The 230,686-nt window shown below is 31.3% G+C and carries 223 protein-coding genes, 2 tRNA genes and 2 riboswitches (2 of these 227 cut by a window edge); of the genes, 120 read left to right on the forward strand and 105 right to left on the reverse strand.

The features are described from left to right. Both EV195_RS02655 and tamL read right to left on the reverse strand, forming a co-directional pair. Nucleotides 1–900: the 5' end (the start) of a hypothetical protein gene (locus EV195_RS02655; RefSeq protein ID WP_132792512.1), read on the reverse strand. It extends 1,053 nt beyond the left edge of the window; the window shows 900 of its 1,953 coding nt (coding positions 1–900); its start codon is at nucleotides 898–900; its stop codon lies off the left edge, out of view. An 84-nt stretch (nucleotides 901–984) separates the two neighbouring features. Further along, nucleotides 985–3,471: a translocation and assembly module lipoprotein TamL gene (gene tamL / locus EV195_RS02660; RefSeq protein WP_132792515.1), complete on the reverse strand. Its 2,487-nt coding sequence runs from the start codon at nucleotides 3,469–3,471 to the stop codon at nucleotides 985–987. 170 nt (nucleotides 3,472–3,641) lie between these two features. On the opposite strand from tamL, the gene EV195_RS02665 reads away from it, so the two are divergent. After that, nucleotides 3,642–4,376, forward strand: coding sequence for a TrmH family RNA methyltransferase (locus EV195_RS02665; protein WP_132792518.1), 735 nt, complete (start codon nucleotides 3,642–3,644; stop codon nucleotides 4,374–4,376). Here EV195_RS02665 and EV195_RS02670 read toward each other — a convergent pair. The 5 genes from EV195_RS02670 to EV195_RS02690 form a co-directional block, all read right to left on the reverse strand. After that, nucleotides 4,373–5,608, reverse strand: a complete 1,236-nt coding sequence (locus EV195_RS02670) for a radical SAM protein (protein ID WP_132792521.1) — start codon at nucleotides 5,606–5,608, stop codon at nucleotides 4,373–4,375. The two genes, EV195_RS02665 and EV195_RS02670, sit on opposite strands and share 4 nt — an antisense overlap. Before the next feature lie 78 nt (nucleotides 5,609–5,686). Further along, a complete protein-coding gene (locus tag EV195_RS02675) occupies nucleotides 5,687–5,911 on the reverse strand; it encodes a hypothetical protein (RefSeq protein ID WP_132792524.1) in 225 nt (74 codons plus the stop codon). Between the two features lie 511 nt (nucleotides 5,912–6,422). Then, on the reverse strand, nucleotides 6,423–7,037 hold the full coding sequence (locus EV195_RS02680; RefSeq protein ID WP_132792527.1) for a deoxynucleoside kinase: 615 nt from the start codon (nucleotides 7,035–7,037) through the stop codon (nucleotides 6,423–6,425). Between the two features lie 55 nt (nucleotides 7,038–7,092). Then, the gene (locus tag EV195_RS02685) at nucleotides 7,093–7,773 is read right to left on the reverse strand and encodes a response regulator transcription factor (protein WP_132792530.1); all 681 of its coding nucleotides are present in this window, start codon (nucleotides 7,771–7,773) and stop codon (nucleotides 7,093–7,095) included. Continuing rightward, nucleotides 7,766–9,382 (reverse strand): sensor histidine kinase, encoded by a 1,617-nt coding sequence (locus tag EV195_RS02690; protein ID WP_132792533.1) that lies wholly within the window; start codon nucleotides 9,380–9,382, stop codon nucleotides 7,766–7,768. The genes EV195_RS02685 and EV195_RS02690 overlap by 8 nt, the downstream gene beginning before the upstream one ends. A 124-nt stretch (nucleotides 9,383–9,506) precedes the next feature. Between EV195_RS02690 and EV195_RS02695 the strand changes: the two genes are divergently transcribed. The 4 genes from EV195_RS02695 (at nucleotide 9,507) to EV195_RS02710 (ending at nucleotide 14,628) form a co-directional block, all read left to right on the forward strand. Continuing rightward, the gene (locus EV195_RS02695; protein WP_132792536.1) at nucleotides 9,507–10,082 is read left to right on the forward strand and encodes a hypothetical protein; all 576 of its coding nucleotides are present in this window, start codon (nucleotides 9,507–9,509) and stop codon (nucleotides 10,080–10,082) included. Between the two features lie 29 nt (nucleotides 10,083–10,111). Further along, nucleotides 10,112–10,948: a GLPGLI family protein gene (locus EV195_RS02700; protein WP_132792539.1), complete on the forward strand. Its 837-nt coding sequence runs from the start codon at nucleotides 10,112–10,114 to the stop codon at nucleotides 10,946–10,948. 80 nt (nucleotides 10,949–11,028) lie between these two features. Beyond that, on the forward strand, nucleotides 11,029–11,883 hold the full coding sequence (locus tag EV195_RS02705) for a GLPGLI family protein (RefSeq protein WP_132792542.1): 855 nt from the start codon (nucleotides 11,029–11,031) through the stop codon (nucleotides 11,881–11,883). Nucleotides 11,884–11,901: 18 nt separating this feature from the next. Further along, nucleotides 11,902–14,628: a TonB-dependent receptor gene (locus EV195_RS02710; protein WP_132792545.1), complete on the forward strand. Its 2,727-nt coding sequence runs from the start codon at nucleotides 11,902–11,904 to the stop codon at nucleotides 14,626–14,628. A gap of 81 nt (nucleotides 14,629–14,709) precedes the next feature. Here the strand turns inward: EV195_RS02710 and EV195_RS02715 are convergent, their stop codons facing one another. Next, nucleotides 14,710–16,929 carry a zinc-dependent metalloprotease gene (locus tag EV195_RS02715; RefSeq protein ID WP_132792548.1) on the reverse strand — a complete coding sequence of 740 codons (2,220 nt, stop codon included), beginning with the start codon at nucleotides 16,927–16,929 and terminating at the stop codon, nucleotides 14,710–14,712. Nucleotides 16,930–17,254: 325 nt separating this feature from the next. On the opposite strand from EV195_RS02715, the gene lipB reads away from it, so the two are divergent. Then, on the forward strand, nucleotides 17,255–17,968 hold the full coding sequence (gene lipB, locus EV195_RS02720) for a lipoyl(octanoyl) transferase LipB (RefSeq protein ID WP_132792551.1): 714 nt from the start codon (nucleotides 17,255–17,257) through the stop codon (nucleotides 17,966–17,968). Nucleotides 17,969–17,999: 31 nt separating this feature from the next. Here the strand turns inward: lipB and EV195_RS02725 are convergent, their stop codons facing one another. The 10 genes from EV195_RS02725 to EV195_RS02770 form a co-directional block, all read right to left on the reverse strand. Next, the gene (locus EV195_RS02725; protein WP_132792555.1) at nucleotides 18,000–18,644 is read right to left on the reverse strand and encodes a YceI family protein; all 645 of its coding nucleotides are present in this window, start codon (nucleotides 18,642–18,644) and stop codon (nucleotides 18,000–18,002) included. A gap of 68 nt (nucleotides 18,645–18,712) precedes the next feature. Then, entirely contained in the window at nucleotides 18,713–19,165 is a 453-nt protein-coding gene (gene dtd / locus EV195_RS02730) for a D-aminoacyl-tRNA deacylase (RefSeq protein WP_132792558.1), read from the reverse strand. A 6-nt stretch (nucleotides 19,166–19,171) separates the two neighbouring features. Next, nucleotides 19,172–20,122 carry a ribosome small subunit-dependent GTPase A gene (rsgA, locus tag EV195_RS02735; protein WP_132792561.1) on the reverse strand — a complete coding sequence of 317 codons (951 nt, stop codon included), beginning with the start codon at nucleotides 20,120–20,122 and terminating at the stop codon, nucleotides 19,172–19,174. Nucleotides 20,123–20,163: 41 nt separating this feature from the next. Then, nucleotides 20,164–20,916, reverse strand: coding sequence for a DUF5995 family protein (locus EV195_RS02740; protein WP_132792564.1), 753 nt, complete (start codon nucleotides 20,914–20,916; stop codon nucleotides 20,164–20,166). A 66-nt stretch (nucleotides 20,917–20,982) separates the two neighbouring features. After that, nucleotides 20,983–22,065: a bifunctional 3-deoxy-7-phosphoheptulonate synthase/chorismate mutase type II gene (locus EV195_RS02745; protein ID WP_132792567.1), complete on the reverse strand. Its 1,083-nt coding sequence runs from the start codon at nucleotides 22,063–22,065 to the stop codon at nucleotides 20,983–20,985. A gap of 11 nt (nucleotides 22,066–22,076) precedes the next feature. Continuing rightward, on the reverse strand, nucleotides 22,077–22,940 hold the full coding sequence (locus EV195_RS02750) for a prephenate dehydrogenase (RefSeq protein ID WP_132792570.1): 864 nt from the start codon (nucleotides 22,938–22,940) through the stop codon (nucleotides 22,077–22,079). A gap of 1 nt (nucleotide 22,941) precedes the next feature. After that, nucleotides 22,942–24,096 carry a pyridoxal phosphate-dependent aminotransferase gene (locus tag EV195_RS02755; RefSeq protein ID WP_132792573.1) on the reverse strand — a complete coding sequence of 385 codons (1,155 nt, stop codon included), beginning with the start codon at nucleotides 24,094–24,096 and terminating at the stop codon, nucleotides 22,942–22,944. After that, on the reverse strand, nucleotides 24,093–24,917 hold the full coding sequence (locus EV195_RS02760) for a prephenate dehydratase (protein ID WP_132792576.1): 825 nt from the start codon (nucleotides 24,915–24,917) through the stop codon (nucleotides 24,093–24,095). The genes EV195_RS02755 and EV195_RS02760 overlap by 4 nt, the downstream gene beginning before the upstream one ends. A gap of 361 nt (nucleotides 24,918–25,278) precedes the next feature. Further along, nucleotides 25,279–25,743, reverse strand: coding sequence for a ferritin-like domain-containing protein (locus EV195_RS02765; RefSeq protein ID WP_132792579.1), 465 nt, complete (start codon nucleotides 25,741–25,743; stop codon nucleotides 25,279–25,281). 65 nt (nucleotides 25,744–25,808) lie between these two features. Continuing rightward, nucleotides 25,809–26,282 (reverse strand): hypothetical protein, encoded by a 474-nt coding sequence (locus tag EV195_RS02770; protein WP_132792582.1) that lies wholly within the window; start codon nucleotides 26,280–26,282, stop codon nucleotides 25,809–25,811. Nucleotides 26,283–26,491: 209 nt separating this feature from the next. On the opposite strand from EV195_RS02770, the gene EV195_RS02775 reads away from it, so the two are divergent. After that, nucleotides 26,492–27,289: a patatin-like phospholipase family protein gene (locus EV195_RS02775; RefSeq protein WP_132792585.1), complete on the forward strand. Its 798-nt coding sequence runs from the start codon at nucleotides 26,492–26,494 to the stop codon at nucleotides 27,287–27,289. Here EV195_RS02775 and cls read toward each other — a convergent pair. From cls to EV195_RS16630, 3 genes are read right to left on the reverse strand one after another with little or no spacing between them, the layout of a single operon-like run. Continuing rightward, a complete protein-coding gene (cls, locus tag EV195_RS02780; RefSeq protein ID WP_132792588.1) occupies nucleotides 27,281–28,699 on the reverse strand; it encodes a cardiolipin synthase in 1,419 nt (472 codons plus the stop codon). The two genes, EV195_RS02775 and cls, sit on opposite strands and share 9 nt — an antisense overlap. Further along, nucleotides 28,699–29,331 carry an SOS response-associated peptidase family protein gene (locus EV195_RS02785; protein ID WP_132792591.1) on the reverse strand — a complete coding sequence of 211 codons (633 nt, stop codon included), beginning with the start codon at nucleotides 29,329–29,331 and terminating at the stop codon, nucleotides 28,699–28,701. The genes cls and EV195_RS02785 overlap by 1 nt, the downstream gene beginning before the upstream one ends. 4 nt (nucleotides 29,332–29,335) lie before the next feature. Beyond that, nucleotides 29,336–29,500, reverse strand: a complete 165-nt coding sequence (locus tag EV195_RS16630; RefSeq protein WP_165915673.1) for a hypothetical protein — start codon at nucleotides 29,498–29,500, stop codon at nucleotides 29,336–29,338. Nucleotides 29,501–29,844: 344 nt separating this feature from the next. Here EV195_RS16630 and rpsU (EV195_RS02790) point away from each other — a divergent pair, with 344 nt between their 5' ends. From rpsU (EV195_RS02790) to EV195_RS02800, 3 genes are all read left to right on the forward strand, one after another. Beyond that, nucleotides 29,845–30,042, forward strand: coding sequence for a 30S ribosomal protein S21 (gene rpsU, locus EV195_RS02790; RefSeq protein WP_132792594.1), 198 nt, complete (start codon nucleotides 29,845–29,847; stop codon nucleotides 30,040–30,042). 72 nt (nucleotides 30,043–30,114) lie between these two features. After that, on the forward strand, nucleotides 30,115–30,666 hold the full coding sequence (locus EV195_RS02795) for a hypothetical protein (RefSeq protein WP_132792597.1): 552 nt from the start codon (nucleotides 30,115–30,117) through the stop codon (nucleotides 30,664–30,666). 96 nt (nucleotides 30,667–30,762) lie between these two features. After that, nucleotides 30,763–31,659 (forward strand): mechanosensitive ion channel family protein, encoded by an 897-nt coding sequence (locus EV195_RS02800; RefSeq protein ID WP_132792600.1) that lies wholly within the window; start codon nucleotides 30,763–30,765, stop codon nucleotides 31,657–31,659. Between the two features lie 74 nt (nucleotides 31,660–31,733). Here the strand turns inward: EV195_RS02800 and EV195_RS02805 are convergent. From EV195_RS02805 to trxA, 4 genes are all read right to left on the reverse strand, one after another. Continuing rightward, nucleotides 31,734–32,959, reverse strand: a protein-coding gene (locus EV195_RS02805) for an IS3 family transposase (RefSeq protein WP_132792603.1) whose coding sequence is annotated in 2 segments (ribosomal slippage) — nucleotides 31,734–32,602 and nucleotides 32,602–32,959 — 1,227 coding nt in all. Because the reading frame shifts where the segments join, the coding sequence is not laid out codon by codon here. A gap of 83 nt (nucleotides 32,960–33,042) precedes the next feature. Next, nucleotides 33,043–33,116: transfer RNA gene (locus EV195_RS02810), tRNA-Asp, on the reverse strand. A gap of 66 nt (nucleotides 33,117–33,182) precedes the next feature. Further along, nucleotides 33,183–34,109 carry a DUF58 domain-containing protein gene (locus tag EV195_RS02815; RefSeq protein WP_394851306.1) on the reverse strand — a complete coding sequence of 309 codons (927 nt, stop codon included), beginning with the start codon at nucleotides 34,107–34,109 and terminating at the stop codon, nucleotides 33,183–33,185. 63 nt (nucleotides 34,110–34,172) lie between these two features. Beyond that, complete coding sequence (gene trxA / locus EV195_RS02820) at nucleotides 34,173–34,490, reverse strand: thioredoxin (protein WP_132792606.1); 318 nt, start codon at nucleotides 34,488–34,490, stop codon at nucleotides 34,173–34,175. Between the two features lie 271 nt (nucleotides 34,491–34,761). Here trxA and metK point away from each other — a divergent pair, with 271 nt between their 5' ends. Beyond that, on the forward strand, nucleotides 34,762–36,015 hold the full coding sequence (gene metK, locus EV195_RS02825) for a methionine adenosyltransferase (protein ID WP_132792609.1): 1,254 nt from the start codon (nucleotides 34,762–34,764) through the stop codon (nucleotides 36,013–36,015). Nucleotides 36,016–36,168: 153 nt separating this feature from the next. Here metK and sppA read toward each other — a convergent pair whose 3' ends face one another. The 3 genes from sppA to EV195_RS02840 form a co-directional block, all read right to left on the reverse strand. After that, complete coding sequence (gene sppA, locus EV195_RS02830; protein ID WP_132792612.1) at nucleotides 36,169–37,914, reverse strand: signal peptide peptidase SppA; 1,746 nt, start codon at nucleotides 37,912–37,914, stop codon at nucleotides 36,169–36,171. Between the two features lie 47 nt (nucleotides 37,915–37,961). Beyond that, nucleotides 37,962–38,327 (reverse strand): DUF6146 family protein, encoded by a 366-nt coding sequence (locus EV195_RS02835; RefSeq protein ID WP_243693049.1) that lies wholly within the window; start codon nucleotides 38,325–38,327, stop codon nucleotides 37,962–37,964. 126 nt (nucleotides 38,328–38,453) lie between these two features. After that, nucleotides 38,454–40,514 (reverse strand): protein-disulfide reductase DsbD family protein, encoded by a 2,061-nt coding sequence (locus tag EV195_RS02840; RefSeq protein ID WP_132792618.1) that lies wholly within the window; start codon nucleotides 40,512–40,514, stop codon nucleotides 38,454–38,456. 97 nt (nucleotides 40,515–40,611) lie between these two features. Between EV195_RS02840 and EV195_RS02845 the strand changes: the two genes are divergently transcribed. Together EV195_RS02845 and EV195_RS02850 are read left to right on the forward strand one after the other, a co-directional pair. Beyond that, the gene (locus EV195_RS02845) at nucleotides 40,612–41,172 is read left to right on the forward strand and encodes a DNA-3-methyladenine glycosylase I (RefSeq protein ID WP_132792621.1); all 561 of its coding nucleotides are present in this window, start codon (nucleotides 40,612–40,614) and stop codon (nucleotides 41,170–41,172) included. Nucleotides 41,173–41,234: 62 nt separating this feature from the next. Further along, complete coding sequence (locus EV195_RS02850) at nucleotides 41,235–41,450, forward strand: hypothetical protein (protein ID WP_132792624.1); 216 nt, start codon at nucleotides 41,235–41,237, stop codon at nucleotides 41,448–41,450. 323 nt (nucleotides 41,451–41,773) lie between these two features. Here the strand turns inward: EV195_RS02850 and EV195_RS16885 are convergent, their stop codons facing one another. Beyond that, entirely contained in the window at nucleotides 41,774–41,902 is a 129-nt protein-coding gene (locus EV195_RS16885; protein ID WP_262708519.1) for a hypothetical protein, read from the reverse strand. A gap of 373 nt (nucleotides 41,903–42,275) precedes the next feature. Between EV195_RS16885 and EV195_RS02855 the strand changes: the two genes are divergently transcribed. Then, a complete protein-coding gene (locus EV195_RS02855) occupies nucleotides 42,276–43,196 on the forward strand; it encodes an ion channel (protein ID WP_132792627.1) in 921 nt (306 codons plus the stop codon). Here EV195_RS02855 and EV195_RS02860 read toward each other — a convergent pair whose 3' ends face one another. Continuing rightward, nucleotides 43,197–43,409 carry a hypothetical protein gene (locus EV195_RS02860; RefSeq protein WP_243693050.1) on the reverse strand — a complete coding sequence of 71 codons (213 nt, stop codon included), beginning with the start codon at nucleotides 43,407–43,409 and terminating at the stop codon, nucleotides 43,197–43,199. It abuts the gene before it with no gap. Nucleotides 43,410–43,476: 67 nt separating this feature from the next. On the opposite strand from EV195_RS02860, the gene EV195_RS02865 reads away from it, so the two are divergent. Beyond that, complete coding sequence (locus EV195_RS02865; RefSeq protein ID WP_132792630.1) at nucleotides 43,477–44,193, forward strand: SDR family NAD(P)-dependent oxidoreductase; 717 nt, start codon at nucleotides 43,477–43,479, stop codon at nucleotides 44,191–44,193. A 44-nt stretch (nucleotides 44,194–44,237) separates the two neighbouring features. Beyond that, the gene (locus EV195_RS02870) at nucleotides 44,238–44,627 is read left to right on the forward strand and encodes a pyrophosphohydrolase domain-containing protein (RefSeq protein WP_132792633.1); all 390 of its coding nucleotides are present in this window, start codon (nucleotides 44,238–44,240) and stop codon (nucleotides 44,625–44,627) included. Here EV195_RS02870 and EV195_RS02875 read toward each other — a convergent pair whose 3' ends face one another. Together EV195_RS02875 and EV195_RS02880 are read right to left on the reverse strand one after the other, a co-directional pair. Continuing rightward, the gene (locus EV195_RS02875; protein WP_132792636.1) at nucleotides 44,628–45,590 is read right to left on the reverse strand and encodes a TlpA family protein disulfide reductase; all 963 of its coding nucleotides are present in this window, start codon (nucleotides 45,588–45,590) and stop codon (nucleotides 44,628–44,630) included. It lies immediately after the preceding gene. Nucleotides 45,591–45,672: 82 nt separating this feature from the next. Further along, nucleotides 45,673–46,731 carry a branched-chain amino acid aminotransferase gene (locus tag EV195_RS02880; protein WP_132792639.1) on the reverse strand — a complete coding sequence of 353 codons (1,059 nt, stop codon included), beginning with the start codon at nucleotides 46,729–46,731 and terminating at the stop codon, nucleotides 45,673–45,675. A 123-nt stretch (nucleotides 46,732–46,854) separates the two neighbouring features. On the opposite strand from EV195_RS02880, the gene EV195_RS02885 reads away from it, so the two are divergent. The 3 genes from EV195_RS02885 (at nucleotide 46,855) to EV195_RS02895 (ending at nucleotide 48,873) form a co-directional block, all read left to right on the forward strand. Further along, nucleotides 46,855–47,355, forward strand: a complete 501-nt coding sequence (locus EV195_RS02885) for a DUF4920 domain-containing protein (RefSeq protein WP_132792642.1) — start codon at nucleotides 46,855–46,857, stop codon at nucleotides 47,353–47,355. 1 nt (nucleotide 47,356) lies between these two features. Further along, nucleotides 47,357–48,010 (forward strand): tRNA (5-methylaminomethyl-2-thiouridine)(34)-methyltransferase MnmD, encoded by a 654-nt coding sequence (gene mnmD / locus EV195_RS02890; protein WP_132792645.1) that lies wholly within the window; start codon nucleotides 47,357–47,359, stop codon nucleotides 48,008–48,010. A 143-nt stretch (nucleotides 48,011–48,153) separates the two neighbouring features. Then, a complete protein-coding gene (locus EV195_RS02895) occupies nucleotides 48,154–48,873 on the forward strand; it encodes a tRNA1(Val) (adenine(37)-N6)-methyltransferase (RefSeq protein WP_132792648.1) in 720 nt (239 codons plus the stop codon). A 3-nt stretch (nucleotides 48,874–48,876) separates the two neighbouring features. On the opposite strand, the gene EV195_RS02900 is transcribed toward EV195_RS02895, so the two are convergent. Continuing rightward, nucleotides 48,877–49,551: an NAD(P)H-dependent oxidoreductase gene (locus tag EV195_RS02900; RefSeq protein WP_132792651.1), complete on the reverse strand. Its 675-nt coding sequence runs from the start codon at nucleotides 49,549–49,551 to the stop codon at nucleotides 48,877–48,879. 96 nt (nucleotides 49,552–49,647) lie between these two features. Between EV195_RS02900 and EV195_RS02905 the strand changes: the two genes are divergently transcribed. Next, nucleotides 49,648–49,986, forward strand: a complete 339-nt coding sequence (locus EV195_RS02905; RefSeq protein ID WP_132792654.1) for a winged helix-turn-helix transcriptional regulator — start codon at nucleotides 49,648–49,650, stop codon at nucleotides 49,984–49,986. A gap of 6 nt (nucleotides 49,987–49,992) precedes the next feature. On the opposite strand, the gene EV195_RS02910 is transcribed toward EV195_RS02905, so the two are convergent. From EV195_RS02910 to EV195_RS02920, 3 genes are all read right to left on the reverse strand, one after another. Then, nucleotides 49,993–50,610, reverse strand: a complete 618-nt coding sequence (locus EV195_RS02910; protein ID WP_132792657.1) for an SGNH/GDSL hydrolase family protein — start codon at nucleotides 50,608–50,610, stop codon at nucleotides 49,993–49,995. Nucleotides 50,611–50,626: 16 nt separating this feature from the next. After that, entirely contained in the window at nucleotides 50,627–51,040 is a 414-nt protein-coding gene (locus EV195_RS02915) for a hypothetical protein (RefSeq protein WP_132792660.1), read from the reverse strand. Between the two features lie 338 nt (nucleotides 51,041–51,378). Then, nucleotides 51,379–52,749 (reverse strand): saccharopine dehydrogenase family protein, encoded by a 1,371-nt coding sequence (locus EV195_RS02920; protein WP_132792663.1) that lies wholly within the window; start codon nucleotides 52,747–52,749, stop codon nucleotides 51,379–51,381. Between the two features lie 81 nt (nucleotides 52,750–52,830). Here EV195_RS02920 and EV195_RS02925 point away from each other — a divergent pair, with 81 nt between their 5' ends. The 3 genes from EV195_RS02925 to ade all read left to right on the forward strand — a co-directional run bounded on the left by EV195_RS02925 (nucleotide 52,831) and on the right by ade (nucleotide 56,598). Further along, nucleotides 52,831–53,211, forward strand: a complete 381-nt coding sequence (locus tag EV195_RS02925) for a DUF423 domain-containing protein (RefSeq protein ID WP_132792666.1) — start codon at nucleotides 52,831–52,833, stop codon at nucleotides 53,209–53,211. A 77-nt stretch (nucleotides 53,212–53,288) separates the two neighbouring features. Continuing rightward, nucleotides 53,289–54,899, forward strand: coding sequence for a phosphoenolpyruvate carboxykinase (ATP) (gene pckA, locus EV195_RS02930; RefSeq protein WP_132792669.1), 1,611 nt, complete (start codon nucleotides 53,289–53,291; stop codon nucleotides 54,897–54,899). 76 nt (nucleotides 54,900–54,975) lie between these two features. Beyond that, complete coding sequence (gene ade / locus EV195_RS02935) at nucleotides 54,976–56,598, forward strand: adenine deaminase (RefSeq protein ID WP_132792672.1); 1,623 nt, start codon at nucleotides 54,976–54,978, stop codon at nucleotides 56,596–56,598. A 69-nt stretch (nucleotides 56,599–56,667) separates the two neighbouring features. On the opposite strand, the gene EV195_RS02940 is transcribed toward ade, so the two are convergent. The 6 genes from EV195_RS02940 to EV195_RS02965 form a co-directional block, all read right to left on the reverse strand. Then, the gene (locus EV195_RS02940) at nucleotides 56,668–56,976 is read right to left on the reverse strand and encodes a hypothetical protein (RefSeq protein WP_132792675.1); all 309 of its coding nucleotides are present in this window, start codon (nucleotides 56,974–56,976) and stop codon (nucleotides 56,668–56,670) included. Between the two features lie 41 nt (nucleotides 56,977–57,017). After that, nucleotides 57,018–57,428, reverse strand: coding sequence for a DUF1842 domain-containing protein (locus EV195_RS02945; RefSeq protein ID WP_132792678.1), 411 nt, complete (start codon nucleotides 57,426–57,428; stop codon nucleotides 57,018–57,020). Nucleotides 57,429–57,446: 18 nt separating this feature from the next. Continuing rightward, nucleotides 57,447–57,773, reverse strand: coding sequence for a hypothetical protein (locus EV195_RS02950; RefSeq protein WP_132792681.1), 327 nt, complete (start codon nucleotides 57,771–57,773; stop codon nucleotides 57,447–57,449). A gap of 582 nt (nucleotides 57,774–58,355) precedes the next feature. Further along, nucleotides 58,356–59,102 (reverse strand): LytR/AlgR family response regulator transcription factor, encoded by a 747-nt coding sequence (locus tag EV195_RS02955; RefSeq protein WP_132792684.1) that lies wholly within the window; start codon nucleotides 59,100–59,102, stop codon nucleotides 58,356–58,358. Beyond that, nucleotides 59,095–60,423, reverse strand: coding sequence for a tetratricopeptide repeat-containing sensor histidine kinase (locus tag EV195_RS02960; RefSeq protein ID WP_243693051.1), 1,329 nt, complete (start codon nucleotides 60,421–60,423; stop codon nucleotides 59,095–59,097). Before EV195_RS02960 ends, EV195_RS02955 begins: the two co-directional genes overlap by 8 nt. Before the next feature lie 532 nt (nucleotides 60,424–60,955). Further along, nucleotides 60,956–61,405 carry a hypothetical protein gene (locus EV195_RS02965; RefSeq protein ID WP_132792690.1) on the reverse strand — a complete coding sequence of 150 codons (450 nt, stop codon included), beginning with the start codon at nucleotides 61,403–61,405 and terminating at the stop codon, nucleotides 60,956–60,958. Nucleotides 61,406–61,611: 206 nt separating this feature from the next. Here EV195_RS02965 and ruvC point away from each other — a divergent pair, with 206 nt between their 5' ends. From ruvC to EV195_RS02980, 3 genes are all read left to right on the forward strand, one after another. After that, nucleotides 61,612–62,163, forward strand: coding sequence for a crossover junction endodeoxyribonuclease RuvC (ruvC, locus tag EV195_RS02970; RefSeq protein WP_132792693.1), 552 nt, complete (start codon nucleotides 61,612–61,614; stop codon nucleotides 62,161–62,163). A 110-nt stretch (nucleotides 62,164–62,273) separates the two neighbouring features. After that, nucleotides 62,274–63,431, forward strand: coding sequence for a radical SAM family heme chaperone HemW (hemW, locus tag EV195_RS02975; protein WP_132792696.1), 1,158 nt, complete (start codon nucleotides 62,274–62,276; stop codon nucleotides 63,429–63,431). Further along, nucleotides 63,428–64,174, forward strand: a complete 747-nt coding sequence (locus EV195_RS02980; protein ID WP_132792699.1) for a cyclase family protein — start codon at nucleotides 63,428–63,430, stop codon at nucleotides 64,172–64,174. Before hemW ends, EV195_RS02980 begins: the two co-directional genes overlap by 4 nt. A gap of 4 nt (nucleotides 64,175–64,178) precedes the next feature. Here EV195_RS02980 and EV195_RS02985 read toward each other — a convergent pair whose 3' ends face one another. Continuing rightward, a complete protein-coding gene (locus tag EV195_RS02985; protein ID WP_132792702.1) occupies nucleotides 64,179–65,318 on the reverse strand; it encodes a serine hydrolase domain-containing protein in 1,140 nt (379 codons plus the stop codon). A 156-nt stretch (nucleotides 65,319–65,474) separates the two neighbouring features. Between EV195_RS02985 and EV195_RS02990 the strand changes: the two genes are divergently transcribed. Further along, nucleotides 65,475–66,086, forward strand: coding sequence for a DUF4230 domain-containing protein (locus EV195_RS02990; protein ID WP_132792705.1), 612 nt, complete (start codon nucleotides 65,475–65,477; stop codon nucleotides 66,084–66,086). Then, the gene (locus EV195_RS02995) at nucleotides 66,087–66,452 is read left to right on the forward strand and encodes an MmcQ/YjbR family DNA-binding protein (protein WP_132792708.1); all 366 of its coding nucleotides are present in this window, start codon (nucleotides 66,087–66,089) and stop codon (nucleotides 66,450–66,452) included. On the opposite strand, the gene EV195_RS03000 is transcribed toward EV195_RS02995, so the two are convergent. After that, nucleotides 66,438–67,292 carry an AraC family transcriptional regulator gene (locus tag EV195_RS03000; RefSeq protein ID WP_132792711.1) on the reverse strand — a complete coding sequence of 285 codons (855 nt, stop codon included), beginning with the start codon at nucleotides 67,290–67,292 and terminating at the stop codon, nucleotides 66,438–66,440. The two genes, EV195_RS02995 and EV195_RS03000, sit on opposite strands and share 15 nt — an antisense overlap. A 156-nt stretch (nucleotides 67,293–67,448) precedes the next feature. Here EV195_RS03000 and EV195_RS03005 point away from each other — a divergent pair, with 156 nt between their 5' ends. From EV195_RS03005 to EV195_RS03020, 4 genes are read left to right on the forward strand one after another with little or no spacing between them, the layout of a single operon-like run. Further along, nucleotides 67,449–68,363, forward strand: a complete 915-nt coding sequence (locus EV195_RS03005) for a dihydrodipicolinate synthase family protein (RefSeq protein WP_132792714.1) — start codon at nucleotides 67,449–67,451, stop codon at nucleotides 68,361–68,363. Between the two features lie 3 nt (nucleotides 68,364–68,366). Then, on the forward strand, nucleotides 68,367–69,941 hold the full coding sequence (locus tag EV195_RS03010) for an aldehyde dehydrogenase (NADP(+)) (RefSeq protein WP_132792717.1): 1,575 nt from the start codon (nucleotides 68,367–68,369) through the stop codon (nucleotides 69,939–69,941). A gap of 7 nt (nucleotides 69,942–69,948) precedes the next feature. Then, nucleotides 69,949–70,956 carry a 4-hydroxyproline epimerase gene (locus tag EV195_RS03015; RefSeq protein ID WP_132792720.1) on the forward strand — a complete coding sequence of 336 codons (1,008 nt, stop codon included), beginning with the start codon at nucleotides 69,949–69,951 and terminating at the stop codon, nucleotides 70,954–70,956. 1 nt (nucleotide 70,957) lies between these two features. Continuing rightward, complete coding sequence (locus tag EV195_RS03020) at nucleotides 70,958–72,205, forward strand: NAD(P)/FAD-dependent oxidoreductase (RefSeq protein ID WP_132792723.1); 1,248 nt, start codon at nucleotides 70,958–70,960, stop codon at nucleotides 72,203–72,205. Between the two features lie 84 nt (nucleotides 72,206–72,289). On the opposite strand, the gene rpsU (EV195_RS03025) is transcribed toward EV195_RS03020, so the two are convergent. Genes rpsU (EV195_RS03025) through EV195_RS03035 form a run of 3 tightly spaced genes read right to left on the reverse strand, consistent with a single transcriptional unit; the run spans nucleotide 72,290 to nucleotide 73,811 of the window. Further along, on the reverse strand, nucleotides 72,290–72,478 hold the full coding sequence (rpsU, locus tag EV195_RS03025) for a 30S ribosomal protein S21 (protein ID WP_132792726.1): 189 nt from the start codon (nucleotides 72,476–72,478) through the stop codon (nucleotides 72,290–72,292). A 27-nt stretch (nucleotides 72,479–72,505) separates the two neighbouring features. Continuing rightward, nucleotides 72,506–73,369, reverse strand: coding sequence for a sigma-70 family RNA polymerase sigma factor (locus EV195_RS03030; protein ID WP_132792729.1), 864 nt, complete (start codon nucleotides 73,367–73,369; stop codon nucleotides 72,506–72,508). Then, nucleotides 73,356–73,811 (reverse strand): GNAT family N-acetyltransferase, encoded by a 456-nt coding sequence (locus tag EV195_RS03035; protein ID WP_132792732.1) that lies wholly within the window; start codon nucleotides 73,809–73,811, stop codon nucleotides 73,356–73,358. The genes EV195_RS03030 and EV195_RS03035 overlap by 14 nt, the downstream gene beginning before the upstream one ends. A gap of 458 nt (nucleotides 73,812–74,269) precedes the next feature. On the opposite strand from EV195_RS03035, the gene EV195_RS03040 reads away from it, so the two are divergent. Continuing rightward, nucleotides 74,270–74,815: a 5-formyltetrahydrofolate cyclo-ligase gene (locus tag EV195_RS03040; RefSeq protein ID WP_132793296.1), complete on the forward strand. Its 546-nt coding sequence runs from the start codon at nucleotides 74,270–74,272 to the stop codon at nucleotides 74,813–74,815. A gap of 61 nt (nucleotides 74,816–74,876) precedes the next feature. On the opposite strand, the gene EV195_RS03045 is transcribed toward EV195_RS03040, so the two are convergent. Together EV195_RS03045 and rho are read right to left on the reverse strand one after the other, a co-directional pair. Then, a complete protein-coding gene (locus EV195_RS03045; RefSeq protein ID WP_132792735.1) occupies nucleotides 74,877–75,341 on the reverse strand; it encodes a hypothetical protein in 465 nt (154 codons plus the stop codon). A 171-nt stretch (nucleotides 75,342–75,512) separates the two neighbouring features. After that, entirely contained in the window at nucleotides 75,513–77,213 is a 1,701-nt protein-coding gene (rho, locus tag EV195_RS03050; protein WP_132792738.1) for a transcription termination factor Rho, read from the reverse strand. Nucleotides 77,214–77,416: 203 nt separating this feature from the next. On the opposite strand from rho, the gene EV195_RS03055 reads away from it, so the two are divergent. From EV195_RS03055 to EV195_RS03070, 4 genes are all read left to right on the forward strand, one after another. After that, nucleotides 77,417–77,848, forward strand: a complete 432-nt coding sequence (locus tag EV195_RS03055) for a DUF4293 domain-containing protein (protein WP_132792741.1) — start codon at nucleotides 77,417–77,419, stop codon at nucleotides 77,846–77,848. Between the two features lie 229 nt (nucleotides 77,849–78,077). After that, nucleotides 78,078–78,737, forward strand: a complete 660-nt coding sequence (locus tag EV195_RS03060; RefSeq protein WP_132792744.1) for a response regulator — start codon at nucleotides 78,078–78,080, stop codon at nucleotides 78,735–78,737. A gap of 211 nt (nucleotides 78,738–78,948) precedes the next feature. Then, nucleotides 78,949–79,635 (forward strand): hypothetical protein, encoded by a 687-nt coding sequence (locus EV195_RS03065; RefSeq protein WP_132792747.1) that lies wholly within the window; start codon nucleotides 78,949–78,951, stop codon nucleotides 79,633–79,635. 12 nt (nucleotides 79,636–79,647) lie between these two features. After that, complete coding sequence (locus EV195_RS03070; RefSeq protein ID WP_132792750.1) at nucleotides 79,648–81,465, forward strand: ATP-binding protein; 1,818 nt, start codon at nucleotides 79,648–79,650, stop codon at nucleotides 81,463–81,465. Here EV195_RS03070 and EV195_RS03075 read toward each other — a convergent pair. After that, the gene (locus tag EV195_RS03075) at nucleotides 81,446–81,949 is read right to left on the reverse strand and encodes a metallophosphoesterase family protein (RefSeq protein WP_132792753.1); all 504 of its coding nucleotides are present in this window, start codon (nucleotides 81,947–81,949) and stop codon (nucleotides 81,446–81,448) included. The two genes, EV195_RS03070 and EV195_RS03075, sit on opposite strands and share 20 nt — an antisense overlap. A 167-nt stretch (nucleotides 81,950–82,116) precedes the next feature. Between EV195_RS03075 and truA the strand changes: the two genes are divergently transcribed. From truA to EV195_RS03090, 3 genes are all read left to right on the forward strand, one after another. Beyond that, nucleotides 82,117–82,851 carry a tRNA pseudouridine(38-40) synthase TruA gene (gene truA / locus EV195_RS03080; protein ID WP_132792756.1) on the forward strand — a complete coding sequence of 245 codons (735 nt, stop codon included), beginning with the start codon at nucleotides 82,117–82,119 and terminating at the stop codon, nucleotides 82,849–82,851. A gap of 36 nt (nucleotides 82,852–82,887) precedes the next feature. After that, the gene (locus EV195_RS03085) at nucleotides 82,888–84,618 is read left to right on the forward strand and encodes an ABC transporter ATP-binding protein (RefSeq protein WP_394851307.1); all 1,731 of its coding nucleotides are present in this window, start codon (nucleotides 82,888–82,890) and stop codon (nucleotides 84,616–84,618) included. Nucleotides 84,619–84,697: 79 nt separating this feature from the next. Next, the gene (locus tag EV195_RS03090; RefSeq protein ID WP_132792759.1) at nucleotides 84,698–85,162 is read left to right on the forward strand and encodes a hypothetical protein; all 465 of its coding nucleotides are present in this window, start codon (nucleotides 84,698–84,700) and stop codon (nucleotides 85,160–85,162) included. A 422-nt stretch (nucleotides 85,163–85,584) separates the two neighbouring features. On the opposite strand, the gene cdaA is transcribed toward EV195_RS03090, so the two are convergent. The 3 genes from cdaA to folP form a co-directional block, all read right to left on the reverse strand. Then, nucleotides 85,585–86,364, reverse strand: coding sequence for a diadenylate cyclase CdaA (gene cdaA, locus EV195_RS03095; protein ID WP_132792762.1), 780 nt, complete (start codon nucleotides 86,362–86,364; stop codon nucleotides 85,585–85,587). Nucleotides 86,365–86,399: 35 nt separating this feature from the next. Then, a complete protein-coding gene (locus tag EV195_RS03100) occupies nucleotides 86,400–87,008 on the reverse strand; it encodes an ExbD/TolR family protein (protein ID WP_132792765.1) in 609 nt (202 codons plus the stop codon). 127 nt (nucleotides 87,009–87,135) lie between these two features. Next, entirely contained in the window at nucleotides 87,136–87,960 is an 825-nt protein-coding gene (gene folP, locus EV195_RS03105) for a dihydropteroate synthase (RefSeq protein ID WP_132792768.1), read from the reverse strand. Between the two features lie 100 nt (nucleotides 87,961–88,060). Here folP and EV195_RS03110 point away from each other — a divergent pair, with 100 nt between their 5' ends. From EV195_RS03110 to EV195_RS03130, 5 genes are all read left to right on the forward strand, one after another. Continuing rightward, complete coding sequence (locus EV195_RS03110) at nucleotides 88,061–88,600, forward strand: DUF1599 domain-containing protein (RefSeq protein WP_132792771.1); 540 nt, start codon at nucleotides 88,061–88,063, stop codon at nucleotides 88,598–88,600. Nucleotides 88,601–88,626: 26 nt separating this feature from the next. Then, on the forward strand, nucleotides 88,627–89,613 hold the full coding sequence (locus tag EV195_RS03115) for a DoxX family protein (RefSeq protein WP_243693053.1): 987 nt from the start codon (nucleotides 88,627–88,629) through the stop codon (nucleotides 89,611–89,613). 152 nt (nucleotides 89,614–89,765) lie between these two features. Continuing rightward, nucleotides 89,766–90,782: a GyrI-like domain-containing protein gene (locus tag EV195_RS03120; RefSeq protein WP_132792776.1), complete on the forward strand. Its 1,017-nt coding sequence runs from the start codon at nucleotides 89,766–89,768 to the stop codon at nucleotides 90,780–90,782. A gap of 63 nt (nucleotides 90,783–90,845) precedes the next feature. Beyond that, entirely contained in the window at nucleotides 90,846–91,211 is a 366-nt protein-coding gene (gene crcB / locus EV195_RS03125; RefSeq protein WP_132792779.1) for a fluoride efflux transporter CrcB, read from the forward strand. Between the two features lie 7 nt (nucleotides 91,212–91,218). Beyond that, a complete protein-coding gene (locus EV195_RS03130) occupies nucleotides 91,219–91,920 on the forward strand; it encodes a crotonase/enoyl-CoA hydratase family protein (protein ID WP_132792782.1) in 702 nt (233 codons plus the stop codon). 30 nt (nucleotides 91,921–91,950) lie between these two features. Here EV195_RS03130 and EV195_RS03135 read toward each other — a convergent pair whose 3' ends face one another. Beyond that, on the reverse strand, nucleotides 91,951–92,559 hold the full coding sequence (locus EV195_RS03135; RefSeq protein WP_132792785.1) for a DUF1684 domain-containing protein: 609 nt from the start codon (nucleotides 92,557–92,559) through the stop codon (nucleotides 91,951–91,953). 328 nt (nucleotides 92,560–92,887) lie between these two features. On the opposite strand from EV195_RS03135, the gene EV195_RS03140 reads away from it, so the two are divergent. Beyond that, a complete protein-coding gene (locus EV195_RS03140; RefSeq protein WP_132792788.1) occupies nucleotides 92,888–94,117 on the forward strand; it encodes an MDR family MFS transporter in 1,230 nt (409 codons plus the stop codon). An 81-nt stretch (nucleotides 94,118–94,198) separates the two neighbouring features. After that, a complete protein-coding gene (locus EV195_RS03145; RefSeq protein ID WP_132792791.1) occupies nucleotides 94,199–95,584 on the forward strand; it encodes a glycosyl hydrolase family 8 in 1,386 nt (461 codons plus the stop codon). 64 nt (nucleotides 95,585–95,648) lie between these two features. Here EV195_RS03145 and EV195_RS03150 read toward each other — a convergent pair whose 3' ends face one another. After that, nucleotides 95,649–95,873, reverse strand: a complete 225-nt coding sequence (locus EV195_RS03150; protein ID WP_132792794.1) for a hypothetical protein — start codon at nucleotides 95,871–95,873, stop codon at nucleotides 95,649–95,651. Between the two features lie 185 nt (nucleotides 95,874–96,058). Here EV195_RS03150 and EV195_RS03155 point away from each other — a divergent pair, with 185 nt between their 5' ends. Both EV195_RS03155 and EV195_RS03160 read left to right on the forward strand, forming a co-directional pair. Then, nucleotides 96,059–96,385, forward strand: a complete 327-nt coding sequence (locus EV195_RS03155; protein ID WP_132792797.1) for a nucleotide pyrophosphohydrolase — start codon at nucleotides 96,059–96,061, stop codon at nucleotides 96,383–96,385. Continuing rightward, nucleotides 96,385–96,633, forward strand: a complete 249-nt coding sequence (locus EV195_RS03160; protein ID WP_132792800.1) for a hypothetical protein — start codon at nucleotides 96,385–96,387, stop codon at nucleotides 96,631–96,633. The genes EV195_RS03155 and EV195_RS03160 overlap by 1 nt, the downstream gene beginning before the upstream one ends. Nucleotides 96,634–96,713: 80 nt before the next feature. Here the strand turns inward: EV195_RS03160 and EV195_RS03165 are convergent, their stop codons facing one another. Next, nucleotides 96,714–99,821 carry a VPS10 domain-containing protein gene (locus tag EV195_RS03165; protein ID WP_132792803.1) on the reverse strand — a complete coding sequence of 1,036 codons (3,108 nt, stop codon included), beginning with the start codon at nucleotides 99,819–99,821 and terminating at the stop codon, nucleotides 96,714–96,716. Nucleotides 99,822–99,862: 41 nt separating this feature from the next. On the opposite strand from EV195_RS03165, the gene EV195_RS03170 reads away from it, so the two are divergent. From EV195_RS03170 to EV195_RS03190, 5 genes are all read left to right on the forward strand, one after another. Further along, the gene (locus EV195_RS03170) at nucleotides 99,863–101,095 is read left to right on the forward strand and encodes a 3-phosphoshikimate 1-carboxyvinyltransferase (protein WP_132792805.1); all 1,233 of its coding nucleotides are present in this window, start codon (nucleotides 99,863–99,865) and stop codon (nucleotides 101,093–101,095) included. Nucleotides 101,096–101,162: 67 nt separating this feature from the next. Next, nucleotides 101,163–102,212, forward strand: a complete 1,050-nt coding sequence (queA, locus tag EV195_RS03175) for a tRNA preQ1(34) S-adenosylmethionine ribosyltransferase-isomerase QueA (protein ID WP_132792808.1) — start codon at nucleotides 101,163–101,165, stop codon at nucleotides 102,210–102,212. 70 nt (nucleotides 102,213–102,282) lie between these two features. Beyond that, the gene (gene rlmN, locus EV195_RS03180; RefSeq protein WP_132792810.1) at nucleotides 102,283–103,323 is read left to right on the forward strand and encodes a 23S rRNA (adenine(2503)-C(2))-methyltransferase RlmN; all 1,041 of its coding nucleotides are present in this window, start codon (nucleotides 102,283–102,285) and stop codon (nucleotides 103,321–103,323) included. Beyond that, complete coding sequence (locus tag EV195_RS03185; RefSeq protein WP_132792812.1) at nucleotides 103,324–104,070, forward strand: hypothetical protein; 747 nt, start codon at nucleotides 103,324–103,326, stop codon at nucleotides 104,068–104,070. Between the two features lie 9 nt (nucleotides 104,071–104,079). Further along, on the forward strand, nucleotides 104,080–105,294 hold the full coding sequence (locus EV195_RS03190) for an NAD(P)/FAD-dependent oxidoreductase (protein ID WP_165915674.1): 1,215 nt from the start codon (nucleotides 104,080–104,082) through the stop codon (nucleotides 105,292–105,294). Here EV195_RS03190 and EV195_RS03195 read toward each other — a convergent pair. Next, nucleotides 105,291–105,812: a hypothetical protein gene (locus EV195_RS03195; protein WP_132792818.1), complete on the reverse strand. Its 522-nt coding sequence runs from the start codon at nucleotides 105,810–105,812 to the stop codon at nucleotides 105,291–105,293. The genes EV195_RS03190 and EV195_RS03195 overlap by 4 nt on opposite strands. 81 nt (nucleotides 105,813–105,893) lie before the next feature. Here EV195_RS03195 and EV195_RS03200 point away from each other — a divergent pair, with 81 nt between their 5' ends. The 4 genes from EV195_RS03200 to EV195_RS03215 all read left to right on the forward strand — a co-directional run bounded on the left by EV195_RS03200 (nucleotide 105,894) and on the right by EV195_RS03215 (nucleotide 110,080). Next, nucleotides 105,894–106,871 carry a polyprenyl synthetase family protein gene (locus EV195_RS03200; RefSeq protein WP_132793300.1) on the forward strand — a complete coding sequence of 326 codons (978 nt, stop codon included), beginning with the start codon at nucleotides 105,894–105,896 and terminating at the stop codon, nucleotides 106,869–106,871. 111 nt (nucleotides 106,872–106,982) lie between these two features. Beyond that, on the forward strand, nucleotides 106,983–107,399 hold the full coding sequence (locus EV195_RS03205; protein WP_132792820.1) for an HYC_CC_PP family protein: 417 nt from the start codon (nucleotides 106,983–106,985) through the stop codon (nucleotides 107,397–107,399). A gap of 62 nt (nucleotides 107,400–107,461) precedes the next feature. After that, complete coding sequence (locus EV195_RS03210; protein ID WP_243693054.1) at nucleotides 107,462–109,705, forward strand: TonB-dependent receptor; 2,244 nt, start codon at nucleotides 107,462–107,464, stop codon at nucleotides 109,703–109,705. A gap of 12 nt (nucleotides 109,706–109,717) precedes the next feature. Then, the gene (locus EV195_RS03215) at nucleotides 109,718–110,080 is read left to right on the forward strand and encodes a heavy-metal-associated domain-containing protein (protein ID WP_132792823.1); all 363 of its coding nucleotides are present in this window, start codon (nucleotides 109,718–109,720) and stop codon (nucleotides 110,078–110,080) included. A 36-nt stretch (nucleotides 110,081–110,116) separates the two neighbouring features. Here EV195_RS03215 and EV195_RS03220 read toward each other — a convergent pair whose 3' ends face one another. From EV195_RS03220 to miaB, 11 genes are all read right to left on the reverse strand, one after another. After that, nucleotides 110,117–112,453: a hypothetical protein gene (locus EV195_RS03220; protein WP_132792825.1), complete on the reverse strand. Its 2,337-nt coding sequence runs from the start codon at nucleotides 112,451–112,453 to the stop codon at nucleotides 110,117–110,119. A gap of 62 nt (nucleotides 112,454–112,515) precedes the next feature. Further along, nucleotides 112,516–114,888, reverse strand: coding sequence for a hypothetical protein (locus EV195_RS03225; RefSeq protein ID WP_132792828.1), 2,373 nt, complete (start codon nucleotides 114,886–114,888; stop codon nucleotides 112,516–112,518). 23 nt (nucleotides 114,889–114,911) lie between these two features. Then, entirely contained in the window at nucleotides 114,912–117,308 is a 2,397-nt protein-coding gene (locus EV195_RS03230; protein ID WP_132792830.1) for a hypothetical protein, read from the reverse strand. Nucleotides 117,309–117,458: 150 nt separating this feature from the next. After that, nucleotides 117,459–117,914 carry a hypothetical protein gene (locus tag EV195_RS03235; RefSeq protein WP_132792833.1) on the reverse strand — a complete coding sequence of 152 codons (456 nt, stop codon included), beginning with the start codon at nucleotides 117,912–117,914 and terminating at the stop codon, nucleotides 117,459–117,461. Nucleotides 117,915–118,034: 120 nt separating this feature from the next. Continuing rightward, nucleotides 118,035–119,666 carry a chaperonin GroEL gene (gene groL / locus EV195_RS03240; RefSeq protein WP_132792835.1) on the reverse strand — a complete coding sequence of 544 codons (1,632 nt, stop codon included), beginning with the start codon at nucleotides 119,664–119,666 and terminating at the stop codon, nucleotides 118,035–118,037. A 97-nt stretch (nucleotides 119,667–119,763) separates the two neighbouring features. Next, nucleotides 119,764–120,039: a co-chaperone GroES gene (locus EV195_RS03245; RefSeq protein WP_132792838.1), complete on the reverse strand. Its 276-nt coding sequence runs from the start codon at nucleotides 120,037–120,039 to the stop codon at nucleotides 119,764–119,766. A 178-nt stretch (nucleotides 120,040–120,217) separates the two neighbouring features. Then, nucleotides 120,218–120,550, reverse strand: a complete 333-nt coding sequence (gene secG, locus EV195_RS03250) for a preprotein translocase subunit SecG (RefSeq protein WP_132793304.1) — start codon at nucleotides 120,548–120,550, stop codon at nucleotides 120,218–120,220. 7 nt (nucleotides 120,551–120,557) lie between these two features. Beyond that, nucleotides 120,558–121,253, reverse strand: coding sequence for a tetratricopeptide repeat protein (locus EV195_RS03255; protein WP_132792840.1), 696 nt, complete (start codon nucleotides 121,251–121,253; stop codon nucleotides 120,558–120,560). Then, on the reverse strand, nucleotides 121,247–121,753 hold the full coding sequence (locus EV195_RS03260; protein WP_132792843.1) for an LptE family protein: 507 nt from the start codon (nucleotides 121,751–121,753) through the stop codon (nucleotides 121,247–121,249). The genes EV195_RS03255 and EV195_RS03260 overlap by 7 nt, the downstream gene beginning before the upstream one ends. A 34-nt stretch (nucleotides 121,754–121,787) precedes the next feature. Then, nucleotides 121,788–123,011, reverse strand: coding sequence for a sigma-54 interaction domain-containing protein (locus EV195_RS03265; protein WP_132792846.1), 1,224 nt, complete (start codon nucleotides 123,009–123,011; stop codon nucleotides 121,788–121,790). Between the two features lie 81 nt (nucleotides 123,012–123,092). Continuing rightward, nucleotides 123,093–124,547 carry a tRNA (N6-isopentenyl adenosine(37)-C2)-methylthiotransferase MiaB gene (gene miaB, locus EV195_RS03270; RefSeq protein ID WP_132792849.1) on the reverse strand — a complete coding sequence of 485 codons (1,455 nt, stop codon included), beginning with the start codon at nucleotides 124,545–124,547 and terminating at the stop codon, nucleotides 123,093–123,095. Nucleotides 124,548–124,743: 196 nt separating this feature from the next. Here miaB and topA point away from each other — a divergent pair, with 196 nt between their 5' ends. The 7 genes from topA (at nucleotide 124,744) to EV195_RS03305 (ending at nucleotide 134,162) form a co-directional block, all read left to right on the forward strand. Further along, a complete protein-coding gene (topA, locus tag EV195_RS03275) occupies nucleotides 124,744–127,227 on the forward strand; it encodes a type I DNA topoisomerase (RefSeq protein ID WP_132792852.1) in 2,484 nt (827 codons plus the stop codon). Between the two features lie 38 nt (nucleotides 127,228–127,265). Further along, the gene (locus tag EV195_RS03280) at nucleotides 127,266–128,426 is read left to right on the forward strand and encodes a formimidoylglutamase (protein WP_132792855.1); all 1,161 of its coding nucleotides are present in this window, start codon (nucleotides 127,266–127,268) and stop codon (nucleotides 128,424–128,426) included. A 92-nt stretch (nucleotides 128,427–128,518) separates the two neighbouring features. Next, nucleotides 128,519–129,883 carry a T9SS ring complex lipoprotein PorK/GldK gene (porK, locus tag EV195_RS03285; protein ID WP_132792858.1) on the forward strand — a complete coding sequence of 455 codons (1,365 nt, stop codon included), beginning with the start codon at nucleotides 128,519–128,521 and terminating at the stop codon, nucleotides 129,881–129,883. A gap of 54 nt (nucleotides 129,884–129,937) precedes the next feature. Further along, nucleotides 129,938–130,579, forward strand: a complete 642-nt coding sequence (gene porL, locus EV195_RS03290) for a type IX secretion system motor protein PorL/GldL (RefSeq protein ID WP_132792860.1) — start codon at nucleotides 129,938–129,940, stop codon at nucleotides 130,577–130,579. A 33-nt stretch (nucleotides 130,580–130,612) separates the two neighbouring features. Next, nucleotides 130,613–132,145 carry a type IX secretion system motor protein PorM/GldM gene (gene porM, locus EV195_RS03295; protein WP_132792863.1) on the forward strand — a complete coding sequence of 511 codons (1,533 nt, stop codon included), beginning with the start codon at nucleotides 130,613–130,615 and terminating at the stop codon, nucleotides 132,143–132,145. Between the two features lie 26 nt (nucleotides 132,146–132,171). Next, nucleotides 132,172–133,047: a type IX secretion system ring subunit PorN/GldN gene (gene porN, locus EV195_RS03300; RefSeq protein ID WP_132792866.1), complete on the forward strand. Its 876-nt coding sequence runs from the start codon at nucleotides 132,172–132,174 to the stop codon at nucleotides 133,045–133,047. A 74-nt stretch (nucleotides 133,048–133,121) separates the two neighbouring features. After that, a complete protein-coding gene (locus tag EV195_RS03305; RefSeq protein WP_132792868.1) occupies nucleotides 133,122–134,162 on the forward strand; it encodes an NAD(P)/FAD-dependent oxidoreductase in 1,041 nt (346 codons plus the stop codon). A gap of 236 nt (nucleotides 134,163–134,398) precedes the next feature. Here EV195_RS03305 and EV195_RS03310 read toward each other — a convergent pair whose 3' ends face one another. Next, nucleotides 134,399–134,791: a DUF983 domain-containing protein gene (locus EV195_RS03310; protein WP_132792871.1), complete on the reverse strand. Its 393-nt coding sequence runs from the start codon at nucleotides 134,789–134,791 to the stop codon at nucleotides 134,399–134,401. 130 nt (nucleotides 134,792–134,921) lie between these two features. Between EV195_RS03310 and EV195_RS03315 the strand changes: the two genes are divergently transcribed. Then, the gene (locus tag EV195_RS03315; protein WP_132792874.1) at nucleotides 134,922–136,838 is read left to right on the forward strand and encodes an ABC-F family ATP-binding cassette domain-containing protein; all 1,917 of its coding nucleotides are present in this window, start codon (nucleotides 134,922–134,924) and stop codon (nucleotides 136,836–136,838) included. 46 nt (nucleotides 136,839–136,884) lie between these two features. Here the strand turns inward: EV195_RS03315 and EV195_RS03320 are convergent, their stop codons facing one another. Continuing rightward, entirely contained in the window at nucleotides 136,885–137,433 is a 549-nt protein-coding gene (locus EV195_RS03320; protein WP_132792876.1) for a hypothetical protein, read from the reverse strand. Between the two features lie 141 nt (nucleotides 137,434–137,574). Here EV195_RS03320 and EV195_RS03325 point away from each other — a divergent pair, with 141 nt between their 5' ends. The 6 genes from EV195_RS03325 (at nucleotide 137,575) to EV195_RS03350 (ending at nucleotide 143,999) form a co-directional block, all read left to right on the forward strand. Continuing rightward, a complete protein-coding gene (locus EV195_RS03325; protein WP_132792878.1) occupies nucleotides 137,575–138,414 on the forward strand; it encodes a winged helix-turn-helix domain-containing protein in 840 nt (279 codons plus the stop codon). A 7-nt stretch (nucleotides 138,415–138,421) separates the two neighbouring features. Further along, the gene (locus EV195_RS03330; protein WP_132792881.1) at nucleotides 138,422–139,372 is read left to right on the forward strand and encodes a 1-aminocyclopropane-1-carboxylate deaminase/D-cysteine desulfhydrase; all 951 of its coding nucleotides are present in this window, start codon (nucleotides 138,422–138,424) and stop codon (nucleotides 139,370–139,372) included. Then, nucleotides 139,373–140,191 carry a glucosaminidase domain-containing protein gene (locus EV195_RS03335; RefSeq protein ID WP_132792884.1) on the forward strand — a complete coding sequence of 273 codons (819 nt, stop codon included), beginning with the start codon at nucleotides 139,373–139,375 and terminating at the stop codon, nucleotides 140,189–140,191. It begins immediately after the preceding gene. A 325-nt stretch (nucleotides 140,192–140,516) separates the two neighbouring features. Beyond that, nucleotides 140,517–142,745 carry a histidine kinase gene (locus EV195_RS03340; protein ID WP_132792887.1) on the forward strand — a complete coding sequence of 743 codons (2,229 nt, stop codon included), beginning with the start codon at nucleotides 140,517–140,519 and terminating at the stop codon, nucleotides 142,743–142,745. Nucleotides 142,746–142,748: 3 nt separating this feature from the next. Then, complete coding sequence (locus EV195_RS03345; protein ID WP_132792890.1) at nucleotides 142,749–143,480, forward strand: LytR/AlgR family response regulator transcription factor; 732 nt, start codon at nucleotides 142,749–142,751, stop codon at nucleotides 143,478–143,480. A 6-nt stretch (nucleotides 143,481–143,486) separates the two neighbouring features. Beyond that, nucleotides 143,487–143,999 (forward strand): gamma carbonic anhydrase family protein, encoded by a 513-nt coding sequence (locus EV195_RS03350; RefSeq protein ID WP_132792893.1) that lies wholly within the window; start codon nucleotides 143,487–143,489, stop codon nucleotides 143,997–143,999. 52 nt (nucleotides 144,000–144,051) lie between these two features. On the opposite strand, the gene EV195_RS03355 is transcribed toward EV195_RS03350, so the two are convergent. Together EV195_RS03355 and EV195_RS03360 are read right to left on the reverse strand one after the other, a co-directional pair. Beyond that, nucleotides 144,052–145,173, reverse strand: coding sequence for a hypothetical protein (locus EV195_RS03355; RefSeq protein WP_132792895.1), 1,122 nt, complete (start codon nucleotides 145,171–145,173; stop codon nucleotides 144,052–144,054). A 165-nt stretch (nucleotides 145,174–145,338) separates the two neighbouring features. Further along, on the reverse strand, nucleotides 145,339–145,800 hold the full coding sequence (locus EV195_RS03360; protein ID WP_132792898.1) for a hypothetical protein: 462 nt from the start codon (nucleotides 145,798–145,800) through the stop codon (nucleotides 145,339–145,341). 122 nt (nucleotides 145,801–145,922) lie between these two features. Between EV195_RS03360 and EV195_RS03365 the strand changes: the two genes are divergently transcribed. The 23 genes from EV195_RS03365 (at nucleotide 145,923) to EV195_RS03475 (ending at nucleotide 171,920) form a co-directional block, all read left to right on the forward strand. After that, nucleotides 145,923–146,903 (forward strand): endonuclease/exonuclease/phosphatase family protein, encoded by a 981-nt coding sequence (locus tag EV195_RS03365; RefSeq protein ID WP_132792901.1) that lies wholly within the window; start codon nucleotides 145,923–145,925, stop codon nucleotides 146,901–146,903. Nucleotides 146,904–146,994: 91 nt separating this feature from the next. Further along, nucleotides 146,995–147,123, forward strand: a riboswitch (SAM riboswitch). A gap of 133 nt (nucleotides 147,124–147,256) precedes the next feature. Continuing rightward, nucleotides 147,257–148,549, forward strand: a complete 1,293-nt coding sequence (locus EV195_RS03370; RefSeq protein WP_132792903.1) for an O-acetylhomoserine aminocarboxypropyltransferase/cysteine synthase family protein — start codon at nucleotides 147,257–147,259, stop codon at nucleotides 148,547–148,549. A 4-nt stretch (nucleotides 148,550–148,553) separates the two neighbouring features. Then, nucleotides 148,554–151,943 carry a bifunctional aspartate kinase/homoserine dehydrogenase I gene (thrA, locus tag EV195_RS03375; RefSeq protein ID WP_132792906.1) on the forward strand — a complete coding sequence of 1,130 codons (3,390 nt, stop codon included), beginning with the start codon at nucleotides 148,554–148,556 and terminating at the stop codon, nucleotides 151,941–151,943. 3 nt (nucleotides 151,944–151,946) lie between these two features. Then, on the forward strand, nucleotides 151,947–152,369 hold the full coding sequence (locus EV195_RS03380; RefSeq protein ID WP_132792908.1) for an OsmC family protein: 423 nt from the start codon (nucleotides 151,947–151,949) through the stop codon (nucleotides 152,367–152,369). Continuing rightward, nucleotides 152,366–153,535: a trans-sulfuration enzyme family protein gene (locus EV195_RS03385; protein ID WP_132792911.1), complete on the forward strand. Its 1,170-nt coding sequence runs from the start codon at nucleotides 152,366–152,368 to the stop codon at nucleotides 153,533–153,535. Before EV195_RS03380 ends, EV195_RS03385 begins: the two co-directional genes overlap by 4 nt. A gap of 123 nt (nucleotides 153,536–153,658) precedes the next feature. After that, the gene (locus EV195_RS03390; protein WP_132792914.1) at nucleotides 153,659–154,066 is read left to right on the forward strand and encodes an RrF2 family transcriptional regulator; all 408 of its coding nucleotides are present in this window, start codon (nucleotides 153,659–153,661) and stop codon (nucleotides 154,064–154,066) included. A 121-nt stretch (nucleotides 154,067–154,187) separates the two neighbouring features. Continuing rightward, nucleotides 154,188–154,442: a DUF2061 domain-containing protein gene (locus EV195_RS03395; RefSeq protein WP_132793305.1), complete on the forward strand. Its 255-nt coding sequence runs from the start codon at nucleotides 154,188–154,190 to the stop codon at nucleotides 154,440–154,442. Continuing rightward, nucleotides 154,439–155,062: a phosphoadenosine phosphosulfate reductase domain-containing protein gene (locus EV195_RS03400; RefSeq protein WP_207899763.1), complete on the forward strand. Its 624-nt coding sequence runs from the start codon at nucleotides 154,439–154,441 to the stop codon at nucleotides 155,060–155,062. Before EV195_RS03395 ends, EV195_RS03400 begins: the two co-directional genes overlap by 4 nt. An 11-nt stretch (nucleotides 155,063–155,073) precedes the next feature. Further along, nucleotides 155,074–155,979, forward strand: a complete 906-nt coding sequence (gene cysD / locus EV195_RS03405) for a sulfate adenylyltransferase subunit CysD (RefSeq protein WP_243693055.1) — start codon at nucleotides 155,074–155,076, stop codon at nucleotides 155,977–155,979. Nucleotides 155,980–156,080: 101 nt separating this feature from the next. Continuing rightward, nucleotides 156,081–157,328, forward strand: coding sequence for a sulfate adenylyltransferase subunit 1 (locus tag EV195_RS03410; RefSeq protein ID WP_132792920.1), 1,248 nt, complete (start codon nucleotides 156,081–156,083; stop codon nucleotides 157,326–157,328). A gap of 6 nt (nucleotides 157,329–157,334) precedes the next feature. Further along, nucleotides 157,335–157,682: a 4Fe-4S dicluster domain-containing protein gene (locus EV195_RS03415; RefSeq protein ID WP_132792923.1), complete on the forward strand. Its 348-nt coding sequence runs from the start codon at nucleotides 157,335–157,337 to the stop codon at nucleotides 157,680–157,682. Nucleotides 157,683–157,693: 11 nt separating this feature from the next. Then, a complete protein-coding gene (locus EV195_RS03420) occupies nucleotides 157,694–159,796 on the forward strand; it encodes a HEPN domain-containing protein (RefSeq protein ID WP_132792926.1) in 2,103 nt (700 codons plus the stop codon). Between the two features lie 11 nt (nucleotides 159,797–159,807). Beyond that, complete coding sequence (gene cobA / locus EV195_RS03425; RefSeq protein ID WP_132792929.1) at nucleotides 159,808–160,575, forward strand: uroporphyrinogen-III C-methyltransferase; 768 nt, start codon at nucleotides 159,808–159,810, stop codon at nucleotides 160,573–160,575. After that, nucleotides 160,575–161,156 carry a precorrin-2 dehydrogenase/sirohydrochlorin ferrochelatase family protein gene (locus EV195_RS03430; protein WP_132792932.1) on the forward strand — a complete coding sequence of 194 codons (582 nt, stop codon included), beginning with the start codon at nucleotides 160,575–160,577 and terminating at the stop codon, nucleotides 161,154–161,156. The genes cobA and EV195_RS03430 overlap by 1 nt, the downstream gene beginning before the upstream one ends. A gap of 5 nt (nucleotides 161,157–161,161) precedes the next feature. Next, nucleotides 161,162–162,217, forward strand: coding sequence for an NAD(P)/FAD-dependent oxidoreductase (locus tag EV195_RS03435; RefSeq protein WP_132792935.1), 1,056 nt, complete (start codon nucleotides 161,162–161,164; stop codon nucleotides 162,215–162,217). After that, nucleotides 162,217–162,549, forward strand: a complete 333-nt coding sequence (locus tag EV195_RS03440) for a 2Fe-2S iron-sulfur cluster-binding family protein (protein ID WP_132792938.1) — start codon at nucleotides 162,217–162,219, stop codon at nucleotides 162,547–162,549. Before EV195_RS03435 ends, EV195_RS03440 begins: the two co-directional genes overlap by 1 nt. Nucleotides 162,550–162,608: 59 nt before the next feature. Then, nucleotides 162,609–163,331 carry a serine O-acetyltransferase EpsC gene (epsC, locus tag EV195_RS03445; protein WP_132792941.1) on the forward strand — a complete coding sequence of 241 codons (723 nt, stop codon included), beginning with the start codon at nucleotides 162,609–162,611 and terminating at the stop codon, nucleotides 163,329–163,331. Nucleotides 163,332–163,341: 10 nt separating this feature from the next. Then, on the forward strand, nucleotides 163,342–164,229 hold the full coding sequence (gene cysM / locus EV195_RS03450; RefSeq protein ID WP_132792944.1) for a cysteine synthase CysM: 888 nt from the start codon (nucleotides 163,342–163,344) through the stop codon (nucleotides 164,227–164,229). Between the two features lie 144 nt (nucleotides 164,230–164,373). Beyond that, nucleotides 164,374–164,509, forward strand: a riboswitch (SAM riboswitch). An 89-nt stretch (nucleotides 164,510–164,598) separates the two neighbouring features. After that, entirely contained in the window at nucleotides 164,599–165,609 is a 1,011-nt protein-coding gene (locus EV195_RS03455) for a homocysteine S-methyltransferase family protein (protein WP_132792947.1), read from the forward strand. Continuing rightward, a complete protein-coding gene (gene metH / locus EV195_RS03460; protein WP_132792950.1) occupies nucleotides 165,599–168,319 on the forward strand; it encodes a methionine synthase in 2,721 nt (906 codons plus the stop codon). The genes EV195_RS03455 and metH overlap by 11 nt, the downstream gene beginning before the upstream one ends. A 6-nt stretch (nucleotides 168,320–168,325) precedes the next feature. Beyond that, the gene (locus tag EV195_RS03465; protein ID WP_132792953.1) at nucleotides 168,326–168,568 is read left to right on the forward strand and encodes a hypothetical protein; all 243 of its coding nucleotides are present in this window, start codon (nucleotides 168,326–168,328) and stop codon (nucleotides 168,566–168,568) included. A gap of 12 nt (nucleotides 168,569–168,580) precedes the next feature. Continuing rightward, nucleotides 168,581–169,537: a methylenetetrahydrofolate reductase [NAD(P)H] gene (gene metF / locus EV195_RS03470; RefSeq protein ID WP_132792956.1), complete on the forward strand. Its 957-nt coding sequence runs from the start codon at nucleotides 168,581–168,583 to the stop codon at nucleotides 169,535–169,537. 82 nt (nucleotides 169,538–169,619) lie between these two features. Further along, on the forward strand, nucleotides 169,620–171,920 hold the full coding sequence (locus tag EV195_RS03475) for a S9 family peptidase (RefSeq protein ID WP_207899764.1): 2,301 nt from the start codon (nucleotides 169,620–169,622) through the stop codon (nucleotides 171,918–171,920). A 180-nt stretch (nucleotides 171,921–172,100) separates the two neighbouring features. On the opposite strand, the gene EV195_RS03480 is transcribed toward EV195_RS03475, so the two are convergent. Beyond that, entirely contained in the window at nucleotides 172,101–172,379 is a 279-nt protein-coding gene (locus EV195_RS03480; RefSeq protein ID WP_132792959.1) for a GIY-YIG nuclease family protein, read from the reverse strand. 45 nt (nucleotides 172,380–172,424) lie between these two features. Continuing rightward, a tRNA-Phe gene (locus EV195_RS03485) sits at nucleotides 172,425–172,497 on the reverse strand. A gap of 100 nt (nucleotides 172,498–172,597) precedes the next feature. On the opposite strand from EV195_RS03485, the gene EV195_RS03490 reads away from it, so the two are divergent. The 7 genes from EV195_RS03490 (at nucleotide 172,598) to EV195_RS03520 (ending at nucleotide 180,255) form a co-directional block, all read left to right on the forward strand. Then, a complete protein-coding gene (locus tag EV195_RS03490; protein WP_132792962.1) occupies nucleotides 172,598–173,326 on the forward strand; it encodes a type III pantothenate kinase in 729 nt (242 codons plus the stop codon). Further along, nucleotides 173,319–174,611, forward strand: coding sequence for a mitochondrial porin family protein (locus EV195_RS03495; RefSeq protein WP_132792965.1), 1,293 nt, complete (start codon nucleotides 173,319–173,321; stop codon nucleotides 174,609–174,611). The genes EV195_RS03490 and EV195_RS03495 overlap by 8 nt, the downstream gene beginning before the upstream one ends. Nucleotides 174,612–174,625: 14 nt before the next feature. Beyond that, complete coding sequence (locus EV195_RS03500) at nucleotides 174,626–175,945, forward strand: hypothetical protein (protein ID WP_132792968.1); 1,320 nt, start codon at nucleotides 174,626–174,628, stop codon at nucleotides 175,943–175,945. Next, the gene (gene lptC, locus EV195_RS03505; RefSeq protein ID WP_132792971.1) at nucleotides 175,945–176,517 is read left to right on the forward strand and encodes an LPS export ABC transporter periplasmic protein LptC; all 573 of its coding nucleotides are present in this window, start codon (nucleotides 175,945–175,947) and stop codon (nucleotides 176,515–176,517) included. The genes EV195_RS03500 and lptC overlap by 1 nt, the downstream gene beginning before the upstream one ends. Further along, the gene (locus EV195_RS03510) at nucleotides 176,517–176,711 is read left to right on the forward strand and encodes a hypothetical protein (protein ID WP_132792974.1); all 195 of its coding nucleotides are present in this window, start codon (nucleotides 176,517–176,519) and stop codon (nucleotides 176,709–176,711) included. Before lptC ends, EV195_RS03510 begins: the two co-directional genes overlap by 1 nt. Next, the gene (locus tag EV195_RS03515; protein ID WP_132792977.1) at nucleotides 176,711–178,003 is read left to right on the forward strand and encodes a hemolysin family protein; all 1,293 of its coding nucleotides are present in this window, start codon (nucleotides 176,711–176,713) and stop codon (nucleotides 178,001–178,003) included. Before EV195_RS03510 ends, EV195_RS03515 begins: the two co-directional genes overlap by 1 nt. A 113-nt stretch (nucleotides 178,004–178,116) precedes the next feature. Beyond that, entirely contained in the window at nucleotides 178,117–180,255 is a 2,139-nt protein-coding gene (locus EV195_RS03520) for a peptidylprolyl isomerase (protein WP_132792980.1), read from the forward strand. A gap of 136 nt (nucleotides 180,256–180,391) precedes the next feature. On the opposite strand, the gene lpdA is transcribed toward EV195_RS03520, so the two are convergent. Beyond that, nucleotides 180,392–181,792 carry a dihydrolipoyl dehydrogenase gene (gene lpdA, locus EV195_RS03525; RefSeq protein ID WP_132792983.1) on the reverse strand — a complete coding sequence of 467 codons (1,401 nt, stop codon included), beginning with the start codon at nucleotides 181,790–181,792 and terminating at the stop codon, nucleotides 180,392–180,394. Nucleotides 181,793–181,889: 97 nt separating this feature from the next. On the opposite strand from lpdA, the gene EV195_RS03530 reads away from it, so the two are divergent. Both EV195_RS03530 and EV195_RS03535 read left to right on the forward strand, forming a co-directional pair. Continuing rightward, nucleotides 181,890–182,360 carry a heme-binding domain-containing protein gene (locus tag EV195_RS03530; protein ID WP_132792986.1) on the forward strand — a complete coding sequence of 157 codons (471 nt, stop codon included), beginning with the start codon at nucleotides 181,890–181,892 and terminating at the stop codon, nucleotides 182,358–182,360. Next, nucleotides 182,361–183,605 carry a glycosyltransferase gene (locus tag EV195_RS03535; RefSeq protein WP_243693056.1) on the forward strand — a complete coding sequence of 415 codons (1,245 nt, stop codon included), beginning with the start codon at nucleotides 182,361–182,363 and terminating at the stop codon, nucleotides 183,603–183,605. Here the strand turns inward: EV195_RS03535 and EV195_RS03540 are convergent. The 9 genes from EV195_RS03540 to EV195_RS03580 form a co-directional block, all read right to left on the reverse strand. Next, nucleotides 183,602–184,363 (reverse strand): cyclase family protein, encoded by a 762-nt coding sequence (locus tag EV195_RS03540; RefSeq protein WP_132792989.1) that lies wholly within the window; start codon nucleotides 184,361–184,363, stop codon nucleotides 183,602–183,604. The two genes, EV195_RS03535 and EV195_RS03540, sit on opposite strands and share 4 nt — an antisense overlap. Before the next feature lie 39 nt (nucleotides 184,364–184,402). Then, nucleotides 184,403–185,470 carry a carboxypeptidase-like regulatory domain-containing protein gene (locus EV195_RS03545; protein WP_132792992.1) on the reverse strand — a complete coding sequence of 356 codons (1,068 nt, stop codon included), beginning with the start codon at nucleotides 185,468–185,470 and terminating at the stop codon, nucleotides 184,403–184,405. Nucleotides 185,471–185,528: 58 nt separating this feature from the next. Continuing rightward, the gene (locus tag EV195_RS03550) at nucleotides 185,529–186,749 is read right to left on the reverse strand and encodes a carboxypeptidase-like regulatory domain-containing protein (protein WP_132792995.1); all 1,221 of its coding nucleotides are present in this window, start codon (nucleotides 186,747–186,749) and stop codon (nucleotides 185,529–185,531) included. Nucleotides 186,750–186,796: 47 nt separating this feature from the next. Next, nucleotides 186,797–187,561 (reverse strand): MBL fold metallo-hydrolase, encoded by a 765-nt coding sequence (locus EV195_RS03555; protein ID WP_132792998.1) that lies wholly within the window; start codon nucleotides 187,559–187,561, stop codon nucleotides 186,797–186,799. Nucleotides 187,562–187,616: 55 nt separating this feature from the next. Then, nucleotides 187,617–188,186: a Crp/Fnr family transcriptional regulator gene (locus EV195_RS03560; RefSeq protein ID WP_132793001.1), complete on the reverse strand. Its 570-nt coding sequence runs from the start codon at nucleotides 188,184–188,186 to the stop codon at nucleotides 187,617–187,619. A gap of 59 nt (nucleotides 188,187–188,245) precedes the next feature. Then, nucleotides 188,246–190,270 carry a M3 family metallopeptidase gene (locus tag EV195_RS03565; protein WP_132793004.1) on the reverse strand — a complete coding sequence of 675 codons (2,025 nt, stop codon included), beginning with the start codon at nucleotides 190,268–190,270 and terminating at the stop codon, nucleotides 188,246–188,248. An 88-nt stretch (nucleotides 190,271–190,358) separates the two neighbouring features. Continuing rightward, a complete protein-coding gene (gene purE / locus EV195_RS03570) occupies nucleotides 190,359–190,838 on the reverse strand; it encodes a 5-(carboxyamino)imidazole ribonucleotide mutase (RefSeq protein ID WP_132793007.1) in 480 nt (159 codons plus the stop codon). 6 nt (nucleotides 190,839–190,844) lie between these two features. Beyond that, nucleotides 190,845–192,002 carry a 5-(carboxyamino)imidazole ribonucleotide synthase gene (locus EV195_RS03575; protein WP_132793010.1) on the reverse strand — a complete coding sequence of 386 codons (1,158 nt, stop codon included), beginning with the start codon at nucleotides 192,000–192,002 and terminating at the stop codon, nucleotides 190,845–190,847. Between the two features lie 64 nt (nucleotides 192,003–192,066). Further along, on the reverse strand, nucleotides 192,067–192,474 hold the full coding sequence (locus EV195_RS03580; protein ID WP_132793013.1) for a Rieske (2Fe-2S) protein: 408 nt from the start codon (nucleotides 192,472–192,474) through the stop codon (nucleotides 192,067–192,069). A gap of 197 nt (nucleotides 192,475–192,671) precedes the next feature. On the opposite strand from EV195_RS03580, the gene greA reads away from it, so the two are divergent. Genes greA through EV195_RS03595 form a run of 3 tightly spaced genes read left to right on the forward strand, consistent with a single transcriptional unit; the run spans nucleotide 192,672 to nucleotide 193,779 of the window. Next, nucleotides 192,672–193,145 carry a transcription elongation factor GreA gene (gene greA / locus EV195_RS03585; protein ID WP_132793015.1) on the forward strand — a complete coding sequence of 158 codons (474 nt, stop codon included), beginning with the start codon at nucleotides 192,672–192,674 and terminating at the stop codon, nucleotides 193,143–193,145. A gap of 58 nt (nucleotides 193,146–193,203) precedes the next feature. Next, nucleotides 193,204–193,596, forward strand: coding sequence for an HIT family protein (locus EV195_RS03590; protein ID WP_132793018.1), 393 nt, complete (start codon nucleotides 193,204–193,206; stop codon nucleotides 193,594–193,596). Next, the gene (locus tag EV195_RS03595) at nucleotides 193,597–193,779 is read left to right on the forward strand and encodes a hypothetical protein (RefSeq protein WP_132793021.1); all 183 of its coding nucleotides are present in this window, start codon (nucleotides 193,597–193,599) and stop codon (nucleotides 193,777–193,779) included. It begins immediately after the preceding gene. A gap of 8 nt (nucleotides 193,780–193,787) precedes the next feature. Here EV195_RS03595 and EV195_RS03600 read toward each other — a convergent pair whose 3' ends face one another. Next, nucleotides 193,788–194,936 (reverse strand): sensor histidine kinase, encoded by a 1,149-nt coding sequence (locus EV195_RS03600; protein WP_132793024.1) that lies wholly within the window; start codon nucleotides 194,934–194,936, stop codon nucleotides 193,788–193,790. 86 nt (nucleotides 194,937–195,022) lie between these two features. On the opposite strand from EV195_RS03600, the gene EV195_RS03605 reads away from it, so the two are divergent. Beyond that, entirely contained in the window at nucleotides 195,023–195,883 is an 861-nt protein-coding gene (locus EV195_RS03605) for a flavin reductase family protein (protein WP_132793027.1), read from the forward strand. 7 nt (nucleotides 195,884–195,890) lie between these two features. Beyond that, nucleotides 195,891–196,259, forward strand: coding sequence for a DUF3127 domain-containing protein (locus EV195_RS03610; RefSeq protein WP_132793030.1), 369 nt, complete (start codon nucleotides 195,891–195,893; stop codon nucleotides 196,257–196,259). 52 nt (nucleotides 196,260–196,311) lie between these two features. Here the strand turns inward: EV195_RS03610 and EV195_RS03615 are convergent, their stop codons facing one another. Then, nucleotides 196,312–196,557, reverse strand: a complete 246-nt coding sequence (locus EV195_RS03615; protein WP_132793032.1) for a DUF1456 family protein — start codon at nucleotides 196,555–196,557, stop codon at nucleotides 196,312–196,314. Nucleotides 196,558–196,571: 14 nt separating this feature from the next. After that, a complete protein-coding gene (locus tag EV195_RS03620) occupies nucleotides 196,572–197,195 on the reverse strand; it encodes a YqaA family protein (RefSeq protein WP_132793035.1) in 624 nt (207 codons plus the stop codon). Between the two features lie 95 nt (nucleotides 197,196–197,290). Here EV195_RS03620 and EV195_RS03625 point away from each other — a divergent pair, with 95 nt between their 5' ends. From EV195_RS03625 to EV195_RS03635, 3 genes are all read left to right on the forward strand, one after another. Then, a complete protein-coding gene (locus EV195_RS03625; RefSeq protein ID WP_132793038.1) occupies nucleotides 197,291–198,673 on the forward strand; it encodes a short-chain fatty acid transporter in 1,383 nt (460 codons plus the stop codon). Beyond that, nucleotides 198,673–199,302 carry a leucyl/phenylalanyl-tRNA--protein transferase gene (aat, locus tag EV195_RS03630; RefSeq protein WP_132793041.1) on the forward strand — a complete coding sequence of 210 codons (630 nt, stop codon included), beginning with the start codon at nucleotides 198,673–198,675 and terminating at the stop codon, nucleotides 199,300–199,302. Before EV195_RS03625 ends, aat begins: the two co-directional genes overlap by 1 nt. A 421-nt stretch (nucleotides 199,303–199,723) precedes the next feature. Then, nucleotides 199,724–202,537 (forward strand): ATP-binding protein, encoded by a 2,814-nt coding sequence (locus EV195_RS03635; RefSeq protein WP_132793044.1) that lies wholly within the window; start codon nucleotides 199,724–199,726, stop codon nucleotides 202,535–202,537. Nucleotides 202,538–202,556: 19 nt separating this feature from the next. Here the strand turns inward: EV195_RS03635 and EV195_RS03640 are convergent, their stop codons facing one another. Then, the gene (locus tag EV195_RS03640) at nucleotides 202,557–203,099 is read right to left on the reverse strand and encodes a PepSY-associated TM helix domain-containing protein (protein ID WP_132793047.1); all 543 of its coding nucleotides are present in this window, start codon (nucleotides 203,097–203,099) and stop codon (nucleotides 202,557–202,559) included. A 209-nt stretch (nucleotides 203,100–203,308) separates the two neighbouring features. Further along, complete coding sequence (locus tag EV195_RS03645; protein WP_132793050.1) at nucleotides 203,309–205,822, reverse strand: zinc-dependent metalloprotease; 2,514 nt, start codon at nucleotides 205,820–205,822, stop codon at nucleotides 203,309–203,311. Nucleotides 205,823–205,967: 145 nt separating this feature from the next. Here EV195_RS03645 and EV195_RS03650 point away from each other — a divergent pair, with 145 nt between their 5' ends. After that, the gene (locus EV195_RS03650) at nucleotides 205,968–206,720 is read left to right on the forward strand and encodes a DJ-1/PfpI family protein (protein ID WP_132793053.1); all 753 of its coding nucleotides are present in this window, start codon (nucleotides 205,968–205,970) and stop codon (nucleotides 206,718–206,720) included. A 12-nt stretch (nucleotides 206,721–206,732) separates the two neighbouring features. On the opposite strand, the gene EV195_RS03655 is transcribed toward EV195_RS03650, so the two are convergent. Beyond that, nucleotides 206,733–207,584: a DUF3667 domain-containing protein gene (locus EV195_RS03655; protein WP_132793057.1), complete on the reverse strand. Its 852-nt coding sequence runs from the start codon at nucleotides 207,582–207,584 to the stop codon at nucleotides 206,733–206,735. 73 nt (nucleotides 207,585–207,657) lie between these two features. On the opposite strand from EV195_RS03655, the gene EV195_RS03660 reads away from it, so the two are divergent. After that, nucleotides 207,658–209,607, forward strand: a complete 1,950-nt coding sequence (locus tag EV195_RS03660; protein WP_132793059.1) for a YgiQ family radical SAM protein — start codon at nucleotides 207,658–207,660, stop codon at nucleotides 209,605–209,607. A gap of 67 nt (nucleotides 209,608–209,674) precedes the next feature. Here the strand turns inward: EV195_RS03660 and EV195_RS03665 are convergent, their stop codons facing one another. The 12 genes from EV195_RS03665 to EV195_RS03720 all read right to left on the reverse strand — a co-directional run bounded on the left by EV195_RS03665 (nucleotide 209,675) and on the right by EV195_RS03720 (nucleotide 222,328). Next, nucleotides 209,675–210,256: a YceI family protein gene (locus EV195_RS03665; protein ID WP_132793061.1), complete on the reverse strand. Its 582-nt coding sequence runs from the start codon at nucleotides 210,254–210,256 to the stop codon at nucleotides 209,675–209,677. A gap of 91 nt (nucleotides 210,257–210,347) precedes the next feature. After that, nucleotides 210,348–210,938, reverse strand: a complete 591-nt coding sequence (locus EV195_RS03670) for a Crp/Fnr family transcriptional regulator (protein ID WP_132793063.1) — start codon at nucleotides 210,936–210,938, stop codon at nucleotides 210,348–210,350. Nucleotides 210,939–211,046: 108 nt separating this feature from the next. After that, nucleotides 211,047–211,724, reverse strand: a complete 678-nt coding sequence (locus tag EV195_RS03675; RefSeq protein WP_132793064.1) for a type 1 glutamine amidotransferase domain-containing protein — start codon at nucleotides 211,722–211,724, stop codon at nucleotides 211,047–211,049. 66 nt (nucleotides 211,725–211,790) lie between these two features. Further along, complete coding sequence (locus tag EV195_RS03680) at nucleotides 211,791–212,387, reverse strand: Crp/Fnr family transcriptional regulator (RefSeq protein WP_243693057.1); 597 nt, start codon at nucleotides 212,385–212,387, stop codon at nucleotides 211,791–211,793. Between the two features lie 4 nt (nucleotides 212,388–212,391). Further along, on the reverse strand, nucleotides 212,392–212,934 hold the full coding sequence (locus EV195_RS03685) for a sigma-70 family RNA polymerase sigma factor (RefSeq protein WP_132793066.1): 543 nt from the start codon (nucleotides 212,932–212,934) through the stop codon (nucleotides 212,392–212,394). A gap of 256 nt (nucleotides 212,935–213,190) precedes the next feature. Continuing rightward, nucleotides 213,191–213,529: a DUF3703 domain-containing protein gene (locus tag EV195_RS03690; protein WP_132793068.1), complete on the reverse strand. Its 339-nt coding sequence runs from the start codon at nucleotides 213,527–213,529 to the stop codon at nucleotides 213,191–213,193. 67 nt (nucleotides 213,530–213,596) lie between these two features. After that, nucleotides 213,597–214,073: a hypothetical protein gene (locus tag EV195_RS03695; RefSeq protein ID WP_132793070.1), complete on the reverse strand. Its 477-nt coding sequence runs from the start codon at nucleotides 214,071–214,073 to the stop codon at nucleotides 213,597–213,599. A gap of 2 nt (nucleotides 214,074–214,075) precedes the next feature. Next, nucleotides 214,076–215,689, reverse strand: a complete 1,614-nt coding sequence (locus tag EV195_RS03700; protein ID WP_132793072.1) for an amidohydrolase — start codon at nucleotides 215,687–215,689, stop codon at nucleotides 214,076–214,078. Next, nucleotides 215,690–216,058, reverse strand: a complete 369-nt coding sequence (locus tag EV195_RS03705; protein ID WP_132793074.1) for a DoxX family protein — start codon at nucleotides 216,056–216,058, stop codon at nucleotides 215,690–215,692. 9 nt (nucleotides 216,059–216,067) lie between these two features. Further along, nucleotides 216,068–217,504, reverse strand: coding sequence for a M20/M25/M40 family metallo-hydrolase (locus tag EV195_RS03710; protein ID WP_132793076.1), 1,437 nt, complete (start codon nucleotides 217,502–217,504; stop codon nucleotides 216,068–216,070). Nucleotides 217,505–217,546: 42 nt separating this feature from the next. Further along, a complete protein-coding gene (locus EV195_RS03715) occupies nucleotides 217,547–219,322 on the reverse strand; it encodes a TonB-dependent receptor (protein ID WP_132793078.1) in 1,776 nt (591 codons plus the stop codon). 6 nt (nucleotides 219,323–219,328) lie between these two features. Then, nucleotides 219,329–222,328 carry a tetratricopeptide repeat protein gene (locus tag EV195_RS03720; RefSeq protein WP_132793080.1) on the reverse strand — a complete coding sequence of 1,000 codons (3,000 nt, stop codon included), beginning with the start codon at nucleotides 222,326–222,328 and terminating at the stop codon, nucleotides 219,329–219,331. 138 nt (nucleotides 222,329–222,466) lie between these two features. On the opposite strand from EV195_RS03720, the gene EV195_RS03725 reads away from it, so the two are divergent. From EV195_RS03725 to EV195_RS03750, 6 genes are all read left to right on the forward strand, one after another. Beyond that, on the forward strand, nucleotides 222,467–223,168 hold the full coding sequence (locus EV195_RS03725; protein WP_132793082.1) for a cell division ATP-binding protein FtsE: 702 nt from the start codon (nucleotides 222,467–222,469) through the stop codon (nucleotides 223,166–223,168). Between the two features lie 3 nt (nucleotides 223,169–223,171). Further along, nucleotides 223,172–224,278: a glycosyltransferase family 4 protein gene (locus EV195_RS03730; protein ID WP_132793084.1), complete on the forward strand. Its 1,107-nt coding sequence runs from the start codon at nucleotides 223,172–223,174 to the stop codon at nucleotides 224,276–224,278. 30 nt (nucleotides 224,279–224,308) lie between these two features. Then, on the forward strand, nucleotides 224,309–225,040 hold the full coding sequence (locus EV195_RS03735; protein ID WP_262708522.1) for a glycosyltransferase family 2 protein: 732 nt from the start codon (nucleotides 224,309–224,311) through the stop codon (nucleotides 225,038–225,040). Continuing rightward, entirely contained in the window at nucleotides 225,016–225,852 is an 837-nt protein-coding gene (locus EV195_RS03740; RefSeq protein ID WP_132793088.1) for a 2OG-Fe(II) oxygenase, read from the forward strand. The genes EV195_RS03735 and EV195_RS03740 overlap by 25 nt, the downstream gene beginning before the upstream one ends. A 149-nt stretch (nucleotides 225,853–226,001) precedes the next feature. Beyond that, the gene (locus EV195_RS03745) at nucleotides 226,002–227,333 is read left to right on the forward strand and encodes a M48 family metalloprotease (RefSeq protein ID WP_132793090.1); all 1,332 of its coding nucleotides are present in this window, start codon (nucleotides 226,002–226,004) and stop codon (nucleotides 227,331–227,333) included. A 5-nt stretch (nucleotides 227,334–227,338) separates the two neighbouring features. Further along, nucleotides 227,339–228,907: a DUF6770 family protein gene (locus EV195_RS03750; RefSeq protein WP_132793092.1), complete on the forward strand. Its 1,569-nt coding sequence runs from the start codon at nucleotides 227,339–227,341 to the stop codon at nucleotides 228,905–228,907. A gap of 61 nt (nucleotides 228,908–228,968) precedes the next feature. Here EV195_RS03750 and EV195_RS03755 read toward each other — a convergent pair whose 3' ends face one another. The 3 genes from EV195_RS03755 to EV195_RS03765 form a co-directional block, all read right to left on the reverse strand. Continuing rightward, nucleotides 228,969–229,451 (reverse strand): GNAT family N-acetyltransferase, encoded by a 483-nt coding sequence (locus tag EV195_RS03755; protein ID WP_243693058.1) that lies wholly within the window; start codon nucleotides 229,449–229,451, stop codon nucleotides 228,969–228,971. An 81-nt stretch (nucleotides 229,452–229,532) separates the two neighbouring features. Further along, nucleotides 229,533–230,459, reverse strand: coding sequence for a malate dehydrogenase (gene mdh / locus EV195_RS03760; protein WP_132793094.1), 927 nt, complete (start codon nucleotides 230,457–230,459; stop codon nucleotides 229,533–229,535). 124 nt (nucleotides 230,460–230,583) lie between these two features. Next, a protein-coding gene (locus EV195_RS03765; protein WP_132793096.1) for a DUF6588 family protein crosses the window boundary here: on the reverse strand, nucleotides 230,584–230,686 show its 3' end. It continues 926 nt past the right edge of the window; only the last 103 of its 1,029 coding nucleotides appear in the window; its start codon lies beyond the right edge, outside the window — the gene reads right to left on this strand; its stop codon occupies nucleotides 230,584–230,586.

Genomic DNA, 230,686 nt, shown 5'->3' on the forward strand with positions numbered 1-230,686 from the left:
ACTTCCATTAGTAAATGTTGTTATATCATAAGGAAGGTGTAGGATATTTTTTCCTACCCAAGGGATGAATTTATGCAGTAATTCATTCGGGTAACTCATTAAACTACTCCAAAAAGGATAAGCCCCATTGTTTTGAAAAATAATAAATAAAAGGAAGTAAATGAATGAAAAACGGAATCCTATTAATTGGGTTTTAGACCAGCCATCTTCATTTTTTGAAGAAATGTTTGTCATTAAAGAAAATGCTAGAATCAGTAGATATACAATTACAATAAAAGGTCCAATTCCTGAAATAGATCCTGTACTTTGAGAAATACCACTACCAGTCATCAACAAAGAATATTTTCCATCTACTTTATCATTACTAGTTGAAATTGTAAATTCTTTTACTCTATAAGGTTTTCCTTTAGAAATACCCAGACTCCATTCAGGTAATAAATTATCTACTATTTTTGTTTCAAAACTGGAGTTTTTTATTTTAACTGGCTGAAATTCTCCATTTTCATCTTCGATATACAGTTCAAATTTGTCAAAATAAAATTTTCCGTTCTTGTAGCAAAGCGCTCCAAAATTTAGCTTTTCAGAATCTTTATTAATCGTTCCTTGAATAGTATACTGTTGCCATTTACTAGATGTAATTGGTCTGTCTTCCATATTATCAAAGAACCCTCTCCCTGCGCCTTCTTTATTGTCAACTCTCGCCCAAAGACCAGTTTTTGCCTTTTTATCAGTAGTTTCTACTTTCGCAAATGCTGTTAACTTAAACTTTTTTACACTATCAGTTTTAATTTTAATAACTTGACTAAATGGAGCCCAGTCTCTTGAAATTTGATTAATGGATTGTGCGTTACTTGATAGATTGATTATTATAGCAATTACAGCTAAAATTAACTTTTTCATATTTGAATTTGGTTTGATTAATTGTAAATGAATTCGATGAATTTATTCAGCGGCAATTTATTAAAACTAAATTGATTGTAAAATTTAGAATGGATAGTTTATACCGATGTTGTAAACAGCGCTAGAAAATCCAAAGTTTTGAAACCACCTCTTGTCTGCTAAATAAGGTTCTCTTAGCTTGAATCCTAAATCTAAACGAGCAACTAAAAACTTAAAATCGTAACGAATACCGAAACCTGTTCCCACAGCCATATCGGTTAGAGACTTTAATCCAGAGAAACGAGATTCTCCATCTACTAAAGATGAGTTGGTAATATCCCAAATATTTCCAGCATCCATAAAAATGGCACTTTTTAAGTTTCCTGCAATATCAAATCGATATTCAAAAGAAGTTAAAAACTTTAAACTACCAATATTATACTCTAAACCAGGTTGTCTTCTACCGGGACCTAAGTCGTATGTTCTCCATGCTCTAATATCATTAGAACCTCCTGCAAAATAACTTCTAGAAAACGGAATAGCAGAATTGTCATAGGTTATAATAGCTCCTAGAAGAGTTCTATGTGCGATTACATTATTTTGACCTAAATCCCAAAACTTCTTATATTCAATATCGGTTTTAAAATATTGAGCTATAGGAATCTTAAAAACAGTTTTTTGATCGTTTTGATTGGTTTGATTTGATAACAAACCCATTACATTTCCGGAATTGGCTATTCTTAACCTAAAATAGGAAAAATCATTGTCTTTAATGTTTACTTGATTATTGTAGGTGAATGCATACGCTATTTCAGGAATTAAGAAGTCAGAAGTAATAATCGAATATCGATTTAAAATATTTAAGTTGTCTCGATATTCTTCAGGATTTGATGCTAGAAAGCTTGAGTCGGTCAAAATATTTTCCATAAAGCGGACTATATTTTGGTTTTCTGATGGAGTGTTTTCAGGAAGTGTAAAGTTAGGATTAGCATTATCAATTTCCACTAACTTAGCATATTCCGAGCTGTAAATAGTAAAGTAATTGTCTACATTCAGGTTTCTAACATATTGTGCATTTAGCAACTCTAATTGAATTGATTTACGTTCGTTGAAATTCCATCGGTAATCGATTCCAACAGAGATGTTCTGTTTGTCCAGTGCAATATTTTTTTGAATATTTAACCCTGAAGAAAAAGTAGTTCTAGGCTGCATACTTTTTGGAACTAGCTTGTGTAGTCCAAAAGGAACCATAAATCTTGGCACTTCTAAAGTAGCATTGGTACCAATTTCCCAACCAGGTCCGTTTCTGGAGTTAAAATATCCACCAGAAAAAGAAAGTTTAAAAATTTCTGCACCTTTAAATGTATTTCTATTGGTAACTGAAAACTTCGCTGAAATATCAAAGTTTCGAATATTTGATCTAGATAATTCTGTTTCAACACCAATAGTATACTTTTCTCTTGGAGTCAAAAATATATTTGCTTCTAAAGATTCTTCTTCGTTACCATAAGGGTTATATCGTATTGAAGTAGATTTAAAATTTCGCAAACCTCTTAAATGAGTTTGAGTCAAGGTTCTTAAGGAGTCTGTATAAACTTGGTTAGGTTGTATAAAGATAGATTGACTTAAATATTTAGGATTATACTTTATTTTTTTGTGTGCATAAAAGTTAATTCCATTGTAAGAAATAGAATCTAAATACGGTTCATTTCTTTGTGCATAAGTGTAATCGGTATAAATGTTTATGTTTTTTATTTTTTGAATTTTGAAGGGTTTTGAAACATAATCACCATCCTGTTCCACCAATCTATCTAAAATGCCAAGTTCAACTTTTGTTTTCTGATAATTTTGTAGCGTATCATTAACAAATTCAATATAGTTTTCATTAAAATGAAAAACTCCTTTATTTCTAAATAACTTCACCAATCGATTTGCTTCATTAACAAAACTCTGATTTTTGTATTGATCTCCTACTTTTAAGAAACTTTTGTCTTTCTGAGTAGCGTAAATTGAATCTAATACTTTAGATCTAATATTTACAGAAATTGAATCTAAAAATGATGGTTTGTTTTTTTCAACGAAATAAGAAACGGTTCCTTTTTTATATGCAACAGAATCTTTTTTAGACCATACTTTAGCTCTAAAGTATCCTTCTGTTAAGAAATAGTTTTCTAAATTTTGAACAGTTTTATTCGTTTTTTTATCATTGATTATTACTGGAGCTTGCCCGTTATTTAAATACCATTGATTTAAACCAATAAAGGTGTTAGCAACCGCTATACTTTGTTTTTCAGAAAAAATGTCTTTAAATAAATTATACCATTTTGGGTGATTTACTTTCCACTCTTCTACATCTTGAGATCCTTTAGGGTTTCCTAAATTGTAAAAGTATAATGATAAAGGAAGTGCTCCCAAAACACGAACATTTCTTCGTTGTAATAACAGTTCATTTAATTTTTCATCATTTTGCTGAACGTTATCTATCGTGATTGTATTTTTAGTAAGTAATAATTCGTTTTCAGGTACATGTTTAATAGTGTTACATGAACTTAAGATCAGTATAAATAAAAAATAAAAAGAAAGTTTTTTCATTAACTTTACGCCTCGCATTTAGTCTTTTAATTTTGGGCTAGTTTTAACTGTAGTAAGTCTAGAAAAGCTAGAAATTACCGTTGTTATAAGTGAGTTTTATTACACACCCAAAAATAACTGATTTGTCAAAAATACCATTTTTATGGTTAAGTGCTGTTAAAAAACTGCCAATGAGTTTATCCAAAAATCAAACCAAACTAATTAATAGTTTACGACAAAAAAAATACCGACAAGAATACGGCTTATTTGTAGCTGAAGGAATAAAAGTAGTGAATGAACTTTTAAATTCTAATTTAGAGATTGAGCAGTTATTTGTAACAGAGCCTAATCTTGTTTCAATTAAAAACAGTAGCAAGGTTGTTTTAATTACGGCATCTGAACTTAAAAAAGTTAGTGCCTTTAAATCTCCGAATAAAGTTCTAGGGATTTTTAAAATTCCAAAAGAAAAAGAAGTAAAAGAGAAAGGAATAATTTTAGCCTTGGATACTATTAATGACCCTGGTAATTTAGGAACTATTATTCGTTTGTGTGATTGGTTTGGTATACAAGAATTGGTCTGTTCTAAAGATACTGTTGATTGCTATAATCAAAAAGTAATACAATCTACTATGGGATCTATTACAAGGGTACATATTGTATATACAGATTTAGTTGACTTTCTTAAGAACGCAACTATTCCAGTTTTCACAGCAGATATGAATGGGCAAAACGTTTACAATGCTGATTTACCCAAAGAAGCTATTTTAGTTATGGGTAATGAAGCTAACGGAATTTCAGAAGCTGTTACTAGTGCAATACAACAAAAGCTAACTATCCCAAGATTTGGTGATGTTCAAGAAACGGAAAGTTTAAATGTTGCAACCGCTACAGCAATCCTACTAAGTGAATTTAAAAGACGAACTTAAAAATGTGCTTCCATTTGATTTTTTTGAGAGAAAAACTCTAGTTCAGCATTTGATAAAGAAGAACTGGTTGATAAACTGTTTAAATAAGTTCTAATTTCTTGCGGATTAATTGGCTCTATTTCTTCTTGCTTATGTAATTCTGGATAACAAGAAATAAAGAATTTTTGAACATGGGCAATTAGTTTTATTAAATCGTTGCAATACACAGAAGAGTTGTTAAACCCATTTTCTTTACTAAAACGATGCACTAATCGTCCTCCTTTACAAACTTCTTTCAATGGACATTCCATACACTGGTTAGAAAGTTTTTTTGTAAAATCATTAAAGTATAAGTTTCCTAAAGATGTGTTTTGAATATCATCGAAGTCATTATTTTTAATATTCAATCCGGTCTTAGTAAATCCATGTCCACAAGCTTTTAATGAATCGATAGCTTCAATTTCTCCATTGGTTTCAATTACTAGAACAGTAGATTCATTTTTGGTGTTTTCTTGAAGTCTCATTAAAGAATTTAATAAGCCTAGGAATATGGGAATTTTAAATCGATTTTCGTCTTTTATCCAAATTTCAAATAATTCAATTAACCAATCAGCCATCGCTGTTTTATTTTTATCAAAAGGAAAATTATCATGTGTGTAATCTGGGATTAAAAAATTCACATAGCTTGCATTCATTTTTTTAAAGCTATTGTATATTTCTTGTGGACTTTCTTCAATGTTGATAACACAAGCAATATCAGCAAAATCCATTTCTTTTCTTAACAATTTAGCACTTTTAAATACGTCATCATAACTTCCATTTCCTTTATGATCAACCCGATACATATCATGTGCTTTTTTTGTTCCGTCAACACTTATACTAGGAGAAATATTTAATTTTTTAAATAATGTAATCCACTCTTTATCTAATAAAACGCCATTGGTTTGTAAGTCAAAATAAAAAGATACATTCGGTAATTCTTGTTGTATTTTCTCAACTTTATTCATAAAGTCAACATAAAAACTTTTAGGAGCTAGTAGAGGTTCACCACCATGAAATATAAAAGAGAATTCTTTTTTATTGTATTTCTGTATGTAGTTTTTGGTTTTGTTTATGATTTGATCTACAGTTTCACTAGCCATGAATTTTGGCTGCTTTTTATAGGTAGTGTCTCCTAAGTTGTACATAAAACAGTAAGAACAATTTAGATTACATCTACTGGCTATTTTTAATGCTAAAGAATTAAAGTTCATGGTTGAAAAGTGTTTAGTATTCGATTGATTTTTAACAAGGGAATTGTTACAATTCCCTTGTTGTGATTCTTATTTGTATTAGAATCTTAATTTCTCTTCCTCTTTTTCCGCAATAGCAATACATCTTTGTAGTTTATCACTCCAAACTTGACCGTATGGGCATCTTCCGCCACCACCACTAGTTGGGTAATAAATTACATCATCATCAGTTGGAATTGCTCCTCCTTTAATAAGAGATAAATCGTTAAGTTGGTTATTTGAAAATTTCTCTAATCCTTTTGGTAAAAAAAATGATTTTTTCATTTCAGTAAAATTTAGTTTTCTGCTTACTCTTTTTAGATTTTAGTTAAATACTACATTTTCAGCTTCCTGTAGATATTTAAACTTTGGTTACCGTTTATCTGGCAATAAACTGGTGTTGTTGCGAAATGTGCCAGCATTTCTTAACCTATAATTGGGTTATTTATAACTATATAAACAACTGTAAAATTTTGTTACCCTATTTGGATGAAAAAAGCGTATTATTTTTTTGATAACACGTTACTGTAAATCTTTTATGCCTTATGCTTTATGTTTTAGGTTGATTAGATGGTTGCAAATATTTAATCAATTGTAAAAAGAAAGAAGATGTAAGTGTTCTTATTTATAAAAAATGGGGGTATTTTTTGGAAAAAGTAACTTATAAAAAGTAGTTGTAAGTAGCTATTGTTTAGTTCTTTATTTTAAGTATAAGAAATAAAAAAACTCACTATTTTTAAAGAGAATAGAGAGTTTTAAAATTGTAAATAATATTTTTTAGAGTGTGGTTAGTCTTTTAAAATAAACCATTTATTTGAGCATCAATTCTGTCAATTATATACCCTAAATCTTCTGGTTTATCAACAAAATCAAGCTTATCTACTTCTATGATTAATAATTTTCCTTTGTTATAAGTGCTTATCCAAGCTTCGTAACGCTCATTTAATCGACTTAAATAATCAATGCTAATAGAGCTTTCGTAATCACGGCCTCTTTTATGAATTTGCCCAACAAGTGTCGAGATATCTGCACGTAAATAAATTAACAAGTCAGGAGGTGTAACCAGATTTTCCATCAATTCAAATAACGAAGAGTAATTACTGTAATCTCTATTCGTCATCAAACCCATTGCGTGTAAGTTTGGAGCAAATATGTGAGCGTCTTCGTAAATGGTTCTATCTTGAATTATAGCTTTACCAGTTTGACGCAGTTCTAAAATTTGACGAAATCTACTATTCAAAAAGTAGACTTGTAAATTAAAAGACCATCGTTCCATTTCACTATAGAAATCATCTAAATATGGGTTTTCATCTACCGACTCAAAATGAGGATCCCAATGATAGTGTTTTGCTAATAGTTTAGTTAGTGTAGTTTTACCAGCTCCAATATTTCCTGCGATTGCTATGTGCATACATCATAGTTTTAAGGCAGTCAAAATTACATATAATTTTCAATTATTTTTAAGTTTAGCAAGTTAATTTGTAACCATAACCTCTGATGTTAATAATTTCAACTGAAGGATCTTTTTTTAATTTCTTTCTTAATTTAGAAATAAATACATCCATGCTTCGGGCATTAAAGAAGTCATCATTTCCCCAAAGTTTGTTCAAAATAAATGTTCTGTCTAAAACTTCATTCTTTTTTTCTGATAGATAATATAGGAGTTCACACTCTCTGTGTGTTAAAAGCTCGGTGTCGTTTTTATAATGTAGTTTTTGTTTTTCGTAATTCAAGATAAACTCGCCTATTGGAATTTTCTCTAGATTTCGTTTTAAACTGACACGATCTAATAAATTGTAAACTCTTACAATGAGCTCTTCCATAGAAAATGGTTTTTTTAGATAATCGTTACCTCCATGTTGAAATCCATCAATTACATCTTTAGTTTGCGATTTAGCTGTAAGAAAAATAATAGGTATTGTACTATTTTCTTGTCGTATTTCTTTGGCTAATGTAAACCCATCTTTCTTTGGCATCATTACATCTAGTACCAAAATTTCAGGCTGTTCTTTTTCAAATAATTCATAAGCTTCTTCACCGTTTAAAGCATGAATTACTTCAAAGTTTCGAGTTTCTAAACTCTCTTTTACTATTTGTCCTAAACTAGGCTCGTCTTCAGCCAATAATAATTTTATCTTTCTACTCATTAGCTAGCTTAATTTTAAATACAGTTTTATTAGGATTTGCATTAAGACTTATTGCGCCACCATGCTTTTCGATGATTTTTCTTGTATAATATAAACCTATACCAAAACCTTTTACATCATGCGTGTTTCCTTTAGGAATACGATAAAACTTGTCAAAAATCTTTTCTTGTTGACTTTTATCAATTCCTTTTCCATTGTCTGAAACCGATATGGTAATAGTGTCTCTCTCAGCTATTAAAAGTACATCAATTTTATCACCACCATATTTTACAGCATTATCAATTAAATTAGAAACAGCATTCTCAAAATGAAATTCATCTACATGTAGAAGTAAGGATTTCGCATTAGATGAAAACTGAATATCTTTTTCGGTAGTTAATAATTGATGTTTGTTGGCTAGTTTTTCTAATAAATTAATTACTTCAATTTGTTCCTTTTTCAGTAATAATTTTTCACTATCGAGAGTTGCAGTTTCTAATAGTTTTTCAACCATTAGGTGTAGCTTTTTAATTTGATTTTCTGAAATAGAAACATATTTTTTAGTTTTCTCAGTGTCTTCAATAGCGTTGAAGTTATTAATAGCTTCTAATGCTGTAGAAACTGTTGTGATTGGAGTTTTGAATTCGTGTGTTATGTTGCTTATTAAATCGTTTTTTATTTCAGCTAATTCTTTTTGTTCATTAATGATTTTTAATAAATAGAATAAACTCGATATAACTGCTAGAGATAATAATAACGACAATAATATTCCAGTAGAACTTCTTTTTAAAGCCTCAGCTGAAGGGTTGGAATATTTCATTTTAAATTGTTTGTCAGGCCCAAGAAAAGTCGATTTAGACTCAATAATCTCAAATTGTTTTACAGGAACAGGATGGAAGTCTACCTGTAAAGTATCAGCCTTAAAGTATTCAAACCCGTAGTTAACATTAATGTTTTTTTGGATTAATTCTTTCCTAAGAATAGAATCTATTTTTACAGGATTAATAGTATCGTTTTGAACTGCAACAAAAACAGTTTGTAAACCTTTAATAAGCTTTAAACTATCAGTAGCTCTTTTACCTCTAAAAACTCTTACGTCAGAAATAGTATTGCCTTCAATATGAGTTCCTGTTTTACCATCTTTATGAAATTGAGTAATTCCTTTTACAGCATTATCGGTCTTAAATTTATAATTAAAACCAAAAACAGTATCCCCCATAATACTATCAATTGCAGAAGTAGTTTTATGAAAATCTGTTTCATCATCAGTCTCAAGTTTTATGGAAGTAATTTGAAAATCAACTTTAGAGGTTGAATCTTTTTTTCTATTCTTTTTGTTTGACTTATTGTGTGTACTATCTATTTTAGAAAAAATGTTTTTCCAAACGTTTTTCATTCTGCCCTGACCATTAGTGTCTTTTTCATCAGTAACAATGGCAAAATAACTTCGTTTAGATAAATCAGCAAAATACTGCTCTACAGCATTATCTAAACTTATCTGAATTTCATTCATTACACGCTGCTTGTTTTCTTGGTAATTTTTGTAATTCCAATAAAACTGAACTGCAATTGTGGTAATAATTGTTACAGTAATGAAATAAAGAATCCAATTATATTTTTTTGATTTCATACCTCAAAAGTACATTTTATATGCATACAAAATCAATCGGTTAACACTAGTTAACACTAGTTAACCTAGTAAGCTATTTTTTGAAATCATATTTGTAGTGTGAAATTAAATAAATCAAAAAGTAATGAAAAACATAGTTCTATTAGTAGTAGTATTAATATCAATAAATGCCTATGCACAGGAAAAGAAGAATGTAAAGTTTAAAACAACATCTTTAACATTTACAGTGGATTCTACAGATGAAGCAAAAAAAATAAATTGGGATGAAACCAAAGAGTTTTTTGAAGATGTTGATAAAGATGAAGAGATAACATTAGGCATAAAGATTAAAAAAAATGGAGAAGTTTTTAAGTCAGAATCAAAACACAATTTTTTAATATCTGGTAAAGCAGGAAACATTGACCAACTAATTAAGATTATATCTAATTATGAAGTAGAAACCAAACCTGAAGTAAAAATGTCTTCATTGATTTACACTGTAGATTCTGTTAAAGAATTAAAAGAAATTGATTGGAAAGAGGTAAAAAAATCATTTGCAGATAAAGATGAAGACGAAGAAATCACTTTAGGTTGTAAAGTAAAAAGTTCAGCTGAAGAGAATTCTAAAGTGGATATCAAGCTAAGCTTTATTGTAACTGGAAAAGTAAAAGATTTAGACAAGTTAATTAAAGCGATGTCGAACTATACTAAAAATCAATAAACAAAAAATAAACATTAAAATTAAATACAATGAGAGTTCAATTATTTCTAGCACTAGTCTTGTTATCATTAATTGTAGGAGCACAAGACTTCCAAGGAAAAGCTACTTATAAAACTCATAGAAATATGGATATTAAAGTAAGTACTGACCAAAACGCTCCTAATTCAGCAATGCAAAAGAAATTGCATGACCAATTAAAAAAAATGTCTCAAAAAACATTTACGCTTAATTTCAACAAATCAGAATCTACCTATACGCAGAACAAAGAATTAAAACCAGAAACTCAAACAGGAGGTGTAAGCATTGTTATGATTGGAGACGGAGGAGGAAATGATGTTTTATATAAAGATGTAAACAAAAAAATCTACAGAAATAAAACAGAAATAAGTGGTAAGAATTTTTTAATTGAAGATAAGTTGCAAACTGCTGACTGGGAAATGACGGCTGAAACAAAAAAGATAGGTAAATTCACTTGTTATAAAGCCACTAGATCAAGAGAAGAAGATCGTGTAAGTTTTACAATGACAGATGGAGACAAAGAAGAAACTAAAGAAAAAGTTACTGTAACAACAGAAGTGTGGTATACACCAGAGATTCCAGTAAGCAACGGCCCGGGAATGTTTTGGGGATTGCCAGGGTTAATTTTAGAAGTTCATGAAGGTAAATTAACTATTGTTTGTACAGAGTTAGTTTTAAATCCTTCAGACAAAGTGTCTATTGATAAACCAACAAAAGGAAAAAAAGTTTCTCAAGAGAAATTTGATAAGATTATGAGAGAGAAAACAGAAGAAATGATGGAGCGATTTAAGAATAATAGAAAGTCTAAAAACAAAGGAGAATCAATAAGTATAGAAATTCAAGGATAGCGATTAAACCTTTAGCTTTTTTTTAAGTCTAACACAAGATTACGAATAGTATCTTTAACAACAAAATTAAGCTAATCAATATGAAATCACTTATTACCTATTTGTTTGTTTTCTTTACAATAACCTGTTTTTCTCAAAAAAACTTTTATGGTAAAGCAGTTTATCAATCAAAAACATCGTTCGACTTAGAGCAATGGAATAATCGCGAAATGTCGGAACAACAGAAAAAAAGAATTATGGAGCGAATGAAGAATATGCTTGAAAAAACATATGTACTTCAGTTTAATAAAAGCGCTTCTATTTATAAAGAAGAGGAGAAGTTAGAAGCTCCAGGAAGTGGGGGAGGATTTAGATTTGGAGGTTTTTCTGCAGAATCACAATATAAGAGTATTACTGAAAAGCAATTTTTAGAAGAGCGTGAATTCTTCGGGAAAAAGTTTTTAATCGAAGATTCAGCTGAAATGCCTAAATGGGAAATGACAGGGGAAACGAAACAAATAGGTAATTATCTGTGTTACAAAGCTACAATGCTAAAAAAAACAGATGAGTTCGATTGGCAAAATATGAGAAGAAGAGGTAGAGATCGTGATAATGATGAGAAAAAGAAAGATACTGCCAATGTAAAAAAAGTAACAGAGGAGATTGAACTGCCAAAAGAAGTATTAGTAACAGCATGGTATACACCTCAAATTCCTGTGAGCAACGGACCAGGAGAATATTGGGGATTACCAGGATTGATTCTAGAGGTGAATTCAGGAAGAACCACTATTTTATGTACACAAGTTGTATTGAACCCAAAAGAGAGAATTGAAATTGAAGCTCCAACTAAAGGCGATAAAGTTTCCAGAGAAGAATACAATAAAATTGTAAAGAAAAAAATGGAAGAGATGCGCGATATGTGGAGAGGAAGAAGAGGTAGAGATTCTAGACGTTAGATAACCAAAATTTTAATAATGAAACAAATTTTATTTTTTGCGATTATTTTAATCGCTAGCCATACTAGTGCCCAAATTAAACTATCTGGAGTAGTTTCAGATGAAGGAGGAAATAAGCTGGAAATGGCAAATATGATTGCTATTAATCAACAAACTAAAAAGATAGATTCGTATGGTTTTACAGATGCGTTTGGTAACTATAAACTGAATTTACAAAAAAATACAAGCTATATAATTAAAGCGAGTTATGTAGGAATGAAATCTGGCGACGTATTAGTGTCTACAAAAGAGTCAGATATGATAAAAGATATAACCTTAACTATTGATGAAACTTTAGATGAAGTTGAAATTGTTTCTAAAATGCCAGTAACCGTTAAAGGGGATACTATTGTATACAATGCTGATTCTTTTAAAAGTGGAACGGAGAAAAAATTAGGAGACGTTTTAAAGAAATTACCAGGAGTAGAAGTAAATGATGATGGAGAGATTCAGGTGGAAGGGAAAACGGTTAGTAAAGTTATGGTAGAAGGAAAAGATTTCTTTGACGGAGATTCTAAATTGGCTACAAAAAACATTCCTGCAAATGCCATTGATAAGGTTGAAGTGTTGAAGAATCATAGCGAGGTTCGTCAAATGAGCAGCGTAACCGATAATGAAGATAATATTGTTATCAATTTAAAATTAAAAGAAGGGAAGAAAAACTTTTGGTTCGGAGAAGTTTCTGCTGGAATAGGAATGGCAACGGAAGATACACGTTATGTTGTACATCCAAAGCTGTTTTATTATAGTCCAAAATATAGTTTGAATTTAATAACAGATTTCAATAACATTGGTGAAGTACCATTTACACGTCGCGATTATTTTAAGTTCACAGGAGGTTTCCGTGGAGGAGGAGGACAAGGTACAGGGTTTAATGTTTCTTCTTCTGATATAGGTTTTTTAACGTTGAGAAATAATAGAGCAAAAGAAATTGTGTCTCGTTTTGGTGCATTAAATTTTAGTTACTCACCAAAAGAAAATTGGGATCTAAGTGGTTTTGCAATTTATTCTGGTTCAGATACTGATTTAGAAGAGAATACAGTAAGAAATTACTTAACTCCAAACAGAAATGATCCTCAAGCTATTGAAACAGAAACAACACAAAGTATTACCAATCAACAAAGTGATTTAGGATTAATTAAGTTGAGTTCAAGTTACAAAGCAAACCCAGATAACCAATTTGATTATGATCTTTTTGCTAAAGTTTCTGATCAAAAAGAAACACAGTTGTTAACTTCAAATAGAACTGCTATTGATGGTACTTTTACATTAGTGCCAATTAATCAATTAACAACACAGAATCCATATTCCATTAATCAGAATTTAAACTATTATTACACATTAAATGATAGAAATATTTTTGCCTTTGAAGGACAACATTTATGGCAAAATGAAGATCCGTTTTACAATGCACAGTTAGCCCAATTATCATTTTTTAATCAATTAGGATTAACAAATCAGTCGTTATTTGATGTTTCTCAGAACAAAAGAGTTAAAACAAATAAGTTAGATGCAAAGTTAGATTACTTCTATGTGATTAACTCTAAGAGTAATTTAAACCTAACGTTAGGAACTACCTTAAGTAATCAGCAGTTTAATTCAGATGTTTTTCAGGTTTTAGACAATGGAGATCAAACAAATATTAATAATCCAGATGCTATTAATGATGTAGCTTATACTTTTGACGATTATTATGCGGGATTACATTATAAGTTTATCACTGGGATTTTTACTTTTAATCAAGGATTCACAGCTCATAAATACGCGGCTGTAAATACACAGTTAGGTAGTGTTTTCGATAATAGTTTTACAAAGTTACTTCCAGATGCATCAATAAAAATAGCATTAAAAAAATCAGAAAGTTTACGATTAAATTATAGTCAGCAAGTCAGTTTTACGGACATCAACCGCGTTGCTGAAGGTTATGTATTCAATAACTACAACCGTTTATATAGTGGAAATAGAGAGTTAGAGAGTTCATTGTCTCATAATGTAAATTTGAGTTATTTTAGCTTTAATATGTTTAATTATACTAATGTATTTGCTAGTATTAATTATAGTAAATTAATTGAAGCAGTAAAAGGAGCTACAGTTTTTAATGGAGTAGATCAGGTATCGAGTTCAATCAATTCAGCTTTTCCAGACGAAACGATTTCAGCAAATGCAAATTTCCAAAAAAGCTATAGAAAGTTTAAACTGACTTTAGGAGGAAATTTAGCTTATTCAGTATCGAATAACCTTTTCTTTTCTGGGTTAACTGGGCAAAATGAAAACAGAGAATCGAATTCTTTTACACAAGCATACAGAACTAGATTTAGTACTAATTTTAGAGAGTTTCCAAATTTTGATGTTGGTTACAACGTTAGTATTAATAAGTACGATCAAGGAGGAGTTATAAACACTTTCACAACACATAGTCCATTTATTAATTTTGATGCTTTTATCACAGATGAACTAGTTTTCAATACAAGTTACACGTATAATAACTTTAGAAATCAATCTAGAACATTAAATGATTATAGTTTCTGGGATGCAGATTTAACCTATCAAAAAGGAGATAGTAAATGGGAGTATAAAATTAAAGCAACGAACCTGTTAAACACAAAATCACTGAACCAAGACGATTCAAATGCAATATTTAACAGTTCATCTGTATATATTGTACAGCCGCGATTTGTAACATTTAATATTACGTATAATTTATAGTTTTCGGGATTAATCAAAAACGGTGGGCTTTATTAGTAAGCCCACCGTTTTTATTTTATATAAAATCTTATTATTTCAAGATTATTTTATAATTAGTTTTCTCGTAGTTCGCTTATCTCCATTCTGAACTTGTAATATATACAATCCAGTGTTAATTCCGTTAAAGCTTAATTCTTCAGAGAATGTATTTGGAGTGTTTGTAAACTCTTTTTGCTCAATCATTCTTCCTCTAATATCAAATAATTTAATTTTTACTTCTTGAGTATCAATTACCTCAAAAGTAATATTAAAGTTTCCATTAGATGGGTTTGGATACACACTAAAGTTGTTAAAGTCAAAATCATCAACAGATGCGGTAGGATTATCAATAATATTGAAATTAATTGAATTCATATTATAAAAAATATTATCTACAGCCTCTACCATAATTCTTGCCGTTGTTGTAGGATGATTAGGGATTGTTACCGATTGAGAACCATCATTAGGCGTACTTTCTATTAAAGTTGTAGGAAATGTTAATCCTCCGTCAGTTGATAATTTAATACGAACATTTTGACAATTGATAGGAGATTGATGCGTAGTAGATCTATTCCAAGTAATAATTTGAGAAGTTTCACCAGTCAAATTTGTGTTACTTGGATTAGAAACTGTAAAAGGGCTAGCACTAGTAACAGTAACTTTCATGTCATCTCTATCAGCTGCACCACCACCAGCATTATTATCACGAACTACTAAAGAAAAGTTCATTTCTCTAGCAACTTGAGGAATAACCTCCCATGTTGAAAAGGTTGATCCTCCAGCGACAGTTTCTATTTTAGGTAAATACCTATCTGAAGACGAACTCGGAGCGAAAGATCTAAACAAAGCACCAGCAGTGCTCCCAGATAATGGGGGAGCTGTAGTTAGTTCATTGTCAATTTGTTCCCAGTTGTAAGTTAGACTATTTGTACCGTCTGCATCAGTAGCATTTCCTTTTAATTTTAACGGGGTTCCTCTAGGAACACTGAAGTCAGAACCAGCATTAGCAACAGGTGCGTTATTTCCCGTTGCAGTAATTGTTCCACAGAATGTTCCTTGAATATGAGTCCACATGCTAGTGATACTAAAAGAATGAAAATGATCATCACTATTACTCTGAACATCTGGGGGACAAATTCCAGCATACGCCATAATTGTTGATCCACTACCTGGTTCAACAGCACTTGAGTTTGATCGATTATTATCGCATGAATTGTTAAAAGTATGTGGAGCTCCAAATTGATGCCCCATTTCATGGGCTACATAATCTACATCGTAAGGGTCTCCAATAGGATTAGAGGTACCTGTAACTCCACGCCCTTTTCCTCCGAAACAAACAACACCTAATCCCGCTACGCCACCTCCACCAGTACTAAATACATGGCCAATATCATAATTTGTGTTTCCTATTATATTGTCACATTTAGATTGATTTTCTGAAATCAAAGACCCAGGTGAGTCATCAGTAAAGCCATCAGTATCAGCATCCAAAAAAATTAAAGGATTATCACCATCTTGTAAAATAATATTCATTCTAACGGCTAAATCTCTTTCAAACAAACCATTTACACGTGCCATGGTTGTGTTCATTGCAGATAATACGGCTGCTCTTTGTACTGTTTCTGTACCACCACTAACTCCTTGTTGATTGATGTGAAATTGTGCGTATTCACCTGTACAACTTAAAGCTAGTCGATATGTTCTTAAAAAACCATCATCTGCAGTTCTTTGAGCAGCAGTGTTTATTTCAGTTTTTTTAGCTTCTACAGTTTCTTTTACGTGACACGTAAAATCATCATCAGCTTTTTCAATATTAGCTCTGTTGTAACTCATATACAAAGTTTTATCCTTAGAGTAAGGATCTACATAAAATGTAGGATGATTTCCTGAGAAAATAGTGATATGAACGCCGTCAGTTCCAACAGTAATTTTACCATTTTCAGTCCTATCAGAAATCCCTTGAATAGAATATGATTTGATGAATCCATATTTTGGATGAATAGGTTCTGTAAAGTTAGAATGCTCAATTACAATGTAGTTATTTAATTTATCGTTGTAACCAGGTAAAGAAATGATTTTGTTAACTCCTTTAGCTTGAGAAGTGAGTTCATTTTTGAAACTCTCTATATCTAAATTATATATAGAGAATTTTTCAGGTTGATTTTTTATAAAAGCTTTCTCTCCTTTAAAGGCAAAGTCTCCGGTATCCATTTTTTTCCAAGAACTTTGTGCATTAGTTAAGGTTATGCAAAAAAGCGTTAATACAAGTGTGATTTTTCTCATTAGGATTAATTTTAATAAACATGTTTTTAATGCATTGTTAATGAACAATGAAACTTGTAAGGGATGTCAAAAATATTAATAAAATAGTTGATTTACAGATTTATTCGTAAAAAAATGTGTTTTATCTTTTAAAATTAATGAATATGTGAAGTCTTGTCTGACTTTTTCTCTAACTATATAATTTATTCTTAAAACACAAAGTTTTTCGAATCCATTTTTTTCCACGAACTTTGTAAGAAGTTAAATCTGTTTAAAAAAGTATTCAAACAATTATAAGCTTATTTAATATTGGTTTACTATTAAAAACGAGCTGAATAGCAAAAGCATGAATAAAAATATCCATTTAATAGAGTTATTACAAAAAGATTATAAAGAAACCTGGGATTATCAAACTGATTTATTACAAGGAATCATAGATATTAAGGTAAAGAACAGAAGAGAGGAACTAAATATTGAAACTAATAATTATTTTCTGTTTGTAGAACACCCACATGTTTATACACTGGGAAAAAGTGGTGATATGAGTAATCTTTTACTCAATGAAAAGCAGCTTGAAAGTAAAGGGATTTCTTTTTATAAAATCAACAGAGGTGGAGATATTACGTATCACGGTCCAGGACAAATAGTAGGGTATCCAATTTTAGATCTAGAAAATTTCTTTACGGATATTCATAAATATCTTCGATTTTTAGAAGAAGTAATTATAAAAGTAATTGCTGAATATGGTTTAAAAGGAGAAAGAAGTGATGGTGAAACAGGCGTATGGTTAGATGTTGGAACTCCGTTTGCTAGAAAAATTTGTGCTATGGGAATTCGGACTAGTCGTTGGGTTACCATGCATGGTTTTGCGTTAAATGTAAATGCCGATTTAGGATATTTCGATCATATTATTCCATGTGGAATTAAAGGTAAAGCTGTTACATCATTAGAAGCAGAACTTGGGAGTAAGTTGCATATTGAAGAGGTTAAAGAAAAAATCTTAAATCATTTTAAAGAAATATTTGAAGTAAATGAATTCATAAAAAAAGCGAGCCTATAGCTCGCTTTTATATTCTTAATAATTATGGTAATTATTTTCTAGCTTTTAACTCGAAAGAAAACTCTACTAAGTCGTTAATAGCTTTATCTTTTAAATCTTCGAAAAATTTCCCAGAATTATATTGAACTCCAAAGTCAGTTCTGTCAACCATAAACGTATCACTTTTTAATGTAATATCATTTCCGTTTTCAGTTAAAGTAGCAGGAATTGTAATGCTCTTAGTTACATCCTTAATAGTTAAATTACCTGTAATGTGTAATTTTCCTTCTTTAACTTCAGAACTAGCTACTTCAAATTTAGCTGTAGGGAATTTTTCAACATCAAAAAAGTCAGCAGCCTTTAAGTGACCCTCTAATTTCTCTTTTCCTTTACCAGCTTCTAAGTCTGTACAAGAAATTGAATTCATGTCAAAAGTAAATTCTCCAGCTTTTACAAGTCCATTCTCAATATCAAACAATCCTTTTTCTAAACCGATTGTTCCATTGTGTCCACCACCAATTGCTTTATCTCCTTTCCATGTAACAGTAGATTCTGCTACATTTACGTTGTATGAGTTAACTGGGTCAGTTACTTTTTCCTCAACTTTTACCTCTTCTTTAGTTTCTACTTTTTTCTCGCCTTTACAAGAAGTTAATGCTATAGCAACAACTGCTAATGATAAAATTAGTTTTTTCATTTTTTTTATGGATTAATTTTAATTTATTTTCCATGGCAAATATATTTAATATCTGTCACTTATGAAAACTATTTTTTGTCTTTTGTATCAATTATTATAGTAACTGGCCCGTCGTTTAATAATTCTACTTTCATATCCGCTCCAAATTGACCAGTTAGCACTTTTCTTTGAGTAATATTCTCAAAATCAGCAATAAATTTTTCATATAAAGGAATAGCGACATCAGGCTTTGCAGCAAGAATATAACTTGGTCTGTTTCCTTTTTTAGTGGATGCATGTAAAGTAAACTGACTTACAATAATTGCATCACCATTAATATCAATTAGTGATTTATTCATCACATTATTCTCATCGTTAAAAATTCTAAGGTTTGCAATTTTTTTAGACAACCATTCTATGTCTTCTTGAGTATCATCGTTCACAATTCCCAATAAAATCAATAAACCCGAATGTATAGAAGCAACTTTTTTACCTTCAATAGTAACGCTTGCTTTACTAACCCTTTGAATAACTGCTTTCATAAGAATTTATTTTCCAGAAAGAATATCTGTTCTATAATTTTCCTCTTCTCCTTCGATAATTTGTAGATAACTTTTATAGCGAGACCAAGAGATTTCTTCATTTTCTAAGGCTTCTTTCACTGCGCAATGCGGCTCATTGATGTGAATACAGTTATTGAACTTGCAGTCTTGTTTTAAAGCAAAAAATTCTGGGAAATAATCACCTAACTCATCTTGTTCCATATCTACAACACCAAAACCTTTAATTCCTGGCGTGTCTATGATTTGAGCATCAAAAGTTAAATCAAACATTTCTGCAAAAGTAGTAGTATGTTGTCCTTGCTTATGTTGTTCTGAAATTTCTTTTGTTTTTAAATCTAAAGATGGCTCTATGAAGTTTAGTAACGTGGTTTTTCCTACGCCCGAATGTCCAGAAAACATACTTACTTTACCCTTCATCATTTCTTTGATTTTATCAACATTAGTTCCGTCTGTAGCTGAAACTTCTATGCATTTATAACCAATAGGTTCATAAATATCTTTTAGGTATAAAATCTCAGCTTTTTGTTCTATTTCGTAGGTGTCAATTTTATTGAATACTAAAACTACGTCGATAGAATAAGCCTCTGCAGTCACTAAAAAACGATCAATAAAAGTGGTAAAAGTTGGCGGATTATCAATAGTAACTATCAAAAAAACTTGATCAATATTTGATGCAATTATGTGGGTTTGTTTTGAAAGATTTACAGATTTACGAACGATGTAGTTTTTGCGATCATAAATCTCAGTAATAATCCCAGTTTCTTCATCGCTTTTGGTGTCTATATCAAACTTAACTTTATCACCAACAGCAATAGGATTGGTACTTTTAATACCTTTAATTCGAAATTTTCCTTTAATCCTACAATTTAAAAACCGACCTTCCTCTGTTTTTACCCAATACCAACTTCCTGTAGATTTATACACCGTACCTGTCATATAACAAAGATGAGAATAAAAATTGAATCTCCTAACTAAGTTTAGTCCATTAAATCTTTTATTTTCTTTGAAACACTTCCCTTTTCTCCCAATCGGATAATACCAAAAATAATATTGGCAATTATACCTGGTTTACTGATTAAAGTAGCGGTTTTTGCTACGCTAATATCTCGTTCATTAATAACTTCATTAACGTTGTTTTCTTGAGAGTTTGATAGCTGAACAGCAAAATCCCAAGCTCCATTTCGAGCTATTTCCATACTAAAATCAACTAAAAAATTATCCACATCACGCGTATATTTCAAAATTTTTCTAAGGAAAGGATATATTTTTGCTAAATCATTTTCTACATCTAAAACTAAAGAAGATAAGACGGAATTAATTTTATCAAAGTCACCTTTTAAATTTTCAATCGGAGCACCTTTAGAAACTTCGGCAGCAGCAATTCCTAAATCAAGATTAATGTGTGCATTCATACCAATTAGTAAATGTTGTAATACAATTGGCCAGAATTTTTTTGATAATAAGAATGCCTTTTCCCAAGATTGTGTAACTACCTTATTTTGTGTAAAACTATAATAAGCATCAATATATCTTTTGGCAAATATGATATCTAATTTTTCCATTCGAGGTCCGTCTTCAAAGAAACCGTTATGAATTCCTTCTTTAACTTTAATAGTTACTTTTTGATATAAAGCAGCGAAATATCCTAAAGGGTTTTTCTCTTGGATTGATGTGTCAATAATATCTTGCAATATAGCTATTACATCATCAATAGTGTGAATTGGTTTCATTGATTTTTGGTTAGTTTGGTCAGGTTAATGTACATAAAAAAAGCGCAATTACTGCGCTTTTTACTATTATGAATTGATAATTTTCTTTTGATGGTTAATACTTTCTTGGTGAATAGCTTTGAATATTCTAAGTACAAATTCTTCACTTAAATTGTTTTCTTCGCCTTCTAGAATCATTTTGCCTAAAATTTCGTTCCATCGTTTTGTTTGAAGAATGGCAACGTTCTTATCTTTCTTTAAAGAACCAATTTGGTCAGAAATTTTCATACGTTTGCCTAACATTTCAATTAACTGATGATCTATTACATCAATTTGTGTTCTAAGTGTATTTAAAGCATTGCTATAATCGGCTTCTGTATCCGTTTCTTTTCTGATTTTTAAATCGACCATCATTTGAATTAACGTGTCTGGTGTAATTTGTTGTTTTGCATCACTCCAAGCGTTATCTGGATCGTAGTGAGTTTCCACCATTAAACCATCAAAATTTAAGTCTAAAGCAGTCTGACAGATATCGAAAATAATATCTCTACGACCAGCAATGTGAGATGGATCACAGATTAACGGTAAGTCAGGGAAACGATTTTGTAATTCAATAGGAATTTGCCAGTTTGGGTTATTTCTATATCTCGTTTTCTCGTAAGTAGAAAACCCTCTGTGAATAACTCCTAGCTTTTTGATATTTGCAGAGTATAAACGCTCAATAGCTCCTAACCATAACGCTAAATCTGGATTTACTGGGTTTTTAACTAAAACAATCTTATCGGTTCCTTCTAAAGCATCTGCAATTTCTTGCACGATAAATGGGCTTACCGTTGTTCTTGCTCCGATCCATAAAATATCAATATCGTGCTCTAAAGCTAACTTTACATGATCTTTATTGGCAACTTCTGTAGAAGTTAACATTCCTGTTTCTTTTTTAGCTCGTTGTAACCATTTTAATCCTAAAGCACCAACACCTTCAAAGTTTCCTGGTCTAGTTCTTGGCTTCCAAATTCCTGCTCTTAAAACAGTTGCATCTGTGTCTTTTAATTCATGAGCAATTTTTAGAACTTGCTCTTCTGTTTCTGCGCTACATGGTCCTGCTATTACTAAAGGATGACTTAATTTGAAATCATCTAACCACGTTCTTAATTTTTTGGTATTTTCCATTTTTTTGTTTTTTAAGAAAGCTTAACTTCTTGAATTCCGCTTAAAATTTGTTTAATATGATTGGTATTTTCCATTTCAGAGTAGATCTCTGAAAAATTATTCTCTTCTAATAAGGTTTTAAAGTTTTGTAAATTTTGAATGTATTCATTTAGGGTTTCTATTACGTTACTTTTGTTTTGTTCAAAAATGGGAGTCCACATAGCGGGTGAACTTTTAGCTAAACGAACAGTAGAAGCAAATCCACTACCTGCCATATCGAAAATATCACGTTCGTTTTTCTCTTTTTCGATGACAGTTTTTCCTAGCATAAAAGAACTGATATGAGATAAATGCGATACATAAGCTATATGTTTGTCATGAGATTTTGGATCCATGTATCGAATACGCATTCCTATTTTTGAGAAAATTTCTAACGCTTTTTCTTGAAGCTTAAAAGCAGTCTTTTCAACTTCACAAATAATATTTGTTTTTCCTCTGTATAAGCCGGTTAAAGCTGCTTGAGGTCCAGAAAACTCTGTTCCGGCAATTGGATGAGTTGCTAAGAAATTCCTTCTTTTTGGGTGATTTGAAATGCCCTCGCAAACCAATTCTTTAGTTGAACCAACATCTAAAACCAAACATGTCTCAGAAATATGATTTAATACTTCAGGAATAACTTGTAAGGAAACATCCACAGGAATTGAAACGATTACAATATCTGCAATTGCTAAATCTTCATTAGTAGCCTTTTCATTTATAATACCTAATGTTAAAGCTTCTTCTATGTGATCTTCATTTCTGTCTATTCCGTAGATGATAGCGTTATCGAATTCTTTTTGAATATCTAGTGCTAAACTTCCGCCAATTAATCCTACCCCAATTATAAATACATTCATACTACCCTAAATTATCGATTCTTTTGATTGCTGTTTTTATATCTTCTTCCTTAACACACAAAGAAAAACGTATGTAACCTTCACCTTGACTTCCGAAAATGCTCCCCGGAGCAACAAATAAATCGTATTTATGAAGAAGGTTATCTATAAATTCTTCAGATGTTTGGTTAGACGGAATTTTAGTCCAAACAAACATTCCAGAGCCATCTTTTTTACAAGTAAGTCCTAATTTTTCTACAAGCTCATGGATTAATGCTCTTCTTGTTTCGTAAATTGAATTAATACTAGTAAACCACTCTTTTGAAAGTTGTAATGCAGCAATCGCTCCTTTTTGAATTCCGTAAAACATTCCAGAATCCATCTGGGTTTTTACTTTTAAAATTTCATTTAAGAATTCTTGTTTTCCTGATAACATTCCCACTCTCCAACCTGCCATATTGAAAGATTTACTTAGAGAGTTTAATTCTAAAGCAATATCCATAGCTCCATTAACTTGTAAAATACTAGTCGGATTTTCGTTTAAAATAAAACTATACGGATTATCATTTACAACAATAATATTATGCTTTTTAGCAAATTCAATAATGTTTTTGAAAGTGTCTTTAGAAGCGTTTGTTCCTGTTGGCATATGCGGATAATTAATCCACATTAATTTTACGTTACTTAGGTTCTCTTTCTCTAATGCCGTAAAATCTGGTTGATAGTCGTTTTCTTCAACTAAATCGTAAAAAACAGGCTTGGCTCCTAAAAGTTTAGTTACCGAACTGTATGTTGGATATCCAGGATTTGGAATTAAAACACTGTCTCCTTCATTTAAAAGCGCTAACGAAATATGCATAATCCCTTCTTTACTTCCCATTAATGGAAGGATTTCAGAATCTGGATTTAGATTCACATTATAGTTAGTTTTATAGAATGAGCTAATTGCGGTTCTAAACTCAGGGATTCCTTGGTAACTTTGGTATTTATGTGCGCCCGCTTCTAACATACTTTTTGTAATTGCTGTAATTACTTCAGTAGGAGGAGCTAGATCTGGACTTCCAATTCCCATGTTAATGATTGGTTTTCCTTTAGCAACCAATTCTCTTACCTCTCTCAATTTTTTTGAGAAGTAGTATTCTTCAACAGTTTGTAAACGGTTTGCGAATGTTATCATGATCTTCCGTTTTTGTATTCACCTAATATTTTAAAATCTGTGGCCATAATTTCTATAATGGCTTTGGCTTTTTTGTAATCTTCATAGCTGTCAAAAGTAACATCTACAAAGAATGAATATTTCCAAGGAGTTTCAATTTTAGGTAAAGATTGAATTTTTGTTAGGTTCAATTTACAATCACTCATTACATTTAAAACAGCAGCTAAACTTCCTCTCTTATGATCTAACTCGAATTTTAAAGAAGCTTTGTTAATAGATTCGATTCCGTTTGCTGGTTTTGAAGTTTGTAGAATTACAAATCGAGTTGCATTGTTTTTTATGGTTTGAATCTCGTCTTCTATGACTTCTAGATTAAAAATATCGGCTGCTATTTTGGGCGCAATTGCCGCTACGCCTTTTAATTGTTTTTCAGAAATTCGTTTGGCAATCTCAGCAGTATCAACATCTTCTACCAATTTAATATGCTTATGTTGTTTAAAGAATTCCTTACACTGTAACAATGCCATTGGGTGTGAGCAAACTTCAGTAATTTCATTTATATTCTGATTGGGTAAAGCCATCAAGTGGTGGTGAATTGGTAGGTAATATTCTCCTGAAATATGTAAGTTATTTTTATCAATCAAGGCGTAGTTTGGAATGATAGAACCTGCTATTGTGTTTTCAATAGCCATAATTGCTTGGTCCGATTCATTGGTTAGTAAACTATCGACAAGAACATCAAATGACAAGCATTCTTTGAGTAATATCTGCTTATCGAAAAATTGCGTTGCAACAATATGATGGTTGCTACCTTCTATTCCTTGGATGGCTATTTTCTTCATTTTACATCAAAAAAAAAGCCTCGATGCAATCGAGACTTTATATTTATATTGTTTTATAGCTACCTAAACACATAACACAAAGTCTCTCCTCTTACTATAAAAGTAAAAGTAAAAATAGAAACCTTGCCATACGTTTTGTAACATAACTTCTTCGTTGTTATTTTGTTGGTAACAAATCTTGAAAATTAATTTTAGTTAAGCAAATTTTTTTTTCGATTTTTTTAAGGTATCGATTTCGTAAGGTGTTTATTTAACAATTTTGTAAGTCTTGTTTACAATGAAACAAAGAAAAGCTCCAATTTATGGAGCTTTTCTTAAATTGTTAAAAAGTTATACTTTTTAACTCAGTATGAAGGGGGGATTAAGAGATATGCTTCTGTAAATCGTCTAATTGTTTAATATTTAGAGCGTCTTTTAAAATTTCATCTCTTTGATTTTTTAGAATTCTATTAGTGCTTTGTGGGAGCTCAATTTCTGAGGTGATAACCTCGTTGTACTCATCAATAGTAGCTTGTTCTCCTCGTAAAGCTTCCTCGAGCATAGCTTCATCATTTTCTGGGGTTAAGAATGCTTTTACATTCATCCAAGTTCTGTGAGCTGTACCTTTTAAACTACCTTCTTCATTTGGGTTTTCTCCGAATGATTTAATTTCATTCTTTAAAACTTGTCCAAAGCGTTCACGCTCATTAGATTTTCTTTCAAAGAAGTCAGTTAATATATTACTTTTAGAATTTTTTGCTGCTGTTCTATATCCTTTCTCAGCATCATAATTTTTTTCTAATAAATTATTTAATTTGGTTGCTACTTGTGCTGTATAATTCTGCATATTATTTGGTTTTAAAGTTATTCGACACTATTTTTAGAGATGCATATCGATTAACATCTGTAAGATTAAAACTGGTAACGAATACCAAGTGCGATATCAAAATCTAAATCGTCACTAAATTCATCATTAAACCCTAACTCAGGTCGAATATCTAAGGAGATTAACAAAGGTATTTCTAAGTCATATTCAATACCTAAATTACCAGCTACTAAAGCAAAAGCTCCGCTATTTATAGGGTTTTCATAAGAACCAACTCCTGCACCTGCGCCTACATACCAATGAAATCGATTTTCTAATGTAAAAACCCATTGATACAGTCCAACTAATTTAAAAGCTTCTACATCTCTGGAGTTTCTGAATCCTAAATCTAATTCTAGTCGATTATTACTTTTTAAATAACGTTGGTAAGAAATTTCTCCTCCAAATCCGTCATTATCTCCAACTCGAATACCTAATGCATTTTTTGAAATACTTTGACTGTATAAACAAGAAGTCATTAATAAAGCTGTACTAATAATCACTCTCCTTAAATGTTTCATGATAAATATGTTTTAATGTTCACTTCAAAAGTACAAATGAGATAGAGTTGAGTTTAGTTCATTTAATACAGATGTTAGCTCATATCAAATGAATGGTAATTGAGAAGGTAATATTAGGTTTTTTAATAGTAGATGATGCTTTTTGAAGAAAAATAACATTGAAAAATGATTAACTTTAAAAGATAACCGTAATCTTAATTTTACTACCGATGATAGTTAAAGAAGCCTTTCAATGTACAATACATAAGCTGGATAAATTAGATAATAATGTTCCTGTAAATTTAGTATTAAGTGGTGGTGGAATGAAAGGTGTTGCTCATATACCTTTAATTGAAGCTTTAGAAGAAAGAAATATTAAAATCAATGCAATTTCTGCTTGTAGCGCAGGTTCATTAGTTGGTTCCATGTATGCATCTGGAATTTCTACAGATGAAATGTTAGAATTTTTCAAATCAACAGATATATTTCAATATTCATGGATAACTTTTGCAAAAGCAGGTATTTTTAATTCAGAAAATTACGGCAAATTACTAGACGGAAAAATCAAAGAAACTTTTGAAGAATTGTTATTTCCTTTATACATATCTACTACAAATTTAAATAAAGGAGTAACTAATTATTTTAGTGAAGGAGAATTAAAAAAACCAGTATTAGCTTCATGTGCAATTCCAGGATTATTCAATCCAATACATATTAATAAACAGTTGTATTCTGATGGTGGTGTATTGGATAATTTCCCGTTAACACCATTTAAAGAGTCGGAATATCCAGTAGTTGGTAGTTATGTAGTGTATCCTTCGTCTAAAAGGAATAATGAATTAAATTCTACTTTGCGAGTTTTAGAACATTCATTTAAATTATTATCTCTAGCTTCGGAAGAATATAAGTTTTTTGAAACTTTTGCTACGGTTTGTTTTCCTTTGGAAGAATTTAGTGGTTTTGACAAAAAACAGGTAGATAAAATTTATAAAAAGGCTAAAGAATATTTAGGAGAAAGGTTACAATAAAGGACTGAAAATTTTAGCAAAGCCTTCTAAAAGTTTCTTAAAAACAGATCGGTTTTTAAACGTTTCGTATTCAAGTATTTCACAACTTTCCTTACTAGTGTTGAAATTTTTAGTTAGCTCTTTTGCTATTTCTTCATCATAAAGCATAGTATTGATTTCATAATTATGCTCAAAACTTCTATAATCAAAGTTTCCAGAACCTACGGAAGCTATTTCTTCATCTACGATTATGAGTTTACTATGAGAAAAACGTTTTTTTAAAATACATATTTCAACACCAGTCTCTAACAACGTTTCAAAATTACTATGCATACTGTATTTAGCTATAGTACTGTCATTATTCTTTGGTACCATTAAAGTAACAGAAACTCCGCGTAAAACAGCCATTTTCATGGCTTCCATTAAGGTTCTATTTGGAATAAAATATGGATTTTCTATTAAGATGCTTTTTTGGGCTTGATGAATCATCATAGAATACTGATGTAAGATGGAATGATAATCCAAATCAGGACCACCAACAATAACTTGAGCAATGGTATTACCTTTTTCTTCTTGTACAGGAAGATATTTGTTGTTTAATAATTCTTTTCCGCTTGCAAAATAATAGTCTTTAGTAAAAACTCTATGAATATGATCAACAATTGGACCTTCAATTCTTAAATGTGTATCGTCCCATTTTCCTAATTCTGATTTTGATTTAATGTATTTATCAGAAATATTTACACCTCCAGTAAACGCAATTACACCGTCAACAATGGCTATTTTTCGATGGTTTCTATAATTTAGTGTAGATAAAATGGTGTTTATTTTTAAAGGTAAAATTGGATATACCTTGGCACCTAAACGAATTAAGTTGTTTACGGATTTATTTTTCCATTTGTAGCTGCCAAGTGCGTCATATAAAATTCGAATCTCAACTCCTGATTTTATTTTTTCTGTAAATAATTCGATAAATTTATCTAACAGTTCGCCTTTTTCTATAATGTAGTATTGAATATGGATGAATTTTTCTGCTTTAGAAAAAGTTTCAAATAGCTCTTCAAATGTAGCTTCTCCGTCATTCAATAATTTAATTTTATTGTTTTTGACTACTGGAAATCCAGAACTTTTTCTAAGTAATTTACCTATTTCATTAAATTTTGAGGAATCAAATTGATGTGTAAAGTTTTCTATTACATCACTTTTGTGATTTAAATCGTATAGCTTTCTTTTAGCGTTAAAATTTAGTTTATAAAATTTATATTCTTTACGATTAATTCCAAAAATTATGAATATAACTATTCCTATGAATGGAAAACCAATAATAACTAATAACCAACCTATTGATCTTGAGGGTCTAGTTCCGTATAATAGAACATTGTATATTCCCCATAGGGCACTAACTACATATACTATTATTGCTAAAATCATTACCGAGAAGCTATTTTGTTAACGGCTAATCTCGAAGAATAAGGTTTAGATAAAATTTGTTTGATTTCGTCCAAAGTAGATTCTTTGTTTAACCAATGATTTTTTAGAAGTTTTGGGAGTTCAAGAGGCATGAATTCATATAAATTATTCATAGAGGTTAATTCATCGTTTGTTTCAGTGTTAATTACTGAACAAGTTATGAAGCCGTCTTCTAATATGTTGTATATTCCAGCTAAATAAAAAGGATGCAACGGATCTTTCTCTACTAAATAATTTTTGACTTTTGCACCTTTGAGATAATACAGGTAAAACCCAGTTACAATAATTAAACATCTACGTTCCATTGAGGCCTCTCTGTATAATGTGTTTGTGAATAGTTCTTCTTTGGATACATGAAGTGTAGTTTTTAATTTTTGAAAAGTTTTCCAACTACCCTCATAATTTTGAGGTAGAATACCCCAAATTCCTGGAATTATAACATTTGGATCATCCATAGTTATTATGGAAATAGTCTGTTCTCTATTACCATCAATTTTTAACCTAGGCTTATACAGAGCAGGATATTTTAATGAAAGACCTAGTTCTTCTGTTAGTAGTGTTTTACTCGCTATGTTTGATAATTTATACTTCAAAACCTTAGGATATTGTGAATGCAACAATCATTGAAACTCCAATAAATAAGCAAGTTAAAACGATGTAAAATCCTAATCGTGTTACCTTGTTATTCTGAAATATATAATTCCTATTCTTTTGTTGTAAATCGTTTTTTATAAACTTAAAGTTTTCATGTTCTCTTTTCATTGTATTCTGTTTTAATAAGTTTCTCTACAAAATTATGAAGTAGATGTACTTGAGATTAATTCATTTCATTTATTCCTTTGCTCATTTCAGTTAAGTCTTTCTTTTTGCGTTAAATCATAGCTTCGTTGGCAGTTTGAATAATTTATAGTTATGTTGTTTTTAAAAAGCTTAAAGAGATTTGTTTTTAGTGATTATATATCATATTAATTATATAGATAAAAAATTACTAAAGAATTTACTCAAAAAAGTTAATAAATTATGAAATGAGCAAAGGAATAAACGAAATGAACCAAGAAGAACTGTAATGCTGCGCTACTTTTGTATCGAACCATAAAAGATATAGCATGTTAAGAATTTTAGTTAAAGAAGATGAAAACATAGATAGAGCTATAAAAAGATATAGAAGGAAATTCAGTAAAACTCAAATCTTAAAAGAATTAAGAGAGAGGAAAGAATTTAAAAAGCCTTCTGTTGAAAAAAGAGAACAAATGCAAAAAGCTCAGTATCGAGAAGAATATCTTCGAAAAGAAAACAACCAATAAATCAATAAAATTAAAGATGTCATATAGTAAGCATCTTCCTAAAGAAATTACTTGTAATCTAAATTTAAAGTAATGAAAAAAATAATTTTAACAACCTTATTAATTAGCGTAATTAGTTTTGTAAATGCACAGAAAACCGATGTTATTGAGTCAACTGAAGTAGTTGAAAATCCAGAGGTTAGTGAAGATGGAACTTTATATAGTACCAAAGTAAAAGTGATTACTAGAAAAGCTCAAAAAAACAAATTTGACCCAAAACAAAAGCATCAATTAAATCAGGATAGAGTGGCGTCACCAGTATCAGTAGATAAAATCATTATGATTGATAATGATATGGATCCATTTTATGATAAAACTACTATTATAAAATACTATAAATACAAGGGAAGAAAATATAATTTTCAAGTAGAGAAAAATAATTTATTAATCTCTTATAGTACCAATAGTAATACTGTAAATTCAGCTAAAGCCTATAAATCTAGAAACAACAGATTTTATATTGTTACAGGTAATGATTTTAACGGTGTAGGGTATTTTAATAGCAATAACGATTTTGTATTAGAGTATTATGATAAGTTAAAAGGTGATACAGAATATGCAATTTTCGAAAGTTTTAAAATGTAATTACTGAGGAAATAACGTATTAAAAGACAGTTTGTAAACTGTCTTTTTTTTGGTCAATTTTTAAATAAAATTAAATAAACACTTAAGCACAAAAACATGGATTTTGAACCCACATTAAAAAAGATAGAAAAGTCATTTATAGAAAGTTGGAATTATTTTATAGAACAAGTTCCGCAAATTATTTTAGGGATTGTAATAATTACTGCCGGATTTATGTTGGCTAGAGTTATTACTAACTTTTTTCGAAAAACAATTTCAAATAAAACAGAAGACCCACTTATGGTCAATTTTTTAAGTAAAACCATAAAATTAGGGCTGTTAATTTTAGTCATAATGTTTGCCATGAAAGTAGTTGGGTTGGAGGGAGTAGCTACTGGACTTTTAACGGCGGTAGGAGCATCAACAGTTATTATAGGTTTTGCTTTTAAAGATATTGGAGAGAATTTTATTTCCGGAGTTATTTTATCTTTTAAACGTCCATTTGGAATTAATGATACGGTAAAAATCGATACTATTTTTGGTAAGGTAAAAGCTTTAGAGTTTAGATATACAAAGCTTAAAACATTTGACGGTAGAGATGTGTACATACCCAACAGTGATATTATAAAGAAAGCAGTTTATAATTATACCGAAGATGGATTTTATAGAAATGATTTCTTAGTTGGTATAGATTATGAAGATGATATTGATATCGCTAAAAAGGTCATTTTAGAAGTAGTAATTAATACAATTGGTGTAATCAATACAGAAGAACATCAAAGTTTTGTTACAGTGGATGAATTAGGGGTTAGCACAGTTAATCTTAAAGTTATTTTTTGGACGAAGACAAAAGAGTATAAAAGAGGTGCATTAGAAACAAAAAGTGAAGTAATTAAGAATGTTAAAAACGTGATTATTGAAAACGGATTTAATATGCCTGCAGATATTAAAGAAATTAAGCTGTATGGTTCTCAAGAAAGCCTTCCAATTACAATAACAAATGATAATAGGTAATGGACTTAAAAGAATTAAAAAATGCCAGATTACTTGAGTCGTCCTAAAATAGGTTGACAGTTAAAAAAAAATATTTAAACTAGAGAAGGTACCTTCTCTGGTTTTTTGTTGTGTATAAAATTAGGAGTTTTCATATTCAAACTCAAGTGAGGTCTTAAATTATTATAAACATTTATTGATTGTTTTATAAGTTTTTCCAGTTCCTTTCTTGTATTACATTTATACATTAAAAATTCATGTTTCAAAATTCCATTGATTCTTTCTGCTATAGCATTTTGATAACAGTCATATCCATCTGTCATTGATGCTTTTATTCCTTGTTTTTCTAGCTTACTTTGATATACTGTTGAACAGTATTGTAGTCCTCTATCAGAATGATGAATCATTGGTTCAGATGTAATTCTATTTTTAATGGCCATAGTTAACGCTTTAACTACATTTTCTGCACTCATATCATCGCTTAAATGATATCCCATAATTTTTCTACTAAAAGCATCGGTTACCAAAGATAAATAATGGGTTCGTTCTCTACTTTTAATATAGGTGATATCGCTGACAAAGTATTGTTCTGGGTGCACTGCCTTAGCATCTTTAATCAGATTTGGATGTTTGCGTAACCAATGTTTAGAGTTAGTAGTTTTGGTATAATTCTTTTTAGGTTTGATCAACATAGATTCTGAACGCAAGTAATCAAATAGGGCATCTCTACCTATTTTTATCCCTCGATCATTAAACTCATCCTTTAACAAATAATACAACTTACGGGTACCTATCCTAGGCATTTGCATACGTATTTGGACAATTAAAGGTTTGATTTTAGAACGTTCTGCTCTTCGAGCTTCCTCACGCTTAATACTTTGATAGAATCCTTGTCTTGATATCTCAAACAATCGACAACAACGAGATAAACTTATTCTTTGTTCTTGTCTGATGCGTTGGATTGTTGAGATAAATACTTTTTTCTAATAGAAGTCCCATATTGACTATCGGAGATATCAATCATGGTATTAAGAATCTGATTCTTTAACTTCTGATCTTCTAACTCGCGTTCTAATCGCTTAATCTTTTGTGCAGGTGTTTCTTTGAATGTTGATTTCATTAGTAAGGCAGGTTTACTCCAATCTAAGATACCATGTTTTCTCAGCCAAACCAAAACGGTACTCCTCCCTTGAATACCATACTTCTTCTGAGCTTGTTTATAAGTTAACTCGCCTTTTTCTACTTGGGAAACTACAGCTAATTTAAAGCCTAAATTGTAATCACGCTGGGTACGCTTTTTCTTGTCTACATTGTTATTCATAAAATAAGTCTAATTTGTGTCAACTTATTTCAGGACGAGACAACTTAAATAAAAAAAGCTCTCAAAATTTTGAGAGCTTTTTGCGGTCTGGACGGGACTCGAACCCGCGACCCCATGCGTGACAGGCATGTATTCTAACCAGCTGAACTACCAGACCGTTGCGTTATTGCGGGTGCAAATATAACATGCTTTTTTGTTTCTGCAAACTTTTTTTTAAAAAATTTTAAAATTTATTTCTACTCACTAAATAAGTGGTGAGTATTTTATTGTAATTTTCTCTAATATCTACAGGCACATAATTAATTTTATACTGTAAACATTTGTTTTTTAAACTGTCAAAAAAATCCGTAACAGCTTTATTATAAGATTCTTTAATAGTCTCTGCGTATAAATTTATTTCTTGTCCAGACTCAACATCAACAAATTTTTTGGGTGAATTCTCAAAATCAAAATTAAATTCTAAAAGTTTGTCGTACGTATGAAATAAAATAACCTCATGTTTATTATACTTTAAATGTCGTAGTGCATCAAATAGTTCTTCATTATCTTTTGAAGGCTGAAACATATCAGTAAATAAAAAAATCATTGATCTACGATGAATTTTTTGAGCTATCTCATGCAGATATTGATATGTTTCTGTTGTTTTAGATTGTTTTGGTTGTTTTAACAAGGTTTCTAATTGATGTGTCAACAATTTTCTATGTCGATCACTTACTTTCTCTGGAGCATAATATTCATAGGAATCAGAATACACGCTTAAACCAACTGCATCTCGCTGTTTTTTTAATAATTCTATTAAAGAAGCAGCTGCAACTATAGAAAAACCAATTTTATTCAAATCATCTAAATGCTGAGTCTTCTTTATTGGATAATGCATAGAAGAAGAGTTGTCAATTATAATATGACATCTTAAATTAGTTTCTTCTTCATACTTTTTGGTATATAATTTCTCTGTCTTCGCATATAACTTCCAGTCAATATGCTTAGTGTCTTCACCTTTATTATATAATTTATGCTCAGAAAATTCTACTGAAAATCCGTGATACGGACTTTTATGCATACCTGTAATAAACCCTTCTACAACTTGTTTTGCTAAAAGGTCAAGGTTTTTTATTTCAGATGATTGTAATTCAGAAAGATTTATAGCCATTTACCGAAAATAAAAAAGGTTTGACATTTGTCAAACCTTTTTTATAGAATAATTTTTTTCTACTTATAATGCAGCGTCAATTTTATCTGTGTATGCTTTTTTAGGAGCAGCTCCAACTTGCTTAGCAACAACCTCTCCGTTTTTGAAAACTAAAACAGTAGGAATGTTTCTAACTCCATATTTAGCCGCAAATTCTTGATTTGCATCTACATCTACTTTACCAACTACCGCTTTACCTTCGTATTCTTTACTGATTTCGTCAATGATTGGCCCAACCATTCTACAAGGTCCACACCAAGTTGCCCAAAAATCTACTAATACCGGCTTATCAGACTTCAATACTGTCTCTTCGAATGTTGTATCTGTAATTTCTAATGCCATTCTTTTGTCTTTAATCGTTAATGCTTACAAATGTACTAATTTATTTTTCTATTCTCAATCTTAAAAAGATTGGTTTTTCTTATCTATAAATCAATTTTATAAATATGTTTGCTCAGTTATTTTTATAGTTAGATAATAATAGTAAATTTGCTGGCAACCTTAGAGGAAAGATTTGGTTATGATTGCAACCTCGTAAAAAAATGCTAAAGCAGTAATGTTTGGCTTCTTTTACGACCAACTTTTCTCTTACTAATTTAATAAACAACAAAATATGTCATATTTTTTTACATCAGAGAGTGTATCTGAAGGACATCCAGATAAAGTAGCTGATCAAATTAGTGATGCTTTAATAGACAACTTTTTAGCTTTTGATCCTAATTCAAAAGTAGCTTGTGAAACACTAGTTACTACAGGACAAGTAGTTTTAGCAGGTGAAGTAAAGTCGAATATTTATTTAGATGTTCAGAAAATTGCAAGAAACGTAATTAATAAGATTGGTTATACAAAGAGTGAATATATGTTTGATGGAAACTCTTGTGGAGTTTTTTCAGCAATACATGAACAGTCTGATGATATCAATAGAGGAGTAGATAGAGCAAAAAAAGAAGACCAAGGTGCTGGTGATCAGGGAATGATGTTTGGTTATGCAACTAACGAAACAGAAAACTTTATGCCTCTAGCGTTAGATTTATCTCATTTAATTTTAAAAGAGTTAGCTGATTTAAGAAGAGAAGGAAACGAAATTAAATATTTACGTCCAGATGCTAAAAGTCAAGTAACTATTGAGTATTCTGATGATAACGTTCCTCAAAGAGTAGAGGCTATTGTAGTTTCTACTCAGCATGATGATTTTGCTGGGGATGATGAAATGTTAGCTAAAATTAGAAAAGACATTAAAGAAATTTTAATGCCTAGAGTAATTGCAAAATTACCTTCACAAATTCAAGCACTTTTTAATGATGATATTAAGTATCACATCAATCCAACTGGGAAATTCGTAATTGGTGGTCCTCATGGAGATACTGGATTAACTGGTCGTAAGATTATTGTAGATACTTACGGAGGAAAAGGGGCACACGGAGGTGGAGCTTTTTCAGGTAAAGATCCTAGTAAAGTAGATAGAAGTGCTGCGTATGCTACACGTCATATTGCTAAAAACTTAGTAGCTGCTGGTGTAGCAGATGAGGTTTTAGTTCAGGTGTCATATGCAATTGGTGTTGTTGAGCCAATGGGTATTTTTGTAGATACGTACGGTACAGCTAAGGTTGATTTAACTGACGGGCAAATTGCGGCAAAAGTTTCAGAAATTTTTGATATGAGACCTCATGCTATTGAAGATCGCTTAAAGTTAAGAACGCCAATGTATAGCGAAACTGCTGCTTATGGACATATGGGACGTAAGAATGAAGTAATCTCAAAAACTTTTGAACAACCTAATGGAGAAACTAAACAAGTAGAAGTTGAATTGTTTACTTGGGAGAAGCTTGATTATGTAGATAAAGTAAAAGCTGCCTTTTCTTTGTAAGAAATAAGAGAAATGTAGTAATAATTTAAAAAACGCTTTGTACAATTACAAAGCGTTTTTTATTAAAGTATATATACATATAAAAGAAGAGTTACTATCGATTACATTAACTCTTCTTTTTTTATTCTTTTCTCTCAGTAAATTAATACAGCTTTACTTGATGTTAATTATATAAGGCATTCTTGCTTGGATACCTTCCATATTCTTAAATTGATTTATCTGATAAAACAATTCGTAATTTTCATCTCCAATTGCTTCTTTTATAATTTCTTCTTTATTCACTTTTCCAAAAGGAGAGAAGTTTAGCATTTCTTTTAAATCCTTTTTATAATCTGGATAATTTCTAATTCTGTAACTTTTAATGTCAGATAATTGAACTGCAACGTTAATGGCATCTTGTAAACCACCTAATTCATCAACTAATCCATTTTCTAAAGCTTCTTTACCAGTCCAAACTCTTCCTTGAGCAATAGCATCAACTTTTTCAAAACTCATTTTTCTTCCTGTAGCTACGCGATTAACAAAAGTGGTGTAGATTTGTTCCACTCCTTCTTTAGTAACTTCATAAAACTTTTTATCCATAGGTTCAAATAAGCTATATTTTGCACTGTTATTAGTAGCAACTTGCTCCGCATTAATTCCCATTTTCTTTGATAATTCATAAGCATTAGGAATTGCACCAAACACACCAATAGAACCTGTAATGGTTGTTGGTTCTGCAACAATAACATCAGCATTACAAGCAATATAATAACCTCCAGAAGCGGCTAAATTACCCATAGACACTACCAAAGGTTTTTCTTTTTTAGCTAGTTCTAACTCTCTCCAAATTAATTCTGAAGCTAAGGCACTACCTCCAGGAGAATTTACGCGTAATACAATTGCTTTTACACTTTTATCTTTAACTGCTTTTTTAATTGCTTTATTAATAATGCCTTGTCCAATAATATCTTCATTACCTTCACCATACATTATTTGTCCTTGTGCATAAATAACAGCAATTTTATCTTTTGCAGTAGATGAGATTCTTCCTTTTCCTGATTTGATATAATCAATAAGATCAATGGTGTTTGGCTTTGAACCTACAGCGTTTTCTAATTTTTCTAGATATTGGTCTTTATAAATAATTCCGTCAACAAGTTTGTTTTTTAAAGCAAGTTCTGCATTTCTTCCTTCGGTGTTGTCGGCAATAGCATTTAGTTGTTCAACTGAAATCTTTCTGCTCTTACTAATGTTATCTGTAAATTCAGACCAAATAGAGTTTAAGAAAGAAGTGATTTGCTCTCTGTTTGCGTCACTCATCTTATTATCTAGATAAGGCTCAACAGCGCTTTTATATTTACCATGACGGATAACTTCCATTTTAACACCATATTTGTCCTCAAAATCTTTGTAATAAAGAATTTCTGTAGAAAGACCAGAAAACTCAATCTGCCCAACAGGATTTAAAAATAAGCTGTCAGCAACTGAACTTACATAGTAATTCTTTTGAGTATAAATATCGTTGTATGCATATATAAACTTTCCAGATTCTTTAAATTCTTCTAGTTTTTTTCGAATAGCTTGTGTTTGAGCCATTCCTGCACTTATGTAATTTGTTTTGATGCTTATTCCTTTAATATTACTATCTAATTGAGCATTGTCAATAGCATTTAATATTTTATCAAGTGATAATTTTTCTTCATCAAGTTCTAAAGCTTGCGCAATCGGACTTGTGTCTTTGGGAGCGTAATCTTTAATTTGTTTGGTTAAATCTAATTCTAAAACCGAATTTGGCTTCACTACTATTTCTTCACCACCGCCAGCAATCGCAGCAATTAATAAGAAAAAGCAAAATAAAATAAATAGACTTATAAAAAAACCTAATATAGAGGCTAATAGATTGCGTAAAAACTTCATTTTTTAGTGTTAAAATTCGGGTGCAAATATACGTTTTTAGTACGATTCTACCATTGTAGTCTCATACGGTACTTTTGTTGGGCAAATTCAAAATAATTGAAGAGCTTGTAGTTTACGTCATAACCATAATCTACATGAGGATCATACAGTATGATGTTTTCATATATATTAGGGTTAAATCTCGAAGGATTGTTAACTCTAGAATTCCAGATAGACACATAGAAACGATTTTTGTTTTCAAGGAATATCTGTGAATGATAGCCTGGTGGTCTTGCTACGGTTACTAAATAATTATTAAAACCAGGATCTATGATAGTTATTTCATATTCAACACTATCATTTCTTATCACAACTGGTTCTTCCTTAACAGTGTATTCCTTATTTTTTGAAATTGAACCGCATGAAGTTAACATAAGTGCAAAGGAAAGGTAAATGATATGTTGAATTTTTATATTCATAGTTAACAATCTCTTATAAAGATAAAAAAAAGATACATCACTACAATGTATCTCTTTGTTTTAAAAGACGTTAATCTTTTGTTATTTTAATAAATCTGATTGGTTGAATAGATTATTTAAAGTGTTTTTTGACTTCTCTTTTCCGTCTAATAACCAGTTTAAATACTCATCTTCATTAGGTGTATATCCAACAGGTTCATTTAAAATTTGTTTCCCATCAGAGCTCAATAAAACATAATACGGTTGTGTATTCGTTTTAAAGAAAATTGTTTGAAAATGAGACCATTTATGTCCGTAATTTGTTAGTTTTCTAGTTCCTCCATTAATCCTGTTAACTACAATTTGTTCTTCTTTAGGAAGTTCTTTTTTATCATCAACATAAAGCGAAATCAATACATAATCATTACGTAAAACATTATCTACTTTCGGAATTGGCCAAACATGCTCTTCCATTTTGCGACAATTTACACAAGCATATCCTGTAAAATCTAACATGATTGGTTTGTTTTCCTTTTTAGCATACTCTAAGCCTTCTTTTAAATCTTTAAAGCAAGTTAAATTATTCGGACAGCTATTAGGATGTAAAATACTATACCCAACAGGAGGTGCTAAACCACTTAATAACGATAGTGGTGTAAATGTTTTAGTTTCTTCATTATACCTAAAACCAGTAGCTAAATAGATAGCAAAAGCAAATGAAGCTATACCAATTAGGATTCTAGTAATACCAATTTTTTGCATCGGAGAATCGTGCGGGAATTTAATCTTACCAAAAAGGTATAGGGCTAGCCCAGCAAAAATGAGAATCCAAATAAGTAAGAAAGGTTCTATTTTTAATAAGTCCCAGTGAGCTACTAAATCGGCATTTGATAAAAATTTAAAAGCTAAGGCTAATTCTAAGAAACCTAGAACAACTTTTACAGTAGTCATCCATCCACCTGATTTTGGTAAGGATTTTAACATGTTCGGGAACATGGCAAATAGAGTAAAAGGCAACCCTAATGCTACGCCAAATCCTGCCATTCCTGAAGTTAACTGCCAAGCACCTCCATCAGAAGATAAAGACCCAGCAAGTAGTGAACCTAAAATTGGACCTGTGCATGAGAAAGATACAATTGCTAATGTTAGCGCCATAAAAAAGACGCCAATAATACCACCAGAACCTTCTCCAGCTGTTGTTTTATTTGTCCAACTACTAGGCAATGTTAATTCGTAGTATCCAAAAAACGAACCGGCAAAAAACACAAAAACAATAAAGAAAATTATGTTTAACCAAATATTGGTAGAGATTTCATTTAAGATGTCTGGATTTATTGAATCTAATAAGTGAAATGGAATACTCAATAATAAGTATACAGCTAAAATAAAAAATCCATACAAAACAGCTTTAGAAACTCCAGATCCTTTAGAAGTATCTTTCTTTGTGAAAAAGCTTACAGTTAAAGGAATCATTGGAAATACACAAGGTGTTAGTAAGGCTAATAAACCGCCTAAAAAACCTAAACCAAAAATACTTAATAAAGAAGATGATTTGTTTTTCTTTTTAACATTTGAATTATCTGAATTGGAATTCAAATTGTTAATATCTGTAACAGGCTGTTGTAACTCATCGTTTGAAATTCCGTACAATAATTCAGAAGCTTCAGCATCACTTACATCAGCTTTTCCAGTGTTTTGATTTTGTGCGGTATTTGTCTTTCCAGAAGCAAAAATTAAATCTTCTGTTTTAGGAGGCAAACAACGAGTATCGTCACAGACCATAAACTGAACTTGACCATTGATTTTAGCTTTCTTATCTATTAGTTTAATTTTTTGTTTAAAAGTAGTCTTATAAGCAAAATATTTAATCTTCATTTTGAAGATTTTATCATCTTCAGTTATTCCATCTTCCTCTAATGTTTTTCCAATAAGTTCATAACTTTCATTAGGTTCAAATGTAAAAATGGTAGGTCTTGGTCCTCCCGTAGGAATTTCTTGTGCATATAAATGCCAGCCATTATCAATAGTTGCTGTAGCTACTAAATAAAATTCTTCCTCAGTTATTTTTTCAATACTAGTTTTCCATTTTACAGGTTCAAAAACCTGAGAAAAACTAATAAAAGAAGACATAATTGTAATATACAGAAAGAAAATTTTCTTCATAATTGATACTCTTAAATACTGTGAGACGTAAATGTAGTCTTTTTCATACAAATTGTTTAAAGCTGTTTTTATTAAATTTAACTCAAAATTATTTAAAATGAAGAAACGTTGTTTTTGGGTAAGTGATGATCCCTTATATATAGCCTATCACGATGAAGAATGGGGAGTTCCAGTATATGATGATGATACTTTGTTTGAGTTTCTAATTTTAGAAACCTTTCAGGCTGGGTTAAGTTGGATTACCATTTTAAAGAAAAGAGAGAATTTTAGAGAAGCATTTAATCAATTCGACTATAAAAAAATAGCTAAGTACAACGACGATAAATGTCAAGAACTATTAAATAATGCGGGTATTATAAGAAATAAGCTGAAAATAAAAGCAACCATCACGAATGCCCAAGCTTTTATGAAAGTACAAGAAGAATTTGGTAGTTTTTCAGAGTATATTTGGGTTTTTTGTAATAGTAAGCCTATTAAGAATTCTTTTAAAAACAAAGAAGAAGTTCCTGCTACAACGGAGCTTTCTGATAAAATTTCGAAAGATTTAAAGAAACGAGGTTTTAAGTTTGTAGGTTCAACAGTTATTTATGCGCATATGCAAGCTACAGGAATGGTAAATGATCATACTGTAGATTGTTTTAGATATAATGAAGTTTAACTTTTTTTTAATAGTTTTTGATTAGGTTTTATTTAATTTAAGTGCAATCTAAAATTATTATTATGTTAAAAGATTTTTTAAAAATTGATGGAGTTAAAGAGCTAGACAAAGAAAAGTTAAAGAATACTACAGGAGGTATTTTGACAATTACATGTGAATTTAGTGATGGCGGTAACTGGTCTGGTCAAACTTGTCAGTATCATGTTGCATCAGATATGGCAAGACATTGTGTAAACAGTGGAGGGTCTCCAAGTTATTCGAATTCAGACTTTGAATAATAACTGATATTATCAGTAACTAAAAAACTGTTGTTTAAACTACTTTTAGTTGCTGATTTTTAAAACGTTTGCTACTTCGGTAGGATCGAAATTCCATCTCCTATATGATCGCTATCACTTTCTCCACAACTTATGATACAAAGTGAAACAAATAGAGCTAAACTTGGGCTAATTACTTTTTCCGTAATTACAGTATTTGGTTAATTAAATTTGGAATCTAATCGAAGCTCTTGCAGAAATTTCAGAGCCTTCTATGAATTGTTTAGTAACGTCTACTCCAATAACAGTACTATCAGAAATGAAATAAGAAAGCGTTCCTCTAGCTACAAAATAAATTCAGCATTAGTATCTGTGTCTAATTGAACAGTTAAAAATCCTACTCCTGCGTTTGGTGCAATGTCCAAACCATCTGTAACTGAAATATCATATTTAATTAAAACATCAAAGGTCAAGGCGTAATCAATTACATCTTTAATAATTTCTGCTGGAGCTAGCTACGTAAGTTGAGCGATATAACCAAACCCTTCAGAAGAATCTCCAAAGTCATTATTAGCAACTAGCCCAATTCCATAATTGTATCCTTTACTAATTGTTGAAAATTGATAAGATAAAACCAGGCCTACTTTCAGCTAGCGTTGAGTTTTGTCTTGTTAAACAATTTGTAGACAGCAGACATACAATAATTGCGAGTAAAAATTTATTTTTCATTTGTTTGGAGTTTTAATTCAGGTCAAAATTAGAGTTAGAGATGTTTTTGGCTTTCGTTACAAATAAGTAATTTAGTCCCTACTTGTTGTTTTAAAATAATCAAGAATCTTAAGGAATATGGCTAAAAAAACGAAAGATCCAGGTTTTGGATATAGTTCTGCAAAAAATGTTAAAGGGATCATCAATAAAGACGGGACAACCAATATTGTTCATGTTAATAGGCCATTAAATATTGATGATTTATATACTTTTTTTATTGGATTAAGCTGGTGGAATTTTTTTTTATTTGTTGTTCTTGGATATACGTTAATTAATATCCTTTTTGGAATAGTATATGTTATCATAGGTATAGAGCAAATCACTCCAACGAAAGGAACTTTATTGCAAGATTTTTTAAATGGATTTTTCTTTAGTGCGCAAACACTTACAACAGTTGGTTATGGAGGTATTGCGCCAAAAGGAATAACCGCTAATATTATAGCAGCATTTGAGGCATTGATTGGGTTAATGAGTTTTTCTTTTATAACTGGATTGTTATATGGTAGATTTTCTAAACCAAAAGCAGCGATACGATTTAGTAATAATTTAATTTTAAGAGAATTTAATGAAGGTAGAGCTTTAATGTTTAGGTTGATGAATAGTAGAAAAACATTAATGATAGAACCAGAGGTTTCAGTAACGTTATCTATGAATGAAGAAGACGAAGAAACCGGCAAATACAAAAGAAGTTTTTTTGCAATAGACCTTGAACGAAAAAAGATTACCTACTTACCAACCATTTGGACAATCGTTCATATGATTGATGAAAATAGTCCGTTGTATAAGCTTTCAAATGAGGAAATAGAAAATTTAAATGCAGGTCTATATATATTAGTTCAATACCATGAAGAATCTTTTGGACAAAAAGTATATCAAACATCTTCCTATAAATTTACACAAGTTGTATCCAATGTAAAATATACGGCGTCTTCTAGTATAGATGAAGAAGGATATACAGTTTTAGATCACGATAAACTAAGTGAAGTGGAACCGTTATAATTAGTGGGTTAAAAGCTTTGATAAAAATAACAGCGCAATTGTAACTGCTAATCCTATGGCAACGTATAAAGCTGAGTTCTGATAATGCTTTTTGTTATTCTTTGCATCTTTTTTGTAACTAATAACCATCAAAATAACAAAAGCAACTACAAAGATGCTAGCAAATATAATTCTTCCAGTGGTAAACATTTTAAAGGCTATTAGTGAAGACATAAATTACTTGTTTTAATATAAATTTTGTTACTGTAAACTTTGTATTTTTAGCAAAAGTACTAATTAAATGAAAAAAGCAATCGTTTTTGGGGCATCATCTGGTATTGGAAAAGAACTTACTGAAGTTTTAATTAAAAATAACTATAAAGTAGCCATAACAGGTAGGCGATTAGATAAGTTAAAAGAGTTAGCAGATAAATACCCAGACCAAATTAGTATTAAGCAAAATGATATTCAACAGACAGATGAAGTTGAAAAAGTTCTTAATGAAATTGTAGAAGAGTTTGGAGAAATTGACTTAATAGTTCAGTCTTCTGGTGTAGCTTATATTAACCCTAAGTTAGAGTGGGATAAGGAAGAAGATACAATTTTAACCAATGTTTTAGGGGTTACCAAACTATACGATTTAGCGTATAATTTATTTAGAAAACAAGGATATGGTCATTTGGCAGGTATTTCATCAATAGCTTCCATTCGAGGGAATAGGGGAGCGCCTGCTTATTTTTCATCTAAAGCTTATCAGAAAGCATATTTGGAAAGTCTGTACATAAAAACCAAAACGTCTAAAAAAGTTGTTATCACAGATATTCGACCAGGTTTTGTAGATACTGCAATGGCTGTTGGAGATGGAATTTTTTGGATGGTTCCTTTAGAAAAAGCGGCTAAACAGATTTTTAATGCTATAAAACGTAAAAAACGAGTGGCTTATATTTCTAAACGATGGGGATTAATAGCTTTTGCGTTAAAGCTTATGCCAGCTTGGTTGTTGAAAAAAGTCTTTTAAAACGAGAATAAGAAGCATATTTAATATAGAATAAATAGAATAGAATGAAAGAAAAAATTCAAGCAGTTACCGAATTTCATGAAGCTTTTGGTTTGGGGTTAAACAAAAAACCAACCGTAACAATAGGAGAAGATAGGAAATTACTTCGTTTTAATTTGATGAAAGAGGAAAATGAAGAATATTTTGAAGCTGTTAAAAACAATGATTTAGTTGAAACAGCTGATGCTTTAGGTGATATGTTATATATCTTATGCGGTACTATTATTGAACATGGAATGCAACATAAAATCGATGAGGTTTTTAACGAAATTCAAAAAAGCAACATGAGTAAGCTAGGTGAAAACGGAAAACCAATTTATCGAGAAGATGGTAAGGTGATGAAAGGACCTAATTATTTTAAGCCAAATATTAAAGCAATTCTAAACCAAGAGTAATTACATTCCTGGCTCATTAAAATTGGTTAAATCAGGTTCTGCAATTTTTTCTAAAGCAGCTTCAAGTTGTGATACGCTACTCACCATTTTTTCAATATTTCCTTCTTCATCTACAATTAAATGAGTTGGAAATTGACGAACCTGTACTTGGTCTTTCATGTAAGATTCTTGGTTAGCAATTACAGGATGTCTAAATTCTTGTTTAGTTAAAAACTGAAGTAATTTATCCGATGTATCTGTAGCCATACTTAAAAATACTACATCTTCATATGCTTCGTATTTGTCATACAACTTATTAAGCTTTGGAAATTCATTAACGCTTGCTTTAGAATTTATTTCCCAACAAGTTACTATTACTATTTTGCCATTTGTAGACGCACTTGAGAAGCGATTTCCATTAATGTCTGAAAATTTAAATTCAGGTAATTTTTGTCCTATTCGATTAAAGTAAGCATATGCTATATCAGCCTCTTCTTTAATATGGGTAATTATTTTAGGATTTTTTACATCTTCGATTTTGTATAATTGATACATTACATTAGCAGAAAGTAACTTAAGAGGAGCAAAACTACCAGAGGTTAAATCACTTAAAAAGTCACCTTTGTTAATTTCCTTACCTTCGTTATCCAATGGAATAAAATCAGAAGACAGGTTGATGTTATCAATGTAATAGGTTTCCCATTTTGGAAAGTTTGATAAAATGGTAGCTACATCTGGGAAAAGATCATTATTACTAGTGTCAGTATCTATATCAGAATTATCTGTACTATCAACATCATCAGAATCGTCAGCATCATCTTCTTTTAAAGTATCATTAGAATCAGTGCTAGAATTTAGTGCAGTTTTTTCTTCAACAAGAAAATCTAATTCATCATTGTTTTGTTGATTAAAATTAGTCAATATATAAAAGGTGATGCCGAAGGCAACAGCCATTGTAACAATAGTAATTAGAATGTTTTTCATAATATTTTGTCCCGAACCTTTACAAATATATAAAAAAACATTGCAGATGTTATCTTTTCGTTATCAATTACTTATCTGCAAACTAAATTTTAAGCCTCCATCCATGAGGGTCTTCAGAAATATTGTATTGAATGTTCATAAGCTTTTCTTTAAAGAATAAAGCATAAGAATTTTCGATTTTAGGCAGATCAAAACTTTCACCTCCGTGGCTAAACCCAATAATAGGATTTACCACTGTAGCAGTTCCTGAACCAAAAATCTCTTTTAATTCGCCTTTTCTAGCAGCCTCTTTAATTTCAGCTACAGTAACTCTTCTTATTTCAACTTTAATATTATTGTCCTCAGCAAGTTGGATTAGTGACTTTCTTGTAATACCATCTAATATTCTATCATTATTAGGAGCTGTTAAAAGCGTATCGCCCACACGAAAGAAAATATTCATTGTTCCAGCTTCTTCTAAATATTCATGAGAATTGGCATCTGTCCAAATAATTTGCTGAAAACCTTGTTCATGAGCTAATTTTGTAGGGTAAAATTGAGCGGCATAATTACCTGCTGCTTTAGCAAACCCAACACCACCATCAGCGGCTCTACTATATTGTTCAGCAAAAACTACTCTTACTTCTCCAGCGTAATAAGCTTGAGCAGGAGACAAGATAATCATGAATTTATACTCATTTGCAGGAGAGGCAGAAATTGCTGGTTGAGTTGCAATCACAAATGGACGAATGTACATAGAATTACCAATTCCTTTTTTTATCCAGTCTTTATCTAAATTTAAAAGTTGCTTTAAACCGTCGAAGAAATAATTTTCAGGAAATTCAGGAATAGCCAGACGAGCAGATGATTTATTAATTCTTTTAAAATTTTCATCAGGTCTAAATAAAAAGACATCATCATTTTCGTCTTTGTACGCTTTCATTCCTTCAAAAACAGCTTGCCCATAATGAAAAACTCTAGCTGAAGGAGCCATTGAAATCTCTCCATAAGGTTTAATAACTGGGGTTTGCCATTTGCCATCTTTATAATCACATTCAAACATGTAATCTGTAAAAACAGTTCCAAATACTAAATTGTTAAAATCTACAGTATCAATTTTTGATTGTGAAATTGGAATAATTTGAATATTTGAAGTGCTCATAAATAAAGATTTAGTTAATACCGCTAAAGTACAAAATAGCAACGAGTTTATAGAAGTAATTTAAGGATTCAAAGCAGTTTAAAGTTGTATCTTTACCACTTGAAACTTAATAATTAACTTATAATGAAAAACTTACTTATTTTATTTTGTGGTTTATTTTTAGCTTTAATTTCTTGTAAATCTGAGAAAAAAGAAACACCAACTGAAAAAGAAACTATAGAAGTAACATACGCTTCTTTTGGGGAAAAAATCTCAGAAGAAGGAGCTTTATCTAAGGAACAGGCTTATGAAAAGTACAATTCAATGAATATTGGAGATACGCTAACAGTTAAGTTTGCTACTAAAATTAACGAAGTATGTTCTAAAAAAGGATGTTGGATGAAAGTTCCAGTTTCTGATTCTGAAGAGGTGATGGTTCGTTTTAAAGATTATGGTTTTTTTATGCCTTTAGATAGTAATGGTAAAGAAGTAATTATAGAAGGTAAAGCATTTATTCAAGAAACTTCTGTAGAAGATTTAAAGCATTATGCTAAAGATGCTGGTAAATCAGAAGAAGAAATAGCAAAAATTACTGAGCCAAAAAAGGAAAAAACGTTCCTAGCACACGGAGTTTTATTAAAATAATTTGAAAAGAGAAATTATCATAACTTCTGATGGTTCAACAACCATTCATCTCCCTGCTTGGAATGAACAATACCATTCCAAGCATGGAGCTATTCAAGAAGCTTATCATGTTTTTATAAAACATGGTTTAGAATATGTTTCTCTTGAAAAAATAGCAGTTTTAGAGATTGGGTTTGGTACAGGTCTTAATTGCTTTATTACCTATTTAGAATCCAATAAAGAAATTGAATATGTTGGCGTTGAAGCCTATCCTGTTGCTGGAGAAGAAATAAATAAATTAAATTATGTGTCCGAGTTAAAAGCGGAAGATAATTCAAGTGTTTTTAATAAAATACACAAGGTTTCTTGGGAAACACGTCATCAAATTCAGGAAAACTTTTACTTGACAAAACGTCAACAGTTTTTTAAAGATATTGAAGATGTTGAAGCTTTCAACCTTATTTATTTTGACGCTTTTGGAGCAAGAGTTCAGCCAGAATTATGGACAGAAGAAATCTTTGAAAAGATGTTTAAAGCTCTGAAAAGTGGTGGTGTTTTAGTTACTTATGCTGCCAAAGGAAGTGTTAGAAGAGCTATGGAAGCAGTTGGTTTTTTGGTAGAAAGATTGCCAGGACCTCCAGGAAAAAGAGAAATGTTACGAGCTATTAAAAATTAATCAATCAAAATATTCGTTAGATGAAACGTTTCGGAAATAGAAAAAAATCTAATCCAAAAAAAGGATTGTTTTTGGTAATACTATTAGCAATTGCACTATTTTTATTTTTTAATGCAGAAAAACTTATCAGTCGCCTGTTTTAAATGAAGCCATTTAAGTTTAAAGAATTTACTGTTTACCAAGATAAAACAGCTATGAAAATAGGAACAGACGCTGTTTTATTAGGAGCTTGGTGTTCCATTTCAAAATTTCCAGATAGTATATTAGATGTTGGAGCCGGAACAGGTGTAGTTGCTTTAATGTTAGCTCAAAGAACAGATGCTATGACTATAGATGCTGTTGAAATTAACGAATATGCTTACGAACAAACTGTTGAGAATTTTGAGAGATCTGATTGGGGAGATCGTTTGTTTTGTTACAATGCATCATTTCAAGAATTTGCAGAAGAGTTTAGTGAAGAAGAAGAAACGTATGAACTGATTGTTTCTAATCCGCCTTTTTATACAGATGATTATGAAACTGATAATAATGCTAGAAATGAAGCTCGTTTTACTTCGTCGTTAAGTTTTCAAGATTTATTAAGTGGAGTTAATAGTTTATTAGAAGATAATGGAGTTTTTGCTACTATTATTCCTTTTAAAGAAGAGAAAAGCTTTGTTCAGTTGGCGTTGACTTTTAATTTACATTTAAATAGAGTTTGTAGAGTAAGAGGTAACGAAAACTCAGAATTAAAGAGAAGTTTATTAGAGTTTTCTTATGAAAAAAATGAGCTAATCTCCGAAGAACTTGTAATTGAAAAAGAAAGGCATCAGTACACCGATGCCTATATTGAACTTACTAAGGATTTTTATTTGAAAATGTAAGTATTATTTCCAACTCACAATATCTTTAAAATTCCTTCTTGATTTTGCTCTAGCTGGTTCCTCTTTTCGATAACCGAAAGCAACCATATAAGACAATCCATATTTTGTTGTGTCAACATCAAATTTGTCTTGTAATAATTTTTCTAATTTCTCTTCATGAAATCCTTCAATTGGACAGCTATCAATTCCAACTAAAGCAGCAGCAGTCATCATATTTCCTAGAGCAATGTAGGTTTGTTTAGAAGCCCAATCAAATAGCTTTTTGTCAGTATCTAAATTGAAATCTCTTTCTTGAAACTCTCTGTAAAATTTAGAATACATTTCTATAACATCTTCTGGAAGTTGCTTTACATCTTTCATCATATGATTGATATATTCACTATCCCATTTAGTCATAGGAGATTTCATGCTTAATCCCAATATAAAATGACTAGCTGTATCTAATTTTAATGGAGCTCCCCAAGCTAAGGGCTTTAGAGCTTCACGTAATTCTTTGTCTTGTACAACTACAAAATGCCATGGCTCAAATCCAAAGGAACTAGGAGATAAATGAGCAGTTTTTAAGATAAAGTTAATTTCATCGTCAGATAAATGTTTTGTTGCATCAAATTCTTTAGTGGCGTGTCTAAATTGAAAAGCCTCTAAAACTTCTTCTTTGGTAATATTGGTAGTACTCATAAAAATATTAACTATAAAAATTATAGTTACAAAATTATTTATAGTTTTGTGTTCTCACAATAACGGTCAAAAAGGATAGTATAAATTTAATTAGGTATGCATAGTTTTAAAGGAAAGGAATATCCCTGTTGTACAAGTTTGACAATGGGTATTATCGGAGGAAAATGGAAAACGGTAATTTTATTTTATTTAATTGAAGGAAAGTTGCGTTACAGCGAGTTGCGAAAAAAAATGGGAACAGTAACAGAGAGAACGTTGAGTTTACAATTACAACAATTGCAAGACGATGGAGTGATTCATAGAGAAGTTTTTTATAGTAAACCACCTTTAAAAGTAGAATATTCCTTAACTGAATTTGGAAAAACGTTGATTCCACTTTTAGAGGCAATAGCGCATTGGGGAGATTATGCTATAGCAAATCATTCAGAGAACTAAAGTCGCTTACTTATTTGAACTGAATAAGGTATCAACAATAATTTTTGCAGCTATTTTACTACCTTTTTCAGAGGGATGAAATCCGTCTGACCCATAAAATGAATAATCTTTGTTTTTTTCAACATAAGATTTCCAATATTCACCAACTGGAATAAGAGTTGCACTATTAAGATTGGCTGCTTCTTTGTGGTTTTTGATAACGTTGTTAAAAGTATTATAGTAGGTTAAAGAAGGCCATACCATAAAATAGCAAAGTTGAGAATTGCTTGATTTAGATAGTTTTTGAAGTTTCTCTCCATAATCAACTAACATTTTTCTTCCAGTATCTTGTGAAGAAGGACCTTGCTGAATTATAATATAATCAAAGCTTTTGCTTTTAAGTAATTTTTGAATTTTACCTTCTTTCCAATGATCTTCAATAGCATAGTTAGGAAACGCTATCATTTGAGTAGTAATAATTATTTCTTTATTTTTCTTAGCGTACTCTACCACTAAGTTAGGTAAATTATTGTAGTAGGTAAGGCTATTACCTATAAACAAAATAGCATACTCTTTAGTTGTTTTTGATTGACCGTTTATAAATTGATAACAAACGAATAAGAAGCAAACAAAGAATTTTTTCATGTGATGACATTAAAATTTACTCAACTCTAGTTAGTAGAATTGACTCATAATCCTCAAATTTAGTTGAGTGCGTAGTTTTTTTATAAGCTATACCAAATTTCATGGTGTTTTTACCTTGAAATTCTGCCAAACAATTAAGTGTTCTGATAACATCACCATTCATATACGAAATGATAATATCTATTTGATAAGGTGCTTTTTTAGAATTGAATTTATAGGTTGCTTTTGCTTCTTTTCCTTTGAATGTAAAACTTTGGCCACCCATTTTTTTTCCTTCAAATTCCATTGTCAAATACCCATCTTTATCAAAAGTCATAAATCCGATTTCGCCTTTATCTTCTCCAGACCATTTACCAATAATATCAGATTCTTCAGATTTTGTGATGAATGAAAAAAAAGGTATCAATAAAAGTAGGATGTACTTTTTCATAAAAAAAATGTTTGCAGCAATATAAATCATTCATAGCTAAAAACGGTTAAATTTGATATAAAATTAAATCAAAATAATATCTAAATTAATTGAAATACAGTGTCTTTGTATGTGCTAAATAGACAGTATCATAAAAATTTTATTTTTTTTCAAAAAAAAAGTAGGGTGTTTTAGAAATTAACTGTTTTATGTCCGTGAAGCAACAATTTCATTTTTGAGATTTCTATGGGTAAGGGCATAATAAATTTTTAATTGAGATAAGCTTCCAAATAAATTTTAACCATATGGGTTGCAAAATTATTTTTACATAATTAAGCAACCCTTTTTTGTTTCAACCGTTATCCTATAACAACCTCAGGGTTATAACCTAAGTAAGGAACATTTTTTTCAACAAAGTTAATACCATAATCTTCTAACTCTTTTAAAATAGGTTCGTATACCTCTTTATTAATTGGTAGTTGTACACCCGGAGTGGTAATTTTACCATTTAATATTTTAAGAGTAGCCATAGCTACAGGAAGCCCTACCGTTTTAGCCATAGCAGTGTAAGTTTGATCATCACCCTTAATAATCATACTACTCTCTATTTGATGTTTGCCGTTTTTATCTTGATACCCAAACTTATGATGCATCACAATCATATCTTTGTCTTCAGCTTCTAAAGTCCAAGAATCCATTAATATTTTTTGTAAAATTTCAGCTGGAGTAGCATTTTTCAAACCTACTTTTTTAATAGCATTAAAAAGGTCGAGTTCAAGAAATTTATCCCACATTACATCATCTTGATCTATTTTTAAATATGATCGAAATTTCAATTCAACAGAATCTGATGGTGAATAGGCTAAAAAAGAATTTGTAAAATCACGATAGCTCATATTTTCAGAATCTTCAATTGTATATGTATCATCAGTCATTCCTAATTGAACAAATACATTCCAGGCTCTTGAAAAACCAACTTTTCTTATAGTTCCTCTATACATTGTCGGAATATGTTCTAAGCCATAAATACTTCTGTATTTTAAAGAGTCTCTGTTAGCATAAGCTTCAAACTGTCCACTACCATTAATAGTTAAAAATTCAGTTCTTCTGAACAATTTATGATATGGAATATATTTATAAGAGCCTTCTTGAATAAATTTTGATGCACCTCCTTGACCTGCTAACACTACATTTCTAGGATTCCAAGTAAATTTATAGTTCCACAAATTAGTGTCGCTTTCAGGAGCTACTAGACCACCACAGAAAGACTCAAACAACAACATTTCTCCGCCATTCTTACGAATTCTATCAATCACATCCATTGCACTCATGTGGTCAATTCCAGGATCTAATCCAATCTCATTCATGAAAATTAATCCTTTCTCTTTGGCAGTCTGATCAAGTTCCTGCATTTCCTTTGAAATATAAGATGCAGTAACCATATGTTTTTCAAACTCAATACAGTTTTTTGCTACTTCAATGTGTAAGTGTGCAGGTAACATTGATATAACAATGTCTGATTTTTGAATAGCAAGCTTTCGTTCTTCTTCATCAAAAACATCTAGTTTAATTGCAGAAGCGTTTGGATGATTGTTTATTTTTTTCTCAGCATTTTCTTTTGAAAGATCGCCAATTGTCACATGCAAGTTCTCTGTAGAAGATTTATCAAGTAAATATTTTATCAACGATGAGCTCGATCTTCCGGCTCCAATAATCAGTATATTTCTCATTAATTTATATGGTAAATTTGCTTGGTTTTATAAACCCAAAAATACTTTTTAAAAGTTTAATATTTAACAAATATAACAATAATGTATAAAAATTTAACAATAATTGCGTTTTTAGGAGCAATAACTATACTGTTAGGTGCTTTTGGGGCTCATGCTTTAAAAGAGACATTAGCTCCTGAAGCATTAAAAAGTTTTGAAACCGCAGTAAGATATCAAATGTATCATGTGATTGTTTTGTTAATTGTAAATTCAGTTGACTATTTTTCAAACCAACTTAAGAATAGATTAGCTATTATATTCTTACTTGGTATCTTTTTATTTTCAGGTTCAATTTACGGTATATATCTTTTTGGAATACCTGTTCGTTACTTATGGTTTGTAACGCCTTTAGGAGGATTATTATTCGTAATAGGGTGGTTGATGTTGTGTTATGATTTTTATAAAAAAGCACTCAAAAAATAAAAAACACTCAAGAATAAGTAGTTTAAACAAAAAGATTTATTTTTGTCGAAAATAAAACACAACTAAAAAGATAATAGATGACAAATCTTGAAACGAAAACGATTTCGTTAGAATCATTAGGTATTAAAAATTCTACGATTCGTTATCAGTTAACTTCAGAGGAGTTACACGATTTAACTATTGAGAAAGGACAGGGAAAAGAAACTACTTTTGGAGCTTTAGCTGTCAATACTGGAGAATTCACAGGAAGATCTCCTATGGATAGATTTATAGTTAAAGATGAAATTACCAAAGATGAGATTTGGTGGGGAAATATAAATATCCCATTCGATTCTGATAAGTTTGATAAATTATATGACAAAGTAGTTGCATACCTTTCTGAAAAAGAAATTTTTGTAAGAGATAGTTATGCTTGTGCTGATGAGGATTATAAATTAAACATTAGAGTTGTAAACGAATATCCATGGAGTAACATGTTTGCTTACAACATGTTTTTACGTCCAACTAAAGAAGAATTAAAGAATTTTTCTCCTGAGTGGACTGTAATTAACGCGCCTGGGTTTATGGCAGATGCTGAAGTAGACGGAACACGTCAGCATAACTTTGCCATTTTAAATTTTACTAGAAAAGTTGCTTTAATTGGTGGTACAGGTTATACAGGAGAAATTAAAAAAGGAATTTTTTCTGCGTTAAACTTTATTTTACCTGTTTACAAGAATACTTTACCAATGCACTGCTCTGCTAATGTTGGAGAAGAAGGTGATACTGCTGTTTTCTTCGGATTATCAGGAACAGGAAAAACAACGTTATCTACAGATCCAAATAGAAGTTTAATTGGAGATGATGAGCATGGATGGACTTCAGAAAATACAGTTTTCAATTTTGAAGGAGGTTGTTATGCTAAGGTGATAGATTTATCAAAAACTAAAGAGCCAGAAATTTACGGAGCAATTAAAAAAGGAGCAATTCTAGAGAATGTTGTTTTAGATGAAAAGGGTAATGTAGATTTTGCAGACACCTCTATTACTGAAAATACTCGTGTAAGTTACCCAATTCATCATATTGAAAATATTAGAGTACCTTCAATTGGTAAAAATCCTAAGAATATATTCTTCTTAACAGCAGATGCATTTGGTGTTTTACCTCCGATTTCAAGGTTAACTCCAGGTCAAGCTGCATACCACTTTATATCTGGTTACACTGCAAAAGTAGCTGGAACAGAAGCAGGAATTACAGAGCCTCAACCAAGTTTCTCTGCATGTTTTGGAGCACCATTTATGCCTTTACATCCTACTCGCTATGCAGAAATGTTGAGCAAAAAGATGAAAGAAACGGGTGTAAACGTATGGTTAGTTAATACAGGTTGGTTTGCTGGTCCTTACGGGGTAGGTAATCGTATGAAATTAAAGTATACTAGAGCAATGATTAATGCTGCACTTACTGGTGGATTGCCTGAGGAAATAAATAAAGAAAATTATCATATACATTCAGTGTTTGGTTTAGCTCAACCAAGACAATGTCCAGGTGTACCTTCTGAATTATTAAGTCAGCGTCAAGCTTGGAATAATGATGAAGAGTATTATAAAACAGCTCATAAATTAGCAAATTCTTTTAGAAGCAACTTTAAAAAGTTCGAAGAATATGCTAACGAAGAAATATTAGCTGGTGGACCACCAATTATTGAATAATAAAATTTTGAAAAGCATCCTGAACAGGATGCTTTTTTTTTGAAAAACTAATTACTTTAGCATAAAAGAATACCTCATGCAAATTCAAGGAAATATAGTAGACATAGAAAATAGGAGAATTTTTAAAGGAGAAATTGTTGTTGAGAACGGTAAGATAACGTCAGTCAAAGAAAGTAATCATACTGTAAATACTTTTATACTTCCTGGTTTTGTGGATGCTCACATTCATATTGAGAGCTCTATGCTAGTTCCTTCTGAATTTGCCAAAATAGCATTAACTCATGGAACCGTTGCAACAGTTTCAGATCCACATGAAATTGCTAATGTTTTAGGAGTAGATGGTGTAAATTTTATGATTGAAAACGGTAAGAAAGTTCCCCTAAAATTCAATTTTGGAACACCATCTTGCGTGCCTGCTACATCTTTTGAAAGCGCAGGAGCAGTTATAGATGCGAATGATATAAAAACACTTTTAGAAAATCCAGAGATTAAGTATTTAGCTGAAATGATGAATTATCCAGGTGTAATTTATCAAGATGAAGAGGTGTTAAAGAAAATAGCTTGGGCTAAACATTATAATAAACCAGTTGATGGTCATGCTCCTGGACTAAGAGGAAAAGATTTAGATGCCTATATAGCTGCAGGAATTTATACCGACCATGAATGTTTTACCTACGAAGAAGCCTTGGAAAAACTTCAGAAAGGCATGAAAGTTATCATTCGTGAAGGAAGCGCAGCAAAGAATTTTGAAGCTTTAATTGATTTGTTACCTGAGCATTATGAGAACATGATGTTCTGTTCAGATGATAAACACCCAGATGATTTATTAGTTGGACATATCAACCAGCTTTGTGAACGTGCAGTAGCCAAAGGAATTGATGTGTTTAAAGTTTTAAATACAGCTTGTGTAAATCCTGTAAAACACTACAATTTAGATGTTGGTTTATTAAATGAAGGAGATACAGCAGATTTTATAGTTGTAGAGGATTTAGAGAAATTCAAAGTAATACAAACCTATATAAATGGTGAGTTAGTAGCTGAAAATGGAAAATCATTTGTAAAGTCTGTTGATTTTGAAGTGTTGAATAACTTTAATACTGATAAAAAGAAGAATTCTGATTTTGAATTTCATTCAGCATCTGAAAAGATTCGAGTAATTGAAGCTTTAGATGGAGAATTAGTAACAAATGAAATTGAAGCAAATTCACTTATACAAGAGGGAAATTTAGTTTCTGACGTTAATAACGACATATTAAAAATGACGGTGGTCAATCGCTATAAAAATGCTGAACCTGCAGTAGCGTTTATCAAAAACTTTGGTTTGAAAGAAGGTGCAATCGCAAGTTCTGTAGGTCATGATTCACACAATATTATAGCTGTTGGAGTTTCTGATGAAGCCATTTGTAAAGCAGTAAATTTATTGATAGAAAATAAAGGAGGTATTTGTGCAGTTACACATTCAGAAGAAAAAGTTGTTCCGCTTCCTGTGGCAGGTATTATGAGTGATCAACCTGCTGAAATAATTGGAAAAGCGTATGCTGAATTAGATGCTATGGCAAAAAAAATGGGAAGCAAATTAAGAGCTCCTTACATGACGTTATCTTTTATGGCATTGTTAGTTATACCAGCATTAAAACTTTCAGATAAAGGCTTGTTTGATGGTAATTCTTTTAAGTTTACTTCTGTAGAAATAAAATAAAAGAGAGCGCTTTTTTAAGTTAGCACTCTCTTTACGTAATTAAATCTAAAAATCACTTTAGAGCAAGGGTTACCATCTAACCACGGTTTCTCTATTTTGATATATGATTTTACCGAACTCAGTAATTTCAAATTGACATTCTAATTTAGAGTCTGCAGAGTTCGCAGTAAGTTCTCCACTAAATATTTGCATTCCTGTATTTTTCCATATTGTTTGTTTTGGTTGTTCAGGAGTCATAGTTCCACTTCCTAAATCAAGTCCCTCAAAATTTGATGAAGTTGTAATAGTATTAGTGATTGTATCAATACTATATGATATTTCAAGGTCGCCAACATGACCCGTTCCTGTAATCGGAGTTGTTTGTGTGTTATTTGACATGATGTTAATTTTTTTAATTATTAAGTTTAAGAAGTCAAAATTTACTCAGCAGCCGAATCTAAATTGAAAACCGAACCTTTTACAGGAACTTTCTCATCATGTTGTCCTTGGAAAGAAAATCCTCCTTCACCACTCCAATCGGCTTTTAAAGCCATGTTTGCTTCAAAAGGAAATTCTAACGGAGTTAACTTATTATCAGAAGGAATATGTCCGTGTAAACTAATCACTTTTACAATATCGTTTAATCCAGTTGCATATACTGTTCCGCTTACTTTACCAGAATATGATTTTTTATCTGTTCCTACGTTAATTCTTACGGTTCCACTTACCGTGTGATTATCAGGATGAACTAATAATGAAAAATTAACGACTGTTGCTAAAAGGTTAGGAGCAAATCCCATGGTTCCTTTGTAGTAAATAGTTTCTGTTGTTGTTTTTACTGTTGTAGCCATGATTAATTTTTTTGATTGTTATTGATTGGCAATAATAACCTCCGACATAACGATGTTCATTAATCCTCCTGTTACTAAGCTACCAGTAAAAAGAACAGATTTTAAATCGTCACTAATAGAAAAAGTACCATTTAACGTAACATTATTGTAAGTATAGTCAATTTTTTCTGTCGGGTTAAATTTTGGTAAATCAATAGTTTGAACAGGTACTTTGGTGTTAGCTGGACCATTATCAACATATACTTTTACTAAAGCTCCTGAATCGTGAAACTCTGTGTTAAATAAAGATGAAAGTTGCACTTGGTTGGTTGTAGTTCCTTGGAATATTGTTTGTAAGTTAGCCATAATAATAAAATTTTAAGTTTTCCTACTCGTAGGGCTTTTCGGAATCCGCCTCGTTTTTTTAAGTGATTTCTGCTTCACTATAGTTTAGTTAGTTTAATTTGTTTCAATTGTGTTTGAAGTAACTTTGTTTGAAATACCGAAACACGGCTGAGTTTTTACTTCATAAATTCAATTTGAACATTTTCGAGATATATTCGTTTAAGAATTATTTCTGATGTAAAACTACTGTGAATAAGGGTTTTGAAATTTTAAAATGGAATAAGAAGAGGTTTCTTTTCCATGAAAACGGAAAAAAAAGGAATAAAGATTTTACACGTTATTGAGAGGCAAGAAGTAATCTGTAGTTTTTAAGTTAGATGTGTTTTTTTCTTAAGATTACTTCATTTCACGTTGTTTCATTCGTAATGACGCTTTGTATTGTCATTGTGAGGTACGAAGCAATCTTTTCTTCGCTTTTTATTAAGGTGACTGAGCGAAGTCGAAGTCAATTCTTGTAATTTAGTGTAGCTTCGACTCCGTTCAGCTACCAAAATAACTTTAGGTTTTGTTAGTATTCCGAAATTTTAGAAGAGCAGAATTTTACTACTTAAGCGTTCGAACTTTTTTAATTAAGTCTTTATAGCGTTCACTTAAGGTAACATGGTGGTTGCCTTGTAATACGATAAGATTATCTGTTGGAACAATCTCAGTAATTTTATCAAGATTAACAATGTAGTTTCTATGGGTTCTGCAGAACGAATTTTCGTCTAGCAGTTTTAAAATTTTAGTCAGAGAAATTAGAATCACAAACTTTTCTTTTTCTGTAATGATATTACAGTATTTCTCCTCAACTTCAATGTAAATAATATCGGATAATAATACTTTTTTAAGCGACTTACCTTTTTTAATGAATAGATAATCACTACTAATTACAGTGTCTTCTTCATCTGTAATAAATACATCATTCTGATTGTAGAACTTTTCTACAGCCATTTCAATTGCGTATAAAACCTCTAACTCATTAAAAGGTTTCATTAAAAAACTAAAAGGCTGTGTTAACTTAGCGCGTTCAAAGATTTTACGATCAGTAGAACTAGTTAGAAAAACAAATGGTTTTGAAGCGTCTGGAACTGTATTGATGGTTTCAGCAAATGTAATTCCATCAGGAACCCCATCTAAAAAAATATCAATAATAACAATATCAACTTTTACTTTGTAGAATAAATCGAGTGCTTCTTTAAAGCTTTTAGCAACACCAGCTATACTATAATTATTCTCAGTTAGTACCTTAATTAATTTATCACTTTCTTGGGGAGTATCTTCGATAATTAAAATAGTAACGTTATCCATTTGAGTTTGTTTTAGGTAAAGATACAATCATTTTTGTGCCATTTCCTAATTCACTTTCAATATTGAATTTTCCATTATTTTTTTCAATCATCGATTTTACCAACTGAATACCTAATCCAGTTCCAATGATATCTTCATGTTCTTTTTTATTGAGCAAAACTGAATCATCCAAAAGTTTTAATCGCGTAGTTTCGCTCATTCCTAACCCAGAATCTTCTACAATTAAATCGGTATATCCTTCTGTGGTAGTTGAGCTATATATTTTGATAAATCCATTGGGTTGAGAAAACTTAATAGCATTATCAATTAAGTTTCTTAATATGATTTTTAATGATTCTTGATCGGCCTGTACAACTTCTTTTTTAGAAATAGTATTTTCAAAGTTTAGCTCTTTTTCTAGGAGTAGAGGTTTATAGTTATATGCAACGTGTTCGGTAATAATAAATAAACGTTGACTTTCAATGCTAAAGTATTGTTGTTCCGTTTGTAATAAGGCCCAATTAAGCAAGTTGTCTAGTAAGCCATAAGCTCCATTTACAATGCTACTATTTTTATGAAGCAAATTCTCTAATGCTTCTAGATTTTTGGAAGCAAGATTGTCTAGCAACATTTTATTACTTGACTTTAAAGCATTTACAGAAGAACGTAAATCGTGACTAACAATTGAGAATAACTTGTCTTTAGTCGTATTTAACTCATCTAAAGTTTCTTTTTGAGCGGCAATAATTTTATTGGTTTTTACTTTTTCTCTGAAGAAATAAGCTCCAATTCCTAAAAAGAGAAGTAAACCTATGGCAGAGAACAAAAAGATTTTGCGTTGTGTTTCTTTTAATCTATTTTCTAATTGTAATACATCGATTTCTTGCTGTTTCGCTGCGACTGCGAACTCTTTTTCTTTTTGGCCTAACTCATAGATCCTCGCTCTATTATTTATAGAATCTTGCCATTGTTCATATTCTTTTCTGTATTTCAGAGCTTTTTGGTAATCTTTTCTGTTCTCCTCAATAATTGCCATATTGAAAGCAGCTGTACCTTTTTCATTTAGGATTTTTCTATCCAATTCGAATTGATTGGAATCTATATTATCGGAAGATAGTTTTAATATTTTGGATAGATTATAAGCTTTTGTGAAATAATTAATTGCAATGTCATCTATATATTGGTTGTAATACAAATTAGCAATATTATTATAATTACCTATTAACTCTATAGTATCTTTTTCTTTTTTTAAAATTTCCAAGAAATATTTTTCGGCGATACTGTATTTTTTTAATAATAAATATGAAACTCCTATATTATTAATAATGTTTTTCCTTTTCATATAGAAGGAGGTATCTTTAGTAGACAATAATGATGAAAAGTATTTTATGGCTTTGTTATAATTTTGTTCTTTTAGTGAGATTTCTCCTTGCCGCAGTATAACTAAATTATAGAATTGAAAATCTTTTGAGACTTTTAAAAGTTCATTTAGAGCAGGTTTGTTCAATTTTAACTTTTCAAAGCTAAATCCTCTAATGAAAAAGCAGTAATCTTTTTCTTGAAAGCTTAATTTATTGTTATTTAAAAGTTTTTCTGTGTATACGATAGTTGAGTCCCATTTTTTTTCACAAAAAAAGTCTATTGATTTACTAAATAGAGGAAGATTACTGTGACTTTGGGATTTTTCTTTTATTAAATTGAAAAGTACTCTATCTTTTTCTTTGGATTGAGAGTTTAAAAAAAAAGAAAAGAAGAAAAATAAAAATGTCAGTTTAATCTTATAAATCATACATTGGCTATAATCAATTACTAAAACAATGTACGAAAAAGCGCTTTAGTATGATATTTAAAAGCGCTTTTATGTTCAATTTATGTTAAAGTGGATCACCAGCTCCAGATTTTACAGTAACTTTTGTTCCTCTTGAAGTTGTTGGTCCGTCTGTCATTCCGTTTCCAAATACTGGATTTTGACAATACAATTCAATTTTTTCATCTAAAGTAAACCCTAATTGAGTATCAGAAATATTTCCTGTGAGTTCCCAAAGAGTTACATCAGTTGGAGTTGGGTTTTGAGCTTTATTGATATCTACATATAAATTTGCTCCCTCCGCATATAAAGAGATATCATCCGCGGCAATTGCTGAATCAGTATAAAAATACAATGTTATATTAACTTGATCTCCTAACATTTTAATCGAGCTTGAATATGTTCCTTGACCTGGTGCTATCGGATGCACCGGAAATGTATCGTTACCAAAATTCCCAGCATATGTGTTGTGTCCAAATGCTGTTGCTGTGCTCGGTATAGTAATTTTTGTCCCCATAATTTTTAATTTTTGATTATTTATGATAACAAACCAACAAATTAAATATCATTTTTAAAATTTTAAAGGAACAAGAACTGTATTTTTTGTAATAAGAACCTGATAAACAGTAATCAAGTTTTTGGAGGCTGTTAAGTATATTTTTATTAAAAAGAAACTCTTTTAAATTTATAGTAGCTTTGTAATTGAAATATCAAAAGATTTTTTTGAAGACAGAAAAGATAATATTAGGGATAGATCCAGGAACCACAATCATGGGATTCGGAATTATAAAAGTTATTGGTAAGAAGATGGAATTTGTTCAAATGAATGAATTGATCTTAAAAAAATACGATGATCATTACCTTAAGTTAAAACATATTTTCGATCGAACCATTCAACTAATAGATACGTATAACCCAGATGAAATTGCTTTGGAAGCTCCGTTTTTTGGTAAAAATGTCCAGTCAATGTTAAAGTTAGGTCGTGCACAAGGAGTTGCTATGGCAGCTGGTTTATCAAGGGAAATTCCGGTAACAGAATACGCCCCACTTAAAATTAAAATGGCAATAACAGGAAACGGAAAAGCTAGCAAAGAACAAGTTGCATTAATGTTAAAATCGTTACTTAATCTAAAAGAGTTACCTAAAAATTTAGATGCCACGGACGGATTAGCAGCAGCAGTTTGTCATTTCTATAATTCAGGAACAAAAGTAGGAGGTAAGAACTACACAGGTTGGGCATCTTTTGTAAAACAGAATCCTAAAAAAATTAATTAGAGTAATTTTTTAAGAAATCAGAAAAAGCAAATCAATAAATTTGATAACTGATAACTGATAACTGATAACTGATAACTGATAACTGATAACTGATAACTGATAACTAAGAATTGGCTGGAATCTACATTCACATACCGTTTTGTAAACAAGCTTGTCATTATTGCGATTTCCATTTTTCAACTTCTCTGAAAAGAAAAGAAGATATGATGGAAGCGCTGATTTCTGAGATTGAATTAAGAAAAGATGAATTCAAAGGGGAAGAAGTAGCTACAATTTACTTTGGAGGAGGAACACCAAGTGTTTTATCTACAGATGAAATTCAAATGTTGATTGATGCAGTGTATAAAAACTATACTATCATTGAAAACCCAGAAATTACCTTAGAAGCAAATCCAGATGATTTAACCAAAATGTCAGTTCGAGCGCAGTCGAGAACTATTTTTGAAGATTATAAAAGTATTGGGATTAACCGACTCAGTATCGGAATTCAATCGTTTTTTGAGAAAGATTTGAAATTAATGAATCGAGCTCACAATGCAGAAGAAGCAAAAAAATGTCTGTCTTTAGCGACTCGCTACTTTGATAATATTTCTATCGATTTAATCTACGGAATTCCGAACATTACCAACGAAGAATGGAGAGAAAATATTGAAACGGCATTATCTTTTGGGATTCCTCATATTTCTAGCTATGCGTTAACAGTAGAACCAAAAACAGCACTACAAAAGTTTATTGAAAAAGGAATTATTGAGGATGTTGATGATGAGTTAGCACAAGAGCAGTTTTTAATTTTAGTTGATGAATTAGATCAAGCAGGTTTTGTACATTATGAATTATCTAATTTTGGAAAAGAAGATTTCTTCAGTAAAAACAATTCGGCGTATTGGCAAGGAAAAAAATACTTAGGTATTGGTCCATCTGCTCATTCTTTTAATGGAAAAGAACGTAGTTGGAATATTGCAAACAATGCTTTGTATATAAAGAAAATCAAGGAAAATAAATTACCAAGAGAGATAGAAGAACTCTCAGTTACGGATAGATATAATGAATATATAATGACAGGTTTGCGAACTGTTTGGGGAGTACGTTTTACTCGAATTGAAGAAGAATTTGGAAATCAATATTTACAGTATTTAATAATGCAGGCAGAGAAATTTATTCTTCAAGATTTATTGTATATTGAAAACGATACATTGAAAACAACTCGAAAAGGAAAGTTTTTAACAGATGGAATTGCTTCCGATTTATTTAAACTGAATTTATCTTGATCGCAGAAATAATACATAACTCAAAGAAATATAAAATTGATTTAAGTAAACCAATTGATATTTCAATTTCAATTGATGTTACCAAGCAAAAAGTAAATGCATGGTATTTAGATGATCCTAAAATATTTCCAGAGCAGTTTGATGAACAAATTATCAGTGTTTCTGAAGGAGCTGCGGTAAACTTTAATAGTATTCAGTTTAATCCACATTCTCATATTACGCATACAGAATGTGTCGGTCATATCACTAAAGAAGTACATTCTGTAAATAAGCATCTATCTCAATTCTTCTTTTTTGCAGAAGTAGTTACAGTAGCACCAGAAACTATAAACGGAGACGAAGTCATTTCAAAGGAGCAACTAAAATTAGCCTTAGGAAACAAAAAAAGAGAGGCAATTGTGATTAGAACACTTCCTAATGGAAATGATAAAAAAGGAAGAAGGTATTCGAATACAAATCCGCCTTATTTATTAGAAGAGGCTGCTATTTACTTAAGAGAAATTGGAATCAAACATTTGTTAATTGATTTGCCTTCTGTAGATAAAGAAAAAGATGATGGCTTGTTATTATCTCATAATGCCTTTTGGAATACTAAGGAAGATATACGTTTAGATGCTACCATAACTGAATTTATTTATGTTTCAAATTCGGTAAAAGATGGCACTTACTTTTTAAACTTGATGATAGCACCATTTGAAAATGATGCTACACCAAGTAAGCCTGTTTTATATGCAATTGATTAATAATTTAATCTAACCAATTGTTTTCTTTTAAATTTTGTAAAGTAGTATTCATAATTTCATTTAGTTTACTTCTATACTTATTGAATAATCCAATGAAGATGATGTCTTTTTCAGGAATACTAATAAGAAATGCTGTGAAGCCTCCCTGGGATCCTGTATGGTAAATTACATTTGTGTCTAATGAAGGTGTTTTTTCAGAAACAAATCTTCTGTCCCCAGTAAACCAACTGTAACCAATATTAGGAGGAATTGTATCCGACCAATTTTTAGGATAATAAGGCTTTCTAGACTCTTCGGTTAATTCTTTACTTAAAAAAGTGTTTTTTCGAATTGCTTCTTCGTATTTAGCTAACTCTAATACGGAACTCCATATGCCACCATTACCAGAAGCAGCAAAAGTAGGTACTTCTCCATAATCAATTTCAATATAATTCCCATTATCATCTTTATAGTAACTGTGCGCAACCCCAGTTTCAGGATGAGGTCCGTCAGTAATTTTGCTATTTTTCATTCCAGAAGGTTTGAAAATATTTTCTTTGATAAAGTCTTGCCATTTTTTTTCTGCTAAACCTTCAATAATTAAAGCTAATCCATTATATGAAGGATTAGAGTATTGATATCGTTCTCCAGATTCAAAATTCAAACTATCAGCTCGTTTTATAGGTTCAAAATTGGCGGTATCTTTAGCCGTTATAAAGAATTCATAATTATCTTTTACATTTCTTAAATCAGGAAGTCCTGATGTATGAGATAGCATATGTTTGATTTTGACTTTTTGAGCGATTTCTTTGTTGTCAAAATCTTTAAAGTATTTATAAATACTATCTTCTATAGATAATTTCCCTTGTTCTTGAAGAATTAATATTCCGTTAGAGACAAAAGTTTTGGAAATAGAGCCTGTATTAAAAATTGTGTTTTCTGTAATTTTTTTACCAGTTTTTATGTCTTCTACACCATAACTTTTCATAAAAACTATCTCTCCATTTTTTTTTAGTAAAACGGAACCTCCTGGCTCATCCATTTTAAATGTCGATAAAAGTAGGCTGTCAAGTTCTTTAGTGACGTTTTCTTTTTGAGTATTAGTAGTCTTTTTTGAGCAAGAAATTATTGTTAAGCCCATAAGTATGAATAGAAGTCTTTTCATAGCTATATTTTATTTAGATTTTAGGTTTCGTTTGCAATTTAGTTAAAATCTTAGAATGTAAATTGTTCTTTTTAGTTTAGCTTAAATCTTCTTGAATTTGTGACTTATATTTAAAAGAAGCGTCTTAGTTTGCATAAGAAGAACTATATTTAACCTATGGAATTATTGTTTTTAGGATCTGCAGTAGGAGCTGTAATATCGTATTTTATTTTTCAAAAGTTTTCTAATGATAGAAGAAAAAACTTAACAGAAACTCAATCTGTAATACTTCTTGATAAAATAAAAAAGGTTACAAAATTAATTACAGTAGAAGGTGAGTTTGCTGAGATTTATCATCATGAAGATAAGCAGAATAAACTTTTAGGATTAATATCAAGTAAGAAAAAAGCTATTATTTTAATCAATGCAAAAACACATATTGGTTTTGATTTTAGAAAGATTAAAATGCAAGCCGATACCAAAAATAAAACAATAAAATTGTCTAATTTTCCTGAGCCGGAAGTGCTTTCAATTGAGCCAACGATACGTTTTTACGATATTCAAGATGGATTGTTAAACAAATTTTCGTCTGAGGATTTGACGCAAGTAAATCAGGCTGCAAAAGAACATGTGTTGCAAAAAATTCCGGAAAGTAATTTAATGCAAGCGGCAAATCATGAAGCGCTTGAAGCAATTGCTTTAATGAAAAATTTAATAGAAACAATTGGATGGCAACTAGATTATTCTTCTTTAGAGTTGCCTAATGGAAACATACAATTACTAGAATAAATGCACGTAGAACAACTTAGAGATTATTGCATAGCTAAAAAAGGAGTGACAGAACATTTTCCTTTTGATGAAGTAACCTTAGTTTTTAAGGTGATGGGAAAAATGTTTGCTTTAACTGGGTTAGATCGTTGGGAAAAAGGAGAAGAAAAAGTCAATCTTAAATGTGATCCTGATAAGTCTGAGGAATTAAGAGCGGAATACGAAAGTATTAATCCAGGATTTCATATGAATAAAAAACATTGGAATACTATAACATTAAATATTGATGTTCCAGATGCTTTAGTTCGTGAGTTGATTGATCATTCTTATGATTTAGTTGTTAGTGGGTTGACAAAGAAATTAAAGGAAGAATTAAAGTCTCTGTAACATAGCGTTTCTATATTTTAAAGGAGTTGTTTTTTTTATTGCTAAGAACTTACGGTTAAAATTCGAAAGACTGTTATAACCACATTTGTAAGCAATCTCTTTTATAGATATTTCATTGTTGGTAGTCAATAATTTACATGCATTTTCAATTCTAAGTTCATTTAAAAACGTAAAATAACTTTTATTGGTTCGTTTTTTAAAATATCTACAAAAAGCATTTTTAGTCATATTAGCCTTTTCTGCAATAGTGTCTAAAGTAATTTCTGAATTAAAATTATCCATCGTATAACGCATAATAGTCTGCATTCTTTTTCCACTATCATCACTATGCTTTTTTTGAGCGATAAAGCTTGCCAAAGGAATCGATTCACTTTTGTTTAGGATTTTCAAAAGCTCCAAAAAGGTGATAAATCGTTCTAGATTAGAAGCCTTTTGTAATTGTAAAAACAAAGGAACTAGAGGTTGAGAATTTATTAGTTTACATCCATTTGAAGATTTTTTGAAAAAGTAATCAAGTTCCTTGAAATCATCCAGTTTAAAAAAGCCTGTACCAAAGGAAGTTTCAGTAAAGAACAAAGAAATCATAAACGAATCAGCCTTTTCCTCATTTCCATCGCTTTTAAATACATGTGGTAAGTTGCTTCCAATTACAAATACATCATTTTCTGAATATTGATGAATGGTATCGCCGACAACCAAAGTGCCTTTACCCTTAATAATACATGAGATCTGAATTTCTTCATGTTCATGAAAATTACCATAAAAAATAGGCGTTTTATCCTCTTGATAAATAACTCCTAGATTTTTGGGTTTTGGTATTTTAAAAGGAAGAACCTTCATTACTATTAATTTATATAAAGACGTTATAAAATTAGCTTATATTATTCTTATTGATGTTAAATCATTTTAAAAAAGATAATATAGTATTATTTTAAGGTAATAATTATAATTTAGTTAGAAGATTTTGAATATAAATTTGCCAAAAAACTACATATAATGGCAATAGAATGGAAAGGAGTTATGCCAGCCGTAACTACCAAATTTACAACAAACGATCAGCTAGATTTAAAAATGTTCGAGGTGAATATTAATGCACAATTAGATGCAGGAGTACATGGAATCGTATTAGGAGGAACATTAGGAGAAGCGAGTACTTTATCAGATGATGAAAAAAGAGAACTAACGAGAACTACTGTAAAAATTGTTGATAATAAAGTTCCTGTATTGATTAATATTGCCGAACAAACAACAAAAGCAGCAGTTTTAGCAGCTCAAAAAGCCGAAGAAGATGGAGCAAAAGGACTAATGATGTTGCCGCCAATGCGATACAAAGCAGACGGTAGAGAAACGGTTGAATATTTTAAAGCGGTAGCAAATAATACTTCATTACCTATCATGATGTACAATAACCCTGTTGATTATGGAATAGAAGTAACATTAGAGATGTTTGACGAGTTATTAAAGTGTCAAAATATTGAGGCAGTTAAAGAGTCAACCAGAGATATCTCAAATGTAACTCGTATTAAGAACCAGTTTGGAGATAGATTAAAAATCATGACGGGTGTTGATACATTAGCACTAGAAAGTTTACTAATGGGAGCAGATGGATGGATTGCAGGTTTAGTTTGTGCTTTTCCGAAAGAAACAGTAGCTATTTATGAATTACAAAAAGCGGGAAGAATTCAAGAGGCATTAGAAATTTATAGATGGTTTTTACCGTTGCTAGAGTTAGATATAAACTCTAAATTGGTTCAAAATATAAAATTAGCTGAAGTTGCTACAGGTATTGGAACGGAAAATGTTAGAGCGCCAAGATTACCATTAATAGGAGAAGAGCGTAAACGAGTTTTAGCTATTATTGAAAAAGGTTTAAAAAATAGACCAACACTCCCAAATTATAAAAATTTGTAGACCATGATTACTGGAAAAAATTATATAGGAAATCGATTATCATCAGATGGAGATATTACGTTTAAAACGTTTAATCCAGAGTTGAATCTTGAGAATGCGAATTTGTTTGTTCAGGCAACTGAGCAAGAGGTTATTAAAGCAGTTGATTTAGCTACTGAAGCTTTTGATAGTTACAAGCACTTTTCAGGAAAAGAAAAGGCAATATTTTTAAGAATTATTGCTGATGAGATTGAAGCTCTGGGAGAAACATTACTACAAACCTATTGTTCTGAAACTGGTTTACCAGAAGGAAGAGCAGCAGGAGAGAGAGGACGAACAGTATTTCAATTACGATCGTTTGCAGATTTGGTAGAGGATGGATCTTGGGTGGAAGCTTCAATAGATACTGGAATTCCAGATAGAACTCCTGCTCCAAAACCAGATTTACGAAAAATGAATATTCCTATAGGCCCAGTGGTTGTTTTTGGAGCAAGTAATTTTCCATTGGCATATTCCACAGCTGGAGGAGATACTGCAGCAGCTTTAGCAGCAGGTTGTCCGGTTATTGTAAAATCACACCCTATGCACGCTGGTACAGGAGAATTAATAGCTTCAGCAATTATAAAAGCTGCTGAAAAAACAGGAATGCCAAATGGAGTCTTTTCTAATATCAATTCTCAAGATTATAATGCAGGCCAACAATTGGTGAGTCATCCAAAGGTAAAAGCAGTTGGTTTTACAGGAAGTATTAAAGGAGGAAGAGCCTTGTTAGATATTGCTGCTAAAAGAGAAGAACCAATCCCGGTTTTTGCAGAAATGGGAAGTATAAATCCAGTAGTTGTATTACCAAAAGCGTTACAAAATAGAGGAAATGAAATTGCAAATACGTATGCTGGTTCAATTACCTTGGGAACAGGACAGTTTTGCACAAATCCAGGGTTAATTTTAGGGATAGCTGGAGAAGCACTATCTAATTTTACAAATGAATTAGGTTCTAAAATTAAAGAAATTAATCCAACTTGTATGCTACATCCAAATATTCATGGAGCTTATGAGAAAGGAAAACAGCAAGCTGTAAATCAGGAAGAGGTAATGATTGTAGCTGGTTTGAATACTGAAATACAAGTGAATTATGCTTCGCAATTAGTTGCAACAGTTTCTGGCAAAACGTTTTTAGAGAATACTACGTTACATCATGAAGTTTTTGGTCCGTTTTCTATAGTAGTTGCTTGTCAAAATATACAAGAATTAGAGCAAATAATTGCTAGTTTGGAAGGACAGTTAACCGGAACTATTATTTCTGATGAAAATGAAGTTGCAGACTATGTTGATTTGGTTGCTAAAATGCAAAACAGAGTCGGACGGTTAATTTTTAATGGAGTTCCAACAGGAGTAGAGGTTTGTCCTTCAATGGTACATGGTGGTCCATATCCAGCTTCAACGGATAGTCGTTTTACTGCTGTAGGAATTAATTCTATTAAGCGTTGGGTACGTCCTTTCAGTTATCAGAATTGGCCAAACAATTTATTGCCAGATGAGCTAATGGATGAAAATCCATTACAGATAACAAGACTGATAAATGGCGAATTAACCAAATGATAGAAGTATGAAATCAGTTTTTACTTGTATAGATGGTCATACGTGTGGGAATCCTGTTCGAGTTATCAAAGAAGGAGGACCAAAACTCATAGGGAATTCTATGAGTGAAAAACGCCAACACTTTTTAAAGGAATTTGATTGGATAAGAAAAGGATTAATGTTTGAACCTCGTGGTCATGATATGATGAGTGGTTCGATTTTATATCCACCGCAACATCCAGATAATGATTTTGGGATTTTATTTATAGAGACCTCTGGTTGTTTACCAATGTGCGGACATGGAACTATTGGAACCATAACTATAGGAGTTGAGGAAGGCTTAATTCAGCCTAAAACTCCAGGGAAAATTAGAATGGAAGCCCCTGCAGGTTTGGTAGAAATTGAATATCAACAAACAGGAGAAAAAGTAGATTGGGTTCGTTTAACCAATGTAAAAAGTTATTTAGCAGCCGAGAATTTAACTGTTGATTGTCCGGAGTTAGGAGAAATAGTTTTTGATGTGGCTTACGGTGGAAATTTTTATGCGATTGTAGATCCTCAAAAAAACTTTTCAGGAATACAAGAGTACACAGCTTCTAAAATTATTCAGTATTCTCAGGTTGTTCGAGAGCGGATTAATAAAAAGTATCCTAATCAGTTTATTCATCCAGAAAATGATACGATTAGAGATGTAACTCATATGTTATGGACAGGTACTCCTTTAGATAGTAGTTCTTCTGGAAGGAATGCTGTTTTTTACGGAGATAAAGCCATTGACAGAAGTCCATGTGGTACAGGAACTTCCGCGAGAATGTCACAACTTCATGCGAAAGGTAAGTTATCGGTTGGAGAAGATTTTGTGCATGAAAGTTTCATTGGAAGTAAATTTATAGGAAGTGTTAAAGAAGAGACAACTTTAAACGGAAGAAAAGCAATCATTCCGAGTATTCAAGGTTGGGCAAAAGTGTTCGGATATAATACTATTATTATTGATGATGAGGATGATCCGTATGCACATGGTTTTCAAGTAATTTAAGATGAGTAAAAAAGTAGTTATTATTGGAGGAGGAATAATAGGTTTATGTTCAGCTTATTATTTGCAAAAAGAAAATCACGAAGTTGTTGTTGTTGATAAATCTGACTTTTCCTCAGGGGCGTCTTATGTGAATGCAGGAATTATCACACCAAGCCATATTATTCCATTAGCGGCTCCAGGAATGATAACTAAAGGAATAAAATGGATGTTTAATTCCTCAAGTCCTTTTTATGTTAAGCCACGATTAAATATAGATTTTCTAGAATGGTCATGGTTGTTTAAAAAATCAGCTACCAAACAAAAAGTAATAACTGCTATTCCTGTAATTCGAGATATAAATCTACTGAGTAGATCTTTGTACGAAGAAATGAAATCTGAAAGAGCTTTAGATTTTTTCTATGAGCATAAAGGTTTACTAATGTTATATAAAACAGAAAAAGCAGGAGAGGATGAGTGGAATACTGGTAAAAAAGCTATAGAATGTGGTTTGAAAGTAGCTAATTTATCTCAGGATGAATTAAGAAAGTTAGAGCCCTCTGTAGATAACTCAATTAAAGGCGCTGTTCATTATTTGTCGGATGCGCATATGTCGCCAAGCGAATTCATGCGGCAAATGAAATCGTATTTAGTTAGTAAAGGAGTAGTATTTAAGTCAGGTACAGAAGTAAAAAGTTTTAATGTAAAATCAAATTCCATAGAATCGATTAAAACGAAGGATGAAGAAATTCATTTTGATGAACTAGTTGTAGCTTCTGGTTCATGGACTCAAAATTTACTGAAAGATTTACAATTAAAAGTACCAATTCAAGCAGGTAAAGGCTATCGAATTGATGTTCAAAAAGAAACGAATATTACATTTCCTTCTATTTTATTGGAAGCCAAAGTAGCGGTAACTCCTATGGATGGTTATACGCGTTTTGCTGGTACCATGGAAATAGGCGGGATTAATCATATTATCAATCCTAAAAGGGTAGATGCAATTACAAAAGCAGCTATAAAGTATTATTCAAACCTAGAAATTTCAAATGAAGCAAAACTAGCTGCCGATTGTGGTTTACGCCCATGCTCACCTGATGGATTGCCGTACATTGGAAGAGTTTCATCTTTTAAAAACCTAACGGTTGCAGCTGGACATGCCATGATGGGTTGGAGCTTAGGTCCAGCTACAGGAAAATTAGTTTCAGAGATAATTACTGACTATAAAACAAGTATGGATATTTCACCTTTTTCTGTGGAAAGATTCAAATAATGATTCTTTGAGTATGTCTTGGTTTCAACGGTTATACAACCTAATAAAAATAATAAACCTACTATCAAAGCTAGGTTTGAGCTATTATGCTGTTGTAATAAGTTGTTCCTTATATCGCGCTTTTTGAACTTCTTCTCTTCTTTTTACAGAAGGCTTAGTATATTGTTTTCTGTCGCGCAATTCTTGTTGAATTTTTGTGTTTCGAAACTTTCTCTTGTATCTTTTTAAGGCTTTGTCAATTTTCTCGCCTTCTTGAACTTTAATTATTAGCATATATTTAATTTATTATTTAAGTGTTTTTTATCCCAAATACATTTTTAGGGTTCTCGATTTTGGTTTGTTTTTTAATCGTCTCAAAGCACGTTCTTTAATTTGGCGAACTCTCTCTCTTGAAATTTCAAAAATATCTCCGATTTCATTTAAACTCATAGGTTTAAGATTGTCTAATCCGTAAAAAAGTTTAAGAACATCAGACTCTCTTGGAGAAAGAGTGTTTAAAACTCTATTGATTTCAACTTGTAATGATTCTTTCAACAAACTTTCATCTGTGTTAGGGATGTCACCAGCATTAAAAACATCATAAAAATTTGAAGTTTCGCCTTCTTTTAGAGGGGCATCTAAAGACAAATGTCTACCAGAATTTTTCATAGTTTGTCTTACATCTCGAACAGACATATCCAAATCGTTAGCTATTTCATGAGCAGAAGGAGTTCTTTCTTTAAGTTGTTCTATGCGAGCCACCGATTTTTTAATTTTATTAAGACTGCCTATTTTATTAAGAGGCAAGCGAACAATTCGAGATTGTTCTGCAAGAGCTTGTAAAATAGATTGTCGAATCCACCATACTGCATAAGAGATAAATTTAAATCCACGTGTTTCATCAAAACGTTTCGCAGCTTTTACTAAGCCAATATTACCTTCGTTAATTAAATCCGATAATTTTAAACCTTGATTTTGATATTGTTTAGCAACTGAGACCACAAATCGTAAATTGGCATTTACAAGCTTTTCTAAAGCTCTCTGATTTCCTTTTTTAATTTGTTGAGATAATTCAACTTCTTCATCCGCAGTGATTAAATCTATTTTTCCGATATCCTGAAGATATTTATCTAAAGATCTAGTTTCTCTGTTGGTTACTTGTTTTGTAATTTTAAGCTGTCTCATGAGTGTCTTTTTTTAATCGCATTTCTAAATAAGGTGTAGTAAAGCCAAGTTTTTTATATAAAAATTGAGCAGGATTATCTTTTTCAACATGAAGAGCAATATCACCAGAGCAATTTTCAATAACATATTTCATCATTTTTTTTCCAATCCCTTTCCCTCTATGTTCTTTGTGAGTAGCTATATAAACTAAAATGTTCTCAGGAATATATTCATCCATACCCGTTTTGTTAATTACTACTGCGCTAACAATTTCATTAGCATCTTCAAGGGTAAAAACATATCCTCCTAAACCAGTACGTTCTTTAGCTGCATAGTTAATAGCTTTACGGATAGCATTTTTTGAATCTCCATATTCTTCTAGGTGAGTAAATAGGAAGTTGACTACTCTATCTATGTGTACTGGAGTAATTCTGTTGAAGGCGTCGTAGGTAATAAATTTCATTTTATATGTTTTTTAAAGACAGGGTGTTGTATTAGTCTTATGATGATACTTAGGCTTTTGCCAAAAAAATAAAAGCTTGAAAATAAATTGGATAGAATTTTATTTTTCAAATGCTTAAACAGTAGGTTGATGCAGTTACTTTTTTAGAAAGAAGTAAATATTGATAAAAGCTTTACTCGAAAAACTTTATAAGTTCAATTGAATTTAAATAAGAAAAAAACTACTTTAGTTAACAGTAATTTAGAAATTCTAAAAAAGTAAAATTGATAAAATTATAGACAAGGAGGAATGAATTTATCCGATTGATTTCGGAAAATCAAAAAGTTAAAAGTAAAAACTCGCTTGTTTTTTTTGTCTTTTAGTTTTTTTATCATGCGGCGCAAAATTACGTCTTTTTTTAGGGTCTCACAAATTTTAGTTTAGTATGTTTGGTATTTAATGCTGATATTCATGTATATATGAACAAAAGTGAGTTAAGAAAATTGTACAAACAAAAGAGAAGGGAACTCTCTGAGGATGAAATAATGAAGCTGCAAGAAAGGATGTATGCTAAAATCTTTAAACTTGATTTTTCTGAAGTACAGAATATTCATGTTTTTTTGCCTATTGAGAGACAAAAAGAAATTAATACCTATCCTATTATTGCGTTTTTAAGATCGAAGAATAAAAATATTATTGTTAGTAAAAGCGATTTTAATACGGCTACACTTACACATTTTATATTAGAAAAAGATACAGTACTTCAGACTAATGAATATGGCATACCTGAACCTGAAAATGCTACGGAAATTAATGTAAAGGATATAGATTTGGTGTTTGTTCCTTTATTAATTTCGGATGAAAAAAACTACCGTGTTGGATATGGAAAAGGTTTTTATGATCGGTTTTTAAGTACTTGTAAGTCCTCAGTAAAAACAATTGGGTTAAACTTTTTTGAGCCAGTAGCCAAAATATTAGATATAAATGAATTTGATGTTCCACTTGATATTATGATTACACCATAAAAAAAGAAGCTATAAATTAACGTATTTATAGCTTCTTTTTATTCAGTGAAAAAAATGTCACTTATTCGTTAGTTTCTGTTGTTTTATTTTCAGTTTCTTCTTCCTCTTCTTCTTTTTCAGGTGAAAATTTACTCCAAAGTATAAAAGCAATTATAACAAGATATACGGCTTTACCTCCTATTTTTTTCCAAATAGATAATGGATGATCAGCTAATTCTAAGTTATACTTTGTTTTTAGCTCAGTTAATTGCGCATCAGTAATCTCATAGTATACTGTTTGATCTTCATTAATTAAAACATAGGTACCTTTTGTGTTCCATGCAGGAATCCAAACAGCACTATATTCCTTGTAGAAATAACCCAAGTTAAGGTAATCTGTACCTTCTTTGAGATTTTCATCATTAGGTAAATCTTTTACCAATTCTAATTTTTCGCAAGGAAAACAAACAGGAATTCTACCTCTTTTAGCAAAAGCTTGATTAGCAAATAAAACAGTAAACGTAATAAGTAATACGATTTTTTTCATAGTAATAGTTTTTAATAGTTGAATTACAAATAAAGTAAATTATATCAAAATGAAGAGTAAAATAGTTAAATAATTTACTGTCTATGAAAAGAATACCTTTTTGAATTTTGGGTAAAACAAAAGCGCCTTGTGAGAACAAGACGCTTCTATACGTTACTATATTTTTAAGGATTATCCGTTCATTGAAATTAAAAACTCCTCATTATTAATTGATGTTTTAATTCGTTGTTGAATAAATTCCATTGCTTCGATTGGGTTCATATCTGCTAAATATTTACGTAATACCCACATACGTTGTACCGTTTTTGGGTCTAATAATAAATCATCTCTACGAGTACTAGATTTAATTAAATCAATAGCAGGATAAATTCTACGATTTGAAATATTACGATCTAATTGAAGTTCCATGTTACCGGTTCCTTTGAATTCTTCAAAGATTACTTCATCCATTTTAGAACCTGTTTCTGTTAAAGCAGTAGCAATAATGGTTAAAGAACCACCATTTTCGATGTTACGAGCAGCTCCAAAGAAACGTTTTGGTTTGTGTAATGCATTGGCGTCAATACCTCCTGATAAAATTTTACCAGATGCAGGAGCAACCGTGTTGTATGCACGTGCTAAACGCGTAATAGAATCTAATAAAATAACCACATCATGTCCACATTCAACTAAACGTTTAGCTTTTTCTAATACAATATTAGCTACACGTACGTGTTTATCGGCAGGCTCGTCAAAAGTAGAAGCAACAACCTCTCCGCGAACACTTCGTTTCATGTCAGTAACTTCCTCAGGACGTTCATCAATTAATAAAACAATTTGATATACTTCAGGGTGGTTAGCCGCAATTGCGTTCGCAACATCCTTTAATAACATGGTTTTACCAGTTTTAGGTTGTGCTACTAACATACCACGTTGTCCTTTACCAATTGGAGAGAATAAATCCATAATTCTCGTAGATAAAGAACTTCCTTTTTCAGCTAAATTAAATTTATCATTTGCAAATAAAGGAGTTAAGTGTTCAAAAGAAACACGATCTCTAACAATGTTTGGGTTTAAACCATTTATTTTAGAAACACGAATTAAAGGAAAGTACTTCTCACCTTCTTTAGGAGGACGAACATTACCTTTTACAGTATCTCCAGTTTTTAAACCAAAAAGTTTAATTTGAGATTGAGATACATAAATATCATCTGGAGATGATAAATAATTATAATCAGAAGAACGTAAGAAACCATAACCATCTGGCATCATTTCTAATACACCTTCACTTTCAATAATTCCATCAAACTCATAATCAGGATCACGGTATTTGTTACCGCTTTTATGTTTCGGACCTTGATTTTTGTTTAGGTGTTTATTATTGTTGTTGTTATTATTTCTGTTCTGGTTATTATTTCTGTTCTGATTGTTATTTCTGTTAGAATTCTGTTGATTGTTGTTCTGAGAATTCTGAGGTTTTTGATCAGAAGATTTTTGACGCTGATTGTTCTGTTGATTGTTCTGTTGATTGTTTTTTTGAGGAGCACTAGTTGTAGGAGTAATAGTACTATTGTTTGAAGTTTTATCTTCAGTTTTTACCGTATTAGCAGCTTGTTCAACAGATTTAGAAATGCGTTTTCTTTTCGGTTTTTCGTTCGATTGATCTGCGTCAGTTGTTTTTTTAGAGGCAGTTGCTTTAACTGCTTCGCTATTATTAGTTTTACTAGGTGCTTTTTCTTTTGGTAAATCTTTATTTGCTTCAGCTTGAGCATCTAAGATTTTATAGATAAGGTCTAGTTTTTTTAGTTGGCTTATCTTCTTTAAACCAGTAACCTTAGCTATTTCCTGTAATTCAACTAATTTTTTTGCTTTTAAATCCGATATTTCGAACATTAGTATATTTTTAAATTATAAAAGTATTTTTGAAAAAAAAGGGATTGTTGTCTTGATTTCTTAGTAAGACGCTTACTAACATTAAGTAATATATAATAAACTTTTGTGAGGTATCCGTCGCAACAAATATAGCCAAATATTTTAATATGCAAAGTTTCTTATTATAAAAAGAAAATGTACATTTGTTGCCCTAACGCATAAGAATGATACAACGAATTCAATCTATATACTTATTATTAGTCGGAATAATTTCTGGCGGATTGACTTTTGTTTTCAATTTATGGAGTACAGCAGCTACAAAAATCTATTCATTAGATTTATTGGCTACTAATTCAGTAGTAGAAAAAATAGTACCTGTACTATTTTTTATTTCAGCTCTTTTAGCAATTATTACTATCTTTTTATTTAAGAATAGAAAGTTACAGTTTGTATTAGGGCGTTTAAATATTTTGACAAATCTTTTTTTATTAGGAGTGTTGGTATATTTATCACTAACGTTATCTGGAGAAGCTTCGGTTTCTGAGAAAGGTATTGGGATGTTCTTTCCTGTTATTATTATTGTATTGCTAGTTTTAGCAAACAAAGCCATTAAAAAGGACGAAGATCTCGTAAAATCAGTAGATAGATTACGATAAACCTAACATCTTAGTATATTTAGTGCGACAAAAACCGAGAAAAATTCTCGGTTTTTTTTATACTATAAATAACTATTTTTGAGTTGTTTAGTTTTATATACTAAGTAGCCTCCCTGAGTGCTGTTCTAAGGGTTTTCCCTTAGAGGCTAAAGGGAAACCCTGAGTGTGTTTTCAGGGTGTTTGTAATTTGGTAGGATTGTAGTAACGTTATAAATTTGTAAGTGTAACAATGAGAGATAAAATCAGAGTTCATATAGCCGACGATCATGAAGTAGTAATAGAAGGAGTTTCGGCATTGATAAATACAGATGATAGTATTCAAGTTGAGGGCTATTCATTAACAGGAAAAGATGTTGTTGAATGGTTTAAGAATAATAAAGCAGATGTTTTAATTCTCGATATAAACATGCCAAAGTTAGATGGTATCGGAGTTTTAAAAACATTTAGAAACAGAAGCTTTCAACAGAAAACAATTATTCTCTCAGGGTTAAGCGATCCGAAGATAGTTCAGGAAATGATTGCACTAGGTGCTAATGGTTTTATAGAAAAAGGATCGGCAAGTGAACACATAATACAAGCTATCAAGGCGGTACACAGGGGAGAGCAGTATTATAGTGATGAAATAAAGGACAGTTTGTTCGATTTATATATAAATGAATCTAAAACTGACGAAGCAATTAAGAGTAGTGTGGCAGATGAGCCACTTACAGAAAGAGAGATTGAGGTGCTTAAATTGATAACACAAGAGTTAAGCACGGCAGAGATAGCAGATAAATTAAATATAACTGTTAAAACAATAGAAACACACAGAAGAAATTTATATAAAAAATTAAAAGTAAAAAATGTAGTAGGTTTGGCAATATACGCTGTTAAAAATAATATAGTTTAATTAACCTCCCTTCAATTTTATATAGAGGTTCCCCGTCCTTATATATGTTCCCCCCCCCTCGAACTATGTTATAGCAATTGTCAAGCCTTCTACATTTAAACTAAAAGAAAAATCAACTAACCAACCCCTAAAATATTAGTCTCCCATTAATCTACCCTTTAATTATTCAAATTATAAGAGTTTATTAATCCACTTAAAGTTTTTAGTTACCATGAGAAGAAGTTACTTACCTTTTTTAATGATCCTGTCTATTCTAATTTCAGCATGTTCAACAGAAGAAAATATGCCTGAAAACAACGACCAACCATTATTAAAATCATACAAATTAAGTAAAGATGCGAACGGTAGATATGCTATCGATGTTGATTTAGTTGAAGGTGCTTACACAGAAACTTACAAAGACGAAACAACTAATACTAATACTATTTACGCTTACCAAGGAGAAGCTGGCAATAGAAGTAAATCAAGCTCAAATACATTAACATTAGATAACAACAAAATTTCGGTTGATGTTTATGAAAATAATGTGCAAAAGAACACAATTTGGGTTGAAGATGAGAATATTACATTAGCTAAAGGTCAAATAAGCCCTGATTTTCTAGAAGAATATAGTTTAGAATATTTGGGAGGTGGTGAATATGTTTTGGATTTTAAAGTAAGAAGTGGAGTTATGGTAAACTTTGAATACAATGCAGATGAAAATATTTATGAAGTGCATTTAAAAGAAGGAACTTCTAACGGATTAAAGTTTACAAAATTATATAACAAGTCTCCTAATTTGCCGTTAAGAATAGATTTTGTAAATTACATATTAATTAACTCTCAGGCTAGAAGTACAGAAACTTTGGAATATGCAATGACTAGAGTGCCTAGAACTGGATCTGATGGGGTGTACTAACATTTCTCTATTTTGAATAAGAAAATTTTAATATTATTTCTACTATTCATACAAATCAAAGCTGAGTGTTATAACTCGGCTTTTGCTATTAAACTAAGTCAAGAGCAGGAATATAAGGCTAGTGAAAATCAAAGAAATTATGAATTGGCAAAAATTTATTTTGAAGAAGAAAAATACTCAGCAGCTTTAAAAAAAATATTAGAATTAACAAACCAAGAGTTTAAAGATAAACTATTAGAATTAAAGGTTAATTTATTAGCAGGCGAGATTTTTAGAAAGACAGGAAATGTAAGTGAGAGGGAGATTTATGCTTTGGAAAAAACTGATTCAATTTTTAAGAGTAATTTACGTACACCAATTTTTTTAAATAAGGCTTTACAAATAGCTAATGAATTAAAAAATGAAGAGGAATATGGAATAAGGGCTGAAGATTTTAATAATTATGTTTCAAGTATATATCATACATTTTCAGTGTTTTATTTAGATGTAAGAAAACCTGATAGTTCCAGATTTTATTCTGAAAAGCTACTTCAAATAGCTAGTGTAAATAATAAAATTGAAATACTAAAAGGAAAAGCTTATACGAATATTGGGAAAGGGTATTTTATGGAAAGAAATTTTGTTAAGGCAGAAAAACTTTTTTTAAAATCTATAGAAATAAACAAACAACTTAATAATGATGTCTCTGTTGCTTTGGCGTTAAATAACTTAGCTTCTATATACATAATCAATGAAGAGTTTCAAAAGGCTAAAACTTACTATGAAGAAGCCCTAACCTATATTGGTGATAAAAAAACTACTGTAGCTACCCAAAGAAAAGAAATGATATGGGATAATTTAGCTTGGGTATTATATAATTTAAAAGATTATAAAGCTTATGATTATGTAACAAAGTCTTACGCTATTCGTGATAGTTTGAAAGAGTTGGTTGAGAAAAATAGATATGAAGAGATTCAAGCTTTTTATGATGTTAAGTCTGTGAAGCAACAGGAACAAATAAAAATTGAACGGCAAGAACGTAAAACTTGGATTATTGGTGTTACCGGTATATTGGTTTCCTTATTGTTATTGTATTTAGCTAATTTATATAAACTAAGACAACGTAGTTTAAGTTTAAAATTATCACAAAGTGAGTTAGAGCAACAACGTAATTTAGAACAATTAAAGTCGCAAAGCCAGGTAAAAATATTAAACGCTACAATAGATGGTAAAGAAACGGAGCGTAAGCAAATTGCAGAGATTTTACATGATAATGTAAGTGCTTTACTTTCATCAGCAAGCATGCATTTACAAGCTAGTCAAAAACAATTTAAAGATACGGCAGTACCTATAGAATTAGCCAAAACGCAAGAGATTATAGCCGAAGCTTCACTAAAAATCAGAGATTTATCGCATAACTTAATGTCGTCGGTTTTACTAAAATTCGGTTTAGAGTATGCCGTAAAAGACGTGGCTAAAAAGTTTTCTAATTCTAGTATAAAAATTAATACAGCTATACATAATGTGTATCGTTATTCTCAAGACTACGAAATAAAAATTTTCAATGTCATCCAAGAACTGATTAATAATATTTTGAAGCATAGTCATGCTAAAAATGCTTACATAATCATGGAAGAAGAAGATGATTGTTTAAATATTATAGTAAAAGATGATGGTGTTGGTTTTAAAAATAAATTAGAAGAAGACAAAGGTGTTGGTATTAACCAAATTAAAGCCCGTATCCACATGATGAATGGTAGTTTTTTAATAGAGTCTTCTCAAGGTATGGGAACTAAAGCAATAATTAACATTCCAGTAGTACGCGGAAATTCTAGAGTGTACTCCGCTTAGCCAATTCAATTACCTCCATATTTTTTATTTCTCCATTATCCAATTCAAATCGTACCATAGTTCTTATTTTATGAAATCCGTGTTTACCTGCTGCACCAGGATTTATATGTAATAGGTTTAAACTGTTATCAAATTGAACTTTTAAAATATGTGAATGTCCACATATAAAAATTTGAGGAGGATTCTTTTTTATTTCTTCTCTAACTCGCTGGTTGTATTTACCGGGATACCCGCCAATATGCGTAATCCATACTGGAACATTTTCAACTTCAAATTTGTTGTCTAAAGGAAATTCAGAACGAGCTTCTGCATCGTCTATATTTCCATAAACACCTCGTAAAGGTTTTAAAGCTTTAATAGTATCGGTTACTTTTAAATCGCCAATATCACCAGCATGCCAAACTTCATCAGCTTGTTTTACAAACTTTAAAATTTGATCATCAATATAGCTATGTGTATCCGAGAGTAGTAAAATTTTTTTCACAAAACGAAAGTACAAAGAATCTAGAATATTTTTTTCAGTTATTAATGAAGAAGACTTTGAAAAGAGATCTGGTTCTCGAGTATACTATTAAAGTTTTTTTAAGAACTCACTAAAACTCTTAACCAAATAAAATCTGTAATTTAGCCTTTTTAAAAAATAGCAGTTTCTTGAGGTATTTTATAGAACTTTCATACAATGGGAAAAACTATTATGGTTGGCAAATTCAACCAGAAGTAATATCAGTACAAGAGAAAATAACAACAGCTTTAAGTACTATTTTAAGAGAAGAAATAGCCATTGTTGGCGCTGGAAGAACTGACTCGGGTGTCCATGCTTCACAAATGTATGCGCATTTTGATGTTGATAAAGAGTTAGACGAGAATTTCACGTATAAACTAAATGCAATTTTACCAGATGATATTGTCATATATAGAACAATAGCTGTAGATGCCGAAGCACATGCAAGATTTGACGCGGTTAGTAGAAGTTACGAGTATAAAATTTGGCTGGGAAGGAATCCGTTTTTATTAGATACTACATGGCAGCTTAATTATAAAACCATAGACATTGATGCAATGAATACTGCTGCAAAACTATTGTTTGAATATGAGGATTTCGAGTGTTTTTCAAAAGTAAAGACAGATGTTTATACGTTTAATTGCACAGTTACAGAGGCTATTTGGAAATTAGAAGGAGAGGAATTAACATTCTATATTTCTGCAAATCGATTTTTAAGAAATATGGTAAGAGCCATTGTAGGTACTTTACTTGACGTAGGATTAGGCAAAAAGACGGCGGAAGATTTTAGAAATATTATAGAGAGTAAAAATAGAAGTAATGCGGGAGTATCAGTTCCAGCAAAAGGCTTATTTTTAACAAAAGTTGAATACGATTATATATAAACAGTGAGTACTACTAAAAAAGGAAATACATTTGATATGGAAATTTTTGCAAGGTTAATGAGCTTTGCAAAAAAATACCGTACTCAATTTTGGATTGCAGCATTATCTACTATTTTATTAGCTGGATTTTCTATTGCCAGCCCTATCATTTTATATAAAGCAATTGATGATTTTACAGTAACAAAAGATGCAACTATGCTTTTATATTATACCATAGCAATGGTCGTTGTTTTGTTAGTACAAGTTCTGTTACAATTTTCATTTATATACTATGCTAACTGGGTTGGGCAACATATTATCAAAGACATTCGAACTAAAATTTTTAAGAATGTACTTCAGTTTAAAATGACCTATTTTGATAATAATTCTGTAGGGAAGTTAGTAACAAGAGTTGTATCTGACATTGAGACAATTGCCGATTTCTTTTCACAAGGAGTGTTTATGATAGTTAGTGATGTCTTAAAAATGTTAGCTGCTGTTGTTGTAATGTTTGTAATTAACTGGAAACTCGCTATAATCGCCTTAGCAGTATTGCCAATTTTAATTTACGCTACCAAATTATTTCAAATTGCCATCAAGAAAACATTTCAAGATGTAAGAAATCAAGTTGCTAACTTAAATGGTTTTGTACAAGAGCGTGTAACAGGTATGAAAATTGTGCAACTGTTCAATAGAGAAAAAATTGAATACGAGAATTTTAAAGAAATTAATAACAAACATAAAGAAGCACATGTTAAAACAGTTTGGTATTATTCTATTTTCTTTCCAATTGCAGAAATTTTATCATCAATAGCCATCGGTTTAATTGTTTGGTATGGAGGTTTAGAAGTATTAGGGAACAAATTGATTACTGTTGGCGCTATCATCAGTTTTATACAAATGGCACAAATGTTATTCAGGCCATTACGACAAATAGCTGATAAATTCAATCAATTACAAATGGGAATTGTTTCTGGTGAGCGTGTTTTTAAAGTAATCGACACAGAAAGTTCTATTGATAAATCTGGAGATATAGATGCGAGTGGTTTACAAGGAGATATTACTTTTAAAGACGTTAGATTTAGTTATGTTAAAGGAGAAGAAATATTAAAAGGAATTAATTTTACCGTTGAAAAAGGAGAAACAATCGCAATTGTAGGATCAACAGGAGCGGGTAAATCAACTATCATAAATTTAATAAGTCGTTTTTATGAATTAGATAGCGGAGAGATTTTAGTCGATGGAGTTCCTGTAGAAGATTATAATATCAATTCGTTACGAAATCAAGTAGCCGTAGTGTTGCAAGATGTATTCTTGTTTTCAGATTCTATTTTAAATAACATTACTTTGAAAGATGAAAATATTTCATTAGAAGATGTAAAAGAAGCTGCAAAACAGATTGGTATTCATGATTTTATTGAAAGTTTACCTAATGGTTACGATTATAATGTAAAAGAAAGAGGCGCAATGCTTTCTTCTGGTCAGCGTCAGTTGATAGCTTTTTTAAGAGCCTATGTAAGCAGCCCGAGTATTTTAATATTGGATGAAGCAACATCATCAGTAGACACGGAATCGGAACAAATGATTCAATATGCTACCGATAAAATTACTAAAAATAGAACATCAATAGTTATTGCGCACCGATTGGCAACCATCAAAAAAGCAGATAAAATTTTAGTGATGGATAAGGGTACTATTGTAGAACAAGGAACTCATAAACAGCTGTTAAAAAAAGAAGGATATTATCGAAATCTTTATGAAAAACAATTTAGTGCAGAGGTAATATAATTCCCTCTGTTTTATTTGTTTAGTTTAACCAAAATGCTACATTTGTTACTCAATCACAAAAACTTAAAATACATAAACCATGAAAAAAGTAATTTTATCTCTATTTGTAGTAGGTTCTTTAATGGCTACTGCATGTAAAAACGCAAAGGAAGCAGAAGAAAAGGCAAAAGAAGTTACAGAAACTGTTGTTGAAAAAACAGAAGAAGCTACGAAAACTGTTGAAGAAAAAACAGAAGAAGCTACGAAAATTGTTGAAGAAAAAACAGAAGAAGCTGTAAAAACTATTCAGTCTGCTCTTGAAGGTATTACTATTCCAGAATTTGAAGACCCTAAAGTAGCTGAGCATTTAAAGTCTTATGCTGAGTATGCAAAGAAATATATCGAGGCTGGAGGAGACGTAGTTAAAAACGTTGATTTAGCTAAAACTGGAACTGAATTAGCTGCTAAGAGTAAGGAAATAGTTGCTAATTTAGATGAAGAAGCTACTAAAAAGTTCAATAGCACTTTAAACGCTATTTTAGCTAAAATGGCACCTGCAAAATAATTAAATTAAAGTAATTATACTTTATAATAAAAGCTCGCGTTAAGCGAGCTTTTTTAATATCTAATTATTTTAGATTTAGCAATCTTTTACGAGTCCTATATACATAGGTTAATAAAATTGTTTTTTTCATATAACTATTTTATTTATAACGTTTTATTTATTATATTTATGAAAGTCAAACTAAACAGTGTAAAATTAAACTTTAGAAAAAGTTTATATTTTTTGAATACAAGAATTGTGTTTTTAAAAAGTCCCCAAACTTCAATAAAAACACAGCTAATTCCGATATAAAAATTAACGCAATCTTATGTTATAAGAGTTTTGTAGTGTAGTACTTTGTTAACTATCTACCTATAATAATCCCCCCTGAGAAACCTAGATTAAAAAAATAATCTAGGTTTTTAATTTATTAGTTATTTCAATTAATTAGAAACATCTTTCTTTAGTTTTTCAGAAAGTTGCTCGTAGTCTTTAAACAATACAAACTCGCCATCTTTTATATAAGAAATATCACCAGTTTCCTCAGAAACCAGAATACAAACAGCATCTGTTTTTTCGGTAATCCCAAAAGCAGCTCTATGACGTAAACCAAATCGAGACGGGATTCTAGGATTATCTGATACTGGTAAAATTACACGAGTAGCGACAATAAAATTGTCTCGTATAATAGTAGCACCATCATGCAAAGGACTATTTTTATAAAAAATACTTTGAATAATAGCATCATTAACTTGAGCGTTCATTGGATCACCGGTATTAACAAGAAAATCTAATTTGTTAGTCCTTTCGATTACTATTAAGGCTCCTGTTTTTGTTTTCGATAAAGTAATACATGATTTTAAAATCGTGTCTGTATCTGTTTCAGAATTAATCTCAGACTTTAAAAATTTTAATTGATTTAAAAATCCTCTTTTGGTTGAAAAGTTAGTAGTTCCAATCATAAGCAGGAATTTTCTGATTTCTTGTTGAAAAACAATAATCAATGCAATTACACCACCAGATAATAAGTAGCCTAAAATTCCACTTAACATTTCCATACGTAGTGTTTGAGTAATTTTCCAAATAAGGAATATCAAAGCAATACCAATTACAATATTAATTGCAACTGTACCTTTCACTAATTTGTAAATGTAATAGAGTAGTACAGCCACAAGAATAATATCAAGAATATCTAGAAAGGAAAAATCTATAAAGTCTAACATGTATCCACTGTGGTTTGCGTAAATGTACTAATTATTTACTTCTTTGCCATGGTGCTTTCTAACTCGATGTTTCCAATTAATAAAGGGTATTTACTTTTAATAAGTTCTATTTTTTCGAATGTTGAATTACTATGTGTTTTTTTATAAGCTGTTTCTAATGCTGTAAAACTTTTATTGTAAAGCTGCATTGACAATCTATTTCTCAAAGTATTGTAAGCTAAATGGACTTTGTCTAAAACGCTTACGTAGGTTTCATAGCTAGCTTCTCTGTCAGCTTCAATAGTAATAATAGCTTTTGTAGGATGATCTGATGAAGTGGATAACTTTTTTCCTTTACACCAATCACAAGAGTTTCCTGTGGCATCTTTTCCTGCACCGTTATCAATAAAATCTTGAGCGAGTTGAGATAGTTCATCTACAGTAATCTCAGTATCTCCAACCAAAATTTCGTTGTTACGATTTATAGAAATATCAAAAACATTTCTTTTATGAGTATCTAGTGGATTTGGATTTTCTTGGGCTATCCTACTGAAAATTCCTTGGTCAACATCAAGAGTGGTCGTAACCAAGAAAAAAATTAACAATAAAAAAGCGATGTCTGCCATAGATCCGGCATTAATTTCTGAAATAGGTTTTCTTTTCATAATACATAATGTTTAAGTGAATAATTAGTTTACCCTGAATCGAGTTCAGTTTGAAAAAGTTTGATTAAGCAATTTTTGGTAGTACTAGTTATTCATCAAAAACAATACCGAATCTTTTTTTAAAAGATTATTGATGAAGCATGTTTGTAATTTTAACAGCTTCCATAGCTTCTTTAACGTCATGTACTCTGAGTATATTAGTACCGTTAAGAATGGCTATTGTATTGGCTACAGTAGTAGCGTTTAAAGCTTCTTTTGGAGAGGTGTTCAATGTTTTATACAGCATTGACTTTCGAGAAACTCCTGTTAAAATAGGAACGTCTAAGTTTTTAAATAAGGAAAGTTCCTTTAAAAGTTGAAAATTGTGTTCTATAGTTTTTCCGAACCCAAAACCTACATCTATAATTACATCATTTACATGAAGTTGGCGTAATTCAAATAGTTTTTCAGCAAAAAAAGAAATTAAATCAGTCGTAACGTTGTTATAACTAGGATGATGTTGCATGTTTTGCGGTGTGCCTTGCATGTGCATTAAAATGTAAGGTACTTGCAGATCAGCAATAACCTGAAACATGTTTTTATCCATATTTCCACCAGAAATATCATTAACAATGGCTGCTCCAGCAGTAATTGTTTCTTTGGCAACCTTACTCCTAAACGTATCAATAGAAAGAATAATGTCTTCAAATTTTTTAGTTACTAATTGCACTATAGGAACAATTCTTTGTAGTTCTTCTTCTTCTGAAATATGAGCTGCACCAGGTCGAGAAGAGTAAGCTCCAATATCTATAAAACTCGCCCCTTCAAGTAACATTTTTTCAACTTGCATCAAGATATCTTTCTCATTTTTATATTTTCCGCCATCATAAAAAGAATCGGGAGTAATATTTAAAATTCCCATTACTTTGGGAGTTGATAAATCGATTAAAGTTCCGTTACAATTAATTGTCATTGATACCTTTTTATAGGTTATAGGTGTAAATTTCTATGTAAAAATAACCGAAAAGCTTTTTGATTTGCTATTTTTACAATGTTTTTTCTGAATACATAAAATGCAAAACACCTCAGAACAGTATGATGCGGTAGTGAATGAATGCCGTAGTTTGTTTGTTAAAAAAATGTCTGACTATGGAAGTGCTTGGAGAATTTTACGTTTACCATCACTTACCGATCAAATATTTATTAAAGCACAAAGAATCCGACAATTACAAGAAAATGATGTTAGGAAAGTAGACGAAGGAGAAAAATCGGAGTTCATAGGAATTATCAATTATTCTATTATGGCTTTAATTCAGTTAGAACTTGGATTTGTAGAACAACCAGATTTGTCTACAGAAGAAGCAACTGTTTTGTACAATAAATATGTGAAAATCACGAAGGATTTAATGGAGAAAAAAAACCATGATTATGGTGAGGCTTGGAGAGATATGAGAGTTTCTTCATTAACAGATTTGATTCTTCAAAAATTATTACGAGTAAAACAAATAGAAAATAATAAAGGTAAAACCCTGGTTTCCGAAGGAATTGATGCAAATTATCAAGACATGATTAACTATGCGATATTTGCAATGATTCATTTAAACGAAGCTTAAAAATCCCTATCATTATGTTATTAAAAATGCTTACACACATTTCAAGAGTTCTAGTAGGATTGTTGTTTATTTATTCTGGTTTTGTAAAATTAGTAGACCCTATTGGTTCACAGTACAAGTTTGAAGAGTATTTTAGTGAAGATGTTCTTAATCTTGAGTTTTTAATTCCAGTAGCGTTAGGTTTTTCAATTCTTCTAATTGTAACCGAATTAGTTTTAGGAGTAATGCTTTTAGTGGGTTACAAACCTAAAATTACGGTTTGGAGTTTATTTGGATTGAACTTAATTTTCCTATTCTTAACATGGTATTCGTACGCTTACAATAAAGTAACAGACTGTGGTTGTTTTGGGGACGCAATTAAATTAACACCAAAAGAAACATTTTATAAGAATATCATTTTCATGATTTTTATAGTGATTCTAATCATAGGAGTTCGTTATATAAAACCAATAATTTCAGATAAAGTAGCAACTTATAGTACAATTGGTTCTGTTGTAATTTCTTTATTTATAGCATATTATGTTTTAAATCATTTACCAATTATTGATTTTAGAGCATATGCTGTGGGTACAAATATTGCAGAAGGAATGAAGTATGGAGGTGATGGTGAAGTACCGCCAATTCATGATTTTGAAATTAGTACTGAGGAAGATGATAAATTAGAGGAAATGCTGGCGCAAGATAAGGCAATGCTTATCATGATGACTACAGCTAGTAAAGTGAGTAAAGAAGGATTAAAAGCAATTTCTGAAGTTGCAGCAAAAGCTGATAAAAGTGGTTATAAAATCTATGTGTTAACTTCTGATATAATGATGGCAGATGTTATTTATGAAGGAAATACTGAAAAGTTAGATGCTTTCAAAAAAGAATATAATTTACCGTATGTTTTTGGAAGTTGTGATGAAAAGGCTATAAAAACTGCTGTTAGAGCAAATCCTGGAGTTATAACTGTACATAAGGGAGTTATCGTTGGAAAATGGAACTGGACAGATGCTGATGATGTAGAACTATAACAACTAGTAATAATATTAATAGAAAAGTGAAAAACATTTGTTTTTCACTTTTTTTGTTTTTAGAATATCATTTCATGTTACTTTCTGCTCTCTATCTTTTTGCATCAATTAAATTTATATATTTAAGTACTAATAACTAATCTAACTTAACTATGAAAATCTTAAAATACACCCTGCTTTTTCTGTTAGTACTTATATTATTTGGATTGATTTATGTGTCTATGCAGTCTTCAGACTATAATGTATCAAGATCAAAAGTAATTGAACAACCAATTTCTAAGGTATTTAATACAGTTAACGATTTAAAAACTTGGGAACAATGGGGACCGTGGCACGATGAAGATTCAACTATTGTAGTAACTTATGGAGATAAAACTGTTGGAGTAGGTGCAAGTGATAGCTGGACAAGTAAAGATGGTCCTGGAGCAATGAAAACAGTAGCTGTAGAAATGAACAAATCTATTTTGCAAGAAATGAGATTTGGTGATTATGAACCTAGCGAAATTCTATGGGGTTTCGAGGATGTTGGAAATGGAACAAAAGTTACTTGGACAATGAGAGATGATAAAGCTCCGTTTTTCTTTAAGGTGTTTTCAGCACTTTCTGGAGGTTGGGATAATATGTTAGGGCCAATGTTAGAAAATGGATTGAATAATCTAGATGGAGTTGTAAAGGCAATTCCAGACAAGTATACCTTAAGTAAAGTAACTATTGTAGATGCTGATGAAAAGATATTTGTTGGATACCCTTTTAAAATCAAAATTGATCAAGAAGCAATGATGAAAGCATTTACAGAATCATTGCCTAAGGCAGGAATGCATGCAGCTAACTCTGGTTTAGTAGAAGGAGATTTTATACCAGCTGCTTTATATCATAAATGGGATGAAAAAACAGGAGAAACAGAATTTCATATTGGATTATTTTTACATAAAGAGATGCCGTTAGCAGAAGGTATGGAAAAAGTAACAGTTGCTGGAGGTAAGTATGCTACAATTTCTAAATTTGGAAATTATGGAGATGGAGATTATGAGGCACATACTGCAATTGGAAAGTATCTTGAAGCAACTAATATGAAAAGTAGATTTCCACTTTATGAAGTATATGTAAATGATCCTTCAAAAGTAAAACCAGAAGAAATCCAAACTGATATTTACTATCCTATTGAATAATTTTTAAAATATACAGTTCTAAAACCTCACCAAAAAGTGAGGTTTTAGTATTTTAGTGCCGATATGAAACAACTAGTATTAGTATTTATTGGTGGAGGATTTGGAAGTGTTTTACGATATCTTTTAGGAAAGATGCTGAATAATAGTGATACAGGTATTCCAATAGGTACTTTTTTAGCCAATATTCTAGGAAGTCTTTTAATAGGTTGTATTCTAGGTTTAGCAGCAAAAAATGACACCTTAACTCAAAATCAAATGCTATTGTTAGCTACTGGTTTTTGTGGAGGTTTTACTACATTTTCAACATTTGCATATGAGAATCACGTTTTTTTAAAATCGGGAGATTTTTTCTCATTTGGATTATACGCCGTTGCAAGTTTTGCGTTAGGAATAATGGCAGTTTTTTTAGGAATCTTTTTAGTTAAATAAATAAAATATGGACAAATTAGTACAGATAACTACTGACGAGAATTATGCAATTATTAAAATTGCTAATGGTAAAGTAAATGCAATTTCTCATGAAGTTATTGATGAAATAAATAACAGTTTAGATATCGCTGAAAAAGAGGAGAGAGTAGTTATTATCACTGGTCAAAACGGTATTTTATCGGGCGGTTACGATTTAAAAGTAATGACGAAATCTGCTGATGCAGCTAAAGAATTAGTAACTAGAGGTTCTCAATTATCTCATAGGTTATTGTCGTTTCCAACACCAGTAATTATGGCTTGTAATGGTCATGCAGTTGCTAAAGGGGCTTTCTTATTATTATCTGCAGATTATAGAATTGGTACAGAAGGTGCTTTTAAAATTGGATTAAATGAAGTGATGATTGGTATGACAATGCACAATGCTGGAATTGAAATAGCTAAAGGAAAATTAGCGCCTGTATATTTCGAAAGAAGCGTTAGTAATTCAGAAATGTACAGTCCTGAAGAAGCAATTGCGGCTGGATTTTTAGATAAAATAGTTCCTGAAGAACATTTGTTAGGAACTGCAACAAAGGTTGCACAACTATTTGGAAAGCTTAACAAGAATGCTCATAAAAACACCAAACTTAAAGTTCGAAAAGAATTATTGGAAAGATTAGCAAAAGCAATCAAAGAAGATAGTGAACAAGAATTGTCATTTAATTCGTAAAATAAAAAAACCGCTTTTAAAGCGGTTTTTTTATTTTTCATAAGCCATTACACCAGCTTGTATTTCAATATCTAGAGAATTATCTCTAGGTGTAATCGGACAAGAATATCGATCACTGTAGGCGCAATAAGGATTATAAGCTTTATTAAAATCTACAATAATGGTTCCGTCTCCTTGTTCATCTTTAGTAGTAATATCTACAAAGCGACCTCCTCTGTAAGAAGTCTTTCCGTTGGTTTTATCAAAGAATGGTAGAAATAAATAATCTTCGTATTCAGGCATTGGATCTGGACTTTTGTAAATGTCTAGCTCAAATTCTTTATCGTCAATAGTAAAATTAATTACGCCATACTTTTGATATTTAGCTATTCTTTTTGTTGTTGTAGGAAAGTTGAAAATTTTTATATCTGTTGTTTTAGTCAACTTTGCTGTAACCTTAAATTTATCATTCACAGGGAAAAAATCTAATCCTTTAAATTTTTTTAATCCTTTTTGGGTTAGAGGAGAAGTAGAAGCATCTTTAAATTTAGCATTCATTTCTTTTTGAAAATCAGACTCTCCGAGTGGTTTTCTCTTGTCTTGTGCATTACATGATAAACAGCATTGAGCAACTAAAATCGCCACAATAAATTTCTTCATAGGAAAACTTTTTTAAAATTATGTGTGTTCACAAAACTACAGCGAATTCAAAATAAATGAGCATATTTTGAGTGTAAATTTGTAAAATATTGATAAACAATGTTAAATAAATATACAACCTATAGATATTTTGTCTATGTTTGTTTGAGAATTTAAAGAAAACATGAAAAACATTTGTACATATAAGCAATCGAAATCGGTGGTTAGGTTACCACTTAGTCGGGCTTTTTGTATGTGAATGTTATAGTTATATAAGAATATACAATTGCTAAGTCCGACTTTATAGTCGGACTTTTTTTATTTTCAAAAACAACTAAATCAAACCAGTATGAAAAAGTTATTTTCAAATTATGCAGCTACCTTTAGCGGACTTTCAAGAGAAGTTTGGTGGTTGTCGTTGATTACTTTAATCAACCGAGCCGGAACAATGGTAATTCCGTTTTTATCATTATACCTAACTCAAAGTCTAGGTTTTACTCTTTCTGATGTAGGATTAATTATGGTGTTCTTCGGACTAGGATCTGTCGCAGGTTCTAGGTTAGGAGGGTATTTAACCGATAGGATTGGGTATTACAAGGTAATGCAATGGAGCTTGTTTTTAACAGGGGTTTTATTTGTATTGCTTCAGTTTATTAAAACATTAAATGGATTTTGTGCTTCTATTTTCTTTTTGATGATGGTAGCTGATACATTTAGACCAGCCATGTTTGTAGCATTAAGTTCATATAGCAAACCAGAAAATAAAACAAGGTCGGTTACGTTAATTCGCTTAGCAATAAACTTAGGATTTTCAGCAGGTCCAGCTGTTGGAGGTTTAATCATAACAACGATGGGATATCAAGGATTGTTTTGGGTAGATGGTATTACCTGTGTGATGGCAACAGTATTATTAATAAATGTTTTGAATCCTAGAAAGGCAAGGGTTTTAGATGAGGTAAAAGTAGAAAATCCAGTATCTGTATACTCTGATAAGCCTTATTGGATTTTCTTAGTAGCGATGGCATTATTTGGAATCGTGTTTTTACAATATTTCTCAACTATTCCATTGTATTATAAAGAGGTACATCATTTATCTGAACTTGAAATTGGATTGCTTTTAGGTGCTAACGGGTTTATAATCTTCTTGTTAGAAATGCCTTTGGTAAAGTCTTTAGAAGATAGTCAGTTATCTAAAATAAACTTAATGCTAGCAGGAGGAGTTCTGGTAACCCTTAGTTTTATTGTGTTGAACATGACAGGATGGGTTGGAATTTTATTAGTAGGAATGTTTTTTATGACCATAGGAGAAATGATAATGTTTCCTTTTTCAAACGCTTTTGCAATGGAAAGAGCAAAAAAAGGAAATCAAGGACAGTATATGTCTTGGTATAGTATTTCTTTTTCTGTAGCGCATGTTTTTGGGCATTTTTCAGGAATGCATTTGATTGAGAAAGTTGGTTTTGATGCTACTTGGTATATAGTATTCGGACTTTCTTTGTTAAGTGGTGTATTTCTGTTAATTCTAAAAGGAAAAACTAAAAGTAACACTGTTAAAAAAGTATTGCAATTTGACAAATAAAAGCAAGTAATAGTATTTGGGGATTATAATTTTTACATGAAATTTAAGTTATTAAATGTATTAACCTAATCCCCAAATAAAATGAAAAAACTAATTATTTTCTTCTGGTTTAGTATACCAATTTCTATTGCTCAAAATGCTAATATCGAATTTGTTAATGCTACCTATCCGTTTGGAACAATGCCTTCGAATAGTATAGAGTCCGATTTACAAACTGCCTATATACAATGGAAAAATGCTTTTGTAGAAACTAATTGTACAAATGGTAGAGCAAGAGTAAAATTTGATGATCCTAACTTTACGGTTTCTGAAGGAATAGCTTATGGAATGTTGCTGTCGGCTTATGCAAATGATCAAGAACTTTTTGATGGTTTATGGAAATATTATCAAAGTCATGAAAATAGTAATGGTGTTATGAACTGGAAAATAGAAGGTTGTGATATTGTAAACGGTCAAAATGGTGCAACAGATGCAGAACTAGATGCTGCAATAGCGTTAATTGTTGCAGGGAATCGCTTTGGAAATACAGGAAGCTTCAATTATCATCAAGATGCGAAGAACTTAATCGCTATTATAAAACAGCATGAAATTGAATCAGGAAGTTTTGTGTTAAAGCCAGGTGATGCTTGGGGAGGATCAAATAATACGAACCCGTCTTATTTTGCTCCTGGGTATTTTAGAGTTTATGGAGAGTTTACAAACGATGTTACTTTTTGGAATAATGTAACTACTAAAACCTATCAAATTTTAAATGCTAATTTAAGTGTAAACAATGCTGTAGATTGTTTAGTTTCAGATTGGTGTAAAGCAGATGGTTCGTATTCTGATATTGTTTCTTGGGCTTATAATTCAGGGAAATCGTTCTATTATGATGCCGCCAGAACTCCATGGAGAATTGCTACAGATTATTTGTGGTACGGAAAAACAGATGCATCTGATTATTTAGATAAATGTGTAAATTTTGTGAACAGCGTTGGAGGATTAGATAATATTAAAGCTGGTTATCATCAAGATGGAACAAGTATTCATAATTTTCAAGATCCGGTTTATACAGGTTCTTTTGCTGCTTCCTTATTAATTTCAAATAATCAAAATATAGTTGATGAAGCTTATACAACTACAAAAAATCTTACATCAACCAAATATTTTGCAACAACACTAAGAGTAATTTATATGTTTACTTTGTCTGGTAATTTTTTCAATCCAGTTACAAGTGTTTTAGGAACAGATGAAATAGATTATGCAGGGAATAATCATTTTGTGTACCCAAATCCAACTTCCGATAAATTATTTCTAAAGAATTTTGAAGCAGGAACAGTATTGAAGATTTATACTTTGAATGGAAGTGAAGTAATTAAAGTAAAAGTTGATAATCAAGAAAATGCTACGATAGATATCTCAAAGTTAGCAACTGGAGCTTATTTTATCAGAGGGGAAAAAGTAAAGCTTCGGTTTATTAAAAAATAGGAATAACATTAAAAATAAAAAGTGGACTATAAAGCCCACTTTTTATTTTTAATGCAGTTTTGTCTTAAAACATATTATCACCACCAGTTGGAATTTCTGTTTTTACACAAGTACCCGATTTTGTAGCACAATTAACACTTGGAGATTTTCCGCTAGTACAACATTTTCTGTAACCGTTACCACAAGTTATACATACTTGTCCTGTTGAAGCATAAATCATTCCTCCTAAAATGTTTAATTGTTGAGACTTCTTTAAAGGGGTTCCTAAATTTAAAATTGATTTTTTCATTTAATAGCGTTTAATGTTATAATAAATAGTTACTAATAAGTATAAAATGTTACTGGTAGAATGATTTTTCTATTTCCTAGCTTTTCTAATTAGAATCGTAATGTAAGTAAAAACTTTAAAATAATTATAAGTAAAATAAATTGTAATAAGTATGTTATTTTTGAAGCTGAAACTTATAGAACGATATGAACATACAAGACGCTCAAAAACAAGTAGACGATTGGATTAAAAATCACGGAGTTCGTTATTTTAATGAATTAACGAATATGGCTCAACTAACCGAAGAAGTAGGAGAGGTAGCAAGAATTATTGCTAGAAGATACGGAGAGCAAAGTGAAAAGGAAAGTGATAAACAAAAGGATTTAGGTGAAGAATTAGCAGATGTTGTATTTGTGGTTTTATGTTTAGCAAACCAAACAGGCGTGAACTTACAAGAGGCTTTTGATAAGAAACTAGATCTAAAAACTAAAAGAGATCACGATCGTCACCATAACAATGAAAAATTAAAATAATGTCTTTGCATAAAAATATAGGGAAAAGTTTATTTTGGATAAATACATTCAAAATCGGAATTCCTTTTTTCTTAATAGTTACTATTTTCTCATTATTGTTTAATAGTGCGAGTGATATCTTCTCAGGAAATTTTGATAAGGTTGCTGAAGTACATTTTACAAATATGAAATGGGTTCGATTTTTTTTAGGAAAAATCGTAATAAGTATTATGTACGGAATGTACATTACCAATAAGAAAATGAAATAAAAAATTGTCAGGTCGAGCGAAGTCGAGACTTATTTTTTGATTTTAAAGAGCTTCTCGACTGCGCTCGAAGTGACAAATGCTTAATCTAACTGAATAAAATCAATCTGACTATCTTTTACTTTTTGATTTAATTGTTTTACCTCTGAATTAAATAATTGATATAGTTTATTTAATTCGATATCAATGTCTTTTGTGATTTCGTTTTTAAAAGCTATTGCTTGATCTGTTGGTTTAAAATCGCCGATTCTAGTTAAAGAATTCAAATGCCCTAACTTGTTGTTTAATTTAATCGGGAAGTTCAATGGATCTTGATTACTTTTACTTTTCGTTTGATATAAATTGTTTTCAACAACAGTCATATCTTTCAATAATTTATCTGCAAAATCTATTAACTCTTTATGTTTCTTTTTGTCTTTAATAGATTTTTTCAGAGTGGTTATTTGAGTTCTAACTTTCTTTACATTTTTCAACGCTTTATGAATTTCCGTCATTTTAGCATTAATGCTATTAATGAAATCAAACTGTGCTTTTAAATCAGCTTCAGAAGATTCTGAATTCGGCTTGTTTTTAATAGAAAATTTTTCAGAAGTTATATTTCCATTAGCAGTAAGTGTTACTGAGTAGTTTCCAGGTAAAGCCATCGGGCCATTTAAAGAAGCCCACCATAAAATCATACCTTCTACTTTTTCAGCGCCAGCATACATCATATCCCAATGGAAAATATTATTTCCCTGTTTTACGTCTAATTTTCGCTCTTTTTCTTCTTTATTAGGATGTGTACTAAAAACTTGAATTTTATTGTTAGTATTATCATAAAATGAAAGCGAGATAGTATCTTTTTCAGTATAGTTTTTTACGAAATAATTTACAACAACTCCTCCGTAATGATTTGTTCCATTTCTTTTTGATGTAGCTCCATTTCCGCCGCCCATTCTATAACTAGTTTTTGGTTTGTACACAAAAACATCCTTATTAGTAATAGTTGTATTTAGTTGATGAAGTGGCGTTAAATCATCAATAATCCATAAAGATCTACCTTGGGTAGCGGCAATTAAATTGTCTTCTTTTATGGCTAAATCGGTAATAGGTACAATTGGTAAATTCAATTGGAATTGTTGCCAATCTTTTCCATCATTAAAAGAAATATACATTCCTCTTTCGGTACCTGCGTATAATAAACCTTTCCTTTTAGGATCGGCTCTTAAAGCTCTAGTGAAATCTTCATTTCCAATTCCGTTTGTAATCTTCTTCCAAGAAGCACCGTAATCTTCTGTTTTGTAGATATAAGGTTGGTAATCTCCCGTCTTATATTTTGTTCCAACTATGTAAGCTCCGCCTTTGGTAAATGGATCTATTTCAATACAATTAATCATCATCCATTCAGGCATTTTTTTAGGAGTGATGTTTGTCCAGTTTTTCCCGCCATCTATAGTAATATGAACTAATCCGTCATCGGAACCTGTATAAATTACGCCGTCTTCATTTGGAACTTCAGCAACAGCGAAAATAGTTCCATAGTATTCAACACCAGTATTATCTTTTGTAATTGGTCCACCAGAAGGTCCTAAAGTTTTTGGGTCATTTCGTGTTAAATCAGGACTAATAATTTCCCAAGACTGACCTTCATTAGTCGTTGCATGTAAATGATTAGAAGCTGCATATAATTTCTTCGGATTATTCGGAGAAAATAAGATAGGGAAATTCCATTGGAAACGATATTTAAAATCTTCAGCTCCATGTCCCATAGGATCATCCGGCCAAACATTAATAGCTCTAACAGAACCAGTTTTATGATTAACGCGTGTTAATAGTCCACCATAACTTCCACCATAGGCAATATCGTTGTTTAAAGGATCAACGGCAATATGAGCACTTTCTCCTCCAGCAGTTTCTTCCCAATCCTGATTGGTAATATATCTTCCTTCGGATCTATGGGAAATTCTAATAGTTGAATTGTCTTGCTGCGCAGCATAAATCCTATAAGGGAAATGATTATCAGTAGTTACTCTATAAAATTGAGCAGTAGGCTGATTTAAATATGTTGACCAGTTTTCACCTGCGTCAAAAGAAATTTGAGCTCCACCATCATCACCAATTATCATTCGCTGATTGTCTTCAGGAGCAATCCATAAATCATGATGATCTCCATGTGGTGCATTATATGTTTTATACGTTTTTCCTCCATCTGTTGATTTATGATAACGTACGTTTAATACATATACGATATTTTCATCTTGAGTATCTGCATAAATTCGAGTGTAATACCAAGCTCGTTGACGTAATTTTCGTTCACTATTTATAAGTTTCCAGGTTTTTCCTCCATCGGTTGATTTATATACGCCTCCTTTTTCATTTTCTATTAAAGCATATACTATTTCTGAATTAACAGGTGAAACCGCTACACCTGAGATTCCCCAAATCCCTTTTGGTAAACCATCATTTTCGGAAATATTTGTCCACGTTTCTCCTTCATCGGTACTTTTCCAAATAGCAGAACCTTCACCACCACTAGATAAACTATACGGAGTTCTTCTTACATTCCAAGTTGAAGCATATAAAACTCTAGGGTTATTTGGGTCAATAATTAAATCAATTGCACCAGCATCAGAATTACTAAATAATACTTTCTTCCAGTTTTTCCCTCCATCTGTAGATTTGTAAACACCTCTTTCTTCCGTAGATTTATATAAATCTCCCAATACCGCTGCAAAAACAATATCAGGGTTTTTAGGATGAATTCTAATTCTTGGAATATGACGTGAATTAGGTAAACCAATATGTTCCCAAGTTTTCCCTGCATTTACAGATTTCCAAACACCATCTCCAGAAGAAACATTTCCTCTTACTGTTTTTTCACCCATTCCCACATAAATAATGTTGTTGTCCCACTCACTAACTGCTATTGATCCTACAGATCCTCCGAAAAATCCATCTGAGATATTTTGCCAAGTATTACCAGCGTCATTGGTTTTCCAGATTCCTCCACCTGTACTTCCCATGTAAAAGAGATTTGGTTTTTTAGAAACTCCGGTAACAGCGCAACTTCTTCCGCCTCGAAATGGACCTATGTTTCTCCATTCGATTGCGTTAAAATATGCTTCAGAAAATTGGCTATTGTTTTTTTGAGCGTTAACTTTGAGACTTGAGAGTAGCAATAAACATACTCCTAAAAAAAGTAGTTTTTTCATTTGATTTAGTTGATTAAGAAGCTAAATATAAAATTTTGTTAATGGACTTATTGTTAAAGATTCCTAAAAATCAATTATTTAAAAATAGTGTAATTGTTTCAGGTTCCAAAAGCGAATCGAATCGTCTATTGATTTTACAGCAATTATACCCAGAATTAGAAATTGAAAACCTATCAAATTCAGATGATTCTATCCATATGCAACATGCTTTAAAAAGTAACGAAGAGGTTGCAGATATTGGTCATGCTGGAACAGCAATGCGATTTTTAACTGCTTTTTTTGCATCTCAAGAAGGAACAACTAAAATTTTACAAGGATCTGAAAGAATGCACAATCGTCCGATTAAAATTTTAGTAGATGCTTTGAGAGATTTAGGGGCAGATATTACCTATTTGGAAAAAGAGGGATATCCTCCTTTAAAAATTAACGGAAAAAAATTAGCAAATAGTAGTGTTACCATTCAAGGAAACGTAAGTAGTCAATATATTTCTGCATTATTATTAATTGCTTCGAGTTTACCAAACGGACTAGAAATTGATTTATTAGGTGAGATCACATCGATTCCATACATAAAAATGACATTGAGTTTACTGAGTCAATTAGGAATTGAAAGCTCTTTTGAAGGCAATATCATAAGGGTAGAACCTAAGGAAGCTATTGAAAATAGTAAAGTTATTGTCGAAGCCGATTGGAGTTCAGCATCTTACTTTTATTCATTGGTTGCGTTAAGTGAAATCGGAACCGAAATTAAATTATCATCCTACAAGAAAGAGAGTTTACAAGGTGATAGTTGTTTGGCTTACATTTATAAACATTTTGGTGTTTCCACAACTTTTGAAGAATATACAATACTTTTAAAAAAGGAAGAAGAGACAAAAACTTCGTTGTTAGAGTTAGACCTTGTAAAAGCACCTGATATTGCACAAACTATAGCAGTAACTTGTTTTGCGTTGAGGGTTCCTTGTAAATTAGTAGGATTGCATACACTAAAAATTAAGGAAACAGATAGACTAGAGGCATTAAAAGAAGAAATAACAAAGTTAGGCGGAACCATTTCTGTTACAAATGAAGAATTACATTTAGAGACTTCTGATAGAATTAATAATAACATCGAAATAGAGACATATAATGACCATAGAATGGCAATGGCATTTACTCCATTAGCATTAAAAGTTCCTATTAAAATAAAAGATGCAAAAGTGGTAACTAAGTCATATAGAAATTTTTGGGAGGACTTTGAAAACCTCGGAATTCCTCAAGAAGTTCTAAAATAATATGGCAAACGCTTGACAAGCCCTGTTTTGAAGTCGTATATTTGCCGCCATTAACAAATATTCTACAATGAAATTATCTCAATTTAACTTCGATTTACCAAAAGAGTTATTAGCAGAATACCCATCAGAGCACAGAGATGAAGCTCGTTTAATGGTATTAAATCGTAAAGAACAAACTATTGAACATAAGTTGTTTAAAGATTTAATCAATTATTTCGATGAAGGAGATGTAATGATGCTTAATAACACGAAAGTTTTCCCTGCTAGAATGTATGGTAACAAAGAGAAAACAGGAGCGAGAATTGAAGTTTTTTTATTAAGAGAATTAAATGCTGAGCACAGATTATGGGATGTTTTAGTAGATCCAGCTCGTAAGATTCGTATAGGAAACAAACTTTTCTTTGGAGATGATGATAGTCTAGTTGCAGAGGTTATTGATAATACAACATCTAGAGGAAGAACATTACGTTTCTTATTTGATGGTTCTTACGAAGAGTTTCGTAGAAAGTTAATTGAGTTAGGAGAAACTCCATTACCAAAATACATCAAAAGAGAGGTTGAACCAGAAGATGAAGAGCGTTACCAAACAATTTATGCAAAGCATGAAGGAGCTGTAGCAGCACCAACAGCAGGATTACACTTCTCTAAACACTTAATGAAGCGTTTAGAAATTAAAGGAGTTGAGTTTGCAGAAATGACATTACATGTTGGATTAGGAACTTTCAATCCAGTTGAGGTTGAAGATCTTTCTAAGCATAAAATGGATTCTGAGCAAATTATCATTCCAGAGGAAGCATGTAATGTTGTTAACAATGCTTTAGATAGAAAGAAAAGAGTTTGTGCAGTTGGTACTACGGTTATGAGAACAGTTGAATCTTCGGTATCTGCAAATCATCGCTTAAATGCTTATGACGGTTGGACAAATAAATTTATTTTCCCTCCATATGATTTTAGTATTGCTAATTGTATGGTAACAAATTTCCATACTCCAAAGTCTACATTATTAATGATGATTGCTGCATTTGCTGGATATGATTTTGTAATGGAAGCATACGAACAAGCTGTAAAAGAAAAGTACAAGTTCTACTCGTACGGTGATGCAATGTTAATTATTTAAGAACTATAAGAATCACAATATAAAAAACCTCATAGGAAACTCTATGAGGTTTTTCCTATTTTTGAAGAGAATGAAACCGCAGAAGAAAGACATACGAGCATTAACAAAAGAACAACTTCGTGTTTTTTTTGTTGAAAATGGAGATAAAGCATTTCGTGGAAATCAAGTATACGAATGGTTGTGGCATAAAGCGGCGCATTCTTTTGATGATATGACAAACATTTCTAAAGAAACAAGAGAAATGTTAGATGCTAACTTTGTAATTAACCATATTGAGGTTGATACAATGCAACGTAGCAATGATGGAACTATTAAAAATGCCATTAAATTACATGATGGTTTAATCGTAGAATCTGTTTTAATTCCAACAGAAAAAAGAACTACTGCGTGTGTTTCAAGTCAAGTAGGGTGTAGTTTAGATTGTAAGTTCTGTGCAACTGCACGTTTAAAAAGAATGAGAAATTTAAATGCAGATGAAATTTATGATCAGGTAGTAGCTATCGATAAACAAAGCAGGTTATATCATAATCATAAGCTAACCAATATTGTTTTTATGGGAATGGGAGAACCATTAATGAACTATAATAATGTTGTAAAAGCTATTGATAAAATCACATCACCAGAAGGTTTAGGTATGTCTGCAAAGAGAATTACATTGTCTACTTCTGGAGTTCCAAAAATGATAAAAAAAATGGCAGATGATGAAGTGAAGTTCAATTTAGCGGTTTCCTTGCATTCTGCAATTGATGAGGTAAGAACTTCAATAATGCCATTTAATAAAACCTTTCCTTTAACTGATTTAAAAGAAGCTTTAGAATATTGGTACGAAAAGACCAAAAGAAAGATTACCTATGAATATGTAGTGTGGCAAGGAATTAATGATCGTAAAGAGGATATTGATGCTTTAGTGCAATTTTGTAAATATGTGCCAGCTAAGGTGAATTTAATTGAGTACAATCCGATTGATGATGGTGAGTTTCAGCAAGCTTCAGAACGTGCATTGAATAGTTATATTTCAAACTTAGAAATGAATGATATTGTGGTAAATGTTCGTCGCTCCAGAGGAAAAGATATTGATGCTGCCTGCGGACAATTAGCTAATAAGTCTTAAATGAATTTTTCTAAAACCTTATTAGGACAAACTATTGAGTCTGTTGGTTGGTTAATTTTTATCATCTCTCTAGGCCTATTTTTAGATAGTTCTTTTTTTGCGAATAATTATTATGAATATGGGCAACAAATCAATACGCTTCTAGTTGTGTTGGTTTATAGTTATCTCTATTGGAAAGGAACCTCACGTGTTCGTCAGCAGTTAGTATATGCTTTTCTTATTGGCCTCGTAGGAGAGTATATTTTTTCCATAGCATTAGGAATGTATACGTATAGGTTGGAGAATATTCCTCATTATATTCCTTTCGGGCATGCTGTAGTATTTACTGGAGTTTATTTTTTTTCAAGAAAACAAAAAGTAAAGTTTTTTAGAAAACAATTAGAGTTGTTTTTTACCATTTCTATAGCCATTTATTCACTTTTTTTACTGCTATTTAAAAATGATATATTCGGATTTAGTTTAACAATCTTAGTCTTTCTTTCCTTAAGAAAATACCCAAAAGAAAGATTGTTTTATTTGAGTATGTTTTTTATTATCGGTTTTATTGAAGTACTTGGTACTTCATTAGGTTGTTGGGAATGGCCAAGTATAGCTTTCGGGAAATTTGAGTTTTTACCAAGCTCAAACCCACCATCTGGTATTTGCTTTTTTTATTATGGATTGGATCGCGGAACGCTTTCTATTTATAAAAGAAGAAATAAAGCAGCTTGGAATAGATTTAAGCAAATGAGAAGTTTAAAATTTTAAATGAAAAAAATGAAAAAAGAATACGATGTAATAGTTGTAGGAGCTGGTCCTGGTGGCGGTCAATGTGCAAGGAACTTAGCTAAACTAGGAATCGATGTTTTGTTGGTAGAAAGACACGCTAGCTTTTATGATAATAACTTTTCGAGTGCTGGGATGTCTATGGAAGGATTTCATGAATTCAATTTACCAGAGAGTGTAATCGGTAGGTATTGGAAAAATTTTACGCTACAAACTACAACCGAAATTGTATCGTGGAAAGGAGAACAAAATAAAGGAGTAGTACTAGATTTTGCTAAATTGAGACAGTATCTAGCTGATGAATGTATAAAGTATGGTGGAGATGTTTTAATGGGTTACACTTATACTTCTAAAGAGATGTTAGAAGATGGAGTGCTCGCTAATTTTAAAGGAAAAGAAAGTAAAGAGGTTGTTTCTATTAAAGCTAAGTTATTAGTTGATGCAACAGGACCTGCCAGAAAAGTTATTTACGATTCTAGAGATGACCAACCTAAGATGGATTTGAGTGTGGGTGTTGAATACATGATCAAAGTGAATGATGAAGTTTATGATAGATTCAAAGATGATTTGTTCTTCTTTTTAGGAAATAAGTGGTCATTTAAAGGGTATTCTTGGATTTTTCCTATGGACGACAATGTTTTAAAAGTAGGAACAGGAAAAATACTGGTAAAAGAAAACGATGAAGCTTCAGAGACGTTAAAGCAAATTACTGAGCGTATCATTGCTGAATATATGGAAGTAGATTCTTATGAGTTAATAGATATTCATGGAGGTTCTGTTAGGACGACTAAAGACATGTCTGAAGATTTCTTTAATGAAAGAGTAGTAGCTATTGGAGATGCTATTTCGGCAATTAATCCGTTAGGAGGAGAAGGGATTAGGTATGCTTTAAGAAGTGCTGATTATGTTACCGAACACGCAAAGAATTTTATTAAACATAACAAGAATACGTTTAAAAAATATCGAAAGAATTGGAAGAGAAAACATCTATTTACTTGGAAATTATGTTTCTTTTTAACAGAAACGGTATATCATAAATACTCAGACGAACAATTAGATTACAAAGTAAAAAAGTATCACAGTTTAGTAGATATAGATCAAATTGTTGATATTCTTTTCGAATTTAAGTTTACCAAAATGAGAGCACGACTTGTATCGTATGCGTGGAGCAGAATCAAGCAAAAATTTAATAAAACAACTGCTTAGTCATTAGTTAAAACAAGTTTAGCTTTTTGAAAAACTGTTATAGGATAACCGAATACTTCTGGAACGTCTTTTGAAATTCCTCCAGTTGTAGTTTTGTTTTGTAATCTAGAAAATAAAATTTCGAACATTACTGTATTTGAAGTACTAAAATCGAGGCGAGTACTTAAAAAGTTTCCTTGAACTTCAAAAAAACTATATAACACGTTTTGATTATAATGAGTAGGTAGAATAATCCCGTTATTTTCATCAATTTCAAAGCCCACTTTTTCTTTATTTTTTACAATAAGCGTATAGTTTCTAGGATTGTTATTGTAAACTAGTTTGTAATGAAATTTATGAATAGAATCTGTTTTTAGTAAATGAAACTCCATCGGAATTTTTTGATTTCCTCTTTCAGTAGTAATATTCAATTCACCTTTATAAATACCTAGAAAATCTTCAGGAAAACTCTTTGTTGTTTCCTGAGCATAAGAAAGACTAACTATAAATAAAAAACAACAGATAATTAAATTTTTCATACTTCTTAAAGTTGAAAACGAAGATAACCAATTTAATTAATTTCTGTACTTTTGAACTTTCACGGAGAAAGGAGCGCTTTAATGAAACCTGTTGAAGAAATAAAACTTCCCATAGCTAAAGAAATGGAACTTTTTGAGTCTAAATTCAAAGACTCAATGCTTTCTAAAGTTCCGTTATTGAACAGAATTACCTATTACATAGTTCGAAGAAAAGGAAAACAAATGCGACCAATGTTTGTGTTTTTGGTGGCAAAAATGGTCTCTAAAGGTGGTTTCGATGAAAGAACTTACAGAGGAGCTTCTGTGGTTGAATTAATTCATACGGCAACACTTGTTCATGATGATGTTGTGGATGATAGTAATCGAAGAAGAGGCTTCTTTTCTATCAATGCGCTTTGGAAGAATAAAATAGCTGTTTTAGTTGGCGATTTTTTATTATCAAAAGGCTTGTTGTTATCTATTGATAATGAAGATTTTGACTTGTTGAAGTTGATTTCGATTGCAGTTAGAGAAATGAGTGAAGGAGAGCTTTTACAAATTGAAAAAGCACGTAAGTTAGATATAACTGAAGATGTTTATTTTGAAATTATTCGTCAAAAAACAGCTACATTAATTGCAGCGTGTTGTGGTATCGGAGCAGCTTCTGTTGGTGCTAATAACGATACTGTTCAGCAAATGAGAAAATTTGGAGAGTATATAGGAATTGCTTTTCAAATCAAAGACGATTTATTCGATTATACCGAAGATAAAATTGGAAAACCAACGGGAATTGATATCAAGGAGCAGAAAATGACGTTGCCGCTAATTTATACACTGAATAATTGTTCTTCTGAGAAAAAAAAGTGGTTAATCAATTCTGTAAAAAATCATAACAAGAATAAGAAAAGAGTAAAAGAAGTAATTGCTTTTGTAAAAGAAAATGGAGGCCTAGAATATACCGTCAAAAAAATGCATGATTATAAAAATAGAGCGCTAGCTATTTTAGATAATTATCCAGATTCTGAATATAAAAAATCATTACTTCAAATGATAGATTATGTGGTTAATCGTAAAATTTAAAAAGTACCTAAACTACAACTCATCGATTAAATACAACCAGTCAACCTAATTTTGTTACCAAAAAGTTAAAAACAGTCAGGTATTGTTTATCCTTTTTTACCTTTGTAATACATGAAATCAACAATCACTAAAATATCATCAACTTTGCTAACACTATTAGTGTTGTTTTCTACATTTTCGTTTACGGTAGAAAAGCATTATTGTGGTGATTTTTTAGTAGCAATTTCTTTTTTTGGAGAAGCAAATAATTGCGCTGATGAATTGGAAGAAGATGATTGTGATAGTCCTGAAGTTATTCAAGAAAAAAATTGCTGTAAAGATGAGGTTCAAAATATCGAAGGTCAAGATGATTTAAGAAATTCGATAGAAAAGTTCGACCTTAAAAAACAGCAATTAGTTGCAGCTTATCTTTTCTCATATCAGTATGTTTTTCAGTCTGATAGTAAAGAAGAAAAACAATTTTTAAACTATTCACCTCCTAAATTATTTAAAGACTTACAAGTACTTCACGAAGTCTTTATCATATGATTTTTTACTTTTTCTAGTCGCGTCAAGCAAAAAAATAGTAAAAACATAAATCATATTAATACATGAAATTTAAAATAATCTTTTGTGCGTTATTTGCAATTAATGCTCAATTGATAGCTCAAGAAACATTAAAAGGAATGATAATGGATAAAAAAAATCCTAAAGATAACCTTGGTGTTTTTGGAGCTAATGTATACTGGTTAAATACCAGCATAGGAACAACCACAAATAATAAAGGGTGGTTTGAAATACCTTATAAAAAAGACTATAAACAATTAGTGATAAGTTTTGTTGGCTATAAAACAGATACAATTGAAGTTGCTAATTTAGAACCCTTACATCATTTTATTACAGAAGAAAATACCTTAGATGAAATTTCTATAGCAGCAAAAAAAGAAGCAACTTCTAGATCTTTTTTACAAACACAAAATGTGTTTACGGTTAATAGTGAAGAGTTACTCAAAGCAGCTTGTTGCAATTTGGCGGAAAGTTTTGAAACAAACCCTTCCATAGATGTAAACTTCTCTGATGCATTAACAGGAACAAGACAGATTCAAATGCTAGGTCTTAATAGTCCGTATTTATTAATAGCGCAAGAGAACATTCCTATGGTACGTGGAGCTTCACAGGTATACGGACTTACATTTACGCCTGGTACTTGGGTAGAAAGCATACAAATTAGTAAAGGAGCAGGGAGTGTTGTAAATGGATTTGAAAGTATTTCTGGTCAAATTAATGCTGAATTGGTTAAGCCTTTAACGGATAAAAAAATATTTGTTAACGGATATGGTAATTTAAATGGTAGACTAGAATTGAATACGCATTTCAACCAAAAAATTAACGAAAAGTGGCAAACTGGTTTATACTTGCATGGAAATTTAAGAAGTCAGAAGTTTGATAATAATGATGATAGCTTTTTAGATGCTCCATTAGCTGAACAAATAAATGTGATGAATCGTTGGCAGTATGCTAATAATGAAACTGGTTGGATAAGCTTTATGAATTTCCGTTTTCTAAACGACCGTAAGCAAACAGGACAACTAGATTTTAATCCGGATATAGATAAAGGATCTAATACGCTTTGGGGAAGTGAAATTAAAACAAAACGTTTCGATTTTTCTGGAAAAGTAGGTTATGTTTTTCCTGAGTTACCTTTTCAAAGTATGGGATTTCAGTTAGCATATAGCAATCATAATCAAGATTCTTATTTTGGTCTAAGAGACTATAATATTAAGCATGAAAGTGTATATGCTAATTATATTTTTAACTCAATTATCGGCGATACACGTAATAAATTTAAAACAGGACTTAGTTTTACCTATGATGATTATGAAGAGTTAGTTGAAACTACAAATTTCTCTAGGGATGAAAATTCTTTAGGAATCTTCTTTGAATATGCATATGATAATTCTGAAAACTTTAGCTTAACTGCTGGTTTACGATTAGATACTCATAACTTATTAGGAACATTTATTACGCCTAGATTGCACTTAAGATACGTTCCATGGGAAAAAGGTGTTTTGAGAGCTTCTATTGGTAGTGGTAAGAGAAGTGCTAATATTTTTGCTGAAAATCAACAATTATTTGCTTCATCAAGACAGGTTAATATCATCAATGCTGGTGGTAATATTTATGGCCTTAATCCTGAAAAAGCGTGGAATTATGGAGTGTCTTTCTTACAAGGGTTTAGGTTGTTTGGTAGAAAAGGTGATATTTCCTTTGATTTTTATCAAACCAATTTTGAAAATCAAGTAGTAGTAGATTGGGAAAACCCACAAGAGATATCTTTTTATAATTTAAATGGAAAAAGTATGGCAAATAGTTTTCAAGTAGAAGCAAATTATACGCCTTTTGATCATTTTAAAGTAAGAACTGCGTATAAATATTTTGATGTTTCTACCGATTATATTTCAGGGAATTTATCAAAGCCAATTCAGCCACAACATCGTTTTTTTGCAAATCTTTCTTACGAGACTTGTAAAACAGATAAAATAGGAATTTGGAAGTTTGATGCCACTTATAATTTCATAGGAAAGCAACGCTTGCCAAATACTTCAACCAATCCTGTTGTTTTTCAATTACCAGAATATTCAACGGGATATAACTTATTAAACACTCAAATTACAAAAGTTTTTTCAGAAAAGTTTGAAGTGTATGTCGGAGGAGAAAACATTACGAATGTACAACAAGAAAATCCTATTTTAGGAAGCGAAAATCCATTTGGAGCTAATTTTGATAGTACCATAGTGTATGCTCCAATTTTTGGAAGTGCTTATTATGCAGGATTTCGATTTAAAATAGATTAAACAATTAAAAGCATGAAAAAAATCGTAACAATTATTTGTCTAGTAGGTATTGTAATTACCAGTCAGGCACAAAAGAAAAACGCAAAACTAGTATTAGAAGTTGAGGGCGTTTGTAAAATGTGTAAAAAACGTATTGAGAAAGCTGCTTTAAATACGAAAGGAGTAAAATTCGCGAATTGGAATGTTGAAGATCATCAATTAACCGTTATTATTGATGAACGTAAAACAAATAAAAAAGCAGTTTGTGAAAGCGTTGCTAAAGTTGGTCATGATACTAAAGAAGTAAAAGCAACTGATGAAGCTTATAGTAATTTACATGCATGTTGTAAGTATAGAGATATTGAAATAAAAAAACAGCATCAAGAAAAGCAATAAAAAAAACTCCCGATAAATCGGGAGTTTTTTTAAATACTATTTTTTGAGTTCTAGGATAACTTTTTTAGAAATTAGTTTTCCTGATTCGCTAATTCCTTCAATATAAACTTGAATTTTTTCTTGAGTGTTAGCCGGTATTTTAATGCTTTTACTAGTGTTATTTTCTAAATGAATATTTGGTTCCCAAAAAACACTACCAAATTTTTGATAAGTATCATCTGTAAAAGATGGGTATAATGGATTATAATATTCCTTTTCAGCTGCAAAACCTATTGGAGCTTTTACATGAGCAAAACGAGATGTTTTATTTATATATTCTAAAGGAGAAAGACTAAAAATATGAATTTCTTCACCAAACCCACCAGGGTTTCTTCCGTAAAAAATCTCTTTGACAGTGTCCAAATAGGTCGTTTCTGCTATCCAGGTACTAAAAGTAATCTCATCGTTGTCAAGAAACATTCTTACTGCTGATCTACCTCTATTCGAACCTATCTTGCCAAAGCCTCTTGGCAAAATTACAGGAGCCCCAATTGCATCATATCCAATAGGATAGTTTTTAGATCGTAAAAAGTCTATCACCGTTTCACCAGAAGCTATAATTCTTTTGTCAAGATTTCCTCTTCTAAACATTGTAGCTCGTCCATAAAATTTGTAATCTTCTTTCTTTTTTTTATTTGCTTTAACTTCTACTTCATCTAAATCTTCAAATTCACTTTTAAGTTGTTTAAAATTACTTACTTCTAGCTCAGTTCTTCTCTCTGATTCTATTTCTGAATCATCAATATCTTCATATAATTTACCACCAGTGAAGGATAGTGCTGGTGAAATTTTGAAGTAATTATCCCTGCTATTTAAACCAAAATTTAAGGTTGAATTCTTTTTAATAAAAGAATTTTCTAACTTGTATGGGGTTTCATTATGAGCGATAACTCGAACTAAGTTATTATCTTTTGAAGAAAGCAAAATAGATTGCTTAGACGACAAGCTTTTATTAATTCTTGCAGTTATATCAATTCCGTTTTCAAAATCAAAAAGTGTTTTAGGAGGAGAGTTAAAAATCAAGTTCCAATTGTATTTACTCCATCCTTGAATAAGTAGCAATAAATCTAAATCTCTTTGTTGTCCTTTATAACCTTTTCCTAACAATTTTGATGGACTCTGGATATCTCCTTTAATATAAGGTTTTAATAGAAAGGAAGAAATAATATTATTTTTTGGCTTATAAGCTTTGCTGTTTTCTGGAAGGAAAGAAGCGCTGATGTATACATCTTCGTTTGCAAGATTTTTTAGTTTTACATCAAGCGAGTCCTTTGTTCTATTTCTAGTGTCACTAATGTTAACTTCTTGAAACAATTCCTCGGACTTAACGAAAAATAATCTTTCTGAAATAGGTTTATCTTCTTCATTAAAAACCGTTACGATATTTATTCCAGGTTGAAAATTGTCTTTATCTAAAAGTAAAACATGATTTAAGTGGTTTTCATTTAATTTAAAAGGATAGTTCTTAAAACTCCTAGTATTATGAATCATCACTCTATATTGTTTACCAGCTATTGTTTTTAAAGTTTCATTGTTAGTAATAACATTAATACTTACTTTTTTCAAATCTTTACTATTAACAATTAAAGAGATACCTCTAGATTCAGGTTTTGGTAGATTTGCTGTTAATTCAGTTCCGTTTTCTAGAATTGCATGGAAAGAATAAGACTCGTTTTCTTTCAAGAAAAGTTTAACACTATTCATTCCAAATAAGTTAGTAGAAAAATGACGAACCGTATTATTGTTTTGGTCATTGATAATACCTTTAGTTATTTTAACACCTTGGTTTTTGTCGTTTTTAACAAGTATACCTATGTTATTTAGTGTATTAGATACTAAATGACCGCCTTCCGGAAATAATTTAAATTCGTAAAAGTCTTTTTCTGATAGTAAAGTTCGTTTATTGTTATTGTTTGAACTAACAATCTTTATTTTTTGATAGAAAGCATTATCATCTTCAAAATTTTTCATCCACTTTGTCGAAGCTTTCAAATAATATGAATCGCCAGTGAAAGTAGAATCTATAAGAATATTTCCTCGACCTGTTCCATCAGTAATATGAACAAGTTGTTGATCTTTTAAGATTCCATTTTTATTGAATATTGATACATAAAGATTTGTGGTAGTTGGATGAAGTTTTTGTGTGTTTTGCTCTTGAATATAAGCTTTATACCAAATTTCTTCTCCTCTTAAAAAACTAGTTTTGTTTAAATGTAAAAAAGGGATTTCCCTTGTGTTTTCAAAGTAATTGACATAGCTAGAGTCAATTTGTTTTTGCGCGAAAACATTGCTATACTGGACAACCAGTAAAAAAAGTAATAGTGTTTTTTTCATAGTAAAATAGGTTGATTAAACATGAAAAAAACATCAAGAATGATGCCGAAAACCTTTTTTTACTATTTAATTATAAGTTCCACTTTTTTTGAAATTAATTTTCCAGATTCAGTAATTCCTTCAATATAAACCAGCACTTTTTCCTGAAGATTAGCTGGTATTTGAATGGTTTTATTTAAGTATCCTTGGAGTTTTATATTTGGTTCCCAAAACATGCATCCATACTTTTGATATGTATCATTTGTAAAAGATGGATAAATAGGGTTGTAATATTCTTTTTCAGTTGCAAAACCTATCGGAATTTTTATATGCGCAAACTCAGCTCTTTTATCGATGTACTCAGCAGGATTTAATCTGAAAATATGTATTTCTTCACCAAGTTTTCCAGGATTTCTGCCGTAAAAAATTTCCTTTATCGTATTTAGATAAACTTGTTCTAAAACCCAATGTTCCTGTGATATATCATACCCATCAAGAAAAATTCGTAGAAGAGGTCTTCCAAATCTATCGGACTCTTCCACACTCTCTGTAATTAATGATGCTTTAGGCCCTAATCCTCTAAGAACAACTTTATCCTGAGCATAATCATAATATCCTTTTTCTTTAAAAAAATCAAGAAGCGTCTCACCTGAGGCAATCATTTTGTTTTCTAACCTTGCACTAGTGAGCATAGTTATTCCTCCGTAAACTTTATCATGATTTTCAGTTTTTCTTCTTTTTTTATTAGCATCAACTTCTACTTCATTTAAATTTTCATATTCATTTTTAAGCGGTTTAAAATTGCTTACTTCAAGTTCTAGTCTTTTGGATAATTCAATTTCAGAATTAGTAATCTTCTCTCGCAATTTACCTCCAGAGTAAGATAGTGCTGGAGCTATTTTAAAGTAATTATCATTACTACTTAATCCAAAATTTAATATGGAGTTTTTCTTAAGAAAAGAATTTTTTAGAATCCAAGGATTTTCTTTGTGAGTAATTATTCTAATTAACTTGTTTTTATTTGATGATAAAACAATTGATTGTTTCGAGGATAATTTTTTATTTAATCTTGCTGTAAGATCAATTCCATTTTCAAATTTAAAATTGGTTTTAGGTGGATTGTAAAAAATGTCATTCCAATTGTATTTACTCCATCCTTGAATGAGTAACAACAAATCTAAATCTCTTTGCTGACCTTTGTAAGTTTCTCCTAAAAGTTTAGTTGGGTTTTGGATGGAACCTTTTATATAAGGTCTTAATAAATAGGTTGAAATTATATTGTTTTTAGGTTTGTAAGCTTGCGTATTACCTGGTAAAAAAGTAGCGCTTAAAAATATTTTCTCATTAGATGGATTTGTGAATTTTACAGCTACTGAATCATTACGCATTCTTTTAGTGTTACTAACTCGAATGTTTTGGAACAAATCCTCAGATTTTATGTAAATCAATCGTTCAGAAATAGGTTTGTTTTCATTATTAAACACTGTGATTATGTTTATTCCAGGATTCAATTCTTCTGGTTTTAAAAGTAAAGCATGGTTGTAGTTGTTTTCTTTAAAAGTAAATGGAAAATTTCTATAATTACGAGTATTATGAACCAATATGCGGTATTGTTTTCCTGCAATTTCTTTGAGTGTTTCTTTGTTCGTAATAACATTAACAGTGACTTGATTTTTGTCTTTGCTGTTAACTATCAAGGAAATCCCTCTTGACTCTGGTAATGGAGTTGAAGCTTTAATTTTAGAGCCATTTGAGAGCGTTGCATGAAAGGTATAACTTGTGTTCTCTTTTATAAATAATCGAATATTGTTCATTCCGAACTCATTAGTATTGAACTTTCTAATGATATTGTTATTCTGATCTTTGATAACTCCTTTCTGAATTTTTACACCTCTATTTTGATAGTCCTTAATAAGAATTCCAATGTTGTTTAAAGTATTAGCTACAAAATGACCTCCTTCGGGAAATAATTTAAACTCAAAAAAATCTTTTTCGGATACAGTAATTTTTTTTTCTTCTTCAATAGAGGATACAATGCTAATTTTTTGATAAAAGGCGTTATCCTCATTAAAGTTTTTCATCCATTTCGTAGAAGCTTTTATATAATAATTTTTACCATTGTAAGTGGAGTCTAAAAGAATACTTCCATAACCTACACCATTTATGATATGAATTAATTGCTGATCTTTAAAACTGGTATTTTCGTTAAATATGGAAACATAGAGATTGGTAGTTGTAGTGTGTAATTTTTGAGAATTTTGTTCCTGTATATAAGCTTTAAACCAAATCTCCTCTCCTTGTAAATAGCTTGTTTTATTAAGATGTAAATAAGGGACTTCTCTAGTGTTTTGGAAATACTTGACGTAACTACTGTCAATTTCCTGTTGAGCAAAAATTGAGTATTGATATACTAATGTTCCGATTAGGAGGATAAATATATTTTTTTTTCTAAGCATTTTGAGATGTTAATAGGTTAATTTTATTTGGATAAAATGACTTCTTGTGAGATTAATTTTCCTGATTTTGTAATTCCTTCTAAGTGAATCTTTATTTTCTTTTGTGTATTCAAAGGAACTTTTACGTTTTTAGTTGAATTTGCTTCAATGTCAATTATTGGTTCCCAAAAAACACTTCCATATTTTTTATACGTTTCGTTGGTGAAAGAAGGGTAAATTGGATTGTAATATTCTTTTTCAGTAGCAAATCCAACAGGTATTTGAATATTTGAGAAATTTGCTCTTTTATCAATATACTCGGTAGGGTTTAATCTGTAGATGTGAATCTGTTCACCAAATCTTGAAGGATCTCGACCGTAAAAAATTTCTTTCACAGTATTTAAATATATCATTTCTAACATCCATAAAGATTGTGATATTTCTTCACCGTCCAAAAATACTCTAACAGCAGGTCTTCCAAATCTTTCGTTAAACTCATCTCCTCCTTCTGGTGCGGAATTTAATCCAGAGTTATTTGATCCTGACAGAGAATTTATACCTCTTAGAGTTATAGTTAAGTCTCCAATTTCATTTCGTAATACGGAATAATTTTTAGAACGAATAAAATCTACTACGGTCTCACCCGAAGCAATAATTATATTATCCATTTTTGTACTTGTTAGCATCGTTACTCCGCCATAAATATTATCTTGGTTTTTGGTTTTCCTTCTGTTTCTTATAGCTGTAACTTCTACTTCGTTTAAATCTTCGAATTCACTTTTTAATGATTTAAAATTACTTACTTCGAGTTCTAAGTTTTTAATAGTTGGAAATTGAGAAATATCAATATTTTCCAATAAAGAGTTACTAGAGTAAGAAATCGCTGGAAAAACTTTGAAATAATTCCCGTTACTACTTAATCCAAGTTTAAGAGTAGAGTTTTTCTTAATGAAAGAATTTTTAAGAATCCAAGGATTTTCAGTAGGGTTAATTATTCGAATAAGATTATTTTCCTTTGAGGTTAAAACAATAGATTGTTTTGAGGTTAAACGTTTGTTTAGTCTCAATGTTAGATCTATTCCGTTTTCAAAAGTATAGTCTGTTGCTGGGGGAGTTGTGAAAATGGAATTCCAGTTATATTTACTCCATCCTTGAGTAAGCAAAAGAAGATCCAAGTCTCTTTCTTGTCCTTTGTAAGGTTTACCTAAAAGTTGCATAGCATTTTGGATATCTCCCTTTACATAAGGTTTAAGTAAAAAAGACGATATAATATTATTGTTAGGATGATAAGCTTGTGTGTTTTCGGGTAAAAAAGAAGCACTTAAGTACACTTCTTCTTTTGAGGGGTTCGTAAACTTCACAGTAATTGAATCATTACGTATTTTTTTTGTGTTGCTAATTTTAATATTCTGAAATAAATCATCTGATTTTACAAATATAATGCGCTCCGAAATAGGTTGATTTTGATCATTAAAAACAGTAATAATATTAATACCTGGATCTACTTCTTGTTCTTTTAAAATTAATCCATAATTGATTTGATTTGCATCTAGCGTGAAAAGAAAGTTTCGGTAACTACGGGTGTTATGAACTAAAACTCGATATTGCTTCCCCGAAAAATCGTTCAAGGTTTCTTGATTTGTAATTATATTTAAACTTATGCTTTTAGGGTTTTTACTATTTACAATTAATGAGAATCCTTTTGGTTCTGGTTTTGGAAGAACCGCTTCTATTTCTGATCCATTATCTAAAATAGCATAGAAAGTATAAACATCATTTTCTCTAAGAAATAATCGTACGCTATTCATACCGAGAGAGTTCGTGTTGAAATGACGAATAGCATTCCCATTTTGGTCTTTAATTATACCTTTTTGGATTTTTACTCCTTGGTTTTTATAGTCTTTAATTAATACTCCGATGTTATTTAAAGTATTTGCAACATAATGACCGCCTTCAGGAAATAATTTAAACTCATAGAAGTCATGTTTATTAGCCGTTATTTTTTCTTGGTTTTCAACTTGTCTTATAAGTTTTATTTTTTGATAATAAGCGTTATCCTCTTTGAAGTTTTTCATCCATTTTGTAGATGCTTTTAAATAATATTCTTTATCAGTATAAGTTGAGTCAAGAAGAAAACTTCCACGTCCGATACCATTAGTAATATGAATTAGTTTTTGTTTAATCAAAGAGGCGTTCTCATTAAAAACAGAAACATATAGATTGGTAGTAGTAGGATGTAGTTTTTGAGAATTTTGTTCTTGTATATATGCCTTAAACCAAATTTCTTCTCCTTGCAAAAAACTCGTTTTGTTTAAATGTAAAAATGGAATCTCTCGTGTATTTTCAAAATATTCTTGATATTTCTCATCTGTTGTTTTTTCTTGAGCAAAAGAACTCAAAACAACTAATAGAAAGAATGTTAGTATGTAATTTTTTTTCATATTGAATTTTTGAAATGTTTATCTTAAAGATATTAAATAATTAGTTTGATAGCAAGATGAATGAGTGAACGATACGTTTCAATGAGTGAACATGATTTCGTAAAAAAAAGCAACCCCGTAAGGGATTGCTTCAATAAGTTATAAGAAAGACTATTTGGACTTTGTAAACAAATATATTTCTCTATCGTAACTCGGATTTGAAACATAAATTTTACTAAACTCTTTTAATCTTCTATTATCTAAAAGATAAAGTCTGTTTATACCCATTCCGAGTATTTGTGTATTGTCCAGATAAATTGAGGTAACTCCTCTACTGGCACTTCCAAAGCTTTTTTCTCTATACATCTTGCTTCCATCTTCAATAGTATTAAATGAAGTAGACTGCTCATTTAGTTTTTTTAGTTCACAATAATTAAAACCACCTTCTTTTCTAAGAAATGAAAATACAAATTGATTCAAATTAAAAGATTCATCAATCTCATAAGCTTTGAAACTTATAAATTCGTTCTTTTTTGAAGAGTTTTTGGCTAATTGTTGAGCTGATAGTCCAGATGCTGCAAAAAGAGCTAAGACAAAAGATGTAATGAAAAGTTTTTTTGTGTTCATAGCATTAAAATTTAAAAGTTAGTAATACTAAAATAACATCAAGAATTAGACCAAAAAAATGAGCTTTGATTTTTATCAAAGCTCATTTAATATATTTAACTCATTAAAATTAAAGAATGATTACATCATTCCAGGCATTCCGCCCATTGGAGGCATTCCTCCACCAGCATTCTCTTCTTTAATATCAACTAAAGCACATTCTGTAGTTAAGATCATACCTGCAACAGAAGCAGCATTTTCTAAAGCAACACGTGTTACTTTTTTAGGATCTATAATACCAGCTTCTAACATGTCTACATATTGCTCAGTTTTAGCGTCGTAACCAAAATTAGTAGCACCTTCTAATACTTTGTTAATTACAACAGAACCCTCACCACCTGCATTTTCAACAATAGTTCTTAACGGAGCTTCAATTGCTTTATTTACGATTTGTATACCTGTAGTTTCATCTAAATTATCAGAAGTTAAGCTTTCTAATACTTTTTTAGCACGAACTAAAGCTACACCACCACCAGCAACAATTCCTTCTTCAACAGCTGCTCGAGTTGCGTGTAAAGCATCATCTACACGATCTTTCTTTTCTTTCATTTCAACTTCAGAAGCAGCTCCTACGTATAATACAGCAACACCTCCAGCTAACTTTGCTAAACGCTCTTGTAACTTCTCTTTATCGTAGTCAGAAGTAGTAGTTTCGATTTGTGCTTTAATTTGATTTACTCTAGCTTTAATTTGAGTTTCATCTCCAGCTCCATTAACTACGGTAGTGTTATCCTTATCAATAGTTACTGTTTCTGCAGTTCCTAATAAATCTAATGTCGCATTTTCTAAAGAGAAACCTCTTTCTTCAGAGATAACTGTACCACCAGTTAAAATAGCGATGTCTTCTAACATTGCTTTTCTTCTATCTCCAAATCCAGGAGCTTTAACAGCAGCAATTTTTAATCCTCCTCTTAATTTATTTACAACTAAAGTAGCTAATGCTTGTCCATCTACATCTTCTGCAATAATTAATAACGGACGACCAGATTGAGCAACAGGCTCTAAGATTGGTAAAATTTCTTGTAAGTTAGAAATCTTCTTATCGAATAATAAAATGTATGGGTTTTCTAACTCAGCAATCATTTTATCAGCATTTGTTACAAAATAAGGAGATAAGTATCCTCTATCAAACTGCATTCCTTCTACAACATCAACATACGTATCTGTACCTTTCGCTTCTTCAACAGTTATAACACCTTCTTTACCAACTTTACCGAAAGCAGTAGCAATTAAATCACCAATTACAGAATCGTTATTTGCAGAAATAGATGCTACTTGCTGAATTTTCTCAGAAGAATCACCAACTTCTTTTGCTTGTTTAGCTAAGTCCTCAGTTAACGCGACAACAGCCTTGTCAATTCCTCTTTTCAAATCCATTGGATTAGCACCAGCAGCAACGTTCTTTAATCCTTCTTTAACGATAGCTTGTGCTAAAACTGTTGCAGTAGTGGTTCCATCACCTGCTAAATCGTTAGTTTTAGAAGCAACTTCTTTTACCATTTGTGCTCCCATATTTTCAAGAGCATCTTCTAATTCTACTTCTTTTGCTACAGAAACTCCGTCTTTAGTAACATGAGGTGCTCCAAATGATTTAGAAATAATTACATTACGGCCTTTAGGTCCTAAAGTAACTTTTACTGCATTAGCTAATGCATCAACACCGCGTTTTAAACCGTCGCGTGCATCTATATCAAATTTAATATCTTTTGCCATTTTGTTTCTAGTTTTTGTTTATCCTATTGAATAGGAATCTAGTTAATTTTTGTTTTTAATGAGATTCCGAATTGAAATCGGAAAGAGAGTTTAAAAATTAAATGATAGCCATGATGTCTGACTCTCTCATCATTAAGTAATCTTTTCCTTCGAATTTTAATTCTGTTCCTGAGTATTTGCCATACAAAACAGTATCTCCAACTTTTACAGTTAAAGGTTCGTCTTTTTTACCAGTTCCAATGGCAACTATAGTTCCTTTTTGTGGTTTTTCTTTTGCGTTATCAGGTATAATAATTCCTGACGCAGTAGTAGTTTCAGCTGCAGCTGGTTCTACTAGAACTCTATCTGCTAAAGGTTTGATGTTTAATCCCATTTTATTTAAAAATTTTGATTAATCTGTGTTTAAATTTTTCAGTTTATATTTTGTCAGAAATTATGCCAATGCTACAAAACTGACAATTTTTCTTAGCTTCATTGGTTTTAAAATTTGATATAAAAAAAAATGCCAACGTGTCATCGTTGGCATTTTATATATTTTTATCTCTCAATTACTATTGAACTGAATCTTTTGTAGTATCAGGAGTAGTAGTTGTTGCTGGTGCAGTAGTTTCAACTCCATCTAAAGTATTCGTTAAATCTGGAGTGTTGTTAGCGTTACCTCTGTCAATTGCAAAGTTTGATAATAAGATTAATGCAAACATAGCAATAGCTAAAGTCCAAGTTGTTCTGTCTAAAAAGTTGTTTGTGTTTTGAACACCACCAATATTTTGTCCACCACCACCGAAAGTAGAAGACAATCCTCCTCCTTTAGGATTTTGAACCATAACGATTAAAATTAATGCAATCGCAACAATGATTATTAAAATTAAAATTGGTAAATACATATCTTTATTATGATTTTTGTAAAATTCGTATCTTCTTAATTTGGTCTGCAAAGAAACTACTTTTTTCTGGATATTTCAAACTTAAAATTTCATAAGCTTTAATAGCATTATCATATTTTTTTTGTTCCAAGTAAATTTTTGCTAAAGTTTCCGTCATTAATAGCGGCTCATGAACGGTTTCTATAGGTATATTAGTAGGTGTAGCGTTCTTGCTTATTTTGGATATTTTAGGATTATTTGCAATAAAACTGTCAATAATATTATCTTGTAAAGACTTTTCTTTAGGTGGATTTATTTTTCTTATTGTTCCACTCGATAGTTGCAACCATTGATTAAAAGAATGTGTTTCATTCTTGTCAAAAGAGAGTGGTTGACCAATTCCCAACTCATCTTTTACCTTTTCAAAGGTGGATGTGCTTACGTTATCCTTAAGAATACTTTTGCTCTCAGATTCTTGTTTTTTATTGAATACATCAGAAGTAATGAAATCAAATAAAATTGATCTATCGGTTGTGTAAGCGGCAGTAACTTTTAGTTCGTTATTGTATTTAAAACTTTCTTGATCTTTTAACGCTTTTAATAAAAGAGCTCTAGCTGATTGGAAATAAGGATATTTATCAATAACAGACTTCAGTTCGTTAACATTCTCTCTTTCTAAAGCTTCAGGGTTCTTTAAAATAGCTATGTAATTACTTTTTACCATTTTGCAACAGATGCATTAAAAATATCTTGAGTAATTCTAGGTAAAATTTCATTATAAGCAGCTTCTAAAACGCTACCTGCTAATTGTTCTGAAGCTCCATAATCATAATAAAAAGAAAATTGTTTTTCAAAATCATCTTTTTCTTCAAGAGCGTTCGTAAATCGAACGTTTATTGATATTGTTAATCGGTTTTGGGCAGCTGTTTGATTAGCAGTAGCACTAATTGGTGAAATTCTATATCCTGTAATTTCACCTTCAAATCGTAAATCACCACCAGCATTAACCAATGTTAGGTTAGTTTGTCGAGTAAATAAATCTTGTAAATCTTGAGTGAATCGCTGACTTAAAGAAGGTTCTACTAAGGCAGCTTGATTAGGAAAGAAGTTTACCTGAATAGTTTTAGCATTACCAGTATTTCCGCCTGTAAATGAATAAGCACCACAACTAACTAAGATTAATGTGAATAAGAAAGCTGTAAAAAAGAATATATTTTTTTTCATGTTAATTATCAATAAACAAGTTTACAAAAATCTATTATAAATCATATTGTTTGATTTTTCTATAAAGTGTTCTCTCAGAAATTCCTAATTCTTTCGCAGCTAATTTTCTTTTTCCTTTGTTTTTTTCGAGAGATTTTTTAATCATTTCCACTTCTTTTTCTTGTAAAGATAAGTTTTCGTCTTCTTCAATTGTCTCAATAAAATCATAATTATTGTCAGAAGAAGATTTTGGTATTTGTACTACTTCTACATTGTTAGAGAAATCTTGGTCATCATAAATTCGTTGAATTAAACCTCGATTTTCTTCTTGAACTTCTTCCACATCACTATTTTGCATTAAATCTAAGGTTAATTTTTTTAGATCATTAATGTCGTTACGCATATCAAATAGTATTTTGTACATGATATCACGTTCGCTGGAAAAATCACTTGAAGAAGATGAATTTCCTACTAGCGCAGGTAAGTTGTTAGTAGTGTTATTAGGTAAATATTGCGATAAAATTTCAGGAGAAATAACTCTGTTTTCTTCCATAATTGAAACTTGTTCAGCGATATTTTTTAACTGACGTATGTTTCCAGGAAAACGATAGTTTAATAACATTTTACTAGCATTCTCATCTAATCTTATTACAGGTATTCTGTTTTTTTGAGCAAAATCCGATGCAAATTTTCTAAATAACAAATGGATGTCATTTCCTCTTTCACGTAGAGGAGGAAGTGAAATTTCGATGGTACTTAATCGGTAATACAAATCTTCACGAAACTTTCCTTTGTTAATAGCTTCTTGCATTTTAACATTGGTAGCAGCTACAATTCGAACATTTGTTTTTTGTACTTGTGAAGAACCTACTTTTATAAATTCCCCATTTTCCAAAACGCGGAGTAATCTTACTTGGGTAGTTAAAGGTAATTCTCCAACTTCATCTAAAAAAATAGTTCCACCATCAGCAACTTCGAAGTAACCTTTTCTAGCTTGGGTAGCACCCGTAAATGCACCTTTTTCATGACCAAACAATTCACTGTCAATTGTACCTTCTGGAATTGCTCCACAGTTAACAGCGATATACTTTGCGTGTTTTCTGTGCGATAATTGATGAATTATTTTTGGTATATTTTCTTTACCAACACCACTTTCACCAGTAACCAAAACGGAAATATCAGTAGGAGCAACTCGAATAGCTTTTTCAATTGCTCTGTCAAGTTGAATATCGTTACCAATAATTCCAAATCGTTGTTTTACTGCTTGTAAATTTTCCATAGTGTAAGTAAAGTCTTAGCTCTAAAGTTTTTTTGAATAATTCTTTTAAAGTTAGAATTTCATCTTTTAAGCCGTTTTTAATTAATTGTTTTCAGAATATCCAACTGCTATTCCTTTTAATGTTGTAGAAGTACAATCTTCAATTCTTACATTAACAAAATCACCAAGTTTATAATGTTCTTTAGGAAATACAACTACTGTATTTTGTGTATTTCTACCTTTCCATTCATTTTCATTTTTCTTTGAAGTTCCTTCAATTAAAACTTCTTGAATTTTGCCAATATGCTCTTTTGCTCTATATAAACTATGCTCTTGTTGTAAATTGATGATTTCTTGTAAACGACGTTTCTTTACTTCTAACGGTACATCATCTTCCATTTTTTTAGCAGCCAACGTTCCTGGTCTTTCAGAATAAGCAAACATGAAACCGAAACTATACTTTACTTTTTCCATTAAGTCAAGTGTGTCTTGATGATCTTGTTCAGTTTCTCCACAGAAACCAGCAATCATATCTTGACTTAAATTCATTTCAGGAATTATCTTATAAATATTTTCTACTAATTCTAAATATTCTTCACGAGTGTGAAGACGATTCATAGCTTTTAACATACTGTTACTTCCACTTTGAATAGGTAAGTGAATGTATTTACATATGTTTTTATGTTTTGCCATTACATGTATTACATCTAAGGTCATATCTTGTGGATTAGATGTAGAAAAACGGAAACGCATTTTTGGGAATTCTGTAGCACACATATCTAATAATTGTGCAAAGTTAACCGCAGTCGCTTGTGCCATTTCAGAAGCCTTGTTGAAATCCTTTTTAAGCCCACCGCCATACCATAAATAGGAATCTACATTCTGACCTAAAAGAGTAATTTCTTTAAAGTTTTTTTCATGCATAGAACGAATTTCCTCAATAATACTTTGAGGATCTCTACTACGTTCTCTACCACGAGTAAAAGGAACTACACAGAACGTACACATGTTGTCGCAACCTCTCGTGATTGACACAAAAGCAGAAACCCCGTTTGAATTCAATCGAACAGGAGAAACATCGGCATAGGTCTCTTCTTTAGATAAAATAACATTTACTGCGTCTCTTCCCGCTTCAACTTCTTCAACTAAGTTAGGTAAGTCTCGGTAAGCATCTGGTCCAACCACTAAGTCTACAATTTTTTCTTCTTCTAAAAATTTAGCTTTTAATCGTTCAGCCATACAACCTAACACACCTACTTTCATCTTTGGATTGCGCTTCTTGGCGTGGTTGTATTTTTGAAGTCTGTTTCTAACCGTTTGCTCTGCTTTTTCGCGAATTGAACAAGTATTTACTAAAACTAGATCAGCTTCTTCAATATTCCCTGTAGTATTAAATCCTTCTTCAGCTAAAATTGCGGCAACAATTTCACTGTCATTCATATTCATTTGACAACCATAACTTTCAATAAAAAGTTTTTTTGAATTACCTTCTTTTTGCTCTGTTAATAAAGGCTTGCCTTGTATCTTTTCGTCTATTACTTTTTCAATCTGTTCCATGATCTATAAACTCGTTCTTAGTGGAGGGCAAAGATACAACCAATTTTATGATTATGTGACAAATTGTCATTAAATAATTGCTATCACAGAATTTAAATTAGCGTTAATTCTTAGAAAACAATTCTCAATAAAAAAAAACTATATACTTTTGCACTTTAAAGAACACTACATACTGGTGTAAACCAAATGAAAAAATATGGCAAAAAATTTAGTAATTGTCGAGTCACCTGCTAAGGCTAAAACCATCGAGAAATTTTTAGGAAAAGATTTTCAAGTTGAATCAAGTTTTGGTCACATTGCAGATTTACCTTCAAAAGAGTTAGGAGTTAATGTAGAAGGAGATTTTAAGCCAAAATATATTGTATCTTCAGATAAGAAATCAGTAGTTAAAAAATTAAAAGATTTAGCAAAAAAAGCGGAAACGGTATGGCTAGCTTCCGATGAGGATCGTGAAGGAGAAGCTATTGCTTGGCATTTAGCTGAACAATTAAAACTAACGAAAGATAACACCAAGCGTATTGTTTTTAACTCGATTACAAAGAATGCAATTTTAAAAGCTATTGAAAATCCAAGAACTATTAATTATGACTTAGTAGATGCGCAGCAAGCTCGAAGAGTTTTAGATAGAATTGTTGGTTATGAACTTTCGCCTGTACTATGGAGAAAAGTAAAAGCTGGATTATCAGCTGGTAGAGTACAATCTGTAGCTGTTCGATTAATAGTAGAAAAAGAAAGAGAAATTGAAAAGTTCAGTCCTGTAGCTTCTTACAGAATTGATGCAGAGTTTGAAAATGAGGAAGGAAAGACGTTTAAAGCAAAACTTCTTAAAAATTTCGATACAAAAGAAGAAGCTGAACGTTTTTTAAACTCGTGTTTGTCTGCTGAATTTAAAGTAGATGAATTACAAACTAAACCAGCTAAAAAATCACCAGCAGCACCGTTCACAACTTCAACATTACAGCAGGAAGCTTCAAGAAAACTAGGTTTTCCTGTAGCTAAAACAATGATGATGGCTCAGCGTTTATATGAAGCAGGATTGATAACGTACATGAGAACTGATAGTGTAAATTTATCGGAAGAAGCAAAACAAGCAGCTGCAGAAGAAATTACAAAGTCGTACGGAAAAGAGTTTAGTAAACCTAGAAACTATACAACAAAAGCCAAAGGAGCTCAAGAAGCGCACGAAGCAATTCGACCAACAAATATGGGACAGCATGAGGTTTCAGTTGACTATGATCAAGATAGATTGTATAGTTTAATATGGAAGAGAACATTAGCCTCTCAAATGAGTGATGCGGAGTTAGAGAGAACAAGTTTAAAAATAAGTAACAATAAAAACGAACAGCGTTTCTCAGCTAATGGAGAAGTAATAACTTTTGAAGGTTTCTTAAAAGTATATTTGGAAGGAACCGATGATGAGGATGTTGAACAAGATGGAATGTTGCCGAAAATGAAAGTTGGAGAAGAATTGGTAAATGAGTTTATATCTGCGACAGAAAGATATACTAGGCCGCCAGCTCGTTTTACTGAAGCTTCATTAGTGAAAAGACTAGAAGAATTAGGAATAGGACGCCCTTCTACATATGCACCAACTATTTCTACAGTTCAACGTAGAGGATATGTGGAAAAAGGAACGGCTGAGGGAACTGAAAGAAATTATACACAATTAATATTAGCCAAAGGAGTAATAGCTGAAAAAGAATTAACTGAAAAAGTAGGAGCAGACAAAGGAAAGTTAATGCCAACAGATATAGGAAATGTGGTTAATGATTTCTTGGTTGAAAACTTCTCTACTATTTTAGATTATGGATTTACCGCAAAAGTAGAGTCTGACTTTGATGAAATAGCAGAAGGAAAAGAAGATTGGACTGCAATTATAAAGGGTTTTTATAAAGACTTTCATAATACAGTTCAAGACGTAGCCGAAAATGCTGAAAGAGCTAGTGGTCAACGTTTATTAGGTGTAGATCCTGAGTCTGGAAAGAATGTTTATGTTCGTTTAGGTAGGTTCGGAGCAATGGTTCAAATTGGTGAAGCATCTGATGAAGAAAAGCCTAAGTTTGCAAGTTTACAAGGTGATCAAACTATGGGGTCTATTACTTTTGAGGAAGCAATGGATTTGTTTAAGTTGCCTAAAACTTTAGGAAATTATGAAGGTAAAGAAGTTGAAGTTGCAAGTGGAAGATATGGGCCGTATATTAAGTTTGATGGCAAGTACGTATCATTAGATAAAGATGAAAATCCTATGTCTGTTGATATGGACAGAGCAATTGAGTTGATTGAAGCTAAAAGAAAAGCAGACGCTCCAATTGGAACTTATAAAGAAATGCCAATCCAAAAAGGCGTTGGAAGATTTGGTCCTTTTATTAAATGGAATTCTATTTTTATTAACGTAAATAAGAAATACGACTTTGATAATTTAAGTCAGTCTGATCTAGAAGAACTTATTGAGGATAAGTTAAAGAAAGAACAAGAAAAATTGATTCATGACTGGGAAGATGTAGGTATTAGAGTAGAGAAAGCTAGGTGGGGGAGATTTAATGTTATCAAAGGTAAATCAAAAGTAGAATTACCTAAGACAACTGAAATAGATAAATTTACTAAAGAAGAGGCAGTTAAGCTTTTTGAAGCGAAAAAAACAGCTAAAAAGACTGCTAAAAAAACAACTAAAAAGAAATAAATTTATATCTTGCCCCAGTTCACTAATCCCCTAAATTAATGAATAGCGATTTTTTATCACCTATAGATGATAAGGTTGTTACTCATATAGAGTTGCAATCTCCAAACTCCATTGGTAAAAAAATGAGAGTTCATACGGTCCAAAGTGGTTTTCCAGATTTGGAAGACGTTGCTGTGGCTATTATTGGTGTTAAAGAAGGAAGAAAAGCAATCAATAATAATTGTTGTGGAGAAAATCTCACAGAAATAAGAAAAAACTTATATCAACTTTTTCCTGGTAATTGGAGTTTAAATGTTGCTGACTTAGGCAATATAGAGGCAGGTAATAAGGTGGAAGATACTTATTATGCAGTTTCAGATGTAACTTCAACTTTGTTGAAAAAAAATATAGTCGTAATTTTAATAGGTGGTAGTCAGGATATAACATATGCTAATTACAGAGCATATGATACGCTGGAACAAACGATAAATTTAACAGCTATTGATAATCGATTTGATTTAGGAACTATTGAAGAAGATTTGAATGCTAATTCCTATTTGAGTAAGATTATTATGGAAGAACCAAATAATTTATTCAATTATAGCAATATTGGTTATCAAACGTATTTTAATGCTCAAGAAGAAATTAATTTGCTTCAAAATTTATATTTTGATACCTTTAGGTTAGGAGAAGTTAAACCACTTGAGTTAGTTGAACCGATTTTAAGAGATGCTGACATAGTAAGTGTTGATATTGGAGCTGTTCGTTCGAGCGATGCTCCTGGAAATAAAAATGCTGTCCCTAATGGATTTTACGGAGAAGATTTATGTGCAATTGCCAGATACGCGGGTATTAGCGATAAAGTTACTTCTTTTGGAATTTATGAGTATAACAGTAGATATGATAATAACAACCAAACATCTAGTTTAATTGCCCAAACAATTTGGTATTTCATCGAAGGAGTAAATTTTAGAGCCAAAGATTATCCGTATTCTTGCAATCAGAATTATCAAAAGTTCAGCGTTATTCTCGAAGATGATGATCCAATTAATTTCTATAAAAGTGACAAAAGTGGCAGATGGTGGATGGAGATAAATTTAATATCGGATAATAAATACAAGAGACATGCGTTAATACCATGTGCATATCAAGATTATGTATTGGCATTAGAGCAAAAAATTCCTGAAAGATGGTACAAGGCGCAACAAAAACTTACATAAAAAAAGTTATATTTGCATCCCTTGAGAGTAAATGTTGAAAAAATAATAATTCATTAATAAGAAAGTTACGAACTCTTTAATAAGTGTAAAGTATGAAGAAAGTAGCACTATTTGCCCTAATATTGGTTTTTTTCTATAGTTGTGGATCAAGCAATGATAGAGGGGAATTAGTTGGAGTTAAGTCTAAAAGAAAATGGTTTGCCGAAAAACCTTTCGGTATGGTATATATAAAAGGAGGTTCGTTTACTATGGGTAAACAAGACGAAGATCCTCTTGGAGCTATGAATGCTCCAACAAGAACTGTAACAGTTCAGCCATTTTACATGGACGAAACTGAAATTACAAATAGCGAGTACAAACAGTTTGTGTATTGGGTAAGAGATTCAATCGTTAGAACTAAATTAGCTTACCAAGCAGAATTTGCTTCTGTAGATCCAGTAGATGGAGCTAAGCCAACAGGTATTCAATTATATGCTTTTGCTTCGAAAGATACAGTTGGAGAATCTCCATATGAGAAATATATGAGAGAGAATTATTATGAAGTAGGTCAAGGTTTAGATTCTATCAAACCATTGAATTGGGAAGAAGAGATCATTTGGAATAAAGAAGATTTTCCTGACGCAGATTATGTAGAGGTTATGGACTCATTATTTTTAAATAAAGATGAGGCTTTAAACGGAATACCTACTTTTAATACTAAATTGTTAAACTATAGATATTATTGGTTTGATAATGAAGAGGCTGCCAGAACTGGAGGAAACAGAAAAGCCTTTTTAAGAGATAAAGTTTTAAATGTCTATCCAGACACCACTGTATGGATTAAAGATTTCAACTATTCATACAATGATCCAATGCACCAAGAATATTTTGCACATAAAGCATTTGAAGATTATCCAGTTGTTGGTGTGGATTGGTTCCAAGCAAGAGCTTTTTGCCATTGGAGAACTAAAAATAAAAATGCTTACCAACGTTCTAAGAAAAATTTAGGTTTAGTTCCTTCATTCAGATTGCCAACGGAGGCAGAATGGGAGTATGCTGCTCGTGGAGGTCTTGATTATGCAAAGTATCCATGGGGAGGTCCAAGTACGACAAGTGATAGAGGATGTTTCTTAGCTAACTTTAAACCTGTACGTGGAGATTATGCTGCCGATGGAGCATTATATACAGTAGAAGCAATGTCTTACAATCCTAACGGATTTGGATTATATAATATGGCTGGAAATGTTTCTGAATGGACTCATACTGCTTACAACCAAATGTCTTACTATATGGGGTCAACAATGAACCCAAATGTTGAGAATATTAAAAACCGTCGTAAAATTGTACGTGGTGGATCATGGAAAGATGTAGCTTACTTTTTAGAAGTTGGTTCTCGTGATTGGGAATATGCTGATACCTCAAGAAGTTATATTGGATTTAGAACCGTACAAGATTATTTAGGTACCAAGAAACAATAAGAGAACAATTAATAAGTAATAAATAAATATCCCTAATTAAAAACAAGTATTATTATGGCACAATCAAAATCGACTAAGAAATTATTCAACATGGCTTATGGTTTAGGAGCAGCAGTAGTAATTGCAGGTGCATTGTTCAAAATTATGCACTATCCTGGAGCTAATACCATGTTAGTAGTAGGTATGTCTGTTGAAGCATTAGTATTCGCATTATCTGCTTTTGAACCAGTAGAGGATGAGTTAGATTGGACAAAAGTGTATCCTGAGTTAGCAGATGGAACATCTACAGGAAGAGGTGGTAAGAAAGAAGCATCACCAGAAGAAGCACAGTCTATGTTGTCTAAAAAATTAGATGAAATTTTACAAGAAGCTAAATTAGATGCACAATTAGTATCTAGATTAGGAACTTCTATCAAAGATTTCCAAGGAGCTGTAGAGCCATTAGCTTCTGCATCTCAATCTATTTCTGCTACAAATAATTATAATGAGCAAATGTCTAAAGCAGCAGCTCAAATGGCTTCTTTAAACAGTTTATACCAAACACAAGTAGAGAACGCTTCTAAGCAAGCAGATTTAAACTCTGCTATGGTTGAAAATTCTCAACGTTTACAAGAGCAAATGCAATCGTTAGCAACGAACTTATCGTCGTTAAATGGAGTATATGGAGGAATGTTATCTGCAATGAGCAATAAATAATTTATTATTAACTAAACAAACTAATTGTAAATTATGGCAGGCGGAAAACAATCTCCAAGGCAGAAGATGATTAACCTTATGTATCTAGTATTCTTAGCTATGATGGCTATGAATATGGGTAAAGAGGTATTATCAGCTTTTGGCTTGATGAATGAAAAATTAGCAGATGCAAATCAAAGAGCAACTGAAAAGAATGCTGCGGCTTACGCAAATTTAGCAACAAAGGCAGCAGAACAAGCTAAACAGTACGGTGAGGCTAAAGAGAAAACAGATGAATTAAAAGTAAAGGCTAATGAACTTTATTCTTATCTAGAGGATCTTAAGGGTAAAATGACAGCAGATATTGAAGATAAAAAGGACTATGAGTTAATGGATAAGTCAGCTTTTTTAGATTCTTATTTCTTTGAAAGTGGTACTATAAGTCCTAATGGTAAAGAATTTGTTTCTAAAATTGATGAATTTAGAAAATCTGCTTTAGATATTTTAGGAGAAACTGATTTAGGAACTGTGGTTGAATCACGTTTTGATACTAACCCAGTAAAAAACAGAGAAGGATTACAGTTAAATTGGTTAAATTACAATTATGAAGGGTTTCCTTTAATTGCTTCGTTAACTAAATTAACTCAGATACAAGCAGATGTTAAAGCTACTGAATCTGATGCGTTATCAGCTTTATTGCAAGGAGAGATGGAGAGTGCAGTTTCTATGACAAACTACGATGCAATGGTAGTTTTTGATAAAAACGCATATTATCCTGGTGAAAAATTATCTGGTAAAATTGTATTAGGTAAGAACGATCCAAATTTAACTGCTGAAAAAGTAGTTATCAATGGTGAAGATTGGCCAGATGATAAAATCAAAGCAGGTCAGGTTATTTTAGATGGTCCAGCAGGTAGCGTTGGAGATAGAGAAATTAAAGGTTCTTTCTTCTTCAAAGAAAATGACTCTTTAGTAGAGATCCCTATTAAAGGAGGATACTCTGTAATTCCAAGACCTAATGAAGCTGTAATTTCTGCTGATAAAATGAACGCAGTATACCGTGGATTATCTAACCCAATGACTATTTCTATGCCTGGAGTACCTTCTAATAAGGTTTCTGCCTCTGCAGCAGGTTTAAGAAGAGTTAAAGGAGATAGCTATATGATGACGCCAGGTAGCGGAAGTGAAGTAACTATTCGTGTTACCGGTACATTACCAGATGGTAAAAAAGTAAGCTCTAACAAGAAGTTTAGAATTAAAGATATTCCACCAGCAGTGGGAGCAGTAAGAGGTGAATACGGTACAGTATCTATGCCAAAAGCGAGTGCAGGTAATGTGTCAATTGGTGCATTATTACCAGATTTCTTATTTGATCTTAAACTAAACGTTACTAGCTTTAAAGTTAAAGTTCCTGGACAGCCTGCAGTGCCAGTAACAGGAAATAGAATAAATGCTAGAGCTAAAGCTGCAATTGCAAAGGCTAGAAGAGACGATGTTGTTAATATCTTTGATATTCAGGCTACAGTTTCGGGTTCTGGAGCAAAAGTAAAAAAAGTAGTTGGAGTAGGTATTAAAATTTCTAACTAAGAAAGTAAATTAAAAAACAATATAGTATGAATTGGAAGCGTTTTTATATGGTTACTATGGTATTAGCTACATCATTTGTAGGAAATGCACAGGCCAATCTATTAAATGCTAGTAAAGTAGAGGAGATTGGTGTTAAAAATCAAAATGAGATTGATGCTGATGATGATAAACCACTACCTTACGGTTACATAAGTGACAGAGACGTTCTATGGTCTAAGGTAGTTTGGGAGTTTGTTGATTTGAACCAAAAAATTAACTTACCGTACTATTATCCGATTGATACAACTAATACTTCTAATACAAGACGTTCTTTGTTTGATACTTTAATGAAAGGTATTAAAGATGGAAAAATAACTGAAGTTTATGATGACTCATACTTTACTACAAGAATAGGTATGAAAGAAATCAAGCAAAAAACTTATAACCTTAGAGAAGTAGATGGAGGTGAAGCTAATGGAGGTTATTCAGATCCGTATTATGTACAGTCTCAAGATATCAAAGGATATTTAATTAAAGGTATCTGGTATTTTGATAAGCGACAAGGTGAGTTAAAGTACAGAATGTTAGCTATTGCACCAATGGGACCAGACGTACAAGTTATGGGAGTTGAAGAAATTGAGGATGATGATATCTATGAGTTATTCTGGGTGTTCTTCCCTGATGCTAGAGACGTATTGCATGCTTCTAAAGTATTCAATCCAAAGAACTCAGCGCATCCAATTTCTTATGATAACTTGTTAAACGCTCGTCGTTTTAATGCAACAGTTGTAAAAGAAGAAAACTTATATGGAGATAGAAAGATTTCTGACTATATCAGAGGAAATTCATTATTCCAATTATTAGAAGCTGATAGAATTAAAGAAGGTATCCGTAACCGAGAAATGGATATGTGGAATTATTAATTCTATTCTAAATAAAACTAAAAAGCGCTCTGTACAGAGCGCTTTTTTTATGGATTTATAGTTACTTTTGAGACATGAAAGTTGATTACATTGTAGTTGGTTTAGGATTAGCCGGTTTAGCATTTATAGAACAGTTAGAGAAACATCATAAAAGCTATAAAGTTTTTGAAGATGATTCGCAAAATTCTTCTAGTGTTGCAGGAGGTACTTACAATCCTGTTATTTTAAAACGTTTTACGCCTGTTTGGAATGGTCACGAACAATTGGAGTTTGCTATGCCGTTTTATAAAGAACTTTCTGATAAATTACAGGCAGAGTTTGATACTAAATTTACTACTAAGAAAGTGTTTAATTCTGTTGGAGATGAAAACAATTGGTTTACAGCGCTTGACAAACCGATGCTTTCAAATTACATGAAACCTGAAATTTTTAAAAAAAAGATACCTGGTGTTATAGGAGATTTTGGTTTTGGAGAGCTTATCGGTACAGGTAGAATAGATACTAAAAAGTTAATTTCAGAATACCGTTCATTATTAATTGAACAAGACTCTTTAACTAAAGAGCGTTTCGATTATCATGATTTAAAGATTTCTGAACATAAAGTTCAATATAAAGAATTAGAAGCCAGTAAAGTAGTTTTCTGTGAAGGATTTGGTTTAAAAGCAAATCCGTTTTTTAATTACTTACCACTTAACGGTACCAAAGGTGAGATTATCACTATTCATGCACCAGAATTAAAAATTGACTTTCTATTAAAATCAGCTGTCTTTGTACTGCCTTTAGGAAATGATTATTACAAAGTCGGAGCAACATTTAATTGGACAGACAAAACACTACAGCTAACTGACAAAGGAAAAAAAGAGTTAGTTGATAAACTAAACAAAACCATTTCTGTTGCGTATACTATAGTAGAACAAACAGCAGGAATACGACCTACAGTAAAGGATAGGAGACCATTAGTAGGCGTGCATTCAGAATACCCACAATTAAGCGTTTTAAACGGTTTAGGAACTCGAGGTGTTATGATAGCACCAACAATAGCAAAAAACCTTTTTAATCATCTCGAATTTGGCGAAGAATTGGATAGAGAAATTGATATCAAAAGATTTGATTAGCTTTAGCTATTAGAAGTTTATCTGGTGATTGAGCGAAGTCGAAATCATATTTTAAAATGAAATCTAGCTTTATTGTTTGTAAAGTATAAATAGGTGATTGAGCGAAGTCGAAATTACTTGCAAGAGAGAGTTTTAGCTTCGACTCCGCTCAGCTACCATTTTATTTGTTGTTTATAGATAGTGATTATACGAAGTCGAAATCACTCAAACACTCCAAATACAATTTGATATAGAATTTATTCATCCTTTAAGTTCTCAATCTTATTGTTATAATTCACAAATAAGTTAATCCAAATAATCCTAGAAAGCCTTAATGTAAAAGGTGTTAACAGTAATGATACTACAATAACTGCAATAAAACTAGTTAAGATATCTTGCTGTAAAAAAACTTTTGAAATGATAAAGACACTAACGAATAATAATACAGCTAACGCATAATTTACATACATAGCCCCAAAAAAAAACGAAGGCTCCATCATATATTTTAAATTACAATGAGAGCAATTTTCATGTAAAGAAGTCACCTTTTTTAAATTAAAAGAAGCTTTGTACTTGAAAAAATCACCTTCATGACATCGAGGGCATTTGTTATTAAAAATACTATATAATTTGTTTCCTTTTTGCAACATATATTCTTTAATTTTTACTTCTGAAGATATTCAGTTTTGTAAGTTTGTACAAATTTCTGAAAAATAAAAAGGATTATAGTAGGCATTTGTAAAAAATGCGAATTAAATAATAATAATTTACGATTCAAATATGTTGAATGTACATAACTTATCGGTATCTTTTATGGGGACGGATTTGTTCTCTGGAATAACTTTTAAATTAACTAAAGGAGATCGAATTGGATTAATTGGGAAGAATGGAGCTGGAAAATCTACTTTGTTAAAAGTTTTAGCAAAAGATATTGAGAGTAGTGGAGGTACGCTAGCATTTGATAAAGATATTAGAATTGGTTTCTTAAGGCAGGATATTGATTTTGTGCAAGGTAGGACTATCTTAGAAGAAGCTTACCAGGCTTTTGAAGAGATTAAGGAGATAGAGGCTAAATTAGAAAGCATTAATCAGGAATTAGCTGAAAGGACAGACTATGAAAGTGAAAGTTATAATCAATTAATAATTGATTTGAACGAATTTACTCAACGATATGAGCTTTTAGGCGGGTACAACTATCAAGGTGATACCGAGAAAATTTTACAAGGTTTAGGTTTTCAAAGAGAAGATTTTGATAAACTTACGGATACTTTTTCTGGTGGGTGGAGAATGCGTATTGAGTTGGCAAAATTATTACTTCAAAATAATGATATTTTACTACTCGATGAGCCTACAAACCACTTAGATATTGAATCTATTATTTGGTTGGAAAACTTTTTAAAGAATTATGCAGGAGCCATAGTTTTGGTTTCCCATGATAAGATGTTCTTAGATAATGTAACCAATAGAACTATCGAAATTTCTTTAGGACAAATTTATGATTACAAAAAGCCGTATTCTCAATTTTTAGAGCAAAGAGCAGATATTAAAGAAAAGCAACTTCAAGCTCAAAAAAATCAGGAAAAAGAAATTAAAAGGACTGAGCAACTTATTGAAAAGTTTAGAGCGAAAGCTAGTAAAGCTTCAATGGCGCAATCATTAATTAAAAAACTTGATAAAGTAGAACGAATAGAGGTTGATCAAGATGAGAATGCCGTAATGAATGTTCGTTTCGAAATTTCCAAAGAACCTGGCAAAATTATAGCAGAGATTGAGAATGTAAGTAAGAGCTATGGTGATAAACAAGTGCTTAGTAATGTTAATTTAATGATAGAGCGTAATGCTAAAGTAGCTTTTGTAGGTCAGAATGGGCAAGGTAAATCGACTTTAGCAAAAATGATGGTAGGCGAAATTCCTTTCGAAGGAAACTTAAAACTAGGGCATAATGTAGAAGTAGGATATTTTGCGCAAAATCAATCAGAGTACTTGCCACCAGAAAAAACAGTACTAGAAATAGTGGAAGAAGTGGCTAATGATAGCAATAGAACTCGTGTAAGAGATATGCTTGGAGCTTTTTTATTTAGTGGAGATACCGTTGAAAAGAAGTCTAAAGTATTGTCAGGAGGTGAAAGAAATCGACTTGCATTGTGTAAATTGTTGATGACTCCATTCAATGTTTTAATTATGGATGAGCCAACCAACCACTTAGATATTGCCTCTAAAAATGTATTAAAAAAAGCATTACAGAACTTCGATGGAACTTTAATTTTAGTATCTCATGACCGTGAATTTTTACAAGGTTTAGCAACTAAAGTATATGGTTTTAAGGATAAAGTAATAAAGGAATATCTTGGAGACATTGATTATTTCTTGGAACAGCATAAAATTGATAATTTAAGAGAAGCTGAAAAACGTACTATAATTGAAGAAAGTAAGGATACTACTAAAAAAGAAGCGTATAAATTATCAAAAGACCAGGAAAAAGAATTAAAAAAACTTAGAAATAGATCTTCTAAAATTGAAAATGCTATAGCTGATCTAGAGCAGACAATTCAAAAAATTGACTTAGAACTAGCCCAGAATTATGATGAAGTTTCATCAAGACCTAATTTCTTTGATGAGTATAAAGCTAAAAAGAGTAAATTAGATGATTTAATGCTTGAGTGGGAAGAAGTTGAGGAAAAAATATCAAATTTTTAAAAGAGGTCTAACTAGTTGTAACAACTAGTTAGTTTTTCTTTAATTTTTAACAACCGTTATTAAAAACAGCTAAATTTCCATTTTGTTGAGTTATTGTAAAAGGTGCTTTTTCTAATGTACAATCAGGTTCAATGACAAATTCTACTTCACCAGATAGTTCAAAATCTTGTTTACTGTTTAGAGTGATTTTTTGTTCGTAGCGTGTAGTTACTTTTACCCAATTTACAAATCCAGCAATAAATGGATGAGCATCATATTCTTCAGTCGATTTAGGACTTTCAATTAGAGTTTTATCTATAATTATTGTATTATTTTCTGGTAGATTTATCTTAAATTTTCCTTTGAAATCTCTTTTTGAATTAGGAGAAATAAAATGTGCACCTTGTTCTAATTGTATGTTAGCAATTAAGTGGTAGGATTTTTCATCAATCTGTTGAAGATTAAACGTAATTGCATATGATTTTTTATTGTTTTTTGTAAAACTTGCTACATTGTAGTTTTTCAAAGTACTATTTTCTACGTAAGCAGATTCTGAGGGCTTTGATTTACATGATAGAACTACTATCAATGGAATGTATAAAAGTAACTTATTCATATTCTTAGGATTAATTCAATAAATAGTTTTTATTTTGTTGTGTAAAACTAGTAGTAAACGTTTTAAAAAGTGTCAAAAAAGTGTAAAACAAGTGTCAACCTATGTAAAAAGTCTACAAAAAGTAAGTTATTTGTGCTACCTATGAACAAATTATTTTTTGGAGTACTTTTGTGTACTTTTTTATTATTTTCCTGTGAGCAACAAAACTCTGAGTTTTCAGAACGAGTAAAGGTGTCTTTACGTAATGTAGGACATGAATTATTATTATCTCAAAAGGATACCACTTCGTTAGTTTTACCGGTTACTAAAATTCAAAAAGAAAAGTATAAACTTTCATTCCAAAAAGGTCTTCAGATAGAACCTAGTCAATTGGTAAGCTTAATTAATAAAAACTTCAAAAAATCTGAACTTCCACAAAATTATCTAGTTGAAGTTTCTAATTGTGTGAACAAAGAAATCGCTTACAGCTTTGAAATGATTTTTGATGAGGAAAAATCAATCATACCTTGTAAAGGAAGGAATTTACCTAATAGTTGTTATGTGATTACAGTTCATTTTGTGTCTGAAAAAGGAGGAAATAACTATATTATATATCTGCTAGTCTCTTTATTATTTTCTGGTGCCGTTTTCATGGGGATATTTTATACAAAAAGTAACACAAGAGAACCTGTTAGTAAAGAGAGTGATGAGCAAAAATTAGGAAGCTTTTTATTTTATCCTGAACAAAACAAATTAGTAAAACAGGCTGTTGAAATTCCGTTATCCAAAAAAGAATGTGAATTATTAGCCATATTTATAGAAAGACCTAATCAAATTATAAAGCGAGAAGAACTCACTAAAAAAGTTTGGGAAGACAATGGAGTTTTTGTAGGAAGAAGTTTAGATACATATATTTCTAAAATTCGAAAAAAGATTAAAGATGATACTTCTATCAGATTAACCAATGTACATGGTGTAGGATATAAATTAGAAGTAGATTAAAGCTTATATGGAAAACTGTTCAATAGAGTTTAATTTAAATATTAGAAACCAGCAAGTACAAATACCTATTTTTGAAAATTTGGGTATCGAACTATGGATTAAAAGAGAGGATGAAATTCACAAGCAGATTTCAGGAAATAAGTTTAGAAAGCTGAAGTATAATATTTTAGAAGCCAAAGATTTACAAAAAAAGAAATTAGTAACGTTCGGAGGAGCTTATTCAAATCATATTTTAGCTGTTGCTGCTACGGGTAATTTACATGGTTTTGAAACAATTGGAGTAATAAGAGGAGAAGAATTAGCCTTAGATCTGGAAACTGTTTTAAAAGAAAATTCCACATTAAGAAATGCTAGTGAATTAGGAATGAAATTTAATTTTATTGATAGAGAATCCTACAGAAATAAAGATTCAAATGAATTTCAAGTATATCTAAAAAAGAAGTTTGGAGACTTCTATTTAATTCCTGAAGGAGGTACTAATCAACTGGCTATTAAAGGTTGTGAGGAAATCTTAACAGCAGAAGATGAAAAATTCGATTATATTTGCTTGGCGGTAGGCACAGGAGGAACAATTTCTGGAATAATTAATTCGGTTAAAAATCATCAACAAGTATTGGGGTTTCCTGCTTTAAAAGGTGATTTTTTAAAAAAAGAAATTCAACAGTTAATAAGTGTTCAAAATAGAAATTGGAGCTTAGTAACTGAGTATCATTTTGGAGGATACGGAAAATTTAATACGGACTTAATTCGTTTTATGAATGAGTTTAAAGAAGAGACAGGTATTTTGCTAGATCCTATTTATACTGGAAAAATGATGTATGGTCTTTTGGATTTAATAAAAAAAAGAACATTTAGAAAAGGAGCTAAAATTTTAGCGATTCATACAGGAGGAATTCAAGGAATAACTGGAGTCAACAGAAAATTAATAAAGAAAAATTTAGAGGTAATAAAGGTGTAAATGAAGTTGAGAGTAATATTTTTTAGTGTTTTAGCAGTTATATTAACGAGTTGTGGTTCCAAAAAGCAGGTGGTTCAAAAAAACACTCAAAAACCAATTGTAGTAACAGCTCCAAAAAAAGATCATTCCCTAGAGATTCCCGAAATAGAGCAAATTAAAACAGAGAAAAAGTCACAAGCAGTTATTACTGAGACAACCAAAGATTATATAGAAAAATTTGCTCCAATAGCAGTTAGAGAAATGCATCGCTATAAAATTCCAGCTAGTATCACTTTAGCGCAAGGAATCCTAGAGTCTGGAAGTGGAAGAAGTCCGCTAGCCATTCGTTCCAACAACCATTTTGGTATTAAATGTCATAAAGGATGGGAAGGAAAGAGCGTAACTCATGATGACGATGAAATTGGAGAATGTTTCAGAAAGTATCAACATCCAGAAACATCTTATGAAGACCATTCTCATTTTTTAATATCTAGAAAACGATATGCAAAATTATTTAGGTTAAGATCAACAGATTATAAGGGGTGGGCATATGGATTAAAAAAAGCTGGATATGCAACAGATAAGAAATATCCTGCTAAGTTAATAGCGCTGATTGATAAATATGATCTTCATAAATATGATAGAGCCACAGACACCATACCAGATGCTAAGAGTTATACAGAGGAGACCACAAAAACAAGTTTTTATTATAAAGTAGTAAAAGGAGACACTTTATATTCAATCGCTAGAAAATTTAATACTACAGTACCTCAGTTAAAGAAGATTAACAAATTAAGAGGCAACACTATAAGTATTGGTCAAGAATTAATTTTAAAATAAAAAAAAGAGTAGTTAAACTACTCTTTTTTTTGACGATTAACTTTCCCTTCTTCTAATTGATTTCTAATTTTACATAGCTAAGAAATCTTTATATTGTTATTATAATTAATATCAAATTTGTTCTTTTTTCATACTCAAATCTAATAGTAACATTTTTTATAAAAAAACAAGGATGAGTTATTACACTTCTAGATTTAGTTAAACTATAATTTTAATGAGTAAAGTGGTTATTTTGATGCTTTTTTTGTTCTGAAACCGATATAAGACATTTTTTTTATTGGTTTTTTGGTGATAAGTTTACATATCATAACAAAGTTTAAGAAAGTTGCATCACAAGAAATACATATTAATAATTTTCTTTTTTTCGTACTTAGTTTCTAAAGGACAGACAGATTCTTCTTCCTGGGGAAATGATAAGTTTTTTGAGTTAAATGTTAGAGTTTTTGACGAAACAAATAAAAGGTATATTGAGGATGCTCAGGTAAGTGTAAATTCCTATATATTATATAAATCTGATACAAAAGGTGTTTATAGAGTTAAAGGAAGAATTCATGATGAGTTAGTTGTAAGACATCCTGATTTTAAAACAGTATACCATGTTATTGATACTAACAAAGACATTAAAGTTAAAATCAAAAAAATTTCAAAGAAAGAAAAAGGTTTTTTAGTTAGTGCTAAAAAAAGAGAGACTAATTATTTACAGTTAATAGACTCTGCTAGGTTTTATACAGAAAAAGATATAGATAAAAGTTTAAGTTTTATTCAAGAGTTATTAAAGTCAGAACAATCTAAGAATAGACATGCAAACACCTACAAAGTACTGGCAGATATCTATTTGTACTGGAAACAGTATGATATTGCTATAAGCAACTACAAAATCTCATTACGTATTTATGAAAAAGTTGAGACGATGCTACAATTAGCAAAAGCTCAATATTTAGGTGAGAAATATGAAGATAGCGAGGTTACTTATAATGAATTGAAAACTAGAGATTTGAGTAATTATGAAAAAGTTCAAGTTTTTCAAGGACTTGCCGATGTGTTTTTAGCTAAAAATGAAATTGAAAAAGCAAAAACAAACTACCAAAAAGGGTTGAAGATTGCAGAAGAAAAAACGATTAACGAGCAAATTCCTGATCTTAATGCTAAAATAGCAAATATATATGCCAAAGAAGGTAATTTAACCAAAGCCAATACAGCTATAAGTAAAACGCTAGAGCAGGCTTCTAAACTTGAAGAAGAACCTTCACTTGAAGTTCAACAAGAGGTTGCCGATTTTTATAATAAAACAGAACAATACGATAACGAGATTAAGCTTCGAAAAGAAATTCTTGAGAATGTAGATAGAAACTCCAGAAATAAAGTAAAAAGAAGAAGAAGTGATAATTCTCTTGATGTAAAAGAGGACGAAAAAGAGACTCTTAAAGACTCTCTTACTTCCCAAAAGTTAAATTATAAAATAGGTAATGCTTATTTGTTGAAGGAAGATTACTCTGAAGCAGTAGAGTATTTAAAAAAGAGTATAAAAGAGGCTAATAAGAAAGAAGATTTTGAAGTAAAGAAACACGCAACGAGAAAATTATCTGAGATATATTATACTGTAGGTAATTATGTAGAAGCTTTCAAAACCTATCGAGATTTTGTAGATGTCGTTGACACATTATACTTAAGAAAGGAACAAGAAATTTATCAAATACAACGGCTAAGTAATAAAATTACGGAAAATCAAAGTAGGATAGCAATTCTTGAAAAGGACAAAGAATTGTCTGAAAGTAAATTAGATGTAGCTTATAAAGACAAAGAATTAACCATAGAAAGAAACAAACAACAACAACTTATTATTTATTCTTTATTACTTGGTTTAGTATTAATGAGTTTATTAAGTTACTATTCTCACAGAGCCAATCAAAAGCAAAAGCTAGCTAATAACTTATTAGCATTAAAATCAATGAGATCTCAAATGAATCCTCATTTTATATTCAATGCATTAAATTCAGTAAATAGTTTTATAGCGGTTAATGATGAACGTAATGCGAATAGATATTTATCTGAATTTTCTGTTTTAATGCGGTCAGTTTTAGAAAATTCAGATGAAGATTTTATTCCATTTACCAAGGAAATTGAACTGTTAGAATTATATGTAAAGTTAGAACATAACCGTTTTCAGGATAAGTTTGAGTATACAATACAAGTTGATGAGTCAATAGATTTAGATGAGTATAAAATTCCACCAATGCTCTTACAGCCATATATTGAAAATGCCATTTGGCATGGATTACGATATAAGAAAGAAAAAGGAAGTTTACGTATTTCTGTTGATAAAGAATCGAATGAAACGATAAAAATTACGATTCAAGACAATGGTATTGGAAGAGAAAAGTCCATGGAAATGAAAACGAAAAATCAATTAAAACAAAAGTCAAAAGGAATGAGTACTATAAAGAACAGAATTGCTATTTTAAATGATATGTATCAAGATAAAGTAGCTGTACAAATTTCCAATGTTTTTGAAGACGGCTCTGGAACAAAAGTAGAAGTAACACTAAAAAAATAAACTATGAAATTGAAAACAATTATTGTAGAAGACGAACAAATTAGTAGAGAAATACTAAGAAATTATATAGGTAAGTATTGTCCTAATTTAGAATTATTAGGGGAAGCTAGTAATATTGAAGAGGCTTATGAGTTAATTCAACAACACGAGTTAGATTTAGTGTTTTTAGATGTAGAAATGCCATTTGGTAATGGATTCGATTTACTTGAAAAAGTTGAAGATAGAACCTTTGAAACAATTTTTGTTACAGCTTATGATCATTATGCTATTGAGGCACTAAACAATCAAGCAACCTACTATTTGTTAAAACCCATTTCAATAGATGAACTAATAAAATCAGTAAGTTTAGTTACAGAAATAAAAGAAAAAGAAAATCAATTGCAAAACAGCATTCTTCAACCAAAAACAGCCGTTATCAATGGAAAAATAACAATCCCATTACAAGACGGATTTGAAGTGATTAATGTTGAGGAAATTGTTTTCTGCAAGGCAGATGACAACTATACTGAAATTCATTTTTCTAACTCAAGGAAAATAGTCAGTAAAACATTGAAACACTTTGAAGAAGTATTAAAAGAGTATCCTTTTGCTCGAATTCATAAATCGTATTTGGTTAATATTAATGCGATTACCAAATACAAAAAAGGAAAAGGTGGTAGTGTTGAACTTACGAATGGAAAAGAAGTTTTGGTGTCTGCATCTAAAAAAGGTAACTTGTTAGCCTATTTTAAATAATATGTAATGCCAGTAATAAAAGCTGTAAGAGGTAAAGAGCCTCAAATACCTGAAGATTGTTTTGTAGCGGAAAACGCCACTATTGTTGGAGAAGTAACAATGGGTAAAGAATGTAGTGTGTGGTTTAATGCTGTAATTCGTGGAGATGTACATTTTATTAAAATGGGAAATAAAGTAAATGTACAAGATGGAGCAGTAATACATGCAACTTATGAAAAATCTCCAACTATTATAGGTAATAATGTTTCAATTGGACATAACGCTATAGTACACGGTTGTACAATACAAGACAATGTTTTGGTAGGAATGGGTAGCATTATTATGGACGATTGTGTTATTGAGAGTAATACAATAATTGCTGCTGGGGCTGTTGTAGCCAAAAGTACTAGAGTTGAGAGTGGAAGTATATATGCAGGTATACCAGCAAAAAAGATAAAAGATATTTCTCCAGAACTTACCTCAGGAGAGGTTAATAGAATAGCTAATAATTATGTGAAGTATGCCAGTTGGTTTAAATAAAAATAGGCCTAATTTAATTAGACCTATTTGAAAATAAATCTAAATCCAAAAACTAACTTGATGCAATACCACAAGCTTTATTGATTTTCTCTATTTCATTGATGAAGTTTTCCACACTAGTAAACATATCATCAAATACATTTAAACTATTTACTAAGTTGTCAATAGGAGTAATTATTTCTCCTTCAAACGAAGTAAGTTCATTTACTAAATCACTTAAAATACTTAACCCTGGAATTTGAGGTAAGTTAATATTTAAGTGTAATGCTTTTAAAACTGGTTGTAAAACAGCGTTCATTGCTTTATTTAACAAATCCATTACTGGTCCAATAACATGTAGTCCTCCTTTTATAATTTGTTCTACAGAAAATGAGAAGTACACTGTATGCCATCCACAAGGATAAGGTACTTTAACTCCTAAAACATGTTTATAGCACACTTTTGGATATCCTCCATAAGGAACTCTTATGGTATGACTTAAAACGTTTTTAACAGCATTCAAAGAGGAAATTAATGGGTTTAAAACATTCATAACAGCATTAATTTGGTTTTGTAAACTAGTCAGTCCCATTACCAAGTGCTTAACATCTTCCGCTTCTTCAGAAGCTTTATTGATAGCGTTTAAAATTGCTACTTGTTGAGCGTCAAATTTTAATACCGCAGGATCAACATCCGCAGCAGCAGTGTCTAATTCATGATCTAAGTTTGATTTTATAGTAGAGTTAGGTAAGCTGTCGATGCATTGAATAGCACTTCCTAAGGTTGATGCAAATTGGTTTTCAGCATTCATCAATTTCAAAAGAATGGTATCAATTTGTTTAATTTTTGGTTCTACTTTTCCAATAGCATTTCTAATTGGTCCAACAACAGATTCTACTTTGTTAGATACAACTAGTGCTTCATCTACTGGTTTTTTAAAGGTAGAAATTACATTTTTCAATTCCGATGCTTCTGTTCCTATTTCAGGTATAATTGAGACTACCTCTAATAACTCAACAGCTTCGTTTAAGGCATTGTCTAATTGTTTCAAATCATTATTAATGGTTTGAGAAATTGCTAAATCGTTGTCAATTGTTTGCAGATCATTATATACTGTTTTTACATCCGATTCTAATTGGGCTGTATGAGATTCTGCAGTACTAACATCGTGCATTAATTTGTTAGCTTGTTCCATAGTAGTTAGGTTTTTAAAATTTACTCTAATATCATTCTTATACTAAAGCAAAATCTAAAAAAGAGTTTAAGTGATGATAAATAAGGTATTAGCGTAAAAAAATGAAGCCTGATTCTTACATGAGAATCAGGCTTCATTTTAAAAACCAATTAAATCACAAAATATTTATCCCCTATCAAAGTCTCTTTCTGTTCTATCGTGTCTGTCGTGTTTCATTCTTCTGTGCTTGCCTCTTTTCTTCATTTTATGCTTTTTTCGAGCAGCTATCTTTTCAAATCGTTCGTATTGTTTATCGTCTAAAATATCTCTCATGTTAGCCTTAAAAGCAATCATTTTATCTAATCTGGCAACCTCTCTGTTATAACGTTCATCAGAACTTAATTTTTGTCGTTCTTCTCCTTTAGCTTTTCTATGCTTTTTATGAGTCTCTCTGTCTGTAATTTTTTCGGTTAATAGAGGTCTAATCTTATTTTGCTGACGTTCAGAAAGATCTAATTGTAATGTCATTTTTTTTAAAGCTAATTCCGTTTTTTGTGCTACGGTAAAATCATTTCCTCTTTTTCTCTTTTGTGCTGAAACCGACACCGAAAAAGCTACTGCAACAAGCACGATTATAATTTTTTTCATGGTATGTTTTTTTAATATTTATTACACCCTTAAGACCTTTCATTTGTGAAAAGGTTTAATTTTTAAGAAAAAACTTTTTGTAATCTGTATTTTAGCGGCAAATTACTCTTGAATTATATATAATGATTAAAAAAATAGTTTCTTTTTTGTTGAGATTAGTAGCTCTGTTAGCTATTTCTGTAGTGCTTTTTTACTTTTGGGGTTCGAGTACTACGTTAAAAAAAGAGTTGTATGCTGAACTTATCGAGAATAGTTATGAGAGTACTACCAATAACGATTCTATTTTTTCAATAGTTACTTACAACATAGGGTATTTAAGTGGAATGACAAATAACACAGCTAAAGCAAGACCTAAAGAATTGTTTGATGCTAATTTGTCGAAAGCAAAGAAACTTTTTGCAGAACTAAATCCTGATATTATTGCTTTTCAAGAGATTGATTACAATGCAAAACGTTCTTACGAAATAAATCAAGAGGAGGAACTTTCAAAACTAGGATATAATTATGTGGCTCGAACTGTTAATTGGGATAAAAAATATGTTCCATTTCCATATTTTCCTCCTTCTTCACACTTCGGTAAAGTTGTTTCTGGTCAATCTATATTGAGTAAATATCCGATTAAAAATCAGGAGCGAATTGTTTTAGATAGAGTCGAAAACACGCCTTTTTTTAAAAATGCATTTTATTTAGATAGGTTATTACAGGTAATTAAGTTAGATGTTAATGGGAAAGAATTAGTTGTAATGAACGTTCATTTAGAAGCTTTTGATAAAGAAACAAGAGTAAAACAATTGCAATATGTGGTGAAAAAATTCATTGAATTTTCAGAGTCATTTCCAACAATTCTATTGGGTGATTTTAATAGTGATCCTAACTTCGAAAATCCAGCAATATCACAAGTGTTGAATCTAAAAAATACAGGCTGTGCTGCTTTTACAAAAGAGAATTTTGCGAACACTTTCGATGCTGAAAATCCATACAAGAGACTAGATTATATTTTCTATACAAAGAATTTTATCGACTATGTAGATGGTGATGTTTTAGAAGAGTTTGGTCAAGCTTCAGACCACTTACCAGTACTGATGAAATTCAAGTTCAAATAATTTTTTTTCAAAAAAAGAGGTAAAAAATTTGGATTTTAAATTTTTATAAACAAATATTTGCACACGTAAAGTTCAAACACTTATCGATTTAATGTTATCAAGAAAGGTGGAGGGAATAGACCCTGTGAAACCTTAGCAACCCTTGGTTAGTCTGAAGTCTTTTCAGAATTTCAAAGAAGGTGCTAAATTCTACCCTAAAAATTTTTGGGATAGATAACAAAAAGAAGTTTTTCGTAGTTCTCCTACGAGTATATGCTTCTATAAATTCTTAATAACATTTTTCTATAAGCATCATCGTAAAAGATGTGTTTTGGCTTTTGGTTTAATTATTAATTATTTCTAAAAGAAGAAAAATGAGTACACAAAAATTCGAAACGTTAGCATTACATGCAGGTCATGATGTTCAACAAACATTAGGCACTAGAGCAGTTCCAATTTATCAATCCAGTTCGTATGTATTTCAAAATTCAGATCATGCCGCTAATTTATTTTCATTAAAAGAACTGGGGTTTATTTACACACGCTTAAATAATCCAACAAATCAAATTTTACAAGATCGTTTAGCAGCGCTTGAAGGTGGAGTAGGAGCAGTAGTGTTTGCTTCAGGAACTGCTGCAATTTCAACAGGTTTATTAACGCTTTTAAAAGCAGGTGATCATATTGTAGCATCAAGTAGTTTGTACGGAGGAACCTATAACTTGTTAAAAGTTACTTTACCAAGATTAGGAATTACAACCACATTTGTAGATGCTTCTAATCCAGAAAACTTTAAAGAAGCCGTACAAGAAAATACTAGAGCATTTTTTGTTGAATCTCTAGGAAACCCAAAACTAGATGTGTTAGATTTAGAAGCAATTGCTGAAGTTTCAAAAGCAGCAAAAGTTCCATTTATTGTTGATAATACTGTGGCTACTCCTTCATTGTTAAATCCTATAAAACATGGAGCAAATATTGTAATCCATTCACTTACAAAATATATTGGCGGACAAGGTAACTCGCTAGGTGGAGTAATTATAGATGGTGGTAATTTTGATTGGGATAATGGAAAATTTCCTGAATTCACCGAACCATCCGCTGGTTATCATGGATTAAAATATTACGAAACGCTGGGACAGTTATCATTCACTTTTAAATTAATTCTAGAAGGGTTAAGAGATTTTGGAGGAGCATTAAGTCCTACTAATGCTTTTAACATTATTCAAGGTTTAGAGACGTTAAATGTTAGAATTGAACAGCATAGTAAAAATGCGCTAGAATTAGCTGCTTGGCTTGAAAACCAAGAAGAGGTAGCTTGGGTAAATTATCCAGGATTAGAAAGCAGTCCATATAAAAATTTAGCAGATAAATATTTGCCTAAAGGTCAAAGCGGAATTGTAACGTTTGGTGTAAAAGGAGGATATGAAAGTGCAAAAACTGTAGCAGATAACACAGAATTGTTTTCTCTGCTTGCGAATATTGGAGATACAAAATCTTTGATAATTCACCCTGCAAGTACCACGCATCAGCAGTTAACAGATGAAGAACAAGAAGCCTCTGGAGTTACTAAAGATTTAATTCGTTTGTCTGTAGGAATTGAAAATATAGACGATTTAAAAAGCGATTTAAAAGAAGCTTTTGCAAAAATTCCAAAATCAGTTTTAGCGTAGAAAAGTGAAAAATAATTTATCTCATATACATATTCTTAGTTATGTTACTGAGAGTGGTACTCAGTTTTCTAATATTCAATTAAGTTATCAATTGTTTGGAAGAGAATTGGGTACTGCACCAGTAATTATGGTTAATCATGCGTTAACAGGTAATAGCAATGTAGCTGGAGACTTTGGTTGGTGGAAAGAAGTTATTGGAGCACATAAGGTTATAGATACTAATCGTTTTACAATTCTATGTTTTAATATTCCAGGTAATGGTTATGATGATTTTTTGATTGATGATTATAAAAGTTTTGTAGCTAGAGATATTGCCAAACTTTTCCTTTTAGGTTTGAAAGAATTAAAGATTAACGAGTTGTTTGCGTTAATTGGAGGTTCTCTAGGAGGCGGAGTTGCCTGGGAAATAGCTGTATTAAATCCTACTATAACAAAGCATTTAATTCCAATTGCTACCGACTGGAAATCTACGGATTGGTTAATAGCCAATTGTCAAATTCAGGAACTGTTTCTCACAAATTCCAGTAATCCAGTACATGATGCGAGAATACATGCAATGCTATGTTATCGAACACCAGAATCTTTCAAACAACGATTTCATAGAAGTAAAAATGAAGAATCTACCTTGTTTAATGTAGAGAGTTGGTTGTTGCATCATGGAAAAAAACTACAAGAAAGATATCAGTTAGCTTCTTATAAATTGATGAATCAATTGTTAAAAACTATTGATGTTACTAAAGGTGATGAAAGCGATGAAATATTGAAAAGTATTAACGCACAAATTCACATTATTGGCGTAGATTCTGACTTGTTTTTTACAGCTGAAGAGAACAGAGAAACCTATAAGAAACTCGCACAAAACAGTTCAAATGTAACATATAACGAAATCAATTCGGTTCATGGGCATGATGCTTTTTTAATTGAATACGATCAGTTAATACGCATTTTCGAACCAATATTTAATGAGACTGAAAACATAAAGAAGATGAAAGTTTTAAAGTTTGGTGGCAAATCGTTATCCAACGAAGGAATATCGAAAGTTATTGATATTATAGAAGATAAAATAGACAAAGGAGAAAAAATAACAGTGGTCGTTTCAGCTAGAGGAAATGCTACCAACGAATTAGAATCTATTTTACATAAAGCAGCTAGCAATCAGGTGTATCAAGAACAATTAGAAGCGTTTAAGCACAGTCAGCGTCAAATTACGCCTTTACTCGATTTTAGTGAAGAGTTTGGTAAACTTGAAAAGCTACTGGAAGGTGTAAGTTTATTGCAAGATTTTAGTACAAAAGTTAAAGATGAGGTGCTAGCCCAAGGAGAGTTAATAGCAATAAAATCGGTAACTGAGTTATTACAGCAAAGAGGAATTAATGCGAATGCTACCGACGCTAGATTATTGTTAAAAACAGATGAAAGCTTTGGAAATGCACAACCAATTGATGTTTTATCAAAGGAAAATATAGTTGATTATTATAAGAAACACAACGGAACAACTGTAAATGTAGTTTCAGGATTTATTGGTTCTAATCTTAAAAATGAAACAACAACTTTGGGTAGAAATGGCAGTAATTATACAGCTTCTTTGTTGGCTAATTATTTAGATGCTGAAGAATTACAAAATTATACACATGTTGATGGGATTTTTACGGCAAATCCAGATTTAGTTTCGGATGCTAAAAAAATTGAAGAGCTTTCTTTTTCAGAAGCTAACGAGTTAGCAAATTTTGGAGCAAATATTTTGCATGCAAAAACCATAATTCCATTAATTGAAAAGAATATCAATCTAAGAATTTTAAACACTTTCAATCCAGAAGATAAAGGAACTTTAATTACTGCAAAATCCAATGCAAAAGGTATTAAGTCGATTTCTGTTTTAGAAAATGTAGCCTTACTAAATTTTGAAGGAAGAGGTCTCTTAGGTAAAGTTGGTGTTGATGCAAGAATTTTTAAAGCATTAGGAAATCATGATATTAGTGTAAGTATCATTTCCCAAGGTTCTTCAGAAAGAGGTATAGGATTAGTGGTAGAGAAAGATAAAGCTCAATTAGCAGTTAAAGCGTTAAAAAACGAGTTCGAGTATGATTTAGTAACTAAAGATGTAAATCAGATTAGTATTGTAAATGAGGTGTCTGTGATTTCTATTGTGGGACAAGATTTGAGTGAGTTTCATTTACCTTATAACGCACTAATTAAAAATCAAATAGTTCCATTATTGTTTAACAATACTATTACGGGTAAAAACGTAAGCTTGGTTGTTAAAAAGGAGGAATTACACAAAGCTGTAAATGTAATTCACGGACAAATTTTTGGAGTTGCCAAGAAAATTAACATAGCCATTTTTGGGAAAGGTTTGGTAGGCGGAACACTTATCGATCAAATTATTCAAAGTGCTCCAGCTATTTTAGATCGAAGAAAAATTCAGTTAACTATTTTTTCAGTAGCTAATTCAAAGTCGGTATTACTTTCAAAAAATGGAATTGATAACAATTGGAAAGTTCAATTAAATGAGAGTAAAATTGAGAGCTCTGTTGATGCAGTAATTGATTTTGCAAAAGCACATCATTTAGAAAATTTAATTGCCGTTGATAATACAGCAAATCAAGAGTTTATAGAGAACTATATTCCGTTAGTAGAAAATGGATTTGATTTAGTTTCGTCTAATAAAATAGCAAATACCGTATCGCATTCTTTTTATAAAAAACTAAGAGAAGTATTAGAACGAAATAAAAAAACATATCTCTATGAAACTAATGTGGGTGCCGGATTACCACTAATCGATACGATTAAATTATTACACGATTCTGGAGAGAATATTACACGAATTCGAGGTGTGTTTTCAGGGTCCTTAAGTTTTATTTTTAATAAATATTCTGAAGAAAATATTCCATTCTCAACTGTACTGAAAGAAGCAATAAATAACGGTTATACTGAGCCAGATCCTAGAGAAGATTTATGCGGTAATGACGTAGCTAGAAAGTTACTAATCCTAGCAAGAGAATTGGATTTAGAAAATGAATTTGAAGATATAAACGTTGAAAATTTAATACCTGAAGAATTCAGAGATTCTAGTGCATCAGAGTTCATCGAAAATTGTGATAAACTCGATGAGCATTTCAGTAAAATCAAAGAGCATCAAGAAGAGAATCATGTGTTGCGATATATAGGAGATTTGCATGGTGACCTTCAACAAACCAAAGGAAACTTAGATGTAAAATTAGTTTCTGTAGATAAAACTACTCCTCTAGGAAGTTTAAAAGGTTCCGATGCCATTTTTGAAATTTATACAGAATCTTATGGGAATCAGCCTATTGTTATTCAAGGAGCAGGAGCAGGAGCAGAAGTAACAGCTAGAGGTGTATTTGGTGATATTTTACGATTAACAAAAAAATAAATAATGAACATTCAATTATCTAATTATAATAAGCATTTGGTTTTTGAAGCTAAAAATCAAACAGGTTATTCTTTATTGGTTGGTCAAACTCTTGACCACACACAAGTAAATGCGATACGACCTATGGAATTACTACTAGTAAGTTTAGCTAGTTGCAGTAGTATTGATGTGGTAAAGATTTTAAACAAACAGAAGGTTTTTGATTTTGGTTACAATGTTTCTATTGATGCATCTAGAGAAGAAGATCAAATCCCATCAATTTTTAAAGAGATTACTATTACCTATAGTTTTGATGGTGAGATAAGTAGTAGTAAGGTGAAAAAAGCAACAAATCTAGCTTTAGAAAAGTATTGTTCTGTTGCAAAGATTATTGAACAAACTGCTAAAATAAATTACAAAGTAGTTTTAAATAAAGAAGAAATATGAGCCACAATTTCGAAACACAAGCAGTTAGAATTCAGACCGAAAGATCCCAGTTCTCCGAACATTCAACACCATTGTATCTAACATCAAGTTTTGTTTTTGAGGATGCTGAAGATATGAGAGCTTCTTTTGCAGAAGAAAAGCAGCGGAATTTGTATAGTCGTTTTTCAAATCCTAATACAACTGAGTTTGTAGATAAAATTGTAGTCATGGAAGGAGCTGAAGCAGGTTATGCATTTGCTACAGGAATGGCAGCTGTGTTTTCTACTTTTGCAGCGCTCTTAAATTCTGGAGATCATATTGTTTCTTCTCGTTCTGTATTTGGTTCTACACATAGTTTGTTTACTAAATATTTGCCGAAATGGAATATTGAAACAAGTTATTTTAAGGTAAATGAAGTAGATAAAGTAGAAGCTTTAATTCAACCGAATACTAAAATTATATATGCTGAATCACCAACAAATCCAGCTGTTGATATTTTAGATTTGGAGTTGTTAGCGGCAATAGCAAAAAAACATAATTTACTATTGGTTATCGATAATTGCTTTGCAACACCTTATCTACAGAACCCGATTAAGTTCGGGGCAGATTTAGTAATTCACTCTGCAACAAAATTAATTGACGGACAGGGAAGAGTTCTTGGTGGAGTTACTGTTGGAAAAGCCGATTTGATTAAAGAAATCTACTTGTTTTCGAGGAATACTGGTCCGGCTATGTCACCTTTCAACGCTTGGGTATTATCAAAGAGTTTAGAAACATTGGCGCTAAGAGTTGAAAAACATTGTGAGAACGCCATAAAAGTTGCTCAATTTTTAGAAGAGCATCCAAAAGTAAATTTTGTAAAATATCCATTTTTAAAATCACATCCTCAGTATGAAGTTGCAAAAAAACAGATGCGTTTGGGTGGAAATATTGTGGCTTTTGAAATTAAAGGAGGAGTAGAGGCAGGAAGAAAGTTTTTAGATGCAATTAAACTATGTTCTTTATCAGCAAATTTAGGAGATAGTAGAACAATTGTTACGCACCCATCCTCAACAACACATAGTAAATTGAGTTTAGAAGATCGATTAGAAGTAAGCATTACAGATGGTTTGGTACGATGTTCAGTTGGATTAGAGTTTGTAGAGGATATAATTAATGATTTAAAGCAAGCTTTGGAATCAGTTTAAATGGTAGCTGAGCGGAGTCGAAGCTATAAAAAGAAGATATATTAGTTTTATTTACTTCGTTCAATTACAAAAATGACATTATCAAATAAAATCAATTAATAGAAGAAAGTATATATTTGTAATATGCTTTCTAAAAAGACAAAATATGGGATAAAAGCACTTACTTTTATTGCTAGGCAAGAAAAAGGTGTTAAGGTTCAGATAGCTACAATATCTGAAAGCGAAAATATATCTCATAAGTTTTTAGAAAGTATCTTACTTACTCTAAGAAAAGCAGGTATTCTTGGTGCAAAAAAAGGAAAAGGTGGCGGATATTATTTATTAAAAGATGCTACTGAAGTTAAAATGACAAAGGTTATTAGAACCCTAGAAGGTCCTATTGCAATGGTACCTTGTGTGAGTCTTAATTTTTATGAAAAGTGTGCTGATTGTCCAGATGAAGACAAGTGTTCTGTTCATAAATTAATGATTCAAGTTCGAGATAACACCCTTAATGTCCTAAGAAATACAACACTTGCAGATCTAGTATAGATTTTACTAATATTACTATAGTGTTAATTTTTGAACTTTAATTTTGATATTAAATTCATGTATGTATATTTGTCAAATATTAAATCCTAGTAACCCGATAGGGTAAATGTATTTTAATAAAATGATTTTAGAACAAGTAATAGAAAGCAAAACAAATTTTAAAGAAGATAAGGATTCTGAGAAACCAATTAGAAGTATTGTAAAGTCAATTAGCTGGAGAGCAGTGGGCACTTTAGATACTATTTTGATTTCATGGATTGTTACTGGGAAGATAGATACAGCTCTATCAATTGGAGCAATTGAACTAATTACAAAAATGATATTATACTTTTTTCACGAAAGAGTTTGGAATACGATAAAATGGGGCAAAAGATGAGTTTAGAAAAAATAAATATTTCAGCAATAAATAAACAATTGGAAGGAAAATCTCCTGAAGAAATTATAAAGTGGAGTTTAAGCGTAGCAAAAAATCCAATTATAACTACAAATTTTAGACCTTATGAGGGTGCAATTTTACACTTGGTTGTTTCTCAAAAGAAAGATATTCCAGTAGTTTGGTGTGATACAGGATATAATACTCCGCAAACTTATAGACATGCAGAAGGGTTGATAAAAAGCCTGTCGTTAAATGTAAAACTGTATGTTCCTAAGCAAACAGTAGCTCATAGAAATGTTGTTTTGGGCTTACCAACTGTAGATGACCCAAATCATAGTATTTTTACAGAGCAGGTTAAGTTAGAGCCTTTTAGAAGAGCGATGACAGAGCACCAACCAGATGTGTGGTTTACAAACTTAAGAAAAGGTCAAACTGCATTCAGAGATAGTATTGATATTGTTTCTGTTAGTAAAGACGGTATTATTAAAGTTAGTCCATTTTATAATTTTTCAGATGAAGAATTGGATACCTATCTCGAAAAGTATAACTTACCAAATGAGTTTACATATTTTGACCCAACAAAGGTGGAAAATAATAGAGAATGTGGTTTACATATTTAAAAAATAGCGTAATGAGTACAAATATATTAAGTGTAGGAGCATTAGAAAGTGAAGCAATATATATTCTTCGAGAAGTTGTAGCACAGTTTGAAAAACCAGTGTTATTATTTTCAGGAGGAAAAGACAGTATCACGCTAGTTCGATTGGCACAAAAAGCATTTTATCCTGCAAAAATACCATTCCCATTATTACATATAGATACAGGTCATAATTTCCCTGAAACTATAGAGTTCAGGGATAAATTGGTCAAGGAATTAGGTGTAGAATTAATTGTTCGAAATGTACAAGATAATATCGATGCTGGTAAAGTAAAAGAGGAAACTGGAAAATATTCTAGTAGAAATATTTTACAAACCGAAACCTTGTTAGACGCTATTGAAGAGTTTGGTTTTGATGCTTGTATCGGTGGAGCTCGTCGAGATGAAGAAAAAGCAAGAGCAAAAGAAAGAATTTTTTCTGTTAGAGACGATTTTGGTCAATGGGATGAAAGAAATCAACGTCCCGAATTATTCGATATGCTAAATGGAAGAATTGATATAGGCCAAAATGTTCGCGTTTTCCCAATTTCAAACTGGACGGAACTTGATGTTTGGTCATATATTCAAAAAGAAGGAATAGAAATTCCATCCATTTATTTTGCGCATCAAAGAGAAACCTTCATCAGAGATGGTTTAATATGGTCTGCAAATGATGAGGTAGTTTACCGAGAAGAAGATGAAAAAATAGAGCAACGAACGGTTCGCTTTAGAACTGTAGGAGACATGAGTTGTACCGCAGCTGTTTTATCAAATGCAAGTGACATTGATAAAGTTGTAGAAGAAATTAGAGTTTCAAGGATTTCTGAGAGAGGTGCGAGAATCGATGATAAACGTTCGGAAGCTGCAATGGAAAAAAGAAAACAACAAGGATATTTTTAAAAGCATAAAATAACTATTGGGGCAAAAGACTGTGGGGGAAAATATTTAGGGGATTATTATTAAAGAACTTACAGTCTCAGCTCTTATAAATTCAATATAAAATGAACGTACTTAAAATAGCAACAGCAGGCAGTGTAGATGACGGTAAAAGTACTTTAATTGGAAGAATACTTTATGATACGAAATCGTTGACTGAAGATAAATTGCAGGCCATTGAAGAAAAAAGTAGACAAAGAGGTTTTGACTATTTAGATTTTTCATTAGCAACAGATGGTTTAGTTGCCGAACGAGAACAAGGAATAACAATTGATGTTGCTCATATTTATTTTTCTACACCTAAAACGAGTTTTATAATTGCTGATACTCCAGGTCATATTGAGTATACTAGAAACATGGTTACAGGAGCATCAAATTCACAAGCGTCAATCATTTTAGTTGATGCTAGAAACGGAGTTGTAGAGCAAACGTATCGCCATTTTTTTATCAATAATTTATTACGCGTTAAAGAGGTTGTGGTTGCAGTTAATAAAATGGATTTAGTTGATTATTCGGAGGAAAGGTTCAATCAAATTAAAGGAGAAATAGAGTACTTAGCTCAGAAAAGTGATTATAAAAACCAGAAAATAACTTTTATTCCGATTTCTGCGTTGCATGGTGATAATGTTGTGAATTCATCTACTAATATCAATTGGTATTCTGGAAAAAGTTTATTGGAGTATTTGGAAGATTTACAACCTTTTGAAAGCACCAACGATTCTAAAGCTCGTTTTCCTATTCAATCAATTATAAGACCAAAAACTGAAGAGTTTCATGATTTTAGAGGGTATGCAGGTAAGTTATACGGAGGTAGTTTAGCTGTTGGAGATAAAGTTACTGTATTACCATCTGCAATTGAATCAACAATTAAAGGTATTCACTTTTTTGATAGAGAGTATAACGAAGCAAAGAGTGGAAGTTCATTTACACTAACTCTAGAGGATGATGTAAATATTGGTAGAGGTGATATGATTGTAAAGAAAGGAGAAGAGCCTAGAGTTACAAAACAGTTAGAAGCAACTATTTGCTGGATGGATAAATCACCATTACAAGTGGCAGAAAAATTTTACATCAAGCATGGTGTAAATGATGCTCAAGTAAAAATTACCAGTCTAGAGAATAGTATTTACACCGATTTTTCAGGAGAAGTTACCAATCCTTCAAAGCTTTCATTAAATGAAATTGGAAAAGTAAGTCTTAAAATCAGTAAACCTTTGTTAGTTGATAGTTATAAGGATAACAAATCTAATGGAGCATTCATTTTAATCAACCCAAAAACCAATAACACATCTGGTGTTGGTTTTATAAATTAAAAAAGCATGGCAATTATAATAACAGATGAATGCATCAATTGCGGAGCATGTGAGCCAGAGTGCCCAAACACTGCAATTTATGAAGGGGCTGAAAATTGGAGGTATAGCCAAGGTACTTCTTTAGAAGGAGATATCGAGCTTTTAAATGGCGTGAAATTAAATGCTGAAGATGAACAAGATCCAATATCAGATGAATATTATTTTATAGTACCAGATAAGTGTACAGAGTGTAAAGGGTTTCATGATGAGCCACAATGTGCGGCAGTATGTCCTGTAGATTGTTGTGTCCCAGATGAAAATCATGTTGAAACCGAAGAAGAATTATTAAATAAACAACAGTTTTTGCATACTTAAATAAAAAAATCATGCAAAGTTTTAGAAGCGAAATAGAAAACCCAATTGTAGAGAAGGATATTCTAGAATTAGAAAGAAAGATTCGTCTTTTTAAGGAAGGGAAAATAGATGAAGAACGTTTTAGAAGTCTACGTTTAGCTCGTGGAGTTTACGGACAAAGACAACTTGGCGTACAAATGATTCGTATCAAAATTCCATATGGTAAAGTTACGAGTGAACAGTTGCATCGAATAGCAGAGGTTTCTGATGAATATTCTCGAGGGAGATTGCATATTACAACAAGACAAGATATTCAAATACATCATGTAAGTTTAGATAGAACTCCTGAATTATGGGCGCAATTAGAAAAAGATGATATTACGCTACGTGAGGCTTGTGGAAATGCTGTACGAAATGTTACAGCTTCTGAAACTGCAGGTATTGATGTAAATGAACCATTCGATGTTACGCCTTATGCGCATGCAACCTTTCAGTTTTTCTTGAGAAATCCAATTTGTCAAGAAATGGGACGAAAGTTTAAAATGTCTTTTTCTGCAACAGAAGCTGACTCTGCTTTAAGCTTTATGCACGATTTAGGTTTTATTGCAAAAACCAAAAAGATTGGGACTACTGAAGTAAAAGGATTTAAAGTATTGTTAGCTGGTGGTTTAGGTTCGCAACCTAGACATGCCGATGTTATGTATGATTTTCTTGAAACAGATTTATTAATTCCAACTATAGAAGGAGTTTTAAGAGTTTTTGATCGTTATGGAGAGCGTGCTAAAAGAGCAAAAGCTAGGTTAAAGTTTTTAGTAAAAGATCTTGGGTTAGACGGATTCTTAACATTAGTAGAACAAGAAAAAAGAGCCTTGGCGTATCAGTCATTTCCAATTGATACATCAAGTTTTGAAACTAAAATCACTTTTGAAACAGAGGAGATTCCTTCTGTAGATATTGAGGATAAATTGGAGTTTGAAGCTTGGAAAAAAACCAATGTAATTCCTCAAAAGCAAGAAGGATTATTTGCAATTGGAATCAAAGTGCATTTAGGCGATTTTTACACTGATAAGGCTAGGTTGCTTGCTGATTTAGTCAAGAAATATGCAGCGAATGAACTACGTTTCACGTTGCGTCAGAATATTTTAATTCGTCATGTAAGAGAAGCTTTTTTACCTTTTTTCTATTCAGAATTAAAAAAGCTAGGATTTGCAGAAGCAGGTTATAACAGTCTTACTGATATTACAGCATGTCCGGGAACAGATACTTGTAATTTAGGAATTGCTAGTAGTACGGGAATTGCTGCAGAATTAGAACGTGTGTTAAAAACTGAATATCCGCAGTACATCAATAATAAAGATGTTACCATTAAAATTAGTGGATGTATGAATGCTTGTGGTCAACATAACATGGCGCATATTGGTTTTCAAGGAATGTCAATTAAATCTGGAGTTTTGGTAGCGCCCGCATTACAAGTGTTACTAGGAGGAGGAGTTTTAGGAAATGGTCAAGGACGATTTTCAGATAAAGTTATTAAAGTTCCGAGTAAAAGAGGACCAGAAGTGCTTCGAATATTATTGAATGATTTTGAAGATTCTAAAATAGAAAATGAAGATTTCTTAGCATACTATGATCGCCAAGGAAAAACGTATTTCTACGATATTTTAAAGCATTTATCAGACACTACTAATTTAACTGAAGATGATTTCATTGATTGGGGACATGATAAAAATTATGTTAAAGCAATTGGAGTTGGAGAGTGTGCTGGAGTAGTAATTGATTTAGTAGCTACGCTTTTATTTGAAAGTGAAGAGAAAATTCAAAATGCTAATGAAGCTATAAATGAAGAAAAATGGTCTGATAGCATTTATCATTCTTATACAGCAATCGTAAATACAGCAAAAGCATTGTTAACAGCAGAAGGAGCAAAAACAAACACACACGCGGGTATCATTTCAAATTTTGATGAAGTATTTGTGAATACAAACCAAATCAATATTGATGGAGCATTTTCAGAATTGGTCTACCAAATTAATACAAATGAACCTACCGAAGCTTTCGCTAGAAAGTATGCAAAGCAAGCGGCTGAATTTTATACGAAAGTAGATGTTTACAGAAAAAAAGCAGTAGAAAGTTAAGATGAAAGAAGATGAATGTACAACCAAAATTAACAGTAGTAGGAGCAGGTCCAGGAGATGTTGAATTAATAACATTAAAAGCAATTAATACCCTTAAGGATGCTGATGTAGTGTTGTATGATGCATTGGTTAATTCAGAATTACTGAGTTATGTAAGTCCAAGAGCTGAATTAATTTTTGTAGGGAAGCGTAGAGGTTGTTATCGTTATCAACAAGAACAAATTAATGAATTAATTGTCGAGCGCGGTTATTCCCATGGTCATGTAGTTCGTTTAAAAGGAGGAGATCCTTTTATTTTCGGACGTGGAGCAGAAGAAATGGAATATGCAGCAGCTAAAGGAATGAATGTCTCAGTTGTACCTGGTATTTCATCGTCATTGGCAGTTCCAGCTTATCAAAATATACCATTAACAAAAAGAGGAAGTTCTGAAAGTTTTTGGGTAATTACAGGAACTACAAAACAACATCAATTGTCTAACGATATTGCTTTAGCAGCGAAGTCAAACGCAACAGTTGTTATTCTTATGGGAATGGGAAAATTATCACAAATTGTAAAACTTTTTCAAGAAGAAGGAAAGAATGATTTACCAGTAGCCATCATTCAAAATGGAACAACTCCAGATGAAAAAATAGGTGTTGGAACGGTAGATTCAATAGAAAATGTAGTTAAAGAACGAAAATTGAGTAATCCTGCAATAATTGTTTTGGGAGAGGTCGTAAATCATCGTACTCAATTAGAAAAAATCCAACAGGATATTGTTGTTAAAGAAATTGTCTAATGGTTCAAGAACGAAATAATTTATATCCTATTTTTTTAAAAACTTCTCAATTAGAAGTGTTAATCATTGGCGGAGGATTCGTAGCAGAAGAAAAGTTAACGTTCTTATTAAAATCAAGTCCAGATGCGAAAGTAACCTTAGTTTCTCCAATGTTTAGAGAAGGAACTTTGGCATTAGGTAAAAAGGGTGATGTGAAGTTTGTAGAAGATGTATATAAATCTTCTTATCTAGACGGAAAACATATGGTGATTGCTACTACCGACAAACCAGAAGTTAATATGCAAGTTTATAGGGATTGTCGAGAGCAAAACAAGTTGGTAAATGTGGCGGATAATCCACCGTATTGTGATTTTTATATGGGAGGAATTGTAACTAAGGGAAATGTGAAAATAGCGATTTCAACTAACGGAAAATCGCCAACAACAGCAAAAAGATTACGTCAGTTTTTTGAAGAAGTAATTCCAGATACAATTGACGATTTGGTTAAAAACTTAAACGATTACAGAAAAACAATAAAAGGAGACTTTGAACAAAAAGTAGTACAACTAAACGAGTTCACAAAGAGCTTAGTAGAAAAGTAAAAGTAATGATAGAAACAGATATACTTATTATTGGAGCAGGTCCAACAGGTTTATTTACCGTTTTTGAAGCAGGATTGTTAAAATTGCGTTGTCATTTAATAGATGCATTACCACAACCAGGAGGTCAATGTTCGGAGATTTACCCTAAGAAACCTATTTATGATATACCAGCGTATCCTGAAATTTTAGCGGGAGATTTAACCGATAAATTATTAGAACAAGGAAAACAATTTCAACCTGGATTTACCTTAGGAGAGCGTGCAGAAACTATTGAAAAACAAGAAGATGGTAGTTTTATTGTTACTACAAATAAAGGAACAAAACATAAAGCTCCAGTCGTTGCAATAGCGGGTGGTTTGGGTAGTTTCGAGCCAAGAAAACCTCAAATTGAGAATTTAGCAAAATTCGAAGATAAAGGAGTTGAATATATGATTAAAGAACCTGAAATCTATCGTGATAAAGACGTAGTAATTGCAGGTGGTGGTGATTCAGCTTTAGATTGGTCAATATTCTTAACTGATATAGCTAAATCAGTTACTTTAATTCATAGACGAAATGAATTTAGAGGAGCGTTAGATTCAGTTGAAAAAGTTCAAGAGCTTAAAAACTTAGGGAAGATAAATTTAATTACGCCTGCAGAGGTAAAAGGAATTCTTGGGAATGATCATCTATCAGGAGTTGTAGTTGAACAAAAGGATAAAGAGCCATTTATTTTGGATGCTGATCATTTTATTCCACTATTCGGATTAGCGCCTAAATTAGGCCCTATTGGAAACTGGGGATTAGAAATTGAGAAAAATGCAATTAAGGTTGATAACTCGTTGGATTATCAAACTAATATTCCAGGAATTTATGCCATTGGTGATGTAAATACGTATCCAGGTAAATTAAAATTGATTCTTTGTGGTTTTCATGAAGCTACGTTAATGTGTCAAAGTGCCTATAAACGAATTTTTCCAGATAAAAAATATGTCATGAAATATACAACTGTTGGTGGAGTAGAAGGTTTTGATGGTACCAAAAAAGAGGCACCAAAAGCAGTGGTAAAAGCTATTGAATAATGGATCAAGATATAAATATCAAAATTAAAGACCGCGATGGTGTAATTCACGAGGTACTTGCTCCGACAGATATGGCAATGAATCTTATGGAAGTGGTTCGTTCATACGAATTAGCTCCCGAAGGTACTATTGGAATTTGTGGCGGAATAGCTATGTGTGCTTCTTGTCAATGCTATATAAATTCTAATCATCAATTACCTGAAAAGACAGATGATGAAGATGCAATGTTAGCAGAGGCGTTTGATGTGAAAGATAATAGCAGGTTAGGTTGTCAAATTCAAATTACTTCCGAATTAGAAGGCTTGGAAATTGAGTTAGCACCTGAGAGCTAGTACTGAATTTATTTTAGTATCTTTTAAATTAGTTTAAAACCGAGTATAAAAAAGTAAGAATGCAATTCAATAATTACAACTTAAGTCTCAAAGATGATGTAGAAGTGTTTACAAAACAATTGTTTTACGCTTTGTTTGACGATGTTTGTCAAGAAAAAGCACATCGTTTAAAAGATCAGTTTGTGAAAATTTTAGAAGGATTGTCAGTTGATAAAGCTGATGATATTTGGACATATTACCAAACATCTTTTTGCGACATTCGAAAAAAGCTGGATTTAGATGCAAAAGCATTCGAAGCAACAGATCCTGCCTGTAAAAGTTTAGGAGAAGTGTACTTAGCATATCCTGGTTTTCATGCCATTGCAATTTATAGGTTAAGTCACGAATTGTATAAAATTCAAGTGCCTATTCTACCGAGAATGATGAGTGAATATGCACATAGTTTAACAGGAGTTGATATTCATCCTGGAGCAACCATTGGCGATTCGTTTTTTATAGACCATGCAACAGGTGTTGTAATCGGTGAAACTACTATTATTGAAAACAATGTAAGTATTTATCAGGGAGTTACTTTAGGAGGAATTCAAGTAAAAAAAGAATTAGCAGAAGTTAAAAGACATCCCACGATAGGAAGCAATGTAACAATTTATGCGAATGCAACTATATTAGGAAACATAAATGTAGGAAGTAACAGTGTTATTGGAGCTAACGTTTGTATAACAACATCAATAGAACCAAATTCAACCGTAATTTATAAATCTCAAAACAGTATTTATACTTAAAATAAAGTATATGATTTCAAAAAATATAACCGATTTTGTAGGAAACACACCATTAGTTGAAGCTACAAATATTTTAAATAAAGAAAATGTTCGTCTATTTTTTAAGTTAGAAGGGCATAATCCGGGAGGAAGTGTAAAAGATAGAGCTGCCTATTTTATGATTTCTGAAGCCTTAAAAAAGAAGAACATACAAAAAGGAGATACATTGGTAGAGGCTACCAGTGGAAATACAGGAATTGCTTTAGCATTAATGGCAAAAGTTTTAGGAGTTAATATGGTATTAGTAATGCCAGAAAATGCAACTGTAGAAAGAGTTAAAACCATGCGTGCTTATGGAGCAGAAGTTATATTAACGCCAAGTGAAGTAGGAATGGAAGGTGCAATTGATCATGCTTTAGAATTAAAATATAAAAAAGGCTATTTTCGATTAAATCAGTTTGATAATTTCGATAACCCTAAAGCACATTATTCAACCACGGGTCCTGAAATTTGGAGAGATACTGATGGACAAGTAACGCATTTTGTTTCTGCCATGGGAACAACAGGAACTATCACAGGTGTGTCAGATTTCTTAAAAGAGAAAAATAAGAATATTCAAATTGTAGGAGTTCAACCAAAAGATGGAGCTAGCATACCAGGAATTCGTAAATGGCCTAAAGAGTATTTACCTGCAATTTTCAAAAGAGAAAAAATAGATCAAGTATTAGAAGTTTCTCAACAAGAAGCACAAGCAATGACTGTCCGTTTGGCTCAAGAAGAAGGAATTTTTGCAGGAATGAGTAGTGGTGGAGCTGCTGCATCTGCTTTAAAATTAGCTGAAACTATCGATGAAGGGATCATAGTTTCTATTATTTGTGATAGAGGTGATCGATATTTATCTTCAGATATTTTTCAGTAGTGTTTAGTCACAAAAAGTTGAATATTATTCCCGCGGAGGCGGGAATAATATTATTGTTAAATAAATAATAAGTGCGAATGATAAGTTTATTATTTAAAATAAGTTAATTACATTTGTGCTTTAATTAGTTCATAAACATTATTGTTGTTATTAAGAAAGGTGGAGGGAATAGACCCTTTGAAGCCTTAGCAACCCTTTGTTTTTTCTGAACCTATTTCAGAATTACAAAGAAGGTGCTAAATTCTACTGTTCGCACTAAACTTGTTTCAGTGTATAAAAAGTTGAATTCATTTCAGCTTTACAGAGAGATAACTCAAAAGAAATTTACTTCTTCTTTTCCTGATAACACGTAATATTATTATATCAGGAATGTCAAATATTTATTCAGAAATAAAAAAAAGAATCCTTGTGCTTGATGGTGCAATGGGAACCATGCTTCAGGAATATAAATTTACTGAAGAAGATTTTCGTGGAGATCGATTTAAAGATCATCCGACTCCACTTAAAGGTAATAACGACTTACTCTCAATTACACAACCCGAAGCTGTAAAAGATGTCCATCGAAAATATCTGGCAGTTGGTGCAGATATTATTGAAACTAATACTTTTTCAGGAACTACCATTGCTATGGCAGATTATAATATGGAAGATTTAGTGTACGAACTTAACTTTCAATCTGCAAAAATAGCGAAAGAAGTAGCTGATGAGTTTACACTAAAAACGCCAAAACAACCAAGATTTGTAGCGGGTTCCATAGGGCCAACAAACCGAACAGCAAGTTTATCTCCAGATGTTAACAAACCAGAATATAGAGCAGTAACTTTTGATGAGTTACGAGTTGCATATAAACTACAAGTAGAAGCTTTAATAGATGGAGGATCAGATGTGCTATTAGTGGAAACTATTTTTGATACCTTAAATGCTAAAGCTGCTTTATTTGCTATTGAAGAGGTAAAGGAAGAACGTAATATCGATATTCCTATTATGGTTTCTGGAACTATAACTGATGCCAGTGGAAGGACACTTTCAGGACAAACAGTTGAGGCTTTTTTAATTTCAATTTCTCATATTCCTTTATTAAGTGTTGGATTTAATTGTGCGCTAGGTGCAGAACAATTAGAACCTTATTTAAAGAGATTGTCTCATAATACACACTTTTTTACGTCTGCTCATCCAAATGCGGGACTTCCAAATGCTTTTGGAGAGTACGACCAAAGTCCTAAGGAAATGAAAAAATTAATTGAAAGTTTCTTAGAACAAAACTTAGTAAACATTATAGGAGGTTGTTGCGGAACTTCACCAGCTCATATTGGTGCAATTGCCGACGCAGCAAAAAATTTCAAACCAAGAAAAACTGTTGTAGAAGCTCATGAAGAATAGGTATTTAAAATTATCTGGATTAGAACCACTAATTATAACACCAGAAAGTAATTTTATCAATGTAGGTGAGCGTACTAATGTAACGGGTTCAAGACGTTTTTTGCGTTTAATTAAAGAAGAAAAGTATGGTGAAGCACTTGCAGTCGCCAGAGATCAAGTTGAAGGAGGTGCACAGATTTTAGATGTAAATATGGATGAAGGAATGTTAGATGGTGTGCATGCCATGGTAACATTCTTAAATTTAATTGCTTCTGAGCCAGATATCGCTAGAATTCCGATTATGATTGATAGTTCTAAATGGGAAATCATTGAAGCTGGTTTACAAGTTGTTCAAGGAAAGTGTGTTGTAAATTCTATCTCATTAAAAGAAGGTGAAGAAGCTTTTATTCGTCAGGCTACATTGATTAAAAGATATGGAGCCGCAACTATTGTGATGGCTTTTGATGAAGTTGGTCAGGCTGATAGCTATGAACGAAGAATTGAAATATGTGAACGTTCGTATAGGATTTTAGTTGATATCGTTAAGTTTCCACCTGAAGATATCATCTTCGATCCTAATATTTTTCCTGTAGCAACGGGTATGGAAGAGCATCGTAAAAACGCAATTGACTTCTTTAATGCAACAAAATGGATTCGTACAAATCTTCCTTATGCGAGTGTTTCTGGAGGAGTCAGTAATGTTTCTTTTTCTTTCAGAGGAAATAACACCGTAAGAGAAGCAATGCATTCGGCATTTTTATATCATGCCATTCAACATGGAATGAATATGGGAATTGTTAATCCAACTATGTTGGAAGTTTACGACGAAATTCCAAAAGATTTATTAGAGCACGTAGAAGATGTTTTATTAGATAGAAGAGAAGATGCTACCGAACGTTTATTAGAGTTTGCCGAAACAGTTAAAGGAATAAAAAAAGAAGATTCATCGAAACAATTAGCTTGGCGAGAAAATGCTTTACAAGAACGTATAACTCATAGTTTGGTTAAAGGAATCGATGCGTTTATTGAAGAGGATGTAGAAGAAGCAAGATTAACAGTTAGTAAACCAATTCAAGTGATTGAAGGTCATTTAATGACAGGAATGAATGTGGTTGGAGATTTGTTTGGTAGCGGAAAAATGTTTTTGCCTCAAGTGGTTAAATCTGCTCGGGTAATGAAACGCGCCGTAGCATATTTACAACCTTTTATAGAAGAATCTAAAGATAGTACTACAAGTTCAGCAGGTAAAATTTTAATGGCAACCGTAAAAGGAGATGTACACGATATCGGGAAAAATATTGTGAGTGTTGTATTAGGTTGTAATAACTATGAAATAGTTGATTTAGGAGTTATGGTTCCTCCTGAAAAAATTATAGAGGTAGCCAAAAAAGAACAAGTTGATGTTATTGGATTAAGTGGTTTAATTACACCATCGCTAGATGAAATGGTGTACTTGGCAAATGAAATGGAGAAACAAGATATGGAGATTCCATTGTTAATTGGTGGGGCTACTACTTCTAAAGCGCATACAGCTGTTAAGATTGCACCAAAATATACCAATTCTGTAGTTCATGTAAATGATGCTTCAAGAGCAGTTACCGTTGTAGGAAATTTATTGCAAGAGAATAATAAAGTTTATAAAGAAGAAATAAGAAGCGAATACAATAAATTCAGAGATCAGTTTTTAAATAGGACAAAGCAAAAAAGTTATGTTTCAATTGAAGAAGCTAGAGAGAATAAACTTTTAATTGATTGGGAAACAACTGAAATAGTTAGGCCTAACTTTTTAGGAACTCAAATTATTGAGGATTTAGACTTAACTGTTCTATTAGACTATATCGATTGGAGTCCGTTCTTCAGATCGTGGGATTTACATGGGAAATTCCCAGATATTTTGAATGATGAAATTGTTGGCAACCAAGCTTCGGAATTATACGAGGACGCAAAAGTTTTGTTGAAAGAAGTGGTTGATAAGAAACTCTTAAAAGCCAAAGCTGTTTTCGGATTGTTTGAAGCAAACTCAGTAGAAGATGATATTGAAGTGACTTTAAACGAAAGTCATGCTGAACTTGTTTCAGCATCTCATCCTGTTAATAAGAAAAAAAAGGATAGCATCAGAAAATTTAAGTTCCTAACACTTCGCCAACAGCTTAAGAAAAAAGAAGGAGTTCCAAATATTGCATTGTCAGATTTCATTGCGCCTAAAGAAAGTGATAAGCAAGATTATATCGGGTGTTTTTGTGTATCTGCAGGTTTTGGCACTGCTGAACTCGCTGCTGAATACGAGAAGAATAATGATGATTATAATTCAATCATGATCAAAGCGATTGCCGATCGTTTAGCAGAGGCTTTTGCAGAATACCTTCACAAAGAAGTAAGAACTAGCTACTGGGGATATGCAGCTGCTGAAAACTTATCTAATGAAGAGTTAATCAAAGAGAGTTACAAAGGAATTCGCCCTGCACCTGGTTATCCTGCTTGCCCAGATCATTTAGAGAAAAATACAATTTGGGAGATTTTACAAGTAAAAGAGAATATTGGGGTTGAACTTACAGAGAGTTTAGCCATGTGGCCAGCAGCGAGTGTTTCTGGATATTATTTCGGAAATGCTGAAGCGAAATATTTTGGACTAGGAAAAATTAAAGAAGATCAATTAGAAGATTATACAATACGAAGAGGTATAAGTAATGATTTAGCTAAAAAATGGCTAAGTCCAATTATAGCAGATTAAAAAGATATGAGTAAAAAATTTATAGAACTAAAACTAGGAAGTCATCAAATAGTACATGCGTTTGATGAACAAAATAAGGAAATAATAGAAGAGGTTACTGTTGATCAATTCAGTAAAAAACTTGTAAATCTATCTAGAATAAAATCTGTTAGTGAAAAATATATTTTAACTGATTATGCTCATGGAAGATGGATTTATTGGGAATATGAAGGAGATTTTGAAACAATTAAAAAGCTAGTGCTTCAATAAATATAAAGCAACATGAAAGTAACTGAACATATAGAACAATCCAAAGGAAAAACAAGATTTTCTTTTGAAATTCTACCGCCTTTAAAAGGTCAAAATATAGATTCGATTTTTAATAATATAGATCCTTTAATGGAATTTAACCCTCCGTTTATAGATGTAACTTATCATAGAGAAGAATACGTTTACAAAGAATTAGAAAACGGATTACTACAAAAACAGGTTGTAAAAAAAAGACCAGGAACTGTTGGTATTTGCGCGGCTATTCAAAATAAATATAATGTAGATGCAATACCACATGTGTTGTGTGGAGGTTTTACGAAAGAGGACACCGAAAACTTTTTAATCGATTTAGATTTTCTTGGGATTGATAATGTAATGGCATTAAGAGGAGATGCTGTGAAAAGTGAGATTTATTTTAAACCAGAAAGAGAAGGGCATCAATATGCTAGCGATTTAGTTGATCAAATAGAATGTTTAAATCAAGGGAAATATTTAGATGAAGAATTACAAAATACATCTCCAACTGATTTTTGTGTAGGAGTTGCAGGCTATCCTGAGAAACATATGGAAGCTCCAAGCTTAGATTCGGATATTCATTTTTTGAAGAAAAAAATTAAAAAAGGAGCCGATTATATCGTAACGCAAATGTTTTTCGATAATCAAAAGTATTTTGAATTTGTCGATAAATGTAGAGCAGAAGGAATTACAGTTCCTATTATTCCAGGATTGAAACCGATTTCAACAAAAAAGCAGTTGAATTTAATTCCGCATCGTTTTAAAGTAGATTTACCCGACGAATTAATCATGGCAGTAGTTAAGTGTAAAGATAATAAGCAAGTTAGGGAAGTCGGAATAGAGTGGTGTATAAATCAAAGTAAGGAGCTGATTTCTAAAGGTGTTCCTTTTTTACATTACTATTCAATGGGGAAATCTGATAACATCAAAGCTATAGCAAGTGAAATATTTTAGGTAAAAGAATGTTGTTTGTAACAATTTTGAATGAGGAAGTACTAATCTATAAAGATTAACAATAACCTTAAGCAAAATTAAAATGAAAACAAACAACAAACTATTAGCGATGTTATTTTTTGTAGTTAGTGTTTCTATAACAAATGCCCAGAAAATCGTGGGGAGTTGGAAGGGAACATTAAAAGTACAAGGAATGGAAATGCCATTAATATTTAATATTTCCGAAAAAGATGGGGCTTTCGCATCAACAATGGATAGTCCTTCGCAAGGAGCAACGGACATTTCAATGGATGTTACGACTTTTAAAAACAATATATTAACTATTGAGTTTAAAAAAGCAGGGATCACCTATTCAGGAGAATTAAGTGATAATTCAATCAAAGGAACTTTTAAACAAGGAGGAATGGAAATTCCATTAGTATTAAACAAAACAGAAAAGACAGTGCCGGGTAATCCTGAGTTAGTTTCTTCTGAAGATGAATTAAAGAAACTTTCTAGTTTAGAAAAAGGTAACTATAAATATTCGGTTGAAGATTATTTTGCAAACCCTAAAGGAGTATCGTTTCGTTTCTCTCCAGATGGTAACTATCTATCATATAAAGAAAGTGATGATAATGGAAAGCAACATGTATATGTAAAGAATATTCAAACAGGAGAGGCTAAGCGAGTTATTGAGCAAAAGAAAGAATTGATACGTGGATATGGTTGGCTAAATTCAAATCGTTTGTACTATACGATGGATAAAGGAGGAAATGAAAATTATCATATTTATGCTGTAAATTTAGATGGAAGCAACGATAAAGATTTAACACCTTTTGAAGGAGTGAGAGCAAATTTTGAGTCGTTATTAAAAGAAGATAAAGATCATATTATTGTCCAGTTAAATAAGAATAATCCTCAAATTTTTGAACCATACAAATTAAATGTTGTTACTGGTGAAATTAAACAGTTATTTGAGAATAAAGACGCAAGTAACCCAATTGCAGGTTATCAATTCGATAAAGATGGAAACTTAAAAGGATATGCAAAACTGAAGGATGGTGTTAATATGAATTTGTATTATGAAGATGGAAATGGAGGATACAAATTATCAAGAGAATTAAGCTGGAAAGATAGTTTTAGTATTCTGTCTTTTGATTATTCGACAGATTATCCGCATGATGCTTATGTGTTAAGTAATTTAGAAACAGATAAAGCAGAAATCATATTGTATGATCTTAAGAAAAAGAAAACAATCAAGAAGATTTTTTCTAATGATAAATATGATGTAGGTGGTATAGGATTATCTAAAAAGAACAATTATACTATAGATTATTTAACGTACGAAGGAGAGAAAAATATTCTAATTCCTGTAAGTAAAACATACAAGAAGTTAGATAAGGCGGTAAAGGAAAAGTTCCCAGGAATGCAGTATTATGTTACAGGTAAAACAGATGATGAAACTAAATTTATGTTATACATTACAAGTGATAAGTTATATGGTATTTACTATGTGTATGATTTAAAGAAAAATGAATTAAAAGAAATATATAATACGATGCCGCAGCTTCGCCCTGAAGATATGGCGGAAATGAGACCAATTACATTTAAAAGTAGAGATGGTGTAACAATTCACGGCTATATTACTTTACCAAAAGAAGCTTTAAATGGAGAAAAAGTACCTGTAATTGTAAATCCACATGGTGGTCCTCAAGGAATTAGAGACTCTTGGGGTTTCAATCCAGAAGCACAATTATTTGCAAGCAGAGGATATGCTACATTACAAGTGAATTTCAGAATTTCTGGAGGTTACGGCCGTAAATTTTTAGAGTCTGGATTTAAAGAAATAGGAAGAAAAGCAATGGATGATGTAGAAGATGGATTAAAATATGTTGTAGACAAAGGTTGGGTTGATGGAGATAAAGCTGCAATTTATGGAGGAAGTCACGGAGGTTATGCTGTATTAAGAGGCTTAACTAAAACTCCAGATTTATATGCGTGTGGTGTTGATTATGTAGGAGTATCAAATTTATTCACTTTTATGAAAACAATTCCGCCGTATTGGAAACCTTATTTAAAAATTATCAAAGAGATTTGGTACGATGAGGATATAGCGGAAGAGAAAGAAATCATGAATGAAGTCTCACCAGTATTTCATATTGATAAAATCAATAAACCATTATTTGTTGTTCAAGGAGCAAACGACCCAAGAGTGAATATCGATGAGTCTGATCAAATTGTAGAAGGATTAAGAGCTAAAGGTGTTGATGTTCCTTACATGGTAAGATATGATGAAGGTCATGGTTTTGGTAAAGAAGAGAATAGAATTGCATTGTATAAATCTATGATGGGATTCTATGCGAAACATTTAAAAGGAAAAACAAAAGAACCGATAAAGCATTAATCGATATTTGTAAAATCTAATATATAGAAACCGAGATCTTAAGTCTCGGTTTTTTTTTATTTAAAATAATCAAAAGTGATAAAGATTAATCTTTCGCTTTAAGTATTAAAATTAAAAAAGCCCTGAAAAATCAGGGCTTTTAAGTGGTACCTCCAGCCCCGAAGCTTCTGGGGAACCAGGTTATCTTTTTTCTATGATATTATCTAGAATTCTAGTGTTATTAATTACTTTTTCGATAAACTTTTTACTTTTCATTTTTTTAATAAATTTCTCAAGATAAAGAGCTTCGTCCTTACTATATTCCATTTGAAGTTTATATTCCCAATCAAATGCAGCTTTGGTATAAGCTTTTGAATAACAATGTTGGTTGTGCTTTTCGATTCTTGATTTTAAATCATGAGTTACTCCAACATAATATTTATTAAGTGTTTTACTGTAAATAATATATAAGAAATACATATTTTGAAAAATAAAAAAAGCCCTGAATAATCAGGGCTTTTAAAGTGGTACCTCCAGGAATCGAACCAGGGACACAAGGATTTTCAGTCCTTTGCTCTACCAACTGAGCTAAGGTACCAGCGCGTTAGCGGATGCAAATATAACACAGTTTTTTTAATACAACCAAAAAAAAATGTAAAAAATCTATTATAAATTTGCTTCCCTCGTAATACAGAACAATGGAACTAATAATTGATGTAGGTAATACCAGAGTGAAAGCTGCTGTTTTTGAAAAAGATAGCTTAAAAGAGTTGGTGGTTTTTCAAAAAGAAAAAATAATTTCTGAAGTAAAAAAAATTATTAAAAAACATAAAATTTCTAGCGGAATAATTTCTGCAGTAGCAACTTTATCTGAAGATAAGCTTACTAAATTGCATGAAATTTTAAGTTTAATTGAATTAAATCATAGCACAAAAGTGCCTTTCGAAAATAAATACAAAACACCAAATACATTAGGTGTAGATAGAATTGCTTTGGCGGCATATGCGGCTGTAAACTATTCTGACACTAATGTGTTATTAATAGATGCAGGAACTTGTATCACATTTGATTTTGTGAATAAGAAAGCATATTTAGGAGGAGCTATATCTCCAGGATTAGAGATGCGATATAAATCATTAAATAATTACACTTCAAAATTACCGTTATTAAAATCACAAGAGCCAGAGAATTTTATTGGAGATAGTACTAATAGCTGTATTCATTCGGGTGTTGTAAACGGAATTGTTAATGAAATAGATGGGGTAATCAATCAGTATAAAAGTAAATATCAAGATTTAACAGTTGTTTTAACAGGAGGTGATACGAATTTTTTGGCTAAACAATTAAAAAATCACATATTTGCCAATCCAAATTTGGTTTTGGAGGGATTACACAAAATTTTGATTTATAATAGAGCGGATGATTAAGAGAATTCTTATTGTAGTTTTAGTAACAATATCAGCGTCTTTAGTAGCGCAAAGGAATAGTTCTTCACCTTATTCTTTTTTTGGTATCGGAGAAGATGTTAGTAGAACTACAGTTGAACAAGCCTCAATGGGAGGGATTGGTGTTGCATTAAAGGATGTTAATCACTTAAATTTTATTAACCCAGCAGCAAATGCAGATCTTAGATTCGCTACCTACGCGTTAGGAGGAGAAGTTTCATTATTGAATATTTCGAATGGTACTTCTGAAGATTCAGGGAATACTACAAGTTTAAGGTACATTGCTTTAGGGTTTCCTATAGGAAAGAATGCAGGTTTTACAACAGGTTTACAACCAGTTTCTAATGTTGGATATGCATTACTAAATAGTACTAACGATACTAATGGAGATTTTTTAGAAGCTACGAGGTTTTCAGGAAACGGAGGTACTTCTAGGTTGTTTGGTGCTTTTGGTATTAATGTACTTAAAGATTTAGCTGTTGGTTTTGAAGCAGCATTTATTTTCGGAACAATTAATAACTCAATATCAAATCAAAGAGCTAATGTTAGTTTATTGACACGATATGAGAAAGATACTAGAGTTCGAGGAGGTCAATTTAAGCTAGGCGCACAGTACAAGAGAAAGCTTAATAATAATCTCGATCTAAATGTTGGTTTGGCACTACAATTAGAAAGTGATTTGAGTGTTACAGGTTCTGAAATTCTATATTCATACAATTTTTCAGCTTTTTCAGGTTTAGAAGAACCAAGAGATACATTGTATAACCGTAGTGTAAATGGGAAATTAATAAATCCTGTTAAAACTATTATGGGAATAGGTATAGGAAAGGAAAATAAATGGTATGCAGGTATTGATTATGAATTTCAAGATGCTTTTGTAAATGAAGGTAACTTGGTTCAAGGATCAACATATAAATTTGAATCATCTAACAGATTATCCTTAGGAGGATATTATATTCCAAAAATAAATTCTATATCAAGTTACTGGGATAGAATCACTTATAGAGGAGGATTGCGTTTTCAGAAAACAGGTTTACTTGTTGACGGAACAAATTCTGGAACAAATTTTACCTCAATTGACGATTTTGGCATAAATCTTGGTTTTGGTTTACCAATGCCAAGACAATTATCTAGTTTGAATCTAGGGTTTGAGTACGGACAGAAAGGTACAACCAACGATAATTTAATAAAGGAAAGCTACTTTAATGTAAGATTAAGCTTATCTTTGAACAGCACAAACTGGTTTAAGAAAAGGCAGATAGACTAATAAAAACTGAAATAATGAAAAAAATAACAACGTATTTACTAACAGGTTTATTTTTGTTTGCGGCAGTAGGATTGAATGCTCAGGCAAGTCAAGATTGTACTATCAAGTATAACTTATTTAAAGGAGATGTTAATACAAAAAAATATGAGCAATCTAAGGAGAATTTGAATTACTTAATGACAAATTGCCCTAAATTATCAGTTAATATATATATATATGGAGCAAAAACTGCAGATAATTTGAAAGATGCTGCTCTGTATAAAAAAGTATACGAGACGCGTATAGCAAACTTCCCTGAAAAAGGAGTTGCTAAAGCACATAGTGATTATGCAACTTTTTTAGACGATAATAATTTAGGTTCTGAAGATGAAATCTTTAGTCTTCTTGAAAAAGCCTACAAAGCTGACCCTAAAGATATGGGAGTTAAGAATATTTTTAAATATTTTAAAGGTATTGTTAGCAGATATAAAGATAGCGACCCTCAAAAAGTATTTGATACTTATGATGATGTAATGGAATCTGTTGAAGAAAAATTAGATGATTACAACAAAAAGATCAGTAAGTTAATGGCAAAAGATTCTCTTGGTACTATAGATGCTAAAGGAAAGAGATTATTAAAAGCCTATACTACTAACTCTAAAGCATTAGGTTTAATTGAAGGAGGTTTAGATGCTGATATTTCTGAAATCGCTACTTGTGAAAGATTAATTCCAATTTTCTCTAGAGATTTTGAAGCAAACAAAACAAATGGAGTTTGGTTAAGAAGAGGGGTGTCTAGATTATATAACAAAGAGTGTGATACGGATCCTTTATTCGAAAAAATGGCTAAAGCTTATGCCGATGTAACTCAGTCTGCTGATGCATTCAACTTTATTGCTGGTGTATTAGAAAGAAATGGAGATAAAAGTGGAGCAGCTTCAATGCGTAAGAAAGCTTTTGAATTAGAAACTGACCCTAATAAAAAAGCAAGACTTAAGTTAAGAGAAGCTCAAGGTACTAGAAATAGTAGTAGAGCAAGAGCATTAGCTTATGAAGCTTTAAAATACAATCCAAACATGGGTAAAGCATATTTATTCATTGCAAGTTTATACGCTAAGAGTGCAAACTCTTGTGGAGATGATGAATTTGAAAAGAGAATGGTTTATGTTGCAGCTTTAAATAAAGCAGAAAAAGCGCAAAGAGTAGACCCAGGATGTGGAGCAGGAAGATATATTAGTAGCTACAGAGGTAATGTTCCTTCAAAAAAGTTAATCTTTACTAAAGGAGTTGCTGCAGGAAGTGCTCATAAAATTGGATGTTGGATTGGTGAAACAGTTCGCGTACCAAATAATTAATGAAAATAAAAAACATACATATTTTAAAGAGCATTGCTGTCATTAGTTTGATAGCAATGCTTTTTTCATGTACAAATGATGCAAAAAAAGTAAGAGATTTACTAGCGGATAAGAACTTACCAATTGGTGTTGCTAAAAATGCTTATCATGTTTATAAAGATTCAGGTAAAGTAACATCAAAACTTATTACCCCATTGCTAAAGGATTTTTCTAATAGAGATGAACATCCTTATAATGAATTCCCAGAAGGAATTAAGATTGTTAGCTATGATAATGAAGGAAAAGATTCAACTACAATCACAGGGAATTATGCATTATCGTATGCTAAAACACAAGTTTCAGAAATTAAAGGAAATGTTGTAGTGTTTAACCATGCAGATAGTTTAAAATTAGAAACGAACCAACTTTTTTGGGACCAAAGAGAAAAGTATTTTTTTACAGAAGATGGTTTTCGATTAACCACTCCAAGTAGTGTTATTAATGGTTATGGTTTCGAGTCGAAACAAGATTTATCCGAATGGATTTTAAAAGATATTACGGGAGAAGTAGAAACTAAACAAGGAGATTTATAATGAATAAAATTTGGAGATATACACAATATGGATATTTAGTTGTAGCTGTTGTGCTTTTGATTGATGCTGCAACTAGATGGTCTGCCGATAGAAGTCAAGCCTATTTTAGTATAGCTTTTGCGATATTTATGTTGTTAATTTTTTTATTTAAACGTAACTTTAGAAAAAAAATAGAGCGACGAAATAATCAATAATGAGTTACGAGGTTGTAATTATATTCATTTCAATTCTTTTTTCAGCTTTTTTTTCAGGTATGGAAATTGCTTTCATATCATCAAATAGATTATATCTAGAATTAGAAAAAAAGAAAGGAGATTTTATATCTAAAATATTAACCACTATAACTGAAAAATCATCTCGATTTATTACTACAATGCTTGTGGGTAATAATATTTCATTAGTAGTGTATAGTTATTTTATGGGAGAGTTGTTAATGAATTGGTTTCATAACTTTCTTCCTTCCGAAATAGCAATAGTAAATTACTTATTAGAAGATTTACAATTACTTACACAAACCTTAATTTCTACGGTAGTAATTCTTGTAACTGCTGAGTTTTTACCGAAAGCACTTTTTAGGGTTTATGCTAACGAAGCAATTAAAATTTTCGCAATCCCAGCATACATTTTCTTTTACTTATTTTATTTTCTTTCAAGCTTTATTTCTGCGATATCAGATTTTTTTCTTCGTGTAATTTTTAAAACAGAAGGAGATGAAATTCAAACTGAGTTTAGTAAAGAAGAACTAGGGAATTACATTACAGAACAACTAGAAACCAATAAGGAAGATGAAGAAGTAGATTCTGAAATTCAAATTTTTCAAAATGCTTTAGAATTTCATAAAGTAAAGGCTAGAGAAATTATGGTTCCTAGAATCGAAATAGTGGCAGTTGAGCTTCATGAAACAGTATCTAACTTAAAAAAAGCATTTATAGAAAGTGGTTATTCTAAAATTCTTGTTTACAATAATTCATTAGATGATGTAATTGGGTATGTAAATTCATATGAACTTTTCAAAAGGCCAAGAACTATAAAGTCGATTTTATTAGCTGTAGAGATTGTGCCTGAATCGATGATGATCAGTGATGTGTTGAATGTATTGATGAAAAAGCGAAAAAGTATCGCTTTAGTGGTAGATGAATACGGAGGAACATCAGGGATTATTACCGTTGAAGATATTGTTGAAGAATTGTTTGGTGAGATTGAAGATGAACACGATAGCTTAGATTTGTTAGAAGAAAAGATTAGTGAAACAGAATTTAATTTTTCTGCACGTTTAGAGGTAGATTATCTTAATGAAGAATACAATTTAAATATTCCTAAAGAAGAAGCCTACGAAACTTTAGGAGGATTTATAATTAATCATACAGAAAGTATTCCAGAGCAAGATGAAGAAATCCAAATCGATAATTTTAAGATTAGAATAAGTAAAGTAAGCTCTACAAAAATAGACTCAATTCATCTTGAAGTACTTCCTACAGAAAGCTAGCTACATAGGCTTTTAAGTAATCAATAATTTATACCTAGTAAAACTTTCAAAAACATTGCATTATTAAATGCGAAATTGTATTTTCGCACACTGTTAATAAAATAAATGTAGAAATGGCAATTTTATCGAAAATTAGAGAACGCTCTTGGTTATTAATTCTTATAGTAGGTTTAGCTTTATTTTCTTTTGTATTAGATCCATCAACGTTATCAGATTTTTTTAATTCTACAAAGATGAACGAGGTAGGTGAGGTAAATGGAGAAACGATTACTCGTCAAGAATTTGCAGAAGCATTAGATAATTATAAAAGACAAACTGGAAACCGTGTTTCAGAAATGCAAGCAGCCAAAACAGTTTGGAATAACTTATTACGTCAAAAAGTTTATGAAAGTCAGTTAGCTGAAGCTGGAATTACAGTTGGTGAAGCTGATATTTTAAAAGCATTATACGAAACAGAATTCATCAAAAATGATCCTAGATTTTCTACAACAGGTGTTTTTGATAAGGAAAAATTCAAAGAGTTTTTAGCTACTATTAAAGTTGAAAATGGAGAAGAATGGGCTAATTGGAGACAATATATGGCTTCTGTTAAGAGCAACCTTCAAAAAACTACATATGATAATTTAGTAGCTGCTGGTTTAGGTGCTTCTTTAAAAGAAGGAGAAAACGAGTATTTAACAGAAAATACTAAGATTAACGCAAATTTAGTTTTCTTATCATATACTTCTGTTCCGGATAGTTCCATAACTGTTACTAGAGGAGAAATTAAGAAGTATATTGAAAATCACCCTTCTGAATTTGAAGTAGAAGCTTCTAGAGACATTCGTTATGTAAAATTCAATATTAAAGCAACTCCAGAAGATGAAGCTGAAATTAAAGCGGGTGTTGCAAAATTAATTGAAGACTCAACAAATAAGCAAGGACAAATAGTTCCTGGTTTAAAATCTACAACTGATTATAAATTATTTTTTGAAGAAACAAATTCTGATTTGCCTTTAAACGATAAAGTACAGTTCAAAGGACAAGTTCCTCAGATAATTGCTGAAGATTTATTTAATGGGAAAGCTGGAGATGTTTTCGGCCCATACAAAGATCAAGGTTTCTTTAAATTATCAAAAATTACAGAGGTTTTAAATGTGCCTGATTCTGTAAAGTCTAGTCACATATTAATCCCTTTTGTTGGAGGAATGAGAGCAGACGCTTCTGTTACTAGAACAGAAGAACAAGCTAAAAAAACAGCAGATAGTATTTATAATTTAGTTAAGAATAATTCAGCAAAGTTTAAGCAAGTAGCAGATGAAGTTAATACAGATGGAACTAAAGGTAAAGGCGGGGAAATAGGATGGACAACTTACAACGTAGGGTTCTCTCCTAATTTTGATGAAGATTTTGCAAAATTTATTTTTAACAATAAGAAAGGAGATGTTCAGGTTGTGAAAACGAAATTTGGTTATCATATAATCAAGATTGACGACCAAAAGAAGGAGCAAAAAGCATTAAAGCTGGCTACGTTTGGACGTAAAATTGAAGCTTCTGAAATTACTGAAAATGCTATTTTCCAAGATGCTGAAACATTTGCATTAGAAATTTCTAAGGGAACAAGCATTGATGAGGCAGCTAAGCAAAAAGAATTAACAGCATTACCTGCAGTTGGTTTAAAAGCATTAGACGAGAATGTACCAGGTTTAGGAAATCAAAGAGAAATTATTACTTGGGCATTTGGAAAAGATGTTACAGAAGGAGATTATAAGCGTTTTGATGTAGAAGGTGGATATGTAGTAGCAACGTTAACAACTATTACTGAAAAAGGATTAGAGCCAGTTGATAAAGCAATTAACAAAGTACGTCCGATTTTATTAAACGAAAAGAAAGCTGAAATTTTAAAAGGTAAGTTTTCTACGGGTAGCACTTTAGAAGAGATTGCTTCTTCAAACAAACAAACTTTAAGATCTATTACAGATGTTAATTTAAGTTCTCCTACTATCACTGGAATTGGTTTCGAGCCTAAGGTTGTTGGAGCTATGTTAAATGCTAAAGAGAACGAATTAGTTAAAGAGGTTGTTGGAGATAGAGGAGTATATGCTTTTGTAGTTACAGGGAAAGAATTACCAACAGCATTACCTAACTATGATACGTATCGTAAGAGGATAGCGAATCAAAGAAAAAACCAAACTTTCAACATGTATGAAGCAATTAAAAAAGCTTCTGATATTGAAGATGGAGTTAGTTCTTTCTATGGAATTGATCAATAAGAATCAATTTTAAAATATAGTTAAAGCCGAGTTTTGTACTCGGCTTTTTTTATTTGAATACGTTTTTGAAATTTAAGCTGAATAAAAAAAGCAACCTCAATTGAGATTGCTTTTGTATTATGTTTTTAAATCTTTTTTAAGCGTTTAAAGGCTTTCCGTCCCAAGCAGCTTTAGCAGCTTCTTTAACAGCTTCTGAATACGTTGGGTGACCGTGACAAATACGAGCGATATCTTCTGCTGATGCTCTAAATTCCATAGCAACTGCCATTTCCATTATTAAATCAGCAACACGCGCACCTACCATATGAACTCCTAAAACTTCATCAGTTTTTTTGTCAGCTAATACTTTAACAAATCCATCAATATCTCCACTAGCCCTTGATCTACCTAAAGCGCGCATTGAGAACTTTCCTGATTTATAATCTACATTAGCTTCTTTTAATTCGTCTTCTGTTTTACCAACAGCGGCAACTTCTGGCCAAGTATAAATAATACCAGGAATTAAGTTATAATCGATATGTGGTTTCTCTCCAGCTAAATATTCAGCAACAACAACTCCTTCTTCTTCCGCTTTGTGAGCTAACATTGCACCACGAACCACATCACCAATAGCATAAATATTAGAAACATTTGTTTGTAAATGATCATTTACATCAATTTGTCCTCTTTCAGTAACTTTAACTCCAGCCTTATCTAACGCTAAACCATCAGTATAAGGTCTACGGCCCACTGCTACTAAACAGTAATCACCAGTAAAAGTAATTTCTTCTCCTTTTTTATTGTTCGCTTTAACAGTTACTTCGTCTCCATTTCTTTCAACAGCAGTAACACCATGACTAACATTAAACTTAACTCCTTGTTTCTTTAAAACTTTAGTTAATTCTTTAGAAACATCTTTATCCATTGTTGGAGTAATAGAAGGAGCATATTCAACTACAGTTACTTCTGCACCTAAACGCTTGTAAACCGATCCTAATTCTAAACCGATAACTCCACCTCCAATTACGATTAAATGTTTTGGAACTTCTTTTAATTTTAATGCTTCTGTAGAAGTAATGATACGTTCTTTATCTATAGAGATAAATGGTAAAGAAGAAGGTTTAGAACCTGTAGCAATAATAATATTTGTACCTTCAATCACTTCAGAACTACCATCGTTCTTGCTAACTTTTACATGAGTAGCATCTTCAAAAGAACCTAGTCCTTCATAAACATCGATGTTGTTTTTATCCATTAAATATTTGATACCACCGGTAGTTTGCTCAACAACTTTAGCTTTACGATCTACCATTTTTGCGAAATCGAACTTAGGATTTTCAACCGAAATACCATGCTCTTCGAAATGATGAACAGCATCATAATAATGGTGTGATGAGTCTAATAAAGCTTTAGAAGGAATACATCCTACATTTAAACAGGTACCTCCTAATGTTGAATATTTTTCTATGATGGCAACTTTCTTACCTAATTGAGAAGCTCTTACCGCAGCAATATATCCTCCTGGGCCAGAACCTATAACGATAATATCGTATTTCATGAGATGTTTTATTTTACTACAAAATTACAATTATTTACTCATAAAAACTGAGTATTCTGTATTATTGCTATTTTTAAACGAATATCTTAATTATAGTATGAAAATAGTAAAAAAAATAGGATGGGTAGCATTAGGATTATTGTTAATCATTCAGTTCATTCCAACAGAAAAGAATAATGGAGAATTAAGCTCTTTAGATGCTTTTGTGACTGAGACTAAACCTTCTCAAGAAGTTCAAAAAATTTTAAAAAATGCGTGTTATGACTGTCATAGTGATAAAACAAACTATCCTTGGTATCATTCAGTAGCTCCGATTAATTTTTGGATGAATCACCACGTAGAAGACGGAAAAAAACATTTAAACTTTTCTAAATGGGCAGCTTATTCTTTAAAGAGAAAAGAACACAAAATGGAAGAGTTTTGGGAAGAAGTTGAGGAAAAACACATGCCTTTAAATTCATATACTTGGACACACAGTGAAGCGAAATTAACGGATGAACAAATAACGGAAGTAGTAAACTGGGCAAAAACTGTTCAAGCTAATTACGAAGCTCAAATTCAAAAATAGTTGCGTAAAAAAGTTCTAATTATCGGATATGTATGGGTTGAACCAAATTCTTCTGCGGCAGGTGGAAGAATGTTACAGCTCATTCAGTCTTTTATAAATACAAATTACCAAGTTGTTTTTGCAAGTCCTGCCCAAAAAGGAGATAAAGCAATTGAGTTGTCGAAACTAGGAGTAGAGGAAGTTCAAATAGAGCTGAATTCTTCCAGTTTTGACACCTATATTAAAGAACTTCAGCCAGAAATCGTACTGTTCGATCGATTTATGATGGAGGAACAGTTTGGTTGGCGAGTAGCTGAATTTTGTCCGAAAGCATTACGGATTTTAGATACTGAAGATCTTCATTTTTTAAGAAAGGTAAGACATCAGCAGCTTAAAAAAGGAATTCCATTTTCTGAAGAAGCACTTTTAAAATCTATCGATGCTAAAAGAGAAGTTGCTTCAATTTTGCGTTGTGATTTGAGTTTGATTATTTCTTCTTATGAAGTTGAATTATTAACAACGACTTTCAAGATTGATCCATCTTTGTTATTGTATTTACCTTTTATGCTAGACTCAATTTCTAATGCTACAATCGACTCTTGGTTGCCATTTTCAGAAAGAGAGAACTTTGTGTTTATTGGGAATTATTTTCATCAACCAAATATAGATGCCGTTTTAGAATTGAAGAAAATATGGCCGACAATTAGGAAGAAATTACCCCAAGCTGAAGTACATGTTTACGGGTCTTATGTCAATCAACAAATTCAACAATTACATAAACCTGAACAAGGATTTCTGGTGAAAGGTTTTGCAGAAAATGCAAACGAAGTTGTGTCTAAAGCAAAAGTGGTTTTAGCACCAATACGATTTGGAGCTGGCATAAAAGGTAAATTAACTGAAGCTATGCTTTGTGGAACTCCAAGTGTAACTACTATTATTGGAGCAGAAGGAATGCATGAAGATCTTCCATGGAATGGCTTTATAACCAATTCAGAAGATGATTTTACCGATAAAGCGGTTACTCTTTATACCGATGAGAATGTTTGGGAAACGGTTCAGGAAAACGGAATAGCTATAATAAATTCAATTTATAATAGGGAGCTTTTAGAAACTAGTTTTATAGATAGAATTAACGAGTTAATCTTGGATTTAGAAAATCATAGAACCAATAATTTCTTAGGTTCATTATTGCAACACCAAACACTTCAATCAACTAAATACATGAGTAAGTGGATTGAAGAGAAGAATAAGAAAGAGACCGATTAATCAATCATTGCTACAACTCTCGCAGGAGCAGCTGAGGCACCAATGATTTTTAAAGGAAACACAGCAACTTTAAACCCAGAGTAAGGTAATGCGTCTAAATTAACTAGTTGTTCCATGTGCCAGTATTCCTTGTCTTGTCCGACTAAATGAGCTTCCCAGAATAATTCAGAATTGTTTGTTTCTTTAGCTTTTTGAAGCATGTATGGAAGTGGTAAATCCCATCCCCAAGAATCAATTCCCATAACTTTTATTCCTTTATCAATAAGCCAAGAAGTAGCTTCTGCACTCATTCCTGTACCAATTTTATGGAAGTCTTTTGTACCATTGTATTTATCGCGACCTGTTTTTATCAATACAATCATTCCAGATTGAATTTCTAAATTGTTTTCTAAAAGAAACTTTTCAATATCATTAACGGTAATTGGATCAAAATCAACCTTGTGTTTCATGTCGATTACAATTCCATCTGCGTAGCAAATATCTAGTGGAATTTCATCAATAGTTTTAGATTTTTCTCCATTTGTTGTTGGTGAATAATGCCAAGGTGCATCTATATGTGTTGTAGAATGAACTCCCATCTTTTGAATAGTATCATCTGCCCATCCAGTAAAATTTTTAGGAAATAATTTAAAAGGTAAGCCTAAAAAGCGAATCAACCACTTTGCCTTTTTATGCGGTTTATGTTTGATCTTTACTTTCATAAACCAAGGGTCGTTCTTATTGTATTGAATTGGCTTAGATAGGTCGATAATTTTCATTTCGTAGGTAATTAGATTATTTGGAATGACTAAAATAGTTTATTCTTTTTTGGGTTGATAGTCGGTTGGTAGTAAATCGCCCATTTTTTCATAAGCCCAGTATTGTTCTGTAAAAATCCCCAATGGGTTTACCAATTTACCAGAAGGTAAAATCTCAATAGGTTTTTCGAGCAATTGAATAGTAGATTCCTGTTGATTAAGTCTTTTGCCAAAACGTCTATAGTTTAATTCTTCTTTTTCTTTCTTGTATATTACTTCAAGCCAAAAATTAAAATTTAAAAAGGTTTTTCCTTTCATTCTAAACACCAAATCATCGTAGTTTAAATTTTGTTTTAAAGGAATATTTTTCGTTTTCTCACCATTCTTTAAGATGATTTTTTGCTTTTTAAATTGATTAATAACAAAACCTTCTTCTTGTACATTTGCCATATACAAACTTCTAAAAAAGTGAAGTAACGATCCGTTATATGCTTTAAGGCGATTCTTTTCCCATCGTTTTTGCTGTCTTTTAGTTCCTTTTAATGCAACATATCTTGCGTGTCCATAAAAGGAAGTAGCTTTAGCATCGGCAGTAAATTTTACCAAGTCGTAGTATATTTTATATCCTAATTTAGAGTTAAGAATTTCAATGGGTTTTTTGGCTTTGACGGTTAATTTGTTAGTTCGTGAGTTTAAATAATATTTCAATACTTCAGGATTTAAAACTTCGCAGCCTTGAGCGAAATTTGTATTACCAATAAATGCCTGACGGAATCGTTTAAAATCCTTAAAATTATTTTTAGGATTGATGTCTAATGCTACCTCGTTTAATAATTCATTGTCTTCTTCAAGTTGAACAGTTACATATTCATCTTTTTCAAGAGTAATTGGTTTCTGAATTGTTTTAAATCCCATAAAATAAATAACCAAGGTGTAGTTATCATTCGGTGCTCTTAATTCAAATTCTCCATTTTCATTTGAAATTGTACCGATGGTAGTATTATTCAAAAAAACAGAAGCACCCTCTAACGGATTATTATTGTTGTCAATAACTTTTCCTGTAATGGTTTTTTGTGCTAGTATTGAGAGGGTTAAAAAACAAAATAGTATTAAGGGTATCGCTTTCATAATGCAAATTTGTATTTAAAAATAAGCATTTTATCAAAAGACTTTACAACCGATTGTTTTATTTGTTTTTGGATGGCTGATAATCCAAAGGAAGCATGGTTGCAAAAGCTTCAAATCCCCAATATTCCTCTTGGTAAAAAGCACTTGGATCTAAAAGAATTCCTGATGGATCTATTTGCACTTTTCCGTTTGATAAAACTAAGTGAGAAGTTTGAACGTTCAATGGTTTTCTTCTTCTACTCCAAAACACTCCTTTTATGAAATTTTCTTCTTCTGGTTCTTTTGTGTAAACTATTGATAAATAATCTTTAAAATCTAAAAAAGGAACGTCTTTTTCAAAAGAAATCATTTCCTCATAAGGAACATTTTTTTTGTATAAATAATCTCGAAACTTTGGAAGCTCTCGTGCTTTTTTGAGTGTTAATCTTGTGCTATCAAGTTTAGTTTTTGGTGCTGTTACAGGAATGGAAAAGTCGATTACATTTCCATGTAATTTGATGTATTCTCTTGCAAAATTAATTTCTTCTTCAGAAGGTCTTTCTTCATTTTTCACCCTTCTAAATTGATTCACTACAAATCCGTCTTGTTCAAATTCTTTGGCTAAAAGACTTCTTAAAAAATGCATTTGTGAACCATTATAAGCAGTTAACCTATTTTGTTTCCACTTAGTACGAATTGTTTTTCGAAGATTTTGATATTGAGCATAACCACTAAAAAACACTTTTTCACTATCTAATGTAAAATCAACCAAATCATACGTAATTAAATAACCTAAGCCAGTATGCTTAATTTTTAATGGCTTTTTAGCAAAAGCTGTTAATGTATTTGTTTTTCGATTGAAATCAAAATGCAAGTCTTTTTCATTTAATATTTTACATTCTTCAGCTAATTTTGTTCTTCCTAAAAAAGCTTTTTTAAAACTAGCTAAATTGTATTTCCATTCATCATCATATTTTGTGTTAGGAATCTCTACCACATTTAGCATCTCATTATCTTCCTCTAAGGAAATTGTGAGAAAAGAAGTATTACTTATGTCTAGTTGCTTTTGATATGTTTTATAGCCTAAATAAGAAACTACAAGCGTATAATTATTATTACTGGCATTCAACTCAAATTCACCATTTACATCTGTTAAAGTACCAATAGTAGTATTGTTAAAATAAACTGAAGCACCTTCTAATGGAGTATTAGTTTTGTCAATAATTTTTCCTTTAACGAGGTATTGAGCAAAAATAAATTGGCAGGTACCTAAAAGAAAAATGAAAAGTCCCTTTTTCATGAAAATAAATTTTGTCTAAAAATAGGGACTTCATAAAAATTAACTTCTTAAAAATGTATTAATTCTCCGTCTTCAGGAATATAAGTTTTTTGTAATAAGTTTCTTTCAAGAAGAATTTCACGTAGTTGCTTTCTAGTAGTGGGACAATGATTTACAGCTTCCATATGATTAGCTATAACTTTACTAGGTGCGTTTTCAATAAATTTTACGATGTCTTTTACTGTCATTAAAAGAGGTTTGAAAATATCAAACTGTGCAGCGCCAGCAGCTACAATACTAATAGCAGGTTTGTATTCTTTTAAAACTTTATCTACATGATTTGTATAAATGGTGTCAGAACTTATGTAAATAGAAGGTTCATTAGGAAGTTGAATGAAAAAACCCATGACATTTCCCATAGGTTTTGATACAAATCCGTAACCATGTTTCGCTGGGATTCCTTCGATTTTTCCGCCTAAAAAAGAAGTTTCTTTCCAATATTGAATAGTACTTACTACGTTTAATCCTTTCTTACGGAACGTTTTTTCATCTAAAACACTACAACTAACAGGAATGTTATTTTTAATTAAAAATCGTTCTGCAGCCATATCGATATGATCTGGATGCGTATGTGTAATAAGACAATGCGTAACTTTTTCGAGAATAGCATTAGTCTGTTCTGGAAGTGGTACTGTAGGATTCTTTCTTGCTTTAAATCGTATAAATGAAAAAGGAGGAAGAATTCCTTTTTTTCCTAACATTGGATCTACTAAAATTACTGCTTCATTGGTTTCAATAACCATAGTTGCATTTCTAATGTGATGAATTTTCATGGATATTATTTTTAACAAAGTAACTCGTTAGTATAATCTTTCCCATTGATTCAAATCAAGAAATACGTTTTCGAATTCTACTGAGAGTTTCAGGGGTAATATTTAAGTAGGAAGCAATATGATATTGAGGAATTTTTTCTAACCAATGAGTTTTATAAATAAATAGTTCTTGGTACAATTCATCAGCAGACTTTGTAATCCTATTATATTCAAATAACTCTTTTTGTTTTAGCAATTTCTGAAAAGATAAATCAATAAAAGATTTACCACATTCATATTTCTCTAAGAGTTTTGTGAAAGGTTCTTTTTCTATAGTTAATAATTCTATGTCACTTAAAGCTTCTTGATTTTTATTTGTAGAACTATTATTACTGAAAGAAAATAAGTCGGAAACAAATTGAGGTTTCGTGTAAAAATTAATATTGGTTTCTTTTTCGGGAGTAGCATAAAACTCTCTTACAATTCCGGAATTTAAAAAACGCAGTTCTTTTTCAGAAGTATTAGCTTTTAACAGAATTTCACCTTTCTTAAACTCTTTTCTTTTGAACAACGATAAAAGTTCTTCAATTCCATGTTGGTTTAATGGATATTCTGTTTCAAAGAATTTAGAAATCTTATCGTACATATGTTTAAATTAAAAAGAGTTGCAAACAGTTTTTAGTGTTTGCAACTCAAAAATATAGGTTAAGCTGTTAAAAGGCCAGCTCTTTTTAATAAAGCTTCTGGTTTTGGTTCTTGTCCACGAAATCTTTTGTATAATTCCATAGGTTTTTCAGTTCCTCCTTTAGATAATACATGCTCTTTAAATTTAGATGCAACAGTTTTGTTGAAAATACCTTTTTCTTTAAAATATTCAAAAGCATCGGCATCTAAAACTTCTGCCCATTTATACGAATAATATCCAGCAGAGTAACCTCCCTGAAAAATATGAGAGAAAGCAGTACTCATACAATTCTCAGCAACATCAGGATACAATTTTGTATTACTAAACGCTTCCAATTCAAATTCTTTAACAGAAGTTATATCTTCTGGATTTCCTGAATGCCAACTCATATCTAATAAACCAAAACTTAATTGGCGTAAGGTTTGCATTCCCTCCTGGAACGTAGCAGACTCTTTTATTTTTTGAATAAATTCCATCGGAATGGTTTCTCCTGTTTCATAGTGCTTCGCAAAAAGTTCTAAAGCCTCTTTTTCGTAACACCAGTTTTCTAAAACCTGACTTGGTAATTCTACAAAATCCCAAGAAACAGAGGTTCCAGATAAACTTTTATAGGTAGTGTTTGCTAACATTCCATGTAGTGCATGACCAAATTCATGGAATAAGGTAGTCACTTCATTAAAAGTTAGTAATGAAGGTTTAGTAGCTGTTGGTTTGGTAAAATTACAAACTATAGAAACCTGTGGTCGATCATTTACACTATTTTTAATCTGTTGTGATTTATAAGATGTCATCCAAGCACCATTACGTTTTCCTGGTCTCGGATGAAAATCTGCATAAAGATGCGAAACAAAATTTCCTTTACCATCGGTAACGTTGTATGTTTTTACATCTTCGTGGTATTTTTCTATTGAATCAATTTCTTCAAAATTTAAATCAAATAAACGATTAGAAACTTCAAAAACACCGTTGATTACATTCTCTAGTTTAAAGTATGGTTTTAAGGCTTCTTGATCTAAATCGAATAACTCTTTCTTTAGTTTTTCTGAATAATACGCACTATCCCATTTTTCAAGACGTTCTATATTATCAAGTTCTTTAGCATAATTTTCAAGATGCTTAAATTCGCGCTCTGCGGCAGGTTTTGCTTTTTCTAATAAATCATTTAAGAACGAAAGAACTTTTTCAGGAGTTTCAGCCATACGTTCTTCTAAAACAAAATGTGAGTGAGAATTATACCCTAGAAGTTGGGCTCTTTTATAACGAAGTTTTACAATTTGTAACACAATTTCCTCGTTGTTGTTATCATTATTTTGAAAACCTTTTTTGCCCATTGCAATAGACAATTTTTTTCGTAATTCTCTATTTTCAGCATAGGTCATAAAAGGAATATAACTTGGATAATCTAAGGTAATTAACCAGCCTTCTTTTTCTTTTTGCTCTGCCATTAACTTTGCAGCTTCTTTTGCTCCTTCTGGTAATCCTTTTAAATCTTCTTCATCCGTTAATAATAATTCAAATGCATTGGTGTCAGCTAATACATTTTCTCCAAACTGAAGCGATAATCTCGAAAGTTCCGTGTCTAGTTTTCTCAGTTCAGATTTTTTCTCATCATTCAAATTCGCACCATTTCTTGAAAAGCCTTTATATTGTTTGTCAAGTAACATATCTTCCTCAGGAGTTAATGTTAATGACGCTCTTTGATCGTATACTGCTTTAACTCTTTTGAATAAATCAGCGTTTAAAATCATATCGTTTTTAAATTCACTTAACCAAGGAGAAATATCTTTCGCTATTTTCTGAATTTCTTCATTCGTTTCAGCAGAGTTTAAGTTGAAAAATATTGAAGTAATTCTATCTAATTTCTCTCCTGTGTTATCTAGTGCTTCGGTGGTATTTTGAAAAGTAGGAGCGTCCGTGTTTTTAACAATTTGTTCAATTTCTTCTTTCGCCATTGCAATTGCTTCTTTGATGGCTGTTTTATAATGTTCTTCTTTTATTTGAGTAAAAGGAGGAGTATTGAAATCTTGTAATAATGGATTGTTCATTTTACTATTATATTTTGGTTCTAAATAGACAAAACCTCATAAAAAAGTTGTTTTATGAGGTTTTATGATATTCTTGTTACTAAGGTACTTATTTTTTTACGCGTTCTGAAGCTTTTTCTACTTTTAATTTTAAGCCTTCTTTGTAAGCAATAATTTTATCTAAAACACATTTATCAGAAGCACCAATTATTTGAGCTGCTAAAATTCCAGCGTTTTTAGCTCCATCTAAAGCTACAGTGGCTACAGGAACACCTCCTGGCATTTGTAAAATGGATAAAACAGAATCCCACCCATCAATAGAGTTTCTACTTTTAACAGGAACACCAATTACAGGTAGCGGACTCATACTTGCTACCATTCCTGGTAAATGCGCTGCTCCGCCAGCACCAGCAATAATTACTTGTATACCTCTTTTGTGAGCGTTGGTAGCGTAATCAAATAATTTTTCTGGAGTTCTATGAGCAGATACAATATCTACCTCAATTTGAATGTCCATACTTTCTAATACATCTATTGCTTCTTGCATAATTGGAAGATCTGAATCGCTTCCCATGATAATTCCTACCATATTCTTTTATTTTGAGATAACTTTTACAGTTTCTTTTACTATCTGTGCTAGTTCTCTAGCTTTATCAATATCTTTATTTACAATGGTTACATGTCCCATTTTGCGGAAAGGCTTAGTGTGGGTTTTACCATAGATATGAGGAGTAACTCCTTCAATTTCTAAGATAGATTCCATGTTTTCATAAACAACCTCACCGGTATGGCCTTCAGCACCAACTAAGTTTACCATAATTCCAGCAACTTTACTATCGGTATTTCCCAAAGGAAGGTTTAAAATACTTCTTATATGTTGTTCAAATTGACTCGTATAACTTGCTTCAATACTGTAATGTCCAGAATTGTGTGTTCTTGGAGCTGCTTCATTTACTAAAATTTCATCATTTTGAGTTTGAAACATCTCGACAGCTAAAAGTCCAATAAAATCAAATTTATCAGCAACTTTTAAGGCAATTTCTCTAGCTTTATTTGCAACATTATTATCTATTCTCGCTGGACAAATTACATATTCTACTTGGTTTGCTTCAGGGTGAAATTCCATTTCAACAACCGGATAGGTTTTAATTTCTCCTTTCAGGTTTCTAGCTACAATTACAGCTAATTCGTTCTTAAAAGGCACCAATTTTTCAGCGATACATTCACCTTCAGGTAAAGATTGTAAATCAGTATAATTTTTAACCACTTTTACGCCATTACCATCATAGCCAAATCGAGCAGATTTCCATACAAAAGGAAATTGGATGATTCCGTTTTCATAAGAATGTTTTAATTCTTCTAAGTAAGCGAAATGAGTAAAATCGGCAGTAGGGATATTATGTTGGGTGTAGAATTTCTTTTGTTGTGCTTTGTTCTGAATAATCCTTAGATTCTTCGGCTTTGGATAGATTGGTAACCCTTCTTTTTCCAATTGTTCTAATGCATCAATATTTACATTTTCAATTTCAATTGTTAGTAGGTCTACCTTTTTTCCGAAGTTATAAACGGTATCAAAATCAAGTAAATCTCCTTGGTGGAATTCGTTACATATTTGTGCACAAGGAGCATCTTTAGATTTGTCTAAAATAGCCGTATAAATATCCAATTTTTGAGTTTCTGCAAGTAGCATTCTTCCTAATTGTCCTCCACCTAATACGCCTAATTTAAAATCAGAAGAGAAATAGTGTTTCACTTTAATAAATAAATTTGTGTTGTGCACACAAAAGTAATAATCTTAATTGGTGTTAAAGAATTATTTAACGGCTAATTTGCAGCGCAGTACTACTAATTTGTTGCACGGTATATTCTAAAGCAAAACAACCTTGCCCATTAATAGGTGAACCATTAAGAGAATTGTATTCTTTTTGACTACAAGGACAAATCATTTTTAGTCCGTCAAAAGTCATTGAAGAAGAGCAATCTCTTTCAGGACACTCTAAATCGTAAGCTTTAAATGCAGATGAAGTTCTTCTGATGATTAACACATTTCTTCCTCCTAAAACAACTGAAGTATGTCCTCCAGGAACTTGAATATCTATGAATTGAGGGTTGGATAAATTTATGGTTTCGTTAAGCGTAATACCAAAAAAGCAATTGTTTGTATTGGTGTCATTAGTACAACTAATCATAAGTAAACCAGTAAGTAAAATCAGAATCTTTTTCATTTTAAGAAAGCTTTATCTATCCTTTAGAAGCGCTAATTTACAAATATTTTGTACATTTGTAAGAAGATCTCATTCCTAACGGACTGGGATTTTTAAATTTTATAACCCCCGATATCGATGGTTATAATTTGGCGCTTAGTGAAATTATATCACTCAAAACGCTAAGGAATCAAATTAATTATTTAAACCTAGAACAAATGAGTCAAGTATCATATTATACAGAGGAAGGACTAAAGAAGCTAAAAGATGAATTAGCTCATTTAGAACAAGTTGAGCGTCCTAGAGTTTCACAGGAAATTGCAGACGCAAGAGATAAAGGAGATTTAAGTGAGAATGCTGAATATCATGCAGCTAAAGAAGAGCAATCGTTGCTAGAAACTAAAATAGCAAAGCTTAAAAATGTGGTTGCAAATGCAAGAATCATTGATGAAAGTCAACTAGATAATTCTAAAATTTTAATACATTCAATCGTAAAGTTAAAGAACTCAACGAATGGAATGGAGTTTACCTATACGTTAGTTGCAGATAGTGAAAGTGATGTAAGAAATGGAAAGTTGTCTGTTAATTCACCAATTGGTAAAGGATTACTAGGGAAAACAGTTGGAGATGTCGCTGAAATCCAAGTTCCAAACGGTCTTATGAAATTTGAGGTTTTAGAAATCTCAAGATAAAAAAATTTACGCGTTGTTTTTACAACGCGTTTTTTAACACCTAAACTTAAAATATAAAATGGCCAGTATTTTTACTAAAATAGTTAGCGGAGAAATTCCTTCTTATAAGATTGCTGAAGATGAAAATTTTTACGCTTTTTTAGATATCAACCCAAATGCAATAGGGCATACATTGGTAATTCCTAAGAAAGAAGAAAACAAGATTTTTGATTTATCTAAAGATACATTCCTAGGTTTGATGGATTTTAGTTATCGTGTTGCTAAAGCCTTAGAAAAAACGATTTCTTGTGAAAGAATAGGTATGAGTGTAATTGGATTAGAAGTACCACATGTACACGTACATTTAATACCAATAAATACGATGACAGACATGCAATTTGTAAAGAAAGAAAAATTATCTAATGAGGATTTCATAGCCATAGCTGATAAAGTTTCGAATGCTTTTGAATAAATGAAGAAGTGGTTGAAAGCAGGACTTGTTTGGGGTATGATGATGTTTGTAATTATGACATTCATTTACCCTTATTTTAATAATGAAGAAATTACAACTAAAAGTATTGTTATAGGCTTTATATTATGGACAATTGGTGGGGTTCTATTTGGTAGAACATTAAAAAACAATTATAAGGAATAGTTCTTTTATTATACTTTATATAATTGTATTTCAAAGGTAGTTCCTTTGTTTAACTCAGATTTTTTTACAAATATTCTACCTTTATGATAGTCTTCAATAATTCGTTTTGATAAAGATAATCCTAATCCCCAACCTCTTTTTTTAGTAGTAAATCCTGGTTTAAAAATTTGATTAAATTTCGATTTTGGAATTCCTTTTCCGGTATCTGAAACATACACAAATATTCGCTGGTCATCCTCGCTTATATCAATAGAAACAGCTCCTTTTCCCTGCATTGCATCAATGGCATTTTTAATTAAATTCTCAATTACCCAACCATAAAGTTCCTTGTTAATCTTTGTATACATTTCATTGTTAGAGGTTTGAAATGAAAAATCAACTTGTTTAGAACTTCTAGATTCTAAATAACTAAAAATGTTATGTGTTATTTCAATAATGTTATTTCTTTCAAGATTAGGAGAAGAACCAATTTTAGAAAAACGATTCGCAATAATATTCAGTCTATCAACATCTTTTTCAATTTCCGCGACATATTCTTGATTGATGTTTTCTGTTTTTAAAATAGTAACCCAGCCTAATAAAGAGGAAAGAGGCGTACCTATTTGATGTGCAGTTTCTTTCGCCATTCCAGTCCAAAGCTTATTTTGATCGGCAATTTTGCTAGAATTAAAGAATAAATAAATGACACCTAAGAAAAGACCAAGTATAAGAATTAATGCAATCGGATAATAGGTTAGCTTTTGTAATAAATCAGAATCTCGATAGTAGATGTATTCTTTTCTTCCTAAGTAGTTAATTTCTATAGGCTTGTTTTGTCTTTTCATTTTTGCCAATTGATCTTGTAAATAAAAAGGATCATGAGTTCTGTTTTCATCCAAATTATGAACTTCACCTATACTACCATTAACACTTGTTAAAATACACGGAATTTCGTTGTTTTCGAGAACCTTTAACTCTAAATTCATATCTGCATCCAAGTTAGGAGTATTTCCAACTCTTTCTAAAGCATAGGCAAACTGCTCCATTTTTTCTCTTTCCTCTTGTTTAAATTTTTTAAAAAACACGTATGTATTCCATAAAATCAATGAAACAATAATAAAAGAGATTAGAATGATTAATCTTTTCCCTGAAAATAATTTCTTAAAAGAGTTCAACATGTTTCAAATATAAACTATTCTTAAAGTATAACTTTTTTGTTAAATCCATAGTATATTTACACTAAATAAAATCTAAACAACAACACATGTTAACAATTGATCCTAAAGAAATATCTACAGGAAAATTACATCAATATTTATTGGGAGCCATTGCGCCTAGACCTATTGCTTTTGCAAGTACAATTGACGAAGATGGTAATCCAAATTTATCACCTTTTAGTTTTTTTAATGTATTCGGAGCGAATCCTCCAATCATGATATTTTCACCTGCAAGAAGTGTTAGAAATAATACAACTAAACACACATTAGATAATGCAGAAGTTGTAAAAGAAGTGGTTATTAATGTTGTAAATTATGATATTGTTCAACAAATGTCATTAAGTAGTACAATGTATCCTAAAGGAGTTAATGAATTTGAAAAAGCAGGGTTAACAATGCTTCCTTCAGATATAGTTAAACCTTTTAGAGTTGCAGAATCTCCAGTTCAATTTGAGTGTAAAGTAATTGATATTATTTATACAGGAAAAGAAGGCGGAGCAGGAAATTTAATAGTTTGTGAAGTGGTTAAAGTACACATTAAAGAGGAGGTATTAGACGAAGAAGGATTAATTGATCAGCATAAAATTGATTTGGTAGCTAGAGCAGGAGGGAACTACTATTCAAGAGCAAGAGATGGTTTTTTTGAAATCCCAAAGCCTTTATCAACTTTAGGAATCGGTGTCGATCAAATTCCTGCATCTATAAGAAATAGTCATATACTTACTGGAAATAATTTAGGTGTTTTAGGAAATGTAGAAGCATTACCAAGTCAGGATGTTGTTGATAACTTTGCTAAAGAACATCCTGAGTATGTTGGAGTATCAGAAGAAAAAAAGCATACATTTGCACAAGAATATTTATTAAAAAATGACGTTGAAAGTGCATGGAAAGTACTTTTAATTAAATAAGAAGATTATGGAAGTTATAGGGAAGATTAAAATTATTAACGATACACAAACTTTTGGAAGTAACGGTTTTAGAAAAAGAGAGTTAGTGTTAACTACTGATGAGCAATATCCTCAAATGTTAATGATAGAATTTGTTCAGGATAAATGTGATTTATTAAACAGTTTCCAAGTTGGTCAAGACGTTAAAGTTTCAATTAACTTACGAGGAAGAGAATGGATTAACCCTGAAGGAAAAGCTATGTATTTTAATTCAATCCAAGGATGGAGAATCGAAAACTTACAGCAAGCTGCCGCTCCTCAAAACATGCCACCAGTAGATCAATTTCAACCAGCTCCAGATTTATCTGATAACGAGCCAGACGATTTACCATTCTAAACAGAAAAATATTATAGAAAATAAAAAAAGAGTACTTTATTAGTACTCTTTTTTATTTTTTAGGCTCCTTTGGAGGCATTGGACCTCTCAGATGAATTATTAAGCCGTTTAAGAAATTTCGTAAAATTTGATCCCCACATTCCATGTACTTAGGATGATCTTCTTTTCTAAAGAAAGCTCCAAGTTCAGCTTTGGAAACTTTAAAGTCTACTAGTTCACAAATCTCTATAATATCTGTGTCTCTCAATTTATGAGCTACACGAAGCTTTTTGAAAATATCATTGTTTGTTAATGCCATACTGTAAAGATAGGTTAATTTACTACTGAAAAAATTGCCCAAGCATAGATTGCGAAACGTATAAATCTGAAAAGGCCAAAAACAATTACATTTTTAACAGGGTATTTTATCATACCAGCAGTTAAACAGCTAATAGCAAATGGCAAAGGTAATAATGCACCTACTAAGATTAAAAAACTACCCCATTTTTTGGTGTTCTTTAAATGCTTCGCCATTTTCACTTCAAGATACTCGCTAACCGCATCTATCTTTAGAGAGGCTTTACCTATATAATACGCAGTAATACCACCCAAATAAGATAAAGTTGCTAGAATAGATAAATTAAATATTGGTTCTTGAGTTTTTTTAGACCAAGCAATAAAAATTTCTGGTGGTACTAAACCTAGTATAGTTTCAGAGATAAAGAAAGTAATAAATAAGCTCGTTCTAGAAAAAGTCTCTGTCATTTTTTGAAGCCCGTCATTAATATTATAGACGTACTTATTAAATAACAAAAGTGCTACAATAATTAAAACTAAGGGTAAAAAGGCTTTCTTTAAACTTTCCCATATAAACATATAAAAACCTGTACGTTGATAGTAGTTATGCAGGCGTTTTACATGTGCGTCTTTGTTCTTTTTTTTAGGTTTTTTTGTCATTATCGTCTCCGTCAAACAATTAGCGTGCAAAAATAGGCAGGTTTTTAGTTTTACAAAAGTTAAATCTTATTATTTTTAGAGCTAATTTCGTTATTATGAAGATTACAAAAATCATTGAGAATCTTTTCAAAAAATACATTCCATCACCTTTTACAATTGCAGTTTTATTAACATTGTTAACGATTGTACTTGCGTTGGTTTTTACACTGCCTAAAAATGAGTCTGTAATAGGTTATTCAGCACAAGTGTTAGGTTTTTGGGAAGAAGGAATTTGGAATAATAGCTTACTTGTTTTTGCATATCAAATGATGCTGATTTTAGTGTTAGGACATGTGTTGGTACTAAGTAAACCAATGAGTAATCTTATTTTAAAGCTAACTAAATATTGCACAAATACTGCAAATAGTGCTATGCTTGTGAGTACAACAACTATGTTTGTTGCTTTTTTTAATTGGGGTTTAGGGTTAATTTTTGGTGCTTTGTTGGCTAGAAAAGTTGCAGAAGACGCCCAGCGAAGGGGAATAAAAATTAATTACCCAATTATTGGAGCCGCAGGTTATGTAGGTTTAATGGTGTGGCATGGTGGTATTTCAGGTTCCGCTCCTATTAAAATTAATGAAAAAGGACATATCAAGTCTATTATGGAAGCAGTTTCTTCTGATATGAACTTATCTAAAATACCAGATATTATAGATTACAGCCAAACTGTTTTTAGTTGGTGGAATTTACTGATTTTTATATCGGTTGTTTTATCAGTTGCGGCTACGTTTTATTTTATAGGAAGAAAGGCTGAGTCAACTCCAATTGATTTACCAGAGTATAAATTTGATAACGATAGTAATCAACCTGTAGAGAAATCAGAAAAATTAGATCGCTCTAAAGTTTTAGGATTTGTGTTAGGTTTTATTATTTTGATAACTTTTTTTATCAGATATTATAAAGATTTAGGAGCTTTAAAAATTACGCCTAATCTCATTAATTTATTTATGCTAGGTTTAGCAATTCTATTGCATAAAAATTTCAAGAGTTTTACCAATGCAATTGGAGAAGCAATCTCTGATGTTTCTGGAATTCTAATCCAGTTTCCACTCTATTTTGGAATTATGGGAATCATGAAATCAACAGGAATGGTTACGTTAATATCAAACTTTTTTGTTTCAATATCTTCAGCTACCACCTTACCTATTTTTACTTTTTTTAGTGCTGGTCTAGTCAATATTTTTGTGCCAAGTGGAGGAGGGCAATGGGTTATTCAAGGACCTGTAGTAATAGAATCGGCTTTGCAATTAGGAGTGCCGTTGCCAAAAGCTATCATGGCATTGGCTTATGGTGATCAAATAACAAATATGTTACAACCATTTTGGGCGTTACCGCTTTTAGGAATTACGAAGCTAAAGGCTAAAGAAATTTTACCATATACGCTAATAGCAATGTTTGTAGGAAGTATAATTTACATAATAGGTTTACTTGTTTTTTAATGTATTATTGGTTAGGAAAACATATTGAATTCCCGCCTCATGAAGTAGCTTCTGAAGAGGGTATAATTGCTTTAGGAGGTGATTTATCTACTGAAAGATTAATTTATGCTTACAAAAATGGAATTTTTCCTTGGTTTAATGAAGGAGAGCCTATAGTTTGGTATTCTCCAGTCGAAAGAATGGTCTTATTTCCAGAAGAGTTAAAGGTATCTAAGTCAATGAGGCAAGTGCTTCGAAAAAATGATTTTACGATTACAGAAAATAAGGCTTTTAAAGATGTGATCTTAGCGTGTAAAAAAATAGAAAGGAAAGATCAAGATGGCACATGGATTACAGATGATATGCTAGCTGCTTATACAAAATTACATGATATAGGAATTGCTAAATCTATAGAAGTATGGAATAAGGATGAATTAGTTGGTGGTTTATACGGTGTAGATTTACACAATGGTGTTTTCTGTGGAGAAAGTATGTTTAGTAACGTAAGCAATATGAGTAAAGTTGCGTTCATTTATTTAGCACAACAAATGAGTTATAAATTAATTGACTGTCAGGTTTATAATAATCATTTAGCAAGTCTTGGAGCAAGAGAAATTGATAGAAAAAACTTCCTAGAATATTTAAAATAAAAAAGTGTCTTGTTTTACTAAAACAAGACACCATATAATCCCCATAATGCTTCACCTTATCAAGTTGAAATACACTAAGACTTTGTTTCTAGAAAAAAGGTGTCTAATTAAAGACACCTTAGATACTTCATTCACTTTGGTTTAAACATATTTAGATGAAAACTCAAAAAGCCCTTGCTGCCAAGAAATTCTCCCAATACCTGGCATAATAATTTGTGAATGAATGTAATAGAACACATATAAATTTGAGAGGTTATGTTGAAAACAAATTTCTTTTAAAAAGATAAGTTCGAGGTTCTTTTTTTTAACTTATAGGAGTTTTTTTAAGAATAAAAGTGTTCTTTTTTTACCTTTTTGTTCTTTTTTTTTTACTTAGAGTAGGAAAGATAAATTAATATTAAATTTTGTCGATATTTGTGATATGTCTAAAAAGCTACTATTACTTATCATTTTAATGATGAGTAACCCCCTAAAATCTCAAGTAAAAGAGTTACCTAATCAACCAACCATAGAAACTCTTTGCGACCAAATGCTTAGTGATTCGAATTCTGTAAGTTTCGCTAAAACGTATGAGAGAGCCCATAAATTGCTTACTTCAATTAAAAAAGAAAAAGAGTTTCTTCATCAAGAGGTAGTAGATAAGGTAAAAAGTAAATCGTATTTAAGCATCATGAGTTATCATGTGTTAAATCACAATGTAGACTCTGTTAATCACTATCAAAATTTAATTAAAAATATAAGCCATAATTTTTCTGTTTTAGGAAAAAGTGAAATGTACATAGCAAAGGCACACATTCAACAGGAAGATTACTACAAAGCGCTTAAAAGTTTTTATAAAGCAATAGAACTGTTTAAAAAGAATAATGATATCGAAAGCCAGATAGAGAGCTATGTAGCTATTGGGAGGTTTTATAGAAAAATAAATAGTATTGATTTATCAACAGAAATAGATTCGGTTTTAATGAATACTTATTTACATAAATCGAATGATAATTATTACGATAAAAAAATATATATAAATCACGCATCTCATCTTGCGTCTCTAGGGTTAGAAAGACAAGCTGTTGGGGTTCTTCAAACTATTAATCCAGAGTCATTAAAAAGCAATGCTGAAAGAAGGTACTATTACAAAGAACTGTACCCAATATTTACAAGAAATGATCAATTAGATTCCGCTAGGAAATACATTAATAAAGCTTATGAGGATCCGATTTTTAAATTACCATGTGATGATGTAAATAAAAATATAGGTTTATCATTTCTGTCTTTTAAACAAAAAAAATACCAAGAAGCTCTACAATACATAGATGTTATTAAAGAAAGTAAGTTTTTGGATAGAGTTGAAGGATATACAAAGCTTAAAATGTATCGAGTAGAATATCAATCACATAAAATACTCGGAAATTATAAAAAATCGCTTTCGGCTTATGAAAATTACTTTAAAGTAATGAATGCTCTTAAGAGTTTTCATATCAATGCCAGAGCATCTATTTTGAATTTTAAGTTACATTATGATGATAAAATAATGGAACTCAAAGAAATTAATAGAGTAAATGATTTGTTCCTGCAACAGCGTAAGAAGTTCTATATTTTATATACTTTTTTAATTACGTTTTCAGTGTTGGCATTCTTGTTTTTTATTTTTCATTCTAAAAGAAAGAAAGAACGTTTACTGCTATTTTATGAATATGAAAAAATAAAAGCAGTAACAGATTATAAAAATAGATTTATTGAAAATCTTTCTCATGAAATTAGTACACCAATTACCATAATTATTGGATATCTGAGACTTATTGGTAATAATCCAATGGATTATTCAAAAGTATTAAAGTACACCAACTTAGCTAAGAGAAGTACAGAAAATATAGCTAATTCCTTGACAAATTTCTTAACGCTTTCTAAGTTAGAAAAAGAACATTTAAATCATAAAACATTAGCATTACCATTAGGAAAGTTTATCGAAGAATGTGTAATGTCATTTCAAGGCGTAGCTGAAATAAAAAACATCTCTTTGTTTTACAAATCTAATATTAATTTGATAGAGGAACTGGATTATGATTATGATAGCTTGAAGAAAATTATAAACAATTTGGTTTCAAATGCAATTAAATACACACCGCCACAAAAAACTATTTATTTTACAGCAGAACTTTTAGAAAATGAGCTGAAAGTAACGGTACAAGATGAAGGTATTGGGATTGACAAAAAAGAGCAAGAACTTATTTTTGATCGATTTTATCAATCAAAGCAAAATCAAATTTACGGGGGGGTTGGTATTGGTCTGTCACTTGTTAATGAGTTAATTTCTAAGCTAAACGGTGCTATTTCCTTACAAAGCGAAAAAGGAGAAGGAAGCGTGTTTAAAGTTCAATTGCCAGTTGAATTAAATGAGTATTCTAAGTATCTACATCAAAACGATTTTACATTTAAAAACATTACAAATCAAACTCAAATAAATGTTGAAGAACCTGATGATGCGCCATCAATTTTAGTAGTTGATGATAACATTGAAATTATTAATTATATCAATGAGTTATTATCGCCAAACTTTAATTGCACATTTGCTTTTGATGGAGTGGAAGCCTTGAATAAAATTCTTGAGTTGCATTTTGATATTATTTTATGTGATTTAAGAATCCCGATTTTAAATGGTTATGAACTTAAAGCAGAGCTGAATAAAAATGAGAGAACTCGAAATATTCCTTATTTACTAATGACAACCTCTATGAAAGAGTTTGCTGAAGGAAAACAAAGCGCTTTAGGTATTAAAGATTATTTAGTTAAGCCTTTTAAAGATACTGAGTTACTAACCCGAATTAACTTTTTAATAGAAAAAGAACAATACCAAAAGCAATTACAAACGATAAACAATAGTGCTATTAATTATCACGGAGCCTATGCAGATTTAATGAAGAAAGTAAATGCAATTGTTATTGAAAATATTAATGATAAAGATTTTAGTGTTAATAAGCTTGCACAACTTTGTGGGTATAGTCACAAACAATTCTCTCAAATTATAAAAGAAAAATCTGGATTATCTCCTGTAAAACTTATTCTCGAAATACGATTATTAATGGCGTATGATTTAGTTATTAATAATACATATCAATCCATTAACGAGGTAATTTTTGCGGTCGGATTGAACAGCAGATCTTATTTCAACAAAGTTTTCACCAATAGATTTGGAGTGAAACCAGGAAAACTAGCTAAGAAAATTAAAGTTGATGAGTTGTAATGGTTTAACTTTTATGTTTTTAAGAGAAAAAAATTAGAAATAGTATTGGAATAATCATCCCTAAAACGGCTAGTTTCCAACCTCTTGCTTTAAATCCTTTTTTACCCATTGGAATCATTACTCCAGTAATGGCAATTACTAACATTGCAACTCCAAAAATATCTGAATACCAAACCCAAAAGTTATTAGTGGATTTATGTAGGTACATCGAATGTCCTATAATAGGAACTTTTCTCTTAAATTCGATGATTCCTTTTCCAGTAGTAGCATCAGCATCAAAAATAGCATTGCCTTTAAAGTAAACTCTTAATTTTCCTTCTCTAACTCGATGCCCGTCGTATTTTCCAACGTCTTCAGTTTTACTAATAATATATTCTTTTGTAAGTTCTTTTGTGTCTTCTGGAATTTGAAGTTCAAAAGGTTTACTATCGTAAACATAATTCATTGGATACCAATCTTGTCTATGGTTTAATATAATTCCAGAAAAGGAAAAAGCAATTATAAGCCCTAAGTAAAAGTAAGCAATGTCTCTGTGTAATCCTCTGTTGGTTAATTTCTTCATCTAAATTAAGTTTACAGGAAACAAATTTAGAATTATTCTAAATAAATCAAAGGTTAATTATGATTTAATTATTTAGGTTAGAAAACTTTGTTTTTAATAGTTTGTTAATCAGTTTATAAGGGTTTTGTTTCTTTTCAGATTAAACGATACTATAAAAAAAGAGGCCTAAAACTAAGACCTCTTTTGATGTTTTAACCGTAAAGTTACTTTTATTTAGGATCTAATATGTCATCAATTCTATCTATTGCATCTTGAAAATGATAACGAGTAATTGTATTTCTAGCTGCAGCAATGTTTCTCTGAAGATCTCTCTTTAAGCGTTTTAATTCACCTCTCACAACTGGTTTAATATCCGATTGACTAAGGTTTACAGCTGTTTGCTTAAAATAACCACCATTATTAGTTCCGCGTTGATCTTTCGCTTTGTTTAATAAGAAATCCATACGGTCTAAATAAGCTCTTTGTAAATTTCTTTTATACGTATCTACAGATTTATTTGACGTGTATAATTCTTCCCAAACGCCTCTTCGTAAATCGTTCATCATCTCTAACAACGTATACGCTTTATTTCCATTTAAAGTTTCGTTTTCTACCAAACGAACCATTCTTCCAGGTTTTAAAATACGATTTAACGTACGAACTTGTAGGCCACGAATTCTTTCAGCAAAACCAGAAAACTGAGTTTTATCAAAAATGTTTTTGTCGATTAACCAATTCGGCGTTGAAAACAATTCTTTATTCACAAAACGTAAGGCATTTTTCTGATGTGATTTAGAAACAGGAGTATACACTGCGCCATCTTGTCCAGCTGCTTTGTAATATTCGTAAACACCACCAATGTTTGAGCTAACATGTCCCATATATCTATTGAACTGTCCTAAAAGTTGCTCGTACATCGTATTCAATTCTTCATAAGATTCACCTTCTTCAGAAGTCCACTCTTCTAGTCTTGGTAAAATGCGTTTCAGGTTTTTAATACCATAATCACTTGCTTTAATTGCATCATCACCTAAATCCTCAGTTTGAGAACTTGGATCAATAATATTTCCTGCTTGTTGATGTCCAAATCGATACATTGGATCACCCGCTTTATCCGTAATCCATTTATTTAAAACTGGCTTTTCTTCCTTTGCATCTTTATCTAGTATCGGTCTGTAACCCCAGTTTATTGCGTACTTGTCATACGGACCAATATTTGGCATTAAAGCAACACCTTGATCTTGAGGTTGAGCAACATAGTTGAAACGAGCATAATCCATAATAGAAGGTGCCGTTCCAAATTTTTTAGTAAATGTTGCAGAGCGTAATGAATCTACAGGATAAGCAACAGAACTTCCCATGTTATGTGGTAATCCTAATGTATGACCAACTTCATGAGCAGAAACAAAACGAATTAAGCGTCCCATAATTTCATCCTTGAATTGATTTGAACGAGCTTCTGGATTGATAGCCGCTGTTTGGATGAAATACCAGTTGTGTAACAATGTCATTACGTTGTGATACCAGTTGATATCTGATTCTAAAATTTCACCAGACCTAGGATCACTTACGTGAGGTCCGTTAGCATTTGGAATCGGTGAAGCTAAATATCTAACTACAGAATATCTTACATCTTCAGGACTCCAATCTGGATCTTCTTCCTTAGTAGGCGGATCTTTAGCTAAAATAGCGTTCTTAAAACCAGCTGCTTCAAAGGCAACTTGCCAGTCTTCTATTCCTTGTTTTATGTACTTACGCCATACTTCAGGAGTCGCTCTGTCGATATAGTAAACAATTGGTTTTTTAGGTTCAACTAATTCTCCACGTTTAAATTTTTCAATGTCTTCATCTTTAACTTCTAATCTCCAACGATCTAAATATGTTAACGATTTACTTTTTTGAGCATCTAAGCCATAATCGGTTTGAGACCTAGCAAACCAACCTACACGTTGATCAAAATACCTACGCTTCATTGGCTTTTCAGGTAATAAAATCATTGAGTTGCTTAACTCTAAAGAAATAGACCCAACACTTCTGTTTGAAGGCGGCTCGTTTGATAAATATGTTTTTACATGACGAATTTCAATGTTCTTTGGGTAACTACTAATACGCTCAATATAAGAACGGTCTTTATCCATTCTAGTAACTTTATATTGTTTTCTTCTGAATTGAGGAAAGCCAATCGCTTGTACATCTTTGTCAAATAAAGGAGTAGCATCTATTACTGTTGCTGTAGAATCTTTACTAAAAGCTTTTATAGGAAAAGAAAATAAAATTGGCTCAAAGTTAGAATTTACCACAGCTTCATGTACTGGTAATATACTATCCGCTACAACAGAATGAGAAACGACACGTAACAAAATTTGCTTATGTTTCTTTTGCCATCTTAATACTTGTGTGTTTTGTTTACCTCCACCAAAACCAATACCGTTAGCTGTTTTAGCGATTCTAGTAACCATTAGCATTTCTTTTCCAAGCAATGAGTCTGGAATTTCAAAAAGATAATTTTGATCTTTTGAATGTACTTTAAAAAGACCTTCGTCGGTAGTGTGCTTTTTGGTAACTACTTTTTCATAAGGTTGTATAGCACCTTTTTCAGGTTTTTCTTTTGGTTTTTTAGCAGTAGCTTCTTTACTGCTTTTTGCGTCCTTTTTGCTTCTTTTTTTTCTTTGAGCATCAATAGTTGATGATGTTCCAAAAACTAAAATAAGAACAAAAATCTTAGTAATTAGTCTAATATTCATTGTTAATTTCTTGAAAAATTTAATCGAAATTAATAAACGATAAATGATAAAATCTTAATTTATTGTTAAAGCGATTGCATTATTGTTAATTAAAACAGAACAAAAAAGATTTTTTATTTTTAAACAATTATAAAGCCTCCGTTAGATGAAAAAATATTTCTTGTTATCAGCAATAGTCATATGTTTGGGTTGTTTAGCTACAATTTCAGAAAAAGAAAAAGAAGAGACTACTACTCAAAGTCTAAAAGAAAAAGAATTCCCGCTGTTAAAACCGAATCGTTATAATGTTGCTTTTCTAATAATGGATGGTACTTACAATACAGAACTAACAGCTCCTTTTGATATTTTTCAGCACACTATTTTTAGAGAAGGAATAAAAGCTATGAACGTTTTTACAGTAGCTGATACTGATAAACCCATTACAACTTTTGAAGGAATGAGAATACTTCCTGATTTTAATTATACAAAAGACAGTTTGCCAAAGATTGACATTTTAGTGGTTCCTAGTGCAGAACATCATTTAGATTCCGATTTAGAGGACAAAGAATTAATTCAGTTTGTTCAAAGAGTAGATAAAGAAGCTCAATATGTAACCTCGCATTGTGATGGGGCATTTGTATTGGCAAAAGCGGGTGTTTTAAAAGGGATAGTTTCTACTACTTTTCCTTCCGATATTGATAAAATGCGAATAATGTTTCCTGAGTTAGATATTAGAAAGGAAGTAATATTTGTTCATGATGAAAAATACATAACTTCTGCTGGTGGAGCAAAATCTTTTGAAGCTGCACTTTACCTGTGTGAGTATTTATATGGAAAGGAAATCGCGCAATCTATAGCCGGAGGGCTAGTTATTGATTGGAATAAAGACAATGTTCCGCATTTAGTTGTACAAAAATAATTCTTTAAGTGCTTAAGGATTAGTATACCCCGTTATTATTCCAATAATTAAAGAAAATAAACTAATTACGATAACAATTACTGTGAATAATAGTGCCGAAATGATACAAAAACGTAAAAATTTCAGAATAATTTGTTTGGCATTAAGTTGGTATAGTTTTCCAAAAGCATATAAATAGAACATAATGAATGCGAGTGTACTAAACGGATATAATTTAGGAGTAGTAATCATTCCTAGAATAAAAAATATAATAGAAATATACATTGTAGTTCCTTGTAAATAAGAGTTGATAACTATGTGTTCACCGTAATTATTAGGCTTTCTAAATGTTAATTTACTAATCAGTGCATAAAAAGGAATAAACAAGAAAGAGATGATATTAAAATAGTTCACAAAAAATTTAAAATAAGTATCTCCGAATTTTAGAGCAATTTGAGCTTGCTTCTGTTCTCTTTTTAAATTTTCTAGTTCTTTTTCTGAAATATCTGTAAGTTTCGATAAATCTGCTGTTGCTTTTTCTTGAAGAGCTTCGTTTTGAGATTTGTTAAAACTATTGTTAGCTTCAATAAACTCTTTAGAGAAAAAATTAAATATAATTAATGATAAAGCTGCACCTACAGCCAAATATGCAAATGGATTAACATACTTTTTTCGAGCTCCATTAAGATATCCTTTCAATACTTCATGAGGTTGTGTAAACATCTTTTTTAATGTGTTTACATACAAACTGTCCCATCCAAAGCTAGCTAAAAGCTCTTGAATCAGTATTCTAGTTGTTATTCTATCTTTAATAACCTTAGCACCACATTTTTCGCAGAATGAAGTGCGTTCTTCAAGAATGTTTCCGCAATTTTTACAAGTCACTTTAAATAGAATTTTGGTTAATCTATTTCAAATATATATGAATTAGTTAATATTTGCTGTATTTTTGCAGCATATGAGAATAAGACGATTATCTGATTGGTTACCAACTACTAATAAGGAAGTTAAGTTAAGAGGTTGGGAAGAACTAGATGTAATTTTGTTTAGTGGAGATGCTTATGTTGATCATCCATCGTTTGGGCCTGCAGTAATTGGTCGTATATTGGAAAGTTATGGTTTACGAGTTGCTATCGTACCACAACCTAATGTTAACGATAATTTACAAGATTTTACGAAACTTGGAACACCTAAGTTGTTCTTTGCGGTTACTGGAGGATGTATGGATCCGATGGTAAGTAATTATACGGCAAGTAAACGAAAAAGAGATAAAGATGCGTACACACCTAATGGAGATATTGGGTTTAGACCAGATTATGCTACATCTGTATACTCTAAAATTTTAAAAGAAAAGTTTCCTGATGTTCCTGTATTAATTGGAGGAATTGAAGCTTCACTTCGAAGAGTCACGCACTACGATTATTGGTCGGACAAATTATTACCAACAATTTTAGAAACGTCTAAAGCAGATATGTTGGTGTACGGAATGGGAGAACAACCACTTCGTGAAATTGTAGAATTGTTACAAAAAGGAGTTCCGTTTTCAAGTTTAAGAACCATAAAACAAACCGCTTTTTTGGTTGAAGAAGAAGAGAAAACGCCTAAAAACAAGAATTGGGAAGATGTTGAAATAGCATCACATGAAGATTGTTTAGCCGATAAAAAGACGTTCGCATCTAATTTTAAAGTTATCGAACAAGAGTCTAACAAGTTAATAGCTCGACGTATTTTTCAGAAAGTAGGAGAGAGGCAATTGGTAATTAACCCGCCTTTTCCAACAATGACTGAAGAGGAAATTGATGCTTCTTTTGATTTACCTTACACACGATTACCACATCCTAAATACAATAAGCGGGGACCAATTCCTGCTTTCGAAATGATTAAATTTTCAATAAACATTCATAGAGGTTGTTTTGGAGGATGTAGTTTTTGTACAATTTCTGCACACCAAGGAAAGTTTATTGCAAGTAGAAGTCAGGAATCTGTATTGAAAGAGGTAGATCAAGTTGCACAAATGGACGATTTCAAAGGATATTTATCTGATATTGGAGGTCCTTCTGCGAACATGTATAAAATGAAAGGTAAAATTCAATCGATATGTGACAAGTGTGTTGCTCCGTCGTGTATTTCACCTGTAATTTGTAGTAATTTAGATACTTCTCATAAGCCTTTAACAGAATTATATAAAGCTGTTGATGCACATCCTAAAGTAAAAAAATCATTTATTGGAAGTGGAATTCGTCATGATATGTTGGTTCCAGAATTCAATAAAAATGCAGACCCTCAAGAGCTTGATGCTTACACTGAAGAAGTAATGACAAATCATGTTTCTGGAAGACTAAAAGTAGCACCAGAGCATACTTCAGATCCAGTATTGAAATTAATGCGTAAGCCATCGTTTACCTATTTCCATAAGTTCAAAGATCGTTTTGATAGAATCAATAAAAAGAAGAAATTAAACTTACAATTAATCCCTTATTTTATTTCTAGTCACCCTGCTTGTGAACCTGAAGATATGGCAAATTTAGCAGCGGAAACGAAAGATATGGGATTTCAGTTGGAGCAAGTACAAGGATTTACTCCAACTCCAATGACAGTAGCTACTGTAATTTATTACAGTGGTTACCATCCGTATACATTAAAACCGGTTAAGACGGCTAAAACAAGAGAAGAGAAATTAGATCAGCATAAGTTTTTCTTTTGGTATAAGAAAGAAAACAGGAAGTGGATTAAAGATACCTTGAGTAAAGTTGGGAGAAATGATTTAATTCAAAAGTTATTACCTAACGATAGTTCTTGGAGAAAGAATAAACCAGGAAAAGCAAAGAATACCTTTGATGATACAGTAACTTCAGTTAAAGAGTCTCGAAGAAAAAACAAAGGTTTTAAAAAGAAACGTAGAAGATAGTATCAGTTTATAAAACAACAAAAGGCGTACTTTTTTAGTACGCCTTTATATTTATCATTGGTATATATTAGTTCAATTGTAAATCTGCAACTAAGTCAAATTCATCATAAATAGCTTTGTCTTTTAAGTTGTCAAAGAAACTAGAAGAACCATATTTAATATCAAATTTAGTTCTATCTACTTTTAAATTGGCTGTAGCTTTACTTCCGTAAATAGAAATTGAAAATTGAACCTTTTTTGTGATTCCTTTTATAGTAAGGTTAGCAGTTACTTCGTAGGCGTTTTTACCAGTAGTTTTCACTTTAGTAAAATTAAGAGATGAGGTCTCGTATGTTTCTACACCAAAAAAGTCTTTAGACTTTAAATGTCCATCTAGCTTGTTTTTATACTCACCAGTTAAGTCAGTAGTATTAATAGTTGTCATGTCTATTGTAATTGATCCTCCTGATAATTTATTATCATCAAAAGTTAAATAACCTGACTTAATACTTACAGTTCCATTGTGAGATCCAGTTACTTTATAAGCTTTCCATTCTACATTACTTTTACTTGTGTCAATTTGTTTAGTTTCTCTTTTTATGGTTGTAAAAGAAACAGTAAACAAAGCAATTAATGCAATACCTAATCCTTTTTGTATTAAATTTTTCATCGTATTTATTGTATTTAAAATTATACGACAAAGTTCAAGAAGAAAGATGATTTGAAAAATGATCTATTATATGAAATAATAGTAAACTAGTTTAACTTTTGTCTCCTTTGGCAATTTGACTTTTAATTCTGCTTAGAAATTCTTTGGTAATCCCCAAATAAGAGGCTAACATATATTGAGGTATTCTAGCCTCTATAGCAGGGAAGTTTTCTTTAAAAAATAGATATCTTTCTTTTGCAGTTTTACTAAAGTTTCTGATAATTCTTTTTTGTGAAGCAACTAATGAACGCTCGGTAATTTTTCTAAAGCAACGTTCAAGTTTAGGTATTTTGATGTATAGTTCTTCTAAATCCGTATAGTTTAATTGAAGCAGCTCTGTTTTTTCAATACATTGAACATTATAATCAGCAGGAGTTTGTGTAATAAAACTTCCCATATCTGAAGCCCACCAATCTTCTATAGCAAACATTAAAATGTGTTCTAAACCATCTGGACTAGCATAAAATAGCTTTACACAACCTTTAACAATAAAGTTAATATGTTTACAAACATCTCCTTGTTGTACTAAATATTGATCTTTTAAATATCTTCTATAAGTAATTTTTTCGCGAATCATTTCTTCTTCAGCAGGCGTAAGAGAAACAATTCGATTAAAATAATCAATTAAAGGAGTAATAGTCATAGTTTTTAAATAATAACTTGAGGGTTAAATATAAAAAGAAACCTTCTTTTCAAAAAAAAGAAGGTTGTGTAAAAAGATGAAAATTATTTTAAAAGAAATCGGTACTATTTATGATAGTTGATTGTATAATAAGTCAGCAACTAATTCAGAAGAGGCAGGGTTTTGACCTGTAATTAAATGTCCGTCTTCAATTGCATAAGGATGCCAATCCTCACTTTTACTATAGTTTCCTCCGTTTTCTTGTAGCATATTTTCTACTAAAAAAGGAACTACATCAGTTAATTGAACAGCCTCTTCTTCAGTATTACTAAATCCAGTTACATTCTTGTCTTTTACTAATGGTTCTCCATTAATTTTTGTGTTTTTAAATATAGCTGGAGCATGACAAACGGCACCAACAGGTTTCTTGTTGTTGTAGAAAGACTCAATCAATTCAATAGACTTTTTATCTTCAGCTAAATCCCATAAAGGTCCGTGACCACCAGGATAAAAAACAGCATCAAAGTCACTTTCTTTTACTTCAGACAACGTAACTGTGTTTGCTATTTTATTTTGTAAATCAGTGTCTTTATAATATCTTTCTGTAGCAGGAGTTTGAAAATCTGGTAACTCACTTTTAGGATCTATTGGTGGTTGTCCTCCTTTTGGAGAAGCGATGGTAATTTCTACATTTTTATCAGCTAAATGGTAGTATGGACTAGCAAATTCTTCTACCCAAAAACCAGTTTTTTCTCCTGTGTTTCCAAGTTGATCGTGACTAGTAACTACAAATAATACTTTTTTCATAAGTGTTGATTTTTATTTTACACAAAATTAAAACCTACGTTACTCATAAAAATTGATGTATGGTAATTAATTGTCAGAAGCAATTTCTTTTCTAATTCTACTCAAACTTTCTGTAGTAATGCCCAAATATGAAGCGATGTGGTAATTTTTTATATTTTTCTCTATGACAGGATATTTTTTTAGAAAAGCTACATATCGTTCTTTGGCAGAATTCGTTAAATTGGCCAAGATTCTTTTTTCATTTCTAACCAAGGCTTTCTCTAATTTTTGTCTAAAAAGCTCTTCAATTTTTGGGCTAAATTTATAAATAGCCTCAAAGTTTTCTTTTGAAATTTTAAAGAGTTCAGCATCTTTAATACATTCAACAAAAAGCACCGCTTTTTTGTCACCAAAATAAGCGATATAATCACTTATCCACCAGTGCTTAATGGCAAATTGTAAGGTGTGTTCTTTACCTTGTTCATCGATATGATAGGTGCGTAAACAACCATCATAAACGTAATATTGATAGTCAATATAATCTCCTTGTCTGAATAGAATTTCATCCTTTGTTACAGCAATAGGTTCTATTCTTTGTTGAATAAAATCTTTTTCCTCATTAGATAAATTAATGTCATGAAAAATTTCATCGAAAGGAATGGAGATAGATGGTTTTGTTTTCAATAGTTTATTCGTTACAAATTTTACAATCTTCTTTTTCTTGAATTTCTCCCACTAGTTTTCCTTCATCATTTAATGTTAATCCACAGCAATCCATAAATCCTTGAACAATCATTTTACGTGCTCTTTGAATTTGGGATTTTATAGTAGGTAAAGGTAAATCTAATTGTGTTGCTATTTCTTGTTGTTTCATACCTTTTATATCAGCTAAAAATAAAGGTGTTCTATATTTTTTAGGAAGATTTGTAATAATACCACGTAAGCAATCTTTTTCGGTATGAATATGCTCTTCAAGTTCAACAGGTATTTCAGGAGTTTCAAAAGTGATTGTTTTACCAGTAGATTTAAAATGATCATAAATAGCATTTCTTGTAATTGTGAAAATCCACGATTTCAATTTTGATACATCTCTTAACGTAGAAAGTTTATTGTGAATTCTTATAAAAGCGTCTTGTAAAATATCGTCAGCAATGATTTCGTCTTTAGTTTTACTTACTATAAAACGCTTTAAATCTGTGTGGTATGTAGTCCAAATTTCTCGGGTTGTCATCTTATAAATTTACGAAATAGTTTATGTCATTCCGAAGGAAGAAACCAAAATTTTATAGCACTTCTTCCTTTCAGAACAACAAGTTTAAGGTGTATTAACAATTACAGTTTGTACAGGTGCAGTTTTCGCATGTGCAATTTTTACAGTCATCTGTAGTGCAACTTGTGCAGGTGCAAGTACATTCGTTTTTGTAATTCATGTCTATTATTTTAAAGTTCACTTAATAGACCAAAAAAGGCTAAAAAAGATGCAAACTTTAAAAGAATTTTTCTAATTCTTTTCGTAAGGGTATTGATTTTATAGCCGAGATATTAGCTCCTCCACTGTTTCCTGTAGGAACCCAAAAAGGAGTAATAATAATGGAAGCAATAATTCTAATAATTTGTCCTGAAATCTCTTTAAGATTTTGTGTTTTTAAACCAACTACTAACATCCAGAAGTGAGATAAAGTATGTCTGTATGTGTTTTTTTGACCTAGAATATGTGCGTTTTCAAAATGATAGAAAGCTAATTTAAATTCTTTCTTTTTTAATAGATGTTTTCCTTGTGCAAGTTGGTTGTAAAATTCTTTTTTGCGATACTGCTTTTTAATCATATTTTCTATCTGTTTTAAAAATAGACTGAAAAACAACTTTAAAGATGCATCTGAATTTTCTAGGAAATTATTTTACAGGTTGTAATATGTCTTCAAAGTATTTTTCCCACGAACCATTTTTTAAATTTTCTCCGTATTCATGGAAATAGCCTTCTTTAGTTAGAGTGAATGTAATTCTACGCTCTTTAGTGAAGTAGACTCTAAAAACGTTGTCTTCAAAGTTTCCTTTGTATTTATCCCTTAGCCCGGCTTTTGAAAAAGGATGATAATAATAACATTGTTCTTTACTATTGTAAGTTATTATGGTGTGCAGTTCAATCCAAGAAGATTTTACATCTAAAACTAATAAACTACCATTCATTTTATAAGTAACATCTTCTGTAACTTCGGTAGTTTTTGTTTCTTTTTCAGAAAAGGAAAACGAAGTTCCTTTCCAGTTACCAATCATGAAAGACAACTTATCTAAAGCTTCTTTTTCAGCCTGAGCTTGTGATGAAAAAGAAGCCATAAAGAAGTATAGAAGTAAGCTGTAAATTAGTTTCATGTTTAGTGAACTTTTTCTCCGTTTACATAAGTGGCAGTAACTTTTGAAGTTGGAACTTTATGAATATCAACATTCATTATATCCTGATTTAGGATTATAAAGTCAGCCATTTTACCAACTTCAATACTTCCTTTTTCGTTTTCTTCAAAGTTTGCATACGCATTCCAAATAGTCATTCCTTTTAGCGTTTCCTCTCTAGTTAGCGCATTTTCCATTTGATAGCCATTTTCAGGATAATTATTCAAATCTTTTCTAGCTACAGCGGCATAAAATGTTAAAAAAGGACTTACTTTTTCTACAGGATAATCAGTACCTAAAGCTACTTTACCATACACATTTAGTAATTTCTTAAAAGCATATCCACCTTTAATACGCTCTTTTCCAACTCTGTCTTCAGCCCAATACATATCAGAAGTAGCATGAGTTGGTTGAATAGAAGGAATTACGTTTTTAAACAGATCAAAATCAGGTTGGTCAACAATTTGTGCATGTTCAATTCTCCAACGTCTGTCTGTTTGTCCATTTAAAACATCTTGATAAGTTTTTAACATTAAATAATTAGCTGAATCTCCAATGGCATGTGTGTTCATTTGGTATTCAGAATCAGCAATTTGCTTAGCGATTTCTTTATAGCGTTCTGGTGAAAAAATTAAGGCGCCGAAGTGATTATCTCGATCACTGTAAGGTTTTTTCATGGCTGCACCTCTTGAGCCTAAAGCTCCATCACCATATACTTTAAAAGAGCGAACATTTAAACGATCTGTTTTTATGATGCCTTTTTTGATGTAATAATCTAAATTTGGTTGAGTAGCAGAAACCATTGCGTACACTCTAATTTTTATTTCTCCAGCCTGTTGTAAACTGTCAATTAATTCAATAGTTTCTTTATCTAAACCAGCATCTACAACAGTAGTTAATCCGTATGAGAAATTAATTTTTTCTGCTTCTTTTAAAGCTTGAATTTGTTCCTTTTTAGATGGAGTAGGAGTTTTGATAAAATCCATAGCATTATCAATTAATACACCTGTTAGTTTTCCATTTTCTTTGATAAACTCACCACCTTCTACTGTAGAAGTCTCAGTAATTCCAGCAATATCCATAGCCTTTTGATTTACTAACATTGCATGACCATCAACACGCGTAATAGCTACAGGAATATTTGGGAAAATACTATCTAGTTTTTCCTTAGTAGGAAATTCTTTTACTTCCCAATCATTCTGATCCCAACCACGACCTGTGATGAAAGAGACATTTTTTTCTTTTTGGAAATCAACTAGTTTTTGTAAAACTTCTTCGTAGCTAGAAGTACCAGTAACATCTACTTTTTGAAGTTGTAATCCAAATCTATAAAAGTGACAATGCCCATCTATAAAACCAGGATATACTGCATCTCCTTTTGCATCTACAATATTGGTTGCGTTGTATTTTTGTTCAATTTCTTCAGTAGTACCAACAGCTAAAAATTTCCCATCTTTGATGGCAAAACTTTCTACTGAAGCGAAGTCATTATTTACGGTGTAAACTTTTGCGTTTTTTACAATAATATCAGCCTCTTGTTTTTGGTTACAAGAGAATAAAGTTACACTTAAAAGTGTCAATGTGATTAGTTTTTTCATTTAGGTTAAATCGTTTTGATATAGATACCAAGCCCAAGCAATAAGTAGGAATTGGATTAAAATTCTGATGTATGCGATTTTTTTAGTTTTCATTGCTGGTTTTTCTCTTGTTGCATCCCAAATATGAATGGGTAAAAAAACGAGCATAAGGATAAATATTCCGTAGGCTGAAATACTTTCATAACCTTTTATAAAAAGTCCGATTCCTAACATCAATTCAACCAAACCAGAAACATAGGTTACTGCAAGTTTTGGTAAAAAATTAGGAATGATAGGATTATAGAATTTTGGTTTGTAAAAATGATAAAAGCCAGCAAATAGTAACATTGCCGACATTAAAATTTTCAGTCCTAAGGATACATATTCCATGTTAAATTATTAAGGTTTTACTTTATCTTCCGTATATAAATATTTATCCATAAGATAAACTAAGCTAGCCATAGAAGCACTTCCAAGTTCTAACTCACGTTTATTTACTTTGTCAAACGTATCAATACTTGTATGGTGATAGTCAAAGTAACGTTGACTGTCAGGTCGATATCCAACTAAGGTAATTTCATCATTTTTAAGCGGGCCAATATCTGCTCCACTTCCACCTTTTATTAAATCATGTAATCCATATGGAGCAAGTAATTTTTTCCAGCTTTTAACTAACTGAGTATTCTTCCCATTAGCATCGATAGAAAAACCTCTAGGAGTATGTCCACCAGCATCACTTTCTAGTCCCGCTACATGAATTTCGTTATTTTGTTTGGCTTGTTCTGCATATTCTTTTGCACCACGAGTTCCATTTTCTTCATTCATAAAGAATACAATTCTAATGGTGTTTTTTGGCTTGATACTATTTTTTTTGAATAAGTATGCAACTTCCAAAGATTGAACTACACCAGTTCCGTCATCATGAGCACCTTCACCCAAATCCCAAGAATCTAAATGACCACCAACGACAATAATTTTTTCAGGGTTTTCAGTTCCTTTAATTTCACCAATAACATTATGAGAAGGAGCATCTGGAAGCGTTTCGCAACTTTGTTTAAAATAAAATTCTAAGTTTGGATTCGTTTTTAAGTCGTTACTCAATAGCTCGGCAGCTCTAGAGCTAATTGCGGCAGCAGGAATATATTGTTCTTTAGGAATGTCTCCATAACCCATTGTTCCTGTATGAGGATAATCATCAATTCCATTAGTCATTGAACGAACAATTACACCTTTCGCACCAAATTCGCTACAGACTCTAGCGCCTGAAAAGCGTTGACCTACGCAACCTCCGTAGGCTTGAAATGTATTGATAAGTGTATTATCAAAAGCACCGTTAAAGAAAACAATTTTTCCTTTTAATTTATCGCCCATTTCTTTAGCTTCATCCAAACTTTTCACTTCAACCACTTCGCCTGTAAGTCCATTTGAAGGTGTAGCAATAGAAAAACCTAATGCACAAATAGGAACATTTTTCTTTTCACCATTAATAGTATAATATGCTTCTTCTTTTTCTCCACGAACCCAATGAGGAACCATAACAGGTTGTAACCAAACTGAGTCCAAACCAACATTTTTCATTAATTCTTTACTCCATAAAACTGCTTTTTCGGCTTCAGGAGAACCTGATAAACGACCTCCGATATTTTGAGTTAAATCACGTAGCCATTCATACGATTTTCCTTTGGTTAAAGCTGTATTAAAGAGCTGCTTAATATTAGTGCTGTCTATTTTCTCTTCTGAAGAAAGAGTATTAGAAGCAACTTCAGGTTTTTTAGTTTCTGTAGTACATGCAATAAATAAGCTAGAAGCTAATGCCCATAAAGTGATTTTTTTCATTGTAATTAGGTTGATTAAAAACCTAAAACTACAAAAAGTTTACTAGAACAATGCGTCAAACTTATAAATAATACCACCTATTACCTGAATACCTTGTGCATTAAAGTTATTGAATAATTGATAGTTACTATTCGTTATGTTGTTTGCTCTAAGAAAAACCGAAAACAAATCATTAATGTGATATCCTCCGTCTAAATTTAAATCGATGTAAGCATCTAAATCAACAACATTAGGAGTTCCAGAAATGTATGTTAAGCCTTTTCTGCCTCCAACAAAATATAAGTTAGCACTAGCGTACCATTTTTTCTCTTTGTAAGTAGCAAAAATATCGCTTTTAAGTTGTGGTAAATTCCAAGCTTCTGTTTGTGTGCTTACATCATACGTGTTAAACTCTAAGTTCATTCCTAAGTTTAAATGTCTTGAATAATCATATGTAATCCCACCAGCAAAATAAACTGTGTTTACATCATCATAAGCAACATTAAAAGAGTTACCGTAATCATACCCCTTAAAGAAAATTCCACCTGGAAAGCTAGTATTTATACCATTTGAGTTAGAAGGATTAGCAACAAATAATGCTTTGCTTTCTTCTCTTTTAAAACCTGCTTTTACATCATAATTAATATTACCACCTAAAATACCTCTAAAACCACCATAAAAGTTTAATGCTTCGCTACTTTGGGTAATATTTAATGTTGGAGAAACATAAGGGTTTTGAGATGTTAAACTCTGAAATGAGTTTACAGTTAAATCACCAGTAACTCCAGAATAAATATTAGCATACCTTTTTATGATTGGATAGTTGACTTCAACATCAGGGTAGGCGAAGAATTTTCCTTCAGTATTTTCTAAATCAAAAGAATAATATGCTTTTGCGCCTAATTTTACATCAAATTTTTTATACGAAAAAGAATAACTAGGGTTGATTCCTGCTGTAGCAAAGCTATAACTAATTTCAGTTAAAGGATCCGAATAACTTCTTGCAAATCCACCATTTATAAAATTAATAGAAGTACCTAATTTCAAATCGTCTAAGTTTAATCCAAATCGACCAAAAGGAAATGCAAATTGCGCATCTATATCAGCATGAAGTTCATCTGTTTCATAAGCATCTGCAAAATAAGCTACAGAACCTCTCACTTCTTGTAAATCTCTATCTGGAAAATGAATAGAACCAAAAATATTATAGTATTTATGAGTTTGTGCCGGATCAATACTGTTTACAGTAGGATCTAGAAAAGTTATATTTGACGGTAATCCGTAATAATTATACTTATTTCGATACGCATTGAAACCAGCGGTCCAATCATAATAACGCATTTCTTGTTTTAAGAATAAATCAACACTAGCATTATAATAACTACTGTTTAGACGAGTATCGGCTACGGGATCAGAAGAGGCAATAAAATTAATTTTACCACCATATTCGTATTCAAAAGCACTGTTGTTATGGAAATATCCTTCTACAAAAGGAGTGGTATTGTTACCAAAACCTAAGGAAACATAATTGTTAAATAAACGTTCACGATCTCCAACATCAATGCCTTTTAAAACACCACTTTTAGGAATATAAGTAGAAATTACAGGAACTGACTTTATTTTATAATCTAAAGGTTTTCTCTGTACCTTTTTTGATAATTCTATTACAGGCTTTCGTTTAAGTTTAAAAGCATCTGTTACTTTAGGAGCATAGGAAGTAACTACTTCTACAACTTCTGTTTTAACAGTGTCTTTAGCTTTTTCAGTGTTGGGTTTGGTTTGAGCAAAAACAACACCATAAGCCAAAGTACATATTGTTGTAACTATATATCTTTTCATGAATTTTTAATTTTGGGAATTGATAGATTCGTTAGTTTTTGCTTCTTTACTTTTAATCTTGCTTAATTCGTTTTTAGCTTCTTCTACTAAATCTTTAAACTGGGTGAAATTCTTGATAATATTATCTAAAATATACGTTGCCTGATATGCGTCTTTCAGTTCGTAATAATTTTTTGCCATTACGATATAACTTTTCACTCCCCAATATTTATAAGTGGAATAATTTGCAATTAAATTTTGCACTTCTGTATTTGAATCTTCATACGCTTTAGCCTCATTTAAAAAGAACGCTTTGTAGTATAGTGCTTCTGCTTTTAATTCTCCAGTTGCCGTTTCATTTAAAACAGAATAATACTCTTCCGCTGTAACATAATCACCAGTTTCAATAGCAGATCGCGCAATGAAAATTCGAGCATCTTCAGCAACAATTTGATCAATTTTACCATTACTCAATACTTTTTCAGCGTATTGGACTGTTTTTGCATACTCTTTTTTATTGTAGTACCCTTTCATTAAGTTACTTTGAGCAAAAATGATATTCTGATTGGTATTTGCTTCTTTCTCTAATCGTTCTAACAGAGGAATAGCTTTGTCCCATTGTTCTTTTTCTAAATACAATAAACTAAGTTTCGATAAAGCCTCTTCAGAGAATTCGTTTTTAGCTTGTTTAGTTACATATTGATAATTTACAATTGCTTCATCCTTTCTTTTGTTATTAAATAATAACTGTCCTAGATAAAAATTAGCTTTTAAAGCATGAATTCCATTTGGGAAATCTCTAAGATATGTTTGAAATCCTTCAATTGCTCTAGAAACATTATTTTGTAAAAACTTATTTTCAGCGGCTTCATAAGTAGTATTATCAATGTCGCTGTTGGTTACATTTATAAAGTCAATATTCTTAACCCATTTAGCATATTCATCTACTTTTCCTAAGTCTACATACACATTTCGAGCATTAGAAACTGCCTGTCTAGCTTCTCCAGAATTAGGATATTTAGCAACTACTTCCTTAAATTTTGTTAGCGCATTGCTATTACTACCTTCATTGTAAAATAATAATCCTTGACGTAATAAAACACTTGGAGCATAACTACTATTCGGATGATCGGTTAGAATTTTATCATACGTGCTTTTTGCTTGACGCGATTTTCCTTTGGAAGTATAAATAGTGGCTAATTGAAATAAAGCATCGTCTTTTAAGTTAGAATCACTAAAGTCTTTGATAAGTTTATTTAACGCATCTATTTTTCCATTAGCATCTCCAGCTAAACCAATACTCATTGCTTTTTGATATTGAGCATAATCTGATCCAGTGCCTCCTTCATTGATAACTTTGTCATATGCTTTAATAGCATCAGAATATCTTTTTGAAGCATAAAAAGAGTCTCCTAATCTGTTGGAAGCATCATCATTTAAGTCATTATCATTTATTTCTTGACTTAAAAAGCTTTGAAAATACTTAGCAGAGTTCTCATAATCTTTTAATTTGAAATGAGTATATCCAATATTATAGTTTAATGTTTTTGAATCTTTAAACTCATAATTATTGATAGAGTTGAAAGTCTTTAGTGCTTTATCATAATTACCCAGTTGGTAATTTGTTTCTCCTAACCAGTATTTAGCTTTATTACTGATAGTGTCATTTTTAGCACTAGTAGCAACATCAAATTTTGGTAAAGCTTCTCTTAATTTTTGCTCGTTAAATAATTGAATACCTCTATAAAGTGAAACTTCATTTGCTAAATCATTATTTTTTGAATTTTTATTGCTATTTAAATAATTAATAGCACCCTGATAATCTTGTTGGTGTAAATAGGAAGTAACTAGTAAACTTTCAATCTCTTGACGGTGTTCTGATTCTGGATATTTTAAAATAAAAGCTTTTAGAACTTCAGGTACACTTTGATATGGATTTCCTTCTTCATAACTCAATTTAGCATAATTTAAATCGGCGTCTGTAGCAATGATAGGATCAAAATCCATTTCACTTGCATTTTTAAAAGCGTTTAAGGCTTCATTTTTTTTATCAGCTTTTAGATAGCAAACTCCTAAATGATAATAGGCGTTTTGTGCTACGCTATTCTGACCGCCAATAATTTTATTAAATTGCCCAATTGCGCTTTCATAATCTTCAAGTTTATAATAAGAGTATCCTAAATAGTAATAATCGGTGTTGGTCCATTTGCCATTTTTTCCTTCATACTGATTTAAATAAGGAACGGCTTGTTCATATTTCTCAAGATTAAAATAACTTTCACCTATAATTTTACAGATATCTGATTTTTGCTTTTTCTCGGCAGTAGGTAATATTTTCTCTCCAATTTGAACAGCTTTTTCAAATTTACCGCCTTTAAAAGCCATGTCTAATAAGTAGTAATTAGCTTTCGATTTGTAGGTTTCGTTATCGGCAAGCTGACTTAAATTGTCTTCTGCTTCTCCAAAGTTTTGTTGTTTGTAAGAAATATAACCATAGAAATAACGTGCGTCAGTTCCATATCTTGGATCTCCTAGAAGTGGTGCAAATCGTTCCTTAGCATCTTTTAAGTAATTAGAAACTAAAAGAGCATATCCCATTTTATAATTCAGTTCCTTCTGTTCCTCTTTGTTTAATAGTTTTTCATCAACTTTTTGATACCACTTAAGAGAATGTGAAGCTTTTCTGTTCGCGAAATAGTAATTACCAACGTTTAAAAAAGCCTTTTCTTTTTTACTGCTGTAAGGATGTTTTCGAACAAATTCTAATACTTGATCGTCTGCATCTGTCTGATTTAACTTAATTGCACACATGGCGTCGTAAAAATCGGAATCTGTTTTTACATTAACTTTCGAGGTAGTTGCCGAAACTTCTTTAAAAATTCTTTGAGCTCCAGAATAGGCCTTATTGTTATATAAGGTCATAGCTCTGTGAAACTGGGCATCTGTATTGGTTTGGAATTCAGTTTTCTGTGCTTCTGTATTTAAAATACCTATGAAGCAGCAAAATAAAATGAATATATATTTCATACGTTAAATTTACCTTTATTCGTTGTTCCCAAAAGAAATAACGTTGTTTTTTTTGTTTTGTTTGATAATTAAAGTTCAAAAATAAAAAAAGTGGCTAAAATGAATAATAAATAATAGATTTGTAAAAACGTACTTTTTATGAAGCAACCTATACTGCATCTTGAAAATGCAGATATTTATCAAAGAGACATTTTAGTATTATCAAAGATAAACTTTACACTGCGAAAAGGAGAATTTTACTATTTAATTGGTAAAACAGGAAGTGGAAAAAGTAGTTTGCTAAAAACACTTTATGGAGATTTAAGACTTCAGAGAGGTTTGGGAAGTATTGTAGGTTTCGATTTAAAAAAAATGAAAGAGAAAGACATTCCTTTTTTAAGAAGAAAAATAGGAATTGTATTTCAGGATTTTAAGCTGTTAAATGATAGAAACGTTTTTGAAAACCTAGAGTTTGTATTAAAAGCAACAGGTTGGAAAGATAAGCATGAACGTAAAGATAAAATTTACGAAGTGCTAGATAAGGTTGGTATGAAAGAAAAATACTACAAAAAAACTTTTGAACTTTCTGGAGGAGAACAGCAAAGAGTTGCTATAGCTCGAGCGTTATTGAATGATCCGGAGTTAATTCTAGCAGATGAACCTACAGGAAATTTGGATCCAAGAACTTCATTGGAGGTAATGGAACTGTTAAATGAAATTCATCAAAGCGGAAAAACAATTCTTATGGCCACACACGATTATCAGTTAATTGTTAAGTTCAAACAAAAGACGGTGAAGTGTGAAGGAGGGAATTTGTTTGAAGTTGTACAACAACAACCACAGCCAAACCAAAACTCTTAGAACTTGACAAAAAAGAAACGTGTTTTTGTTGCAGTAACTAATGATGTTTCTACAGATCAGAGAGTACATAAAGTATGTACTTATTTAATTACAAAAGGATTTGAAGTTCTTGTGTACGGTAGAGTATTACCTAACACTATTAGTGTAGAAAGAAATTATAAAATTCATAGAACAAAACATTGGTTCAATGAAAACTTTCTTTTTTATGCAGAGTACAATATTCGATTGTTTTTCTATTTGTTATTCAGGAAGCATGACTATATTCTCTCAAATGATTTAGATACATTAACAGCTTGTTTTTTTGCTAGTAAACTGAAAAGAAATACAACATTGGTTTATGATAGTCATGAACTATTTTCAGAAGGTCCAGAGTTACAAGGAAGAAATTTTGTTAAAAGTTTTTGGAAGAAGCTAGAGGATATTTTTCTTCCCAGGATTAAAAAATCATATACAGTAAGTCAGTCAATTGTTGATTTTTATAATGATCGCTATAAAAACAATATGGGCTTAATTCGAAATTTACCATTACATAAAAGAAATATTATTTCAGAAGAAGTAAGTTTTCCAACAAAGAATAAAGTTGTTTTATATCAAGGGGTTCTTAATCCGGGAAGAGGTTTGAAGCCAATGATAAAGGCTTTACATTTTTTAGAAGAAGTAGATTTGGTAATTATTGGTTATGGGAAAGTTGAAGAAGATTTAAAAACTTTTGTTATTAAGGAAAAAATGCAGAGTAGAGTTCATTTTTTAGGAAGAGTACCGCATGAAGTTTTACCAAATTACACAACAAAAGCTGATATAGGAATTGTATTAGAAGAACCTTTGGGAAAGAGTTTTGAGTTTTCACTTCCAAATAAATTATTTGATTACATTCATGCAGAATTACCTATAGTCTCGGGGAATTTGGTCGAAATAAATACAATAGTAAAAGAATTTGGAGTTGGTATAACTGTTGGGAATTATGATCCAAAAGAAATAGCGGAAGCTATAAAACACTTGCTGAATGATGAACATTTAAGAAGTGAAATCAGGAAGAATCAAAGGAAAGCTAAACAAATATTGTGTTGGGAAAAAGAAGAGCAGAAATTAAATCAATATTTTAAAAATTAGAAAAGTATTACACCAAAAGTTTCCATAATAATTCCATCATACAATAACTTACAAAAGTTAAAGCAATGTGTTTTAAGTATAAAATCTCAGGTATTTGATAATTATGAGGTTTGGATTATTGATGGTGCTTCATCAGATGGAACACAAGAATATTTAAAAACATTAGGAACTCCCTTTTACTATATTTCGGAGAAAGACTTTGGGATTTATGATGCCATGAATAAGGGAATTGAAAAGTCAACAGGAGAGTGGTTGTATTTTTTAGGTGCTGATGATAAGTTTTTTGATAGCTATGTATTGGATAGTTTATCAAAGTTTTTTCTGATAGATTCATTAGACCTTATTTTTGGGAGAGTTTTATATGAGTTTGATGGTGATTATCCATTTATTTACAGTAAAAAGAAGAAAGTAAAGGAACCTAGTTGGAATTTAACCATCTGGCTAAGGAATCCTGTACATCATCAAGGTACTTTTTTTAGAAGAGGGTTGTTCGAGTCGTTAAATTATGATAGTAGATTTGATATATTGGCTGATTATCATTTAAACTTAAAACTATACAAAGAAAAAGTTTCTGTTATCATTTATGATGGATTTATAGCGAAATGCCTTTCTTCAGGAGTTTCAAAAAAGGGGTTTTGGAAAATGTACAAGGAAGAGGCGATTTTAAAAACAGAACTAAGTAGGAAAATTTTATTTGTTCTTTTTTATGGATTATCATTTTTAAAATACATATTAGCATGGAATATAAGAGGCAAGAAATAAGTAAGCTCATATATGATAAGATTTTATCTGAAAGGATTTCATTAACTCAACAATTTTATCATAGTAAAGATAAAATAGGATATTTTTTTATAGATGATTTATTGCCTCAAGCTATTGTCGAGGAGATTTATCGTGTTTTTCCTTCGGTAACTGAGGTAGAGTGTAAAAATGATATTCGAGAGAAGAAATATGTAGCTTATCAAATGAATAATTATAATGAGTTGCTTGAGGAAGTCATTTATGCATTTCAAAGCTTACAGGTTGTTAAATTAATAGGTGAAATTTGCCAGTTAAACAATATTTATCCAGACGAATCTCTTTACGCTGGTGGTTTGTCGATAATGAATTATGGTAGCTTTTTAAATCCTCATCTCGACAATTCTCATGATAAAGATCGAAATATGTGGCGTGTTCTTAATTTACTATATTATGTAACGCCTGATTGGTTAATAGATTATGGAGGTAATTTAGAATTATGGACCGATGGATTAAAAGAAAATCAGGTAACAATTCATAGTAAATATAATAGATTGGTTGTTATGGTTACACATCAAAACTCTTGGCATTCGGTAAGTAAAGTTATTGTTGATAAAGAAAGATGTTGCATTTCTAATTATTATTTTTCTGATTTTCCAGTGCTATTATCTGATACTTTTCATGTAACATCTTTTAGAGGAAGACCAGGGGAGATTTTTAAGGATACTTTATTAAGAATTGATAGTAGTTTTCGTGGGATTCTACGTAAAATTTTCAAAAAGGGGATTCGAGAAAATCCTCATCACTACAAAAAAAAGAAACCCGCTTCAAGATGAAGCGGGAAATTGCTATGAAAAACTATGAAAAAGAAACTTTAAATACGTCTCTTTATCTATAGACGAGCAATATCCCGAAGACTTACACTAGTTAAGAATATTTTAACATTTTCTTGCAAAATTTTAAGAAAGTGTTATTTTTGCAGCCTATGAAAAAAAGATTGTCGTTAAAAATTGCTTTAGGTTTCTTTACTGCTTTTCAATGTTCTTTTGCTCAAGTGTTTATTCCTGAAAATAAACAGCAAATACTTGAAAAAATTGATGTTAATTATGATTTTCAAGTAGATTTACTAGAAGGTAAATACAAGTCAAAAATTAAAAAAGAGTATAAGAAAAGAAAAGAGTTAATAGTTGAAGCTTTTTTAGATAGCACATTTATTTTTGATAATAAGTATAGCAACTTTATCACCTCAATTGTTGGTGAGGTAAAGGTTAAAAATCCTACGATAAATCAAACAGAGGATTTGATTTTTATGAATAGACATTTAGATCCTAATGCCTCATGTTTTGGGAACAATACTTTCATGTTTAATTTAGGTTTATTTCATTTTTTAGAGAATGAAGACGAGTTTGCTTTTATTGTTTGTCATGAATTAGCACATCAGTACTTAAATCATGTTAATGAAAGTGTAAAAATAAGGGTAGAGAAGCTTAATTCTAAAGAATATAAAAGAAAGATTAGAGATGCTCGACTTACCATTTATGGAAGAAATAAAGCAGGGATGAAGCTTTTAAAAGAGTTGAGTTATGGGTTTTTGAAAAACTCAAGAGTGAAAGAATACGAAGCAGATTCATTAGGATTAATTTTCTTTCAAAAGACAAAGTACAATGCAAGTGCATCATATAAAGCTTTAAGCAGGCTTAAAACGTTTGATGATGGTATTTTTAATACCAACATAAAAATTGATAGTATTTTTAATTTTAATGAGTATAAATTCAAGAACTATTGGCTTGAAGAGGAAGAAACACTATTTGATATTGAAGAAAAAGTAGATGATTTAAAATGGTGGGAAAAAGACTCAATAAAAACTCATCCAGATATTGAAAATAGGATTAAGAAATTAAAAAGTAGTGTTTCTAAGGCATCGAATAATTCAGTTTCTTTTGAAGATTTAAAAGCGTATGCATTCAAAGATCAAATTAATACGTTGCTCTATTTTAATCAGTTAGATTTAGCGTTTTACTTATTGCTAGAAAAAATTCAACAAGGAAATACTTCCGATTTTTTAATTACCAAGTTAGCACAAGCTTTACAGAAAACGTATATCACAAAATCTGAACATATTTTTGGTGAAAGAATACCACAATCAAGTCCTTTTGCAACAGAGAAAAATTTAAATGCACTAAGAACATTTTTACACAATTTAGAAATTAAAGATGTTCGAAAAATAGGCTTTTATTTCTGTCAAGAATATGCCAATAAAATTAAGAGTGAAGAGTTCACTCAAATCAACCAATTTTTCACTAAACTAAATCAATAAAAACGATGAGAAAGTTACTTTACGTACTATTATTTGTTGGGACTTATGTAGTTTCGGCGCAAACTAAAACCATAGAAAATATGGTTGAATTTAAGGTTAAAAATACTGGAGCATTCCTTGATGATGCAAACGATGTGGATGGATATTATTTCTTTTATGAAGTAGATAAGCTAAAAAAAGGAATGAGAGAATTTGCAGTAAATATCTTGGATAAAAATCTAAATGATGTAGCAATAAAGAAGTTTGAAGCTTCTAAAAAAATTGTTTTAGCAGATAATGCATTCAATAATGAGGCTATAATGTTTGCGCTTTTTAATAATAAGGAGAAAACATTAACACTTAAAGGTTTTGATAGAAAAGCAAACCCTAAAGATGATATAGTTATTACCTTAGATAAAAAAGTTGCAAGACTTTTTAATAATGGACTTAGAGCAGGTACTTTAAGTTCAGTATTACATCCTGTAAAGAACAAAGGATTTATTTTAATTACGCCAAATTTTGATGGAAAAGGAACAGGGTATGTTTTAGATTTTTATCCTTCAAATGAGAATGTAAGTCCATGGAAATATGAATTCATTCCTTCAGAAAGAGGATTTCATTCTGTTACACCAGTAGCATTAAATGATAAATTTGTTGTATTAGTAGATGTTAGAACAAAAGGAATGTCTGCTAAGAGAGAGTTTACAACAATTGTGTTAAATTCTCAGACAGGTGAAAAACTATTTGAAAAAGTTTATGATAAAAATGATCCAAAATTAATTACAAACTCTTTTATCTCAGAAGACGGTAAGATTTCGGTAATGGGACAATATTATGAACCAAACGCTAAAATTGCAAAAGCACAAAGTTTAGGGCTGTATACAGAGCAATATGATGAAAAAGGTGAAGTTGTTTTTTCTAAAAGAATTTCATGGCAAGAAGATGTTAGTAAGTTTTTACCTGTAAAAAAGAATAACAAGCTAAAAGATATAGGATATATTTTCTTTCATGATATTATTAAAACTCAATCGGGTGAGTATTACGGAATTGGTGAGCAGTATAAAAAAACAGTAAGTGCATTAGGAGTTGCTTCTGGGATTTTAGCAGCTGCTGGGGGCGGAATTCAAGCTGGAGGATATACACAGTTAACAATAAAAGATGTGTATATATTTAAATTTGATAAAGATTTTAATTTAGCGGATGTTCAAGTTTTTGAAAAAGGGAAATCAAGAATTCAAAATTTAACAGATTTTGGAAGTCCGCAATTAAGTGCTTACATGATCAAAGCATTAGGAGGTTTTGATTTTGTATATTCTCAAAGAGACGTGAAAAGAGATCGTTTTTATGCTAATTTTATTGATTACGAAAGAGCATCAGATAAAAAAGAGAAAAAAGGAGAGAAAAGAAAAGCAGGATTTGTTTTTAAAACTATTATTCAAGACGGAGGTGAATTAACTGTAGATAATATTGAATTATCAAAAGAGTCTAAAAACTTTAGAGTTTTACCAGCTAAGGTAGGTTATATTTTATTATTAGAATATAGCAGAAAGAAGAAGTCTTCATCTTTACGTCTAGAAAAACTAAATATTAAGTAGTTGAATTGTTGACTAAAATATTAAGCTCGAGATATATCTCGAGCTTTTTTATTCAAATATGTTAGAGTTCTTTTAGCATCCAAATATTACAGCTTGAGTGACCTGAATTACCGAGTTGTTTTTCAATAATTTTAAAGCCTGATTCCTCGTACATAGAAATGGCTTTAGAAAAATGAGGTAAGCTTTCAAGATAGATATGTGTAAAATTCATTTCTTTAGCGGAAGCGATACTTTTTACCATTAATTCTTTTCCGATGCCTTTTCCACGAACGGAACTTGAAATATAAAATTTAACTAATTCACAATATCCTTTTTCCAATCCTTCTGTAGGAAAGATACCACAACACCCAATTGCTTCTCCATTGTATTCTGCAACCCATAAAACAGCTTTTGGTTCTTGAAATAATTCAAAAAGAGTATCTGTTGAAGCGTCAGAATACACGGTTCCTGTTCTTGGAGCATTAAATTCTTCAATTACACCTCTAATCATTTTGGCTAAAAGAGGGTTGTCTTGCTGTTGTACTTTTCTATACTTAATTTCCACTAGAAAGATTTTAAACGAATATAAAAACAAAAAAGCAACCTCAAAATGAGATTGCTTAATAATTTTTAGGCTTAAAGTTTTTTAGAACTCTAAACTTGTATTGTTGTTCTTAACAGCTTCAGCAGAAGAAACTAAAGCAGCTTTTTCGGCTTCACTTAAGTTGATTTCAACGATCTTTTCGATACCATTTCTACCTAAAACAACAGGAACACCGATACATAAGTCAGATAATCCGTATTCACCTTCTACTAAAGCAGAACATGGGTAGATTTTCTTTTGGTCGCAAGCAATAGCTTGAACTAATCCAGATACAGCAGCTCCAGGAGCGTACCAAGCAGAAGTTCCTAATAAACCAGTTAATGTAGCTCCACCTACTTTAGTGTCTTCTTTAACTTGCTCTAATCTATCTTCTGATAAAAATTCAGAAACTGGAACAGAATTACGAGTAGCTAAACGCGTTAAAGGAACCATACCTTTATCAGAGTGACCACCGATAACCATTCCGTCAACATCAGAAATTGGCGCTTCTAATGCTTCTGCTAATCTGTATTTAAAACGAGCAGAATCTAATGCACCACCCATTCCAATAATTCTATTTTTAGGTAAACCAGTTGTTTTGTGAACTAAATAGGTCATTGTATCCATAGGATTAGATACTACAATGATAATTGTGTTTGGAGAATGCTCAATTAAACTTGAAGAAACTGCTTTTACAATACCAGCATTAATTCCTAATAACTCATCACGAGACATTCCTGGTTTACGAGCAATTCCAGAAGTAATTACACAAATATCAGAACCAGCAGTTTTGCTATAATCTCCAGTAGTTCCTACAATTTTAGTATCGAAACCATTTAAAGAAGCAGTTTGCATTAAATCCATAGCTTTACCTTCTGCAAAACCTTCTTTAATATCTACTAAAACAACTTCTGAAGCGAAATTTTTAATAGCAATGTACTCGGCACAACTTGCGCCTACAGCACCTGCTCCTACAACTGTTACTTTCATTTTATATATATTTTATTGAAAATTATTAATAAGATGCACAAAAATAGCTATTTGCCTAGTCATAAAAAAGTAAAAGCACTTGGAAATTTCCAAGTGCTTGCGTTTATTTTTAAAAAGTTTGTTTTTATCTAAAACTAAAAGCTATTCCCACATTAACCGCATTATATTCTTGAATAGTATAGTCTCCAAATATTTTAAAGAAGCCTAGGCTTAATCTAGCTCCAATA

Origin of the sequence: Tenacibaculum skagerrakense (assembly GCF_004345825.1) — a bacterium.
Classification (GTDB): Bacteria; Bacteroidota; Bacteroidia; order Flavobacteriales; family Flavobacteriaceae; genus Polaribacter; species Polaribacter skagerrakensis.

Excerpts from the sequence above, each read along its gene's own strand:
- EV195_RS03520 (WP_132792980.1), top strand. The coding sequence starts at position 178,117 with ATGGCAATTTTATCGAAAATTAGAGAACGCTCTTGGTTATTAATTCTT.
- rsgA (WP_132792561.1), bottom strand. The coding sequence starts at position 20,122 with ATGACAGGTACGGTGTATAAATCTACAGGAAGTTGGTATTGGGTAAAA.
- EV195_RS03670 (WP_132793063.1), bottom strand. The coding sequence starts at position 210,938 with ATGACTATTACTCCTTTAATTGATTATTTTAATCGAATTGTTTCTCTT.
- EV195_RS02990 (WP_132792705.1), top strand. The coding sequence starts at position 65,475 with ATGGAATTATTGTTTTTAGGATCTGCAGTAGGAGCTGTAATATCGTAT.
- EV195_RS03430 (WP_132792932.1), top strand. The coding sequence starts at position 160,575 with ATGGTTCAAGAACGAAATAATTTATATCCTATTTTTTTAAAAACTTCT.
- EV195_RS02985 (WP_132792702.1), bottom strand. The coding sequence starts at position 65,318 with ATGAAAAGACTTCTATTCATACTTATGGGCTTAACAATAATTTCTTGC.
- EV195_RS03345 (WP_132792890.1), top strand. The coding sequence starts at position 142,749 with ATGAAATTGAAAACAATTATTGTAGAAGACGAACAAATTAGTAGAGAA.
- purE (WP_132793007.1), bottom strand. The coding sequence starts at position 190,838 with ATGGTAGGAATTATCATGGGAAGCGATTCAGATCTTCCAATTATGCAA.
- EV195_RS03265 (WP_132792846.1), bottom strand. The coding sequence starts at position 123,011 with ATGGAAAATTTACAAGCAGTAAAACAACGATTTGGAATTATTGGTAAC.
- EV195_RS02705 (WP_132792542.1), top strand. The coding sequence starts at position 11,029 with ATGAAATCACTTATTACCTATTTGTTTGTTTTCTTTACAATAACCTGT.
- EV195_RS02995 (WP_132792708.1), top strand. The coding sequence starts at position 66,087 with ATGCACGTAGAACAACTTAGAGATTATTGCATAGCTAAAAAAGGAGTG.
- EV195_RS03475 (WP_207899764.1), top strand. The coding sequence starts at position 169,620 with ATGAAAACAAACAACAAACTATTAGCGATGTTATTTTTTGTAGTTAGT.
- EV195_RS03210 (WP_243693054.1), top strand. The coding sequence starts at position 107,462 with ATGAAATTTAAAATAATCTTTTGTGCGTTATTTGCAATTAATGCTCAA.
- EV195_RS03440 (WP_132792938.1), top strand. The coding sequence starts at position 162,217 with ATGGATCAAGATATAAATATCAAAATTAAAGACCGCGATGGTGTAATT.
- EV195_RS03015 (WP_132792720.1), top strand. The coding sequence starts at position 69,949 with ATGAAATCAGTTTTTACTTGTATAGATGGTCATACGTGTGGGAATCCT.
- EV195_RS02775 (WP_132792585.1), top strand. The coding sequence starts at position 26,492 with ATGATAGTTAAAGAAGCCTTTCAATGTACAATACATAAGCTGGATAAA.
- EV195_RS03155 (WP_132792797.1), top strand. The coding sequence starts at position 96,059 with ATGAACATACAAGACGCTCAAAAACAAGTAGACGATTGGATTAAAAAT.
- EV195_RS02910 (WP_132792657.1), bottom strand. The coding sequence starts at position 50,610 with ATGAAAAAATTCTTTGTTTGCTTCTTATTCGTTTGTTATCAATTTATA.
- topA (WP_132792852.1), top strand. The coding sequence starts at position 124,744 with ATGGCAAAAAATTTAGTAATTGTCGAGTCACCTGCTAAGGCTAAAACC.
- porN (WP_132792866.1), top strand. The coding sequence starts at position 132,172 with ATGAATTGGAAGCGTTTTTATATGGTTACTATGGTATTAGCTACATCA.
- EV195_RS03230 (WP_132792830.1), bottom strand. The coding sequence starts at position 117,308 with ATGAAAAAAAATTACATACTAACATTCTTTCTATTAGTTGTTTTGAGT.
- pckA (WP_132792669.1), top strand. The coding sequence starts at position 53,289 with ATGACAAATCTTGAAACGAAAACGATTTCGTTAGAATCATTAGGTATT.
- EV195_RS02915 (WP_132792660.1), bottom strand. The coding sequence starts at position 51,040 with ATGAAAAAGTACATCCTACTTTTATTGATACCTTTTTTTTCATTCATC.
- EV195_RS02725 (WP_132792555.1), bottom strand. The coding sequence starts at position 18,644 with ATGAAAAAACTAATTTTATCATTAGCAGTTGTTGCTATAGCATTAACT.
- EV195_RS03720 (WP_132793080.1), bottom strand. The coding sequence starts at position 222,328 with ATGAAATATATATTCATTTTATTTTGCTGCTTCATAGGTATTTTAAAT.
- EV195_RS02905 (WP_132792654.1), top strand. The coding sequence starts at position 49,648 with ATGCATAGTTTTAAAGGAAAGGAATATCCCTGTTGTACAAGTTTGACA.
- EV195_RS03500 (WP_132792968.1), top strand. The coding sequence starts at position 174,626 with ATGAAAAAAATAACAACGTATTTACTAACAGGTTTATTTTTGTTTGCG.
- epsC (WP_132792941.1), top strand. The coding sequence starts at position 162,609 with ATGCAATTCAATAATTACAACTTAAGTCTCAAAGATGATGTAGAAGTG.
- EV195_RS03695 (WP_132793070.1), bottom strand. The coding sequence starts at position 214,073 with ATGAAACTAATTTACAGCTTACTTCTATACTTCTTTATGGCTTCTTTT.
- EV195_RS03715 (WP_132793078.1), bottom strand. The coding sequence starts at position 219,322 with ATGAAAAGATATATAGTTACAACAATATGTACTTTGGCTTATGGTGTT.
- mdh (WP_132793094.1), bottom strand. The coding sequence starts at position 230,459 with ATGAAAGTAACAGTTGTAGGAGCAGGTGCTGTAGGCGCAAGTTGTGCC.
- EV195_RS03555 (WP_132792998.1), bottom strand. The coding sequence starts at position 187,561 with ATGAAAATTCATCACATTAGAAATGCAACTATGGTTATTGAAACCAAT.
- EV195_RS03320 (WP_132792876.1), bottom strand. The coding sequence starts at position 137,433 with ATGAATAAGTTACTTTTATACATTCCATTGATAGTAGTTCTATCATGT.
- porL (WP_132792860.1), top strand. The coding sequence starts at position 129,938 with ATGGCACAATCAAAATCGACTAAGAAATTATTCAACATGGCTTATGGT.
- EV195_RS03330 (WP_132792881.1), top strand. The coding sequence starts at position 138,422 with ATGGAAAACTGTTCAATAGAGTTTAATTTAAATATTAGAAACCAGCAA.
- EV195_RS02740 (WP_132792564.1), bottom strand. The coding sequence starts at position 20,916 with ATGAAACCAATTCACACTATTGATGATGTAATAGCTATATTGCAAGAT.
- tamL (WP_132792515.1), bottom strand. The coding sequence starts at position 3,471 with ATGAAAAAACTTTCTTTTTATTTTTTATTTATACTGATCTTAAGTTCA.
- EV195_RS03400 (WP_207899763.1), top strand. The coding sequence starts at position 154,439 with ATGAGTTTAGAAAAAATAAATATTTCAGCAATAAATAAACAATTGGAA.
- EV195_RS03000 (WP_132792711.1), bottom strand. The coding sequence starts at position 67,292 with ATGAAGGTTCTTCCTTTTAAAATACCAAAACCCAAAAATCTAGGAGTT.
- EV195_RS03060 (WP_132792744.1), top strand. The coding sequence starts at position 78,078 with ATGAGAGATAAAATCAGAGTTCATATAGCCGACGATCATGAAGTAGTA.
- EV195_RS02955 (WP_132792684.1), bottom strand. The coding sequence starts at position 59,102 with ATGGATAACGTTACTATTTTAATTATCGAAGATACTCCCCAAGAAAGT.
- EV195_RS03065 (WP_132792747.1), top strand. The coding sequence starts at position 78,949 with ATGAGAAGAAGTTACTTACCTTTTTTAATGATCCTGTCTATTCTAATT.
- EV195_RS03660 (WP_132793059.1), top strand. The coding sequence starts at position 207,658 with ATGAGAATAAGACGATTATCTGATTGGTTACCAACTACTAATAAGGAA.
- EV195_RS03215 (WP_132792823.1), top strand. The coding sequence starts at position 109,718 with ATGAAAAAAATCGTAACAATTATTTGTCTAGTAGGTATTGTAATTACC.
- EV195_RS03200 (WP_132793300.1), top strand. The coding sequence starts at position 105,894 with ATGAAACCTGTTGAAGAAATAAAACTTCCCATAGCTAAAGAAATGGAA.
- rpsU (WP_132792594.1), top strand. The coding sequence starts at position 29,845 with ATGTTAAGAATTTTAGTTAAAGAAGATGAAAACATAGATAGAGCTATA.
- EV195_RS03420 (WP_132792926.1), top strand. The coding sequence starts at position 157,694 with ATGCAAAGTTTTAGAAGCGAAATAGAAAACCCAATTGTAGAGAAGGAT.
- EV195_RS03395 (WP_132793305.1), top strand. The coding sequence starts at position 154,188 with ATGATTTTAGAACAAGTAATAGAAAGCAAAACAAATTTTAAAGAAGAT.
- EV195_RS03005 (WP_132792714.1), top strand. The coding sequence starts at position 67,449 with ATGGCAATAGAATGGAAAGGAGTTATGCCAGCCGTAACTACCAAATTT.
- EV195_RS03370 (WP_132792903.1), top strand. The coding sequence starts at position 147,257 with ATGAGTACACAAAAATTCGAAACGTTAGCATTACATGCAGGTCATGAT.
- EV195_RS02745 (WP_132792567.1), bottom strand. The coding sequence starts at position 22,065 with ATGGAAAATACCAAAAAATTAAGAACGTGGTTAGATGATTTCAAATTA.
- EV195_RS03600 (WP_132793024.1), bottom strand. The coding sequence starts at position 194,936 with ATGTTGAACTCTTTTAAGAAATTATTTTCAGGGAAAAGATTAATCATT.
- EV195_RS03465 (WP_132792953.1), top strand. The coding sequence starts at position 168,326 with ATGAGTAAAAAATTTATAGAACTAAAACTAGGAAGTCATCAAATAGTA.
- EV195_RS03140 (WP_132792788.1), top strand. The coding sequence starts at position 92,888 with ATGAAAAAGTTATTTTCAAATTATGCAGCTACCTTTAGCGGACTTTCA.
- EV195_RS03415 (WP_132792923.1), top strand. The coding sequence starts at position 157,335 with ATGGCAATTATAATAACAGATGAATGCATCAATTGCGGAGCATGTGAG.
- EV195_RS03135 (WP_132792785.1), bottom strand. The coding sequence starts at position 92,559 with ATGAAGAAATTTATTGTGGCGATTTTAGTTGCTCAATGCTGTTTATCA.
- EV195_RS03100 (WP_132792765.1), bottom strand. The coding sequence starts at position 87,008 with ATGAAAAGAAAACCTATTTCAGAAATTAATGCCGGATCTATGGCAGAC.
- cobA (WP_132792929.1), top strand. The coding sequence starts at position 159,808 with ATGAATGTACAACCAAAATTAACAGTAGTAGGAGCAGGTCCAGGAGAT.
- EV195_RS02750 (WP_132792570.1), bottom strand. The coding sequence starts at position 22,940 with ATGAATGTATTTATAATTGGGGTAGGATTAATTGGCGGAAGTTTAGCA.
- EV195_RS02690 (WP_132792533.1), bottom strand. The coding sequence starts at position 9,382 with ATGAAATCAAAAAAATATAATTGGATTCTTTATTTCATTACTGTAACA.
- EV195_RS02900 (WP_132792651.1), bottom strand. The coding sequence starts at position 49,551 with ATGAGTACTACCAATATTACCAAAGAAGAAGTTTTAGAGGCTTTTCAA.
- EV195_RS03490 (WP_132792962.1), top strand. The coding sequence starts at position 172,598 with ATGGAACTAATAATTGATGTAGGTAATACCAGAGTGAAAGCTGCTGTT.
- EV195_RS03650 (WP_132793053.1), top strand. The coding sequence starts at position 205,968 with ATGAAAAAATATTTCTTGTTATCAGCAATAGTCATATGTTTGGGTTGT.
- EV195_RS02795 (WP_132792597.1), top strand. The coding sequence starts at position 30,115 with ATGAAAAAAATAATTTTAACAACCTTATTAATTAGCGTAATTAGTTTT.
- EV195_RS03725 (WP_132793082.1), top strand. The coding sequence starts at position 222,467 with ATGAAGCAACCTATACTGCATCTTGAAAATGCAGATATTTATCAAAGA.
- EV195_RS02755 (WP_132792573.1), bottom strand. The coding sequence starts at position 24,096 with ATGATAACATTCGCAAACCGTTTACAAACTGTTGAAGAATACTACTTC.
- queA (WP_132792808.1), top strand. The coding sequence starts at position 101,163 with ATGAAATTATCTCAATTTAACTTCGATTTACCAAAAGAGTTATTAGCA.
- metH (WP_132792950.1), top strand. The coding sequence starts at position 165,599 with ATGAAGAATAGGTATTTAAAATTATCTGGATTAGAACCACTAATTATA.
- cls (WP_132792588.1), bottom strand. The coding sequence starts at position 28,699 with ATGATTTTAGCAATAATAGTATATGTAGTTAGTGCCCTATGGGGAATA.
- EV195_RS03685 (WP_132793066.1), bottom strand. The coding sequence starts at position 212,934 with ATGACAACCCGAGAAATTTGGACTACATACCACACAGATTTAAAGCGT.
- EV195_RS03580 (WP_132793013.1), bottom strand. The coding sequence starts at position 192,474 with ATGAAAAAGATTCTGATTTTACTTACTGGTTTACTTATGATTAGTTGT.
- EV195_RS03130 (WP_132792782.1), top strand. The coding sequence starts at position 91,219 with ATGGACAAATTAGTACAGATAACTACTGACGAGAATTATGCAATTATT.
- rlmN (WP_132792810.1), top strand. The coding sequence starts at position 102,283 with ATGAAACCGCAGAAGAAAGACATACGAGCATTAACAAAAGAACAACTT.
- EV195_RS03190 (WP_165915674.1), top strand. The coding sequence starts at position 104,080 with ATGAAAAAAGAATACGATGTAATAGTTGTAGGAGCTGGTCCTGGTGGC.
- EV195_RS03665 (WP_132793061.1), bottom strand. The coding sequence starts at position 210,256 with ATGAAAAATTTAATACAAAAAGGATTAGGTATTGCATTAATTGCTTTG.
- sppA (WP_132792612.1), bottom strand. The coding sequence starts at position 37,914 with ATGAAGTTTTTACGCAATCTATTAGCCTCTATATTAGGTTTTTTTATA.
- EV195_RS02770 (WP_132792582.1), bottom strand. The coding sequence starts at position 26,282 with ATGAAACATTTAAGGAGAGTGATTATTAGTACAGCTTTATTAATGACT.
- EV195_RS02860 (WP_243693050.1), bottom strand. The coding sequence starts at position 43,409 with ATGTCTTCACTAATAGCCTTTAAAATGTTTACCACTGGAAGAATTATA.
- EV195_RS03480 (WP_132792959.1), bottom strand. The coding sequence starts at position 172,379 with ATGTATTTCTTATATATTATTTACAGTAAAACACTTAATAAATATTAT.
- EV195_RS02845 (WP_132792621.1), top strand. The coding sequence starts at position 40,612 with ATGAAGAAACGTTGTTTTTGGGTAAGTGATGATCCCTTATATATAGCC.
- EV195_RS03365 (WP_132792901.1), top strand. The coding sequence starts at position 145,923 with ATGATTAAAAAAATAGTTTCTTTTTTGTTGAGATTAGTAGCTCTGTTA.
- EV195_RS02715 (WP_132792548.1), bottom strand. The coding sequence starts at position 16,929 with ATGAGAAAAATCACACTTGTATTAACGCTTTTTTGCATAACCTTAACT.
- metF (WP_132792956.1), top strand. The coding sequence starts at position 168,581 with ATGAAAGTAACTGAACATATAGAACAATCCAAAGGAAAAACAAGATTT.
- EV195_RS02800 (WP_132792600.1), top strand. The coding sequence starts at position 30,763 with ATGGATTTTGAACCCACATTAAAAAAGATAGAAAAGTCATTTATAGAA.
- EV195_RS03205 (WP_132792820.1), top strand. The coding sequence starts at position 106,983 with ATGAAATCAACAATCACTAAAATATCATCAACTTTGCTAACACTATTA.
- EV195_RS02765 (WP_132792579.1), bottom strand. The coding sequence starts at position 25,743 with ATGCAGAATTATACAGCACAAGTAGCAACCAAATTAAATAATTTATTA.
- EV195_RS16630 (WP_165915673.1), bottom strand. The coding sequence starts at position 29,500 with ATGAAAAGAGAACATGAAAACTTTAAGTTTATAAAAAACGATTTACAA.
- EV195_RS02815 (WP_394851306.1), bottom strand. The coding sequence starts at position 34,109 with ATGGCTATAAATCTTTCTGAATTACAATCATCTGAAATAAAAAACCTT.
- trxA (WP_132792606.1), bottom strand. The coding sequence starts at position 34,490 with ATGGCATTAGAAATTACAGATACAACATTCGAAGAGACAGTATTGAAG.
- miaB (WP_132792849.1), bottom strand. The coding sequence starts at position 124,547 with ATGGAACAGATTGAAAAAGTAATAGACGAAAAGATACAAGGCAAGCCT.
- EV195_RS03625 (WP_132793038.1), top strand. The coding sequence starts at position 197,291 with ATGAAGATTACAAAAATCATTGAGAATCTTTTCAAAAAATACATTCCA.
- EV195_RS02870 (WP_132792633.1), top strand. The coding sequence starts at position 44,238 with ATGAAAGAAAAAATTCAAGCAGTTACCGAATTTCATGAAGCTTTTGGT.
- EV195_RS03645 (WP_132793050.1), bottom strand. The coding sequence starts at position 205,822 with ATGAATATTAGACTAATTACTAAGATTTTTGTTCTTATTTTAGTTTTT.
- EV195_RS02680 (WP_132792527.1), bottom strand. The coding sequence starts at position 7,037 with ATGCACATAGCAATCGCAGGAAATATTGGAGCTGGTAAAACTACACTA.
- dtd (WP_132792558.1), bottom strand. The coding sequence starts at position 19,165 with ATGAAAGCAGTTATTCAAAGGGTTAGTAAAGCAAGCGTTACTATTGAA.
- porM (WP_132792863.1), top strand. The coding sequence starts at position 130,613 with ATGGCAGGCGGAAAACAATCTCCAAGGCAGAAGATGATTAACCTTATG.
- aat (WP_132793041.1), top strand. The coding sequence starts at position 198,673 with ATGTATTATTGGTTAGGAAAACATATTGAATTCCCGCCTCATGAAGTA.
- EV195_RS03530 (WP_132792986.1), top strand. The coding sequence starts at position 181,890 with ATGAAAATAGTAAAAAAAATAGGATGGGTAGCATTAGGATTATTGTTA.
- EV195_RS03040 (WP_132793296.1), top strand. The coding sequence starts at position 74,270 with ATGAACAAAAGTGAGTTAAGAAAATTGTACAAACAAAAGAGAAGGGAA.
- EV195_RS03750 (WP_132793092.1), top strand. The coding sequence starts at position 227,339 with ATGAGAAAGTTACTTTACGTACTATTATTTGTTGGGACTTATGTAGTT.
- EV195_RS03700 (WP_132793072.1), bottom strand. The coding sequence starts at position 215,689 with ATGAAAAAACTAATCACATTGACACTTTTAAGTGTAACTTTATTCTCT.
- ade (WP_132792672.1), top strand. The coding sequence starts at position 54,976 with ATGCAAATTCAAGGAAATATAGTAGACATAGAAAATAGGAGAATTTTT.
- EV195_RS03590 (WP_132793018.1), top strand. The coding sequence starts at position 193,204 with ATGGCCAGTATTTTTACTAAAATAGTTAGCGGAGAAATTCCTTCTTAT.
- EV195_RS03020 (WP_132792723.1), top strand. The coding sequence starts at position 70,958 with ATGAGTAAAAAAGTAGTTATTATTGGAGGAGGAATAATAGGTTTATGT.
- EV195_RS02880 (WP_132792639.1), bottom strand. The coding sequence starts at position 46,731 with ATGAGCACTTCAAATATTCAAATTATTCCAATTTCACAATCAAAAATT.
- EV195_RS02760 (WP_132792576.1), bottom strand. The coding sequence starts at position 24,917 with ATGAAGAAAATAGCCATCCAAGGAATAGAAGGTAGCAACCATCATATT.
- EV195_RS03235 (WP_132792833.1), bottom strand. The coding sequence starts at position 117,914 with ATGAACACAAAAAAACTTTTCATTACATCTTTTGTCTTAGCTCTTTTT.
- EV195_RS03160 (WP_132792800.1), top strand. The coding sequence starts at position 96,385 with ATGTCTTTGCATAAAAATATAGGGAAAAGTTTATTTTGGATAAATACA.
- porK (WP_132792858.1), top strand. The coding sequence starts at position 128,519 with ATGAAGAAAGTAGCACTATTTGCCCTAATATTGGTTTTTTTCTATAGT.
- EV195_RS03255 (WP_132792840.1), bottom strand. The coding sequence starts at position 121,253 with ATGGTAAAAAGTAATTACATAGCTATTTTAAAGAACCCTGAAGCTTTA.
- EV195_RS03310 (WP_132792871.1), bottom strand. The coding sequence starts at position 134,791 with ATGTTGCAAAAAGGAAACAAATTATATAGTATTTTTAATAACAAATGC.
- EV195_RS02835 (WP_243693049.1), bottom strand. The coding sequence starts at position 38,327 with ATGTTAACTTCATGCGGTTCAATTTCAAAAAATAAGGAATACACTGTT.
- EV195_RS03355 (WP_132792895.1), bottom strand. The coding sequence starts at position 145,173 with ATGGAACAAGCTAACAAATTAATGCACGATGTTAGTACTGCAGAATCT.
- EV195_RS03690 (WP_132793068.1), bottom strand. The coding sequence starts at position 213,529 with ATGATTAAAAAGCAGTATCGCAAAAAAGAATTTTACAACCAACTTGCA.
- EV195_RS03115 (WP_243693053.1), top strand. The coding sequence starts at position 88,627 with ATGCTTACACACATTTCAAGAGTTCTAGTAGGATTGTTGTTTATTTAT.
- EV195_RS02885 (WP_132792642.1), top strand. The coding sequence starts at position 46,855 with ATGAAAAACTTACTTATTTTATTTTGTGGTTTATTTTTAGCTTTAATT.
- lptC (WP_132792971.1), top strand. The coding sequence starts at position 175,945 with ATGAAAATAAAAAACATACATATTTTAAAGAGCATTGCTGTCATTAGT.
- crcB (WP_132792779.1), top strand. The coding sequence starts at position 90,846 with ATGAAACAACTAGTATTAGTATTTATTGGTGGAGGATTTGGAAGTGTT.
- cysM (WP_132792944.1), top strand. The coding sequence starts at position 163,342 with ATGATTTCAAAAAATATAACCGATTTTGTAGGAAACACACCATTAGTT.
- EV195_RS02855 (WP_132792627.1), top strand. The coding sequence starts at position 42,276 with ATGGCTAAAAAAACGAAAGATCCAGGTTTTGGATATAGTTCTGCAAAA.
- EV195_RS03385 (WP_132792911.1), top strand. The coding sequence starts at position 152,366 with ATGAGCCACAATTTCGAAACACAAGCAGTTAGAATTCAGACCGAAAGA.
- EV195_RS03260 (WP_132792843.1), bottom strand. The coding sequence starts at position 121,753 with ATGAAAAAAAATATATTCTTTTTTACAGCTTTCTTATTCACATTAATC.
- EV195_RS02700 (WP_132792539.1), top strand. The coding sequence starts at position 10,112 with ATGAGAGTTCAATTATTTCTAGCACTAGTCTTGTTATCATTAATTGTA.
- EV195_RS03045 (WP_132792735.1), bottom strand. The coding sequence starts at position 75,341 with ATGAAAAAAATCGTATTACTTATTACGTTTACTGTTTTATTTGCTAAT.
- EV195_RS03335 (WP_132792884.1), top strand. The coding sequence starts at position 139,373 with ATGAAGTTGAGAGTAATATTTTTTAGTGTTTTAGCAGTTATATTAACG.
- secG (WP_132793304.1), bottom strand. The coding sequence starts at position 120,550 with ATGTATTTACCAATTTTAATTTTAATAATCATTGTTGCGATTGCATTA.
- EV195_RS02960 (WP_243693051.1), bottom strand. The coding sequence starts at position 60,423 with ATGAAAAGGAAAAACATTATTAATAATATAGGAGTTTCATATTTATTA.
- EV195_RS03380 (WP_132792908.1), top strand. The coding sequence starts at position 151,947 with ATGAACATTCAATTATCTAATTATAATAAGCATTTGGTTTTTGAAGCT.
- groL (WP_132792835.1), bottom strand. The coding sequence starts at position 119,666 with ATGGCAAAAGATATTAAATTTGATATAGATGCACGCGACGGTTTAAAA.
- EV195_RS02920 (WP_132792663.1), bottom strand. The coding sequence starts at position 52,749 with ATGAGAAATATACTGATTATTGGAGCCGGAAGATCGAGCTCATCGTTG.
- EV195_RS02685 (WP_132792530.1), bottom strand. The coding sequence starts at position 7,773 with ATGAGTAGAAAGATAAAATTATTATTGGCTGAAGACGAGCCTAGTTTA.
- EV195_RS03150 (WP_132792794.1), bottom strand. The coding sequence starts at position 95,873 with ATGAAAAAATCAATTTTAAATTTAGGAACCCCTTTAAAGAAGTCTCAA.
- EV195_RS03325 (WP_132792878.1), top strand. The coding sequence starts at position 137,575 with ATGAACAAATTATTTTTTGGAGTACTTTTGTGTACTTTTTTATTATTT.
- EV195_RS03185 (WP_132792812.1), top strand. The coding sequence starts at position 103,324 with ATGAATTTTTCTAAAACCTTATTAGGACAAACTATTGAGTCTGTTGGT.
- EV195_RS02965 (WP_132792690.1), bottom strand. The coding sequence starts at position 61,405 with ATGGGGACAAAAATTACTATACCGAGCACAGCAACAGCATTTGGACAC.
- EV195_RS03225 (WP_132792828.1), bottom strand. The coding sequence starts at position 114,888 with ATGCTTAGAAAAAAAAATATATTTATCCTCCTAATCGGAACATTAGTA.
- EV195_RS03495 (WP_132792965.1), top strand. The coding sequence starts at position 173,319 with ATGATTAAGAGAATTCTTATTGTAGTTTTAGTAACAATATCAGCGTCT.
- EV195_RS03245 (WP_132792838.1), bottom strand. The coding sequence starts at position 120,039 with ATGGGATTAAACATCAAACCTTTAGCAGATAGAGTTCTAGTAGAACCA.
- EV195_RS03195 (WP_132792818.1), bottom strand. The coding sequence starts at position 105,812 with ATGAAAAATTTAATTATCTGTTGTTTTTTATTTATAGTTAGTCTTTCT.
- EV195_RS03455 (WP_132792947.1), top strand. The coding sequence starts at position 164,599 with ATGTCAAATATTTATTCAGAAATAAAAAAAAGAATCCTTGTGCTTGAT.
- EV195_RS02945 (WP_132792678.1), bottom strand. The coding sequence starts at position 57,428 with ATGGCTACAACAGTAAAAACAACAACAGAAACTATTTACTACAAAGGA.
- EV195_RS02850 (WP_132792624.1), top strand. The coding sequence starts at position 41,235 with ATGTTAAAAGATTTTTTAAAAATTGATGGAGTTAAAGAGCTAGACAAA.
- EV195_RS03620 (WP_132793035.1), bottom strand. The coding sequence starts at position 197,195 with ATGACAAAAAAACCTAAAAAAAAGAACAAAGACGCACATGTAAAACGC.
- EV195_RS02865 (WP_132792630.1), top strand. The coding sequence starts at position 43,477 with ATGAAAAAAGCAATCGTTTTTGGGGCATCATCTGGTATTGGAAAAGAA.
- EV195_RS03740 (WP_132793088.1), top strand. The coding sequence starts at position 225,016 with ATGGAATATAAGAGGCAAGAAATAAGTAAGCTCATATATGATAAGATT.
- EV195_RS03540 (WP_132792989.1), bottom strand. The coding sequence starts at position 184,363 with ATGAAAATTATCGACCTATCTAAGCCAATTCAATACAATAAGAACGAC.
- lpdA (WP_132792983.1), bottom strand. The coding sequence starts at position 181,792 with ATGAAATACGATATTATCGTTATAGGTTCTGGCCCAGGAGGATATATT.
- EV195_RS02840 (WP_132792618.1), bottom strand. The coding sequence starts at position 40,514 with ATGAAGAAAATTTTCTTTCTGTATATTACAATTATGTCTTCTTTTATT.
- EV195_RS03705 (WP_132793074.1), bottom strand. The coding sequence starts at position 216,058 with ATGGAATATGTATCCTTAGGACTGAAAATTTTAATGTCGGCAATGTTA.
- EV195_RS03595 (WP_132793021.1), top strand. The coding sequence starts at position 193,597 with ATGAAGAAGTGGTTGAAAGCAGGACTTGTTTGGGGTATGATGATGTTT.
- EV195_RS02875 (WP_132792636.1), bottom strand. The coding sequence starts at position 45,590 with ATGAAAAACATTCTAATTACTATTGTTACAATGGCTGTTGCCTTCGGC.
- EV195_RS02710 (WP_132792545.1), top strand. The coding sequence starts at position 11,902 with ATGAAACAAATTTTATTTTTTGCGATTATTTTAATCGCTAGCCATACT.
- EV195_RS03165 (WP_132792803.1), bottom strand. The coding sequence starts at position 99,821 with ATGAAAAAACTACTTTTTTTAGGAGTATGTTTATTGCTACTCTCAAGT.
- EV195_RS02950 (WP_132792681.1), bottom strand. The coding sequence starts at position 57,773 with ATGGCTAACTTACAAACAATATTCCAAGGAACTACAACCAACCAAGTG.
- EV195_RS03745 (WP_132793090.1), top strand. The coding sequence starts at position 226,002 with ATGAAAAAAAGATTGTCGTTAAAAATTGCTTTAGGTTTCTTTACTGCT.
- EV195_RS03435 (WP_132792935.1), top strand. The coding sequence starts at position 161,162 with ATGATAGAAACAGATATACTTATTATTGGAGCAGGTCCAACAGGTTTA.
- EV195_RS03350 (WP_132792893.1), top strand. The coding sequence starts at position 143,487 with ATGCCAGTAATAAAAGCTGTAAGAGGTAAAGAGCCTCAAATACCTGAA.
- EV195_RS03565 (WP_132793004.1), bottom strand. The coding sequence starts at position 190,270 with ATGAACAATCCATTATTACAAGATTTCAATACTCCTCCTTTTACTCAA.
- EV195_RS03170 (WP_132792805.1), top strand. The coding sequence starts at position 99,863 with ATGGACTTATTGTTAAAGATTCCTAAAAATCAATTATTTAAAAATAGT.
- EV195_RS02940 (WP_132792675.1), bottom strand. The coding sequence starts at position 56,976 with ATGTCAAATAACACACAAACAACTCCGATTACAGGAACGGGTCATGTT.
- EV195_RS03120 (WP_132792776.1), top strand. The coding sequence starts at position 89,766 with ATGAAAATCTTAAAATACACCCTGCTTTTTCTGTTAGTACTTATATTA.
- folP (WP_132792768.1), bottom strand. The coding sequence starts at position 87,960 with ATGACAATTAATTGTAACGGAACTTTAATCGATTTATCAACTCCCAAA.
- EV195_RS03035 (WP_132792732.1), bottom strand. The coding sequence starts at position 73,811 with ATGAAATTTATTACCTACGACGCCTTCAACAGAATTACTCCAGTACAC.
- EV195_RS03110 (WP_132792771.1), top strand. The coding sequence starts at position 88,061 with ATGCAAAACACCTCAGAACAGTATGATGCGGTAGTGAATGAATGCCGT.
- EV195_RS03610 (WP_132793030.1), top strand. The coding sequence starts at position 195,891 with ATGGAAGTTATAGGGAAGATTAAAATTATTAACGATACACAAACTTTT.
- lipB (WP_132792551.1), top strand. The coding sequence starts at position 17,255 with ATGAATAAAAATATCCATTTAATAGAGTTATTACAAAAAGATTATAAA.
- EV195_RS03550 (WP_132792995.1), bottom strand. The coding sequence starts at position 186,749 with ATGAAAAAGGGACTTTTCATTTTTCTTTTAGGTACCTGCCAATTTATT.
- EV195_RS03360 (WP_132792898.1), bottom strand. The coding sequence starts at position 145,800 with ATGAAAAAAATTATAATCGTGCTTGTTGCAGTAGCTTTTTCGGTGTCG.
- rpsU (WP_132792726.1), bottom strand. The coding sequence starts at position 72,478 with ATGCTAATAATTAAAGTTCAAGAAGGCGAGAAAATTGACAAAGCCTTA.
- EV195_RS03545 (WP_132792992.1), bottom strand. The coding sequence starts at position 185,470 with ATGAAAGCGATACCCTTAATACTATTTTGTTTTTTAACCCTCTCAATA.
- greA (WP_132793015.1), top strand. The coding sequence starts at position 192,672 with ATGAGTCAAGTATCATATTATACAGAGGAAGGACTAAAGAAGCTAAAA.
- EV195_RS03515 (WP_132792977.1), top strand. The coding sequence starts at position 176,711 with ATGAGTTACGAGGTTGTAATTATATTCATTTCAATTCTTTTTTCAGCT.
- EV195_RS03560 (WP_132793001.1), bottom strand. The coding sequence starts at position 188,186 with ATGTACGATAAGATTTCTAAATTCTTTGAAACAGAATATCCATTAAAC.
- EV195_RS02665 (WP_132792518.1), top strand. The coding sequence starts at position 3,642 with ATGAGTTTATCCAAAAATCAAACCAAACTAATTAATAGTTTACGACAA.
- rho (WP_132792738.1), bottom strand. The coding sequence starts at position 77,213 with ATGTTCGAAATATCGGATTTAAAAGCAAAAAAATTAGTTGAATTACAG.
- cdaA (WP_132792762.1), bottom strand. The coding sequence starts at position 86,364 with ATGTTAGACTTTATAGATTTTTCCTTTCTAGATATTCTTGATATTATT.
- EV195_RS03030 (WP_132792729.1), bottom strand. The coding sequence starts at position 73,369 with ATGAGACAGCTTAAAATTACAAAACAAGTAACCAACAGAGAAACTAGA.
- EV195_RS03090 (WP_132792759.1), top strand. The coding sequence starts at position 84,698 with ATGAAAAAAGTAATTTTATCTCTATTTGTAGTAGGTTCTTTAATGGCT.
- metK (WP_132792609.1), top strand. The coding sequence starts at position 34,762 with ATGTCATATTTTTTTACATCAGAGAGTGTATCTGAAGGACATCCAGAT.
- EV195_RS03305 (WP_132792868.1), top strand. The coding sequence starts at position 133,122 with ATGAAAGTTGATTACATTGTAGTTGGTTTAGGATTAGCCGGTTTAGCA.
- EV195_RS03640 (WP_132793047.1), bottom strand. The coding sequence starts at position 203,099 with ATGAAGAAATTAACCAACAGAGGATTACACAGAGACATTGCTTACTTT.
- EV195_RS03390 (WP_132792914.1), top strand. The coding sequence starts at position 153,659 with ATGCTTTCTAAAAAGACAAAATATGGGATAAAAGCACTTACTTTTATT.
- EV195_RS03315 (WP_132792874.1), top strand. The coding sequence starts at position 134,922 with ATGTTGAATGTACATAACTTATCGGTATCTTTTATGGGGACGGATTTG.
- EV195_RS03675 (WP_132793064.1), bottom strand. The coding sequence starts at position 211,724 with ATGAAAAAAGTATTATTTGTAGTTACTAGTCACGATCAACTTGGAAAC.
- EV195_RS03605 (WP_132793027.1), top strand. The coding sequence starts at position 195,023 with ATGTTAACAATTGATCCTAAAGAAATATCTACAGGAAAATTACATCAA.
- EV195_RS03410 (WP_132792920.1), top strand. The coding sequence starts at position 156,081 with ATGAACGTACTTAAAATAGCAACAGCAGGCAGTGTAGATGACGGTAAA.
- EV195_RS02925 (WP_132792666.1), top strand. The coding sequence starts at position 52,831 with ATGTATAAAAATTTAACAATAATTGCGTTTTTAGGAGCAATAACTATA.
- EV195_RS03010 (WP_132792717.1), top strand. The coding sequence starts at position 68,367 with ATGATTACTGGAAAAAATTATATAGGAAATCGATTATCATCAGATGGA.
- EV195_RS03615 (WP_132793032.1), bottom strand. The coding sequence starts at position 196,557 with ATGGCATTAACAAACAATGATATTTTCAAAAAGCTTCGTGTAGCTCAT.
- EV195_RS03085 (WP_394851307.1), top strand. The coding sequence starts at position 82,888 with ATGGAAATTTTTGCAAGGTTAATGAGCTTTGCAAAAAAATACCGTACT.
- EV195_RS03145 (WP_132792791.1), top strand. The coding sequence starts at position 94,199 with ATGAAAAAACTAATTATTTTCTTCTGGTTTAGTATACCAATTTCTATT.
- EV195_RS03280 (WP_132792855.1), top strand. The coding sequence starts at position 127,266 with ATGAATAGCGATTTTTTATCACCTATAGATGATAAGGTTGTTACTCAT.
- EV195_RS03055 (WP_132792741.1), top strand. The coding sequence starts at position 77,417 with ATGATACAACGAATTCAATCTATATACTTATTATTAGTCGGAATAATT.
- EV195_RS02695 (WP_132792536.1), top strand. The coding sequence starts at position 9,507 with ATGAAAAACATAGTTCTATTAGTAGTAGTATTAATATCAATAAATGCC.
- EV195_RS02895 (WP_132792648.1), top strand. The coding sequence starts at position 48,154 with ATGAAGCCATTTAAGTTTAAAGAATTTACTGTTTACCAAGATAAAACA.
- EV195_RS03710 (WP_132793076.1), bottom strand. The coding sequence starts at position 217,504 with ATGAAAAAAATCACTTTATGGGCATTAGCTTCTAGCTTATTTATTGCA.
- EV195_RS02670 (WP_132792521.1), bottom strand. The coding sequence starts at position 5,608 with ATGAACTTTAATTCTTTAGCATTAAAAATAGCCAGTAGATGTAATCTA.
- EV195_RS02675 (WP_132792524.1), bottom strand. The coding sequence starts at position 5,911 with ATGAAAAAATCATTTTTTTTACCAAAAGGATTAGAGAAATTTTCAAAT.
- EV195_RS03635 (WP_132793044.1), top strand. The coding sequence starts at position 199,724 with ATGTCTAAAAAGCTACTATTACTTATCATTTTAATGATGAGTAACCCC.
- EV195_RS03510 (WP_132792974.1), top strand. The coding sequence starts at position 176,517 with ATGAATAAAATTTGGAGATATACACAATATGGATATTTAGTTGTAGCT.
- cysD (WP_243693055.1), top strand. The coding sequence starts at position 155,074 with ATGAGTACAAATATATTAAGTGTAGGAGCATTAGAAAGTGAAGCAATA.
- EV195_RS03220 (WP_132792825.1), bottom strand. The coding sequence starts at position 112,453 with ATGAAAAAAACACTATTACTTTTTTTACTGGTTGTCCAGTATAGCAAT.